Origin of the sequence: Arthrobacter sp. D5-1 (genome assembly GCF_017357425.1) — a bacterium.
Taxonomy (GTDB): Bacteria; Actinomycetota; Actinomycetes; order Actinomycetales; family Micrococcaceae; genus Arthrobacter.
Genome location: NZ_CP014571.1, coordinates 1,421,210 through 1,651,895 on the forward strand (window position 1 = coordinate 1,421,210; position 230,686 = coordinate 1,651,895).

General features: G+C 63.7%; 203 protein-coding genes, 2 tRNA genes and 1 pseudogene (2 of these 206 cut by a window edge). 102 read left to right on the forward strand and 104 right to left on the reverse strand.

The annotated features are described in order from the left end of the window. Positions 1–1,796: the 3' portion of an NADP-dependent isocitrate dehydrogenase gene (locus AYX22_RS06600; protein WP_207596728.1), read on the forward strand. Its footprint begins 427 nt before the window's first position; only the last 1,796 of its 2,223 coding nucleotides appear in the window; its start codon lies beyond the left edge, outside the window; its stop codon occupies positions 1,794–1,796. A gap of 64 nt (positions 1,797–1,860) precedes the next feature. On the opposite strand, the gene AYX22_RS06605 is transcribed toward AYX22_RS06600, so the two are convergent. The 5 genes from AYX22_RS06605 to AYX22_RS06625 all read right to left on the reverse strand — a co-directional run bounded on the left by AYX22_RS06605 (position 1,861) and on the right by AYX22_RS06625 (position 6,996). Further along, positions 1,861–2,970 (reverse strand): FAD-dependent oxidoreductase, encoded by a 1,110-nt coding sequence (locus tag AYX22_RS06605; RefSeq protein WP_207596729.1) that lies wholly within the window; start codon positions 2,968–2,970, stop codon positions 1,861–1,863. A gap of 157 nt (positions 2,971–3,127) precedes the next feature. Then, positions 3,128–3,982 (reverse strand): phosphonate ABC transporter, permease protein PhnE, encoded by an 855-nt coding sequence (gene phnE, locus AYX22_RS06610; protein ID WP_207596730.1) that lies wholly within the window; start codon positions 3,980–3,982, stop codon positions 3,128–3,130. Then, complete coding sequence (locus AYX22_RS06615) at positions 3,979–4,773, reverse strand: phosphonate ABC transporter ATP-binding protein (protein WP_207596731.1); 795 nt, start codon at positions 4,771–4,773, stop codon at positions 3,979–3,981. Before AYX22_RS06615 ends, phnE begins: the two co-directional genes overlap by 4 nt. Then, on the reverse strand, positions 4,773–5,687 hold the full coding sequence (locus tag AYX22_RS06620; RefSeq protein WP_207596732.1) for a phosphate/phosphite/phosphonate ABC transporter substrate-binding protein: 915 nt from the start codon (positions 5,685–5,687) through the stop codon (positions 4,773–4,775). Before AYX22_RS06620 ends, AYX22_RS06615 begins: the two co-directional genes overlap by 1 nt. A 55-nt stretch (positions 5,688–5,742) precedes the next feature. Then, the gene (locus tag AYX22_RS06625) at positions 5,743–6,996 is read right to left on the reverse strand and encodes a TIGR03364 family FAD-dependent oxidoreductase (protein ID WP_242703552.1); all 1,254 of its coding nucleotides are present in this window, start codon (positions 6,994–6,996) and stop codon (positions 5,743–5,745) included. Between the two features lie 127 nt (positions 6,997–7,123). Between AYX22_RS06625 and AYX22_RS06630 the strand changes: the two genes are divergently transcribed. The 3 genes from AYX22_RS06630 (at position 7,124) to AYX22_RS06640 (ending at position 9,068) form a co-directional block, all read left to right on the forward strand. Further along, positions 7,124–7,891 (forward strand): GntR family transcriptional regulator, encoded by a 768-nt coding sequence (locus tag AYX22_RS06630; RefSeq protein WP_207596733.1) that lies wholly within the window; start codon positions 7,124–7,126, stop codon positions 7,889–7,891. Continuing rightward, positions 7,888–8,559, forward strand: a complete 672-nt coding sequence (locus tag AYX22_RS06635) for a phosphonatase-like hydrolase (protein WP_207596734.1) — start codon at positions 7,888–7,890, stop codon at positions 8,557–8,559. Before AYX22_RS06630 ends, AYX22_RS06635 begins: the two co-directional genes overlap by 4 nt. Positions 8,560–8,627: 68 nt before the next feature. Then, on the forward strand, positions 8,628–9,068 hold the full coding sequence (locus AYX22_RS06640) for a DoxX family protein (RefSeq protein ID WP_207596735.1): 441 nt from the start codon (positions 8,628–8,630) through the stop codon (positions 9,066–9,068). A gap of 14 nt (positions 9,069–9,082) precedes the next feature. Here the strand turns inward: AYX22_RS06640 and AYX22_RS06645 are convergent, their stop codons facing one another. Then, complete coding sequence (locus tag AYX22_RS06645) at positions 9,083–10,153, reverse strand: Gfo/Idh/MocA family oxidoreductase (RefSeq protein ID WP_207596736.1); 1,071 nt, start codon at positions 10,151–10,153, stop codon at positions 9,083–9,085. Positions 10,154–10,181: 28 nt separating this feature from the next. After that, positions 10,182–10,328 carry a hypothetical protein gene (locus tag AYX22_RS06650; protein WP_207596737.1) on the reverse strand — a complete coding sequence of 49 codons (147 nt, stop codon included), beginning with the start codon at positions 10,326–10,328 and terminating at the stop codon, positions 10,182–10,184. 140 nt (positions 10,329–10,468) lie between these two features. On the opposite strand from AYX22_RS06650, the gene AYX22_RS06655 reads away from it, so the two are divergent. Then, positions 10,469–11,320, forward strand: a complete 852-nt coding sequence (locus AYX22_RS06655) for an FtsX-like permease family protein (protein WP_242703553.1) — start codon at positions 10,469–10,471, stop codon at positions 11,318–11,320. Here the strand turns inward: AYX22_RS06655 and AYX22_RS06660 are convergent. The 6 genes from AYX22_RS06660 to AYX22_RS06685 form a co-directional block, all read right to left on the reverse strand. Then, positions 11,298–11,990 carry an ABC transporter ATP-binding protein gene (locus AYX22_RS06660; RefSeq protein WP_207596738.1) on the reverse strand — a complete coding sequence of 231 codons (693 nt, stop codon included), beginning with the start codon at positions 11,988–11,990 and terminating at the stop codon, positions 11,298–11,300. The genes AYX22_RS06655 and AYX22_RS06660 overlap by 23 nt on opposite strands. 2 nt (positions 11,991–11,992) lie before the next feature. Next, positions 11,993–13,465 (reverse strand): FtsX-like permease family protein, encoded by a 1,473-nt coding sequence (locus tag AYX22_RS06665; RefSeq protein ID WP_207596739.1) that lies wholly within the window; start codon positions 13,463–13,465, stop codon positions 11,993–11,995. A gap of 201 nt (positions 13,466–13,666) precedes the next feature. Beyond that, positions 13,667–14,764 (reverse strand): sugar-binding protein, encoded by a 1,098-nt coding sequence (locus tag AYX22_RS06670; RefSeq protein WP_207596740.1) that lies wholly within the window; start codon positions 14,762–14,764, stop codon positions 13,667–13,669. Between the two features lie 54 nt (positions 14,765–14,818). Then, complete coding sequence (gene mmsB, locus AYX22_RS06675) at positions 14,819–16,087, reverse strand: multiple monosaccharide ABC transporter permease (RefSeq protein ID WP_207596741.1); 1,269 nt, start codon at positions 16,085–16,087, stop codon at positions 14,819–14,821. 45 nt (positions 16,088–16,132) lie between these two features. Beyond that, positions 16,133–17,689 (reverse strand): multiple monosaccharide ABC transporter ATP-binding protein, encoded by a 1,557-nt coding sequence (mmsA, locus tag AYX22_RS06680; RefSeq protein WP_207596742.1) that lies wholly within the window; start codon positions 17,687–17,689, stop codon positions 16,133–16,135. Positions 17,690–17,818: 129 nt separating this feature from the next. Next, positions 17,819–19,009, reverse strand: coding sequence for an ROK family transcriptional regulator (locus AYX22_RS06685; RefSeq protein ID WP_089594117.1), 1,191 nt, complete (start codon positions 19,007–19,009; stop codon positions 17,819–17,821). A 312-nt stretch (positions 19,010–19,321) separates the two neighbouring features. Here AYX22_RS06685 and AYX22_RS06690 point away from each other — a divergent pair, with 312 nt between their 5' ends. After that, the gene (locus AYX22_RS06690) at positions 19,322–20,128 is read left to right on the forward strand and encodes a carbon-nitrogen hydrolase family protein (protein WP_207596743.1); all 807 of its coding nucleotides are present in this window, start codon (positions 19,322–19,324) and stop codon (positions 20,126–20,128) included. On the opposite strand, the gene AYX22_RS06695 is transcribed toward AYX22_RS06690, so the two are convergent. Both AYX22_RS06695 and alr read right to left on the reverse strand, forming a co-directional pair. Beyond that, on the reverse strand, positions 20,125–21,738 hold the full coding sequence (locus AYX22_RS06695; protein ID WP_207596744.1) for a PucR family transcriptional regulator: 1,614 nt from the start codon (positions 21,736–21,738) through the stop codon (positions 20,125–20,127). The two genes, AYX22_RS06690 and AYX22_RS06695, sit on opposite strands and share 4 nt — an antisense overlap. After that, positions 21,728–22,960 (reverse strand): alanine racemase, encoded by a 1,233-nt coding sequence (gene alr, locus AYX22_RS06700; RefSeq protein ID WP_207596745.1) that lies wholly within the window; start codon positions 22,958–22,960, stop codon positions 21,728–21,730. Before alr ends, AYX22_RS06695 begins: the two co-directional genes overlap by 11 nt. Before the next feature lie 194 nt (positions 22,961–23,154). Here alr and AYX22_RS06705 point away from each other — a divergent pair, with 194 nt between their 5' ends. Together AYX22_RS06705 and AYX22_RS06710 are read left to right on the forward strand one after the other, a co-directional pair. After that, complete coding sequence (locus AYX22_RS06705) at positions 23,155–24,585, forward strand: amino acid permease (RefSeq protein WP_242703617.1); 1,431 nt, start codon at positions 23,155–23,157, stop codon at positions 24,583–24,585. Next, entirely contained in the window at positions 24,582–26,279 is a 1,698-nt protein-coding gene (locus AYX22_RS06710) for an NAD(P)/FAD-dependent oxidoreductase (RefSeq protein ID WP_207596747.1), read from the forward strand. The genes AYX22_RS06705 and AYX22_RS06710 overlap by 4 nt, the downstream gene beginning before the upstream one ends. 55 nt (positions 26,280–26,334) lie before the next feature. Here AYX22_RS06710 and AYX22_RS06715 read toward each other — a convergent pair whose 3' ends face one another. The 5 genes from AYX22_RS06715 to purU form a co-directional block, all read right to left on the reverse strand. Beyond that, on the reverse strand, positions 26,335–27,048 hold the full coding sequence (locus AYX22_RS06715; protein WP_207596748.1) for a hypothetical protein: 714 nt from the start codon (positions 27,046–27,048) through the stop codon (positions 26,335–26,337). Further along, positions 27,045–27,431 (reverse strand): PadR family transcriptional regulator, encoded by a 387-nt coding sequence (locus AYX22_RS06720; RefSeq protein WP_207596749.1) that lies wholly within the window; start codon positions 27,429–27,431, stop codon positions 27,045–27,047. The genes AYX22_RS06715 and AYX22_RS06720 overlap by 4 nt, the downstream gene beginning before the upstream one ends. A 112-nt stretch (positions 27,432–27,543) precedes the next feature. Continuing rightward, a complete protein-coding gene (locus AYX22_RS06725; protein WP_089594121.1) occupies positions 27,544–28,062 on the reverse strand; it encodes a gamma carbonic anhydrase family protein in 519 nt (172 codons plus the stop codon). A 73-nt stretch (positions 28,063–28,135) separates the two neighbouring features. Beyond that, positions 28,136–28,801 carry a class I SAM-dependent methyltransferase gene (locus AYX22_RS06730; protein ID WP_207596750.1) on the reverse strand — a complete coding sequence of 222 codons (666 nt, stop codon included), beginning with the start codon at positions 28,799–28,801 and terminating at the stop codon, positions 28,136–28,138. 21 nt (positions 28,802–28,822) lie between these two features. Next, positions 28,823–29,674 (reverse strand): formyltetrahydrofolate deformylase, encoded by an 852-nt coding sequence (gene purU / locus AYX22_RS06735; RefSeq protein ID WP_207596751.1) that lies wholly within the window; start codon positions 29,672–29,674, stop codon positions 28,823–28,825. Positions 29,675–29,910: 236 nt separating this feature from the next. Here purU and glyA point away from each other — a divergent pair, with 236 nt between their 5' ends. The 11 genes from glyA to AYX22_RS06790 all read left to right on the forward strand — a co-directional run bounded on the left by glyA (position 29,911) and on the right by AYX22_RS06790 (position 39,487). After that, entirely contained in the window at positions 29,911–31,206 is a 1,296-nt protein-coding gene (gene glyA, locus AYX22_RS06740) for a serine hydroxymethyltransferase (protein ID WP_207596752.1), read from the forward strand. 133 nt (positions 31,207–31,339) lie between these two features. Then, positions 31,340–32,233 carry a bifunctional methylenetetrahydrofolate dehydrogenase/methenyltetrahydrofolate cyclohydrolase gene (locus AYX22_RS06745; protein ID WP_207596753.1) on the forward strand — a complete coding sequence of 298 codons (894 nt, stop codon included), beginning with the start codon at positions 31,340–31,342 and terminating at the stop codon, positions 32,231–32,233. Between the two features lie 147 nt (positions 32,234–32,380). After that, a complete protein-coding gene (locus AYX22_RS06750; RefSeq protein ID WP_207597502.1) occupies positions 32,381–33,310 on the forward strand; it encodes an ABC transporter ATP-binding protein in 930 nt (309 codons plus the stop codon). Further along, positions 33,303–34,166 (forward strand): ABC transporter permease, encoded by an 864-nt coding sequence (locus tag AYX22_RS06755; protein WP_242703554.1) that lies wholly within the window; start codon positions 33,303–33,305, stop codon positions 34,164–34,166. Before AYX22_RS06750 ends, AYX22_RS06755 begins: the two co-directional genes overlap by 8 nt. Next, positions 34,163–34,996, forward strand: a complete 834-nt coding sequence (locus AYX22_RS06760; RefSeq protein WP_207596754.1) for an ABC transporter permease — start codon at positions 34,163–34,165, stop codon at positions 34,994–34,996. Before AYX22_RS06755 ends, AYX22_RS06760 begins: the two co-directional genes overlap by 4 nt. 67 nt (positions 34,997–35,063) lie before the next feature. Next, complete coding sequence (locus AYX22_RS06765; protein WP_207596755.1) at positions 35,064–35,630, forward strand: hypothetical protein; 567 nt, start codon at positions 35,064–35,066, stop codon at positions 35,628–35,630. A 10-nt stretch (positions 35,631–35,640) separates the two neighbouring features. Further along, complete coding sequence (locus tag AYX22_RS06770; protein ID WP_207596756.1) at positions 35,641–36,474, forward strand: exodeoxyribonuclease III; 834 nt, start codon at positions 35,641–35,643, stop codon at positions 36,472–36,474. A gap of 20 nt (positions 36,475–36,494) precedes the next feature. Next, entirely contained in the window at positions 36,495–37,616 is a 1,122-nt protein-coding gene (gene trpS, locus AYX22_RS06775) for a tryptophan--tRNA ligase (RefSeq protein ID WP_207596757.1), read from the forward strand. Between the two features lie 4 nt (positions 37,617–37,620). Continuing rightward, positions 37,621–38,298: a 2'-5' RNA ligase family protein gene (locus AYX22_RS06780; RefSeq protein ID WP_207596758.1), complete on the forward strand. Its 678-nt coding sequence runs from the start codon at positions 37,621–37,623 to the stop codon at positions 38,296–38,298. After that, positions 38,225–39,310 (forward strand): YihY/virulence factor BrkB family protein, encoded by a 1,086-nt coding sequence (locus AYX22_RS06785; protein ID WP_207596759.1) that lies wholly within the window; start codon positions 38,225–38,227, stop codon positions 39,308–39,310. The genes AYX22_RS06780 and AYX22_RS06785 overlap by 74 nt, the downstream gene beginning before the upstream one ends. A 24-nt stretch (positions 39,311–39,334) precedes the next feature. Next, positions 39,335–39,487 (forward strand): glycine zipper domain-containing protein, encoded by a 153-nt coding sequence (locus AYX22_RS06790; protein WP_207596760.1) that lies wholly within the window; start codon positions 39,335–39,337, stop codon positions 39,485–39,487. 23 nt (positions 39,488–39,510) lie between these two features. Here the strand turns inward: AYX22_RS06790 and AYX22_RS06795 are convergent, their stop codons facing one another. The 3 genes and pseudogenes from AYX22_RS06795 to AYX22_RS24010 all read right to left on the reverse strand — a co-directional run. Further along, positions 39,511–41,724, reverse strand: coding sequence for a hypothetical protein (locus AYX22_RS06795; RefSeq protein WP_207596761.1), 2,214 nt, complete (start codon positions 41,722–41,724; stop codon positions 39,511–39,513). Beyond that, positions 41,721–42,203: a hypothetical protein gene (locus tag AYX22_RS24005; RefSeq protein WP_242703658.1), complete on the reverse strand. Its 483-nt coding sequence runs from the start codon at positions 42,201–42,203 to the stop codon at positions 41,721–41,723. Before AYX22_RS24005 ends, AYX22_RS06795 begins: the two co-directional genes overlap by 4 nt. Before the next feature lie 11 nt (positions 42,204–42,214). Beyond that, positions 42,215–42,640, reverse strand: a pseudogene (locus tag AYX22_RS24010) (family 43 glycosylhydrolase); the annotation flags it as partial. A gap of 111 nt (positions 42,641–42,751) precedes the next feature. Between AYX22_RS24010 and AYX22_RS06805 the strand changes: the two are divergent. Continuing rightward, entirely contained in the window at positions 42,752–44,053 is a 1,302-nt protein-coding gene (locus tag AYX22_RS06805) for a sugar ABC transporter substrate-binding protein (RefSeq protein WP_207596762.1), read from the forward strand. A gap of 97 nt (positions 44,054–44,150) precedes the next feature. Here the strand turns inward: AYX22_RS06805 and AYX22_RS06810 are convergent, their stop codons facing one another. The 5 genes from AYX22_RS06810 to sdhC form a co-directional block, all read right to left on the reverse strand. Next, entirely contained in the window at positions 44,151–44,918 is a 768-nt protein-coding gene (locus AYX22_RS06810) for an alpha/beta fold hydrolase (RefSeq protein WP_089594135.1), read from the reverse strand. Positions 44,919–45,061: 143 nt separating this feature from the next. After that, the gene (locus tag AYX22_RS06815) at positions 45,062–45,844 is read right to left on the reverse strand and encodes a succinate dehydrogenase iron-sulfur subunit (protein WP_026542862.1); all 783 of its coding nucleotides are present in this window, start codon (positions 45,842–45,844) and stop codon (positions 45,062–45,064) included. Further along, positions 45,844–47,643, reverse strand: a complete 1,800-nt coding sequence (gene sdhA / locus AYX22_RS06820) for a succinate dehydrogenase flavoprotein subunit (protein WP_207596763.1) — start codon at positions 47,641–47,643, stop codon at positions 45,844–45,846. Before sdhA ends, AYX22_RS06815 begins: the two co-directional genes overlap by 1 nt. Before the next feature lie 97 nt (positions 47,644–47,740). After that, the gene (locus tag AYX22_RS06825; protein WP_017197835.1) at positions 47,741–48,202 is read right to left on the reverse strand and encodes a succinate dehydrogenase hydrophobic membrane anchor subunit; all 462 of its coding nucleotides are present in this window, start codon (positions 48,200–48,202) and stop codon (positions 47,741–47,743) included. A gap of 3 nt (positions 48,203–48,205) precedes the next feature. Next, positions 48,206–48,541 carry a succinate dehydrogenase, cytochrome b556 subunit gene (gene sdhC / locus AYX22_RS06830; protein WP_231343329.1) on the reverse strand — a complete coding sequence of 112 codons (336 nt, stop codon included), beginning with the start codon at positions 48,539–48,541 and terminating at the stop codon, positions 48,206–48,208. A gap of 298 nt (positions 48,542–48,839) precedes the next feature. On the opposite strand from sdhC, the gene AYX22_RS06835 reads away from it, so the two are divergent. From AYX22_RS06835 to AYX22_RS06950, 24 genes are all read left to right on the forward strand, one after another. After that, entirely contained in the window at positions 48,840–49,973 is a 1,134-nt protein-coding gene (locus AYX22_RS06835) for a sugar phosphate nucleotidyltransferase (RefSeq protein WP_207596764.1), read from the forward strand. Positions 49,974–50,083: 110 nt separating this feature from the next. Further along, positions 50,084–51,289 carry an amidohydrolase gene (locus AYX22_RS06840; RefSeq protein WP_024820064.1) on the forward strand — a complete coding sequence of 402 codons (1,206 nt, stop codon included), beginning with the start codon at positions 50,084–50,086 and terminating at the stop codon, positions 51,287–51,289. Between the two features lie 122 nt (positions 51,290–51,411). Further along, entirely contained in the window at positions 51,412–51,846 is a 435-nt protein-coding gene (locus AYX22_RS06845) for a MarR family transcriptional regulator (RefSeq protein ID WP_207596765.1), read from the forward strand. A gap of 53 nt (positions 51,847–51,899) precedes the next feature. Continuing rightward, positions 51,900–52,331, forward strand: coding sequence for an organic hydroperoxide resistance protein (locus AYX22_RS06850; RefSeq protein ID WP_207596766.1), 432 nt, complete (start codon positions 51,900–51,902; stop codon positions 52,329–52,331). Then, positions 52,328–53,341, forward strand: coding sequence for an NADP-dependent oxidoreductase (locus AYX22_RS06855; RefSeq protein ID WP_207596767.1), 1,014 nt, complete (start codon positions 52,328–52,330; stop codon positions 53,339–53,341). Before AYX22_RS06850 ends, AYX22_RS06855 begins: the two co-directional genes overlap by 4 nt. A gap of 113 nt (positions 53,342–53,454) precedes the next feature. Then, complete coding sequence (locus AYX22_RS06860; protein WP_207596768.1) at positions 53,455–54,693, forward strand: BMP family ABC transporter substrate-binding protein; 1,239 nt, start codon at positions 53,455–53,457, stop codon at positions 54,691–54,693. Positions 54,694–54,827: 134 nt separating this feature from the next. Continuing rightward, the gene (locus AYX22_RS06865) at positions 54,828–56,345 is read left to right on the forward strand and encodes an ABC transporter ATP-binding protein (RefSeq protein WP_207596769.1); all 1,518 of its coding nucleotides are present in this window, start codon (positions 54,828–54,830) and stop codon (positions 56,343–56,345) included. Further along, the gene (locus AYX22_RS06870; protein ID WP_207596770.1) at positions 56,338–57,693 is read left to right on the forward strand and encodes an ABC transporter permease; all 1,356 of its coding nucleotides are present in this window, start codon (positions 56,338–56,340) and stop codon (positions 57,691–57,693) included. The genes AYX22_RS06865 and AYX22_RS06870 overlap by 8 nt, the downstream gene beginning before the upstream one ends. Then, entirely contained in the window at positions 57,690–58,979 is a 1,290-nt protein-coding gene (locus tag AYX22_RS06875) for an ABC transporter permease (protein WP_089594145.1), read from the forward strand. The genes AYX22_RS06870 and AYX22_RS06875 overlap by 4 nt, the downstream gene beginning before the upstream one ends. 2 nt (positions 58,980–58,981) lie before the next feature. Beyond that, positions 58,982–59,386, forward strand: a complete 405-nt coding sequence (locus AYX22_RS06880; protein WP_207596771.1) for a cytidine deaminase — start codon at positions 58,982–58,984, stop codon at positions 59,384–59,386. Continuing rightward, positions 59,383–60,693: a thymidine phosphorylase gene (locus AYX22_RS06885; protein ID WP_207596772.1), complete on the forward strand. Its 1,311-nt coding sequence runs from the start codon at positions 59,383–59,385 to the stop codon at positions 60,691–60,693. Before AYX22_RS06880 ends, AYX22_RS06885 begins: the two co-directional genes overlap by 4 nt. An 88-nt stretch (positions 60,694–60,781) precedes the next feature. After that, positions 60,782–61,432, forward strand: a complete 651-nt coding sequence (locus tag AYX22_RS06890) for a DedA family protein (protein WP_207596773.1) — start codon at positions 60,782–60,784, stop codon at positions 61,430–61,432. Between the two features lie 192 nt (positions 61,433–61,624). Continuing rightward, a complete protein-coding gene (locus AYX22_RS06895; protein ID WP_207597504.1) occupies positions 61,625–62,308 on the forward strand; it encodes a DedA family protein in 684 nt (227 codons plus the stop codon). Positions 62,309–62,357: 49 nt separating this feature from the next. After that, positions 62,358–63,500 (forward strand): adenosine deaminase, encoded by a 1,143-nt coding sequence (locus AYX22_RS06900; RefSeq protein ID WP_207596774.1) that lies wholly within the window; start codon positions 62,358–62,360, stop codon positions 63,498–63,500. After that, positions 63,478–64,173, forward strand: a complete 696-nt coding sequence (locus AYX22_RS06905; RefSeq protein WP_207596775.1) for a MazG nucleotide pyrophosphohydrolase domain-containing protein — start codon at positions 63,478–63,480, stop codon at positions 64,171–64,173. The genes AYX22_RS06900 and AYX22_RS06905 overlap by 23 nt, the downstream gene beginning before the upstream one ends. A 116-nt stretch (positions 64,174–64,289) precedes the next feature. Continuing rightward, positions 64,290–65,570: a phosphopyruvate hydratase gene (eno, locus tag AYX22_RS06910; RefSeq protein WP_207596776.1), complete on the forward strand. Its 1,281-nt coding sequence runs from the start codon at positions 64,290–64,292 to the stop codon at positions 65,568–65,570. Between the two features lie 132 nt (positions 65,571–65,702). Next, positions 65,703–66,443, forward strand: coding sequence for a septum formation initiator family protein (locus tag AYX22_RS06915; RefSeq protein WP_207596777.1), 741 nt, complete (start codon positions 65,703–65,705; stop codon positions 66,441–66,443). A 68-nt stretch (positions 66,444–66,511) separates the two neighbouring features. Next, positions 66,512–67,195: a DUF501 domain-containing protein gene (locus AYX22_RS06920; RefSeq protein ID WP_207597505.1), complete on the forward strand. Its 684-nt coding sequence runs from the start codon at positions 66,512–66,514 to the stop codon at positions 67,193–67,195. Then, positions 67,192–68,148 (forward strand): Ppx/GppA phosphatase family protein, encoded by a 957-nt coding sequence (locus tag AYX22_RS06925; protein ID WP_207596778.1) that lies wholly within the window; start codon positions 67,192–67,194, stop codon positions 68,146–68,148. Before AYX22_RS06920 ends, AYX22_RS06925 begins: the two co-directional genes overlap by 4 nt. Then, positions 68,145–69,536, forward strand: coding sequence for a S8 family serine peptidase (locus tag AYX22_RS06930; protein ID WP_207596779.1), 1,392 nt, complete (start codon positions 68,145–68,147; stop codon positions 69,534–69,536). Before AYX22_RS06925 ends, AYX22_RS06930 begins: the two co-directional genes overlap by 4 nt. 38 nt (positions 69,537–69,574) lie before the next feature. Beyond that, positions 69,575–71,029 (forward strand): FAD-dependent oxidoreductase, encoded by a 1,455-nt coding sequence (locus AYX22_RS06935; protein ID WP_207596780.1) that lies wholly within the window; start codon positions 69,575–69,577, stop codon positions 71,027–71,029. Between the two features lie 121 nt (positions 71,030–71,150). Further along, complete coding sequence (locus tag AYX22_RS06940) at positions 71,151–72,071, forward strand: N-acetyltransferase (RefSeq protein ID WP_207596781.1); 921 nt, start codon at positions 71,151–71,153, stop codon at positions 72,069–72,071. 21 nt (positions 72,072–72,092) lie between these two features. After that, a tRNA-Leu gene (locus tag AYX22_RS06945) sits at positions 72,093–72,166 on the forward strand. A 322-nt stretch (positions 72,167–72,488) separates the two neighbouring features. Next, positions 72,489–73,844: an ABC transporter substrate-binding protein gene (locus tag AYX22_RS06950; RefSeq protein ID WP_207596782.1), complete on the forward strand. Its 1,356-nt coding sequence runs from the start codon at positions 72,489–72,491 to the stop codon at positions 73,842–73,844. A gap of 92 nt (positions 73,845–73,936) precedes the next feature. Here AYX22_RS06950 and AYX22_RS06955 read toward each other — a convergent pair whose 3' ends face one another. From AYX22_RS06955 to AYX22_RS06975, 5 genes are all read right to left on the reverse strand, one after another. Then, complete coding sequence (locus tag AYX22_RS06955; RefSeq protein ID WP_207596783.1) at positions 73,937–74,794, reverse strand: aminoglycoside phosphotransferase family protein; 858 nt, start codon at positions 74,792–74,794, stop codon at positions 73,937–73,939. A gap of 142 nt (positions 74,795–74,936) precedes the next feature. Further along, a complete protein-coding gene (locus tag AYX22_RS06960) occupies positions 74,937–75,707 on the reverse strand; it encodes an ABC transporter ATP-binding protein (RefSeq protein ID WP_207596784.1) in 771 nt (256 codons plus the stop codon). Further along, entirely contained in the window at positions 75,704–76,696 is a 993-nt protein-coding gene (locus AYX22_RS06965; protein WP_207596785.1) for an ABC transporter ATP-binding protein, read from the reverse strand. Before AYX22_RS06965 ends, AYX22_RS06960 begins: the two co-directional genes overlap by 4 nt. After that, positions 76,693–77,661: a branched-chain amino acid ABC transporter permease gene (locus AYX22_RS06970; RefSeq protein ID WP_207596786.1), complete on the reverse strand. Its 969-nt coding sequence runs from the start codon at positions 77,659–77,661 to the stop codon at positions 76,693–76,695. Before AYX22_RS06970 ends, AYX22_RS06965 begins: the two co-directional genes overlap by 4 nt. Before the next feature lie 9 nt (positions 77,662–77,670). Beyond that, positions 77,671–79,005 carry a branched-chain amino acid ABC transporter permease gene (locus tag AYX22_RS06975; RefSeq protein ID WP_242703555.1) on the reverse strand — a complete coding sequence of 445 codons (1,335 nt, stop codon included), beginning with the start codon at positions 79,003–79,005 and terminating at the stop codon, positions 77,671–77,673. Positions 79,006–79,422: 417 nt separating this feature from the next. Between AYX22_RS06975 and AYX22_RS06980 the strand changes: the two genes are divergently transcribed. Next, on the forward strand, positions 79,423–80,334 hold the full coding sequence (locus tag AYX22_RS06980) for a Bax inhibitor-1/YccA family protein (RefSeq protein WP_207596787.1): 912 nt from the start codon (positions 79,423–79,425) through the stop codon (positions 80,332–80,334). A 167-nt stretch (positions 80,335–80,501) separates the two neighbouring features. On the opposite strand, the gene AYX22_RS06985 is transcribed toward AYX22_RS06980, so the two are convergent. The 3 genes from AYX22_RS06985 to galT form a co-directional block, all read right to left on the reverse strand. Next, positions 80,502–81,740 carry an acetyl-CoA C-acetyltransferase gene (locus AYX22_RS06985; protein WP_207596788.1) on the reverse strand — a complete coding sequence of 413 codons (1,239 nt, stop codon included), beginning with the start codon at positions 81,738–81,740 and terminating at the stop codon, positions 80,502–80,504. A 62-nt stretch (positions 81,741–81,802) separates the two neighbouring features. Continuing rightward, positions 81,803–82,963: a galactokinase gene (gene galK / locus AYX22_RS06990; RefSeq protein ID WP_207596789.1), complete on the reverse strand. Its 1,161-nt coding sequence runs from the start codon at positions 82,961–82,963 to the stop codon at positions 81,803–81,805. Further along, complete coding sequence (gene galT, locus AYX22_RS06995; RefSeq protein WP_207596790.1) at positions 82,960–84,111, reverse strand: galactose-1-phosphate uridylyltransferase; 1,152 nt, start codon at positions 84,109–84,111, stop codon at positions 82,960–82,962. The genes galK and galT overlap by 4 nt, the downstream gene beginning before the upstream one ends. 99 nt (positions 84,112–84,210) lie before the next feature. Here galT and AYX22_RS07000 point away from each other — a divergent pair, with 99 nt between their 5' ends. The 4 genes from AYX22_RS07000 (at position 84,211) to AYX22_RS07015 (ending at position 88,397) form a co-directional block, all read left to right on the forward strand. Beyond that, entirely contained in the window at positions 84,211–85,161 is a 951-nt protein-coding gene (locus tag AYX22_RS07000; RefSeq protein WP_242703556.1) for an aldose 1-epimerase family protein, read from the forward strand. Positions 85,162–85,246: 85 nt separating this feature from the next. Continuing rightward, entirely contained in the window at positions 85,247–86,527 is a 1,281-nt protein-coding gene (locus AYX22_RS07005) for an AI-2E family transporter (RefSeq protein ID WP_207596792.1), read from the forward strand. Positions 86,528–86,530: 3 nt separating this feature from the next. Next, positions 86,531–87,769: a threonine ammonia-lyase gene (gene ilvA, locus AYX22_RS07010; RefSeq protein WP_089594164.1), complete on the forward strand. Its 1,239-nt coding sequence runs from the start codon at positions 86,531–86,533 to the stop codon at positions 87,767–87,769. Between the two features lie 13 nt (positions 87,770–87,782). Continuing rightward, positions 87,783–88,397 carry a rhomboid family intramembrane serine protease gene (locus AYX22_RS07015; protein ID WP_207596793.1) on the forward strand — a complete coding sequence of 205 codons (615 nt, stop codon included), beginning with the start codon at positions 87,783–87,785 and terminating at the stop codon, positions 88,395–88,397. A gap of 86 nt (positions 88,398–88,483) precedes the next feature. On the opposite strand, the gene greA is transcribed toward AYX22_RS07015, so the two are convergent. Then, entirely contained in the window at positions 88,484–88,978 is a 495-nt protein-coding gene (gene greA, locus AYX22_RS07020) for a transcription elongation factor GreA (protein WP_011774015.1), read from the reverse strand. A gap of 152 nt (positions 88,979–89,130) precedes the next feature. Further along, entirely contained in the window at positions 89,131–89,589 is a 459-nt protein-coding gene (locus AYX22_RS07025; RefSeq protein WP_207596794.1) for a DUF4307 domain-containing protein, read from the reverse strand. 74 nt (positions 89,590–89,663) lie between these two features. On the opposite strand from AYX22_RS07025, the gene mca reads away from it, so the two are divergent. From mca to AYX22_RS07040, 3 genes are all read left to right on the forward strand, one after another. Further along, a complete protein-coding gene (gene mca / locus AYX22_RS07030) occupies positions 89,664–90,569 on the forward strand; it encodes a mycothiol conjugate amidase Mca (protein ID WP_207596795.1) in 906 nt (301 codons plus the stop codon). Positions 90,570–90,672: 103 nt separating this feature from the next. Then, positions 90,673–91,017: a hypothetical protein gene (locus AYX22_RS07035; protein ID WP_207596796.1), complete on the forward strand. Its 345-nt coding sequence runs from the start codon at positions 90,673–90,675 to the stop codon at positions 91,015–91,017. Then, on the forward strand, positions 90,995–93,151 hold the full coding sequence (locus tag AYX22_RS07040) for a thioredoxin domain-containing protein (RefSeq protein ID WP_207596797.1): 2,157 nt from the start codon (positions 90,995–90,997) through the stop codon (positions 93,149–93,151). Before AYX22_RS07035 ends, AYX22_RS07040 begins: the two co-directional genes overlap by 23 nt. A 16-nt stretch (positions 93,152–93,167) precedes the next feature. Here AYX22_RS07040 and AYX22_RS07045 read toward each other — a convergent pair whose 3' ends face one another. Next, a complete protein-coding gene (locus tag AYX22_RS07045; protein WP_207596798.1) occupies positions 93,168–93,809 on the reverse strand; it encodes a hemolysin III family protein in 642 nt (213 codons plus the stop codon). A 108-nt stretch (positions 93,810–93,917) separates the two neighbouring features. Here AYX22_RS07045 and AYX22_RS07050 point away from each other — a divergent pair, with 108 nt between their 5' ends. Then, positions 93,918–94,724 carry an isoprenyl transferase gene (locus AYX22_RS07050; RefSeq protein WP_207596799.1) on the forward strand — a complete coding sequence of 269 codons (807 nt, stop codon included), beginning with the start codon at positions 93,918–93,920 and terminating at the stop codon, positions 94,722–94,724. 237 nt (positions 94,725–94,961) lie between these two features. Continuing rightward, positions 94,962–96,356 (forward strand): PhoH family protein, encoded by a 1,395-nt coding sequence (locus tag AYX22_RS07055; protein WP_207596800.1) that lies wholly within the window; start codon positions 94,962–94,964, stop codon positions 96,354–96,356. 40 nt (positions 96,357–96,396) lie between these two features. Here the strand turns inward: AYX22_RS07055 and AYX22_RS07060 are convergent, their stop codons facing one another. Together AYX22_RS07060 and AYX22_RS07065 are read right to left on the reverse strand one after the other, a co-directional pair. Beyond that, on the reverse strand, positions 96,397–97,062 hold the full coding sequence (locus tag AYX22_RS07060) for a GNAT family protein (RefSeq protein ID WP_207596801.1): 666 nt from the start codon (positions 97,060–97,062) through the stop codon (positions 96,397–96,399). Between the two features lie 170 nt (positions 97,063–97,232). Then, the gene (locus AYX22_RS07065; RefSeq protein WP_207596802.1) at positions 97,233–97,994 is read right to left on the reverse strand and encodes a hypothetical protein; all 762 of its coding nucleotides are present in this window, start codon (positions 97,992–97,994) and stop codon (positions 97,233–97,235) included. Between the two features lie 59 nt (positions 97,995–98,053). Between AYX22_RS07065 and AYX22_RS07070 the strand changes: the two genes are divergently transcribed. From AYX22_RS07070 to AYX22_RS07080, 3 genes are all read left to right on the forward strand, one after another. Beyond that, positions 98,054–98,605 (forward strand): A24 family peptidase, encoded by a 552-nt coding sequence (locus AYX22_RS07070; RefSeq protein ID WP_207596803.1) that lies wholly within the window; start codon positions 98,054–98,056, stop codon positions 98,603–98,605. A gap of 128 nt (positions 98,606–98,733) precedes the next feature. Then, positions 98,734–99,234: an META domain-containing protein gene (locus AYX22_RS07075; RefSeq protein WP_207596804.1), complete on the forward strand. Its 501-nt coding sequence runs from the start codon at positions 98,734–98,736 to the stop codon at positions 99,232–99,234. 4 nt (positions 99,235–99,238) lie between these two features. Continuing rightward, positions 99,239–99,715, forward strand: coding sequence for an NUDIX domain-containing protein (locus AYX22_RS07080; RefSeq protein WP_207596805.1), 477 nt, complete (start codon positions 99,239–99,241; stop codon positions 99,713–99,715). A gap of 2 nt (positions 99,716–99,717) precedes the next feature. Here the strand turns inward: AYX22_RS07080 and AYX22_RS07085 are convergent, their stop codons facing one another. From AYX22_RS07085 to AYX22_RS07105, 5 genes are all read right to left on the reverse strand, one after another. Beyond that, on the reverse strand, positions 99,718–101,391 hold the full coding sequence (locus AYX22_RS07085; RefSeq protein ID WP_207596806.1) for an MDR family MFS transporter: 1,674 nt from the start codon (positions 101,389–101,391) through the stop codon (positions 99,718–99,720). After that, positions 101,388–102,074: a TetR/AcrR family transcriptional regulator gene (locus AYX22_RS07090; protein WP_207596807.1), complete on the reverse strand. Its 687-nt coding sequence runs from the start codon at positions 102,072–102,074 to the stop codon at positions 101,388–101,390. Before AYX22_RS07090 ends, AYX22_RS07085 begins: the two co-directional genes overlap by 4 nt. A 182-nt stretch (positions 102,075–102,256) precedes the next feature. Then, the gene (locus tag AYX22_RS07095; RefSeq protein ID WP_089594175.1) at positions 102,257–103,684 is read right to left on the reverse strand and encodes a class II fumarate hydratase; all 1,428 of its coding nucleotides are present in this window, start codon (positions 103,682–103,684) and stop codon (positions 102,257–102,259) included. An 87-nt stretch (positions 103,685–103,771) separates the two neighbouring features. Next, positions 103,772–104,386 (reverse strand): carbonic anhydrase, encoded by a 615-nt coding sequence (locus AYX22_RS07100; protein ID WP_011774029.1) that lies wholly within the window; start codon positions 104,384–104,386, stop codon positions 103,772–103,774. Between the two features lie 51 nt (positions 104,387–104,437). Continuing rightward, entirely contained in the window at positions 104,438–105,214 is a 777-nt protein-coding gene (locus AYX22_RS07105; protein ID WP_242703557.1) for a DUF4245 domain-containing protein, read from the reverse strand. A 125-nt stretch (positions 105,215–105,339) separates the two neighbouring features. Between AYX22_RS07105 and glpX the strand changes: the two genes are divergently transcribed. Continuing rightward, entirely contained in the window at positions 105,340–106,362 is a 1,023-nt protein-coding gene (glpX, locus tag AYX22_RS07110; RefSeq protein ID WP_017198677.1) for a class II fructose-bisphosphatase, read from the forward strand. Positions 106,363–106,500: 138 nt separating this feature from the next. Here the strand turns inward: glpX and AYX22_RS07115 are convergent, their stop codons facing one another. From AYX22_RS07115 to AYX22_RS07135, 5 genes are read right to left on the reverse strand one after another with little or no spacing between them, the layout of a single operon-like run. Continuing rightward, on the reverse strand, positions 106,501–107,436 hold the full coding sequence (locus AYX22_RS07115) for a peptidoglycan bridge formation glycyltransferase FemA/FemB family protein (RefSeq protein WP_207596809.1): 936 nt from the start codon (positions 107,434–107,436) through the stop codon (positions 106,501–106,503). 3 nt (positions 107,437–107,439) lie between these two features. Continuing rightward, the gene (gene manA / locus AYX22_RS07120; RefSeq protein WP_207596810.1) at positions 107,440–108,690 is read right to left on the reverse strand and encodes a mannose-6-phosphate isomerase, class I; all 1,251 of its coding nucleotides are present in this window, start codon (positions 108,688–108,690) and stop codon (positions 107,440–107,442) included. Between the two features lie 53 nt (positions 108,691–108,743). After that, on the reverse strand, positions 108,744–110,360 hold the full coding sequence (locus AYX22_RS07125; protein WP_207597507.1) for an LCP family protein: 1,617 nt from the start codon (positions 110,358–110,360) through the stop codon (positions 108,744–108,746). Between the two features lie 20 nt (positions 110,361–110,380). Next, a complete protein-coding gene (gene purE, locus AYX22_RS07130) occupies positions 110,381–110,944 on the reverse strand; it encodes a 5-(carboxyamino)imidazole ribonucleotide mutase (protein WP_089594181.1) in 564 nt (187 codons plus the stop codon). Further along, complete coding sequence (locus AYX22_RS07135; RefSeq protein ID WP_242703618.1) at positions 110,941–112,080, reverse strand: 5-(carboxyamino)imidazole ribonucleotide synthase; 1,140 nt, start codon at positions 112,078–112,080, stop codon at positions 110,941–110,943. Before AYX22_RS07135 ends, purE begins: the two co-directional genes overlap by 4 nt. Before the next feature lie 239 nt (positions 112,081–112,319). Between AYX22_RS07135 and AYX22_RS07140 the strand changes: the two genes are divergently transcribed. Next, positions 112,320–112,883, forward strand: a complete 564-nt coding sequence (locus AYX22_RS07140; protein WP_207596812.1) for a GtrA family protein — start codon at positions 112,320–112,322, stop codon at positions 112,881–112,883. Here AYX22_RS07140 and AYX22_RS07145 read toward each other — a convergent pair. Continuing rightward, positions 112,870–113,565, reverse strand: a complete 696-nt coding sequence (locus tag AYX22_RS07145; RefSeq protein ID WP_207596813.1) for a TIGR03089 family protein — start codon at positions 113,563–113,565, stop codon at positions 112,870–112,872. The two genes, AYX22_RS07140 and AYX22_RS07145, sit on opposite strands and share 14 nt — an antisense overlap. Positions 113,566–113,943: 378 nt before the next feature. Between AYX22_RS07145 and AYX22_RS07150 the strand changes: the two genes are divergently transcribed. From AYX22_RS07150 to AYX22_RS07160, 3 genes are read left to right on the forward strand one after another with little or no spacing between them, the layout of a single operon-like run. Beyond that, complete coding sequence (locus AYX22_RS07150; RefSeq protein ID WP_081733423.1) at positions 113,944–114,489, forward strand: WhiB family transcriptional regulator; 546 nt, start codon at positions 113,944–113,946, stop codon at positions 114,487–114,489. Between the two features lie 29 nt (positions 114,490–114,518). Next, a complete protein-coding gene (locus tag AYX22_RS07155; protein WP_207596814.1) occupies positions 114,519–117,872 on the forward strand; it encodes a glycosyltransferase in 3,354 nt (1,117 codons plus the stop codon). Next, positions 117,865–119,502, forward strand: coding sequence for a DUF5719 family protein (locus AYX22_RS07160; RefSeq protein ID WP_207596815.1), 1,638 nt, complete (start codon positions 117,865–117,867; stop codon positions 119,500–119,502). Before AYX22_RS07155 ends, AYX22_RS07160 begins: the two co-directional genes overlap by 8 nt. Before the next feature lie 7 nt (positions 119,503–119,509). Here the strand turns inward: AYX22_RS07160 and AYX22_RS07165 are convergent, their stop codons facing one another. Next, positions 119,510–120,028: a metallopeptidase family protein gene (locus AYX22_RS07165; protein ID WP_207596816.1), complete on the reverse strand. Its 519-nt coding sequence runs from the start codon at positions 120,026–120,028 to the stop codon at positions 119,510–119,512. Between the two features lie 142 nt (positions 120,029–120,170). Here AYX22_RS07165 and AYX22_RS07170 point away from each other — a divergent pair, with 142 nt between their 5' ends. From AYX22_RS07170 to AYX22_RS07190, 5 genes are all read left to right on the forward strand, one after another. Beyond that, positions 120,171–120,548 (forward strand): DUF3499 domain-containing protein, encoded by a 378-nt coding sequence (locus tag AYX22_RS07170; protein ID WP_207596817.1) that lies wholly within the window; start codon positions 120,171–120,173, stop codon positions 120,546–120,548. Between the two features lie 144 nt (positions 120,549–120,692). Further along, positions 120,693–120,911 (forward strand): Trm112 family protein, encoded by a 219-nt coding sequence (locus AYX22_RS07175; RefSeq protein WP_207596818.1) that lies wholly within the window; start codon positions 120,693–120,695, stop codon positions 120,909–120,911. A gap of 45 nt (positions 120,912–120,956) precedes the next feature. Continuing rightward, a complete protein-coding gene (gene ahcY, locus AYX22_RS07180) occupies positions 120,957–122,435 on the forward strand; it encodes an adenosylhomocysteinase (protein WP_207596819.1) in 1,479 nt (492 codons plus the stop codon). Between the two features lie 119 nt (positions 122,436–122,554). Beyond that, entirely contained in the window at positions 122,555–123,775 is a 1,221-nt protein-coding gene (locus AYX22_RS07185; RefSeq protein ID WP_207596820.1) for an Ig-like domain-containing protein, read from the forward strand. A gap of 187 nt (positions 123,776–123,962) precedes the next feature. Continuing rightward, positions 123,963–124,802 (forward strand): pentapeptide repeat-containing protein, encoded by an 840-nt coding sequence (locus AYX22_RS07190; RefSeq protein WP_207596821.1) that lies wholly within the window; start codon positions 123,963–123,965, stop codon positions 124,800–124,802. A gap of 113 nt (positions 124,803–124,915) precedes the next feature. On the opposite strand, the gene AYX22_RS07195 is transcribed toward AYX22_RS07190, so the two are convergent. Beyond that, positions 124,916–125,719, reverse strand: coding sequence for an RDD family protein (locus AYX22_RS07195; protein ID WP_207596822.1), 804 nt, complete (start codon positions 125,717–125,719; stop codon positions 124,916–124,918). Between the two features lie 108 nt (positions 125,720–125,827). Here AYX22_RS07195 and AYX22_RS07200 point away from each other — a divergent pair, with 108 nt between their 5' ends. Beyond that, complete coding sequence (locus tag AYX22_RS07200) at positions 125,828–126,820, forward strand: stage II sporulation protein M (RefSeq protein WP_207596823.1); 993 nt, start codon at positions 125,828–125,830, stop codon at positions 126,818–126,820. Between the two features lie 139 nt (positions 126,821–126,959). Then, the gene (locus AYX22_RS07205) at positions 126,960–128,069 is read left to right on the forward strand and encodes a TIGR01906 family membrane protein (protein ID WP_242703558.1); all 1,110 of its coding nucleotides are present in this window, start codon (positions 126,960–126,962) and stop codon (positions 128,067–128,069) included. Here the strand turns inward: AYX22_RS07205 and AYX22_RS07210 are convergent. From AYX22_RS07210 to AYX22_RS07220, 3 genes are all read right to left on the reverse strand, one after another. Continuing rightward, the gene (locus AYX22_RS07210; protein ID WP_207596824.1) at positions 128,038–128,556 is read right to left on the reverse strand and encodes a hypothetical protein; all 519 of its coding nucleotides are present in this window, start codon (positions 128,554–128,556) and stop codon (positions 128,038–128,040) included. The genes AYX22_RS07205 and AYX22_RS07210 overlap by 32 nt on opposite strands. A 156-nt stretch (positions 128,557–128,712) precedes the next feature. Then, positions 128,713–130,545: an AMP-dependent synthetase/ligase gene (locus tag AYX22_RS07215; protein ID WP_207596825.1), complete on the reverse strand. Its 1,833-nt coding sequence runs from the start codon at positions 130,543–130,545 to the stop codon at positions 128,713–128,715. Positions 130,546–130,555: 10 nt separating this feature from the next. Further along, positions 130,556–132,373, reverse strand: coding sequence for a phospholipid carrier-dependent glycosyltransferase (locus tag AYX22_RS07220; RefSeq protein ID WP_242703559.1), 1,818 nt, complete (start codon positions 132,371–132,373; stop codon positions 130,556–130,558). A gap of 125 nt (positions 132,374–132,498) precedes the next feature. Here AYX22_RS07220 and rsmI point away from each other — a divergent pair, with 125 nt between their 5' ends. Further along, a complete protein-coding gene (gene rsmI / locus AYX22_RS07225; protein WP_242703619.1) occupies positions 132,499–133,374 on the forward strand; it encodes a 16S rRNA (cytidine(1402)-2'-O)-methyltransferase in 876 nt (291 codons plus the stop codon). A 160-nt stretch (positions 133,375–133,534) separates the two neighbouring features. Next, complete coding sequence (locus tag AYX22_RS07230; protein ID WP_026542786.1) at positions 133,535–135,016, forward strand: NAD-dependent succinate-semialdehyde dehydrogenase; 1,482 nt, start codon at positions 133,535–133,537, stop codon at positions 135,014–135,016. Positions 135,017–135,133: 117 nt separating this feature from the next. Here the strand turns inward: AYX22_RS07230 and AYX22_RS07235 are convergent, their stop codons facing one another. The 3 genes from AYX22_RS07235 to AYX22_RS07245 are packed head-to-tail and all read right to left on the reverse strand — an operon-like array spanning position 135,134 to position 140,157. Beyond that, on the reverse strand, positions 135,134–137,635 hold the full coding sequence (locus AYX22_RS07235) for a DUF3488 and transglutaminase-like domain-containing protein (protein ID WP_207596826.1): 2,502 nt from the start codon (positions 137,633–137,635) through the stop codon (positions 135,134–135,136). Beyond that, complete coding sequence (locus AYX22_RS07240; protein WP_207596827.1) at positions 137,632–139,059, reverse strand: DUF58 domain-containing protein; 1,428 nt, start codon at positions 139,057–139,059, stop codon at positions 137,632–137,634. The genes AYX22_RS07235 and AYX22_RS07240 overlap by 4 nt, the downstream gene beginning before the upstream one ends. Before the next feature lie 9 nt (positions 139,060–139,068). After that, positions 139,069–140,157: a MoxR family ATPase gene (locus AYX22_RS07245; RefSeq protein WP_207596828.1), complete on the reverse strand. Its 1,089-nt coding sequence runs from the start codon at positions 140,155–140,157 to the stop codon at positions 139,069–139,071. A 197-nt stretch (positions 140,158–140,354) separates the two neighbouring features. Here AYX22_RS07245 and AYX22_RS07250 point away from each other — a divergent pair, with 197 nt between their 5' ends. The 5 genes from AYX22_RS07250 to AYX22_RS07270 all read left to right on the forward strand — a co-directional run bounded on the left by AYX22_RS07250 (position 140,355) and on the right by AYX22_RS07270 (position 146,450). Next, entirely contained in the window at positions 140,355–141,242 is an 888-nt protein-coding gene (locus AYX22_RS07250) for a TatD family hydrolase (RefSeq protein WP_207596829.1), read from the forward strand. 291 nt (positions 141,243–141,533) lie between these two features. Then, positions 141,534–142,685, forward strand: a complete 1,152-nt coding sequence (locus tag AYX22_RS07255) for a resuscitation-promoting factor (protein ID WP_207596830.1) — start codon at positions 141,534–141,536, stop codon at positions 142,683–142,685. A 26-nt stretch (positions 142,686–142,711) separates the two neighbouring features. Next, complete coding sequence (gene rsmA, locus AYX22_RS07260; protein ID WP_207596831.1) at positions 142,712–143,593, forward strand: 16S rRNA (adenine(1518)-N(6)/adenine(1519)-N(6))-dimethyltransferase RsmA; 882 nt, start codon at positions 142,712–142,714, stop codon at positions 143,591–143,593. Beyond that, on the forward strand, positions 143,590–144,582 hold the full coding sequence (locus tag AYX22_RS07265; protein WP_207596832.1) for a 4-(cytidine 5'-diphospho)-2-C-methyl-D-erythritol kinase: 993 nt from the start codon (positions 143,590–143,592) through the stop codon (positions 144,580–144,582). Before rsmA ends, AYX22_RS07265 begins: the two co-directional genes overlap by 4 nt. A 35-nt stretch (positions 144,583–144,617) precedes the next feature. Continuing rightward, a complete protein-coding gene (locus AYX22_RS07270) occupies positions 144,618–146,450 on the forward strand; it encodes an ABC-F family ATP-binding cassette domain-containing protein (protein WP_207596833.1) in 1,833 nt (610 codons plus the stop codon). Between the two features lie 85 nt (positions 146,451–146,535). Here AYX22_RS07270 and AYX22_RS07275 read toward each other — a convergent pair whose 3' ends face one another. Together AYX22_RS07275 and AYX22_RS07280 are read right to left on the reverse strand one after the other, a co-directional pair. Next, complete coding sequence (locus AYX22_RS07275) at positions 146,536–146,937, reverse strand: VOC family protein (protein WP_207596834.1); 402 nt, start codon at positions 146,935–146,937, stop codon at positions 146,536–146,538. A gap of 205 nt (positions 146,938–147,142) precedes the next feature. Continuing rightward, positions 147,143–147,742, reverse strand: coding sequence for a TetR/AcrR family transcriptional regulator (locus tag AYX22_RS07280; protein ID WP_026542776.1), 600 nt, complete (start codon positions 147,740–147,742; stop codon positions 147,143–147,145). 299 nt (positions 147,743–148,041) lie between these two features. Here AYX22_RS07280 and AYX22_RS07285 point away from each other — a divergent pair. The 10 genes from AYX22_RS07285 (at position 148,042) to sufU (ending at position 162,795) form a co-directional block, all read left to right on the forward strand. Further along, positions 148,042–148,113 (forward strand) — tRNA-Gln (locus tag AYX22_RS07285). 120 nt (positions 148,114–148,233) lie between these two features. Continuing rightward, entirely contained in the window at positions 148,234–149,727 is a 1,494-nt protein-coding gene (gene glmU / locus AYX22_RS07290) for a bifunctional UDP-N-acetylglucosamine diphosphorylase/glucosamine-1-phosphate N-acetyltransferase GlmU (protein ID WP_207596835.1), read from the forward strand. A gap of 2 nt (positions 149,728–149,729) precedes the next feature. Continuing rightward, on the forward strand, positions 149,730–150,710 hold the full coding sequence (locus tag AYX22_RS07295; protein WP_011774071.1) for a ribose-phosphate diphosphokinase: 981 nt from the start codon (positions 149,730–149,732) through the stop codon (positions 150,708–150,710). A 316-nt stretch (positions 150,711–151,026) separates the two neighbouring features. Next, positions 151,027–151,596 (forward strand): 50S ribosomal protein L25/general stress protein Ctc, encoded by a 570-nt coding sequence (locus tag AYX22_RS07300; RefSeq protein ID WP_207596836.1) that lies wholly within the window; start codon positions 151,027–151,029, stop codon positions 151,594–151,596. Between the two features lie 147 nt (positions 151,597–151,743). After that, positions 151,744–152,328, forward strand: coding sequence for an aminoacyl-tRNA hydrolase (gene pth / locus AYX22_RS07305; RefSeq protein WP_207596837.1), 585 nt, complete (start codon positions 151,744–151,746; stop codon positions 152,326–152,328). 141 nt (positions 152,329–152,469) lie between these two features. Beyond that, positions 152,470–155,202, forward strand: coding sequence for a LuxR C-terminal-related transcriptional regulator (locus AYX22_RS07310; RefSeq protein WP_207596838.1), 2,733 nt, complete (start codon positions 152,470–152,472; stop codon positions 155,200–155,202). Positions 155,203–155,234: 32 nt separating this feature from the next. Further along, positions 155,235–157,916 carry an AAA family ATPase gene (locus tag AYX22_RS07315; RefSeq protein WP_207596839.1) on the forward strand — a complete coding sequence of 894 codons (2,682 nt, stop codon included), beginning with the start codon at positions 155,235–155,237 and terminating at the stop codon, positions 157,914–157,916. 472 nt (positions 157,917–158,388) lie between these two features. Next, on the forward strand, positions 158,389–160,860 hold the full coding sequence (locus tag AYX22_RS07320; RefSeq protein ID WP_207596840.1) for an ATP-binding protein: 2,472 nt from the start codon (positions 158,389–158,391) through the stop codon (positions 160,858–160,860). An 89-nt stretch (positions 160,861–160,949) separates the two neighbouring features. Next, positions 160,950–162,275 carry a cysteine desulfurase gene (locus AYX22_RS07325; protein ID WP_207596841.1) on the forward strand — a complete coding sequence of 442 codons (1,326 nt, stop codon included), beginning with the start codon at positions 160,950–160,952 and terminating at the stop codon, positions 162,273–162,275. A gap of 67 nt (positions 162,276–162,342) precedes the next feature. Beyond that, entirely contained in the window at positions 162,343–162,795 is a 453-nt protein-coding gene (gene sufU / locus AYX22_RS07330) for a Fe-S cluster assembly sulfur transfer protein SufU (RefSeq protein ID WP_207596842.1), read from the forward strand. Between the two features lie 28 nt (positions 162,796–162,823). On the opposite strand, the gene nhaA is transcribed toward sufU, so the two are convergent. The 4 genes from nhaA to AYX22_RS07350 all read right to left on the reverse strand — a co-directional run bounded on the left by nhaA (position 162,824) and on the right by AYX22_RS07350 (position 166,616). Then, complete coding sequence (nhaA, locus tag AYX22_RS07335; RefSeq protein ID WP_207596843.1) at positions 162,824–164,143, reverse strand: Na+/H+ antiporter NhaA; 1,320 nt, start codon at positions 164,141–164,143, stop codon at positions 162,824–162,826. A gap of 163 nt (positions 164,144–164,306) precedes the next feature. After that, the gene (locus tag AYX22_RS07340; RefSeq protein ID WP_207596844.1) at positions 164,307–164,528 is read right to left on the reverse strand and encodes a hypothetical protein; all 222 of its coding nucleotides are present in this window, start codon (positions 164,526–164,528) and stop codon (positions 164,307–164,309) included. 1 nt (position 164,529) lies between these two features. Continuing rightward, positions 164,530–165,027: a DUF2505 domain-containing protein gene (locus tag AYX22_RS07345; RefSeq protein ID WP_089594214.1), complete on the reverse strand. Its 498-nt coding sequence runs from the start codon at positions 165,025–165,027 to the stop codon at positions 164,530–164,532. Between the two features lie 47 nt (positions 165,028–165,074). Next, the gene (locus AYX22_RS07350) at positions 165,075–166,616 is read right to left on the reverse strand and encodes an SDR family oxidoreductase (protein ID WP_207596845.1); all 1,542 of its coding nucleotides are present in this window, start codon (positions 166,614–166,616) and stop codon (positions 165,075–165,077) included. A gap of 109 nt (positions 166,617–166,725) precedes the next feature. On the opposite strand from AYX22_RS07350, the gene mfd reads away from it, so the two are divergent. Continuing rightward, positions 166,726–170,364 (forward strand): transcription-repair coupling factor, encoded by a 3,639-nt coding sequence (gene mfd, locus AYX22_RS07355; protein ID WP_207596846.1) that lies wholly within the window; start codon positions 166,726–166,728, stop codon positions 170,362–170,364. Between the two features lie 4 nt (positions 170,365–170,368). Next, positions 170,369–171,178 carry a metal-dependent hydrolase gene (locus AYX22_RS07360; RefSeq protein ID WP_207596847.1) on the forward strand — a complete coding sequence of 270 codons (810 nt, stop codon included), beginning with the start codon at positions 170,369–170,371 and terminating at the stop codon, positions 171,176–171,178. Positions 171,179–171,282: 104 nt separating this feature from the next. Here AYX22_RS07360 and AYX22_RS07365 read toward each other — a convergent pair whose 3' ends face one another. From AYX22_RS07365 to AYX22_RS07415, 11 genes are all read right to left on the reverse strand, one after another. Then, complete coding sequence (locus AYX22_RS07365) at positions 171,283–171,510, reverse strand: hypothetical protein (RefSeq protein ID WP_089594218.1); 228 nt, start codon at positions 171,508–171,510, stop codon at positions 171,283–171,285. A 54-nt stretch (positions 171,511–171,564) separates the two neighbouring features. Beyond that, entirely contained in the window at positions 171,565–172,257 is a 693-nt protein-coding gene (gene deoC, locus AYX22_RS07370) for a deoxyribose-phosphate aldolase (RefSeq protein WP_207596848.1), read from the reverse strand. A gap of 135 nt (positions 172,258–172,392) precedes the next feature. Continuing rightward, positions 172,393–173,313, reverse strand: a complete 921-nt coding sequence (locus AYX22_RS07375) for an FAD-dependent oxidoreductase (RefSeq protein WP_207596849.1) — start codon at positions 173,311–173,313, stop codon at positions 172,393–172,395. 156 nt (positions 173,314–173,469) lie between these two features. Further along, a complete protein-coding gene (locus AYX22_RS07380; RefSeq protein ID WP_207596850.1) occupies positions 173,470–174,825 on the reverse strand; it encodes a patatin-like phospholipase family protein in 1,356 nt (451 codons plus the stop codon). Further along, positions 174,822–175,298 (reverse strand): hypothetical protein, encoded by a 477-nt coding sequence (locus AYX22_RS07385; RefSeq protein WP_242703560.1) that lies wholly within the window; start codon positions 175,296–175,298, stop codon positions 174,822–174,824. The genes AYX22_RS07380 and AYX22_RS07385 overlap by 4 nt, the downstream gene beginning before the upstream one ends. Continuing rightward, entirely contained in the window at positions 175,295–175,777 is a 483-nt protein-coding gene (locus tag AYX22_RS07390) for a DUF1772 domain-containing protein (protein WP_207596851.1), read from the reverse strand. Before AYX22_RS07390 ends, AYX22_RS07385 begins: the two co-directional genes overlap by 4 nt. Beyond that, positions 175,774–176,757, reverse strand: a complete 984-nt coding sequence (locus AYX22_RS07395; protein WP_207596852.1) for an acetoacetate decarboxylase family protein — start codon at positions 176,755–176,757, stop codon at positions 175,774–175,776. Before AYX22_RS07395 ends, AYX22_RS07390 begins: the two co-directional genes overlap by 4 nt. Beyond that, entirely contained in the window at positions 176,754–177,809 is a 1,056-nt protein-coding gene (locus AYX22_RS07400) for an alpha/beta fold hydrolase (RefSeq protein WP_207596853.1), read from the reverse strand. The genes AYX22_RS07395 and AYX22_RS07400 overlap by 4 nt, the downstream gene beginning before the upstream one ends. After that, positions 177,806–179,839 carry a hypothetical protein gene (locus tag AYX22_RS07405; protein ID WP_207596854.1) on the reverse strand — a complete coding sequence of 678 codons (2,034 nt, stop codon included), beginning with the start codon at positions 179,837–179,839 and terminating at the stop codon, positions 177,806–177,808. Before AYX22_RS07405 ends, AYX22_RS07400 begins: the two co-directional genes overlap by 4 nt. Next, a complete protein-coding gene (locus AYX22_RS07410; RefSeq protein WP_207596855.1) occupies positions 179,836–182,577 on the reverse strand; it encodes a GMC oxidoreductase in 2,742 nt (913 codons plus the stop codon). The genes AYX22_RS07405 and AYX22_RS07410 overlap by 4 nt, the downstream gene beginning before the upstream one ends. A 148-nt stretch (positions 182,578–182,725) precedes the next feature. After that, complete coding sequence (locus AYX22_RS07415) at positions 182,726–183,157, reverse strand: hypothetical protein (RefSeq protein ID WP_207596856.1); 432 nt, start codon at positions 183,155–183,157, stop codon at positions 182,726–182,728. Between AYX22_RS07415 and AYX22_RS24300 the strand changes: the two genes are divergently transcribed. Together AYX22_RS24300 and AYX22_RS07420 are read left to right on the forward strand one after the other, a co-directional pair. Further along, positions 183,156–183,284, forward strand: coding sequence for a hypothetical protein (locus AYX22_RS24300; RefSeq protein ID WP_278251950.1), 129 nt, complete (start codon positions 183,156–183,158; stop codon positions 183,282–183,284). The genes AYX22_RS07415 and AYX22_RS24300 overlap by 2 nt on opposite strands. A 51-nt stretch (positions 183,285–183,335) precedes the next feature. Further along, the gene (locus AYX22_RS07420) at positions 183,336–183,932 is read left to right on the forward strand and encodes a dihydrofolate reductase family protein (RefSeq protein WP_207596857.1); all 597 of its coding nucleotides are present in this window, start codon (positions 183,336–183,338) and stop codon (positions 183,930–183,932) included. 24 nt (positions 183,933–183,956) lie between these two features. On the opposite strand, the gene AYX22_RS07425 is transcribed toward AYX22_RS07420, so the two are convergent. Further along, entirely contained in the window at positions 183,957–184,388 is a 432-nt protein-coding gene (locus AYX22_RS07425; RefSeq protein ID WP_207596858.1) for a hypothetical protein, read from the reverse strand. A gap of 253 nt (positions 184,389–184,641) precedes the next feature. On the opposite strand from AYX22_RS07425, the gene umuD reads away from it, so the two are divergent. Further along, complete coding sequence (gene umuD, locus AYX22_RS07430; protein WP_207596859.1) at positions 184,642–185,073, forward strand: translesion error-prone DNA polymerase V autoproteolytic subunit; 432 nt, start codon at positions 184,642–184,644, stop codon at positions 185,071–185,073. A 47-nt stretch (positions 185,074–185,120) separates the two neighbouring features. Beyond that, complete coding sequence (locus tag AYX22_RS07435) at positions 185,121–185,486, forward strand: hypothetical protein (RefSeq protein ID WP_207596860.1); 366 nt, start codon at positions 185,121–185,123, stop codon at positions 185,484–185,486. Between the two features lie 46 nt (positions 185,487–185,532). Here the strand turns inward: AYX22_RS07435 and AYX22_RS07440 are convergent, their stop codons facing one another. From AYX22_RS07440 to AYX22_RS07465, 6 genes are all read right to left on the reverse strand, one after another. Continuing rightward, a complete protein-coding gene (locus AYX22_RS07440) occupies positions 185,533–185,949 on the reverse strand; it encodes a low molecular weight phosphatase family protein (RefSeq protein WP_207596861.1) in 417 nt (138 codons plus the stop codon). Continuing rightward, the gene (locus AYX22_RS07445) at positions 185,949–186,605 is read right to left on the reverse strand and encodes an arsenate reductase ArsC (RefSeq protein WP_207596862.1); all 657 of its coding nucleotides are present in this window, start codon (positions 186,603–186,605) and stop codon (positions 185,949–185,951) included. The genes AYX22_RS07440 and AYX22_RS07445 overlap by 1 nt, the downstream gene beginning before the upstream one ends. A 35-nt stretch (positions 186,606–186,640) precedes the next feature. Next, entirely contained in the window at positions 186,641–188,026 is a 1,386-nt protein-coding gene (locus tag AYX22_RS07450; RefSeq protein WP_207596863.1) for an FAD-dependent oxidoreductase, read from the reverse strand. A 42-nt stretch (positions 188,027–188,068) separates the two neighbouring features. Continuing rightward, on the reverse strand, positions 188,069–189,058 hold the full coding sequence (gene trxB, locus AYX22_RS07455) for a thioredoxin-disulfide reductase (protein WP_207596864.1): 990 nt from the start codon (positions 189,056–189,058) through the stop codon (positions 188,069–188,071). 31 nt (positions 189,059–189,089) lie between these two features. Further along, complete coding sequence (locus tag AYX22_RS07460; protein ID WP_207596865.1) at positions 189,090–189,512, reverse strand: arsenate reductase ArsC; 423 nt, start codon at positions 189,510–189,512, stop codon at positions 189,090–189,092. A 155-nt stretch (positions 189,513–189,667) separates the two neighbouring features. Then, positions 189,668–190,342, reverse strand: coding sequence for a helix-turn-helix domain-containing protein (locus tag AYX22_RS07465; protein WP_207596866.1), 675 nt, complete (start codon positions 190,340–190,342; stop codon positions 189,668–189,670). 45 nt (positions 190,343–190,387) lie between these two features. Here AYX22_RS07465 and AYX22_RS07470 point away from each other — a divergent pair, with 45 nt between their 5' ends. The 4 genes from AYX22_RS07470 (at position 190,388) to AYX22_RS07485 (ending at position 193,511) form a co-directional block, all read left to right on the forward strand. After that, positions 190,388–191,128: an MIP/aquaporin family protein gene (locus tag AYX22_RS07470; RefSeq protein WP_207596867.1), complete on the forward strand. Its 741-nt coding sequence runs from the start codon at positions 190,388–190,390 to the stop codon at positions 191,126–191,128. A gap of 51 nt (positions 191,129–191,179) precedes the next feature. Beyond that, complete coding sequence (locus AYX22_RS07475; protein WP_207596868.1) at positions 191,180–191,527, forward strand: metalloregulator ArsR/SmtB family transcription factor; 348 nt, start codon at positions 191,180–191,182, stop codon at positions 191,525–191,527. Next, positions 191,524–192,036, forward strand: a complete 513-nt coding sequence (locus AYX22_RS07480) for a GNAT family N-acetyltransferase (RefSeq protein ID WP_242703561.1) — start codon at positions 191,524–191,526, stop codon at positions 192,034–192,036. The genes AYX22_RS07475 and AYX22_RS07480 overlap by 4 nt, the downstream gene beginning before the upstream one ends. 176 nt (positions 192,037–192,212) lie before the next feature. Beyond that, positions 192,213–193,511: a Y-family DNA polymerase gene (locus AYX22_RS07485; RefSeq protein ID WP_207596869.1), complete on the forward strand. Its 1,299-nt coding sequence runs from the start codon at positions 192,213–192,215 to the stop codon at positions 193,509–193,511. 33 nt (positions 193,512–193,544) lie between these two features. On the opposite strand, the gene AYX22_RS07490 is transcribed toward AYX22_RS07485, so the two are convergent. The 3 genes from AYX22_RS07490 to nirB are packed head-to-tail and all read right to left on the reverse strand — an operon-like array spanning position 193,545 to position 198,389. Continuing rightward, positions 193,545–194,702 (reverse strand): uroporphyrinogen-III synthase, encoded by a 1,158-nt coding sequence (locus AYX22_RS07490; RefSeq protein WP_207596870.1) that lies wholly within the window; start codon positions 194,700–194,702, stop codon positions 193,545–193,547. A gap of 12 nt (positions 194,703–194,714) precedes the next feature. After that, a complete protein-coding gene (gene cobA, locus AYX22_RS07495) occupies positions 194,715–195,749 on the reverse strand; it encodes a uroporphyrinogen-III C-methyltransferase (protein ID WP_207596871.1) in 1,035 nt (344 codons plus the stop codon). Positions 195,750–195,758: 9 nt separating this feature from the next. After that, the gene (nirB, locus tag AYX22_RS07500) at positions 195,759–198,389 is read right to left on the reverse strand and encodes a nitrite reductase large subunit NirB (RefSeq protein ID WP_207596872.1); all 2,631 of its coding nucleotides are present in this window, start codon (positions 198,387–198,389) and stop codon (positions 195,759–195,761) included. Between the two features lie 283 nt (positions 198,390–198,672). Here nirB and nirD point away from each other — a divergent pair, with 283 nt between their 5' ends. Next, entirely contained in the window at positions 198,673–199,035 is a 363-nt protein-coding gene (gene nirD, locus AYX22_RS07505; RefSeq protein ID WP_207596873.1) for a nitrite reductase small subunit NirD, read from the forward strand. A gap of 27 nt (positions 199,036–199,062) precedes the next feature. Here nirD and AYX22_RS07510 read toward each other — a convergent pair whose 3' ends face one another. The 4 genes from AYX22_RS07510 to AYX22_RS07525 all read right to left on the reverse strand — a co-directional run bounded on the left by AYX22_RS07510 (position 199,063) and on the right by AYX22_RS07525 (position 205,488). Next, entirely contained in the window at positions 199,063–200,808 is a 1,746-nt protein-coding gene (locus tag AYX22_RS07510; protein ID WP_207596874.1) for a phospho-sugar mutase, read from the reverse strand. A 102-nt stretch (positions 200,809–200,910) separates the two neighbouring features. Continuing rightward, complete coding sequence (locus AYX22_RS07515) at positions 200,911–202,536, reverse strand: glycoside hydrolase family 32 protein (RefSeq protein ID WP_207596875.1); 1,626 nt, start codon at positions 202,534–202,536, stop codon at positions 200,911–200,913. A 91-nt stretch (positions 202,537–202,627) separates the two neighbouring features. Next, entirely contained in the window at positions 202,628–204,226 is a 1,599-nt protein-coding gene (locus tag AYX22_RS07520) for a glycoside hydrolase family 68 protein (protein WP_207596876.1), read from the reverse strand. Between the two features lie 461 nt (positions 204,227–204,687). Then, positions 204,688–205,488 (reverse strand): purine-nucleoside phosphorylase, encoded by an 801-nt coding sequence (locus AYX22_RS07525; protein WP_207596877.1) that lies wholly within the window; start codon positions 205,486–205,488, stop codon positions 204,688–204,690. 122 nt (positions 205,489–205,610) lie between these two features. Here AYX22_RS07525 and AYX22_RS07530 point away from each other — a divergent pair, with 122 nt between their 5' ends. Continuing rightward, entirely contained in the window at positions 205,611–207,020 is a 1,410-nt protein-coding gene (locus AYX22_RS07530; RefSeq protein WP_207596878.1) for an NAD(P)H-quinone dehydrogenase, read from the forward strand. 103 nt (positions 207,021–207,123) lie between these two features. Here AYX22_RS07530 and AYX22_RS07535 read toward each other — a convergent pair whose 3' ends face one another. From AYX22_RS07535 to AYX22_RS07550, 4 genes are all read right to left on the reverse strand, one after another. After that, complete coding sequence (locus AYX22_RS07535) at positions 207,124–207,855, reverse strand: MBL fold metallo-hydrolase (protein ID WP_207596879.1); 732 nt, start codon at positions 207,853–207,855, stop codon at positions 207,124–207,126. 136 nt (positions 207,856–207,991) lie between these two features. After that, positions 207,992–209,554 carry an FAD-dependent oxidoreductase gene (locus AYX22_RS07540; RefSeq protein WP_207596880.1) on the reverse strand — a complete coding sequence of 521 codons (1,563 nt, stop codon included), beginning with the start codon at positions 209,552–209,554 and terminating at the stop codon, positions 207,992–207,994. Further along, positions 209,551–211,758 (reverse strand): molybdopterin oxidoreductase family protein, encoded by a 2,208-nt coding sequence (locus AYX22_RS07545; RefSeq protein WP_207596881.1) that lies wholly within the window; start codon positions 211,756–211,758, stop codon positions 209,551–209,553. The genes AYX22_RS07540 and AYX22_RS07545 overlap by 4 nt, the downstream gene beginning before the upstream one ends. Then, positions 211,759–213,171 (reverse strand): MFS transporter, encoded by a 1,413-nt coding sequence (locus AYX22_RS07550; protein ID WP_207596882.1) that lies wholly within the window; start codon positions 213,169–213,171, stop codon positions 211,759–211,761. Between the two features lie 292 nt (positions 213,172–213,463). Here AYX22_RS07550 and AYX22_RS07555 point away from each other — a divergent pair, with 292 nt between their 5' ends. Both AYX22_RS07555 and AYX22_RS07560 read left to right on the forward strand, forming a co-directional pair. Then, positions 213,464–214,873, forward strand: coding sequence for an MFS transporter (locus AYX22_RS07555; RefSeq protein WP_207596883.1), 1,410 nt, complete (start codon positions 213,464–213,466; stop codon positions 214,871–214,873). A 72-nt stretch (positions 214,874–214,945) separates the two neighbouring features. Then, on the forward strand, positions 214,946–216,280 hold the full coding sequence (locus tag AYX22_RS07560) for an ISL3 family transposase (protein WP_231941989.1): 1,335 nt from the start codon (positions 214,946–214,948) through the stop codon (positions 216,278–216,280). A gap of 116 nt (positions 216,281–216,396) precedes the next feature. On the opposite strand, the gene AYX22_RS07565 is transcribed toward AYX22_RS07560, so the two are convergent. The 6 genes from AYX22_RS07565 to AYX22_RS07590 form a co-directional block, all read right to left on the reverse strand. After that, on the reverse strand, positions 216,397–218,268 hold the full coding sequence (locus tag AYX22_RS07565; RefSeq protein ID WP_242703562.1) for a biotin carboxylase N-terminal domain-containing protein: 1,872 nt from the start codon (positions 218,266–218,268) through the stop codon (positions 216,397–216,399). Positions 218,269–218,328: 60 nt separating this feature from the next. Further along, on the reverse strand, positions 218,329–218,988 hold the full coding sequence (locus AYX22_RS07570; RefSeq protein ID WP_207596885.1) for a Maf family protein: 660 nt from the start codon (positions 218,986–218,988) through the stop codon (positions 218,329–218,331). A gap of 152 nt (positions 218,989–219,140) precedes the next feature. Next, positions 219,141–221,666 (reverse strand): MMPL family transporter, encoded by a 2,526-nt coding sequence (locus AYX22_RS07575; RefSeq protein ID WP_207596886.1) that lies wholly within the window; start codon positions 221,664–221,666, stop codon positions 219,141–219,143. A 1-nt stretch (position 221,667) separates the two neighbouring features. Continuing rightward, on the reverse strand, positions 221,668–222,390 hold the full coding sequence (locus AYX22_RS07580) for a TetR family transcriptional regulator (protein ID WP_207596887.1): 723 nt from the start codon (positions 222,388–222,390) through the stop codon (positions 221,668–221,670). A 142-nt stretch (positions 222,391–222,532) separates the two neighbouring features. Further along, entirely contained in the window at positions 222,533–223,033 is a 501-nt protein-coding gene (locus AYX22_RS07585; protein WP_207596888.1) for a YbjQ family protein, read from the reverse strand. Between the two features lie 92 nt (positions 223,034–223,125). Then, positions 223,126–224,559, reverse strand: coding sequence for a dicarboxylate/amino acid:cation symporter (locus AYX22_RS07590; RefSeq protein ID WP_207596889.1), 1,434 nt, complete (start codon positions 224,557–224,559; stop codon positions 223,126–223,128). A 340-nt stretch (positions 224,560–224,899) separates the two neighbouring features. On the opposite strand from AYX22_RS07590, the gene AYX22_RS07595 reads away from it, so the two are divergent. Both AYX22_RS07595 and AYX22_RS07600 read left to right on the forward strand, forming a co-directional pair. After that, positions 224,900–225,181 (forward strand): hypothetical protein, encoded by a 282-nt coding sequence (locus AYX22_RS07595; RefSeq protein WP_026547649.1) that lies wholly within the window; start codon positions 224,900–224,902, stop codon positions 225,179–225,181. 163 nt (positions 225,182–225,344) lie between these two features. Further along, the gene (locus AYX22_RS07600; protein ID WP_207596890.1) at positions 225,345–225,842 is read left to right on the forward strand and encodes a hypothetical protein; all 498 of its coding nucleotides are present in this window, start codon (positions 225,345–225,347) and stop codon (positions 225,840–225,842) included. A 1,482-nt stretch (positions 225,843–227,324) separates the two neighbouring features. Here AYX22_RS07600 and AYX22_RS07605 read toward each other — a convergent pair. From AYX22_RS07605 to AYX22_RS07615, 3 genes are all read right to left on the reverse strand, one after another. Beyond that, positions 227,325–229,007: a DUF885 domain-containing protein gene (locus AYX22_RS07605; RefSeq protein WP_207596891.1), complete on the reverse strand. Its 1,683-nt coding sequence runs from the start codon at positions 229,005–229,007 to the stop codon at positions 227,325–227,327. Between the two features lie 66 nt (positions 229,008–229,073). After that, on the reverse strand, positions 229,074–229,331 hold the full coding sequence (locus AYX22_RS07610) for an acyl-CoA carboxylase subunit epsilon (protein WP_207596892.1): 258 nt from the start codon (positions 229,329–229,331) through the stop codon (positions 229,074–229,076). Further along, a protein-coding gene (locus AYX22_RS07615; protein ID WP_207596893.1) for an acyl-CoA carboxylase subunit beta crosses the window boundary here: on the reverse strand, positions 229,328–230,686 show its 3' portion. It continues 225 nt past the right edge of the window; the window shows 1,359 of its 1,584 coding nt (coding positions 226–1,584); its start codon lies off the right edge, out of view — the gene reads right to left on this strand; it ends in the stop codon at positions 229,328–229,330. The genes AYX22_RS07610 and AYX22_RS07615 overlap by 4 nt, the downstream gene beginning before the upstream one ends.

Here is a 230,686-nt window from a genome sequence, read left to right on the forward strand (position 1 = left end):
GCCGCGCACCCCTGTCGGTGAAGAACTACGCCCGCCAGAACCCGCACTCCATGGGCGCCTGGACCCCGGAGTCCAAGACCAACGTTGCCACCATGGGCGAGAACGACTTCCGCTCCAACGAGAAGTCCGTTGTTCTCAAGGCCGACGACTCCCTGACCATCCAGCTGGTCCGCGAAGACGGCACCACCAAGGTCCTCAAGAAGGACTTTCCCGTCCTGGCCGGCGAAGTTGTTGACGCAACTGTCCTGCGCGCCGACGCCCTGGACGAGTTCCTCAAGGCACAGGTTGCCCGCGCCAAAGAAGAGGGCGTCCTCTTCTCGGCACACCTGAAGGCCACCATGATGAAGGTCTCGGACCCCATCATCTTCGGCCACGTGGTCAAGGCTTACTTCTCCGAGCTGTTCGACACCTACGGCAAGCAGCTCGCAGCCGCAGGCATCAGCCCGAACAATGGCCTCGCAGCCATCCTCAGCGGCCTGGAAGACCTGCCCGAGGACGTCCGTGAAGGCGTCAAGGCAGCCATCACCAAGGGCCTCGAAGACGGTCCCGCACTGGCCATGGTCGATTCCGACAAGGGCATCACCAGCCTGCACGTCCCTTCGGACATCATCGTTGACGCTTCCATGCCTGCCATGATCCGTTCCTCCGGCCACATGTGGGGCCCGGACGGCAAGGAAGCCGACACCCTGGCGGTTATCCCGGACAGCTCCTACGCCGGCATCTACCAGGTTGTCCTGGACGACTGCCGCGCCAACGGTGCTTTCGATCCCACCACCATGGGCACCGTTCCCAACGTAGGCCTCATGGCGCAGGCAGCCGAAGAATACGGCAGCCACGACAAGACCTTCGAGATCCAGGCAGCCGGCACCGTCCAGCTCGTGGACAGCAAGGGCACGGTCCTCACCGAGCACCAGGTCTTCCCGGGCGACATCTGGCGTGCATGCCAGACCAAGGACATCCCGGTCCGCGACTGGGTCAAACTGGCCGTCACCCGCGCCCGCGCCTCCCAGACCCCGGCCGTGTTCTGGCTGGACGAGACCCGTGCGCACGACGCCAACCTGATCGCCAAGGTCAACGAGTACCTCAAGGAACACGACACCGAGGGCCTCGAGATCAAGATCCTCTCCCCGGTTGAGGCCACGGCCTTCACCCTGGAGCGAATCCGCAAGGGCGAGGACACCATCTCCGTGACGGGTAACGTCCTCCGCGACTACCTCACGGACCTGTTCCCGATCCTCGAGCTCGGCACCAGTGCCAAGATGCTCTCCATCGTTCCGCTGATCAACGGTGGCGGCCTGTTCGAGACCGGCGCCGGTGGCTCCGCTCCCAAGCACGTCCAGCAGCTGGTCAAGGAAAACCACCTCCGCTGGGACAGCCTGGGCGAATTCCTTGCCCTGGCAGTCAGCTTCGAGCACCTTGCCACCACCACGGGCAACGCCCGCGCCCAGGTCCTGGCTGACACGCTGGACCGCGCAACGGGTACGTTCCTGCTGGAAAACAAGTCCCCGCGCCGCAGCGTCGGCGAGCTGGACAACCGCGGAAGCCACTTCTACCTGGCCACCTACTGGGCCCAGGAGCTGGCCAAGCAGACCGAAGACGCCGAGTTGGCCCAGGACTTCGCAGCAATCGCTGACGCCCTGACCTCCAACGAAGAGGCCATCGTCGGCGAGCTGGCCGCAGTCCAGGGTCCCGCCGTCGATCTGGGCGGTTACTACCGTCCGGACGCCGCCAAGGCCGCTGAGATCATGCGCCCGTCCGCTACGTTCAACAAGGTCCTTGCTGACTTGAAGAAGTAGTCTCCGCAAAGCGAAACTGGCCCGCAGGCGTTGCCTGCGGGCCAGTTTGCTTTTAAGACCCTGTTCAGCGCTCGGCCAGGAACCGCTCCGGTGCCACGCCGCCGTCGACGATGTCCTTCAGCACCCGGCCAATAGCCGGCGTGAACTTGAACCCATGTCCGGAGAAGCCGGCACCCACCACCAGCGGACCGAAACGGTCCAGCACAAAGTCCTCGTTGGGCGTGGTGGTGTAGGTGCAGCTGATGGGTACCGCGGTGGAAGGGTCGACGCCGGGAAGCCACTCTTCTGCGTACCGCACCAACGCCTCGAGCTGCTGGGGGATGGGCTCGAAGGTGCGCTCGTCGGGGTCCATGACGGGACCGACTCCGTGCCAGCCTGCTTTCACGCCTTCGCCGGGAGTGAGCATGCCGTAGACGGGGCTGAACCAGTATTCGTAGAGTTCGTTGTTCGGATCGGGGTCCGGGTTGTGGTTGAAGCTGGGCCACACCAGGGTGTTGTCCGTCGGGGTGAAGTGAGCGGGTTGCTCCTGGGTCACCACCAACGCGGGGAGCTTGACGAGTCCGTTCAGCACCTTCGTCGTCCAGGCGCCCGCTGTCACCACCACGCGGGTTGCCGTGTATTCGGTCTCCTCCGTCACAACCACTACCGTTTCGGCCCCATCGATGCGGATGTCGCGGACCGGCGTCGAGTACTTGAAGACGGCGCCATGGGCTTCAGCGGATTCCCGCAGCGCCACCAGGGCATCTGCCGAACGGATCCGACCGGAACCCGGCACGAACAGGACATCGGTGGCGAAGTTCATTCCCCGCCAGCGGTTGGCGGCCTCGTCGGCCGAGATGAAGTAGCTCTCGATGCCGCGCTCCTGGTGGGCCGCGTGGATCAGTTCCAGCTTGGGCACGTTGCCGTGGTTCGCCAATCCCACCATGTCCAGCAGGGGAGCGCCGTGCTGGGCTGCGAGTTCGTCCCAGAGCGTTTTGGATTCGGCCAGGAGATCCAGGTAATCAGCCTCGGCGTACGCGGTATTGAAGTTGCGGGTGGCGCCGTGGGAAGCACCAATGTGGTGTCCGGCTTCGAACTGCTCCAGCAGGACCACGGAACGGCCCGCCCGGGCGAGTTGCCATGCGGCCGCCGATCCCATGGCTCCTCCGCCAACAACTACAACGTCAACCTGCATGCCTGCTCCATCCACCGTTGGCCCTCTTGAGAATCGCACCCCCCGAAGAGGGCCACCTCCCATTCTGCCCCCACTCACCCAACTGAGTCGCAGCAAACGTCGTAATGGGGGCGCATTGGAGCGTTTGCTGTGACTCAGTTGGGCCAGGGCGGGGGTGTTACGCGGCCAGGCGCCTGCGGATCCACGCGGAGAACTGGTCCACCACGATGATCAGCACCAACACGATCAGGATGTGGGTGAGCATGGAGTCGAACTGGAACGACTTGATGGACTGGTTGATCAGCAGCCCGATGCCGCCGGCTCCCACCAGCCCGAGGACCAGCGAGGACCGCACGTTGACGTCGAAGCGGTACAGCAGCAGGCCCACGAACTGGGGGACCACCATGGGCAGCGTGGCATTGGCGACCTGCTGGATCCTGTTGGCACCGGCTGTGCGGAGTGCTTCCTGCGGCCCGGCATCGATTTCCTCCATGGACTCGGCCCACAGCTTCCCCATGACACCCGTGTTGTGGCAGATCAAGGCGAGCACGCCGGCAAAGGGACCGAGCCCCACTGCTGTGACGAAGATCAGCGCAAACACGATGTCCGGTACAGCCCGGAAGAACGACAAGACAGCCCGCGCTGCCTGGTACACGAGCCGATGCGGACTGGTGTTCCCAGCAGCCAGGGCCGCGAGCAGCAGGGCGAATGGCACGGACAACGTGGTTCCCAGCAGGCCAATCCACAGCGTCACCAGCGTCGCTTCGAGGCCGGGCTTGAGTGTCTTCTCCCAGCTCAGGTCCGGCGGGAAGGCGTCGCCAATGAAGGCTGCCATGCCTTTCCAGCCGTCAACCAGGAGTTCCGGTTTGAAGTCCGTCCCCTCGATGGCCACGGCGTGAAGTCCGACGACGGCGGCTGCCACTGCCGCCGTCGTGATCCACCGCAGCGGCTTCTTGGGGCGGACCAGTGCCACGCGGGGTGTGCCGGTGGAGTCACGGCGGGCGACGGCCGGGGTCAAAGTGTGGGGAGTCATGCGGCCTGGGTCCTGTCTGAAACGACACTGTCTGAAACGTCCCGGTCCGGGGCATACAACGTGTCGAGATGATCGGCTGTGACCTCTGTGGAGGGGAGGTCGAAGGTCATGGAGCCCTGGAGCAGCCCGATGGACCGGTCTGCGTATCGCAGCGCGAGATCGGGCTGATGGAGAACCGCGGCCACTGCCAACCCTTCGGAGTGGGCGAGTTCACGCAGCAGAGCCATCACTTGCTCTGCGGCGTGCGGGTCCAGTGCGGAGACAGGTTCGTCGGCGAGTACGACGTCGGCCCGCTGGCAGAGTGCCCGGGCTACGGCGACGCGCTGCTGCTGTCCGCCGGAAAGGCGGCCCACCCGGTCGAAGGCGCGATCGGCCAAGCCCACGCGGTCCAGACAGTCGAGGGCTTCCTGCTGGACGTCGGCCGGAAACAGCAGAGGACTGAGGGAGCGAACCGTGGGGATGCGGGCCAAGGCGCCGGCGCAGACGTTGTCCAACGCCGTGCGCCGGGGGACCAGATGGATCTTCTGGAAAATCATGGCCATGCGTTGGCGGGCTTGCTGCAGGTCACGCCCTTGGAGGGTTTCCAGCGCAGTTCCGTCGATGCTGATGCTGCCGGAATCCGGAGCGGTGATACCCATGACGCAGCGCAGTGTGGTGGACTTTCCGGAGCCATTGGCGCCCAGGAACGCTACGAGCTCGCCGGCTGCAACGGAGAAGTCCACGCCTTGAAGGACATTCCTGCCGCTGAAGGACTTCCGCAAGCCTCGGACGGCGAGAAGGGGGTCGGACATTACAGATCCTTCTCGGTGAGGCCCATGGTCTCGGCGAGTTCGAACAGCGGCGTGTAGTTGTCCTTGGTGACTTCCAGCAGCGGGCCCGGAGGGGTGACGTCCAGGAACTCGCCCACCTTGGCCACGTCGGCGGGTTCCAGGCTGAGGAAAGCGTCCTTGACGGCTGCCTTGAACGCGGGGTCCGCGTCGCCGCGCACGGTGATGGGGTCGTTGGGGATGGGGTTGGACGTCCACACCTGGCGGAAGTCGTCCTTCTTGAAGGTGCCTGCGGCAATGGCGGTGGCCAACGTCTGGGAGTTGATCTCGGCTGCATCAACCTTGCCGTTGGTCAGCGCGAGCAGGGCTTCAGGATGACCGCCCGTGTAGTCCATCGTGATGTCGGCGTCGGCGATTCCGGCTTCACGGAGGCCGAAGCGGGGCAGGACGTCGCCCGAGGTGGATCCGACGCTGCCCAGGGCGAGGGACTTACCCTTCAAATCCCCGATGGCCTGGATCGGGCTGTCCTTGGCAACCCAAATCCCGGCCGTGTACGTGCTGAGTTCCTTCTCGGCAGTGCCAAAGGAAACCAGCGGCTCGGCGCCGGCCTTGGCATCAGCGAACACGTAGCCCAGCGGGCCGAACTGTCCCAGGTCCAGTTTGCCGTTGCGCATGGCCAGGACCTCGGCAGCGTAGTCCTCAACCACCTGGACGCTGACGGGGCATTCGAGCTTCTTGGACAGCGCGGCCGCAAGGACGTCGTACGCGGGCTTGAGCTTGGCCGGGTCTTCGTACGGCTCGATGCCGAACTTGATCTCCCCGTTGGGGCAGGTGGCGGACGTCGCCTCAGGTGAGGACTGGGCTGAACCGCCACAGGCGGTAAGTGCCAGAACGGTAGCGAGGGCAAGCGCGGAACCGGTGAAGAGCGGGGTTTTCATGGGAATCCTTATGCGAAGGGGATGGGGAGAACGGGAAAATTCAGGACAAGATGAGTCAGTACAGGCGCGATACGTTGCGGTGTGCCAAACCGAAGGACAGGGTCATGCCCACCCCGGAGGTCACAGACACCACCGTGACGCCGGGCTGAACCTCGCGGACCAGGATGGGTGCTACGTCGGAGGAAGCGTAGATGCCTTGCCACCGCTGGATGATCTCCAGTGGTTCGCCGATCCGGCCGGTGATTTCGGCGTTAAGCGTGGAGGTGACACCCTCATCCATGAAGGGATCGGCGGTGTGGTGGTAGTGGTGGGAATCGCCCAGAATGAGCGTCCCGTCCGGGCGTTGGGTGAACATGACGTTGGCGCCGATCTCCAGCAATTCGGGCTGGTTCTCCAACACCTCGGAGCGGAGGGCTGCAGCGGCGGGCATGTCCGTGAACGCCGGGTACCGGAGCATGGACGTTGCGGTGAGGACTGCGGGAGCGAATTCGACGCCGGAAGGCTTGGCCGCCAGCGACATCTGCAGAGCACACCGCTGGATCCGGTGTTCTTCGGCGAGGTCCGGGAAGAGGTAGTCGACGTCGTGGCCAACACATACAAAGACCTGCTTCGCTCGAAGCCCGCCGCGCGACGTCTGGACGGTGACGCCCTCCGAGGATCCGCTGAAGCCCAGTGCGGCGGTGTTCCAGTGAAGGTCGACGCCGGGCTGCCGGCTCAGCCATTCGGCCAACGTTGCGACCGTGGTGCGGGGGTCGACGCGGAGGTCGTCCCGGAGGAAGGCGCCGCCAACGAGGCCCGGCCACTGAGCGCCCGAAGTGCCGCCGTCGTCGTGTGCTTCTCCCACAGCGAAAGCCGAGGTGCCCAGCCGTTCCCGGGTCCCGGCGGGGGAGAGCAGCTCGACTTGTCCAGGCTCGCGCACCTCGGAGAGTTCGCGGAGGACGTCCATCTCCGCCTCGGTGCGGGCCAGGACGACGGCACCGGATTCGGCGGCCCAGAATCCGGCGTGCTCGGCGAACTCCAGCCAGTACTTCCGCGAGGTCTGTGCGAGTTCGTAGAGCTCACCGGACTGCGCGGTGATGCAGCAATGGCCGAAGTTGCGGACGGAGGCTCCGGCGGCGTGGTGGTCGCGCTCGATGATGGTGACGGTCAGGCCGTTGGCAACAGCGTGGGCGGCATGCGCCAGGCCCACGATTCCGGCACCGACAATGATGACATCGGTGGCCTGGTTCGCGGTCCTGTTGGCGGTGGTGGGGGAAGTGCTTGGGTTGTTCACACCACTGACAATGTCGGCTTCGGGAGACTGAATCAAGCCAAAATGGCACTTGTATATACAAGTTAACCTAATTTTAACTTCTGTTCATGTGAGTTCATGCCAAGTTCATCTATAGGCCCTGAAAACAGCTGTTTTCCCATGAGCAGACTTGTATTATCAACTGGTGACCACACAGACGAACGCGCCCCTCCACGTCAAGCTGAGCGAAGAATTCATGCGCCGGATCAACGACGGCGACTGGCCGCCGGGCTTCCAACTGCCCAGTGAAGCGGAGCTGTGCCGCGAGTTCGGGACGTCGCGTGGCCCGATCCGTCAGGCGCTCGCGTTCCTCCGTTCCGAAGGTGCTGTCACAGGCGGACGGGGGCGCCCTCCCATGGTTCGCTCGTCTGTGCCGTCGCAGTCGTTCTCCACGTTCAACTCGTTCACTGAGTGGGCCAGCGGGATCGGAAAAAAGCCCGGCCAGCGGACACTCGAAGTGGCACGGCGCGAAGCCAGTCCGGAAGCCGCTGAGGCACTCGGCCTGATGCCTGGCACCACTGTGGTGGAGGTCCTTCGCGTCCGTTACCTGGACGAGGCGCCGGCCATGATCGAGCGCACCACTTTCATTTTGGACGTGGGACGCAAGCTGTTCGACTTCGACACCGACTCCGGGTCCATCTTCGCGTTCCTCAAAGAGCAGGGTGTAGACCTGCACAGTGCGCGCCACACCATCGACGCCGTTGCTGCCAGTGACGAGGACGCCGAACTGTTGGAGCAACCCGAAGGTATTCCGCTTCTGCGTGAACGCCGCATCACCCGCTCCGCCGACGGGCAGCCCCTGGAATACTCCGAGGACCGCTACCTGCCGGCACTGACCAACTTCACCATCGACAACACCGTGGAGCGCAGGGCCGCCCTGGTCCGCATCCACACTGAAGGAGCCACCCCATGATCAAGCTTGTTGCCTGCGATATGGCCGGAACCACCATCGACGAACACGGCGATGTGTACGTAGCCCTTGCCCGCTGCGTTGAGGAAACCGGGGTGACCACCACACCTGAGGCTGTGCAGGAATGGATGGGCGCGGACAAGGTTGAGGCCATCACAGCCCTCATCGAAGCCGGTGGGGGAGCGGCCACCCCGGAAGTGGTGGCGGCCGCATTCAAGCGCTTCAAGGAATTACTCGTGGAGTTCTACGACGCCAACCCGCCAGTCGCGCTGGAGGGCGTGGAAGACGCCTTCCGCGCACTCCGCAGCCAAGGCATCAAAGTGGCCCTGACAACCGGATTTTCCCGCGACGTTGCCGAACCCCTCCTGGAGCGGCTGGGCTGGAGCGTCGATGACGATACGCTGCTGGACGCCGTCGTCTGCTCCGACGAAGTAGCCGCCGGACGACCGGCACCACACATGATTCACCGGGCCATGGAACTGACCGGAGTCCAGGACGTCCGCGCTGTGATGGCCGCGGGCGACACCGTGAATGACCTCGCCGCTGCCAACAACGCCGGCGTCACGGCCGTGGGCGTCCTGACCGGCAAACTGGGCCGCGAAGACCTGTCCGTGCACCCACACCACCACATCCTGGACGGCGTGAAGGACATTCCTGCACTGCTCTCCTGATCCTCAGCGTCGGGCCCGTACTGCCCGGCGTTTTGGCGCCCAGCCCCAGGCATGGAAGATTGGAACGCGTGAAATTCCTTCACCCGTCACCCAAGTCCTCCGCCCGCGGCGTCACCATCCTGCGCGTGGTTTTCGGCGCGCTCATCATGGTCCACGGCATCCAGAAGCTCATGGCCGGGCACGCTGCCTTTGCTGCGTCGGTTGCCGCCATGGGCGTGCAGAAGCCGGAGATCGTGGCGTGGTTGGTGATCGCCGGCGAGTTGGGCCTGGGCCTGCTTCTGGTCCTCGGCGCCCTTACCCGCGTGGCAGGGTTCCTTGCCGCCATCATGTTTGCTGGAATCTGGTTCGTTACCGAGGCCGGCAAACCCTTGCTCACGGACAAGGCAGGGGTGACTGCCGAGCTCCTGATCATCTACGCAGCAATCTCGGTGGCGTTCGTCTTCCTGGGACCCGGAGCTTTGTCCTTGGACCGCAAGCTGGTCCGGCAATCAGCCGGCTCGCGGCGTTAGCCCTTCGGGACGCCTCACCGCGCGTCGTTCGGATACCGGATGCCCAGCTGGGAGCGCACGCCGTCGAAGAGGCGCATGACGTTGACGGAGTCCTCCAGCGGCATCACCGGGCTCTCAGTGAGGCCTTGCTGGATGCAGCGCGTCACTTCCCGGAGCTCGTACGTGTAGCCGGTACCCACCACATCGAAGTGCTCGTGTCGCGGTTCGTCCCAGCCGATCCGGATCATCAGCTCGCGGGGATTGTTCACTGAGCCAACGGTCTGCAGGAATCCGAGCCCGCCCGCAACGGTGGCTGTCCGGGGTCCGTGTGCCATCAGGGACGACGTCAGCTGAACCTGGGCACCACTGGAGTAGCCCAACGTCAGGGCGTTCTGGGTGTCCACGCCGTCGTCGTTGAGGGTGCCGATCGCGGTGACGGACTGCGGGAAACCCAGCGTGCCCAAGGCCCAGAGCAGCGGGTAGACGGTGATGTCCAGAAGTGCGCCACCACCATCATTGAGGGCCCAGATACGGGCCGAAGGGTCGTAGGGCGCCGGGAAGCCAAGATCCGCGCTGACCCATTGGATCTGTCCAAGCTCGCCGGAAGCAGCGATTTCGAACGCCCGCTGCATGCTCGGCAGGAAGCGGCTCCACACGGCCTCCATGAAGAACACGTTGTTCTCCCGGGCCATTTTCACCAGCTCGGAGGCCTCACGGGCGTTGATGGTGAGGGCCTTCTCGCAGAGCACGTGCTTGCCGGCGCGCAGGGCGGCCGAGGCGATCAGGAAGTGCTGGGCATGGGGTGTGGCCACGTAGACCACATCCACTGCGGGGTCCTCCACCAGGCGCTGGTAGCCGGGAACACCGCCGTCGTCCCCGTAGCCCTTGGCGAAACCCAGCGTGTGCGCGAACGCATCAGCGGCAGCCTGCGTCCGGGAACTCACGGCGTAAAGCTCCGCATCTTCCAGCAGGGCCAGGTCCTTGGAAACACTGTTGGCAATGTTGCCTGTAGACACGACGCCCCACTTCAAGCGCCGGCCGGTAGCTGCCCGGGGATCCTGGTTGGTCTGGGTGGACAGCCATGGCACGGCGATAGGGAGAGTCATGTCTGACATCCTCTCATTTCGGCCGCCGCTAACCGGGAAGTTGCAGCCGCTCCAAATCAGCCAAGGTTCCCGTTGATTCGAACGTCAGCCTGACATTGACGTTGTACGCGCCAGGCCTTCCAAGGTCCGGTATCCAAACTTCAGCGACTCCGGCGTCATGGTTCGTGGTGGCCACGATCCTGTAGGCGAGGTTCTCAGCCTTCCAACTTTCGGAAATATCAACGCCATCCAGGGACCAGGATCCAGCAGCGCTACGGCATCACCACTTCCACCCACGTCGGTCAGACGCAGGCCGGCTTTCAATTTCCCCGCGGCGTGACCGCCGTGAGCATGACCATCGTGGACATCGGCTACGGCACCATCCACCGGGTTCCGCTTCAACAGGGAAGCTGGTTCGCAGCCGATGACGGTCAGAGGCTCGCACCCGCCGTCGTGGTTTCCGAGTCCTTCTACAACCAGGCGGGCAGGCCCAACCTCACCACCCATCCCACGGTGAGCATCCCCGGTGACCGGCCAGCTACGGCGGTGATTATCGGCGTCGTCCCTGATACGTACCCCGATACGCCGCCGTCCGCGTTCATCCTCAGCGAGGGTGCGGCCATGACTGGGATGGAACCGCAGACGTCCCAGTTCAAGATGTGGGTGGGCGAGGAGCAGTCCGACGCACTCAAAGCGGCGATCTCCGCTGACCTCCAAGGCCAGTTTCCCGGCTATTACGCCCAAGCCGACCGCATGGACTACGCGGCCTGGGGCGACCCCTTGGCTCCCGTGCAGTTGGTGGTAGGCGGTGTGGCCGGCTTGGTACTGCTGCTCGGCGCCGTGGGGATGCTGAACATCTCCATGGTCACTGTGCGCTACAGGGTCCGCGAGATCGGCATCCGCCGCAGCTTCGGAGCAACGTCGGGCCGGATCTTTGTTGGCGTGATGATGGAATCCGTGGTGGCCACCGCAGTCGCCGGCGTGGCCGGTGTCATGCTGGCGGTCGCGGTGGTCAAGCACCCGTGGATTGAATCGAAGGTTGCGCCCGGCCTCACCGAGTACCCGGCATTCCCCATCGACGCCGCGCTCCTTGGATTCGGTGCGGCCGTCCTGGTGGGCGCACTCGCCGGAGCCATTCCTGCACTCGTGGCGGTGCGCGTCAAGGTCATCGACGCGATCCGGTTCTGACCTCCTCCGTGAGCCTGCCCTGCTGAAGCCGGAAGCAACGCTCGGTTTTCTGCGCCAGGCTGCGGTCATGCGTAACCACCAGGATGGTGGTGTTGTGATCGCGGCTTAGTGAGCTGAGCAGCTCGATGATGTGCTCACCGGTTTGTTCGTCCAGGTTGCCTGTGGGCTCATCAGCGAGGATCAGCTTTGGCTCATTGGCCAGGGCACGGGCAATTGCCACGCGCTGCTGCTCGCCGCCGGACAGACGGTTGGTCCGGCGTGCGTGCTTCTCCGGATCCAACTGCACCTGCTCCAGCAACTCCTTGGCCCGCTGCAGCCTGGCTGCCTTGCGGACGCCCGCGAACTCCATGGGCAGCATGACGTTGTCCACGGCGCTGAGGTTGGGAATCAGGTTGAACTGCTGGAACACGAAGCCGATGTCCCGGCGACGGTACTCAGTCAGCTTGCCGTCCGGCAGTCCCGCCAGGCTGACGCCATCCACGACGACGTCACCTGAGGTGGGCTTATCCAGCGCACCCAAGAGGGACAACAGCGTGCTTTTGCCGCTGCCGCTTTTGCCCACGATGGATGCCAGCGAGCCCTTTTCGAGCTCGAAGCTCACGCCGTTGACGGGCTTGATGGTCCGGTCACCGGACTTGAACTGACGGACCAGGTCCTTGACGACGATCACGGCTATTCTCCTCGGAGTACTTCGATGGGACGGATACGGGCAGTCAGCAAGGCCGGGACCAGCGCGCCGATGATGGCCACCGCGAACACTGCTGCGATGCCGGCTGCGAGGACGCCGGGGGAGACACTCGCGGTCACGGAGGTCAGCAACTGTGAGGCACCGCCGAAGGGGCCGCCTTGTCCGCCGCCCGGGAAGCCACCGGGCATTCCGCCACCCGGGACCGCGCCGTTGGGCAGGGCCCCCGCGAGGCCACCTCCGCGCTGGGTGGTGGTTGCCGCCGTCGTGCTTGAATTCGAACTGATGAGCGCCGATGCGATGCCGCCGCTGGCCAGTGACGCAATCACCGCACCCACCACGCTGCCGAGGGCCACCAGAACCAGCGACTCGAGGACGAACTGCAGGCCGATGGTGCGGTTACGGGCACCGATCGCCTTCAGGACGCCGATTTCGCGGCGGCGCTCGCGGACCAGCATCACCATGATGAGCAGGATGATGATGCCGGCGGTAGCCAGGGCTGCGATGAAGGCGATCAGGGAGATGTTCTTGACGCTGTCCAGTGAGCTGACAGCTGTCTCAAGGTTGCGCTGGCCCTGGGTGACGTCGGCCTTGTCCGTGCCGAGTGCGTCCTGGACAGCGGTTTTGGTGCTGTCCACGTTTTCCATGCTGTTAACCGTGACGATCATGCTTGAGAGTTCGTCAGGGGTTTCGGCCAACGTCTGGGCTTCCGGGAGCGTCACGTAGACGGCGTTGTTGCCAAAGGTGGTGCCGGCGTCGAAGATGCCCGCCACGGTGAAGGTCTTGTCCTGGATGGTGAACGTGGAACCGACTGTCAGGCTGTTCTTCTCCGCAAGCGAGGTGCCCACCAGTGCCTTGGCTTCGGCTGCGGTGTAGTCGCCCAGGCCTGCGCCGCTGGTGATGTCCAAAGCTTTGCCGGTGCTGTCAACCTCGGCACCGATGCCCGTTGCGGTGATCGGGAGCGTGCGTGCTGGCTGGGTGGTGCTGCCTGTTGTTCCCGCGGAGCCGTTGCGGTTGCCGAGCGTACCGGCGTCGACGGCGGCCGTCAGGTTGGTGCTGACCGTCGCCTGCTGCCCGCCGGGACCGAATCCGCCGCCGGGTCCAACCTGCTGGGTTGCGCCGGCGGCCGCGTCGCCGGTGGCTGTGGCAGTGGCCGCCGTCTGGAGGCGCAGTGCTTTGGTGCCCACCACCGATGTTACGTTGGCGACGGAAGCCGCAGTCTCGGCCTCCGCCGTCGTGAGTGGCTCGCCGCCGCCTTCAAAGCCTTGGCCGCCCGCGGGGTTCACCGTCAGGGTAGTTCCCACGGACGCGTTGAGCTCCTGGACCTTGGCGCCGACGGCCTGGTTGGCCACCAGCATGGCCAGCGCCAAGCCGATGGCTACGGCCAGCACGGCGACTACCGCTGCCGTTCTGATCTTGTTGCGGAAGGCATTGCCTACGCTTCGGGCAAGGACGCTCACGTTTCTCCTCTTGACCTGCAGGTGTGTTCGGCCCGCTGAACGCGGGCTGCAACTCCTACCTTGCTGAGCGCTGCTGTGCGGCAAGCCAGCCGAAGCTATGCGTGGGCTGTGAAAGCACCTGCGTCCGCGGTGCGGGAGGCAAGCGAAAGCCCCGGCCCGCCTGCTGGCGGACCGGGGCTGACTGTCGTGCTTTAAGGGGTGTTACTTGGTGATCGGGCCGAGTACCGGATCGTCAATGTAAGCCGTCTTGACGTTCTCTGCCGTAACAATCTGCGGCGGGAGGAGGTAAGCCGGGACGGTCTTAACGCCGTTCTTGTAGGAGTCCTTGTCGTTGATTTCCAGTTCCTTGCCGGCCTGGAGGTCCTTCACCATGGTGATGGCGTGCTCAACGAGCTTGCGGGTGTCCTTGTTGATGGTGGAGTACTGCTCGCCGGCGATGATCGACTTCACAGACTCAACTTCGGAGTCCTGGCCGGTGACAACCGGGAGCGGCTTGCCGGCGGCCTTGACGGACGTCAGCACTGCGCGGGCCAGGGTGTCGTTCGGGGACAGGACACCGTCCAGGGAAGCGGTGCCGTAGCTGCCGGTGAGCAGCGTGTCAGCGCGACGCTGGGCGTTTTCTGCCTTCCAACCTTGGGTCACAGCCTGCTCGAACGAGGTCTGGCCGGAGACTACCTTGAGGGTGCCGTCGTCGATCTTCGGCTTCAGGACGCTCATGGCGCCGTCAAAGAAGACCTTCGCGTTGGCATCATCCGGGGAGCCTGCGAACAGCTCGATGTTGTACGGACCGTTTGCCTTCTTGGCCTTCATGCCGTCCAACAGGGCCTGGCCCTGCAGTTCGCCCACCTTGAAGTTGTCGTAGGCCACGTAGTAGTCCACGTTCTCGGTGTTCAGGAGCAGGCGGTCATAAGCGATGACCGTTGCGCCGGAGTCCTTGGCCTGCTGGAGCTGAGTGCCCAGCTGCGCACCGTCGATGGCACCGACGATGATGACCTTGGCACCCTTGGTGACCATGGCACTGATCTGGTTCTGCTGCTCGGATACGCCGCCGTTGGCGAACTGGACGTCCGGCTTGAAGCCGGCGCTGGTGAGGCCGTCGTTGAACAGCTTCTCCGCGAGGACCCAGTTTTCACTGGTCTTCTGCGGAAGTGCGACGCCGATCAGCGAGTCCTTGGGGAACGCTTCCCCGCCTGCTGTGCTGCTGCTTGAGCCGCTGTCAGAGCGGCCGCAGGCTGTCAGCGCCAGTGCCGCGATGGCAGCGACTGCTGCTGCCTTTCCTGCTTTACCAAACATTCGCATATCTTGGTTCACTTTCTGTGTGGGTGGGGTGGAGCGAGTCTGTGAGGAAGCGGATCACGCTTCCTTGGAGATGACCTCTTTGGTGGATGTGGTTTCGTCGGGCTTGATCTCGTTGTTGCGCTGGAAGTTCTTCATCAGCAGTCCGGTAATGGACCGCTTGCCCTGTGACTTGTTGTAGACATCGAAGGCGACTGCTGCCAGGAGCACCAGGCCCTTGATGATCTGGGTCAGGTCGGCGCCTACGCCCAGCAGCTGGAGGCCGTTGTTGAGCACAGCCATGACCAGGCCACCGACGATCGAGCCGATCACGGTGCCAACACCACCGGTGACTGCTGCGCCACCGATGAAGACTGCAGCAATGGCATCCAGTTCCCAACCGACGCCGTCGAACGGGCCGGAAGCGGTGGAACGTCCAACGAAGATCATGCCTGCCAAGCCCGCAAGGACGGACATGTTCATCATGACCAGGAAGTTGACCTTCTTGGACTGAACGCCGGACAGCTCAGCTGCGTGGCGGTTACCACCCACGGCGTAGACGTGGCGTCCCAGGACGGTCTTGTCGGCGATGAATCCGTAGATGAGGACCAGGACGGCCAGGATCAAGCCGGGGATGGGGAAGGAAGTGCCGGGGCGGCCAGTGGCGAACAGGTACGTGGCGTAGAGGATCGCGCCGCAGATCAGGACCAGTTTGGTGACCTCGACCCAGAGCTCGGGTACGTCGGCGCCAAGTGCCTTGGCGGTAGCGCGGGCACGCAGGGACATGATGACCACGAAAGCTACGGCGATCAGGCCGAGCAACACCGTGAGGTTGTTGAAGCCCGTTTCCGGTCCAACCTCAGGCAGGTAGCCGGAACCGAGGAACTGGAACTCTTTAGGGACGGGGATGGTGTTGGACTTACCGACGAACTGGTTGAAGCCTCGGAACAGGAGCATGCCCGCCAGGGTCACGATGAAGGCAGGGATGCCCACATACGCCACCCAGAACCCTTGCCAGGCGCCGATCACAGCTCCCAGGACCAGTCCGAAGAGCACGCCTGCCCACCAGGGGAAGCCCCAGTCACGCATTGCCAGGGCTACGAAAACCCCCACGAAGGCAGCCACGGACCCAACGGAAAGGTCAATGTGTCCGGCGATAATGACCAGGACCATGCCGATGGCCAGGATCAGGATGTAGGAGTTGCCGTTGAACAGGTTGATCACGTTGCCGGGGGTCAGCGTGCGGCCCTCGGTGAAGATCTGGAAGAAGACGATAAGTGCCACCAGGGCGAAGATCATGCCAAACTGGCGGGTATTGCCACCAAATAGCTTCTTGAGCGCGTTCATTGTTTTGGTCCTTGTGTCAGGAAGGGGCGAGGCTGGGCCAACGGGTCAGGCGGTTTTGCGGGCGGAAGTCATGAGCTTCATGAGGCTTTCCTGGCTTGCTTCGTTCTTGTCCAGGACGCCGGTGATGGCGCCTTCAAAGATGGTGTAAATGCGGTCGGACAGGCCCAGGAGCTCCGGGAGCTCCGAGGAAATGACAATCACTCCCTTGCCCTGGTTGGCGAGCTTCTGAATGATGCCGTAAATCTCGTACTTGGCACCCACATCGATTCCGCGGGTGGGTTCGTCCAGGATCAGGAGGTCCGGATCGGTGAACATCCACTTGGCCAGGACCACTTTTTGCTGGTTGCCGCCGGAGAGCTTGGCTACGCCTTCTTCCACCGACGGGGTCTTTGTCCGCAAAGACTTCCGGTACTCCTCGGCAACGGAGAATTCCTTGCGGGTATCCACTACCGAGTAGTTGCTGATCTTGTTCAGCGCCGCCGAAACTGTGGTGGTCTTGATGTCATCCAGCAGGTTCAGGCCCAGGGACTTGCGGTCCTCAGTGACGTAACCCAGTCCGGCGTCGATCGCTTGCTTGACGCTGCGGAGGTTGACCTGCTTGCCGTCCTTGTAGACCTGGCCTTTGATGAAGCGGCCGTAAGAGTGTCCAAAGAGGGACCGGGCAAGTTCCGTGCGGCCGGCGCCCATGAGGCCTGCGAAACCGACAATCTCGCCACGGCGGACAAAGAAGTTCGAACCCTTGCAGATCAGGCGGTCCTGGATCTGTGGGTGGCCGACCGTCCAGTCCTTGACCTCGAAGAAGACCTCGCCGATCTTGGGTTCGTGATCCGGGAAGCGGGACTCCAAGGTCCTGCCCACCATGCCCTTGATGATCCGGTCCTCGTCCACGCCATCACGCTTGACGTTCAGGGTCTCGATGGACTTGCCGTCACGGATGATGGTGATCTCGTCCGCAATTTGTTCGATCTCGTTGAGCTTGTGGGAAATGATGATCGAGGTGATGCCCTTGCCCTTGAGGCCCAGAATCAGGTCCAGGAGGTGCTGGGAGTCGGATTCATTCAGTGCAGCCGTGGGCTCATCCAGGATCAGGAGTTTCACGGACTTGTTCAATGCCTTGGCGATTTCCACCAGCTGCTGCTTGCCGACGCCGATTTCCTTGATGGGGGTATCGGGATCCTCGCGGAGCCCAACGCGGGCCAGGAGTTCGAGGGAGCGTTTGCGGGCCTCGGCCCAGTCGATCACACCCCACTTGGTGGGTTCGTTGCCGAGGAAGATGTTCTCCATGATGGACAGTTCCGGGATCAGGGCCAGTTCCTGGTGGATGATCACGATGCCGGCCGCTTCACTGGCGCGGATGTCCTTGAACTGCTGGGTTTCGGCTTGGTACACGATGTCTCCCGTGTAGCTTCCGTACCCGTAAACGCCGGAAAGAACCTTCATGAGCGTGGACTTGCCGGCACCGTTTTCCCCGCAGATTGCGTGGATTTCACCGGCCATCACGCGCAGGCTCACGTTCGACAAGGCCTTCACGCCGGGAAATTCCTTCGTGATCGAGCGCATCTCCAAAAGGATGGGATCACCTTGCGTGTCGAGGGATGTCATCAGCCCTTACGCCTCCAATGCATGACTTCGTTGTCGGCCCCGCAATGGCGAGGCTGTCTGATGAAAAAGTAAACTGGATCACCCGTCTTGTCGTCAAGACTTGAACGCATGATCCAGCTAACGATTTCGTTACCTACCGGTAATACCTGCATGTTGGAACACCAAAGCGGCAGCTCCCAAGGCCTCTGCACGTGCACCCAGCGACGACATCGCGAGGTGGGTTGTCTCGCCCACCACTGGCACGGCGTGCCGCACCAGGCCCCTGCGGATCGGGTCCAGCAAGAGGTCGCCGAGGCCCGCCAGGGGGCCGCCCACCACAATCACTTCAGGGTTGATGAGGTTGGAAACGTTGCCCAAAGCGCGTCCTACCGCCAGTCCGGCGTCGTCCACCACCCGCTGTGTTGCAGAGTCGCCGGAGAGGCAGTTGCGGACGATGTCCTGTGGCGTCAGCAAGGTCTCCTGGCCGCGGCCCAACAGTTCGATCATGGTGGTGGTGGACGCTATGGTTTCGAGGCAACCCCTGTTCCCACAGCGGCACACGAGGCCGTGTTCATGGATGGTCGCATGGCCTATTTCACCCGTGATGCCCACATTGCCGTAATAGGGGAAACCGTTGAGAATCAGGCCCGCGCCGATGCCCGAACCGATCTTGAGGAACATCAGGTTGGACACCCCGCTGTGGGGTCCCCACGTCACTTCGGACAACGCACCGAGGTTGGCGTCGTTGTCAACAAAGACGGGGCAATTCAGCGCTTCCTCCAGCCGGTGGAGAATATCGATGCCCACCCATTCCGGGAGGATTGCGCCTTGCGCCACCGTGCCGGAACGGCGGTCGATCGGGCCAGGAATGCCCGCGCCCGCGCCCACTACGGCAGTGCGGTCGATGCCGTTTTCGCGGAGCAGTTTTTCCAGCAGCAGGACAGCCGCCGCGATGCCTTCTTCCGCCTGGTGGCCCAGCGGTAATTCGATGTAATCCTCGGCAATGACGTGGTAGCCCAGTGAAGCAAGGACTACGCGCAGGTGGCGGCGTCCGAAGTCGATGCCGACGGCCACGGCGCCGTTGCTGTTCAGCCTGACGTTGGTTGCGCGGCGACCGGAGCTGGTGGTGGGTTCGGTGGAAACGAGGCCCGCGTCCTGCATGATTTTCACGATGTTGGAAATCGTTGCGGTGGACAGCCCGGTCTGCCGTGAAAGCTCGGCCTGCGTTGATGGTCCGCTCAGCAGGCACTCGATGATGCGCTGCTGGTTCAGGTGGCGCAGTGCGGACTGCGAGCCGGGTTTTCTTGGGTGGCTCTTCGTTGAGCGCTGCGTAGCGGGCATGACAAGAAGATTGCCCCACAAGCGACGTTGTAGTCAAGAAGTGAACACAAGGAGTCAACCCACCGCGACATACTCCAACGCAAGAACATGGGATAAGTACCCCCTTGAGGGCCCGCTAATCGTTCGAAATCCATGTCGTGGGGGGCAGGGCGGGCCCCGCAACGGGAGGAATGGCGGGCAATGCGTCCCGCTTCGGCGGCCCCCGGGTCCAATTGCCCCGCCCAGCGTCCGCGGGCCGCGCCTACGCTGGAAGCAAGAAACCTCCCGGGCACGTGTACGAGGCATCGGGAACAGGCGAAAACCTAGGTGGTAATGATGCTGCTCTCAGTCCTGCAGGCGAACGCTTCCGTCATGGACGTCGACGCCAATCTCCGAACGATCGACGACGCCGCGCAGCGCGCCGCCCAGGCAGGAGCAGGCCTGCTGCTCACTCCGGAGCTGTTCCCCGTGGGATACGCTCCGCTGCGCCTCCATGCCGAACTGGATCCGGCCACGCTTCCCATCATCCGGGAACGCCTGGCCGGCATCGCCCGCCGGCACAGCATAGGCCTGGTTTACAGCCTTCCGGCAGTCGCCAACGACCAGAACGCCTGGCACATCACCGCCACTCTGCTGGACGCATCAGGCGCCGAGATCCTGAACTACGCCAAGGTCCACCTCTTTGGCCCGGAAGAGCACAAAGCGTTCATTGGCGCCCAAGAACCTCCCGCCGTCGTGGATTTCAACGGGATCCGCACATCGATGCTGATCTGCTACGACGTCGAATTCCCGGAGGCGGTGCGGGCTGCTGCCATCCGCGGCGCTGAACTCCTCCTGGTGCCAACGGCCCTGTCCGCGGGGTTCGACAACGTGCCGCAGGTCCTGATCCGTGCCCGTGCGTTGGAAAGCCAGCTCAACGTGGCCTATGCCAACCACTCCGGCCACGAGGACGTCTACACCTTCCTGGGCGGCAGCGTCGTGGCCGGTCCTGACGGATCGTTGCTCGCCGCAGCCGGGGACTCCCCGGCTCTGCTGTTCGCGGAGGTCGGCACGGATTCAGTGAACGCAGCCCGCGAGGAAGTCCCCTACCTGCGCGAACGCCGGACGGAACTCTACGAGGAGTGGGACAAGCGCGCCTAGTCGCCGTTCCCGTCCGCGGGAAGGCCCGCCACCAACTCGTCCACGTACTGCAGCGCAAACCACAGCTCGGCTCGAACCTGGGCCTGGTTGAGGTCCATGTCCAGAAGGTCGGCCAGCACGCCGATCTGCCGCCGCACGCTGTTACGGTGCAGGCCCAGCAGTTTGGCCGAGCCGTCCCAGCTGCCGTTTTCGCTGAGCCAACCCCTCAACACGGCAAGAAGCGGGTCTCGCCTCTCCGGTTCGAGCGCCAGCACGGGTGCAAGGAGGCGTTCGGCCAGCATGGTCCCGGCTTCGCGGCCCAGGAGGCCTGCGACGGACCACGTGACCTCGTCCACGCGTGCGCTCTTGCCGCTCTGCTGGACACGGCTGCGCAGCGAGCCCACCCGCTGATAGGCCGCTTGGAGTCCAAGAAGCTCCGTCGGTTCTCCGATGACCAGCCGCCAGCCGAGTTTCTCGATGTCCGCCAGGAGCGAATCGTCCACCTTCAGCCGCGTAATCGCCGCGAAACCATACTCCGTGATCTCCACAAGCTTGGTGTCGAAGAGCCTCCGCCATTGCAGCAGTTCACGGACGGGCCCGTCGTCAGCAGCGCCATCCACCCGGACCCCTTGCACCACGCGCATCTGCCCGGATCTGGTGGAGGACAGACTCTGGGCGAGCAGGTCCTTGAGGCCGTTGACATGCTTGGTGGAGCCGGATGTCAGCGAGTCCGGGTGAAGCAGCACCGCCGTGGCCAGTTGGCTGGGAGCCAGCGACCCACTGGTCCTTTGCCGCACCAGCAGTTCCAACAACCCCACAGCCGACTGCACCACGTTGTTCTGCGCAGACGTCAGCGGTGCATCGGAGCCCAAGATCAAGGCCCCGAGGTTGGCGTCCTTGGTGCTCCGCAATGGATGCCCAAACACCAGCGCTGAACCGGGTTGTTCGAAGCCGTCCATTTCAACGCGCGGCCCGCTGCCGGACAGCAGCCGCTCCAGCATGGGCGACAGCAATGAATGCTCGACGCCGGTGCTCCCGCCGGCGTTGTGCCCCCGCGCCCGGACCCGTCCGTCCGCCCCCACCAGCACGGCCCACACCGGCACCCGCTGAACCAGCGCTGCCAGCAGTTCGTGTTCCGGTCTGGGGGAGAGGACTGCCCGCATGAGTTGGCGGTTGGTCTCGGCAAGTTGGCGGAAGACCCGCGCATTGTCCGTCTCCAGAAGCTGGGAGAACTCCAGCCCGATCGCAGCGAACGGCACGGATTCCGGGACCTCGAACAACGTGAGGTTGTGCTTGCGGCAAGCGTCCAGCAGCACCTCCGGTACGGCGTCGAAGTACGGCCTGATGCCGAAGCCCAGCGCCGCCACTTTCGCGTCCACCAGCCGCTGGACGTAGGCATCCACCTTGGCCGCCGAGCCGCCCTTCCCCAGGAAAGGCAGCCCGGCGGTGAGGAGGAACTCGCCCTCGGGAAGGTACGGCGTGGGGTCTTCGAGCTCACTCGGTTCCACCCACCTCAGCAGCGAGCCGCCGCTGCCGCCGTCGTGAAGCATTGTCAACTCCGGCGGCAGCTGCTCCACAAACTGTGCGAGCGTGACGAAACTCAGGCGGGCGGTGGCGGGCTCAGGCGACATGGTCCTGCCCGGCGGCGGCCGGCTCCTGGTAGTCGGGGCACTTGTAAGCAGTAGTTGCATACGCACGGGGGAGGCGCGGGGCGATCCTGTTGATGATCTCGTCGCCATGGCTGCCGATCGCGGCTCCCCAGTCGTCGGCGCTCGCCGCCCCGGAGGCAGGATCGCCGAACAGCACCGCGGTGTCTCCGACCTCGATTCCTGAAGCATCCGGGCCGAGGTCAACCATGAACTGGTCCATGCAGACCTTGCCGATCACCGGCACGCTGCGGCCCGCGATGTTCACTACGGACCGGCCACTGATGCCCTTGGGGATGCCATCTGCGTATCCGAGTGGAATGAGCCCGAGGTAGCGCGGCTCGTACGTGATGGCCTGGTGTTCGTAGCTGACCCCGGTCCCCGCCGGAACCTTCTTGACCATGACCAAAGGTGCCGTCACGCTGAGTGCCGGACGCAGACCGAAATCCGCCGGGTTGAGGTGGTCAGCCGGTGCAAGGCCGTAGATGGCCAGCCCTGCCCGGACCATGTCGAAATGGAATTCGGGCCGGTCCAGGATGTTCGCCGAACTGGAAACATGCCGGAGCTGCGGGTTCAGGCCGGCTTCACGGGCTTCCCGCACAGCGTCCTCGAACTCCGCGACGGCGGTGGCGTTGCCCGGGTGGGCAGGCACATCGGCCCAGGCCAGGTGGGTCCAGAGGCCGCGCACGCGGAGGGTCCCGTCCACTTCAGCCTTGCGGGCGGCGGCGACAAGTTCCGCCCAATCTTCCTTGCGTGCACCGCCGCGGCTCAGTCCGCTGTCCAGTTCGAGATGTACGACGGCGGGGCGGCCAACGCGGTCTGCGATGCCAGCCAGGACCTCGAGTTGCGTGACGCTTCCGAGCGAAACATCGATGTCGTTTTCCAGCGCCTCGAGAATGGTGGAGCTTGTCTGGGATGCCAGATAGAGCCACGAAAGTATGGGGACTGTGATCCCTGCATGGCGAAGGGCTATGGCTTCGGTGAGCTGGGCTGTTCCCAGCCAGTCCGCCCCGGCCTGGACGGCAGTGCGGGCTACCTCCACCAGTCCGTGGCCATAGGCATTTCCCTTGACTACGGCCATGAAGGAGGGCGCTTCAGTGCGCTTTTTCAGGGCTTTGACATTGTCTGAAATCGCGGACAGGTCAACGGTGACCTGCCCCGACAGAGCCGCCGGAGCGGCTCCTTGATAGTGTGCATTACGTCTCATGGTTGAACACTATAGGTCATTTTGCACCGCAGTGAGAGGTGGCTCACATGCCAGTCTTGTGGAGGGGAAATCGAAACTACTTTGAAGGGACGTCAAGGGTGACTGTGCCTGTGAACACCAAAAACACTGCGGCGGAGAGTGCCACCAGGCCGAGCCTCGGAGCTCAGCTTCTGCGCCGCAAGCCGATCGGCCAGATGGTCAGCGAAGCCGGAAGCAGCGAGGGCGGTACGCCTTTGGTCCGCAGCTTCGGCGTTCTTCAGCTGACCATGATCAGCGTCGGTGCCACGCTTGGCACCGGCATCCTGGTGATCCTTGGAGAATCCGTACCGCTGGCCGGCCCGGCGATCTGGATCTCGTTTGTCATCGCTGGCCTCGCTGCGCTGCTCTCCGCTGTGTCGTATGCGGAAATGGCGGGCCTTGTCCCGGTGGCCGGCTCCAGCTACTCCTACTCCTACGCCACCATGGGCGAGGGCATGGCCTGGGTCTGCGGCTGGTGCCTCGTGCTGGAGTACGCGGTCTCCGTTGCGGCTGTCGCTGTAGGCGCGGGGCAGTACGTCAACGAGACCCTCGCCGCATTTGGCCAGTTCCTGCCGGACGCGATCAGCCAGCCGCCGGGAGACGGCGGCCTGGTGAACGTGCCTGCCATGGTGATCGTGATCCTGGCCATGCTTCTGCTGGTCCGAGGCGCCCGCGAGAGTGCATGGATTAACACGGCGATTGTCGTCGTCAAGGTAGGCATCCTGCTCTTCTTCTGCGCAGTAGCCTTCACCGCTTTCAACGCAGGCAACTTCGAGCCTTTGCTGCCCATGGGCGCCGCTGGTGTTTCTGCTGCCGCGTCCAGCGTTTTCTTCTCCTACATCGGCTTCGACGCCGCCTCCACGGCGGGTGAGGAAGCCAAGAACCCCAAGCGGGATCTTCCCCGGGCCATCATGCTGTCCATGGTGATCGTCACCAGTATCTACGTCCTGGTTGCCGTCGCGGCCATTGGTGCCCGTCCGTGGGGTTGGTTCGACGGTACAGAAGCTGCATTGGTGCAGATCCTGCACGAGATCACCGGGCAGCCGTGGATCGCCCTGGTCTTCTCCATCGGTGCAGTCCTTGCGATTGCCAGCATTGTGCTGACCGTGTTGTACGGCCAGACCCGGATCATGCTCTCCATGTCCCGCGACGGCATGGTGCCCAAGGTCTTTGGGCGCATCTCCCGCCGAACCGGCACCCCTGTCGCTGGAACATTGATCGTCGGTATCGCCGTCGCCCTTGCCGCTGGCCTGGTCCCACTTGGTGCCCTTGCGGACGCCACCAGCATCGGAACCCTCTTCGCGTTCGCGCTGGTCAACGTTGCCGTCATCTACCTGCGACGCAACCGTCCAGATCTCGAGCGGAGCTTCCGGGTCCCGCTGTACCCGATCACTCCCATCCTGGGCACGCTGATGTGCGCTTACCTGATGCTCAACCTCGGCGCCGACACCTGGATCACCTTCGGCGTATGGATGCTGGTGGGTATCGCCATCTACTTCGGCTATGGACGCCGGAATTCCAAGGTAGCCGCGCTCAGCGAGCAGGACTACCGTGAACTAACCACCAGGGCCGTGAGCCCGGAACCTGTGAAAGCAGCAAACTCATGACCATCGCCACCGAACTACCCGTCGTCGATGAACCGGGAGCGCCTGCCGGCGCACCGATCACCATGCTGAACCCGGACTTCCCGTTCAGCTATGACCACTACCTGGCCCACCCCGGCGGACTGGGCTCCGTTCCCGAGGAGCTCCTCGGCACGGAAGTTGCCATCATCGGCGCCGGCCTGTCCGGACTCGTCACCGCCTACGAGTTGATGAAGCTTGGCCTCAAGCCAGTGATCTATGAGGCCGACCAGATCGGTGGGCGTCTCCGGACCGCGAGCTTCCCGTCAGCGCCCGGCGTCGTGGCAGACCTTGGCGGCATGCGATTCCCGGTCTCCGGCAAGGCCTTCTACCACTACGTTGACCTGCTCGGCCTGGACACCAACGAATTTCCCAACCCCATGGCGCCGGCAACCTCCTCCACGGTGATTGAGCTCGCGGGTAAGAAGCACTACGCAACCACGGCCGATGAGCTGCCGGAGTTTTTCCGCGAAGTAGCCGACGCCTGGAAAGCCGCAGTCAATGACGGTGCAGCCTTCGCGGAGATGCAGGAAGCCATCAAGGCCCGCGACACCAAGCGGATCAAGGAAATCTGGAACGCGCTCCTCCCGGAACTCGACGAGCAGACCTTCTACGGCTTCATCGCCGCCAGCAAGTCCTTCAAGGAAGCCGGCTTCGCACACCGCGAGGCGTTCGGCCAAGTGGGCTTCGGTACCGGCGGTTGGGACACCGACTTCCCCAACTCCATCCTCGAAATCCTCCGCGTGGTCTACACCGACGCGGACGATCAGCACCGCTCCATTGCGGGAGGAGCGCAAAGGCTCCCCGAGGCACTCTGGAACCATGCGCCGTCGAACCTCGCTCACTGGCCCCAAGGCACCTCGTTGGCTTCCCTGCACAGCGGTTCCCCGCGCGGAGCCGTGGACAACATCCGCCGCGCTGGGAACGGCGACCTGCTGGTCCGCGAAAACTGGGGACGCGAAGCCACCTACCAAGCAGTGGTGACCACCTGCCAGTCCTGGCTGCTGTCCACGCGCATCCACACCGAGGAAGCTTTGTTCCCGGCCGAGCTGTGGACTGCGATCGAGCGTTCGCACTACATGCAGTCCTCAAAGACCTTTGTGATGGTGGACCGGCCGTTCTGGAAGGATATCGATCCCGAAACCGGCCGCGAGGTCCTGTCCATGACGCTCACCGACCGCCTCAACCGGGCAACGTACTTGCTCGACGACGGACCGGACAAGCCCGCTGTCATGCTCCTGTCCTACACCTGGAATGACGACGCCCTGAAATGGCTGGCCCTTAGCGCCGACGAACGCGTGAAGCTGATGCTCCACTCGCTGCAGCAGATCTACCCGGGCGTGGATATTGCCAGCCACATCGTCGGGCAGCCGATCACCGTGTCGTGGGAAGCGGATCCCAACTTCATGGGTGCGTTCAAGGCCAACCTGCCCGGGCACTACCGTTACCAGCAGCGCCTTTTCACGCACTTCAAGCAGGACGAGTTGCCGGAGCACCAACGCGGCATCTTCCTCGCCGGAGATGACGTGTCCTTCACCGCAGGCTGGGCCGAGGGCGCCGTGACTACGGGCCTCAATGCTGTGTGGGGCGTGGTGAACCACCTGGGCGGCACATCCGCTGCCGGTAACCCCGGACCGGGCGACCTCTTGGGCGAGCTCGGCCCGATCAGCCTGGACTAGTCATTTACGTTGCGGGCCCTGCATTCGGCTCTCAGCGACTCTTTGCTGCCGTCACCTACCTCAGTGCAGCGGCGAGGCCGAGCATAGCCAGCGCGAAGATCGGGAAGAGCCAGGTGCCCACCAGTGCCGTGATCCTGTTGCCCCTGCCACTGCCGTGAGCGGCAGGTGTGCTGGGGTCGGTGATCTCGTCCGGATCGGTGCCCCTGGAGCGGATGGTGCCAACTATCGACAAAGCAATCATGGTGGCGGCACTGCCGACGAGCCAAGGGAGAGGATCCAGTTCCAGCCACGCATCCGCCCGCTGCGTCGGGGCTGCAATGCCGGAGAGGAGCCCGGAGATCACGCAGATGGCGACCAGGGCTACGAGCACCCAGATGCGTCGGACTGCTGCCGTGAGGTACAGGGGCAGGAAAGCAATGACCACAAGTGGTGTTGCGAGGAAAGCTGCCTGTGCCGGCGACATAAGCATCATCTCGGACCGGACCCACGGCACCACCGCCTGGTTGAAGAGCAAAAAGGCCAAGAGGCCCAGCAAGGCTGGCCCTAGCGCCTTCTTGACCCATTCATGTTTCGGTGCGGTCGGTAGTTCCAGCCCGGCGGCGTAGCTGCGCGCCGGTCCGAACGCCTCCTCAGCCTGCTGCCCGGTGTCGGCGAGGAGTTCGCGGGCGCTTGCCACGGCGTCGCCAATCGCGTTCCCGTGCACCTGGCGGAGGCGAAGTTCCAGAACGAGTTCGTCAAACCACTTCTTGTCCGTCGTTACCTGCGTCATGTGCTGGACTCCTTCGTGTGCTGACCGTCGTCGAGGTAGGTGTTGCTGAGGTGTGTGAACCGAACCCAGTCCGCGCTGAGCCGGAGCATTTCGGCGCGCCCGTGGTCAGTCAAAGCGAAATACTTGCGGCCCGGACCGCCCTCGCCCGCACGCCACTCGGTAGTGACCAAGCCGGCCGCTTCGTAGCGGGTGAGGAGCGGGTACAGCGTGCCGCCTTTGATGGTGCCAAACCCATTGCGTTCAAGTTCAGTGATGATCGCGTAGCCGTACGAGGGTCCGGCGGCAAGGGCACGAAGCGCCAGGAAGCCCAGTGTCGCCCTCAGCCAATCACTCGGCCAATCGGTGCCTATGGGCCTCGAAGGATCAGGAAGGGAATCGATCATGACTATATTGTCACTCTAAGTAGTTGGTCTGTAAAGCTACTTAAATGGTGCGAGGCCCGCTCTGCATCCCAAAACTTCAGGTTAGGGCGCAGAGCGGGCCTCGCATTCGGCGTTAAGCGTGCATGTCCCGGTGCGCCGCCGCGAGTTCCTTGTAGTGCGCGGCGTTGTGCTTCACACCCTCGAACTCTTCATCGGTGAGCTCGCGGCGGACCTTCGCGGGCACGCCAGCCACCAGGGAGCGTGGGGGAATGACAGTGCCCTCCAACACCACGGCGCCGGCGGCAATGAGCGAGCCCGTGCCGATCACAGCGCCGTTGAGGATGGTTGCGCTCATGCCGATCAGGCAGTCGTCCTCCACAGTGCAGCCGTGGACCACAGCGCTGTGCCCTACGGATACGCGCTCGCCGACCGTGCAGGGGAAACCGGGGTCGGCGTGGAGGACTACGTTGTCCTGGAGGTTCGAACCTGCGCCGACGCTGATTGCAGCCGTATCTGCGCGGACGGAGACACCGTAGAAGGCGCTGGAGTCCTGGGCCAACGTGGCCTTGCCGATAATGGATGCGGTGGGTGCCACGAAGGCGGATTCATGGATGGCCGGGGTGTCCCCGGCGAACGTGTAAGAGGGAGCCATGGTGCCCAGCTTATTTCCCAACTGGGTAACAGCACATGTCGCACTGGGCTCTCAGTGGGACGTTTGCTGTTACCTACATGGGCAAAGGGGTGCGGAGGACCAGGAATTGGTAGTGCTGGACCCAGTTGCCCGCGCCGGGACCGGACTCCACGCCCACACCCTCGGGCCACGTCCGGAAATGCTCGATCGCGCCGTGCTCACCAAAGATCCGGCGCGCAGTATCGTCGCTGCGGCGGCTGAAGAACCGCCGCGGTTCATCGAGGTCCTCCGGGTTCAGGACTTCCTCATCGTCGCCTGACCAGAGTCCGACGGCGATCGGCGCACCAGGTGCGGTGACCCGCACCAGTTCGCTGACGACGTCGTGAATTCCGCTGTTGGGGACATGCAGAAGTGTGCTCATGGTCCACGCCGCATCGAAGACCGCATCCGGAAACGGCAGGTTCCGGCCGCTGGCCACAGTTGCCTCAAGTCCGGCCGCGCACGCCAGGTGAACACTTTCCGAGGACAAATCCACGCCGGTGTAGTGCAATCCGGCGCGGACGAACTCCAAGCCCTCAACGCCTGTGCCGCACCCCAGCTCGAACAAGGAATGACGGTGTTCGGACTTCAGGAGCCGGATGAACCATTCTCTGCTCTCGACACGGTGTGGCGTGAGCGCGCGGGTGTTCCGAACAGGCGCCTGACGGTCGTAGTAGACCGCCAAATCAGCCTCGTGCTCGGCGTGAGGAATGCCCCGCATACACCCAGCATAGGAGCGGCGTTAGTTGAACACCACGGTCCGGGTGCCATCCAGGAGCACACGGTGTTCGGCGTGCCACTGAACCGCTTGGGCCAGCGTTCGGCCTTCGACGTCGCGACCCATCTGGACAAACTGTGCAGCCGTGCGCGCGTGGTCGACGCGGATGACTTCCTGCTCGATGATCGGACCCTCGTCGAGGTCGGCCGTCACATAGTGGGCCGTGGCACCGATGATCTTCACGCCGCGCGCATGGGCCTGGTGGTAAGGCTTGGCGCCCTTGAAGGAGGGCAGGAAGGAGTGGTGGATGTTGATGGCCTTGCCATTCAACTTCGTGCACAGATCGTTGGAAAGGACCTGCATGTAGCGGGCCAGGACGGTCAACTCCACGTCGTGATCGGCGATGAGCTTCAACAGCTGCGCCTCGGCCTGGGGCTTGGTTTCCGGCGTCACCGGGATGTGGTGGAACGGGATGCCGTAGAACTCCGCCAGCGGCTCAAGGTCACGGTGGTTGGACACGATGGCAGGGACCTCAATGGGCAGGGTGCCGGTGCGCTGCTGGAACAGGAGGTCGTTCAGGCAGTGCGCGTCCTTGGAGCACAGGATGATGGTGCGGACCTTTTCGCCAACAGGATTGATCTGCCAGGTCATTCCGAACGATTCGGCTACCGGACGCAGCGCGGCCGCCAATTCGTCCTGGGAGGACGACGTCGATGCCTCCACGCGCATGAAGAAGTTGCCTGTGCTGGGGCTTCCGTACTGCTGGGAGTCGGCGATATTGCAGCCGGCCGTAAGCAGGGCTCCGGCTACCGCGTGGACGATGCCGGGGCGGTCGGGGCAGGAAAGTGTTACTACGAAAGCGGTGGATTCAGTCACACGATCAAGCCTACCCGTGCCGCGTTGTTGTACTGTTAATGGGTCGCAACTGGCGTTGGGTGGACTACCACCAGGGAGCGGCAATCATGAAGACCACGGATCGTACGCCTGGGCCGAGGGTCATGTCTTACCGCCGCATGCACGTGACCGATCCCTCTGTAACCAAGGGGACGCGGGAATGCTGCTGCCGGTAGCCTGACCTGTAGCACCACCCGTTGCCTAGCCAGGAGATCTCCGTGACTACCACAACCACTTCCGCGTCTGTCAGCAACCAGTCGCTCGCCGATCTCGATCCCGAGATTGCAGCAGTCCTCAACCAGGAACTTGGCCGCCAGCGCGGCACCCTGGAAATGATTGCGTCCGAAAACTTTGCGCCCCGCGCGGTGATGGAAGCCCAAGGCTCCGTCCTGACCAACAAGTACGCCGAGGGCTACCCGGGCCGCCGTTACTACGGCGGTTGTGAATACGTCGACGTCGCTGAGCAGCTCGCCATCGACCGCGTCAAGGAACTGTTCGGCGCCGAGTACGCCAACGTCCAGCCGCACTCCGGTGCCCAGGCAAACGCTGCAGCGCTGTCGGCCATGATCACCCCGGGCGACAAGATCCTTGGTCTTTCCCTGGCACACGGTGGCCACCTGACCCACGGCATGAAGCTCAACTTCTCCGGCAAGCTCTACAACGTAGCTGCTTACCAGGTTGAAGAAGACAACTTCCGCATTGACATGGACAAGCTCCGCGAGCAGGCCATCGCCGAGAAGCCGCAGGTCATCATCGCTGGTTGGTCGGCCTACCCCCGCCACCTCGACTTCGCTGCCTTCCGCTCCATCGCCGACGAGGTTGGCGCCCTCCTCTGGACGGACATGGCACACTTCGCCGGTCTGGTTGCTGCAGGCCTGCACCCGAGCCCGGTCCCGCACTCCGACGTCGTCACCTCCACGGTGCACAAGACCCTCGCAGGTCCGCGTTCCGGTGTGATCCTTGGCAAGCAGGAGTGGGCCAAGAAGCTCAACTCCAACGTCTTCCCGGGCCAGCAGGGCGGTCCGCTCATGCACGTCATCGCGGCCAAGGCTGTTGCCTTCAAGATCGCCGGCAGCGAAGAGTTCAAGGAGCGCCAGGAGCGTGTCCTCGAGGGTGCCAAGATCATCGCTGACCGTTTGAACCAGTCCGACGTCGCCGGAGCCGGTGTCTCGGTCCTCACCGGCGGCACCGACGTTCACCTGGTCCTGGTTGACCTGCGCAACTCGCAGCTGGACGGCCAGCAGGCTGAAGACCTCCTGCACTCCGTAGGCATCACCGTGAACCGCAACGCTGTTCCGTTCGACCCCCGCCCGCCGATGGTCACCTCCGGCCTCCGCATCGGTACGCCTGCCTTGGCCACCCGCGGATTCGGTGCCACCGAGTTCACCGAGGTTGCCGAGATCATTGCCACCGCGCTGAAGGCGGGCTCGGCAGCTGATGTCGAGTCCCTCCAGGCCCGTGTCGACAAGCTGGCCGCTGACTTCCCGCTGTACCCGCAGCACGAGCAGTGGTAAATCCGCGATTCCGCGGCTAAGTAACGCATTACCCGGGCACTGAACCGGAGCCCACGGGATCCGCCGCCACATCTTCGGCGGCGGGTCCCGTTGGCATGAGCCATTAGGTCACCCACCAGAAAGAGCAGATGGAATGACACAGTCCACCGCACAGATCCTTGACGGCAAGGCCACCGCCGCAGCCATCAAGGCAGAACTGACCACTCGCGTTTCCGTCCTCGCCGCCCAGGGAATCGTCCCCGGCTTGGGCACCATCCTGGTGGGTTCCGACCCCGGCAGCACCTGGTACGTCGGCGGCAAGCACAAGGACTGCGCCGAGGTTGGCATCCAGTCCATCCGCCGCGACCTCCCCGAGGACATCAGCCAGGAGGACCTCTTGGAGGTTGTGCGCGAGCTCAACGACAACCCGGAATGCACCGGCTACATCGTCCAGCTTCCGCTGCCCAAGCACATTGACCAGGACGTCATCCTCGAAGCCATGGACCCTGACAAGGACGCCGATGGCCTGCACCCGATGAACCTTGGCCGCTTGGTGGCCAACGTCAACGGCGAGATGAAGTCCCCGCTGCCCTGCACCCCCAAAGGCTGTGTGGAGTTGCTCCGCCGCCACAACATTGAACTCAAGGGCAAGCGCGTCCTGGTGGTTGGCCGCGGCGTCACCATCGGTCGCCCCATCGGCCTCCTGCTGACCCGCAAGGAAGTCAACGCGACGGTCATCCTCGCCCACACCGGAACGGTGGACCTGCCGGCGGAACTGAAGCAGGCCGACGTCGTGATTGCCGCTGCCGGCGTGCCGCACATGATCAAGGCTGAAGACCTCAAGCCGGGTGCAATAGTGCTCGACGTCGGCGTCAGCCGCGTGGACGACGGCAACGGCAAGGCTGTGGTCACCGGAGATGTGGACCCGGCAGCTGCCGACGTCGCCGCCTGGCTCTCCCCGAACCCGGGTGGCGTAGGCCCGATGACCCGTGCCATGCTGCTCGCGAACGTCGTGGAGAGTGCTGAGCGCCAGGCGGGCATCGCCTAGTTTCACACGCGCTAAACGAGAGGGCTCTTGCAAGATTATGTGCAAGAGCCCTTTCACATGTCGGTGGGCGCTACTAGTCTGCTGAGGGTGCACAATGAAGCAACCCGCTCCGCAACTCCCACTGAATCGTCGCAAACCCGCTTCGACATGAACCGACCCACCGTCATCAGCGCGCAAAACCTCACCAAGACCTATGGTGACCTCACTGCCGTGGACAACATCTCCTTCGACGTACCGGCGGGGGAGTCCTTCGGGCTGCTGGGCCCCAACGGCGCCGGCAAGTCCACCACCATGAAAATGATCGGTGGCGTCTCCCAACGCACCTCGGGAACGCTCAACATCATGGGCTTGGATCCTGAGTCGCACGGCCCTGAAGTCCGGGCGCATTTGGGTGTGGTCCCGCAGCAGGACAACCTGGACGAAGAGCTGAAGGTCCGCGAGAACCTGATTGTCTACGGGCGCTACTTCGGCCTGCCGCTGAGCTACTTGCGGCCGAAAGCCGATGAACTGCTGGAATTCGCGCAGCTGACGGACAAGGCAAACTCGAAGGTCGATGCCCTGTCCGGCGGTATGAAGCGGCGGCTCACCATTGCCCGCTCGCTCATCAACGAGCCACGGATCCTCCTCTTGGACGAGCCCACCACCGGCCTGGACCCCCAAGCGCGCCACATCCTCTGGGACCGGCTCTTCCGGCTCAAGGAAAATGGCGTCACCCTCATCCTCACCACGCACTATATGGACGAGGCAGAGCAACTCTGCGATCGCCTGATCGTGGTGGACAAGGGCCGCATCATGGCCGAGGGGTCTCCGGCGAACCTCATCCGCGAGCACTCATCGCGCGAAGTGCTCGAGCTCCGGTTCGGGTCCGAGCGGAACGCGACCATCGGCGTCGAACTTCAAGGCGTCGGCGAGCGGCTCGAAACGCTGCCCGACCGCGTGCTCATTTATGCACACGACGGCGAGGCCGCGCTGGAGCAGGTCACTGCCCGCGGGCTCCGCCCCATGACCTCGCTGGTGCGCCGCTCGTCGCTGGAGGACGTGTTCCTGCGGCTCACGGGCAGGAGTCTCGTTGACTAGCGGCACTGACAAACCACTTACGACGGCGGCGCCGCCGTTGCGGGCCCACTCGCCTGAGGTTTCGGCTGCCCGGGCGCGGCGATGGGGCGCCTTTTTCTACGCAGAGCAAGTACTTCGCGTCATGCGCAACTACGGCTGGTCCGTGATCCTGTACAGCGTGGGGCAACCCGTGGCGTACCTCTTTGCCATGGGCGTTGGCTTGGCCAGCCTGGTGGACGCCAACAGCGAAGCCACGTTCGGCGGTGTCAGCTACTTGGAGTTCGTGGCTCCGGCGTTGTTGGTCTCGGCTGCGGTGATGACTGCCTCCGGGGAGTTCTCCTATCCCATCATGGACGGCTTCAAGTGGCGCCGTGTTTTTTATGGCCCACACGCCTCACCGTTGATTCCCGAGCAAATCGCCAGCGGACACATCATGGCCAGCACCCTGAGGTTCCTCCTGCAGTCGGTGGTCTACTTCGTGGTGGTGGCATTGTTCGGTGCTTCGCCGGGTCCGTGGGGCTGGGTGTCGGCCCTCGTCGCTACCGTTGCGGCGCTGTCCTTTGGCCTGCCGCTGATGGCTTATGCGGCCAGCATCATACAAGACAAGGGGCAGTTTGCGCTGGTGCAACGCTTCATCGTGATGCCGCTGTTCCTGTTCTCGGGGACGTTCTTCCCCCTGGATTCCCTCCCGATCGCTGTCCGTTGGATCGGATGGATTTCACCGGTGTGGCACGGGACTGAGCTGAGCCGCGTATTCACCTACGGGATGGATCAAAGCCCTGTGCTGACCATCATCCACGTGGTTTTCCTGCTGGCCACGGCCGCAGTTGGCTGGATGGTCGTCCGCCGCCAGTTCGTGAAAAGGATGGGCTCATGAGTGTCCTGACAGGTGGCCACAGTGCCACGGATCGTGCGCGGGAGCGGAAGTTCGGCTCTCTTTATTCACGCAATGCCAAAGCCGTGGTGGGCCGCGGATTGATGGCGGCCAAGTCCAGCACATGGCTGGTCATGGTCTCCGGGTTCTTTGAGCCCGTGCTGTTCCTGCTGGCCATGGGCGTGGGCATGGGCTCCATCGTGGGCACTGTCCAAGGCCCTGGCGGCGAGGAGATCAGCTACGCGGCCTACATTGCACCGGCGCTGCTGGCCGTTTCGGCGATGAACGGGGCGATCTACGACTCCACGTGGAACGTGTTCTTCAAGATGAACTTCGCCAAGCTGTACCAGGGGATGCTCTACACCTCCCTGGGACCGCTGGATGTCGCGATCGGTGAGATCTTCCTGGCGCTCCTGCGGGGCCTGCTCTACGCCACTGGATTCACCGCCGTTATGGGCGTCATAAGTTTGCTCACCAGTTGGTGGGCCATCCTGGTCATTCCTGCCTCGGTGCTGATCGCCTTCGGATTCGCGAGCTTCGGAATGGGCATCACCAGCTTCATGAAGACTTTCCAGCAGATGGACTGGATCAACTTCTTCCTGCTGCCCATGTTCCTGTTCAGCGCCACGTTCTATCCGCTCAGCGTCTACCCGCAGGTCATCCAATGGTTCATCCAGGCCATGCCCCTGTGGCACGGCGTGGAGTTGCTGCGGCAGATCAGTGTGGGCTCGTTCAGCCCGGCCACCGCAATCCACGTGGGTTACTACCTGGTGATGATCGCTCTCGGGATCATGCTCACCACAGGAAGGCTGCGCCAGCTGTTCCTCAAGTGAAAGGTCCGGTGTTCGCCGTCCGTGGAAGCTGGCACAGGCACCTTCGTGGATTTGAGAGAATAGGTCCATGCAATCTCTCGGTGACCCGCACCCGTCCACGTCCCCCGCCGGCAAAGGCATGTTCAAGGGCTTCCGCATTGGCGGCCTGGGGATGACCGTCGTCATCATCGCGTTCCTGGTGGCCGTCATTTTCGCGGCAAACCAGAACGATGTTGTGGGTTGGGTTGTCGCAGTAGTGGCCTTCGGTTGGTTGGCTCTGGCCGCTTTCGTGGTGTTGAGCATCCGCAAGGCCGCGCAGCGGGCAGGTGCAAAACTGACCGAAGCGCAAAATGCCTTTAACGCCGCAGCCGGCCGCGCGCCGTCGTCGTCCGCTGCTGACAGTGGCGGCACGCGCGTCGTGGCCGAACGCAGCAAGTCAGATGAGGTTCGCGACCTCAAACTGGACCACTCCTTCAAGATCGTCCAGGTGCAGGTCCGTGTTGTCGATGAGGAGCGGGCCAAGGGCGGTGCCGCCGATCAGGACACCATCAACCGCGCACTGGAAACCATCGCCATTACGGCCACCAATGCGCGCGACATGATCAAGTCCTCCGGCGGCTCGGACGAGCCCGTAGCCGGCACCATCATCGACTAGAGTGGACCGGGTGAGTACGGCATTGAAGAAGGACTTCCTTCGCATCGCGTCAGTTAACGTCAACGGCCTGAGGGCTGCCTACAAGAACGGCATGGCGGAATGGCTGGAGCCCCGCGAGGTTGACATTCTCTGCCTCCAGGAAGTCCGGGCACCTGATGACATCGTCAGGAAGCTGATCGGCGAAGGCTGGCACATCCTCCACACCGAAGCTGAGGCCAAGGGCCGCGCAGGTGTTGCCATCGCGTCCCGCGAGGAACCTACTGCCACCCGCGTCGGTATTGGCGATGACTACTTTGACACGTCCGGACGCTGGGTTGAAGCCGATTACACCGTCAAGAACGGTGCCGGCGAATCCACCACGCTCACGGTCGTCAGCGCCTACGTGCACTCCGGAGAAGTGGGAACCCCCAAGCAGGATGACAAGTTCCGTTTCCTCGACGCCATGACGGTGCGCCTGCCTGAGCTCGCCAAGCACAGCGACCACGCTTTGGTAGTGGGCGACCTCAACGTCGGTCACACAGAGTTGGACATCAAGAACTGGAAGGGCAACGTCAAGCGTGCCGGCTTCCTCCCGGAGGAGCGCGCGTACTTTGACCGCTTCCTCGGCGAAGAAATCGGATGGAGGGATGTCCACAGGGGCCTGGCAGGAAATGTCGCCGGCCCCTACACCTGGTGGTCCCAGCGCGGTAAAGCCTTTGACACTGACACTGGCTGGCGCATCGACTACCACCTGGCCACGCCGGGCCTCGCGGCAGCTGCTTTCTCGGCTGTCGTGGACCGGGCGCCTTCGTGGGACACCCGCTTCTCCGACCACGCACCGCTGGTAGTCGACTACCGGCTCTAAGCTCCCTAAGGTATTCCTCCATGACTAGTTCCACCACGACTGAAACCGGCGCACCCGCTGATGCATCCGCCGACCCCAGGGCTGTGACATCCACCAAGCCAGCCGTAGGCGCCAAGCATCGTGTCTTGTCCGGCATGCAGCCCTCCGCTGACTCCTTGCACCTGGGCAACTACCTCGGCGCACTGGTCAACTGGGTCCGGATGCAGGACGAGTACGACGCCGTGTACTTCATCCCGGACCTGCACGCCATCACCGTGCCCCAGGACCCGGCCGAGCTCGCCCACCGCACTCGAGTCACCGCCGCCCAGTACATCGCCGGCGGCGTGGACGTGGAGAAGTGCACCCTCTTCGTCCAGTCCCAGGTCCCTGAGCACGCCCAACTCGCGTGGGTCTTGAACTGCATCACTGGCATGGGCGAAGCTGCCCGCATGACGCAGTTCAAGGACAAGGCGCAGAAGCAGGGGTCGGACCACGCCAGCGTTGGCCTTTTCACGTACCCGATCCTGCAAGCTGCCGATATCCTCCTCTACCAGCCGCACGGTGTGCCGGTGGGCGAAGACCAGCGGCAGCACGTGGAGCTCAGCCGTGACCTCGCCAACCGCTTCAACAGCCGGTTCGGGGAGACGTTCCAGGTTCCCGAAGCCTTCATCCAGAAGGAATCGGCAAAGATCTACGATCTTCAGAACCCGAACGCCAAGATGTCCAAGTCTGCGGAATCACCCGCCGGACTGATCAACCTCCTGGATGATCCCAAGACCGTGGCCAAGCGCATCAAATCGGCCGTCACGGACACTGAAACCGAGATCCGCTACGACCGCGAGAACAAGCCGGGTGTCTCAAACCTGCTGACCATCTACTCGGCCATCAGCGGAACACCGGTAGAGAAGATCGTGGCTGACTACCAAGGCAAGATGTACGGGCACCTCAAGGTTGACCTCGCTGAACTCGTCTCCGGTCACCTGGCACCCATCCGGGAGCGGGCCAATGAGCTCCTGGCCGATCCCGCTGAACTCGACCGGCTCCTGGCCCTCGGAGCAGACAAGGCACGCGACATCGCGTCAGCTACTCTCGCGGACGTCTATTCCAAGGTCGGTTTCCTGCCCTACCGCGGAGATGCCCACCGCGACCTGGGAGTCCGCTAACTCCATGTGCTCCGCTGGCCAGCTCAACGTCAAGACCGACACCCGCAAGGGTGTCGGTCCGGACGACTCTCGCCAGACGGGTGTTGCCGGCACCGACTGCGGCGACGGTGACACCATGTGTGTTGGTGTCATCCTCGGCTTTCCACCGGAGATCGCCCGCGAACTCCAGGAATGGCGCGCCTCCTTCGGTGACCCGATGGCCGAGGTCATTCCTGCCCACATCACACTGATCACCACCACACCTACTCAGGACTGGGCCGCTACCCGCGAGCATGTACGGGAAGTGGCCCGGACCCAGGAACCCTTCCACATCACCATTTCCGGCACGGGTTCGTTCCGGCCCGTGTCACCGGTGGTCTTCGTGAACGTTGAAGAGGGCTTTGAAGAGTGCGTGCAGTTGCACGAGAAACTTCAAACCGGGCCGCTGGAACGGTTGCTCCCGTTCCCATACCACCCGCACGTCACGGTGGCCCACGACGTCGCCCAGGAAAATCTGGATGAGGCCGAAACGGTCCTCAGAGATTACCGGGCGACCTTCCCTGTGGTTAGCATGGGACTTTACGAGCACGACACCAATGGAATATGGCAGCTACGGGAAGAGCTCGACTTTGGCGGCGATACTGACGAAGAACAGCAAACGGATTCACGCCACGCAGGCGGACGCTCCTCCGCTGCCAACTGAGCTGGCCAAGCTCAAACTTGAGCTGCTTCGCAAGAGGCAGGAATGGGGCCAGTCCAAGCGCGCCGGCGATGGCCTGCCGAAGAAGGCCGGAGCGTTCTTTGCGCTCTTCATGGCCAGGCTGAACACCAACCGTGCCTTGCGTTCTTTCCAGCACTACACACGCCAGCATGGGCCTCTGTTGAGTGCGGGTATTGGCTTCAACATGTTCTTCTCCGTGACGGGTCTGCTGACCACTGGCTTTGCAGTGGCGGGAATCGTTTTGGGGGGAAGCCCGGCGCTTCAGGACGCCGTCATCGACAGCGTGGCCGCGGCGGCCCCCGGGCTCCTTCAAGTGGATGGCGGCGAAGGACTGGTGGATCCCCAGTCGTTGCTCAACCCGTCCGGACTTGGCTGGACAGCCCTGATCGCGGCGGTAGTGACTGTCTTCATCTCCCTGGGCTGGATAGCAAGCATCCGGGAGGGCATCCGGGGGATCATGAACGCCGCTCCGTTGGTGCGTAATGCTGTCCTCCAGAAGCTCATCGACGCCGGTACCCTGTTGCTCCTCGGAGTCCTTCTGGTCATCAGCGCAGGCGCCTCCCTGATTTTTGGGACAGCCGCCGATTGGTTCATCGGTTTGCTGAAGTTGGACGAGGCAGTGGCCGCACCTATCGCCGCCACCGTCAAGATTGTGGTTCCCCTCCTGTTGAACTGCGCGACGGCGGCAGTACTCTTCCGTATCGCCGCCGGCCTTAAGCTGGGGAGGCGCGCGTTCCTTGAAGCGGTGGTGCTCGCCGGCACAGGGACCACTGTCCTTCAACTTTTCAGCACCGAACTCCTGGCCCGGTCAGGAAACAACCCCGTTCTGGCGTCCTTCGCCATCATCATTGGCCTGCTGATCTGGTTCAACCTGGTGAGCCAGGTGTACCTCGTCTCGGCGTCGTGGTCGGCCATTCGTGAGGCCGATACTGAGTCGGGGGAGACCCCGCGCAAGAAAGTCCTTGGGTCGCGTCGCGTGGCGCCCCGCACCTGACAGTTCTTTCTCCCGGGAGGCGCCATGAACAATCCACTGTGGATCGGCTGCCTCCTCGGGGCTGCCGTTGGTCTCATTGTGGGTCAACTGATCTTTAAGTCCCCTTTCCTGGGCATCCTCATCGGGGTGGGGCTGGGGGCACTTGTCGGGGCTGCAGTGGGACCGCGCCGGGGATAGTGGGCATGTCCCCTGAGCTGAGGCTAGGGTGCTTGCACCAGCCCTTCCCATGCCACGGTCCAGTCGGCCGGAAACCCGGGGGCGTGGCGCTCCGGACCGTTGTCCCATCCAGCTGCCATGAGAGCGACAGCGGCCAGCAGCCCACCATTTCCTGGCAGGTAGAGCGGCAACGAGTCCGTCTGGCGGTTGTGCCCGTTGGGCAGGACCGTGTTCTTGCCCGCGCTGAGGAGGAGCGCATCCACTGCGGCCTCCGGGTCCTCAAGCCGTGCTGCGGTCATGGCCATCACTGGGTAATCCCAGCCCCAGGTGCTGCACCAGTCCCAGTCGGCCAGCACGTCCGAGAGTGTTGCCCGCATGATCTCCGGATCAACGATGTCGGTCAGCGGGAGGACTCCAAGGGCGCACAGCATGGACGGATGGTCGGTGCGGATGGTGAAGGGTTCACTATCGATCGCTGCGTACACGCCGCCGATCACCCGCGGAGGAACCATGCCCTCTGCCACGTCGGACCATCCAGGCACCGGTTCCAGGCCCAGCCGCTCCCGCCACGCAGAAGCCGTGCGCAGGCCCCACTGCCAGTAGGCCAGCTCGAAGGTGGGGTTGGTGACCTTGGACCGGATGGACCCGTAGCTTTCCTGCGCCGGGATCAGGGGTGGCCCCAGCTCGAATCCCCGCGAGGTGGGGTGGGCAAAGCCGGCCATGAAAGCAGCTGTCTCAAAGACGATCTCCGCGAACTCTTCCAGGACGTCGCGGCTGGGGTTGGCCCGGTACACCAGTTCGGCCAGGTGGATGGGGTGCGGCTGCTGCCAAATGAGGAATGTGCCGATCGGACTGGGGCTCTCCCGACCGTCCGGCCCCACCTGCTTGGGCCAGCGAACGCCGTCGAATCCTTGCGCTTTGGCCGTCTGCCGTGAAGTCTCCAACACCGTGGAGTACCACCGCAACGACGGCAGGAGCAGCTCCACACGGTTCCAGTACGCAAAGTGGGCCGCATGCCACCAGTGCATCTCCAGATGGAAGCGGCCACGCCACGAGTTGCACACGAGCCCCGTCTCCTGCGGCGGCAAGGAACCCGCGCAATTGATCGCCGTGAGGTACTGGGACAACACAATCCGGCGTTCCAATTCCTTGGCGCGCGGATCATCGGTGGCATCGAGCTCGATCGCCCCGCCCGAGGACCAGAACTCCGGCCAGTAGGCGGCGGCTGCTTCGAATATTGAACGTGCCGGCGAAAGTTCGACGCCGGTCCGCGCGTCCGCAGGGCCGTCCGGCTGGTGGGCGTGGTTGGCTGGCCTGTTGTTGCACCTCGGGATACAGTCGCCATCCCCGGCCGACACGAACGCCACGGAGAAGTCCAGCACCGTATCGCTGCCCGGTGTTCCAGGCGACGCCGGGGCGATGCGGAGATCATGCTGACCGGCCTGTACCACGGCCAGGCTCTGACCAGTGATCACCACCTCGTAGCGGGAATCGTCCAGTTCGCGCTGGGCGGTCCATGCTGTGGATCCGTTGTTTCCCACTGGTGACGGTCCACTGAGCGTGGTGGTGTGGGCATCCGGTCGATCCCAGTCCGCGGCGTCATGCCAGGCCTCGGACCCGTAGGGGAAGCCGACGCCGACAAACAATCCGGCACCAAGCGCAGTGGACTCCACACGGAAGCCGAGCTCATCCCGGTCCGGGTGGCACGCCGTCGTCACTTTCACCCGGTGACCTGCCACGGTGAACAGGCTGGTGATGGCTCCTGTCCAGAGGTCCAGAGTTTGTTCCGTGTCAGTGATGTCCGCTGCATTCAACGGACGCTCTGTGCCATCCTGCAGCCAGCGAAAGCCGATGCGCCCCAGGTCCAGCCGGTGCGCGTTCGACCTGAGCCACGTTTCCGCCACGGAGGTGTCGGTTTCACGATCGTTCACGATGTCACCCACCATGTCCACGTAAGGGACTGGGCCGCGGGGTGAATCGTAAAGGACGGTGGATCCGGCGAGGTGGTAGGGGTGGGGTGGTGGAACGGAGTGCCAGCCCCACTGCGCTTGCGTTCCCAGGAGTGTCCCGGGTGGCAGGTCATCACGTGCGCCCACGGGGTAGTCGGTGGGTAATGACTGCAGCCCGGTGAGGTCCACTGTGAAGGCGAACTCGCCGTTGCCGACGGAGACGGGGCTGCGAGGATCCAGTTGCTGCTGCCGGACGTTGTGCCGCCGGACCAGTGCCTTGCGATCAATAGCGGGGTGTGGCGGGTTCATGTCAGCCTTTCTGAAGGGATGACGCCGGCGAGCGTCACGGTGTCCTCAAGTTCAAGGAGCGGGAAAAACGCTGCCCGTTCGTAGGGAGTTTTGTTTGGCTGGTGCAACGTCAGGAACAGGCTTCCGTCCAGGTGGCGGCCAATCATTCCATGGCCGCCATCTGCGCTCCAGAGAGGATCGGGCTCTTGCTTCCAGGGGCCCAGCACTGTCCCGGATTCGCTGCGGGCAATCCCCATGGCGTAACCGTTGTCACCGAAGCTGGACCACAGCATGATGAGCTTTCCGCTTGAAAGCCGGAAGAGGAACGGACCATCGGTGACATACACAGGAAACCCGCGGTCCCGGACGGATGGGACATCAAGGGCGCGGGACCAAGGAGCCTCCGATGCGCTGAAAAGGAACACCGGCACGCCCTTGGCGCTGCGCAGGTCCGGTCGAGGCGCTGGGCCATCATGGCGCCGTCGTGCACCTGCTTCCATTCATGGCAGAAGACCAACCACGGCGTTCCGTCGTCGTCCACATGGAGCGTGCCGTCCAAGCATTGCCAATTTCCGGGCGTGACCGGACCGTCGCTCCATGGTTCGTAGGGACCCTCGGGCTTGTCTGCTGCCAGTATCTGCGTTCCGCGGAGGCGCCCGGGCGCAATGAAGGTGGCGAACATGAAGAAGCGCCCTTGGTACTCATGGACTTCGGGGGCCCAGTACTGCTCCTGGCTCCAAAATCCGCGCGGCGGCCTGAACGCCACAAGGGGGCCCTGCCAGGTGAGCAGGTCGCTGCTTCGATAACAGTCGAATCCAGTGGCCTGTCCTGACCAGATGTTTTTGTCCGTGCTGCCGAACAGTAGGTAATCGCCGGACGTGGGCTGGGTCAGCACGAAGGGGTCCCGGATCTGGATCTGGTTCAATCGTAGGTCCACTGCGTCCTCCTTGACGGATTCAAATAGTTCATATCCAAAACTATTGACGAATATACACCGCCTTGATACGTTTCAGGAACCGTTTTCTTGAGCCTGAAAGAAGCTTACCCAATGACGCGTAAATCTCTCCGACATCTCCGTAAGTCCATCGCTTTCGTAGCAGCCGTCAGCATGCTGGGCCTCACTGCGGCCTGCTCCAGCCCCTCCTCCAACCAGCCGGAAGATGGGCCGGTGGAGATCAGGTTCTCGTGGTGGGGCAACGCCACCCGGGCCGACCTCACCAACAAGGCCATCAAGGAATTCGAGGCGGCCAACCCCAATATCAAGGTCAAGCCGGAATACGGCGACATCGGCGGCTACTTCGACAAGCTGGCAACCCAAGTTGCAGCCAACGATGCCCCTGACGTCATCACCATGGGTGGCGCCTACCCGGCCGAGTACGCCAACCGTGGCGCCCTCCTGGATCTGTCCAAGGTGGAGGGTTCGCTGGATCTGTCCAAGATGGACCAGGGAGCACTGGAAAATGGGCAGGTCCAGGGCAAGCAGTACGGCGTCTCCACCGGTGCCAACGCCCTGGCCATCGTCGTCAACCCTGCCGTGTTCCAGGCTGCGGGTGTTGCCTTGCCGGATGACAGCAAATGGTCCTGGGACGATTTCGCCAAGACGGCAGAGGACATCACAGCCAAGAGTCCCAAGGGGACCTACGGCACCGCTACCGTCCTGACGCATGACTCGCTGGATGCCTTCGCCCGACAGCGCGGGAAGTCCCTCTATACCCAGGACGGCCAGTTGGGTCTGGACAAGGACACCGTGCGGGATTATTTCGATTTCTCGGTGAAACTCAGTGAATCAGGCGCCGCTCCCAGCGCCTCGGAGACGGTGGAGAAGCTCAACGTCAGCACCGAGCAGACACTCATGGGCATGGGCCAGGCCGGCATGATGTTGACCTGGACCAACTCACTGACTGCCCTCAGCAAGGCCTCCGGTGCAGACTTGAAACTGCTCAAGCTGCCTGGCGAGACGCCCACACCCGGGATCTGGCTCCAGTCTTCGCAGTTCTACACCATTTCAGCCCGGAGCAAGCACGCGGATGCTGCCGCCAAGCTGGTCAGTTTCCTGGTGAACAATGAGGCCGCAGCAAAAATCATTCAGAGCGACCGCGGGGTGCCCAGCAACTCCGGCATGCGCACGGCCATCCAGGACCTCCTGACGCCCCAGGGAAAAGTGGAAGCCGCCTACATCGACCAGATCGGCAAGATGGACTTCGCGCCAACGTTCATTGGTCCCACCGGTTCCACTGCGGTCTCCGAGATCACGGCCCGCATCAACACCGAAGTCCTCTTCAAGCGGTTGAGCCCGGAGAAGGCAGCAGAGCAGTGGCTGAGCGAGAGTAAAGCGGCCATCGGCAAGTAGTACCCAACTAGGTGACAGCAAATGCTCCACTGAGGCGTCAGTGGAGCGTTTGCTGTTACCTACATGGGCGGCTGGGCCCTCAGCCGGCGTCGCGGACCTAGCTGACTTCCAGGTAGGGGTCCGCCCACGCTCCGATGATGCGCGCAACCCGTGCGGCCTGGCCCTTTCCGGTAAGGAGATGCTCGCTGCCCTCTAGGGAGATGAAACTCCGGGGGTGCCGGGCCGTACGGAAGATCTCGCTGGCGTTGTCGATCCCCACGGTGTTGTCGGTGGGGGAGTGCATCACCATCAGCGGCTTGTGAAGGGTGCGGATGCAGTCGCGCAAGTCGGCGCGTTCCACGTCCTCCACAAAGTGGCGGCGTACCTCCATGGGACGTCCGCCGAGGTCAACCACGGCGCTGCCGTCGCGCAGGATGTCCTCAATCTCCGTGTCGAACATGTGCTCGACGTGCTTGGGCTCGTACGGTGCGGCAACGGTCACCACGGCGTTCAGGCCAGGGACGTCGCGGGCTGCGGCCAACACGGCTGCACCGCCGAAGGAGTGGCCCACCAGCAAGGAGATTCCCCGGCCCTGCTCCCTCATGAACTCCGCGGCCAGGATGGTGTCGGCCACCTTCACGCTGAACGATCCCGCTGACCATTCACCGGCAGAACCGCCCAAACCCAGGTTGTCGAAACGCAGCATGCCGACGCCCTGCTCAGCCAATCCCTTGCAGATGCGGGAAGCGGCGGGGCTGTCCTTGCCGAGGGTCAGTCCGTGTGAGTACAAGCCCCAGCCGCGGACGGGCCCTTCCGGGACGTCCACGATGCCGGCCAGGGTGTCGCCGGTACTTCCCGTGAAGCTGATCTTTTCAGAGCGTGACACGCTGATCTCCTTGCATTGCGGTGGCGTTTTCCGTGACGGATCCGGCGGCGGCTGGCTTCGACACTTGGTTAACGACGACGGCGCCCCCCACCAGCAGTGGTGAGTGGCGCCGTCGTCGTGGTTGTTCTTGTACGAAACGCGAACTAGATCTTGCGGGACAGGATGGCCTGCTTGACCTCTGCGATTGCCTGGGTCACCTGGATGCCACGGGGGCAGGCTTCCGAGCAGTTGAAGGTGGTGCGGCAGCGCCACACGCCTTCTTTGTCGTTGAGGATCTCAAGGCGCATGTCGCCGGCATCATCACGGGAATCGAAGATGAAGCGGTGCGCGTTGACGATCGCTGCCGGACCAAAGTACTGGCCGTCGGTCCAGAAGACCGGGCAGGATGAGGTGCAAGCGGCGCACAGGATGCACTTGGTGGTGTCATCAAAGCGCTCACGGTCCTCAACGGACTGCAGGCGTTCCTTGGTGGGCTCGTGGCCCTTGTTGATAAGGAACGGCATGACTTCGCGGAAGGACTGGAAGAAGGGTTCCATATCCACGATCAGGTCCTTCTCCACGGGGAGGCCCTTGATCGGCTCGACGGTGATGGGCTTGGTGGTGTCCAGGTCCTTCAGCAGCGTCTTGCAGGCGAGGCGGTTGCGGCCGTTGATGCGCATGGCGTCTGAACCACAGACACCGTGGGCGCAGGAGCGGCGGAAGGAAACGCTGCCGTCGATCTCCCACTTGACCTTGTGGAGGGCATCCAACACGCGGTCCGTGCCATACATGGTCAGCTTGTAGTCATCCCAGCGTGCCTCGTCCGAAATTTCGGGATCGTAGCGGCGCACGCGGAGCGTGATGTGGAACGTGGGGATTTCACCGTCGCCGGCAACACTTGCCGGGAGCTCGATCTTGGAAGCGGGCTCTGCCATTTCGGTCGTCATTAGTACTTACGCTCCATCGGCTCGTAACGGGTGAAGATAACGGGCTTCGTCTCAAGACGGATGCCCGCGACGGATTCCGCCGAGGAGTCGACGGTGACGGAGGTGTCCAGGTAGGCCATGGAGTGCTTCATGAACTTCTCGTCATTGCGGTCCGGGAAGTCTTCGCGGTAGTGGCCGCCGCGGGACTCTTCACGGTGCAGTGCACCAACAGTCATGACCTTGGCCATGTCCAGGAGGAAGCCCAGTTCCACGGCTTCCAGGAGGTCAAGGTTGAAGCGCTTGCCCTTGTCCTGAACGGTGACGTGCTTGTACCGCTCCTCGAAGGAAGCGATGTCGCGAAGGACCTGTTCCAGGGATTCCTTGGTACGGAACACCTGCATGTTGGCGTCCATGGTGTCCTGCAGTTCCTTGCGGATCTGCGCAACACGCTCGGTGCCGTTGCCGGTGAGCAGGCCGTCCAGGATGCCGCGGGTCATTGCCTCGGGGTCCTCGGGCAGCTCGACGTAGTCGGCCGTCTTGGCGTACTCCGCAGCAGCGATGCCCGCGCGCTTGCCGAACACGTTGATGTCCAGGAGCGAGTTGGTGCCGAGGCGGTTGGAGCCGTGCACGGACACACAAGCAACTTCACCGGCTGCGTAAAGGCCCGGGACGATCGTGTCGTTGTCCTGGAGCACTTCCGTGGTGATGTTGGTGGGGATGCCACCCATGGCGTAGTGCGCCGTGGGGAACACGGGAACCGGATCGGTGAACGGTTCCACACCAAGGTAGGTGCGGGCGAACTCTGTGATGTCCGGAAGCTTGGCTTCGATGTGAGCCGGCTCAAGGTGGGTCAGGTCCAGGAGGACATAGTCCTTGTTAGGTCCACAACCGCGGCCTTCGCGCACTTCGTTCGCCATGGCACGGGCCACGATGTCACGGGGTGCGAGGTCCTTGATGGTGGGGGCGTAGCGCTCCATGAAGCGCTCACCCTCTGAGTTGCGCAGGATGGCACCTTCACCACGTGCACCCTCGGTGAGGAGGATGCCCAGGCCGGCGAGGCCGGTCGGGTGGAACTGGAAGAACTCCATGTCTTCCAGGGGGATGCCGCGGCGGAAGGCAATGCCCATGCCGTCACCCGTGAGGGTGTGGGCGTTGGAGGTGGTCTTGAAGACCTTGCCGGCGCCGCCCGAGGCGAACACCACGGACTTGGCCTGGAAGACGTGAAGTTCGCCGGAAGCGAGGTCGTAGGAGACCACGCCGGCAACGCGCTTCTGCTTGTACGGGGTACCGTCTTCGCGCACTGCGTCTTCTTCGACGATCAGCAGGTCCAGAACGTAGTACTCGTTGTAGAACTCAACGTTGTGCTTGACGCAGTTTTGGTACAGCGTCTGCAGGATCATGTGGCCCGTACGGTCGGCTGCATAACAAGCACGGCGGACGGGAGCCTTGCCGTGGTCACGGGTGTGGCCACCGAAACGGCGCTGGTCAATGCGGCCTTCGGGCGTGCGGTTGAACGGCAGGCCCATCTTTTCCAGGTCCAGCACGGCGTCGATGGCTTCCTTCGCCATGACCTCGGCTGCGTCCTGGTCAACCAGGTAGTCGCCACCCTTGATGGTGTCAAAGGTGTGCCATTCCCAGTTGTCTTCTTCGACGTTGGCCAGTGCTGCACACATTCCACCCTGGGCTGCACCGGTGTGCGAACGGGTGGGGTAGAGCTTGGTCAGTACCGCTGTGCGTGCGCGCTGACCGGACTCGATCGCGGCGCGCATGCCGGCGCCACCTGCACCGACAATAACGACGTCGTACTTATGGACCTGCATACCAGATGCTCTCTCTTTCAAAATTCAGATGGTCTGCGGAGGCTGCTCCGCTACGTCAGGCGAACCGGTTCACTCCGCAGAGCCACCGGAAACGCTGCTACGGGGCCGGGCAGAATCCGCCAGGAAGCTGAACGCCGTCAACAACAGGGCACGGGTTGAAGGTGAAGATCACCAGCGTGCCCAGGATGATGATGACCAGGGTGGCCGCGTAGAGGACCATCTTGAGCCAGAAGCGCGTGGAATCCTTCTCGGCGTAGTCGTTGATGATGGTGCGGACGCCGTTGGTTCCGTGCAGCATGGCAAGCCACAGCATGGCGAGGTCCCAGAACTGCCAGAACGGATCTGCCCACTTGCCGGCAACAAAGCCGAAGTCGATCGCGTGGATGCCTTCGCCTACCAGCAGGTTCACGAAGAGGTGGCCGAAGATCAGCACCACCAGGACGATGCCGGAAAGGCGCATGAAGAGCCAGGCGATCATCTCGAAGTTGCCGCGGCTGGAGCCGGTGCGGTTGTACTTCGGGGCGATTTTTCCGCTGCGCGGGGATTCGATGGTTGTCATGGCTTAGTGGCCTCCCAGCGCGAGGGAAAGGTGGCGGATGGCGAAGCCGGCGAACGTGACCAGCCACAGCGCAAGCACGATCCACAGCATCTGGCGCTGGTACTTGGCGCCCTTCTTCCAGAAGTCGATGGCAATCACGCGCAGGCCGTTGAAGGCGTGGAAAATGATCGCAGCGACCAGGCCCGTTTCCCCCAGGGCCATGAGGGGGTTCTTGTAAGCACCAATGACGGCCGTGTAGGCCTCAGGGGACACGCGCACCAATGAGGTGTCCAACACATGGACCAACAAGAAGAAAAAGATCACTACACCGGTAATACGATGTCCAACCCAGGACCACATGCCTTCACGGCCGCGGTACAAGGTGCCAGCTGGTTTTGTCGGCACTGATTAAACCTTCCTGCAACACAGCGGCGCTGGCATGGGATCCACGCGGGGGGAACGCCTGCTGCGAGAGCACTCGTAGCTCACGCCTAAATCTAGGCTTCGCTCACAGCATATTCAATTTAGGACGGGCTTCTCTCCTTGTTAATTCCATGTTTCCTGCCAGTATTCAGGCGATTTTGCCCAGTCCCTGAGACGAACGCCACATGCGTGGCGTACTGCGGGGCTTCGCGCTTGCGTCGGATAAAGTGTTGCGGTGAGTACAGAAGACGCGAAATACCCGGAATCGCCCATGAACCGCTTCCATGCGGTTATTCCGGCCGGCGGTGTGGGGACCCGGTTGTGGCCGCTCTCGCGGGCCGCTGCGCCCAAGTTCCTCCACGACCTGACCGGTTCCGGCAGTACGTTGTTGAGGGCCACCTATGACCGCCTGGAGCCGCTGGCCGGTGAACGAGTGCTCGTAGTGACAGGCGAGGCCCACCGTGCCGCTGTTTGCCGCCAGCTCCCTGAAATCGGGGACGACGAACTGGTGCTCGAGAGCGAGCCCAAGGACTCCGGTGCTGCGATTGGACTGGCCGCTGCCATCCTGTACCGCCGCGACCCGGACACCATCATGGGCTCCTTCGCAGCGGACCAGGTCATCAGCCCGGACCATCTTTTCCAGGAAACGGTGCGCGAGGCCATCTACACGGCCGCCATGGGCAAGATCGTCACCATCGGCATTAAGCCCACGCACCCCTCCACCGGTTTTGGCTACATCCGTTCCGGCGCTGCCCTCAACGTGGAAGGCGCACCGAACGCGCTGGCGGTGGCTGAGTTCGTGGAGAAGCCAAGCCAGGAAGTCGCCAATAAATATGTAGAAGCAGGGGACTACGTCTGGAACGCGGGCATGTTCGTTGCTCCCGTGGCGCTCATGCTGAAGCACCTTGAAGCCAACCAACCCGAACTGTTCAAGGGCCTCCAGGAAATCGCAGAGGCCTGGGACACTCCCCAGCGCGCCGAAGTCACCGCGCGGGTGTGGCCCACGTTGCCCAAGATCGCGATCGACTATGCCGTGGCCGAGCCCGCAGCGGCAGCCGGCGATGTCGCCGTCGTGCCTGGCACTTTCCGTTGGGACGACGTTGGCGACTTCGCTGCGATCGGCCGCCTCAACAATGCCGGCGATGTGGACGAGGTGACCGTGCTCGGTGAAGGCGCCCGTGTGTTCGCGGAGAATGCCAGCGGCGTGGTGGTCTCCGACACCAAGCGCGTCATCGCCCTGATCGGCATCAAGGACGTGGTCATCGTGGACACCCCGGACGCGCTCCTGGTCACCACCAAGGAACACGCGCAACTGGTCAAGGGGACCGTTGACGCCCTCAAAGCCAGCGGCGATACGGACGTGCTGTAACGCAGCTCCTTATACCGTGAGCCACCTCTTTGGTTGTCCTGCGCCTGAACGCAGCGTAACCAAGAGGTGGCTTTCGTTCTTTGCGTGCCGCGGATGGCTAGAGTTGTGACGTGCGCAATTACACGACTGAAACCGAGCCCGCTCCCGTTGTGAGTCCTTGGGTTGATGAACTGCTGCCCGGACTCATCGAATTCCGGCGTGACCTCCATGCGCACCCCGAACTCTCCTTCAAGGAATTCCGCACTACGGACAAACTCGTGGAGCGGCTTGAAGCGGCAGGACTGAAGCCGCGGCGGCTGGAGGAGACCGGGCTGACGGTTGACGTGGGCGAGGGCCCCATTGCCACCGCCCTCCGTGGCGACATCGACGCACTGCCGATCATCGAGGAGACCGGCCTGCCCTTCGCTTCGAAGAACCATGGCGTTACCCATGCTTGCGGGCACGACGTCCACACCACTGCCATGCTCGGCATTGCCTTGACGCTGCAGCGGATGCACAAGAACAATCCTCTGGGCGGCACAGTCCGGATCATCTTCCAGCCGGCCGAGGAAACCATGCCGGGTGGGGCGCTGTCCTGCATTGAGCAGGGAGTCCTTGAGGGTGTGCCGCGCATCCTTGCGCTGCACTGCGATCCCCGGATCAACGTGGGCCAGATCGGCACCCGCATCGGGGCGATTACCTCTGCCTCGGACACCATCAAGATTGAGCTTTCCGGCCGGGGCGGCCACACGTCCAGGCCACACCTGACCGAGGACCTTGTGTTCGCGCTGGCCCAAATAGCGGTCAATGTTCCGGCCGTCCTTTCCCGCCGGGTGGACGTCCGCAGTGGCGTGTCCGTTGTCTGGGGCCAGATCTCCGCAGGCTCTGCCCCCAATGCCATCCCCGGCTCCGGTTACATGGCCGGCACCATGCGTTGCCTCGACCGCGATGCCTGGCACAGCGCGGGAGAGCTGCTGGACGACGTCGTCCGGCAAGTTGCTGCGCCGTACGGCGTGGACGTCCACCTCGAACACACCCGTGGCGTGCCGCCTGTGGTCAACTCCGAGCACGAGACCGCCCTCATCGAAGCTTCCGCCCGCGCTGAGCTGGGTGAAAACGCTGTGGTGCTCACGCCTCAGTCCATGGGAGGCGAGGACTTTGCCTGGTTCCTGGCAGACCTCCCAGGTGCCATGATGCGCTTGGGCACGCACACGCCCGGCGGCGAAGAATACGATCTCCACCGTGGTGACTTCATCGTGGATGAGCGTGCCCTGGGCTACGCCATCCGCGTCCTGACCGCCGCCGCCCTGCGCACCATCCGCGACCTCGAGCAGTAGACCCAACCAAGCCGCAGCTAAGCGCGTTTTGACCGCTCAAAACGCGCCCAACTGCGGCTCAGTTGGGTGCGGTCGGCGCAGATAAGTTGTGCACAATTGAATTGTGCACTATCGTTTTATTCATGAGTGATGCACCCCGCCTCCGCCACCAGGTCTGCTTTGCGCTGTATTCGGCGTCCAAAGCCGCGACGGCGGTCTACCGCCCCGTGCTGGAGGACCTTGGCCTGACGTACCCGCAGTACCTGGTGATGCTGGTGCTGTGGGAGCAGGAGCCGCGGAGTGTTCGCGACCTCGGCGCCGAACTGGGACTTGATTCAGGCACATTGTCGCCGCTCCTGAAGCGCCTTGAGGGCCTGGGGTTGGTGGAACGCCGCCGCTCCGCCGAGGACGAGCGCCGCGTGGACGTGATCTTGACCGACGCCGGGACCGCCTTGAGCGATCGTGCCCAGGCTGTGCCCCAGCGCCTCGCGGACGCCGCCGGACTTTCTGCCGGTGAGATCGAACAACTCCACGCCACCCTCGGCAAGCTCACGAAAGCCCTCAACGGCTCACTCTGACAAACTCCCGGAAAATCCCGAGACGTCCATTCCCGAAGAGAAACGGAAACACCATGAAGACTCTCTACACTGCCGAGGCACTGGCCTCCGGCGAAGGCCGCGACGGCAACGCCCGCACCAATGACGGCAAACTGGATGTAGCACTCGCCAGCCCCGTGGAACTCGGTGGCAACGGTGAAGGCACCAACCCCGAGCAGCTTTTCGCCGCCGGCTACGCAGCCTGCTTCCACTCCGCGCTGCGCCTGGTGGGCCGCAAGGAACGTGTTGACCTCAGTGATTCCGCCGTTGCCGCCAAGATCCACTTCGGTGCACTGACTGACAGCGAAGGCTACGGCCTGGCTGCAGAACTCGAGATCGCGCTGCCCGCCCTGGACCGCACCACCGCTGAAGAGTTGATGGTCAAGGCGCACCAGATCTGCCCGTACTCCAACGCCACCCGCGGCAACATGGCCGTAGACCTCAAGCTCGTGGAGTTCGCAGCATGAGCGCCGCCGCTACCGAAACCCGCGAAATCCAGCTTGCTTCCCGCCCGGTGGGACGTCCGGTTCCGGAGAATTTCCGGCTGGCAACAGCGCAGCTCCCCGAGCTCGCCGAGGGACAGCTCCTGGTGAAGAACCAGTTCATGTCAGTGGACCCCTACATGCGTGGCCGCATGAACGATGTCAAGTCCTACTCGGCGCCGTTCCGCCTCGATGCAGCGCTCGACGGCGGTGCGGTAGGTGAGGTCATCGCGTCCCGGTCCGACGCGCACAAGGTGGGTGACGTCGTCGTGCATCAACTCGGCTGGCGTGAGCACGCCGTAGTGGACGCCGCGGCAACCACTCCGGTTCCGTCGGGACTGGCCCCAACCTCCGCGTTCCTTGGCGCCCTGGGCATGACCGGCCTGACTGCCTATGCCGGACTGCTCAAGGTGGCAGAGTTCGAGGAAGGTGACGTGGTGTTCGTCTCCGGCGCGGCAGGTGCAGTCGGCTCAATGGTGGGCCAGATCGCCAAGGCCATGGGCGCCTCCAAGGTCATCGGCAGTGCAGGATCGCCGGAGAAGGTAGCCCGGCTGCTGGAGCTTGGATTTGATGCTGCCTTCAACTACAACGATGCGCCCGTGCTGGAGCAGCTGAAGGCAGCTGCGGGGGAGCGCGGCATCGATGTGTACTTCGACAACGTCGGCGGCGAGCACTTGGAAGCCGCCTTGGCTACCCTTACCGTTGGTGGCCGGGTTGCCATGTGTGGAGCCATTGCACAATACAACTCCACCGAGCCCCCGGTGGCGCCAAGGAACCTGGCCGTGGCGATCGGCAAGCAGCTGACACTGCGCGGATTCCTGGTGGGCGGACAACGGCAGCACGCCGCTGAATTCGCGCAGAAGATGGCCGGCTGGCTCGCCGACGGCAGCGTCAGCTATGACGAAACGATCGTCGACGGCTTGGAGAATGCACCACAGGCCTTCATCGACCTCCTGGATGGCGCCAACACCGGAAAGATGCTTGTCCGCCTCTGATCCACAGGTGAATCGCGTGTGACTTGCGCACCCAGCTACTGCTTGGTAACAAAAGGTCAACAATCTGACCTGGAGTGATCAATTGTGGTAGCTGGGTGTGTTCCAGGCCACTAGTGTGGGTTTCATCAATGCGCTTCGGCGCAGCTGCGAGCATCAGTGAAAACAGAATTTCTGCCTCAGGTATAGGAAACGGACACTCATTGACCATCCGTCGTAGCGCCAAACACTTTCTTCCTGGAGGAAAATTGAAGAAACCACTGCGTGCCACCCTGAAGCGCGGTTCAATGGCCGGTGTTGCCACAGTCGGCGCAGCAGCGCTCCTGCTGACCGGCTGCGGACAGGCCCCCGACGCCGGATCCGGCACCGCTACCAAGAGCGACTTTGTTGGATGCATCGTGTCCGACTCCGGCGGATTCGATGACCAGTCCTTCAACCAGTCCTCGTTCGAAGGCCTCAAGAAGGCCGAGACGGATTTGGGCATCACGGTGAAGTCGGCCGAATCGAAGGCCAACAGCGACTTCGAAACCAACCTCAACGGCATGATCTCCGCCGGCTGCAACCTCACGGTGACCGTTGGCTTCCTCCTGGGCGATGCCACCAAGGCCGCCGCCGAGAAGAACACCGACAAGCACTTCGCGATCGTCGACTACACGTACGAGACTCCGATCGCCAACGTCAAGCCGATCGTCTACGACACGGCGCAGGCGGCTTACCTGGCCGGATACGCGGCTGCGGCCACCTCCAAGACCGGCAAGGTAGGTACCTTCGGCGGCATCAAGATCCCCACGGTCACCATCTTCATGGACGGCTTCTACGACGGCGTCCAGGCCTACAACAAGGCCAAGAACAAGACCGTCCAGGTTGTTGGCTGGGACAAGACCACCCAGGACGGTTCGTTCACGGGTGACTTCGAGAAGCAGGACACGGGCAAGCAGGTCACCATCAACCTGCTGGACCAGGGCGCGGACATCATCATGCCTGTCGCCGGACCTGTTGGTAAGGGCGCAGGCGCTGCGCTGAAGGAAGCCAAGGCAGCCGGCAAGGACGTCAAGCTCATCTGGGTTGACTCCGATGGCTACCTCACCGCTCCTGAGTACAAGGACCTCATGCTGACCTCCGTGGTCAAGCAGATGGGCGAAGCTGTTGAAGCCGTGGTGAAGGATGACACGGAAGGCAAGTTCAACAACGCAGCCTACGTCGGCACCTTGGAGAACGATGGCGTTGCCATCGCTCCGTTCCACGATCTTGACTCCGCTGTCACCGCTGAAACCAAGTCCGAGCTCGATGCCCTGAAGGCTGACATCGTCTCCGGCAAGCTGGTTGTCGAATCGGCAGCGAGCCCCAAGAAGTAAATCAATTCCTGGACGCGCCGCCAGTACCGAGCCCCGGTACTGGCGGCGCGTTTTTGCCCTGACTACGCTGGGCTCAAAGCCAGTGGCTTTGGAGCAGTACAGCCGTCCCTCGGACTCACAGAACGGTGGGAGTTGTGAAACTCGAATTGAAGGGGATCTCGAAAGCCTTCGGGACCTTCTACGCCAACCAAGACATCGACCTCGTGGTCGAATCCGGCCAGATCCATTGCCTTCTCGGCGAAAACGGTGCCGGAAAATCAACCCTTATGAACGTGCTGTACGGGCTGTACGAGCCTACAGCCGGCCAGATCCTGGTCAATGACCAGCCGGTCAGTTTCCGCGGCCCCGGTGATGCCATGGCGGCCGGCATCGGCATGGTGCACCAGCACTTCATGCTGGTCCCCGTCTTCACGGTGGCGGAAAACGTGGCCCTCGGTGCGGAGCCGACCTCGTTCGGCGGTGTGCTCAGCATGGACGAAACCCGGAAGAAGATCCGGGAAATCTCCGATAAATACGGCTTTGACGTGGATCCCGACGCCTTGGTGGAGGACCTGCCCGTGGGCGTCCAGCAACGTGTCGAGATCATCAAGGCACTGGTCCGCGAAGCCAAGGTCCTCATCCTGGACGAGCCCACCGCAGTGCTGACGCCGCAGGAAACCGATGAACTTCTGGACATCATGCGGCAGCTCAAAGCCGGTGGCACGTCCATCGTCTTCATCTCGCACAAGCTGCGTGAGGTGAAGGCTGTCTCCGACGTCATCACCGTCATTCGCCGCGGCAAAGTAGTGGGGGATGCGCCTCCCACGGCCTCCGCCACCGAACTGGCATCCATGATGGTGGGCCGCCCTGTCAGCCTGAGCCTGGACAAGGCACCCGCGCAGCCGAAGGAAACCACGTTCGTGGTGGAAAACCTGACGGTCCGCGCTGCCAACGGCACCAACGTGGTGGACGGGATCAGCTTCGACATCGCCCAAGGTGAGATCCTCGCCGTCGCGGGTGTCCAAGGCAATGGCCAAACGGAACTGACCGAAGCCATCCTGGGCGTGCAGGAGCACGTCACAGGTTCGGTGACCCTGGACGGCAAGCAACTGCTGGGCCTTCCGGTCAAGGAAGTGCTGCGTTCGGGCGTCGGCTTTGTTCCAGAGGACCGCACTGTGGATGGACTGGTTGGACCTTTCTCGGTCGCCGAAAACCTGGTGCTTGACCTGTATGACCAAGCACCTTTTGCCAGCGGCATCAGCATGAAGCCGGCCAAGGTTGCCGAACATGCCAAGGCCAAGATCGAAGAATTCGATATCCGGACTCCCTCTGCGGGGTCGGCCGCTGGAACACTGTCCGGCGGCAACCAGCAGAAAGTGGTCATGGCGCGGGAGCTGTCCAGGCCCTTGCGGTTGTTCATCGCGAGCCAGCCGACCCGTGGCGTGGATGTCGGCTCCATCGAGTTCCTGCACAAGCGCATCGTTGCCGAACGCGACGTCGGTACGCCGGTCATGATCGTTTCCACTGAACTTGATGAGGTCATCGAACTCGCGGACCGGATTGCCGTGCTCTACAAGGGCAAGCTCGTGGGCATCGTCCCCGCCGGAACGCCCCGCGACACCCTTGGCTTGATGATGGCCGGCGTCGGCCCGGAAGGAGGCTCTGATGACTGAGAAGGATCAGTCCAAGAGCGAACCAACACCCGCCCTGCCCGCTGAGGACCAGTCCACAGCGGACCTCCGTGCGGCAGATGTCTCACTTGATACCGCGGGAGGCATGCTGGAACCATCCATCGTTCCGGTGTCTTCCCAAAGCGGCGATTCCGGAGCTCAGCAGGGCAGCCTTATGCGCCGCATCGTGATGGGCAACGGCTTCGTGTCCGTCCTGGCCGTCATCGTGGCACTGTTCCTGGGTGGCCTGCTGATTGCCAGCACGGACGCCCAGGTTGCCAAAACCGCAGGCTACTTGTTCGCCCGGCCCACGGACTTCCTCAGCGCGTTGTGGTCTGCCATGACCGAGAGCTATGTTGCCCTTTTCCAGGGGTCGATCTTCAACCCCCGGCAGGGACTGCAGCCGCTGCTTGAAACCATGACGGTGGCAACCCCGCTGATCTGCGCAGGCCTTGGTGTTGCCTTGGCCTTCCGCGCCGGCCTGTTCAACATCGGCGCACAGGGACAGATCATCATCAGCGCCACGCTGGCTGCCTACGCAGGGTTCGCCTGGCACTTGCCGTTCGGCCTGCACCTGCTGGTGGTCATCATCATGGGGGTCCTGGGTGGTGCACTTTGGGGTGCCATCGTTGGCATCCTCAAAGCACGGACCGGTGCACACGAGGTGATCGTCACCATCATGCTGAACTACGTGGCCTTGTTCCTGCTGGACTTCCTGCTGAACACTGCTGCGTTCCGGCGTCCGGGGGACAACAGCCCCATCTCGCCACGCCTGGACGAGTCGGCAACGTATCCCGTCCTCATCCCCGGCTCCCGTCTCCACGTGGGATTCCTGGTGGCCATAGCGCTGACCTTCGGCGTGTGGTGGCTGTTGAACCGGTCCACCATCGGCTTCGAATTCCGTGCTGTCGGCGCCAACCCCATCGCTGCACGGACCGCCGGCGTCAAAGTATCCCGTGCCACCATCCTGGTGATGGCCATGGCCGGTGCCCTCGCCGCTTTCGGCGGTATTGCCCAGGTTGCCGGTACGGAAAAGGTGCTGACCGGCGGCGTCGCTGCCCAGATCGGCTTCGACGCCATCACGGTTGCCCTGCTGGGACGCAGCACGCCGTGGGGGACGTTCTTCGCCGGCCTGCTGTTCGGAGCCTTCCGCGCAGGGGCAGTGCAGATGCAGATCCAGACGGGAACGCCCATCGACATCGTGCTGGTGGTGCAGTCCTTGATCGTGCTCTTCATCGCGGCACCTCCACTCATCCGGTCCATTTTCCGGCTTGAACCCAAGAAGAAGAACAAGACACCTAAGGCGGCTCCCAAGGCTGCCCTCGTCAACGCCTCCGGAGGTGCCAAATGAGCGCGACAACCACCGCTCCGAAGTCGGGTTCAACGGCCCTGCCGGCGTTCCGGCCTTCCATGAAAGTCCCGCTCTCGCTCGGCATCCTTGCCCTCATAGCCTTGGTCTTCTTCGGCTTCCTGGGTCCGGACCAGACAGCCGAGATGAAGATCAGCGACGCCGGTGACGCCGTCGCCGTCCCGGCGCTCATGATTCCGGGGCAGGTGGGCGGGGTGGTCTTCGGCATCCTGCTGCTGGCTATGGCCGCCTACTCCATCTACCTCTGGACGCAGGGGGAGCGTTCACCCAAGTGGCTGCCCATTGCCTTTGCCGTGGTATTCGTGTTCGCGTTGCTCGTCTGGATCGTGGCCGGCGCACGGCAGCCGTCCATTTCGCTGGCAGGCCTCGTAGCGGGGTCGGTAACACTGGCCGTACCTCTGGTCTTCGGTTCATTGTCAGGCGTGTTGTGTGAGCGCGTGGGCGTGGTGAACATCGCCATTGAGGGACAACTCCTGGGCGGAGCCTTCACCGCCGCGCTGGTAGCCACCATGACGGGCAGCCCCTATATCGGCCTGATCGCGGCGGCTGCTGCCGGGGCCGCGGTCTCCATGGTCCTGGCGGTCTTCAGCATCAAATACCTGGTCAACCAGATCATTGTGGGCGTTGTCCTCAACGTGCTGGTCTCCGGCCTCACCGGCTTCCTTTACGGCACGCTGATGGTCCCCAACAAGGAGCAGTTCAACACCCCGGGGCGCCTGGACATCCTGCCGATCCCGCTGCTCTCGGACATCCCCATCATCGGGCCCATCCTGTTTGAGCAGTCCATTGCCGGCTACCTCATGTACATTGCTGTGGCCGTGGTGTGGTTCGGCCTGTTCAAGACCCGGTGGGGCCTGCGGGTCCGCGCCGTCGGCGAGCACCCGCAGGCTGCCGACACCCTGGGTATCAATGTGAACGCCACCCGGTTCTGGAACGTCACCCTGGGTGGTGCCATCGCAGGTATCGGTGGCGCAGTCTTCACCCTGGTGACCATCGATTCCTTCACCAAGGACATCTCCGGCGGCCGAGGCTTCATCGCCTTGGCAGCCTTGATCTTTGGCCGGTGGAACCCGATCGGCGCGTTCCTGGCATCGCTGCTGTTCGGCTTCGCGTACAACCTGCAATCCATCCTGGGCATCATCGGTACACCGGTGCCCAGCCAGTTCATGGCCATGCTGCCGTACTTGGTGACCATCTTCGCCGTCGCCGGTTTGGTGGGTAAGTCGCGGCCACCGGCCGCAAGCGGCATACCGTACGTGAAGGGTTGACGATGCCTGCGGATGACATCGATTGGCAGGCGCTGGAAGCGGCAGCACAGCAGGCCATGCGCCACGCCTATGCGCCCTACTCCAAGTTCCCGGTGGGCGCTGCGGCCCTCACCGAGGACGGCCGGATCGTTACTGGCTGCAATGTGGAGAACGCCAGCTACGGGCTGACCCTCTGCGCCGAATGCGCACTTGTTGGGCAGCTCCACATGACAGGCGGTGGCCGGCTCGCCGCGTTCTATTGCGTGGACGGGCAGGGCAACGTCCTCATGCCGTGCGGCCGGTGCCGCCAGTTGCTCTACGAGTTCCGGGCGCCCGGCATGCAGCTCATGACCACGCAGGGAATCAAAACCATGGACCAGGTGCTCCCTGATGCCTTCGGTCCCGAAAACCTGGAGGAAACCACGTGACCAACACTGAAGCGTTCGACGCCGTCCAGATCATCTCCATCAAGCGCGACAAAGGCACCCTCACTCCCGAGCAGATCGACTGGACCATTGATGCCTACACCCGGGGTGTCATCGCCGAGGAACAAATGGCCGCGCTGAACATGGCCATCCTGCTCAACGGAATGGACCGCGCCGAGATTTCGCGGTGGACGTCCGCCATGATCGCCTCTGGCGAGCGGATGGACTTTTCGTCCCTGACAAAGCCCGACGGCGGACGCAAGGCTACCAGCGACAAACACTCCACCGGTGGGGTCGGGGACAAGATCACGCTCCCCCTGGCGCCGCTCGTTGCCGTGTTCGGCGTCGCAGTTCCACAGCTCTCAGGCCGCGGGCTGGGCCACACGGGTGGAACGTTGGACAAGCTCGAAGCCATCCCCGGGTGGCGCGCCAACCTGAGCAACGACGAGATCATGGCCCAGCTCCAGGACGTGGGTGCAGTCATCTGCGCGGCAGGTTCCGGGCTGGCTCCTGCCGACAAGAAGCTCTACGCGCTGCGTGATGTCACGGGCACCGTGGAGGCGATCCCGTTGATTGCTTCCTCGATCATGAGCAAGAAGATCGCCGAAGGCACGGGCTCCCTGGTGCTGGACGTCAAGGTGGGTTCCGGTGCCTTCATGAAGGATGAGGCCTCGGCCCGCGAGCTTGCCGAGACCATGGTGGCCCTGGGCAAGGATGCCGGTGTGCACACCGTCGCCCTGATGACAGATATGTCCACGCCGTTGGGTTTGACCGCCGGAAACGCGATCGAAGTTGAGGAATCCGTGGAGGTCCTTGCCGGCGGCGGCCCGGAAGACGTCGTCGAACTGACTGTCCGCCTGGCTGAGGAGATGCTGGCCGGCGCCGGCATCCACGACGCCGACCCCGCGGCTGCCTTGAAGGACGGCCGTGCCATGGATGTCTGGAACCGGATGATCGAAGCACAGGGTGGCGACCCGCGTGCTGCGCTGCCGGTGGCCAAGGAATCCGAGGTTGTCTATGCTCCCGCGGACGGTGTCCTGGTGGAACTGGATGCGCTTTCTGTCGGTGTTGCGGCCTGGCGCCTGGGCGCCGGGCGGGCCCGCAAGGAGGACCAGGTCCAAGCCGGTGCCGGTGTCCGCATGCACGCCAAACCGGGCGCATTGGTCCGTGCGGGGGAGCCTCTGATGACACTCCGGACGGACACTCCCGGGAAGTTTGAACGGGCCAAGGAAGCGCTCCAGGATGCCGTGGTGATCGCGCCCGAGGGGTCACGCCCGGCACATCAGCTCATCATCGACCGCATCGCCTAGGCTTAAGTGTTCCGGGCCGTTCGGCAAGAACGGCCCGGAACACCAGTCATCCGGCGCCTGTGGGGGAGCCGGCTACCGTAAGGAAACCGTGCAGGGCATCAACGATTTCATCCTCGCCGCGGCGGAGCAGCCATGGGTGTTGTTCCTGGTGTTGGCCTGCTGCGTGATAGATGGCTTCTTCCCACCCATTCCGAGCGAATCCGTGGTGGTGGGCCTGAGTGCCGTGTCCGGGAGCAGCGGCGCGCCCAATGTATGGCTGCTCGGCGTGATGGCAGCCTTGGGAGCGTTCTCGGGGGACAACATCGCGTACATCATCGGCCGCCGCATAGGGATCCAGCGGTGGCGGTGGATGCGCACGCAGCGGATGCAGGGCGCCTTCCGTTGGGCAGGCAAGGAACTCCGACGCCGGTCGGCCTCGCTCATCATGGTGGCCCGCTTCATCCCCATTGGCAGGGTGGCTGTCAACCTGACGGCCGGTGCCACACACTTCCACCACCGACGCTTCGTGGCCCTTACTGCCATGTCCGCCGTCCTGTGGGCCACGTATTCGGTGATCCTGGGCTACTTCTTTGGAGTCTGGTTCGAAGACAACCATCTGCTGGGCGCCGTCATAGCGATCGTGGTTGCCGTGATCCTGGGCATCATCATCGATCGGATCATCAGCAAAGTCCGTGGATCAGTGCCGTTGGACGGCAAGAACATCCCCGAGGAAGACGCTCCGACTCCACCCACGGTATGACGCCTCCGGCCCCGGAAGATCAGCCCGGCGGTTGACGACGGCACCTTATCAGCCCCTATAGCGTTAAGCGTGTGATCCCAAGGCTGGGACGTAGCGAACGACGTCCCGGCCGTGGGACACTAGAGCGACTTCCGTCACACCGTCAAGTCATATTCGTCTAGGAGCTACCGCCGCGTGGAGTTTTTGAACCAAATGCTCGAGCATGCAGCCGGGCAGCCCTGGATATACCCGGTCCTGCTGGTCTTCTTCTTCATTGACGGATTTGCCACCATCCTTCCCAGCGAAACAGCCATCGTTGGCCTCTCGGCGCTGTCCCTTCACAGCGGAGAGCCCAACCTGTGGATCCTGGGAGCCACCGCACTGGTAGGTGCCATGGCAGGCGACAACATGGCCTACTTGCTGGGCCGGAAGATCGGCCTCACCCGCTGGAAGTGGATGCGCCGGCCCAAGGTCCAGAAGATGTTCGCCTGGGCGCAGTATGAGCTGGATAAGCGCGGCGCGGTCCTCATCTTCACGGCCCGCTACATTCCCTGGGGCCGCGTAGCGGTGAACTACGTGGCCGGACAAACCGGCTTCCGCCACCGGACTTTCTTCTGGTTGGACGCCTTCGCGTGCATCACCTGGGTAGGTTACTCCATAGGTATCGGCCTCCTCGCGGGCCAGTGGGTGCACCACAACCCGCTCCTGGGAGTCGGCATCGCGGTTGCCTTCGCCGTGGTCCTGGGCATTGTGGTGGATCACGCCCTCCGTTGGTGGCACAAATACCTGGAGAAGAAGGACCTCGCCAGGGAGGCTGCTGCCAGCACCGAAGTGACAGCTGTCGATCCCGCGGAAAAGGCGATCGCCGGCGTCGACCTCTCCAAGCCCGCCAGCTAAGGCGACCGGCAGTACCAGCCAGAGCGGCTGTGGGGATTAGTCTTAGTACGTGACTGAGCCCATACTTGACGCCGCCCCTGCCCTTGACTTCGATCTGAAGAGCCTCCCCAAGGTTTCCCTCCACGACCACCTGGACGGAGGCCTCCGCCCCGCCACCATCATCGAGCTCGCTGAGGCGGTCGGCCACACGCTGCCGTCCACCGACCCCGTTGCGCTGGGTGAATGGTTCCGCGAATCAGCCGACTCCGGCTCACTGGTCCGCTACCTCGAAACTTTCGACCACACCATTGCTGTCATGCAGACCAAGGAAGGCCTCTTCAGGGTGGCCAAGGAGTTCGTGGAAGACCTCGCCGAGGACGGCGTGGTCTACGGCGAAGTCCGCTGGGCACCGGAACAGCACCTGCAGAAGGGCCTCACCCTGGACGAGGTTGTTGAAGCCGTCCAGACCGGCCTTGAAGCCGGTGTTGATGCTGCTGACGAGCGCGGCCAGCAGATCCAGGTGGGCCAGCTCATCACCGCAATGCGCCACGCCGATCGTGGCCAGGAGATCGCAGAGCTCGCTGTCCGCCACCGTGCCAATGGCGCTGTGGGCTTTGACATTGCCGGCGCCGAAGACGGTTTCCTCCCGTCCCGTTTCAAGGACGCCTTCACGTACCTTGCCGAAAACAACTTCCCGGCCACCGTCCACGCCGGTGAAGCAGCGGGCCTGGAGAGCATCCAGTCAGCCCTGGTCGATGGCCGTGCCCTGCGCCTGGGCCACGGCGTCCGGATCGCCGAGGACATTTCGGTGGAGTTTGAGGACAACTCCGACGACGACGGCGAGGACACCGTCGGCATGGTGACCATCGGCAGCGTGGCGGCCTGGGTCCGCGACCGCGGCATCGCCCTGGAAATCTGCCCTTCCTCCAACCTTCAGACCGGTGCGGTTTCCGGCTTTGGCGATGGCATCGAGAGCCACCCCGTGGACATGCTGTTCCAGCTCGGCTTCAACGTCACCATCAACACGGACAACCGACTCATGAGTGGCGTCACCCTGACGGACGAGTTCGAACTGCTGGTGGAAACCTTTGACTACGACCTCGATGACCTCCTTGAACTGACGCTCAACGCCGCCGAGGCAGCCTTCCTGCCGCTGGACGAACGCGAAGCCTTGGTTGAGTACATCAACGATGCCTACGCCAACCTCGGCTAACAACGCCGACGGACTCACGGAGCTCATTGGGACGATCGCCGCGCTGCGTGAGCACTGTCCTTGGATGGGTGCGCTGACGCACGAATCGCTGGTGGAATACCTGATCGAGGAAGCCTACGAAGTGGTGGATTCGATCGAAGCCGGCGACTCCCCGGAAAGGGACAGCGAGCTCCTGGGCGAGCTGGGCGATGTACTGCTTCAGGTAGTACTCCACGCCCGGCTCGCCGAGGAGCGCGGCAGCTTCGATTTCGCGGACGTGGTGCGCAGCATCAACGCCAAGATGGTCCGGCGGAACCAGCACGTCTTCAAGGCCGATGGTTCCCTGCGGGAGAGTTTCCCGGCCAGCGTCGAAGAAATCATCGTCAAGTGGGACGCCGCCAAACGTGCCGAGAAGCCGGAACGGAAGGATCCCTTTGAGGGCATCCCGCCGCACCTTCCTGCGTTGGCAGCAGCACAGAAGTCCCTGGATAGGGCAGCCCGCGCAGGGGTGAAGGTCGACGCGCAAGGCCCCGTGGCCGCCGTCGGGCTTCCCGTCATCCCGGCCTCGGAAGAGGAGCTCGGTGAGCTGCTGCTGACTGTCGTGGCCGGTGCCCGGGAGCAAGGACTCGACGCCGAACGGGCCCTCCGTTCCGCTGTTCGATCGTTTCAGAACAGCCAGTCCCAGCCTTCATGACGTGGGTCTTTGGAAGTTGTTCCGTAACCTAAGCCACTCTGGACTACGCTAGTAGCGACGAGGACGTTGAGAATTTCCCTCCTCATTCCTGTAATTTGCCCATAAGGAGCACATCCATGGCGCTTATCGATGCCATCCACGCACGCGAGATCCTTGATTCCCGCGGAAACCCGACCGTAGAAGTTGAGGTCCTGCTCTCCGACGGCCAGATCGGCCGTGCAGCAGTTCCCTCCGGTGCTTCCACCGGCGAGCACGAGGCCGTTGAGCTTCGCGACGGTGACAAAGGCCGTTACCTCGGCAAGGGTGTCCAGAAGGCCGTTGACGCCGTCATCGACGAGATCTCCCCGGCCCTGATTGGTTTCGACGCCACTGACCAGCGCAGCATCGACCAGGCCATGATCGACCTGGACGGCACGCCCAACAAGGGCAAGCTCGGCGCCAACGCCATCCTGGGTGTTTCCCTGGCCGTCGCCAACGCTGCAGCAGCTTCGGCTGACCTGCCGCTGTACAAGTACCTGGGCGGCCCGAACGCCCACGTCCTGCCGGTTCCGCTGATGAACATCCTCAACGGTGGCTCGCACGCGGACTCCGACGTGGACATCCAGGAATTCATGATCGCCCCGATCGGTGCCGAGACCTTCTCCGAGGGCCTGCGCTGGGGTGTTGAGGTCTACCACAACCTCAAGGCTGTCCTCCAGGAAAAGGGCCTCTCCACGGGCCTCGGCGACGAGGGTGGCTTCGCCCCCAACCTGCCGTCCAACCGCGCTGCACTCGATCTGATCCAGGAAGCCATCAAGAACGCCGGCTACACCCCAGGCACGGACATCGCCCTGGCACTGGACGTTGCATCCTCCGAGTTCTTCAAGGACGGTGCCTACCAGTTCGAAGGCAAGGCACTTTCCGCTACCGAGATGAGCGCGTACTACGCTGAGCTCGTTGCCGACTACCCGCTGGTTTCCATCGAGGACCCGCTGGACGAGAACGACTGGGAAGGCTGGAAGACCCTCACCGATACCATCGGTGACAAGGTCCAGCTGGTGGGCGACGACCTCTTCGTCACCAACCCGGTCCGCCTGCAGCAGGGCATCGATTCTGCAACGGCCAACTCCCTCCTGGTCAAGGTCAACCAGATCGGTTCCCTGACCGAGACCCTGGACGCCGTTTCCCTGGCCCAGCGCTCCGGCTACACCACCATCACCTCGCACCGCTCCGGCGAAACCGAGGACACCACCATTGCTGACATCGCCGTTGCCACCAACGCGGGCCAGATCAAGACCGGTGCCCCGGCCCGCTCCGAGCGCGTCGCAAAGTACAACCAGCTGCTGCGCATCGAAGAAGAACTCGACGACGCCGCACGTTACGCCGGCCGCAGCGCGTTCCCGCGTTTCAAGGGCTAGCCTTCAGCGAAAACACGTAACCGGTGGCTATGGTGGAAAGACCATGGCCGCCGGTTCTGTTTAACGCGGGCCAGGTCAACAACAGCAAGCGCAGCAACCCGCCAGGCAAGCACCGGGCATTACAGGAGTGTCATGGCCACCCGTCGTCCAAAGGTACCCAGGGCCGACGCACTGGGCCCCTCCAGTGCAGGCCGTTCCTCCGGCGCGGGCCGTCCCGCCAGCGAAACCCGGGCCACCGGCGCCAGTCCGCGAACTGCCGCCAAGAGCACTGAGGGTGCAGGGACAAAAGGTTCCGGTTCCAGTAGCGGCGATGTCATCAAAGCAGAGTTTGGCGGACCCCGGATAACTGCCAAAACCCCGACGCCGGCAGGCGGCACCAAAGCACCCGCCGGCAAGAAGCCATCCGTGGGCCAACAAAAGCCTACGGACAAGGCATCCGGCAAGCCGGGCACCAAGGCCACATCTGACCATGATCTGGATCCAGTGCCGGCCAAGGCGTTTTCCGGCAGGATGCTGGCGCTGGCAGTGGTCATGATTGCGATCACCATTATGCTGGCCCCCACGGTGAAGATTTTCCTGGAAAAGCGCGCCGAAATTTCGGCGCTGGAAGCCGAAATTGCAGGACGGAAAGCAGAGCAGGCCGAGCTCAACAAACAGCTTTCCCGGTGGCAGGACCCCAACTACGTGAAACAACAGGCCCGCGACCGCATTAACATGGTTATGCCGGGTGAAACAGGTTACTGGGTGTTTGGGGGAGAAGAAGCCGCCGGCACGCCGGGTGGCCGCACCGGCTCCGGATCGTCTGCAAACCCGGAAAATCTGCCCTGGGTGGATGCCCTCTGGGAGTCAATCAGACGATCGGCAACTGACTAGACGCGGTGCCCACCGCCGTCGTGTCCGCAGTGGACACGGCAACAAGGGCAGGAAGGGTGGCAGCGCAAGTGGAAGAGAACACGGCAGCCGTGCCGCAGGAATCCCGCCAGCCATCAGCACATGATCTTGAGGTCCTCAGCCGCCAGCTCGGCAGGCCGGTACGGGATGTCGTTGAGATCCCTGCGCGGTGCGTCTGCGGCAATCCACTGGTGGCCGCTACCGCACCGCGGCTCAGCAACGGAACACCGTTCCCCACCACGTTCTACCTGACCCACCCCGTCATTACCTCCGCGGTGTCGCGGTTGGAAGCGGGCGGCCTCATGAACGAGATGAATCATCGCCTCACGGCCGACCAGGACCTGGCGGGCGCCTACCGCAGCGCCCACGAGGCCTACCTCCAGGCCCGCGATGACATCGCCGGCCGCTCCGGAACCGGCGCTGTCCCCGAAATCGACGGCATCTCCGCCGGTGGCATGCCCACCAGGGTGAAGTGCCTCCACGTCCTGGTTGGGCATTCCCTGGCTGCTGGGCCGGGAGTCAACCCGCTGGGAGACGAAGCACTGGGCGCCATCACGGAGTGGTGGACCAAGGACCGTTGTTACTGCGATGGTGCGTGGGACACTGCCGGTGAGGCACCGTCCCGGGACCTGAGCCGGCACGGACCGCAGGGGCTGCCGGACATCGTGGGGCGTCCAGCGCCGGTTCGTACACCGAAGACGGACACTCCGGGCCACCAGGAAGGCACTGCATGAGCCGCGTTGCAGCGATCGACTGTGGAACCAACTCCATCCGCCTCCTCATCGCGGATGCTTCAGCAGACGGCGCGCCGGGCCCGCTGGCCGACGTCGTGCGTGAGATGCGCGTGGTTCGGCTCGGCCAGGGTGTCGATGCCACCGGCGAGCTTGCACCCGAGGCGCTGGAACGCACGTTTGCAGCAACACGTGACTACGCCGAACTGATCAAGGCGCACGGCGCCGGGCACGTCCGTTTCGCCGCTACGTCCGCCACCCGTGACGCCCGCAACCGGCAGGTTTTCGTGGACGGCATCCGGGATCTCCTGGGTGTGGAGCCCGAGGTCATTTCCGGGGACGAGGAAGCGGCGCTTTCCTTCGCCGGCGCCAGCAGTGTCCTGCCGGCCACGGGGGAGGACCCCATCCTGGTGGTGGACCTCGGTGGCGGCAGCACTGAGTTCGTCCTGGGCGACTCCACTGGCGTCATCGCGGCACGCTCCGTGGACATCGGGTGCGTGCGGCTCACCGAACGTCACCTTCGCAGCGATCCGCCCACCGCGGCGCAAATCGCGGCAGCAGAGGCCGACGTCGATGCCGCACTTGATCTTGCTGCGCAGACGGTACCGCTTGACCGCGCCACGGCCGTAGTGGGCGTTGCCGGTTCAATCACCACCATCACCGCCCACGCGTTGGGCCTGGACGAATACCAGCCGGACCGGATCCATGGTGCGTCACTGGATCTCGAAACCATCACCGACGCGTGCACCAACCTGCTGGAAATGACGCGGGACGAGCGCGCAGCGCTTCCGTACATGCATCCGGGCCGCGTGGACGTCATCGGCGCCGGCGCCTTGGTGTGGCGCCGGATCCTTGCCCGCCTGGCCAGTGTCAGCAGTGGCAGGATTGCTGCGGCCGTCTCCAGCGAGCACGACATCCTGGACGGCATCGCCCTCAGCATCCGGGACGCCGCATGACGTTGCGTTTTCACCGGACCCTCTCCGCTGCCCTTGCCACGGTCTTGGCAGGCGGGGCGTTGGCGGGTGCGCTGTTGACGGCCCCTGCCGCCACCGCAGACGCGTGGCGCGACAAAGAGTTCTGGCTCAAGGATTCGGGTGTCACCAACGCCTGGCAGGTTTCCAAGGGTGCCGGAGTGAAGGTTGCGATCATCGACAGCGGCATTGATGGCAACCACCCGGACCTCAAAGGCGTAGTGGTGGGCGGGACGGACGTATCGGGCGCGGGAGCACCCAACGGGCAAAAGAGTATTGGTGCCAAGACCGAGCACGGAACCTTGGTTGCCACGATGCTCGCCGGGCGCGGCCACACCACACCCACGGCCTCGCCTTCACCAACGGGGTCCGCGCCGCCTCCAGTGCCACCCACGGTCCCTCCTGCCGGGGGACCGGATGGGATCATCGGTGTCGCTCCTGAAGCGCAAATCCTGGCCGTCTCCACCTGGCTCGGATCACCCAACCCGGGTGGCAAAACGGACCAGGAGCAGATTCCGGACGCCGTGCGCTGGGCCGTGGACAACGGCGCCAAGGTCATCAACATCTCCTTGGGCAGTACCTCGCCGGACTGGCCCCAGAGTTGGGACGCGGCCTTCCTTTATGCAGAGCAGAAGGATGTGGTGATCGTCGCGGCCGCCGGGAACCGCGTGGGCGGCAACGTCCAGGTCGGAGCCCCGGCAACCATTCCCGGTGTCCTGACTGTCGCCGGACTCGACGGTGAGGGGCGCGCGAGCGTCGACTCCTCATCCCAGGGCATCAGCATCGGCGTCGCCGCACCGGCCGAGAAGCTGGTAGGCGGCATCCCCGGCGGTGGATACGCCGAATGGGCGGGAACGTCCGGTGCTGCCCCGATCGTTTCCGGTGTGGCCGCCCTGATCCGTTCCAAATGGCCGGAGATGAGTGCCAATCAGGTCATCAACAGAATTGTGAGCACGGCCAAGGACGCGGGAGCTCCGGGCAAGGACCCCCTCTACGGTTACGGCATCCTTAACGCCGAGGCGGCACTGAAGGATGAGGTGGCTGCCACCAGCAGCAACCCGTTGGGTTCCATCGCTGACTGGATCCGGGTCCACCGCCGGGGAGATTTCAGCGAGCCGTCGCAGGCTCCCGTGGCGAGCCCCACCAGCGCAGCACCCACGCTCGCCGATCCGACCGTTCCGGCCGCGAAGACGCCGGCGACCGTCGACGACGCCCTGCCGGCCGCCGTCGTGCTTGGATTTGGAGCCTTGTTCCTTGCCCTGGTGACGGGGGCCGCGATCCAATTGAGGAGGGTCGCCAAAAACGCTCCAGCGGTGGCCGAGGAGGCCGAAACGGGCGCGCTTCTGAAAGTGGATCCACCCGCCCGGACGTAGTTAGTGAAGATTTTCACAAAGTACTGTACTCTGGACTCATGGCAACCACCCCAGAGCTCATTGACCGTCCCCGGGTTCTCGTCGTCGGCGGCGGCTACGTCGGCCTGTACGTAGCCCTCAAACTGCAGAAGAAGATCGCGAACGCGGGCGGCATCGTCACCGTCGTTGATCCACTGCCGTACATGACCTACCAGCCCTTCCTCCCGGAAGTAGCAGGTGGCAACATCGAGGCACGCCACGCCGTCGTCTCCCACCGTCAGCACCTGAAGCAGACTGAGCTCATCCAGGGCCGCGTCACCAGCATCGACCACGCCAACCGGACCGCGGTCATCGCCCCGTCCGATGGCGGCGACAACTTCGAAATCCCGTACTTCGATGTCGTCATCGCAGCAGGCGCCATTACCCGGACCTTCCCCATCAAGGGCCTCGCGGACAAGGGCATTGGCCTGAAGACCATCGAGGAAGCCGTTGCACTGCGCAACAAGGTCCTGGAGCGCATTGAAGCCGCTTCCACCATGACCGACCCCGCAGAGCGCGCCAAGGCACTGACCTTCGTCGTGGTGGGTGGCGGCTTCGCCGGCATCGAGTGCCTCACCGAAATGGAAGACCTCGCCCGCGCCGCAGTGCGCAACAACCCGCGCATCCGCCAGGAAGAAATCCGTTTCATCCTGGTCGAAGCCATGGGCCGCATCATGCCCGAGGTCACTGCCTCGCAGGCCGAGTGGGTTGTGGAGCACCTCCGCAGCCGTGGCATCGAAGTACTCCTCAACACTTCCCTTGACAGCGCCGAGGGCAACCTCAAGCTGATCAACCTCCCGGACAAGACCCCGGCCCAGGAAGTTGAAGCAGACACCCTGGTATGGGCTGCCGGCGTGCAGGCCAACCCGATGATCCGCTCCACCGACTTCCCGCTGGAACCCCGTGGCCGTGTCCGCGTCCTCCCGGACCTGCGCATCGCAGGCGACGAGGGCATCGTGGAGAACGCCTGGGCCGCCGGCGACATCGCCGCTGTTCCGGACCTCACGGGCAAGGGCCTGCCGGACGGCACTTGCGTCCCCAACGCCCAGCACGCTCTTCGCCAGGCCAAGAAGCTCGCCAAGAACCTGTGGGCTTCCCGCTGGGACAAGCCGCTGCACGACTACAAGCACAAGAACCTTGGCGCTGTGGCCGGCTTCGGCGAGTGGAAGGGTGTTGCCAATATCAACCTGCTCGGTCGCATCGGTCTCAAGGGCGGCCTCGCCTGGCTGGCACACCGTGGTTACCACGGCATGGCCATGCCCACGGTTGAGCGCAAGTTCCGTGTGATCTTCGGCTGGATCCTGGCCTTCTTCGCCGGCCGCGATACCACGCAGCTGATGGACCTCGACAACCCGCGCGGTGCCTTCGTGGCCGCTGCAACGCCCGCTCCCAAGCCCGCTGCCGCTCCGGCACCTGTAGAGGCCAAGCCTGCGGCTGAGGAAGCCAAGACTCCGGTCACTGCCGCCGCCAAGTAGTCAACGCACGGCGCAGTCAACGCACGACGGCGGCCGCTCCCTTTCGGGGAGTGGCCGCCGTCGGCGTTTAAGCAGGTGTGCCCACGGCGGTGGCGGGTTGCTGCGCCCCTAGACTGTTGCCATGTCCGGTGAAACCGATCTGAAGACACTCCTGCAATCCCTCCACCCCGTAGCCCGCGATGGCGACTACGTCTACGCCCTGTGGCCACATGGCAGGCCGCTGAAGGGCGGGATCGAGGCGGCTGTGCGCGAGGCCGAGGGCCTTACGGTTGTCCTCCGCCGGGACGAGGCTGATGCGCTGGGTCTGAGCTACGACTTCGTGGCCTCGTGGATCACGCTCCAGGTCCACTCGGCACTCGAAGCGGTGGGCCTCACGGCCGCCGTGAGCGCCGCCCTGACCCACGCGGGAATCAGCTGCAACGTCCTGGCGGGTTTCCACCACGACCACCTCCTGGTGCCTTCGGCCGACGCGGGCCGGGCCATGGATGTGCTCCGGCTTTTGGGAAAAGGTCTCGTGCTCCGAAGTGAGCGTCCCGAGGACCGCGCCGAGATTCTGGAACTGACTGCCCAGGCCTTCTCCGTCTCGCCGGTAACCGGTGAACCCGTGGACGGCGTGCCGATTGAAGCAGGGCTGCTGCGCAAGCTATTTGAGTGCCCTGAGTACCTTCCGGAGTTCAGTATCGTCGCCGAGATGGGTGGGGAGATTGTGGGGCATGCCATCAGCACGAGGGGCTGGATCGGGGACTTGGAACTGCTGGGGCTGGGTCCGATCGGCGTGCTTCCCGCCTTTCAGAAGCGCGGGGTAGGTTCAGCCTTGATGCGGGAGACGACGGCCCGTGCCACAGCCGCAGGGGAGCCCGGCATTGCCTTGCTCGGCAGCCCCCTGTACTACATGCGCTTCGGTTACGTGCCGGCAGCCTCTGTGGGTGTGCAACCGCCGGAGGCGATGTGGGGCGATCACTTCCAGTTGTTGACGCTTCCCGCATGGCCCGACGACGTCCGTGGCACCTTCCGCTACGCCGGGCCATTCAGCAGGCTGTAGCTGGGATACCATGGTGCGGGCGCCCCAGTAGCCCAATTGGCAGAGGCAGCGGACTTAAAATCCGCGTGTTGTGGGTTCGAGTCCCACCTGGGGCACAAGCAGAAAGACTCCCGAAACCCTTGCGAACAAAGGGATTCGGGGGTCTTTTTCCTTGGCCCGGGCTAGGCCGTCCACGAGGGGCTTGCTGGTCTGTCTGAACCTGGCTTATCCGCCCACATCGCTTCCACCCTGCTCCCAAGGGTCCTCCGCGGAAATTCCCAGCCCGCTCGTAGATTCCCCACAGGCAACGAGTGTTATAGGGATGTGACCTGAATCACTTATGTTCGCCGCCCAATTGCATTAGTTTGAGTCTTAATCAGGAACACCTGAGTAATCGCATCAAAGGCAGTTCGCACCTTTCGATCGAGGAGACAACGCATGTTTGATCTTTCCCCAGCGGCGCCCCGAGCCGCCAAGCTAACAGCGCTTGGCATTGGGGTCGCTCTCTTGGCCACGGCCTGTGGTGGGTCTTCGACTCCTACCCAGACCGGGTCTTCTTCCGCCGCGGCGGCAGGCATTTCCTGCCCGGCTCCCAGCGGCGGGGCGGGAGCCGGCAACAGCCAGGCTGCCACCAACACGGGACCAGTACCTCCCTCGACCACCACCACAGACGCACCACTGAAACTTGGATCGCTCCTGCCGACGACGGGGTCGCTGGCGTTCCTCGGCCCGCCCGAAATTGCCGGTGTCAACCTCGGCATCAAGGAAGTCAACGACGCCGGTGGCGTACTCGGCGCACCTGTCTCCGTGGTCCACCGCGACTCCGGTGATACCAAGACGGACATCGCCACCCAGTCCACCACCGCCCTCCTGGGCCAGGGCGTGAGCGCCGTCATCGGTGCTGCATCTTCGGGCGTTTCCAAGACGGTCATCAACCAGATCACGGGCGCCGGTGTCATCCACTTCTCGCCCGCCAACACCTCGCCTGACTTCACCACATGGGACGACAAGGGCCTCTACTGGCGAACTGCACCGTCCGACGTCCTGCAGGGCAAGGTCCTGGGCAACTACATGGCTACCTGTGGAGCGCAAACCGTTGGCATGATCGTTCTGAACGACGCTTACGGAACCGGTCTCCAGAAGAACGTCAAGGAAGCCTTCGAGGCCGCCGGTGGCAAGGTTGTTGCTGAGGAACTCTTCAACGAGGGTGACTCCCAGTTCAGCAGCCAGGTGGACAAGGTCCTCGCCGCCAAGCCGGATGCGATCGCCCTGATCACCTTCGACCAAGCCAAGAGCATCGTCCCCCTGATCACGGGCAAGGGCATCAAGCCCACGCAGCTGTTCATGGTTGATGGCAACACCTCCGATTACAGCAAGGACTTCCAGGCCGGCACCATGAAGGGCGCACAGGGAACCATTCCCGGTACGTTCGCCAAGGACGACTTCAAGAAGAAGCTCCTCGCCATCGATCCCGCCCTGAAGGATTACAGCTACGCAGGCGAGTCCTACGACGCCGTGAACCTGATCTCTTTGGCCTCCGAGGCCGCCAAGAGCACCAAGGGCACGGACATCGCAGCCAAGCTGAAGGAAGTCTCTGAAGGCGGCGAGAAGTGCACCACCTTCGCAGCATGTGTCACGTTGCTCCGCGACGGCAAGGACATCGACTACGACGGCCAGTCCGGTCCGGTCACGTTCTCCGACGCTGGTGACCCCACCGAGGCGTACATCGGTATCTACGAATACCAGGATGACAACACCTACAAGCCGGTCCGCGAAGAGTTCGGCAAGCTCTAAGCCGCAGCCGGTCCAAACCGCAGTCACTCACAGGCCCCCTTCCTCATCTGGAAGGGGGCCTGTTCTGTGCTGGGCTGCGTTCTGTGGTGTCGCTACCCGCTGCGGGGGAGAAACCCATCAAGGACCCGGGTCACCATTTCCACGCCCTGACGCTCAAAGACGGCGTCTCCCACGTGGTGTGCCCAGACCACCGTGCCCACCGACTGGTTCAGGTTTTCCAGGGTCCACAGGTGGTGGTCCTCCTCGCTGGTGACAACCCTGCCCAAGCCCTCGTGGAAGGCCGCGGCGAGCGTTGGCTGAGCGAGCAGCTGCTGGTGGCTGAGCCGGACCAGGTCATGAACCCACGGGCGAAGCTCGGCACGGCCAAAATCGATCACCTTGATCACTCCGTCGTCGTCCAGCCAATTCCTGGGCTGGTAATCGCCATGGGTTGTCACAAGCGTGGCAGGACCCGGCTCCAACGACTCAAGGACCTCTTGTAGTCTTCTTTGCGTCTCCTCGGGCAGGAGAGAGTGCGCGCGTTCAATGAGGGAGCCCGTCCTGGCCGCCAGCGCCTTTGCGTAACCGCGGGAGGTTCCCGCCGGCAGGTGCATCCTTGAGAGCAGCATGCCGGCCTCACGGTACGTCCTGGGATCGGATTCGGAAGAGGTTCCAGCTACCAGGGTCCCGGGCAAGTACCCGGTGACCAGGATGCCTGCCTCAGGCGACGCGTGCTTCAGGGTGGGTACCCTGCCGTGCAGCCCCGGCAGGCCCCGTGAGTAGGCCGCAATCTCGCGCCGGATGTGGTGGCTCGTGGTGCTGGCTTTGACGATGTACTCCTGGCCATCCGGGGCAGCGACCTGAAGGACGGTGGTGTCCTGGAGGGGCCATGAGTGGTCCTGAACCACGGTGAAGCCACCAAGCCATGTCAACAGGAGGCTTTGCTGCAGTTCCGTGATGGTTCCCGTCATCAGTCCAGCATGCCATTGGGTGGCATTTTGCGTTGACCGAAGGGGTCCAGGCGGCTTCCGCTCCCTTGGCAGGAGTGTGTCTCAAACAGCGGAAGGCCCCGGGTGGTGTCCCGGGGCCTTCCGTCGTGTGGGGCTGAGGTGGTTAGACCTCGTCCGCCAGAGTGCCCAGATAGAGCTGGATGACCTTGGGGTCCTTCATAAGCTCACGGCCGGTACCCGTGTACGCGTCCTTGCCTTGGTCCAGTACGTAGCCGCGATCGCAGATCTGCAGGCATCGGCGGGCGTTCTGTTCAACCATGATGACCGAGACGCCGGCACGGTTGATCTCGTGGACCCTGAGGAAGGTTTCGTCCTGTTTGACGGGGGAGAGGCCGGCTGACGGCTCGTCCAGGAGCAGTACGGCCGGATCCATCATGAGCGCCCTGCCCATGGCTACCATCTGGCGCTCACCACCGGAGAGCGACCCCGCACGCTGGGCGCGACGCTTAGCCAGTTCCGGGAACAGGCTGGTCACAAAGTCGAAGCGCTCAGCGAAGGCCTTGGGACGCTGGAACATGCCCATCTGGAGGTTCTCTTCGATGGTCAGTGCTGCGAACACGTTGTTGGTCTGCGGCACGAAGCCCACACCCTGGGTCACCAGCTTGTTGGCTTTCAAACCCGTGAGGTCCTGGCCCCGGACCACCACGGTGCCGGAGTGGACTTTCACCAGCCCGAACATGGCCTTCAGCAGGGTGGACTTGCCGGCACCGTTGGGGCCGATGATGCCGATCAACTCACCCTTGCGTGCCTCGATGCTGCATCCGTTGAGGATGTTGACGCCGGGAATGTACCCGGCTACGAGGTTGGTGACTTTGACGACGGAATCGCCTGCCGGAGCAGCTGCTGAGGCGGGCATTGCGGCGGGGCTGCTCATTTCCCGTCCTCCTTCTTGGTTTCAACGATGTCGGACAGGATGCCGGCGTCTTCAGTACCCACCACCGACTCTTCATCGGCCTCAAGCTCGGCTTCGAGCACCTTGATGCCTTCAGCATCGCCGAGGTCCACGTCGTGGTGGGCGCCAAGGTAGGCGTCGATGACGGCAGGGTTCTTCATGACTTCGCCCGGAGGGCCTTCAGCCACCACCTTGCCTTCCGCCATGACCACTACCCAGTCCGCGATATGCCGGACCATGTTCATGTCGTGCTCCACGAACAGCACGGTCATGCCTTCAGCCTTCAGGTTCTTGATGTGGTCCAGCAGCGACTGGGTCAGAGCGGGGTTCACACCGGCCATGGGCTCATCGAGCATCACCAGCTTGGGCCGCACCATCAGGGAACGTGCCATTTCCAGCAGCTTCCGCTGTCCACCCGAGAGGGACGCAGCGTAGTCGTCCTTCTTGGCATCCAGCTTGAACTTCTCCAACAGCACGTTGGCCTGGGCTGTGATTTCCTTCTCGCGGCCTCCCCACATGCCCTTGAAAAGGGCCTTGGAGAGCCGTTCGCCGGGCTGGTCCGCTGCGCCGAGCCGCATGTTCTCCATGACGGTCAGTTTGCCCATCACCTTGGTCAGCTGGAACGTGCGCACCATGCCCATGCGTGCCACCTTGTAGGAGGAAACGCCTGCCAGGCTGTTGCCCTCAAACTGCCACTTGCCTGTATTGGGAGTGTCAAAGCCGGTGAGCAGGTTGAACAGGGTGGTTTTGCCGGCGCCGTTGGGGCCGATCAAAGCAGTGATTTTGTGGCGCGGGATCTCAAGGTATTCGACGTCCACTGCGTTGATGCCGCCAAAGGACCGGGTGACATCCTCTGCCACCACGATGGGATCGCGCTTCTTGCAGCCGGGGGTGTTCTCCCCGACCGCGATGGGCCGCGAATCCGTCATGTAGTCGATATTCTCGGTATTGCGTTCGTTGGTCTCACTCATGCGAAAGCAAGCTCCTTCTTATTGCCGAAGACGCCTTGCGGGCGGAAGATCATCAGGAGCATCAGCGCGACACCCACCAGGATGTAGCGCAACTGGCCGGCCTGGACGGTGGTCAGCCACGTGACTGCCCCTGATTCGATAAGGCCGTAGAGCAGGCTCTGGGTCAGCGACAGGACAACCCAGAAGATCATGGCTCCGATGACCGGCCCCAGGACAGTGGCCATGCCGCCGAGGAGGAGGCAGGTCCACAGGAAGAACGTCAGTTCCGTGCCGTAGTTGGATGGCTGGACGGCGCCGCGGGGGAGTGTGAAGATCATGCCCGCCAAGGCTCCCAGGACACCACCGATGATCAGTGCCTGCATCTTGTAGGCGTAGACGTTCTTACCGAGCGAGCGGACAGCGTTCTCGTCCTCGCGGATGCCCTTCAGGACACGGCCCCACGGGCTGCGCATGAGGAGCCAGACCAGCACACAGCACACGATTACGAGTCCCCAACCGACCACCCGGATGAAGAAGTCACGATTGTTCATGCCCATGTAGGACCCCTCGGGGAAGGGGTTCATGGCGTAGAACGTGTTCTCAAACGCGGCCAGGCCGTTGGCGGAGCCCGTAACGCTGGTGAGCTGGTTGGTGGTGACTACGTAACGGACAATTTCTGCCGCTGCGATGGTGACGATTGCCAGATAGTCGGCGCGTAGCCGGAGGGTGGGAATACCGAGGACGAAGGCGAAGATCACCGAGCAGAGAATGGAGATGATCAGTGCAAGGAAGAACGGAGCGTCGAAGCTCAGGGTTGAGATGGCGAAACCGTAGGCACCAACTGCCATAAAGCCTGCCTGGCCGAAGTTCAGCAGGCCTGAGTAGCCGAAGTGAACCGCAAGACCCAAAGCGGCCAGTGCGTACGCCGCCGTCGTCGGGCTGAATAATTCGCCAAGGGCGCTGGAGAAAATGAATCCGAAGTCCATGGCCCGCTCCTAACCCACACGCTCACGCCGGCCGAGGATACCCTGCGGTCGGAACAGAAGAACAACGATCATGATGAACAGTGCACCGACGTACTTGAGGTCGGCGGGAAGGCCGAACACTGTAGTCAGTTCCACGAAGATGCCGACGACGATCGAGCCGATCAAAGCGCCGAAGACGGTTCCCAGACCACCCAGCGTCACGCCGGCGAAGATGAGAAGCAGGATCTGCGAGCCCATGTCGAAGGTGACACCGGGACGGTAGTACGCCCACAGGATGCCACCGAGGGAGGCGAGGACGCCGCCGACGATCCAGACGATGCGGATGACGGAGTCGACGTCGATGCCGGATGCGGCTGCCAAAGCGGGATTGTCCGCTACGGCGCGGGTTGCCTTGCCGAGACGGGTCTTCAGCAGGACGATGCCAATCAACGCGATGACCACAGCGCTGATAATCAGTGACCAGAGGTTGTTCGGAGAGATGGACACAGGCCCTATCTGGATTTCGGCGCTTTGTGCACCGGGCAGCTGTTGGGTTGCTCCACCGAAGAAGAACTGGATGACGTAGCGGATGGCCAATGCCAGGCCGATGCTGACGATCATCATGGGAACGAGGCCGGAGCCGCGTTTCCGCAATGGACGCCAGAGTCCGGCGTCCTGGACGTAGCCAAAGAGCCCGCCCCCTATCAGTGCCAGCAGGATCGCCAGCCAGAAGGGGAGTCCGAATCCGTTGAACATGAACACGAGGACGGCGCCCAGGGTCACCATCTCGCCGTGGGCGAAGTTGGTCAGGCCCGTGGTTCCGAAGATCAGGGAGAGGCCCACTGAGGCGAGGGCGAGGAGGAGGCCAAAGCTCAGGCCCGCCACCAGGCGGTTGAGGAGGTTCTGGCCAAAGTCCTGCTGTTGGACCACGATGCCCTCACCGAAGGCGAAGATCACTGACAGGTTGGATGTTTGGCTGAACGTGACATCGCGGGGATTGTCCTGGCCCTCGGCCAGTGCGATGCCCTCCGGCAAGGTGGAGGTATCCAGCTCGATGGTGTAGGTACCTTGGACGGGAACACCGATGGTCCACGCACCATTGGCTCCGGAGGTTGCTTCACCTTCGAACCCGTTGCCTGAGGCCTTGATTTTGACGCCGGGTATGGGGGCCCGGGCATCATCGCGGAGGAACCCGCTGATGTTGTTTTGGAATGTCGTCGGTGACGGCGAAGGCGATGGGGTGGTTGCCTGTGCCGAGGGGGCGGCGATCAACAGAGCGGCGATGAGGGCTGCGAACAGCGCCCCCACAACTCTCTGCAGTCCCTTGGACCGTCTGATGGACGGGTCTCGCAGTGTGCTTCTCAAAATGGAAACCTCCACAGTGGGGGTGGTCCCGGCTGCGCCATTGCAGCCGGTGCGAACGGTAAATGGGGCTTGTGAACAGTTCTTGCCTAGCTGCCTCGATTGTGATCTAAGTCACCCATGTGTGGCCTATGTTACCGCCCGGTGGGCCGAATAAATGCCCAGTTCGGGGGTGCAAACATCGCGATCGGATAACAACTGTGAAGCTATAGGCAACTAATGATGTAGCTGTAGTTAAGTAAACCTTTGTTGAGTACGGGTGTTTCTAAACGTTCGGGCGGGTCCCTGCCGCTGCCACTCTGCCGGTTTCGTGTCACGGTTGCGTTTCGTCTGGGTGAACAAGGGAACTTTCCCTGCCGCGCGCGCGTGGTAATTGGTACCGTGAATTATCACTAGCCCTTTTTCAGGAGGACACCCGCAATGGCACTTGGCGGAAACCCAGTCTTCAACGGAAAGAATTTCCGTGGAGCAAAGCAGGCCCCGCCTGTACCGCAGAACCCGTACGGCCAGCAGTTCAACCAGGCCCCCGGTCGGGCGCCTGGCCAGGTGTTGGATGGCCAGGCCGCGTGGTCTGCCCAGCAGCAGAACATGACCAATGAGCAGCTGCAGCAGATGTACAACCAGCCGGCTGCCCGCCCCGCCGATACCGGCCGTATGACCTATGACGACGTCATCATGAAGACTGTCGCCTGCCTGGTGGTTTTGGTGATCGGCGCCGGCGTGACGCTCTTCGTAGCTCCCGCCCTCTCGACCATGCTCATGATCGTTGGCGCACTGGGCGGCTTCGTCCTGGCCCTGGTCAACACCTTCAAGAAGCAGCCCTCACCGGCACTGATCCTTGCCTACGCCGGCCTGGAAGGCCTGTTCCTGGGCGGCCTTACCCGCATCCTCGACGGCATGTACCCCGGCGTCGGCCTCCAGGCTGTCATCGGCACGCTGGCAGTCTTCGGCGTCACGCTGGTGCTGTTCAAGAGCGGCAAGGTCCGCGCCACCCCCAAGATGGTGCGCTTCTTCATGATCGCCACCATTGGCTACGCAGTCTTCGCGCTCATCAACATGGTGATGATGTGGACCGGTGCCGTGCAGGAGCCCTTCGGCCTGCGCACCAGCATGACGATTGCAGGCATCCCCTTGGGTGTCTTCATCGGCATCCTGGCCATCGGCCTGGCAGCGTTCTCGCTGATCATGGACTTCACCAGCATTGAAGAAGGCGTCCGCGCCGGTGCCCCGGAGCGTTACTCCTGGGTGGCGGCCTTCGGCCTGACGGTCACGCTGGTTTGGCTCTACGTAGAAATCATTCGCCTTCTGGCTATTTTGCGAGGCGACGACTAACTGCTGCAGGCCCAACCTGCAAAGTAAGCCGACCCGAAATGCCCCCGAAGACTCTTCGGGGGCATTTTTGTGTGTCGAGGGGTGAGCTCTGGCCTCTAAGCGGGGGATCATAGGGGCGAGATCCAACCCCTCGGGGGCTCATAGGGGCGAGATCCAACCCCTCGCGGTTAGCTCAAGCGTTCGAAAACCACGGCCATTCCCTGCCCGCCGCCAACACACAGAGTGGCAAGCCCCAGGGTTCCGTCCCGTTCCTTGAGCCCGTTCAGGAGCGTGCTGGTCATCCGTGCGCCGGTCATGCCAAAGGGGTGTCCCAAGGCGATGGCACCACCGTGGACGTTGAGCTTGGCAGGGTCGATGCCCAGTTCCCGTGCACTTGCCACCACCTGCACGGCGAAGGCTTCATTAAGTTCCACGAGATCAATGTCGTCCATGGTCAGGCCGGCCAGTGCCAAGGCCCGCTGGGTGGACTCAACGGGACCCATGCCCATGAGCTCGGGGGAGAGTGCGCTCACTCCTGTGGACACCACCCTGGCCAGCGGTTCGAGGCCCAACTCGCGGGCCCGGGCATCGCTCATGACCACTACGGCTGCGGCGCCGTCGTTGAGGGGGCACGCGTTGCCGGCGGTGACTGTCCCGTCGGAACGGAACACGGGTTGGAGGGCGGACACGGCTTCAAGTGTCACCCCCGCTCGCGGAGAGTCGTCGCGCTCCACCACGGTGCCGTCCCGGCGGGTGTAGGGGGTAATGTCGCGGGCGTAGAATCCTGAAGCGATGGCTGCCTCGGCCCGGTTCTGGCTCAGGACGCCCCACTCATCCTGCTCGGCCCTGCTGACGCCATAGGTGGTGGCAACGTTCTCTGCCGTTTGGCCCATGGAGATGTAGATGTCCGGCAAACGGCCACCCAAGCGGGGATCGGTCCACGGAATGTTGGACGCTGCCCTGGCTGCCGTGCGTTGGGCCGCTGGGCCGAACAGGGGGTTGTGGTTGGCGGTGTCCGTTTCTCCTGCGCCTGCCCAGTTCTGGTAGCGGGACACGCTCTCCACCCCGGCGGAGACGATCGTGTTGGCTTCCCCGGCTTTGATGGCGTGGAAGGCCATCCGCAGCGTTTGCAGGCTCGATGCACAGAAACGGTTGATGGTGGCCGCCGGTACCTGGTCCATTCCTGCCAGGACAGCTACCACGCGTGCCATGTTGGAGCCGGCTTCGCCGCTGGGTTCTGCGCAACCAAGAAGGAGATCGTCCAGACCGCGCCCATCCTCGGCGGCCGGATCAAATGCCGGAATCCTGGCGAGGGCGGCCTGCACCATTGCGGTGGCGAGGTCATCGGGGCGCTCGTCCCTCAGGGACCCTTTGAAGGCGCGGCCAATGGGGCTTCTGGCAGTGGAAACAATGACAGCCTCAGTCATGGCCACAGCTTACGCCCGGCGCCTGCACCAGCGCCGGGCGGTTACTGGAAATCACGGAAGTGTCAGGCCAATCGGCGGGCGCCTGCCGCCGGAGTCACCGTGAAGATGTCCGGCGCGGCGTAACCGGCGTCGGCGAAGGAACGCACGACGGCGTCACGCACCTGCTGCTCCTGGCCCACCGGGGTCAGGGCAATGGCCGAACCGCCGAACCCGCCGCCGGTCATGCGGGCACCGATGGCGCCGTTGGCGCGGGAAGTGTCCACGGCGAGGTCCAACTCGGGGCAGGAGATCTCAAAGTCGTCGCGCATGGAAACGTGGCTCGCATCCAACAGGGGACCAATGCTGGCGGGTCCTTGGCTGCCCAGTATGTCCACGGTTTGCAGCACGCGGTCGTTCTCGGTGACCACGTGGCGCACGCGCTTCAACGTTGTTTCATCCAGCAGTCCGGACGCTTCCTCCAAGCGTTCCACACCGACATCGCGCAGTGCTTTGACGCCCAGGATCCCGGCACCCAGCTCGCAGGACGCACGGCGGGAGGCGTAACCGCCGTCGGCATGTGAGTGCGAGACCTTGGTGTCGATGACCAGCAGGACCAAACCGGAGGCTTCGGCGTCGAACGGTACCAGGTCCACGTGCTGGTCGCGGCAGTCCAGGAAGACAGCCTGTCCCTTGGCGCCACGCAGGGATGCCGATTGGTCCATGATTCCGGTGGGTGCGCCAACGTAGGCGTTTTCGGCCCGCTGGGTGGCCAGCACAAGGTCCTCGGCGGCGAGTCCGGCTCCGGTCAGCTCATTCAGGGCGCTGATGACGGCGCACTCAATGGCGTGGGAGGAGGAGAGGCCGGCGCCCGACGGGACGTCCGAGTCGAGCAGGAGGTCGAAGCCGGGCACCGTGATGCCACGCTCCTTCAGCGCCCAGGCGACCCCCAGCGGGTAGCGGGACCAACCTTCGCCCGAGCCCGGTTCCAGCTCTGAAAGATCGGCCTCCACCAGTCCGTGCCCACCGAACGTGGACAGCATGCGGACCCTTGAGTCATCGCGGACGCGCAACGCCACCTTTGCTGTCTTATCGATGGCGAAGGGCAGCACGAAACCTTCGTTGTAGTCGGTGTGCTCGCCGATCAGGTTGACGCGTCCCGGTGCCTGCCACACGCCGTCGGGGGCTTCACCGAACGTTTCCTGGAAGCGGGCGGCGAGGACGCTGGTATCGGTAGTGGTGCTCATGCTCGGGTGCCTTCCAGGGTCTTGGGGGATGCCGGTGCCGCGGCGACGCTGCGGAGCCTCTCCGCCACGGCTTCGGGGGTGGTGTCGTTGATGAACGCTCCCATGGCGGCCTCTGAGCCGGCCAAGTACTTGAGCTTATCGGCTGCGCGACGGGGTGAAGTCAACTGCAGGTGGAGCTGGCCTGCAGGGCGCAGGGACGGATCCAGCGGAGCCTGGTGCCATGCGGAGATATACGGCATGGGAGTGGGGTAGAGGGAGTCGAGGCGCTTGAGCAGGTCAAGGTAGACGTGCGAAAGTTCATCGCGTTCTGCGCCCGTGAGCGCTGCGAGGTCGGGGACGCTGCGGTGGGGGACCACGTGGATTTCCAAGGGCCAACGCGCGGCGAAGGGGACGTAGGCGCTGAAGTGTTCGGCCTCCAGCACCATGCGGCTGCCGTCTTCGCGTTCAGCCTTGAGGAGCGACGCCGCCAGCGTCTCCTTCCCGTCGACGTCGTCGTAGTATTTCCGTGCGACAGCACCGAGTTGGGCGGCGCGCGGCGTGACGTACGGGTACGCGTAGATCTGTCCATGCGGGTGGTGCAGGGTAACGCCGATGTCCGCGCCGCGGTTTTCGAACGGGAAGACCTGTTTGATGCCCGGCAAGGCGCTGAGCGCTTCGGTCCGCTGTGCCCATGCCTCAATGACGGTGCGAGCGCGGGTCTCCCCGAGTTCGGCGAAGGAGCCGGTGTGCTGCGGGGTGAAGGCGACTACTTCGCATCGGCCGAATGCGGGTCCAACCGTCCCATGGCCGCTGGCGCCCGGTGCGGGCAGAGGGGGAATATCACCCAGGGCAGGGCCCAGGGAGGGGAAGCGGTTTTCGAACACCACAACGTCATAGTCCGCTGCCGGGATTTCCGAGGGGTTCGCCGCGGTAGTGGGGCAAATAGGGCACTGGTCGGCAGGCGGCAGATGCGTGCGGGCCTGGCGGTGCGCAGCGACGGCAACCCAGTCGCCCGACAGGGCGTCATACCGGACTTCGCCGGGCTCGCCGCGGGCTGGGAGCTCGCGGTGGTCCACCAGGGATTCCGGTGTTCGCTCCGGAGTGCCGGGGTCGTCGAAGTAGATCAGCTCGCGGCTGTCCGCAAGGCGGGTGCTGGTGATGCGACTCATGGATCCATTGTTCCACAACCGATCAAAAGCGCATAGTTTCTAACAAAAGCTAACATTGAAGGTGGAGTTCCGGGCTTCGAAATGAAGTACGGTATTGCCATGCCTGCCTTGCCTTCACCCGCCGATAACGCGCTCCCCTCCGAATCCCGCCGCTTCGCCACGGGCCGGCAATTCGAGCTTCGCAGGGGCGATGCGCTCGCCGTCATCACCGAACTCGCCGCCGGGCTGCGCCTCTACTCCCGCCGCGGTGTGCAACTGACGGAAAGCTACGATGACGACCAGATTCCTCCGGGCGCCACGGGCATCACGCTGGCGCCATGGGCAAACCGCGTGGAGGACGGGGTCTGGTACCTCGACGGTAAGAAGCAGCAACTTGATATCACCGAAGTCTCCCGCAACAACGCCAGCCACGGGTTGCTGAGGAATGCCGCCTACGCCTTGGTGGACGAATCCGAGTTCAGCGTGACGCTCGAAGCCACCGTGTTCCCGCAGCACGGCTACCCGTTCCTGGTCCGGCACGTGGTCCGCTATGAGCTGGACGAGGCCATGGATCTCCGCGTCCGGCAGACCTTGGTCAACGATTCCCAGGGCAGGGCGCCCTTTGTGCTCGGGGCCCACCCCTACCTGCGCCTCGGTGACGTCGCTACCGAGGACCTGGTCCTGACCGTAAAAGCCCGTACCCGGCTGGTGGCCGACGAGCGGCTGATTCCCCGCAGCACGGCTGAAGCAGATGGACAGTTCGATCTTTCCGCCGGCACAGCGGTGAATGACCTGCTGGTTGATGTCGCCTTGACGGACCTGGCGTACGACGGCGGCGTGGCCCGCCACACTCTGACCGCGCCTGATGGCCGCAGCGTGAGCCTTGAGCAGGACGAGGTGTCCCCGTACGTCCATGTTTTTGTCACTGATACCTTCCCTGGCCGCTCCAAAGCTGTGGCCCTCGAGCCGATGACGGGCCCCGCCAACGCCTTCAACAGCGGCGACGGCCTGCGATGGCTGGCCCCCGCTGAGGCATTCACCATGAGCTGGGGCATCACCGCATCACTCTGAGGTTTTTGTACGTGCTGCCTCAGCGTTTGGTAACAGCTGCGCGGGCCGGTTTCCCATACGGCGTGGCCTACGGAATTATGGGTTCATGACGCCAACACCGGACGCCAAATCCCGCTCTGACCGCCAAATTGCCGAAGACATCCCTTACGGGGTGCGAATTGCTGCTGCCTGGTCGTGGCGGGCGGGACTGATCCTGCTCATGATTGGTGCCCTGGTCTGGCTGCTTGGCAAGGTCAGCTTCCTCATCATCCCGGTCATGGTGGCCGCCCTTTTGGCCGGACTGCTGTATCCAGTGGTGGCGTGGCTCCGCAACCGCAATGTGCCCAACGGGGCCGCGGTGGCCATCACGGTGGTGGCCTTCATCGGCGTTATCGCCGGCGCCCTGGCCCTGGTGGGAAGGCAGCTTGTCTCCGGCTTCGGCGAACTTTGGCAGGAGGCCCTGGCCGGAATCCAACAGATCCAGACGTGGCTGGCCGATGGTCCCCTCCACCTCACCGCAGACCAGATAGACCAGTACATTGCCGATGGCGCCAACGCGCTGCAAAACAACAGCAGCAGTATCCTGAGTGGCGCCTTGTCCTTTGGCAGCACTGCCGGACACTTTGCCGCGGGACTCGTCCTGGCACTGTTCATCCTCATCTTCTTCCTGCTGGAGGGCAGCCGGATTTGGGCCTTCCTGGTGCGTCTGCTGCCCAAGACCGCGCGAAAGGCCACTGACGGCGCAGGGCGTCGCGGGTGGACGTCCATGGTCAGCTATGTGCGTATCCAGATGTTCGTGGCATTCGTGGATGCTGTGGGCATCGGCGTGGGCGCTGCCATCATCCAGGTTCCCCTCGCACTTCCCTTGGCGGTCCTGGTCTTCATCGGCTCCTTCATCCCGGTAGTGGGTGCCCTTGTTACCGGAGCCATCGCGGTGCTTCTTGCGCTCGTAGCCAACGGGCCCATCAACGCGCTCATCATGCTGGCAATCGTCCTGCTGGTCCAGCAGCTCGAAAGCCACATCCTGCAGCCGCTGGTGATGGGCAAGGCTGTCTCGCTGCACCCCGTGGCCGTGATCCTCTCGGTGGCAGCAGGCTCCTACCTCGCAGGCATCCCGGGAGCACTGTTCGCGGTCCCGTTGCTCGCCGTAGTAAACACGGCGGTTCGGTACATTGCCGGGCGGACGTGGGAACATGATGAAGGATTGGGCGGTATGGAGCCTCAGCCGGCAACCGCTTCTGCGGGGCCGAGCGGAGACGCCAACTTCAAGGAGGTTCACCTCCCCAAGCCCGAATCCCGCCTCGGTAAAGGCATCGCAGGCAAGAACAAGGCTGCAGGACGCCCCTCTGCTGAGGGCCCTGCCGCCGACACCACTAAAGGAGAATAGTCAGTGAATACCCTCGAAACCCTGCCCGTCACGCTGGACGATGTCCTCAAGGCGCAGGAGTTGCTCGAGGGCATTATTACCAAGACTCCAGTGGAGTCGTCCCGTGCTCTTGGCAGCCTCGTGGGCGGCAACGTCTTTTTCAAGTGTGAGAATCTCCAGCGCGCGGGCTCCTTCAAGGTCCGCGGCGCCTATGTCCGCATGGCCCGGCTGACCGAGGACGAAAAGAAGCGCGGCGTGGTGGCGGCCTCCGCAGGCAACCATGCCCAAGGTGTTGCGGTGGCCGCAAAGAGCCTGGGCATCAACGCCCGCATCTACATGCCCCTTGGTGTGGCTTTGCCCAAGCTGGCGGCCACCCGCAGCCACGGCGCAGAAGTCATCCTGCATGGCCACAACGTGGACGAAGCCTTGGCCGAAGCGCAGCGATACGCCAACGAGACCGGTGCTGTGTTTGTCCACCCCTTTGACAATGTGGACGTTGTTGCAGGCCAGGGAACCATCGGACTGGAGATCCTGGACCAGATCCCCAACGTGGACACCATCCTGATGGGCGTCGGCGGCGGTGGACTCCTGGCCGGAGTGGCTGTGGCCATCAAAGCCAGGGCCAAGGAGCTCGGCCGTGAGATCCGGGTGATCGGCGTCCAAGCGGAAAACGCAGCCGCCTACCCGCCGTCGCTGGCCGCTGACGCACTGGTGCCGCTCAAGAAGGTCACCACCATGGCTGACGGCATTGCCGTGGGCCGTCCGGGGCAGCTGCCCTTCAGCATCATCCGCGAGCTGGTGGACGATGTTGTCACTGTCAGTGAAGACTCCCTGGCGCGGGCGCTGATCTTCCTCCTGGAGCGGGCCAAGATGGTGGTTGAGCCTGCAGGTGCCGTCGGAGTAGCCGCGCTGATGGATGGCAAGATCGAAAACCCGGGAAACACCGCCGTAGTGCTTTCCGGAGGCAACATCGATCCCATGCTCATGCTCAAAGTCATCCAGCGCGGTCTGTCGGCCGCAGGCCGGTTCATGACTGTCCGCATGATGCTCGATGACCGTCCGGGTTCCTTGGCCACCATCGCGCGGATCATTGCCGAAAACGATGCCAACGTCACCGGGCTGGATCACACCCGCTTGGGTGGCTCCATCAGCATGGGGGACGTCTCCATCACCATCAACCTGGAAACCAAAGGCCACGAACACGGGGAGCAGGTTCTCGGCGCACTGCGGGCCGAGGGCTTCCAGCCGATCGTGGTGCACTGACGGGAGGAGCACCATGGTGCTGGGAACGCCTGAAGGATCCAGAGAAGCGGACCGGGAGTCGCTGGCCGGGCGGGCGAAGGGCGGCCTGCTCTTCATGGGCGGCTTCGTCATCCTGCTTTATGTCATCGAGATCCTCAACACGCTGATGCGCCACGGCTTGAACTTCACCTTTGGCCTGCGCCCCCGTTCCATGGACGGGGTGCTGGACATCCTGACGTTCCCGCTGTTGCACGCGAACTTCAACCACCTGCTTTCCAACACGCTGCCCCTGATCATTTTCGGTTTCCTGGTGTTCCTGTCAGGCCTCCGCGTCTTTATCACAGCACTGGCCTTCAGCTGGCTGGGCTCGGGGCTCGCTGTGTGGCTCATCGGCGGGGGAGGGGTCACGGTGGGAGCGTCCGGGCTGGTCTTCGGATTCTTCGCGTTCCTGCTGGTCCGCGGATTCTTCAACCGGAACTGGTGGCAGATCCTGCTCTCGGTGGTGCTGTTCATGGCCTACGGCAGCATTCTCTTCGGCGTGCTGCCCACGGTGATGGGCTACGTTTCCTGGCAGGCGCACCTCGGCGGAGCCGTTGGCGGCGTCATTGCAGCCGTCCTGTTACGTCCCAAGTCCACGCCGGCGGCCTGACTCCCACCAGCCGCGCACCAAAAACGCCGGCCCGCCCCGCGAAGGGGTGGGCCGGCGTCGTGTATTTCGGGCCGGTGAGCCGCTGGTTATGCGACGTAAGGCTTGGCGGAGACAATCTCCACCTGAATTTCCTTGCCGTTGGGGGCGACGTAGCTCAGGCTGTCGCCTTCCTTGTGGCCGATGATGGCAGCACCCAGGGGTGACTTCTCGCTGAAGACGTCCAAATCGGAGTCTCCGGCGATTTCGCGGGAGCCCAGCAGGAACGTCTCTTCGTCACCGGCGATGCGGGCAACAACCAGCATTCCAGGCTCAACGATTCCGTCATCGGCAGGGGCCTCGCCAACCTGGGCATCGCGAAGCAGTGCGGTGAGCTGGCGGATGCGGGCCTCGATCTTGCCCTGCTCTTCCTTGGCTGCGTGGTAGCCGCCGTTTTCCTTCAGGTCGCCTTCCTGGCGGGCAGCTTCGATCTTCTGGACGATTTCCGCCCGGCCAGCGCCGGAAAGGTGGTCCAGCTCAGCCTGCAAGCGGTCGAAAGCTTCCTGGGTGAGCCAAGCCGCAGTGGCGCTATTGGTGGTAGACACGGATTTCTCCTCTAGATCTGACAATGCAAAAGACCCCGCCGAGGTGGCCACTCGTGGAACTCAGTAACCAACTTAACGGGGTGAAGGTTTCATCCATTGTAGTAAATCCTTTGGACGAACCCAAACCGGTTGAGTTATGGGTCACATGATTGTTATTTGCCGCTGTCCGTGATCCAGCAATTGTCCACCACTCCGGAAACAGCCGGTGACTCGGTACGCAGGACCGTGCGCTGGACAGTGGTGCTGCCGCCGTCGGGGTCGTCCTGCGGATCGTTGGGGCCTACTTCCACTACCTTCCAGCCCACTACCGCGAATTTGGAGTCCAGCGCCTTGATGGCGCATTTGGCTGTGGCTCCGGGATATTTGGTGACTTGGTAGTCCACCTCTGCCTGGGTGCCGTCCACGGTGCTGTAACCGATGTCCTTGAAGGTGACAGGGGCTTGTGCGGATCCGGTTGCCACATAGGCGGCGAACCCAATCCCGATGACCAGGGCACCGATGACGATGTTCCGCTTGGTTTTGCGGTTCATGGCGCGCTTTTGACCGCCGTAGCGATTGGCTAGGCTGGTGCTTGCCGGTACTTGGGTGGCCGATAGGTCCTCTGAAGTCACCCGTCCAGTTTAGTGCCGATCCCGGCGCCCCATCACCGCCCACACAGCTTGATCCACGAAAGAGGAGCCGTCACGTGACAGCGTCCAGCAGTTCCGACCAGCAGCTGCGGCTGCTCGCCGTCCATGCCCACCCTGATGATGAGTCCAGCAAGGGCGCGGCCACCATGGCAATGTACGCCGCCGCGGGAGTAGACGTGATGGTCGCTACGTGCACTGATGGCTCACGCGGTGACATCCAGAACCCGGCCATGGAAGACGCGCCCCACCCCAAACGGGACATGGCCGGTGCCCGGCGACTGGAGATGGCGAATGCGGCTGCCGTCCTGGGAATCCAGCAGCGGTGGCTTGGGTTTGTGGATTCGGGCCTTCCGGAAGGTGATCCACTGCCGCCGCTGCCGCCGGGGTGCTTTGCGCTCCAGCCCTTGGAACGCGCCACGGCGCCCCTGGTCCGGCTGGTCCGCAGTTTCAAGCCGCACGTGATTCTGAGCTACGACGAAAATGGGGGCTACCCGCACCCGGACCACATCATGGCCCACAAGGTGGCGGTGGAAGCCTTTGATGCCGCCGGCGACCCGGACCGTTACCCGGGCATGGGGGAGCCGTGGGCCCCGAGCAAGCTCTACTATGACCGTGCTTTCAGTCCGGAACGGTTCCGCGCGCTGCACTTTGCGTTGGAAGAGGCAGGATTGCAGTCTCCTTACGCTGAGCGACTTGCCGCGTGGCTGGAGGCCGATGCCGAGGGCCATACTCCCGTTCCCCCGGGACACCAGACCACCACCCAGGTGGATTGCGGCGATTTCTTCGAGGCGCGCGACGACGCACTCCGGGCGCATCGCACCCAGATCGATCCCCTGGGGTTCTTCTTCGCGGTATCGCCGGATCTGCAGCGCACTGCGTGGCCGTGGGAGGACTACACGCTCATCAAGTCCATTGTCCCGTCCGAGCTGCCGGAGAAGGACCTGTTCGCGGGGATAAGATAGGAACTCCGACAGTTTCTATCGCCCGTAGAAATTGTCGCCAGGCCAATCAGCTTCCGGCTACGCTGCCTGTCGGCATGCATCAGCTCCCATAGAAGGTTTGAACGTGCACCACTTGATTCTCGCCCTGACCGTCACTCCGTCGCCCAACCCCTCGGGCACGCTGCGGCCCGGCCTGTCCGAGGACCAGGTGACGCCCGGTACGTGGGGCTTCGTCCTCACGGCCTTCATCGTCATCCTGACCACGTTCCTCATTGTGGACATGGTTCGACGCATCCGGCGCGTCCGGTACCGCGCGCAGGTGGAGGAAGCACGCCTGGCGGCTGAGCAAGGCCAAGCTGCGGAGGCCGGCCAAGCTGCCGACGGCGGCACTCCCGGAGCCCCTGGCGCGCAGTCTGCAGGTGACGGCGCCTCGGATGAGAACGACGATGCCGGTCCCCGGACCCGCTGAATCCACCGGTAACGGTTCGCCCTGGGCCAGCAACGCCTTGGGCTCGGAACCTTCTGCCTATTTGCGGCAGCACGCGGACAATCCCGTGCACTGGCGTCCGTTCGGCGACGAAGCTTTTGCTTTCGCCGCCGAACGTGATGTCCCGGTTTTTCTTTCCATCGGCTATGCCGCATGCCATTGGTGCCACGTCATGGCCCACGAGTCTTTCGAAGACCAGAAAACGGCTGACTACCTCAATGCCCACTTCGTCCCGGTGAAGGTGGACCGGGAGGAACGTCCGGATGTCGACTCCGTGTACATGGCCGCGACCCAGGCCATCAGTGGTGAAGGTGGCTGGCCAATGTCCGTCTTCCTCACCCCGGACGGGCTCGCTTTTCACGCCGGAACCTATTTCCCGCCCGTTCCGCTGCCCGGCAGGCCGTCGTTCCGCAATGTTCTTGAAGCCGTCCATGAAGCCTGGATGGAGCGTCGTGACGGGGTGGAGCAGAACGCCCGGGGTCTTGCAGCCAGCATGGCTGATGGGCAACTGTCCGCGGCGGTGCGGCTCGACGAACCGCCCGGGTTGCTGGATGCTTCCGTCCTTCCGGACGCCGTGGCGCTGTTGGCGCGCTCTGAAGACCCCGACGCCGGCGGGTACGGCAGCGCCCCCAAGTTCCCGCCGTCGGCCGTTCTCGAGTTCCTCATCCGGCACGCGGCGGTGCCCTCCGATACGGCGGATGCCGCCAAGGACATGGCCGGACGAGCGTTGGCGGGCATGGCGCGCTCGGCCTTGTGCGACCAGCTCGACGGCGGATTCGCCCGCTACTCGGTGACGGCGGACTGGTCCGTGCCCCACTTCGAGAAGATGCTTTACGACAACGCCCAACTGCTCCGTGTCTATGCACACTGGGTGCGGTTGGGTGGCAACGAGGTCTATTCAGCCGACGAAGCGGCGGCTGTGGCGTCACGGTGCGCAGACTGGATGCTGGAGTCACTGGGGCTGCCAGGCGGCGCTGCGGCTTCCTCCTTGGACGCCGACACGGTCATTGACGGAGTGCATCACGAGGGCGCCACGTACCTGTGGACCCTGGAATCCTTGGCGGATGTCCTGGGCGCCGATGACGCCCTGCAGGTGGCGCGCATGATGAACATTGGCGCTGAAGGGACAGTGTCGGCCCTCGGCTCGCCACTGCATCCGGCGCGGAAGCTGTCCGACGCTGATCTGCGGCTGTGGGGGCGTGTGGCGCCGGTATTGCTTACTGCACGCAACCTCAGGAACCAGCCAGCCAGGGACGAGAAGGTGGTGGCCGGCTGGAACGGGCTCGCTGTAGCCGGACTCGCCGAGGCGGGTGCCATTCTGGGCCGCCCGGACCTGGTGTCGGCGGCGGAGAACGTGGCCGGGTACCTCGCCACCGTCCACTGGAACGATGTAACGAAGACGCTGGTCCGCGTCTCACATGACTCACAAGCACGTGGAATCGGCGGTCTGCTGGAAGACTACGCGTTCTGTGCGGATGGCTTCCTGGCCCTCTATGCCGTGACGGGAACCAAACGCTGGTACCTGTTCGCGGAGGAGTTGGTGCTGGCTGCGTGCGCCCGCTTCGTGGAAAACGGACAGCTTGCCGACTCGACGGGGGAGTCTGCGCAGGTCTTCAACGCCCAGGGTCAGCATGCAGCGCTGGACCCCTTCGACAACGCCACACCCAGCGGAGCGGCAGGCTTCGCCGGCGTTCTCCTGTCCTACGCTGCCTACTCCGGATCCCACGGGCACCGGCTCATGGCGGGCAACATCCTTGGCCTGCTCCCGCCTCTCGCCACCCAGGCGCCGCGCGTCGCCGGTTGGCTCCTGGCCACCGCGCAAGCCGCGCTCGCAGGGCCGGTGGAGGCCGCCGTCGCAGGCCCGGATTCGTTGCTGAAGCGCGAACTGCACCACACGCTGTTGACGTCTGCCAGCCCAGGGCTGGTGGTCGCTGTGCAGGAGGACGACGCCGGGGCGCCGGTTGGGGATCCCGGCGTGCCACTGCTTCTCAACAGGTCAGGCACACCGGACGGTTTACCGCAGGTCTACCTGTGCCGGGACATGGTGTGCGAAAGGCCGCTGGGGGAGTCAGCTGCTGTCCGGGCCCGCTTGGCGGCCATGGGATCAGGCGACTGAGCAGGTCCCTTTCGGCTTAGCTCAGCACTGCCAGCATGATGGCGATGAAGTGGGCCGCGAAGGCCAGCACGGTGAAGGCGTGGAAGAGTTCGTGAAAGCCGAAGTGCTTGACGCTGAAGTTGGGCTTCTTGGTGGCGTAAAACACCGCGCCGGCGATGTACAGGGCACCGCCCACGCAGATCAGGATCGCGGCAGGGGCGTTGGCCGCGAAGAACTGAGGCAAGTAGAACAACGCTCCGCAGCCCAGGGCGATGTAGACGGGAACGTACAGCCACCGCGGTGCGTGCGTCCAGAGAATCCGGAAGAGCACCCCGCCGATCGCTCCGGACCAGACAAGCCACAGCAGAGTGACGGCCTCGGAGCGTTCCAGCAGGGACCAGGCCAGCGGGGTGTAGCTTCCGGCAATGACCAACATGATGTTCGTATGGTCCAGCCGTTTGAGGACCATGCGGACTTTGGGGGACCAGTTTCCCCGGTGGTAGACAGCACTGACGCCGAACAGGAGGAAGCCGGTCAGCGCATAGATGGCGGACGTGATTTTGCGGTCCGGGGTCGGGGCAATGGTCACCAGCAGGATCCCTGCAGCGAGGGCAAAGGGAGCCGCTGCAGCATGGATCCACCCGCGCCAGGCGGGCTTGGTTTCGAGGAGCTCAGCCATGGTTAAACCATAACTTACGTTTCGGTAAGTTACCGCAGGGTAACAACAGCCGGAGGGATTTTTCATCACCGACTGCACCGGCTCGCCAGCTGGGGAAGGTAGCCTAGGATGTGCGTCGTCGTCGTACAAGCAAGGAAGTCAGGTGAGAGTCCGGTGGAGCTGCCCGGTTTCCTCTATGGCTTCTATGAGCGCAAACTTCTGCGCTCCCTCAAACAAGACCAAATCCCACGGCATATCGGTGTCATGGTGGACGGCAACCGTCGGTGGGCACGCCAGTTCAATGCACCCACCAGCCAGGGACATCAGGCCGGTGCAGACAAAATCCACGAGTTCCTCGGCTGGTGCCAGGAACTGGGCGTCAAAGTTGTGACGCTCTACATGCTTTCCACGGACAACATGAACCGCTCCGGTGAAGAGCTGGACCTCCTCATGGGCATCATCGCGAACACCATGGACCGCCTTGACGAAGACGAGGACGTCTCCGTCCACGCCATGGGCGCTCCCGAGCTCCTGCCGGACTATCTGGCCGAGCGCCTCAACAAGCTGACAGCCCGCACGCCGGTCCACGAAAAGATCCACGTCAACGTCGCCGTGGGCTACGGCGGCCGCCGCGAAATTGTCGACGCCGTCCGGGAACTCCTGCACGATGCCGCCGCCAAGGGACGGACTATGACCGACGTCGCAGATGAACTCTCGGTGGACGACATCTCCCGGTTCCTTTACACCCGCGGCCAGCCTGATCCTGACCTGGTCATCCGCACGTCCGGCGAGCAACGGCTCTCCGGTTTCCTGATGTGGCAAAGCGCTTACAGCGAGTTCTACTTCTGCGAGGCACTGTGGCCGGCGTTCCGTAAGGTTGATTTCCTGCGGGCCCTCAGGGATTATGCCGGGCGCCAGCGCCGCTACGGAGCATAGGGCGGCCCGGTTCATCAAAAATTAACGAACCGGACATGCGACTTGCCGCCCGCGGGTTGCGGAAATGAATGTGTGCGGGATTACGTTAATCACATCAGCAGGCAAAACCGCCCGCTGATCGGGGAGGCCAGTACATGGAGCGGATCATCGCACCAGTTACATGGGAGGCCACGCCCGGCCTTCCGGCCGAGCCGCTTCACCATTAGGCCGGGCGAACTGCCCGGGGCTGGAGTCGATGTGGCTATTTCTGAGCAACTGCCCGCAGTGGTTTCCGACGGGGAAAGTGCAGCTACCTCTCGCGCCAAGCGGGTCCCACAAACAGCGCGGACCAAAAAGTCCGTCACAGGCCGCAGCTACGTGATCGACACGTCCGTCCTGCTGTCCGACCCCCATGCATTGCTGCGATTCGCTGAACACGAAGTCATCGTCCCCATCGTGGTCATCAGCGAACTGGAAGGAAAACGCCACGATCCCGAACTCGGATACTTCGCCCGCAAGGCACTGCGGCTCCTGGACGATCTGAGGATCGAACACGGCGGCCTCGACCAGTCCATTCCCATCGGGAAGGACGGCGGAATGCTGCGGGTGGAAATGAACCATATTTCCCCCGAGGTGCTGCCGGCAGGATTCCGCGGAGGCGACAATGACAGCCGCATCCTGGCTGTGGCGAAGAACCTGGCCAACGAAGGCCACAACGTCACCGTGGTCTCCAAGGACCTCCCCATGCGCGTCAAGGCATCCGCCATGGGACTTCAAGCCGACGAGTACCGCAACGAACTCGTCAAGGACTCCGGCTGGACCGGTATGGCCGAGGTCGAAGCCAACGACGACGAAATCACCACCCTTTACGGCCACGAACCGGTTTTCATCCCAGCTGCCGCTGAACTCCCCGTCAACACCGGACTGGTCCTTCTTTCCAACCGAGGGTCCGCGCTGGGCAGGGTAGGGGCCGACAAACAAGTCCGCCTCGTCAAGGGCGACCGCGACGTCTTTGGCCTCCACGGACGCTCGGCCGAGCAGCGGCTCGCCATTGACATGCTCATGGACCCCGCCGTCGGCATCGTTTCCATCGGTGGGCGTGCGGGCACCGGCAAGTCCGCGCTGGCACTGTGTGCGGGCCTGGAAGCAGTCCTGGAACGCCGTGAGCACCGCAAAGTGGTGGTCTTCCGCCCCCTGTACGCCGTAGGCGGCCAGGAGCTCGGCTACCTCCCCGGATCCGAATCCGAAAAGATGAACCCCTGGGCCCAGGCCGTGTTCGACACCCTTGGCGCCCTGGTGAGCCAGGAAGTCGTTGAGGAAGTCATGGATCGGGGCATGCTCGAAGTCCTGCCGCTGACCCACATCCGCGGACGTTCGCTGCACGACGCCTTCGTGATCGTGGACGAAGCACAGTCACTCGAGAAAAACGTCCTCCTCACCGTCATGAGCCGCATCGGGCAGAACTCCAAGATCGTCCTCACCCACGACGTCGCCCAGCGGGACAACCTCCGGGTAGGGCGGCACGACGGTGTTGCGGCTGTCGTCGAGACACTCAAGGGCCACCCGCTGTTCGGGCACATCACGCTGACCCGGTCGGAGCGGTCACCGATTGCAGCGCTGGTGACGGAGTTGCTCGAAGGGGCTGAGATCTAACCCCATCGACGCACGCTGCCGGATGCCTGGCCTTCGCCTTTCAGTCACCCGCCGGAAGTTGTCCGATTCCGAGATAAGAGGAAAGGGCTTCCTGGCCTTGGACTTTGAGGGTCCAGTCCGGGCGTTTGAAGGTGGCTGGGGTGAGGCGGACTTTTTGGACTTCCTGGACGGTGTCTCCCCACCCATCGCGGAAGATGCCGTTGGGCTCGTAACCGAGGCTGGCGGAGACGCCCAGGGACTGTTGATTCCAGGAGGCAGCCTCGGACTCGGCTACCTCGGCGCCCAAGTAGTCAAAGGCATAGCTGACGACGGCGGCGCGCATCTCCTTGCCGAAGCCCTGGCCTTGTGCAGACTGCTTGAGCCAGGATCCCGTGCTCACTGTCTTGAGGGTTTTGAAGTTCTTGGCGCCGATGTCCTGGACTCCCAGGAATTCGTCGTCGTGCCACACGGCAAGGAGGAGGGTCCAGGATTCCTTGGTGAAGTTGGCGCGGCAGCGCCAGTACCACTGGGCCATGTTGGGGGCGAGCTCGTCGGCCGGCAGATCGGTCCACGGGGTGCTGAACGGGCTCTTGCCTGGCTCGTGGACTCCGGAACGCGCGGCCGCCACGGCGGCGGGGATGTCGTCGTCGAAAACTGGACGGATGGTCAACCTCGCGGTGGTGAGGGTGAGTCCGAACGGGGGCCAGATGTCTGCCAGGGATGTCATCGCCGTAGCTTAGCCCGGCGGGGGGAGCCATGCGAGTCACATCGCAGGGAGGCTCCTAAGCTTCCGCCACCCGCCCACCATGCTCGCCGAGGGGTTGGATCCCAGGACATTGGCGCACCCTCGATACTGCCGGGAGCTCACCCCTCGACGCCTGCCGAGGGTACCGCTGTTCAGGCGGCCGGGCCGATGTCCCACGGGATGTGGCGGCGTACGTCCGTGAGGTTCATGGACTCAGCCAGGAAAAGGTCGTCCAGCATGTACTCGTCCACGGCGAGGATCTTCAGCCAATGTCCCTTTCCGGACGAGTCCCCATCCAGGCTTTGGCTGGCAACACAAACTCCCGTACCGGCGTCGATCCTGATCAATGTTCGTCCAATGTGGGCCAAAGGCTCGGCAGGATCCGAGGGAACATAGGTCCTGCTGCGGGTCACGATGGTTTCCAACGCGAGGCGGCCCTCATGGTCCACTTCCCGGGGTTGTTCCAGGAAGACGGGGTTTGTGTCCGGAAATTCGAGGGGAACCGGCGCGTTGCCGGCCAGTTCCACGGGATCGAGGGCGGCGGCAAGGCGCCCGTTGCCGAAGGAGGGCTCACCGTAGGCTGCCTCCGGGCGTCGCCTGACCAGTCCGGCGTCGTCGTAAACAGGCGTCACCAGATGGGCCGGAAGCAACCATGAGCGGCGTGTTGAGGACACGTACAGATCATCCCGGGAGTCGTTGATGCCCGTGGTGCTGTGCAGCAATTGGCCGTCCGGTGTTTCCAGGCGAAGAGCGCCCGGCCGCCTCAGCCATGCGCGGACCATGGAGGCGCCCGTCCCGGGCCGCTCCAGGTATTCGAAGCGGAGGCTCGTCCATTTCCACGGCGAAGAGCGGCAGAGATTCCGGAATGTGGAGGACAAGTCGACCCCCGGTCCTTCTGCGCTGTAGCTCCCCATATCCACAGTTTACCCAGCCATTCAAGCGTGCCCGCGGCCAAGCGGGATAGCATCCGAGAGTGATCCGACGACTCTCCGACCTCTGGGATGCCAGCCCGCTGGGCTTCTGGCTGGTGATGGCCGCGTGCCTGTACTTCGTGGTGATGGCTGTTCGGCTCACGGTGATAGACGTGCGGAGCCACCTGTTGCCCAACCGCATTGTGTTTCCGTCGTACGCAGTGGCAGGGGTGTTGTTGCTGGCGGCATCGTTCCTGGCTTTCTTCGCCGATGCCGGTCCGGACCGCCACCTTTCTGCGGACCTTTTCGCTGTGCCCGGACTCCGGGTCCTCGCGGGCGGCGCTGTGCTGTGGCTCTTCTATTTCGTGTTGAGGCTCATCCACCCGCCCGGCATGGGCTTCGGTGACGTCAAGTTGGCGGGTGTGCTGGGCCTCTACTTGGGATACCTGGGGTGGAGCCATGTGTTCGCAGGGACGTTCGCCGCTTTCATTCTGGGCGGTCTGTGGAGCCTGGCTATCCTGGTGTCACACCGCGGTACGCTGCGATCGGCCATTCCTTTTGGGCCGTTCATGCTGGCAGGTGCTGCGGCCGCCATGATCGTCCTGCCCGCGTAGCGTTTCACGGGAAGGACCAACTGCGGCCAAATTGCAACGCTCTCCGTATTCTCGGTGTTCACCGGCGTGCGGCATGCTTAGCCCAGTGGGTGTTCAGACGCGTGCGGGGCGCCAGGAGAGGGTGCACAATGCAGCGGAACAGGTTGAGGCTCGCGGTGGCTGTGTCCATTGCCTGCACCGTCCTGCTCAGCGGATGTGCCCAACCAGGCAGCACCTCCTCCGCTCCGACGCCGTCGGCCATCACGTCGCAGGCCTTGCAGCGGCCGGTGCGGTCCTGCGAAACTCCGCTGGGGTGTTCCGAATTCGCGTCCGTGCGCGGAAGCGACGCCACAGGAGAGCTAGCGTGGCTCGGCACGCATCCGCTGCGTGTAACGTCGGCGCGTTTCGATGGAGTGTGGACCTTGCATGTCGCCACGCCCTGCAACCATCTGCAGGTGCAGGTTTCGGTCCAGGATGATGTCCTGACACCGGGGTTGGTGTCCGTTACGGACAGGGGCTGCGAGGATCCAACGGGCAGCTACCAGGCCTGGACAGAGAAGCTCTTTGAGCAGCCTGTTCAGTGGAAGCTCGACGGCGATACGCTCACCTTGCGCAATGCACACGCCACCATTGACCTGAAGGAAAGCTGACACCATGGGTGCACCGGAATTTGTGCTCAAACTGCGGGAGAAGATCGGCAACGACCCCCTCTGGCTACCGGCCGTCCGCGGGGTGGTCTTCGATAACGATGGCCGTGTGCTGCTGTGCCAGCGGGCAGACAACGGTCACTGGACACTGATCACGGGAATGTTGGAGCCGGGGGAGCACCCTGCTCCGGGCCTTGTACGGGAAATCTTCGAAGAAACAGCGGTGGTGGCTGAGACTGAACGGATCCTCGGCGTTGGGGTTGTAGGTCCGGTGACCTTCCCCAACGGGGACGTCTGCGACTTCCTGGATATTACATTCCGGTGCAAGTACATTTCCGGGGAAGCCCGGGTAAACGACGACGAATCCATCGACGTCGGCTGGTTTGAACTGGACGACCTCCCGGATATGAGCTCCGGCAACCTCGAGGCCATCAGGCTCGCCACGGAGCCCGAGGGCCCCGTGGCGTACCAAACGGAGGACTGACGCTACTTGCGTCCTGCTTCGGCCGTGGGTCGGTCCTTGTCGAGGTCATCCGACGCAGCAACGTCGGCTTCGAGCTGACCAACCAAGCGCTCAGCCGCCAGCTTCTCAGCCTCCTCGCCGCCCACAGCCTCACCGCGTGCCACCATTCCGGCCGTGTCGGAGAGAGGGATCTGCTTGAGCGTGATGGCCAGGATCAGTGCGATGGCAATGAAGGGTACCAAGTACCAGAACACGGGTGCGAGCGAGTTGGCGTAAGCGTTGACGATCGCGTCCCGCAATTGGTCAGGGAGCTGTGCCAGTGCCTGGGGATCCAACGTGCTGGTGGACTGCGAAGCTTGTTCGGCAGAAGCGCCGGCGCCGGTGAATGCCTCGGTCAACGATTCGGACAAGCGGTTGGTGAAGATCGCACCGAAGACGGCGACACCCAGCGATGCACCTACTTCACGGAAGTAGTTGTTGGTGCTGGTGGCCGTGCCGATCTGGTCAGCCGGAACAGAGTTCTGCACCACCAGGACGATGACCTGCATGATCAGGCCCAGGCCTGCGCCGAAGATCAGGAGCTGGACACAGATCACCCAGATTGGCGTGGATGCTGCCAGAGTGGTCAGCCACAACATCGCCGCGATGGTCAGGGCCGCACCGAGGATGGGGTACATCTTGTACTTGCCGGTTTTGGAAATCCGGATACCGGAGTAGATGGACGTACCCATCAGGCCAACCATCATGGGGAGCATCAGCAGGCCCGACTCTGCCGCCGAGGTGCCCGAGGACATTTGCAGGAACGTCGGGACAAAGGCGATGGCAGCGAACATGCCAAGGCCCAAGGTGAAGCCGATGGCCGTTGCGTTGATGAAGATGGGGTTCTTGAACAGGCTCAGGGGAATGATGGGATCGTCGGCCCGGCGTTCAACCATCACAAAGGCGAAGGCAGCCAGGACCATGCCCGCGCCAAACGCCCAGGTAAGCGGCGAGTCCCAGCCCTCGTCCTTCTTGCCACCGAAGTCGGTGAAGAAGATGAGGCACGTGGTGGCTGCGGAGAGGAAGACGACACCCAGGATGTCGATCTTCTTTTCGGCCTTCTTGTTGGGCAGGGTCAAGGTGAACCAGGCGGTGATGAACGCCGCGATACCAATGGGTATGTTGATGTAGAAAGCCCATTCCCACGTGAGGTGGTCCACGAAGAATCCGCCCAGCAGCGGTCCGGCCACAGCGGAGAGACCGAAGATGGCGCCCAAAGGGCCCATGTACTTGCCGCGTTCCTTGGCAGGAACGATGTCAGCGATGATGGCCTGCGACAGGATCATGAGGCCGCCACCGCCCAGGCCCTGGAGGGCGCGGAAGATGACGAAGCCCCAGAAATCGGTGGCGAAGGCGCAGCCCACGGACGCCAGTGTGAACAGGGCAATGGCAATGAGGAACAGGTTGCGGCGCCCCAGGATGTCACCAAACTTGCCGTAGATGGGCATCACGATGGTGGTGGCCAGAAGGTAGGCCGTGGTGATCCAGGCTTGGTGCTCCACCCCGCCGAGCTTGCCCACAATGGTGGGCATGGCGGTGGAGACGATGGTCTGGTCGAGGCTGGACAGGAGCATGCCTGCGATCAGAGCCGAGAAGATGATCCAGATGCGTTTCTGGGTCAGCAACAGCGGTTCTGCTGCCTTCGGGAGTGTACTCATGCGGGGTCCTTCGAGGTATCAAGGGGGTTGGGGCCCAGTTGCTGGTTCGTGGCCAGCGGCTGGGCAAAGAGTTTCCGCGCGGCGTTGAGGTTCTGTTCGAGGATGCCGCGGTACGGGCGGGTGTTCTCCTCCGAGAAGAACTGCTGGGCTGTCTTCTTGGAGACCGCCCCGAACAACGCCGTCGCTGTCATGACTTCGGGATGCTCAGGATCCAGCCCTTCGCGGGCGGCCACCAGGGCAGCGAATTGCCGTTCACGGGCCTCCCCTTCCAGGGTCAGGCGCGCCAGAAGTTGTGGTTCGGCCGTGATGGCAGCGATGAACTGTTGGACCTCGCTACGGCTGATGGACGAACGCTCCATCAGAGTCACGGTGAGCACATGCAGAGCTGCCAGAAGAGTTCCGGAGATGCTGTCCGGCGTGCGCGAAGGGTTCTGGTTGAACGCTTCCAAGGCGTCTGCGGGCAACTCATCCGAGAAAGAGCCGATCACGGCATCTTCTTTGGAATGGAAGTAGTTGAAGAAGGTTCGGCGCGAAATTCCCGCCCCTTCGCAGACTTCCTCAACAGTGAAACCGCTGAGGCCATGCTCCGCGGTCAGGGAACGCGCGACGGCGGTGATCGCCGTCCGCGTGGCAGCCCGCTTACGCTCGCGGAGGCCGCCGTCGATATTTGCACTATTGCTCACAAAGTAAAGTTTTGCACTCCAAGCCAGAAAGTGCAAAAAAGCAGGCGTTCTTGGACAGCAGTTGACCCTGAAGGTGGGTGCTCAGGGCGCGCCGTACAAAAACTCCGGAGTACGACGACGGCCGGCACCTTTCGTGCGAAAGGTACCGGCCGCCGTCGTGCTGTTGGGTTTTAGACCAGGAGTCAGGCCTTGTGGGCCGGCGCCGTCATGGTGGTGACGTCCAGGGCCTTGTCGAGCTCGGCCTCAGTGACCTTGCCTTCGCCCTCGCCAACGAAGCCGAGCTTTTCGGTCGCCTGGCGGATGGTCAGGCCCTCCTTGACGGCAATTTTGGCGATCTTGGCAGCGTTTTCGTACCCGATGAACTTATTCAGCGGGGTGACGATGGACGGGGAAGCCTCGGCCAGGAAGCGTGCACGCTCCACGTTGGCGGTGATGCCGTCGATCATCTTGTCAGCCATGACGCGGCTGGTGTTGGCCAGCAGGCGGATGGACTCCAGGAGGTTGGCGGCCATGACAGGGATGCCGACGTTGAGCTCGAAGGCGCCGTTGGTGCCGGACCAGGCGATGGCGGTGTCGTTGCCGATGACCTGGGCGCAGACCATGATGGACGCTTCGCAGATCACCGGGTTGACCTTGCCGGGCATGATGGAGGAGCCCGGCTGAAGGTCCGGAATGGCGATTTCGCCGAGACCCGTGTTGGGGCCCGAGCCCATCCAGCGAAGGTCGTTGTTGATCTTCATGAAGGAGATCGCGATGTTGCGGAGCTGGCTGGAGCCCTCGATGAGGCCGTCGCGGTTTGCCTGTGCTTCGAAGTGGTCGCGGGCCTCGGTCAGCGGCAGGCCGGTGTCGGCTGCGAGCAGTTCAATCACGCGCTCCGGGAAGCCGGCAGGGGTGTTGATGCCGGTGCCCACTGCGGTGCCGCCCAGGGGAACTTCGGCAACACGGGGGAGTGCAGCGTTGATGCGCTCGATGCCGTAGCGGACCTGAGCGGCGTAGCCACCGAACTCCTGGCCGAGCATGACGGGCGTTGCATCCATGAGGTGGGTACGGCCCGACTTGACGACGTCCTTGAACTCCACGGCCTTGCGGTCGAGGGAAGCGGCCAAGTACTCGAGGGCCGGGATCAGGTCGTTGATCAAGGCAGACGTGGCGGCGACGTGGACCGACGTCGGGAAGACATCATTGGAGGACTGCGAAGCGTTCACGTGATCGTTCGGGTGGACAACTTTGTCACTCCCGGCGGCTGCGAGGGCGCGCGATGCGAGCTCGGCGATGACCTCGTTGGTGTTCATGTTGGAGGAGGTGCCTGAACCGGTCTGGAAGACGTCGATGGGGAAATCGCCGTCGTACTTGCCGGTGGCAACCTCATCGGCGGCGGCGGCGATGGCCTCGGCGAGCTCACCATCGAGCACCCCCAGTTCGGCGTTCGCCAATGCAGCTGCCTTCTTGACGCGGGCCAGGGCTTCGATGTGTGTGCGCTCAAGCGTCTTGCCGGAGATCGGGAAGTTCTCCACAGCACGCTGCGTCTGGGCGCGGTACAGGGCGTTCACGGGGACGCGAACTTCGCCCATCGTGTCATGTTCAATACGGAACTCAGTGGTGGAAGTCATGGGGCTAGCTTAGGGCGATTGGACGCCGCACAGAAAACCCGGAGGGGAGTGCTACGTGCTCCGGCGCCAGGGCCGGAGCACGTGCTCCTAGAGCTTGCCGATCCCGGAAACGAGGGCCGCGCGGCCTTCATCGAGCTTGTAGGACAGGCCAATGACAGCCACCCGACCGTCGTCGATGGCGTCGGAAATCACACGCGAGCTGTCGGCCAGGCGGGCGGCGGTCTGCTTGACGTGCTCCACCACCATGTCGTTGACGTCTTCCTGGCTGTTGCGCTTGGCCGTCAGGACCGACGGCGTGATGCGTTCCACGAGGTCACGGATGAAGCCTGGAGGCATCTCACCGGTTTCCACGGCGGCCTTGGTGGCCTTCACTGCGCCACAGCTGTCATGGCCAAGAATCACAATCAACGGAACCCGGAGTTCGCTGATGCTGTACTCGAGGGAGCCAAGCACGGCGTCGTCAATGACCTGGCCGGCGGTGCGGACCACGAAGGCGTCACCGAGGCCCAGGTCAAAGATGATCTCGGCGGCGAGCCGTGAATCCGAGCAGCCGAAAATGACAGCAAAAGGATTCTGGTTCTCAATGAGTGAGGATCTACGCGAAGCATCCTGGTTGGGGTGCAGGGATTCGCCGGAAACAAAACGTTCGTTGCCCTCGCGGAGACGGCGCCACGCCAGGGCTGGAGTCAGGTAAGTAGGCACGAGCCTTACTTTACGACGCTGACAGGGCAGTCCGTGAAACTGTTGCGCGGGTTAAGCGGACGGTTGCGTCGATGCAGGGGCTGACGGGGGCGCGCTTGCCGACGGCGCCTGCTCTGCGGACTTCACGACGGCGGCAGCGAGCGTTGCGAACTCATCCAGGCTCGCGGTGCCGCTCAAGATGATGGTGGTACCCCGGTACTCCAGGACCATGCTGCGCTTCTCCTTGCCGGAGTCCCGCAGTTCCCAATCCTGGCCACCGGCGTTGCGCGTGCCGGTGACGGGCAGGTTTTCCGTCTGCTGCAAGATCCAGGTGGGGTTGGCCTGGGTGGTCTGGGTGAGGCCGATGAAGGCCTCCTTGGGGGTCAGGAAACCAATCTCCCACGTCGGGACGCCGCTTCCCGTGCCTGATTCCCACCGGGCGTAGTTGGGTTTGAATGTGTCGCCCGTATCCGGGGTCACCGGTGTGAATCCCGCCACACCTGCGGCGTTGCGGGCAATGGCTGCCACGTCAACATCGGGCCGGAAGCCCTCGCCCTTCGGAGCCGGGTTCATCAAAACGATGGGGAGGAAAGCCAGCACGCAGACAAGCAGGGCAATGACCATCCCAATGACCGACGCGTTGGCCCGCTTGGCAGCTTTCGCCGCAATGACGGGTTTGTAGGGGGCATCCGGGATGGCTTGGGCATCGTTATGGCTGGCCGCTGCAGCGTCCGATTGGTTCTCGGCTGCGGGCTTGTCCTGCGTTTCACTCACCTGTCCATGATCCCTTATCCCGGCAGGGAACACACATCCGGGAACCTCACCACCGGCATCGGGGGCTGTGGTCATCCAACGACTCCTGGACCACGTGGCGACTATGATCGTTGATAGAGGAACCCCGGGTTGCCCCGCGCAACCATGTCCGGTCCCGTGAATCGTCACTCGAAGAAGAGGTTCAAGTGTCTCCTGCACCAATGACCCAGCAGTATTCCACGATTTCGCCGTCGCTCGCCGTCGGCCTCGACGAACCCGACCGCAACCTTGCGCTTGAACTCGTCCGAGTCACCGAGGCCGCGGCAATTGCCGGTGGCCACTGGGTGGGATTCGGTGACAAGAATAAGGCAGACGGCGCCGCCGTCGATGCCATGCGTTCGTTCCTTCACACTGTCCACTTCAACGGCGTTGTGGTCATCGGTGAAGGCGAAAAAGATGAAGCGCCCATGCTGTTCAACGGCGAGCAGGTTGGTGACGGCACCGGCCCCGAGTGCGACGTCGCCGTCGACCCCATCGACGGAACCCGTCTGACCGCCCTCGGCATCAATAACGCCCTCGCAGTACTGGCAGTTGCTGAGCGCGGATCCATGTTCGACCCCTCCGCCGTGTTCTACATGGAGAAGCTCGTTACCGGCCCAGAAGCCGCCGACATGGTGGACCTTCGCCTGCCCGTCAAGCAGAACCTGCACCTCATCGCCAAGGCCAAGGGCGTCAAGGTCAACCAGCTCAACGTCATGATCCTGGACCGCGACCGCCACCGCCCCCTTGTGGAAGAAATCCGCGAAGCCGGTGCACGCACCAAGTTCATCATGGACGGCGACGTCGCCGGCGCCATCGCCGCAGCCCGCTCCGGCACCGGTGTTGACGCCCTCATGGGTATCGGCGGAACCCCGGAAGGCATCGTCGCAGCCTGTGCCATCAAGTCGCTTGGTGGCGTCATCCAGGGCCGCTTGTGGCCGACGTCGGATGAAGAGAAGCAGAAAGCCATCGACGCCGGACACGACCTCGACCGCGTCCTGTCCACCAACGACCTCGTTACTTCGGACAACTGCTACTTCGCAGCCACCGGCATCACCGACGGCGACCTCCTCCACGGTGTGCGCTACCAGAAGGACCGCGTGATGACGCAGTCCATCGTGATGCGCTCCAAGTCCGGGACGGTCCGCTTTGTTGAGGCCGAGCACCACGCATCCAAGTGGGAGACGTACGCGCGCAAGCCGTAACCTCCGCTTCTAACAGAAGGACGGCGAGCATCGCTCGGCGGCTATCTCCTCGTACCTCGTCGATTTGATGCCGCTTTCGCGATACTCGCCGTCCTTCTCTGTGTCCGGTGGCGGTACGGGTGGGTCGCGGGAAAAGGCCTAGCGGAGTTTGTCGCGGAGCTTTCTGGCCAGTTGGTAGGCACCGTAGCGGACTTTGTTGACCGGGAGGTCCCAGGTGCCGGGGTAGGAGACTTCGCGGCCGCCGAAGGATTTCTTGAACGCAGTGAACCCGGCCCACTTGTGGTCCGGCTGGTCCTCGGGCGCCACGCCCCAGAGATCCACGTGCTTCAAGCCCTTTTCCTTGGCGTCAGCCATGAGCGTCACCAGGAGGGGGATGCCCGCGCTGAGCTTGCGGTGGGTGTCGTCCAAGGCCGCGTGGGCGTAGACGCGGGTGTCAGCGGAGTCGTAAGCGAAGGCAGCAGCGATGGGTTCGCCCTCCAGCTCCGCAATGAACAGTGTTCCAGCGCCGTGGGGCAGCAGGGAAGCGGCTACTTGGGTGAGGTACTCGTCGCTTTGTGGCTTGAAGCCGTTCCGGGCAGCTGTCAGGTGGAGGAAGTGCAGGAGAATCCTGATGTCTGCAGGATCCTGGGAAGCGCGGAAGGTCACGCCCTTTTTGTGGATGTTCCGGTACAGGTTCCGGTTGGTCGGCTTCATGCCGGCCAGCACGTCCTTGAAGTCGCCGTCGAGGTCCACGATCCAGCTCAGCTCGGGCTGCTGGTTGACCGGAGCGGGACGCAAGCCGCGCGCGCGGAGGAGGGGGCCGGCGTCGGACGCTGTAAAACCGGCTGCTGCAGGTTCCATCCGGACGAAGACCGCATGCTCCTTTTTGGCCAGGGTTACCAAGGCCTCCGTGGCGGCGTCGAACGCTTCAACGGACTCTGCCACAGGACCGTAGGGGGCATAGATGACTTTGCCGGCGGGATTCTTCTCCTCAATGGCGAGGAAGCTCCAGCCCGGGCCGGACTGTTCGTGGACTCGGCGGCCCAGTGAACGCTGCACAGCAGCCCACGCGGGAGTTTGCAGGAAAAACTCCATGGATCAGTTCCCCAACCCTGTGGTGACGGCAAAGGCGATGCTGGTTTCCGTGGCTCCCTGGACAGGGTGGACGTTCACGGGTGCCTCAAGGTCCGGAATAAACGCGGCCGCGCCGCGCTCGAGGCGGAGGTCGCTCTTGGGCGAGTCAAGCAGCACCGAACCGGAAACCACCACGACGACGGCAGGTCCGGTTTGCGCCAAGGGAACCGGCTCGGCACCCGGGCCAAGTTCAATGCGCTGCAACTGGAATTCCTTGAAGGGCGGCCGGTACAGCTCCTGCCCGAATTCGGTGCCACTGACCTGGACGCGCGGCACTCCGAGGGCTTCAAACCGGACCGTCTTCAGCAATTCCGGAACGTCCACATGCTTGGGGGTGAGCCCGCCCCGAAGCACGTTGTCGGAGGAAGCCATGACTTCAACGCCCAGCCCATGAAGATACGCGTGAATGTTTCCCGCAGGCAGGTAAACCACCTCGCCGGGCTCCAGGGTGAGGTGGTTGAGGAGAAGTGAGATGAGGACGCCGGGATCGCCGGGGAAGGCCTCGTTGATATCCAGCATTGCCGTCAGGGCTTCCCGGTGCGGCTCCAGCGGAGCTCCGGCGGACAGGACCGCCACTACCTCGTTGATGGCGTCGGAGATATCTCCGCCACCCTCGATAAGGCGGCTGAAAGCTGCCTTGAGCGCAGTGGCTTCGTCGGCCTGGGCGAGATCGGAGATGACGTCCTGGATGACTGCCGGTACGTCCACCGCCGCTGCATCGAGGACCTGCGCCAGGTGCTCAAAGATGCTCCGCGAATCAGCGGGGGAACGGAAACCACACAAGGCCCTGAACGGAGTGAGGGGAAAAACCATCTCAGGCTTGTGGTTGTTGTCGCGGTAGTTGCGATCCGCTGCGTCCGCGGGGATCCCGGCGGCGTTCTCCCGGGCAAAGCCTTCCCGGGCCTGTTCCAGGCTGGGGTGCACCTGCAGGGACAACGGCTGTTCCGCTGCCAGCAACTTGGTGAGGAACGGCAGCCGCGGTCCGAATTCGGCCAGGCTCTCCGCACCCAGGAAACGCTGGGGATCGGACTCGATCAAGGCGTTCAGGGGTTGGGTCACGCCGTTGGGGTGAAGGGCAGTGGAGGGGGAGTCCGGGTGGGCGCCGATCCACAGTTCGGCTTCGGGGCCACCTGATGCCGGCCGCCCCAGCAAGTCTGCGATCGCCGTCGTCGAACCCCACGCGTAGGGTCGCAAAACATTCTCAATCTGGTACACGAAAGAAGGTCCTTATCGTTGCGCTGGACGTGGGGTGGAGGGGATCTGCACGCCTACAGCGGTGCGCACTGTCCGTTGGTGGCTACGAGATCCCGGATGCCTTGCTCATCGCCCTGGGCCTTAAGGCCGTTGAGCAGTTCGATGGTGATGGGGGTGCCATCCGGAGTGGTGGTCACCGGGGTGAAATCGGCCGACGGCGAGGGAAGCTGGCTTGTGGGGAGGCGCCCTGCAACCGGCCCGGCAGCCACGATGGTGCCGGCAGCAGCGCCGTTGGGCGATACGACGGCATCATCGGCTTTGGGGGCGTTGGACGACGCCAGGACTTCCTGGACCTTGGAGTGGATGAGGTCGAAGTCGGGCACGGTGGAGAAGGACGCGTCGAAGTCCGGTGGGCCGATGGTGAGCCGCTTGACGGGCTGGTTCTTGGACTTCAGGGCGAGGTCCACGAAGCTGCCCAGCTGGTTGGAAGAAATATTGGAGTCAACAACCTTGGTGCCGGCGTTGGCGATGTCCTCGAACTTGGTGAGGAGGGTGGCCGGATCCAACTGCTTGAGCATGGCCTGCTGTACGCATTGCTGGCGGGCAATGCGGGCGTAGTCATCCACGAATTCGCGGGAGCGGCCGTACCAGAGGGCATGGAAACCATCCAGGTGCTGGTCACCGGCCGGGATCCAGCCGTCCGGCATGCCATGGATCCCATTGGCCTCATCAGTGACGGGACCACTGATGGGAACCCAGCCGCCGGCCTTGATGCGGATGCCGCCCATGGCGTCGATGAGTTTGGCAAAGCCATCCATGTCCACCAGGACGTAGGCCTGGACAGTGATTCCGAGCGTGCCGGAGACCGCCTCCAAGGTGGCCTGGGCGCCGGGATCGGCAACTCCGGGGTAGAGGTTCTGGTAGTTGTTGGTGACCTCGGTATTGACGGCATTGATGAGGCATTCGTCACCGCAGTTGTAGCCCTCAGGGTAGATCTCACGCATGGGTGAGCCCTCGCTGAACTGGGCGTTTTGAAGGTTGCGGGGGACGGAGATGATGGCGCTCTCGCCGGTCTTGGCGTCGACACTGATGACGGAGAGGCTGTCCGGGCGGCGGCCCGTCCTGTCATCCCCGGCGTCGCCACCCATCATGAGGAAGTTGTAACGCCCGTCCACGGGATCGATGGCCGGGCCGGCGTTGAAAATACTGCCGATGGCGTTCCGGCTGACGTTCAGGACGTAGGCGATGTAACCCAGCGAGCCGCTGGCAAGCACTGTAGAGACTGCCAGGACCACGGCAATGATGGGTCGCATCCCCGGAGCCAGCAGGGCAGGCCTGATGATCCGCAGGGTGTTGAGGAACAGATAGGCCCATCCCAGAGCCAAAGCAACAAGGACCACGATGATGAAGAGTGAACCGATCGGATGGGTAAAAATACTGAGCAACACGGTGCGGTTCACCAACGCGATGAACAGGGTAACCAGCGCCAGTGCCCACACGGTGAGCGTGACGCGCAACGCCATCCGGCCAAGTTTTCGGTCTCCGGCAACAATCTGGGCGCTGCCGGGGATAAAGAGCGTGAGGAGCACCAGCACGAAGGCGCGTTTGGTCCGCACCGGGGCGCTGGCCCCGGACGGATAGCGGACGGGATCAGTCAGGGCGGAACCGGGCTGATTCGAAGTCTTGTGCATGGTAGTCAACCGCTGCCTTCCTAGCGGGAGCCCCGGTCTGAAGCGTTGGCAGGGGAGAAGACTTCCTCTACTTTGCGGCGCAGGTTTTCGCCCTTCTTGCTGGCGACGTCATTGAGCTCCTGGGCAAAATCGAGCAGATCTGCGCGGAGCTTCGCTGCGAGTTCGTCCGTTCCCGAGGCCAGCATCCGGACAGCCAGGAGACCGGCATTGCGGGCCCCGGCAATGGACACCGTGGCCACCGGGACACCGGCAGGCATCTGGACGATGGACAGCAGGGAGTCCATGCCATCCAGGGTCTTCAGGGGCACGGGGACGCCGATCACAGGAAGCGGTGTCACCGAGGCCAGCATGCCGGGAAGATGGGCGGCCCCGCCCGCACCGGCGATGATGACCCGCAGTCCACGCTCGTGGGCAGTCTGGCCGTAACGGATCATTTCGGTGGGCATGCGGTGCGCAGAAACGACGTCCGCCTCAAAGGGGATACCGAATTCTGCCAGGGCGTCCGCTGCAGCTTCCATGACGGGCCAGTCCGAATCCGAACCCATCACGAGCCCTACCAGCGGGGCTGTTGCTTCTGACGTCATGCGGTCTCCTCAAGGGTGGTCTGCTCGGGCTTGCGGCCGTCGCGGATGATGTTGGCCACGACCGTGGCGCGCTGGCGGACAGAGTCGACGTCGGAGACCGAACTGCCTACGAGGTTCACGTGGCCGATCTTGCGGCCGGGACGAACGGACTTGCCATAGGAGTGGACCTTGGCTGCGGGCTCGTAGGCCAAGGCAAGGGGGAAGGCCTTGAACAGGTCCTGGTTCTCGCCGCCGAGGAAATTCTTCATGACCACCACGGGCGCCAGCGCGTCGGTTGCGCCGAGCGGTAGGTCCAGCACAGCCCGAAGGTGCTGTTCGAACTGGCTGGTAATGGAGCCGTCCTGGGTCCAGTGCCCCGTATTGTGCGGACGCATGGCAAGTTCGTTGATGAGGAAGCCTGCACCGACACCCGGGGTCTCAAAGAGTTCTGCAGCCATGACGCCGGTGACGCCAAGCTCGTTGGCGATCCGCAACGCAGCTTCCTCGGCGGCAGCGGCCACCTCAACGGGGATGTTCTGGGCCGGTGCGATGACTTCGTCGCAGACACCGTCCACCTGAATGGTGTGGACCACGGGCCAGGCCCGCGATTCGCCGCCGGGGGTGCGGGCGACCAGTGCCGAGAGTTCGCGGCTGAAGTCCACCTTTGCCTCTGCAAGCAAGGGGCTCATGGCCTGGAACCAATCGGCGGTCTCCGCGGCGTCCTCTGCTGAGTGGACAATCCTGACGCCTTTGCCGTCGTAACCGCCGCGTGGTGTCTTCAGGACAACGGGCCAGCCGATGCGGTCGCCAAAAGCCACCAGCTCTTCAACGCTGTTGACCGCGGACCACTCTGGATTGGGAAGACCGAGGCGGTCGATCGCAGCCCGCATCACCAGCTTGTCCTGGGCATTGACCAGTGCGTCGGGGCCGGGCTGGACGTTGACGCCGGCATCCAGAAGGGCCCGCAAGTGTTCAGTGGGGACATGTTCGTGGTCGAACGTCAGCACGTCCAGGCCCTTGGAGAACTCAAGGAGAGCGTTCAGGTCCTTGTAGTCGCCGATCGGGGCTGTGGCCACCGCGGCAACAGCCGAAACGTCCTCACCCTCAGCCAAAACACGGAGTTCGAAGCCCAAGGCGGTAGCGGGCGGAGCCATCATTCGTGCGAGCTGGCCGCCGCCAACAACGCCAATTACTGGAAAAGTCACAAGGTTCAGCCTACCGAACCGGTGGCGTGATCACTGATTCTGCCGCCCTCGCGGCTGCTTTTTCCACAGCTCCGGCGGCATGAGGGCGCCAGTATCGGCGTTCTCACAGTCACCTCAAAGGCAGTGCGGGGAAATCGGGGCTAAAATGGACTTGGCCCATCGGCCCACCTTTTCAACGGCCATGGAGGGTCATGATCACCACACTTGCAGATCGCATCCGCGGACTCGCCTCGCTTTTTTGGCGCGAAGTAGCGAAGTTCGGCGCCGTCGGCGGTGTTGCTTTTGTCATTGACTCGGCCGTTTTCATCTGGCTGTTCTCCGGACCGATGCACGGCAGCGAAGTGTGGGCCAAGGCCATAGCAACCATCGTTGCAAGTGTTTTCTCGTGGGTCGCAAACCGTTTTTGGACATTCCGCCACCGCAAGCAGGCGAATGTGGTCCGTGAGGCCGTGTTGTTCGCCATCATGAACCTGGTGGGGCTCCTGATCGCATCCGGTTGCGTTTGGTTCGCCAAGTACATCCTGGACCTGAACGACAAGCCCTCACTGTTCATCGCCGGCAGTGTGGTAGGCCTTGTCCTGGGCACCATCTTCCGCTTCTTTGCCTACCGTTTTTGGGTGTTCAACGAAGAACTGGATGCCGAGCCGGAGTTCTCGCATGACCACGAGATCATCGAACTCCACCACAAAGCCAAGAGCGAGGCCGGAGCTGCCAACCCCGGCACCGGCGAGTTGCCGTCCGTTAAGAACGGCTGACCCGCTCGTTCTCCAGCAGGTGCTCGGTCACCTCGAGGTCAGGGTGTACCAGCACTACCGAGCCGTCGCCGCGCCAGGCGCCCAGTGATGATGCCAGGCATTTCTCCAGGCCGTCTGTTGCGCGTACCAGCAGGCGGACGCCGGGTTCGTGGCCAGCGGCAAATTCCTTCATGAGGGCTTCGTGGGTGAGTTCCGAGGCACCCCGCACTGCGGGCAAATCCGGGGCGGGCTCGTTGTGGGCCATAAAGACGTCGCCATGGGAGCGGACTTCCGCCGCGTAATCCACGACGCCGGATGGCAGCTCACCGGGCCAACGCATCGCAAGTGCTGCGAGCGGTACGGCCACCACTGCGTCGAAACCGGACCCGTCGCCGTCGTCGGGACTGTCGGTGACCAGGAGATCCGCGGAGGTGCGGTCAAAGACCACCTCCATGCCAAGCTGCCAAGCCGCCAACGCCCAGACGAAGGACTTCCAGTGCGCGGGAAGGTCCAGTCGGATGGTCATGCCGGGTTCCGCGTCCAGCTCGTCCTGCAGGAGGTTGCTGGTCTTGGCCACCCAGTTGTCCAGGACGCGGCCCGAAAGCTCCACCCGCTCGGAGCCAGGCCCGTACCACGTAAGCCGTGGTGAGGTTGAATGGCCGGATCGCAGGGCGGTCATCAGGTTCGCTGCCGGGATGCTCATGCGTCAATCTTGCCACGGTGGCCCCGCGCCGTCCCGGGGATTATCACCGGGATTGTGAATTGCGACACAGGACATTTTCTCCAGTCGGTGGGCGCCTCGCGTCGCTAGGCTTAATTTTCCGCGGAAATTCAATGAAAGTTCACGTAAATCGATCCGGGCCTCCCGTTTTCCGCAGAGACACGCAGTGGCACGGGCAAAATCTTGGGCGTGGCGCATCCCACGTTTCTGCGGATTCTTGATTATTATCCCGGCGCAGCTTGACTGACGGGTAGTTACACGCGTGTAATTAGTAATCAAACGCCGCTGCACAGATATCCGGAACGTCGCCGGGAATCGGAAATACATCCAAGCAGCAGCTGCAAAATCAGGAGGGACGCCATGGGGCAAGCGTTGCGTATCCAGGAAGATGCAGTCGTCGCAGAACATGCGTCGGTGAAATACCGTTCGCGGGAAGTACCGGGTGATTGGTACGTCGACCCAGCGGATCCGGAAGCGGCAGACCGCTACAACCAGAATGTGCAGGACTCTTTGGAGGATCAGGCAACTGCCCTCCTGGCTGCACATGAGGCGCTGATCGGCGATTTGCCTGCAGGGCCGGAAGAAGACTTGGACGACCCTCCCATGGAGGTGCGTCGTCCGCTGGAAACTCCGGGGCAGCCCGTATGGATCGGCCTGCCGGGCCAAGGAGACTTCGATGACGAAGGTGAACTTGGCTGGCAGACTGATGCACTGTGTGCTCAAACCGATCCGGAAGCTTTCTTCCCGGAAAAGGGTGGTTCCACCAGGGACGCCAAGAAAGTCTGCGGGGCGTGCAACGTCCGTTCGCAGTGCTTGGAATATGCCCTCGCCAATGATGAGCGGTTCGGTATTTGGGGCGGACTCTCCGAACGGGAGCGTCGTCGGCTAAGGAAGCGAGCGGTCTAATTCTCAAGGAAGTTTACGTTACCGCCGTTGTGGTCTCCCACAACGGCGGCAACTATCTCCCCAGGACACTGGCGGCATTGTCGGACCAAACGCGTCCGGCAGATGCCGCCATTGGCGTTGATACAGGTTCCACGGACAATTCGCTGGACATGCTTCGCGAAGCTTTCGGCCAAGGCAATGTCACAACCTTCCAGCAGGCGAAATCCGGTTTTGGCGCAGCAGTTCAGGCAGGCCTCCACGAGCTGGCGCATGACCAGGATGCCACCGGCGATGACCGTGGAAACCGCGCCGGCTCTGTTGACTGGATCTGGCTCCTTCACGACGACGCCGCTCCGGCACCCGACGCCTTGGCGGAACTTCTGCACGCCGTGGAACGGGCCCCATCGGTGACAGTGGCCGGTTGCAAGCAGCTCGGTTGGGACAATGAGCGGCACCTGGTGGACGTAGGACTCTCCACGAGCCGCTGGGCCGAACGCCTGACCCTGATCGATGCGGACGAAGTAGACCAGGGGCAATACGATGCCCGCACGGACACCTTCGCCGTGAATTCTGCCGGGATGCTGATCCGCCGCGACGTCTGGGAGTTGCTGCAGGGCTTTGATCCTGCGCTGCCTGGCAGCGGCGACGACGTGGACTTCTGCTGGCGGAACTGGCTGGCCGGCAATCGCGTGGTGGTGGTTGCCAGCGCCAGGATGTTCCACGTGGAGCACCGTCCCCATGGGTTGGGCACCTCCTCAGCCGCGCGCAAAGCCCAAATTCATCTGCGGCTCAAGCACGCTCCCTGGTGGAAGGTTCCGTTCCAGGCCGCGGGAGCCCTGTTCGGTGCCATCGTTCGACTTATGCTGAGCATTCTGGTCAAGGAACCGGGATACGGCTTCTCGCAGTTCACGGCAACCGTTGCCGCCTTGGTTCGGCCGGTCGCCATTGCGCGGGGCCGCCGGGTTGCCGCAAGCACACGCCGGGTGCACCGTTCGGTGGTCCGCGGCCTGCAAACATCAACCCGTGAAGTCCGATCCAACAGGCGGTCTTTGCTGGAGGCGATCCGCCCCAGTGACGACCCGTCCGCAGTTTCGGACCTTCTGGCTCCCGAACCCAGCGGAGATGCCGCTGACGACTTCGCATCCTTGGCAACGAACGAACGCGGTTGGGTGGGAACAGGCGCCGTCGCGGCGGCCCTGCTGGCCCTTGCCGCAGCGCTTGTTGGACTGCTTGGGCTGCTCCGCTCCGGCGTCGTGGCCGGTGGCGGCCTCATCCCGCTCTCTGCAACGCCTGGAGACATCTGGGCCAATGCCTCCACATGGTGGATCTCCCTCGGCGCAGGATTGCCGGGGCATGGGGATCCCTTTGGCTACGTGCTGTGGCTGCTGTCCCTCGTTGGCGGGGGAGACGGCAACTCGGCCATGGCTTGGCTGCTCATCCTGGCCATGCCGCTGTCCGCTGTCGGCGCATGGTTCGCAGCGGGCGCTTTGACCACCAAGCGTCGTTTCAGGACTGTTGCCGCCCTGGCATGGTCTGCCGCCCCCGCCCTGCTGGTCGCGATCAATGAAGGCCGCGCAGGCGCCTTGGTTGCCCATGTGATGATGCCGCTGTTGCTGCTCGGGCTGCTTCGCGCCTCCGGATCTGCGATCGGCCACGTGAATTCACACCCCGTCTCTTCACTGAGCAGACGGCCTGCTCCGATCCTCGGAAAGCCGGGCATCAACGGAACACCGTCCTGGACCGCTGCCGCGGCCGGCGGGCTGGTCATGGCCGTTGTGACTGCCTCGGCACCGTCGCTTTTGGGGCCGATCGTGGTTGCGGTGATCCTTGCGGCCGTCATCCTCGGGCAGCGCGGAAAGACGCTGTGGTGGTCACTCCTGCCCACAGTTGCTTTGTTCGTGCCTTACGGAATTTCCGTGTTGGACAGACCCCGTGCCCTGCTGGCTGATCCCGGAGTGCCGTTGACCTTCGAAGCCGCGCCGTTTTGGCAGCAATTGCTCGGACAGCCGTTGGCATTCGACCTCGACGGCGGCCTGACCGGGCTGTCGTTCTTCGGTCCGGGCGCCGTGCCCTGGGCTTTGCTGCTGGCGCTGTTGGTCAGTGCGCCTGTCCTGGTTCTGGCAGTGACGGCGCTGTTCCTGCCCGGCAAGCGGACGGCCGTGGCGAGGGTGTTCTGGGTGGCCGCCCTGGCCACCTTGGCGAGTGGCTGGCTGGTGGGGCATGTAGCCACCGGCGTCAACAACAACGTCATCGTTGGACCTTTCACCGGCCCGGCGGTGTCAGCGGCCGGCATGTTGCTGCTCGGTGCTGCGGTCATTGGCGCAGACAAGCTCTTCTCCGCGCCCCGCCGGACGACCGATTCCAGTGGCCCCAGGCTGCCCATGCGGCGCGTGGCTTCCGGGCTGGTCCTGACGCTCCTCGTGGCCGGGCCCCTCGCGGGGATGGCCGCATGGGCAGGTCAAAACGTCCTTCAGCGTTCGCCCGCGCCCGGGTTGTCGACATCAGCGAACGCGGCCGAACCGGCGTCGTCCCTGGGGGCTGAACGCCAGGTATGGCCGGTGGACTCCAGCACTTTGCCGGCCACCGCCGTCGATCGCGGACAGGGGCCGGAACGTACCCGCACGCTGGTCATTACCAGCGGTGAGCAGGGCGCGTTTACGTCCTCGTTGATGCGCGGCGCCGGCACCACCCTGGACAGCCTGTCCACCATCGCGTCGGCCCGCACCATCATCGGTGCACCGGGCCGCGAAGATATTGTGGACGACGACGCCGCCACTGCCTCGCTTCGGCGGGCAGTGGCCACCATTGTGGCCAGTAGTGGAGTGGACCCGCGCGCGGACCTGGAACAGTTGGGGGCCGGATTTGTGGTCCTGAAGGCTGCGGATAACGCAGCCCAGTTGACGGCGAGCAGGATCGACGCCGTCCCGGGCCTGGTTGCCGTTGGGCAGACCGACGCCGGATGGCTGTGGCGCGTCTCGCCCCGGAACCAGCCTGCCGCTACAGCTGCTGAAACCGCGCACCGCGTCAGGATCATTGATGCCGATGGCAAGACCATGGCCAATCTGCCCGCAGAGGAAGTGTCCGTGGACGCTGCCGTCCCTGCCGGTGGCGAGGGCCGCAAGCTTGTTCTTGCCGAACGATCCGATCCCGGCTGGACGGCCTCGATGGATGGAAAGCAGCTCAAGACTGCCACGTCCGGATGGTCACAGGCCTTTGAGCTCCCGGCCAACGGCGGGGAGTTGGAAGTCCGTTATACCAACCCCTGGGCTTTGTGGTTCGGCATAATGCAGGCCGTGGTGATCGGGCTGACGCTCCTGTTGGCAATACCGATGCCCGCACGGCGCACCCGAACCGGCATGTCGAGGGATGAAGTCTCCCTCCGTAAGGAGTACAGCAGTGTCTGAGGACCAGAAGCAGCCTGTCGACGAAAAACCGTCGCGCAGTTCCAGCAAGGGCTCGCGAAGTTCCAACCGGGGCGTCGTCACGGGTGTCCTCTCCGCAGTGGCCATCCTGGCCGCCGGTGGTGGAGCTGTTGCGGCGACGTCGATGATGCCCGAACCATCGGGCGGGACCACCATGGACATCCGGCAAGCCGATGTTCCCGCAGGCCGCGCGTTGGGTGTGTGCCCGGAACCCGCGAGGCTGGTCAATGGAACGGTGGTGGGAACTGATGCAGACTTCAGCCCTGTCTCCACTACCGCCGTCAGCGCCCTCAACGCAGTGGTGCTGAGTAATCCGGCCGGTACGGTCCCTGGAAGCAAGGTGACGTCGCTGGAAGGTGACGCAGTTGCTGAGATCGCCAAAGCGCCGGCCAGTACTCCCACGCCAACGGCCGGACCTCCAGTGTTGTCTGCCGGTGTGGCCTCGATTTCCCCGGTGACGGCTCCGGCCGTAGTGGGAGCGGATCCCTTGGGGAATGAGCAGGCCTCCCTTGCTGCCAATCTCAGCTACGCCGCCACTGATGGAGATCTTCGCGGCCTGGCGTCAGCCCAATGCCAATCGCCGGGAAACGACGCCTGGCTGCTGGGGGCCAACACGGCAGTGGGCCGTACGGCAGTCCTTAACCTGAGCAACGCTTCGGAGACTCCGGCCACGGTGAACCTGGACCTGTTTGGGGAGAAGGGCCAGATCCAGGCGCCGGGGGCACGCGGACTCCTGGTAGCTCCCGGAACCACCCGCTCGGTGAACCTCGCAGGCTTGGCCCCCAGCGAAAGCGAACTCGCCGTCCACGTTCGCAGCACGGGCGGCCCGGTAGCTGCGACCGTTCAGCAAAGTGTTTTGCGCGGCCTCGCTCCCGGCGGCGTCGAGTACCTTTCGCCGGGCTCAGGGGCATCGAGCCTGCAGGTCATGTCCGGCGTCGATATCCAGGATCCGGCGGCCACAAAGGCGCTCGCCACCAAGCCCGGCTTCGCCGACGCAGCACCCGCCCTGCAGATCGCCGTTCCCGGCTCCACCGATGCCGTAGTGCAGGTCAGCCTGTACGGGGCCAACGGCGAACGCAAGATTCCAAGCGGCGGAGTGGTGACGGTCAAAGGCGGAACCGTAGCCACCATGAACCTGGAAGGCATCCCTGCCGGCACCTACACCGTCAGGGCAAGCTCAGACGTTGCCTTCGTGGCCTCGGCCCGGGTTACGCGGGGAGCCAAGGCGGAGGAAGCCACTGACTTCGCGTGGTCTCCCTCGTCGGCCCGTCTCGGCAGCCAGCACCTCGTAGCTATTCCACGCAACGGGCAGCGGTACCTTAGTTTCGGTGTCCCCGAGGGGCGGGGCACGGTAACCTATGCCCCGGTCACCGCAGACGGCGCGGTGGGAAAATCCATAGACGTTGACCTGTCCGGCGGCACCACCTCGTTGATCGAACTTCCCTCAAAGTCGGGCGATTCGGTGGTGGCGGGGTATGTAGTTTCTGCCTCCGGTGACCCCATCTATGGCGCACTGGTCCTTGGCACGCAGGGCCGGCCGGACATCTCGGTAGCAGCCATCCAGGACGCAGCCGCGGGACTCGAAAAGGTCCCAGTGTCCGTAGGTTACTAGCGGGGCGTTACTGATACCGGCGGCGGTATACGGGATCCAGCGTCTCCGGGGGCACGCCCAGCATTTCAGCGGTGTACTCCACCACGACGTCGTGCACCAGGTCCTGCAGTTCCTCGCGGGTGGTGCAGCCTTGTTCAACTACCCTGCGGTACACCGTGATCATGGGGGCTTCGCCGCGACCACCGGGCGTATATGAGCCCAGGGGAGCGGGGCTACCCATGGCAACAAGCTGTTCGAGGTTGGGCGGGATCTCGTCCACGGCAAAAAGGACGCCGTCAAGCTGCTTGCCCCACATGTCCTGAAGCCGCTCTGCGGAGTCCAGCACCATGTCATCGAAGCGCTCTGCGCGGGTACGGAAGCCGGGAAGGCTGGGGAGCATCAGCTCCCCGCGCAGTCCCCGCCCATGCCGGTTGCGTCGACGCCGCCGGAAACCGCGCACACCCGAACCGGCGTGTTGCTTTGCCTGATCGCCATCGGCGTCAGTCCACCGGATGGTGAATCCGGGAACATGTGGCTGTGACTGCATATATCGACTTTAGTCCCGAGGAACCGCCAGCGCGACATCATTGCCTGCAGCGCGCCGGAGTTGCTGATGAGCCACCGGTTCCAGGGAGCCACGGGCAGACAATGCGCAACTCTGTTGCAAGTTGGCGCTAATCTGGGATGTTGTGGGTGCTATTCGTCAATGTTCAAGATCAGCCTGCCGCCAGTCGGCGGTGGCCACTTTGACGTACGTGTACGCCGAGTCGACCGCCGTCCTTGGTCCTTTGGCCACGTATGCCGAACCGCACGCCTATGATCTTTGCTCACAGCACGCAGAGAGCCTGACGGTGCCGCGTGGCTGGGAAGTCCTGCGCCTGGCGATGCCTGCCACGCCGCCTGAGCCTGGGCCCGACGACCTCCTGGCCCTGGCCAACGCCGTCCGCGAGGCGGCGTCAGCGGCTCCTGAAACTCCTGCCCGGCACAGCCACGGGCAGATGGAGCCGCCGGCAGCGGCCGAAGGAACCCGACGAGGCCACCTGCGCATCCTCCGCGAGCCGTCCTGACCCGGTTCGCTCTGGGGTCCTGTGTCTGCTTCGGACGCAATTCGTCGCCCTGCTCCAAACAGGCTGATCCTGCGCGGTAGTCTGGAATCTGCAGATAACATCCGCCACCTGCGCCATGACGGCGCCACCCAGGGAGCATCATTCATGCCAAAGGTCAGTCCTGAACTGTTGTCCATCCTGCGCTGCCCCGTGTCGGGTTCACCGCTGGTCCAGGAGGGTGAGGAACTGGTCTCCACCGCTGGAGACTCCACCGGGAAAAAGCTCCGCTACGCCATCGAGGACGGCATCCCGCTGCTCTTGCCGCCGGAGCTCCTCGCCGCGGCCCATGCAGCCACCTCCGGCCAGCACGATTCCAAGGCTTAACCCACACTTCTTCACCCATTCCGCACGGTACCCCTAAGGACTTCCATGACTTTCGACTTCAAAGTGGCTGACATCACCCTTGCGGAGGCTGGCCGCCACCAGATCCGCCTTGCCGAGCACGAGATGCCGGGCCTGATGTCCCTCCGCGCCGAATTCGGTGCTTCCCAGCCGCTCAAGGGGGCCCGGATTGCCGGCTCCCTGCACATGACCGTCCAGACGGCGGTCCTCATCGAGACCCTCACGGCCCTGGGCGCTGAGGTCCGTTGGGCTTCCTGCAACATCTTCTCCACCCAGGACGAAGCCGCTGCCGCCGTCGTGGTCGGTAAGGGAACCCCGGAAGATCCGCAGGGTGTTCCGGTCTTTGCCTGGAAGGGCGAGACGCTGGAGGAATACTGGTGGACTGCCGAGCAGATCCTCACTTGGCCCGGCGCCGACACCAACCCGGAGTTGGGCCCCAACATGATTCTCGACGACGGCGGCGACGCCACGCTGCTGCTGCACAAGGGCGTGGATTTCGAGGCCGCCGGAGCCGTTCCCACCGCCACCGAGGAGGACCCGGAAGAATACGTCCTCATCCTGGACCTCCTCCGCAGGACCCTGGCAGCTGATCCGCAGAAGTGGACCCGTCTTGCTGCACGCATCGAGGGTGTCACGGAAGAAACCACCACAGGCGTCCACCGCCTGTACCAGCTCGCCGAGCAGGGCAAGCTGCTGTTCCCGGCCATCAATGTCAACGACTCCGTCACCAAGAGCAAGTTCGACAACAAATACGGCATCCGCCACTCCCTTCCTGACGGCATCAACCGTGCTACCGACGTCCTCATGGGCGGCAAAGTAGCTGTCGTCTGCGGCTATGGCGACGTCGGCAAGGGCGCTGCAGAGGCACTGCGTGGCCAGGGTTCGCGCGTCATCGTGACCGAAATCGATCCCATTTGCGCCTTGCAGGCTGCCATGGATGGGTACCAGGTTGCGAAGCTGGAGACGGTCCTGGCCCAGGGTGACATCTTCATCACCACTACCGGCAACAAAGACGTCATCATGGCAGAGCACATGCTGGGCATGAAGAACAAGGCCATCGTTGGCAACATCGGCCACTTTGACAATGAGATCGACATCGCCGGGCTGGCGAAGATCCCGGGTGTCAGGAAAGTGGAGATCAAGCCCCAGGTCCACGAATGGGTGTTCGAAGAAGGTACGGATTCCGAGCGGTCCATCATCGTGCTGTCCGAGGGCCGCCTCCTCAACCTGGGCAACGCCACGGGACACCCGTCGTTCGTGATGAGCAACTCCTTCGCCAACCAGACCATCGCGCAGATTGAGCTCTGGACCAAGAAGGACCAGCCCGCCGGAGAACGCGAGTATGGGAAGCAGGTTTACGTGCTTCCGAAGATCCTGGACGAGAAGGTAGCGCGGCTCCACCTGGACGCCTTGGGTGTCGAGCTGACCGAACTCAGCAAGGACCAGGCCGAATACCTGGACCTGGACGTTGCTGGTCCTTACAAGCCGGAGCACTACCGCTACTAAAGCGGGCCAGCACTACCCAAATCGATGGCGAAAGGCCGGACACGCGAGCAGCGTGGCCGGCCTTTCGGCTAGGATTGGGTGTTCAGTATTGCTTGCCGGGGGACAGGAAGACGGAAAACATGACGGAAGTCGCCAAACGGAAGACGGGCAAGATCCTTGCCATCGCAGGGATCTGCGCCGCTATTGCCGTGGGCGGAATTGGTGTTGCTACCGTGCCCGGACTGCTGGCCGGCCCTTCGCAGGACGGCGGCCCTGCGGCGTCTCCCACGGCAACTGTGGAAGCAAAGCCCGTGGAGTTGGGAATCACCCCGCTGGACGGTGCCATCGAGTGGAACCCCGTGGTGGGCCCGCAGATCAAAGCAGTCAACGGCAAGGTCAAAGACGTCGTCCTGGCTCCGGTAGCCGGCGGCGCGCCTGTCCAGGGCAAGACCAGCCCGGATGGAAGCACGTGGACTACCTCGGAAGTACTGAAGTTTAAAACCCAGTACAACTATTCCTTCACCGTGGTGGATACCGCCGGGAAGGAAACCAAGAAGACCCAAACCTTCACCACCGTTTCCGCAGCCTATGAGGCCGATGCTTCCATCTACCCCCGGAACGGAACCACGGCCGGGTCAGGCCAGCCCATCGAGATCAACTTCAGCGAGCCCGTGGTGGACAAGGCTGCCATGGAGAAGCGTGTGGCCATCACGGTGTCCTCCGGCCAGCCCGTGGCGTGGCATTGGTATTCGGACACGAAGGTGCGGATCCGTCCCGAAGCTTTCTGGGCTTCAGGGACCACCGTCACAGTGGATATGAAACTCCTGGGCGTCGACTTTGGCAACAAGATGATCGGCAACGCGGACGTGGTGTCCACGTTCACTACCGGTCCCCAGCGTGTGGCCGTAGTGGATGACAACACCAAGACCATGAACGTGTATTCGGACGGGCAGCTGGTGCACACTGCGCCTGTGTCGCTCGGCGGGGAAGACTGGCTGTCTCCTACCGGCTATGCCGTGATCATGGAGCAGGAACGCCACTCCAACTTCAACGCGGGGACCATTGGCTTGAAGCCGGGTGACAAGGGCTACTATCCACCGCTGGTAGTGGAGTACGCCAACCGGTTGACCTGGTCCGGCGTTTATGTCCATCAGGCCCTTGAAGCGGCCTGGAGCTCCATCGGGGTTGCCAACGTTTCGCATGGTTGCGTGGGACTGCTGCCCGCAGATGCTGCCTGGTTCTTCAACAACATGAAGACCGGCGACGTCGTGCAGATCCTCAACACCGGAGCCCCCGCAGTAGAGCCCCTGGAGGGCTTCGGCGACTGGAATATCCCTTGGGCGAGCTACGCCCAGCGCTAGCCCAGCGGTTACGATAGTGGCAGTGATTATTTCCTGCGCTCTTTGACCCACCTTTCCTGTGCTGACCACATGTTGGCCCTTCACTTTGTGCTGCCCTCCTCGGTGATTCCGGGTGTCCCTGAGGGGAACCCGCCAACGGGTTCCCCGGCCTTTCCCACCGGACCCTCTTTCATCACCTGGAGCACACATGACTCTTCAACCAACCCTTCGCCCGGACTGCGGCAACTGCTTTGCCCTCTGCTGTACCGCCCTGGGATTCGTCCGTTCGGCCGACTTTGCCATCGACAAACCCGCGGCGACACCCTGCCCGAACATGTCCGCCGATTTTTCCTGCACCATCCATGAACGCCTCCGGCCGCGCGGATTCCGTGGTTGCACCGTTTTCGATTGCTTCGGCGCGGGCCAAGTGGTCTCCCAGCACACCTTTGGCGGTACCAGCTGGAGGGACCAACCCTCGTCCACGTCCTCGATGTTCGCCGTGTTCAAGGTGGTGAGGCAGCTCCACGAAATGCTCTGGTACCTGGCCGAAGCCCAGCAACGGACCTTCGACCCCGACCTCGCTTCAGCGGCCGGCCACCTGTCCGGACGCATAACAACCACCGCCCAAGGCGACGCAACAGCGATCCTTGCCACCGACGTCGAAACGCTGCATGGTGAAGTGCGGGCCCTCCTGATGGAGGTCAGCGAGGAACTACGGGCCTCCTACGGAGCCGAGGACGCGCAAACGCCCGACGACGGCCCTCGCCGGGACGGTGATCACAGCGGCGCCGACCTGATGGGCGCGAACCTGGCGAACCGACGCCTCTGCGGATCCAACTTCCGCAGTGCCTACTTGATAGGAGCAAACCTCAGGAACAGCGACCTCACGGCGGCAGACCTGTTGGGAGCCGATCTCCGGGGAGCCCACCTCCACGGCGCCGATCTCTCCAGTGCGCTCTACCTGACGCAACCGCAGATCACCGCCGCCGAAGGCGACCCCACCACCCTCCTGCCACAAAGACTCACAAAACCGGATCACTGGCGCTGAAGACTGCAACCGGGACAAGCCGGGGGGCCGGCGTCCGGCAGCCTGCGTTCAAGCGAGGAACGAGCGAGCAGGCAGAGGACGGCGGCCCCCCCGCCGCCAGCCGGTGGCAGGCACTAAACGTCAGTGAACGGCAGCTTTTGTAGTCGCTCACCGACGGTCGCGTTCCGCTGCTCCGCTTGGCGCAGCCGCACAAGTTCGCGGTTGCGTCGTTCCCCGAGGACGGCCCCGATGTAGTCCTCGGCGATGGTCCCGGAGGGCGGGAGAGGGGCCACGTATTTGGCCAGTTCGGAGGCGATGGCCGTGGCCATGGCGACCCGGGATTCCGGGGACATGAGGTAGGCCTGCTGCACGAAGGTACCGGCCCTTCGTGCAGTGGCGTCCGGGACCCTGCCGATGTCCGCCATGGCGGCCCAGGCCTGGAGGTAGTGCGGTGCCACCGGCATGATGCGCGGTTTTGAGGGAACCCGCTGGCGGAGTGAGTAAGTGCCGGCCACGATGTCGCCAAGGCGCTTGGATTTGTCGTTGAACAGTGCCACGCCGATCGCGAGGCCGCCGAAGGTCAGATAGATCTCAAGGACGCCAAGAAGCCCTCGGATGAAGGCGTGCCGGAAGCGGATGGAACCGCCGTCGTCGCGCACTATGCGAAGTCCTGTTGCGAGCTTTCCCAGGGATCGTCCACGGGTGAGGGTTTCCACGGCGACGGGAACAATGACGATGGAGAACACAACACTGCTGAGGATCAGTGCGCGGATCGCGGCGTCGTCGAGGTCCTCTGACGCCATGCCGATGAGGATGATCAGGAGTATCGCGAGGGCTACCTGCGAGATGATGTCGAGGATGAGTCCCAGCGCGCGGGCAGCAAAGGATGCCGGTCGCAGTTCGAGGACTACTGCCTCGCCTGTGATGATTGAACTCATGCCCAGCCCCCATGCCTCGCAAACGCTGCGGACGCTTGGCGTGCCCGCATCACCGAGTCTAGCGGCGGGACCCACCCCGTGCGTGGACTGAGGCGCTAGGGTGGTGCCGTGGACATCGACGCCTTCTCGGCCGTACATGGGGACAAATGGTCCAGGCTTCATTTTCTTGCGCATAAGCGCCGTCTCACGGGAGCCGAAGCCGATGAGTTGTTGCGGCTCTACCAGACGGTATCGGGGCATTTGTCCCTGATCCGCTCGGTGGCTCCGGAGACAGCGTTGTCCGCCACGCTGTCCGCAGGGCTGGCACAGGCCCGGACCCGGTTCACGGGGGCGCGCTCGAATTTCATGGAGGACCTGGCCCGGTTCTTCGTCATCGCCTTACCCGCGGCGTTCTACCGGATCCGCTGGTTGACCCTGTGGTGCGGACTGGCTTTCGTGGTGGTGGCAGGGGCGTACGCCCTGTGGATTGGAACGTCGGCGGAGGCGCTGAGGGCGGTGGGCAGTGATGCCAGGATCCAGCAGTATGTGGACGAAGACTTCATCGACTACTACTCCGAGAACCCGGCTGCCTCGTTTGCCGGCGCCGTGTGGACCAACAACGCTTGGATTTCTGCCCAGGCCGTGGCATTCGGAGTCACCGGATTTTGGGTGCCGTACATCCTGTTCATGAATGCCCAAGGCCTGGGCATTGCCGCGGGACTCTTCCTGGCGACGGGGAAGATGGATGTCTTCTTCAGCTACATCCTTCCGCATGGACTGATGGAACTGACGGCAGTGTTCATCGCCTGCGCAGCGGGCCTTAAAATCTTCTGGGCCATGGTGCGGCCGGGGCCCCGCACACGGCTGCAGGCTGTGGCTGACGAGGGGCGTTCCCTGATCACGATTGCGCTGGGGTTGGTGTTGGTCCTGCTCGTTTCCGGAATGGTGGAGGGATTCGTGACGCCCAGTCCGCTGCCCGTGTGGGTAAAGATCACCATCGGAGCCTTGGTTCTGGCCGGATATTGGGTCTACACGTTGGTGCTCGGTGGCAGGGCCGCCCGGACCGGTGTTACCGGGGACCTGGACGCGAACGACGCCGGATATCGCAGCATCGCTGCGTAGACCTTACAGTTACGTTTCGATCTGGGCGCACCCGGGGTGGCACAGCGTGTCGGCGTAAGGCCGGACGGTAGGCTCGAATGCAGACAAGAGAGCCGGCAGTACGCATTCGCCGGTGGATGCCTACGGAAGTGAAACCGCTGTGAGCGACAAGAGCCCAAAACCACAAGAACCGGACACGGACGTCCACGAGGACCCCAACGAACCGGCCTTCGACTGGATGAAGCCGAAGACCTCCGGTGGTGCCACTGCGGCGGCTCCCGCGACGCCCGCCGGCGGGCAGCCTGAAAGCCGCGCCCACCGGAAAGCTGCAGAAGCGGCCGACGTCGAGCCGGAACCCCCGCTGTTCGCTGACACTCTTGCGGGCAACTCCGCTGAGAAGCAGGAGTCGCACTATTCGGAACCTTTGCCGACGTCGGCCCTTCAGGTCCGACCACCGGAAGACGAAGTGGCCCGACGCAACGCGGAACGTGAGCAAGCCGCAAAGGTGAAGCCAATCGGACCGCGGGTTTTCCAAGTCCTGTTGGCCGTCTTCTACCCGGTGATCCTCCTGGTGCTCGCCGTTCGGGCGGTCACCAGCCCCTTGTTCCTGTGGGTGGAGTACAACCGGCCGGGTTTCCCGGGCGACGGCTATGGTTTCAGCACTGATGACCGTATGACCTACGGCTCGTACGCCGTGGACTACCTCAGCAACTGGGCAGGTCCCCGCTACCTGGGTGGCTTGGTCCACCAGGACGGTGCCAAGCTCTTCAAGGACAGCGAAGTGGCGCACATGGCTGACGTCAAGCTGGTCATCCTGTCGTCCTTCGGTGCAGGCTTGCTCCTCATCATCCTCAGCATCATCGCCGTCCTGTACCTGCGGAAGCGCAGCAACGGCGGAATCCGTCGAGGACTCTTTGCCGGATCCATCGTCACACTGGTCATCATCATTGGCCTCGCTGTCCTGGCGGCATTGAGCTGGCAGCAGTTCTTCACCGAGTTCCACCGGATCTTCTTCGCCAATGGAACCTGGACGTTCTCGCTGGAAGACACCCTCATCCGGCTCTTCCCGGGACAGTTCTGGATAGACGCGGGCATCGTCATCGGCGCGCTGGTCTTCCTCGTGGCGACGGTGACGTTCATCTTCACGTGGCCCACCAAGCGGCGTCGGGGTGCTGACACAACGGTTGACCAAGCCGAGGTCTCGGGCGATGACGCTGTTACAGATGAAGCGGACAACCTCAGCAGAGAATCAGCTGACGCCAAGCGCTAGCGGAGCCGGCTTCACGGCGTGCCCTGTGGGGGCGCCAGAACACGAACAAGCTGCTCAGGGCATCTGTGCTGGCGATGACGGTCTTACCGCTTTTCATCTCGATATTGATCTCGGGACCGCCGACGAGGTACCCGACCATGCCGGGCCCCATGTATCGGAATCCGTACCCACTGGGTCCGGCCGCGTTGTCCGTGGTCAACGTCGCGATTTCATCCTTGGGCAATGTCCGTTTGAAGATGTCGCAGAAGGCGATCACGACGTTCTGCGAGTCGACCTTGACGGTGACAGTCATGAAGGCGATGAATGAACCAGCTGCGGTGGTGACCAGCGGTGCGAAGAGCACTTCCGGTGTGTTGTTCAGGACGATCAGCACGAACAGCACCGGGCCCAGCGCAACCATCGTGAAACCCGCAATTCGCGGTATCAAGGTAGCCCGGACACGCGAGTAGTAGAGCGCGGGCATTGGTATGCGTGATGGATCTGCCATGGGTTCCCCTTTGAACGTTTGGTTCGTGAGGAAAACGCTATGGGGGGCAACATCGGCACCTAGGGAGGTGGTGCCGAAATAGGTGGCGATGTGGGCCGAATTAGGTGCTCATTCGGTTGTACTAGGTGGTGATTCGATGCGGTCTAAGTGGTGGCGCTATTTTTCGTAGAGCTTCTCCACTGCCGCTGAGAAGTCGTTGAGCACAGCGGCCCGCTTCAGTTTTAGGGAGGGCGTCAGGTGCCCCGACTCGACACTGAGTTCAGCTGTGATGAATGCGAACTTCCGGATGGACTCGGCCGCGGAGACCAGTTTGTTGGCCTCATCCACGGCGGATTGAACAGCCGCCTTCACCCGGTCGTCGCTGGCCGCTTCCGCAGGTGACAAAGCACCTACCTTGTTCTCGGCGCACCAGTCGGCAAGTCCCTCGGGGTCCAGGCTCACCAGTGCGGCGACGAAGGGACGGCCGTCGCCCACCACCACTGCCTGGCCCACCAGAGGGTGCTCGCGGAGCTTCTCCTCCAAAGGTGCGGGGGCCACGTTCTTGCCACCGGCAGTGACCAGGAGGTCCTTCTTCCTGCCGGTGATGGTCAGGAAGCCATCGGCGTCGAGTTCGCCGAGGTCGCCGGTACGGAAGAAGCCATCAACAAACGCAGCTTCGGTGGCCGCTTCATTGGCGTGGTAGCCCTTGAAGACGCCAATGCCCTTGACCAGCACCTCCCCGTCCTGGGCCACCCGGATGGTGGTGCCGGGAAGGGGAATCCCGACAGTACCGATACGGGACATGCTGGGCGTATTGACGGTGCACGGTGCGGTGGTCTCCGTCAGGCCGTAGCCCTCCAGTACGGGAACGCCGGCACCATGGAAGAAATGGTTGTCACGCAGGCTGAGGGGACTGGCACCGGAAACCGTGTAGCGCACATTACCGCCGAAAACCTCACGGACCTTGGGATAGAGAAGCTTGTTGAACGCGGTGTGCTTCATGCCCAAAAGCCACCCCGGACCGGGTCCCTGCCCACGCGCGGCGAGGTCCACCGCCGTCGAATACTCCACAGCGGTTGCTGACGCTGCGGAGAAGAGCGCCGACTTTCCACTCATGGCGGCTTTGTGCCCGGCGCCGGCGTAGACCTTTTCAAAGATGCGCGGCACAGCGAGCAGGAAAGTGGGCTTAAAAGTACTGAGGTCTGCCATCAGCCCATTGGCACCCGCGCTGTGGCCGAGCGTGATGCCCGCGGTGAGGCACACCACCTGGACTGCCCTGGCGAGTACGTGCGCCAACGGCAGGAACATCAGCGTCCGCGCTCCCTGCTGCATCAGCAGCTCGGGAAGGAACGGGATGACGTTCCGTGCCACCAGGACAAAGTTGCCGTGGGTGATTTCGCAGCCTTTGGGCTTGCCAGTGGTTCCGGAGGTGTAGACGATCGAGGCGATGTCGGCGAGAGTCGCTGCGCTGCGCTGGCGCTCCAGCTCGGCGTCCATGACGCCAACCCCGACGGCGGAGACGCTGGTCAGGTTGGGGGCGTCGCCGTCGTGCTCCATCCGCATGATCGCCACGGGATCGTCCCCGAGTGCAGTGGACCGGTTCACCAGGGCGTGGACGAGATCTGCTTTGGCCGTGTCCTCCACGAAGATGCGCCGGGCGCCTGAATCGGCCAGGATCCACTCGATCTGGCTCGGGGACGACGTCTCGTAAATGGGCACCGTCACGCCGCCGGCCATCCAGATGGCGAAGTCCACCAACGTCCACTCGAAGCTGGACCGGGAGAGGACCGCTACGGGGTCGCCGGGATTGAGGCCTCCGGCGATCAGTCCTTTGGCGAGTGCACTGACATCGGCGAGGAACCTGGCTGCGGATACATTCAGCCAACCGTTCGCCGTCTTGTGGGCGTACAGGATGCCGAACGGATCCTTGGCACAGCGTTCCAGGAGGAGGTCAGTCACATTGCTGTCAGGATGGGCCTCGACCAGAAGCTCCGTGCTGGCTTCCCTCACTGCTTGCCTCCTAAATCCACGATGGCATCCACATTCTCATCCGCCACTCCTGATAGCTGATGACCTCTGCGGTCAGGACCGGATAGAAGAACGCCGTTGCCAGGACCGCCAGTACCAGGACCAGGCCCACCACATAGAGCCCGGACCGTCGCCGCCAAGGGGGATCACTGCTTCGGCCGAGCACCAAGCCCAGGACGTAGGTCAGGCCAAGCACCAGGAACGGTTCGAAGGACACAGCGTAGAAGATGAACATGGTGCGTTCCGGATACATGAACCACGGAAGGTATCCGGCGGCAACTCCGGCGAGGATGGCACCTGCGCGCCAATCCCGCCTGCCGGCCCACCAGAACAGCAAGATGACCAAGGCGATGGTTCCGCCCCACCACACCACTGGATTACCCACCGGCAGGATGGCCGAGGAACAGGTCTCCACCACGCAGCCAGGAGTGCCCTGCTTGGGTGTTTGGTAATAGAACGAGGTAGGCCGGCCCATGAGGAGCCAGGTCCACGGGCTGGACTCATACGGGTGGTCCGAGCTGAGGCCCTGATGGAACTTGTACGCCTCAAGGTGGTAGTGCGCCAGGGACCGCACGGAATTGGGCAGCCAATCCCAACCCGCTGAGGGGTTCGTGGCGGCCCATTGACGGTAGTAGGCGTCCTTGGAGAGGAACCACCCCGTCCACGTTGCCACATAGGTCAAGGCAGCCACTGGAATGATGGTGACGAAGGCAAACAGGCCGTCCTTGAGGATTCCTGCGCTGAACCAACTGCGGATGCCGGCAATGCGCCGGGCGCTCACGTCCCACAGGACCGTCATCAAACCGAAGGCGGCCACGAAGAACAACGCTGACCATTTGGTTCCCACAGCCAAACCAAGGCAGATCCCGGCAACCAGGCGCCACCAACGCATTCCGAGCCAAGGGCCGGCCACCAATTGAGTGGGGGATGGGCGGCCCAGCGGCGAAGCAGCCGCCTGTGCGGCGAGGCGGGAAGCCAGACGACGGCGGCCGTCGTCGCGGTCCATCAGCAGGGCGCCGAAGGCGGCGAGGATCCAGAACGCCAGGAAGACGTCCAGCAAAGCCGTCCGGGAGAGCACCAGGTGGTGGCCGTCAATGGCGAGCAGGAGCCCGGCAACGGCGCCAAGTGTGTGCGAACGGAAGAGCTTCAGGGCGATGAGGGAGACGAGGAAAACGGTCAGGGTCCCCGTCAGCGCTGCACCGAAACGCCAACCGAAAGGATTGTCACCGCCGAACAGCCACATGCCAAAGGTGATCATCCACTTGCCCACCGGCGGATGGACAACATACTCCGGGGTGTTGAGCAGGACGTTCGGGTTGCCGGCGTTGAAGGAGTCATTGGCGTTCGCGGGCCAGCTGCGCTCATAGCCGCTCAGCAAATAGGAATAGGCGTCCTTGACGTAGTACGTCTCATCGAACACCAGGCTGTGCGGGGCATCCAGCCGGAAGAACCGGAGAATGCCGCCCAGCACGGCAGTGATGGTGGGGATCAGCCAGAACCATAGACGCAACGACGCCGGGTAGTCACGCCAACTCTGGATCCCGCCGATCAGGCGCTCCCTGAGGGCCTGCGCTGTGTAAGCCTCGGTTGGCCGGGCGATCCACCGGTGGTGTTCAAGCCCGCGGCCTGGAAGGGGCGCTGCCAAGGTGTCGTCCAATGCCGCGGTGCGCCGCGAACGCGTCACGTCCCCGGTGGGCCTGGCCGATGCCTGCCTGTTGCTGTCTGCGGCAGCGGGGGCATCGGATCCACCGGTTGCAGGGGACGCCACAGGAGTTCCGGAAGTGGTGGCAGGAACGGGCGACTGGTTCACCCGCCCATGCTACCTTTCCATCCTTGTCACAGCGTTGAGGTGCGGTGTTGGAGGCACCGCGGCATTAGGCTTGGCAGGTGGACGAACAGCGCAGCACCCCGGACGAGGCTCCCTTCAGCGACGACCTGGACGAGGCAGTTCCTGCTGCCGGCGCCGGCGCAACTGCGGGGATTGGCAGGATTGTGCTTGCGGCTACCCCGATCGGAAACGTGGGCGACGCATCGTCCCGGCTGATTGAACTCCTTGCAACTGCGGACATTGTTGCCGCAGAAGACACCCGGCGTCTGCACCGGCTGGTGACGGCCTTGGGCGTGGAGGTCTCCGGACGGGTTATCAGCTACCACGAGCACAACGAGGTTGCCAAGACCGGCGAATTGCTTGACCACGTTCGCGCCGGAAAGACCATCCTCATGGTCAGCGACGCTGGAATGCCCGCCGTCTCGGACCCCGGGTTCCGTTTGGTGGAGGGCGCTGTTGCTGCGGGCCTGACCGTCACTGCCGTCCCGGGCCCGTCTGCCGTGCTGACAGCCTTGGCACTCTCCGGGCTCCCCACTGACCGTTTTTGCTTCGAAGGATTCCTGCCACGTAAGGCGGGGGAGCGGAACTCACGCCTCGCCGACCTGGCAGACGAGCGCCGCACCATGGTCTTCTTCGAGGCCCCGCACCGGCTCGAAGTGATGCTCCGGGCACTGCACGAACGGTTTGGAGCCGACCGCCGCGCAGCTGTATGCCGTGAGCTGACCAAGACCTACGAGGAAGTCATCCGCGGAACGCTGCGCGAACTGCTGGAGTGGGCAGAGAACAACGAAGTCCGCGGCGAAATCGCGGTGGTGGTTGGTGGTGCGCCTGAACAAGAGCCCGGCAAACCCGAGGACCACGTGGCAGCCGTGAACCAACTCATGTCCCAAGGCATCCGGCTGAAGGAAGCCGTGGCAGCAGTGGCTGACGATGCCCGCGTCAGCAAGCGGGAGCTGTACTCGGCGGTACTCGCGGCCCGCTGATCCGTGCTGTGCACCTGCACAAATTGGCGCCTGCATGGCAGTGCGTGAAGGCGTAGACACTCCTTCTCGCGGGGCAGTACCGTGGCAGTAATTCACGCCACTTCCGGCAACGAACCCCCGTGGTGCAATTCTCCAAAGCACCCAAGACGAAGGAGTCGCCATGACTGTCACGGTTGAACGCGAAAGCGAACTGCTGGCTTCCGTCCCTACCGGCCTGCTGATCAACGGTCAGTGGCGCCCGGCCGGTTCCGGAAAGACCTTTGATGTTGAGGACCCTGCCACGGGCAAGGTCCTGCTCAGCATCTCCGACGCCGGTGCTGAAGACGGCGCCGCGGCGCTCGACGCCGCTGCTGCCGCCCAGGCTGATTGGGCCCGCACCGCACCGCGCGAACGCGGCGAAATCCTGCGCCGGGCCTTTGAACTGGTCACCGAGCGTGCCGAAGACTTTGCACTGCTGATGACACTGGAAATGGGCAAGCCCCTGGCCGAAGCCCGTGGTGAAGTCACCTACGGTGCCGAATTCCTGCGCTGGTTCTCCGAAGAAGCGGTCCGCGTCTCAGGCCGGTACTCCGCAGCACCTGACGGCAAGAACCGCCTCCTCGTGCAGAAGAAGCCGGTAGGTCCCTGCCTGCTGATCACCCCGTGGAACTTCCCGCTGGCCATGGCCACCCGCAAGGTAGCCCCCGCCGTCGCCGCTGGCTGCACCATGGTGCTCAAGCCCGCAAACCTGACCCCGCTGACCAGCCTGCTGTTCGCCCAGGTCATGCAGGAAGCCGGCCTCCCCGCCGGTGTCCTGAACGTCATCCAGACCTCCACCGCAGGTGCTGTCACCGGCCCCCTGATCAAGGACGACCGCCTCCGCAAGATCTCCTTCACCGGCTCCACGCCGGTGGGCCAGGCCCTGATCCGCGAAGCCGCGGACAAGGTCCTGCGCACCTCCATGGAGCTCGGTGGCAACGCCCCGTTCGTCGTCTTCGAGGACGCCGACCTGGACAAGGCCGTTGAAGGTGCCATTGCCGCCAAGATGCGCAACATGGGCGAAGCCTGCACCGCAGCCAACCGCTTCATCGTCCACGAGTCCATCGCCGACTCCTTCGCCGAGAAGTTCGCCGCCAAGATCGGCTCCCTCACCACAGCACGCGGCACCGAACCTGAGTCCAAGGTTGGCCCGCTGATCGACGGCAAGGCCCGCGACGGCGTTCACGCCCTCGTCAGCGAAGCCGTAGCAGGAGGTGCCACCGCCGTCACCGGTGGTGCCGCCGTCGACGGTCCCGGCTACTTCTACCAGCCCACCGTGCTGAAGAACGTCGCCGCCGACGCCCGCATCCTCCAGGAAGAGATCTTCGGCCCGGTAGCGCCGATCATCACCTTCTCCACCGAAGACGACGCAGTCCGCCTGGCCAACAACACCGAATACGGCCTGGTTGCCTACGTCTTCACCAAGGACCTCAACCGTGGCCTGCGCATCAGCGAACGCATCGAGACCGGCATGCTCGGCCTCAACGCCGGTGTCATCTCCAACGCCGCCGCACCGTTCGGTGGCGTCAAGCAGTCCGGCCTGGGCCGCGAAGGCGGCTCCGAAGGCATCGAAGAGTACCTCTACACCCAGTACGTAGGTATCGCGGACCCGTACGCCGACTAGGCTGCTCTTTCCACCAAAGAGCCCCGTCCGCCGCTCTCGCAACAAGAACGGCTGTGACACGCAAGGGCCCGGCTCCTGGAACCACAAGTTCCAGGAGCCGGGCCCTTTGCTTTCAAGCTAGCGCCGTTGTGGAAGCACGCCGCGGAGCGTCCGCCACCACCGGGCGAACCCGCGCCCAACCACCGTAGCGAGCGACCCCACGGACCGGAACGGCGCCCCGAGCGCGTGGACCCACCGGCGCATCATCGACGGCGGCAGCCAGTCCGCGCGGAAGCGCACCAACCAGCGGGCATTGTTCCGCAACGTTTCACGCACGACGGCGATCCGCGTCGCCGCAGCTGGTGTCGCCGCTGGTCCCGTCTGGCGGCCATAACGCTGCCGTTCGAAGTCCGAGGTGAGCGAGGCAACCGCCACGTGCGCGGCGTCGTCCATTCCACTCGCGTCTCCGAGGGCGGCACTGGAGCGAAGCCTGGTGGAGAAGTGCCTCGGCGTTTCGCTGGGCGTGGAGGGTAAACCGTAGTCCGTCGCCAGGTCCTGCAGTTCCGCCCACGCCAGCTCCGGGGCCGGATCCTTGTAGCCGGGCTGCAAGGCGTCGGCCTCATCCGGGGGTTTTTGGTTCAGGCGCCGCCGCCGCAGGATGGTCCTGCTCAGCCGCGGAGACCACAGGAAGGCAAGCAACAACGCCACGGCTGCTGCGGCCCCGCCGATGACCGGCAGCGGGTTCGCACTGGGGGAACCGGTCGCCGGGGTTTCCACGCCAGGAAGCGGAACCGGGGCGGGCGTGGCCGGGGCCGGTGTGGTCAGGACTTCTTTCTCGTCCGCATTGGTGCTGAGGTTGCTGGGAACAGAGGTTTCCGTCGCGTAATCGGGAGGGACGCCACGGGACGGCGTCGGCTCAAACGGGACCCAACCGAGTCCTTCGAAGTACAACTCTGGCCACGCGTGCGCATCCCGGGCGTCTACCTCGTACTCAGGGAAGGATCCTTGGCCGACCAACGCCACGGACTCGCCCGTGAGCCGGCCTGGTGCGTAGCCCACGGCGATGCGGCTCGGAATACCTTCAGCCCGGGCCATGACGGCCATCGCCGAGGAGAAATGGACGCAGTAGCCGCTCTTGACGGCCAGGAAATCGGCCAGGACAGAAAGCCCGTTGCCGTCATATCCGTTCTGCACCGGCGCCTGCAGGGAGTACGTAAATTCACCGGAGCGCAGGTACTTCTGGATAGCCAAGGCCTTGCCGTAGTTGCTCCCGGCGGACGCCGTAACGGAATCCGCCGTTTGCCTCACGATGTCAGGAAGGTTGCCCGGAATCCGGAGGAAATCCTCTGAGATGCCTTGGGGAGCCGCTGTGGCCTGGGACAGGGATTCTGCCGTGACCTTGGGTGCTCCGGAAAATACCACGTACCGTTGCGCACGCGTGGTGGTCTCGGTGCTCATGATGCTTAGTGTGGCCGGGTCCCAGGTCCAGCGCCCGTTGAGGCCGTTCACTGAGGCAGGGGCAAACGGGGCAGGAAGGTAGGGGCTGGTGAAGAGGCCGGCATTCACGGACGTCACGGTGTTGACCACTTCTGCCTGGACGGAGTAGCCCGTTTCCAGTCTGTCGGCGCCCGCGCGCCGCTGGGCCGCACGGTCGTCCGGGGCCCAGGTTTCGCCGTCGAAGTGGTCAATGGTGACGGACCTCAGGTAGAGCGGCCCGCTGGCACTCGTGGCGTAGGTAATGCGGCCCGACCCCGTGGGGCTCCGGAGGCTGTTGCCCAGGGTGATCATGGGATTGAGCCCGTTGGAAGTTCCCCACGGACTCAGCCGGGATCCCTGGGGGAAGGTCCCTGTCTCGAACCCCGGGATGGCCAGCGGAACCACCATGGCCAGGGCCAGCGCCAGGCCGCCCGTCACCAGTGAACGCTTGAACTGGCCGGCGCCCCGCCCCGAACCGGACTGGAGCCTGGCGTCAGGGGCGAACCAGTGGCTGCACCCGAGAATCAGCAGATATCCCACAGCAGCGCCGAGGAAGCCTGCAACTCCCACGCTCTGGGGTTTGATGGTGGCTGGAACCACCATGACCGAGAGGAGCCCAATGCCGCTGGCCGCCGGCATCGCCAAGGGGACTGCCAACGCGTCGATCAAAATCACCAAGAGCCCCAGGCAGGCGCACATGACGAAGACGATCCCGGCGTTGGGCGCCACAGGAGCGCTTTCGGAGACCACCGTCTCGGCAGCACGTTTGATGAGGCGTCCGACGGCGGTGAACGTCCCGGCCGTGGGGATGAAACCCGCCAGGCTTTCCTGCCGGAAGAACGTAAAGCTGAGAATCCCCGCGAGCGAGGCAAAGGAACCAAGGGTGGCCAACAGCGGCTTGGCCCGGAGTGCCCGAAGAAGAGCCAAGGTCAGCGCGACAACCAGCACCGTGGTGATCAAGGGCATGAACCAGGCCCAGCCCCTGAGGACGCCGTTCAAGGACAAGGCAGCGCCCAGAACGGCAACAACGATCGACACCGCCATGACCCAGGGGTAAGGCCCTGGCCCCGGGGTTTGCGGCCGCGGGGACCCGGACGGCTTCGGACCGGACGTTCCGCCGGGTTGGACCGGTGCGGGAGTGCCGAGGTGGGACGTCGCTGTCATCGGGGAACCGCCGCTCCACGACGGACGTCCATGGCCGATCCTGCCGCGGCCACGATTCCCCCTTCGTCAAAGGAGGACCAAGCGGCCGCCAGTTGGGTCCTGGAGGTCACCACAGCCACGCGCCAACCGGCCAGGCGCAGGATCTCCAATACGTCATCATTGTTCCGGGCGGAGTCAGTGACCATCAGCGCGAAAGCATTGGCTCCGTAGGCTGCCGCGGGTGCCAGGGACCTGGCCTCAGCGGGAGTCAGCGTGCCGAGGAGCGCTAGAAGAGGGCCGCGAAGACGGTGGGCGGCGAGCTTATCCATGAGCCGGTCATCGAAGGCAGCATCGGCGGAATCAGCGGTGGCTGGGCCCGTTGGAGCGTCTGCCCTGTGGTGCTCCGCCCGGACATGCCTGGGACCGCTGAGTTCGATGGCGGCCAATCCTTCAGCGATGGCCTGCAAGCCTCCGATGCCCGAGAACTCTTCGGTATCCGGTTCCGGTGCCGAGCGCGAACGGATGAATGCCGGGCTCCCGAAAACATCCAGCACCCGCAACGAGTAATTCCACTCCGCCAGATGGGCCGCAACGGACATCGCTGCCGTCACCACCCATTCAAAACCGGGGCTGGTTACCAGGTCCGAGTCCTCGTCATGGGCTCCAAACATGGAACCTGTTCCTGCGGCAAAAGCCGTGAAGCGCTGGTCCAGGATGAGGGTGGCTTCCGGGGTAGTGACCGATTCCTCCTGGCGGACCATCAGTTGCCCGTGGCGTGCCGTAGCCGCCCAATGCACGCGGCGCATGGGATCGCCGTGCCGGTACTCACGGGTCATGATGTCGTCGTCGCTGGGGTTGGCCCTGATGCGCGTGGCGGTCACGCCATCGTTGCCGCGCGCGCCGGCAAGTCCGGTGACGGGAAGTTCGACGGCGGCCGGCGTCACGGTGAGGATGTCGCCGTCGTCGATCGCATGCCGCCGCAGCGACAAACCGAAGGGGTCACTGAACTCTGCCGTCACCGGGCCGATGCGGAACTGTCCGCGTTTGCCGGAGCGGAGATGGTATTCGTAACGGCTGGTGCCTCCGGATGCTGAGCGGGCCGGAAAACGGAACGCCGGCGGCTCGCCGAAGCGGGGAGGCAGCTGCTCCTCCATGATCACGTGCCCTGTGGAATACGAGGACCGTGCTACCGCCAAACGAACGGTGGTGGTGCTGGCAGTTTCCACAGTGGAGGGGTTGAACTCCCGGTACACCTGGAATTTGGGCTTCAGAACCCGCACCCCGGCGAGGGCCACCATTGGCAGGAGAAGCAACAAGACCGCGAGCGTCAGGAGATCCCGCCTGCCCATGACCCAGGCACACCCCAGTGAGACGGCACCGGCCGCCAGCAATCCCCAGCCGCGGTTGGTAAATAAATGCTTGGGGAGCCGATCTACGAGCGCCATTCCTGCCTCCTAGGCGGTGTGCCTGTCCCTGCGCCACGCATTGGGCGGTTCCTGGGCAACCGGCAGGGCCGCCAGGATGCCCCGAAGGATGCTTTGTGGCGTATCACCTGAGCTTGCCGCTTTGCGGTCCAGGATGATCCGGTGGGCGAGCACCGATTCGGTAACGTCCACTACGTCGTCCGGGAGAACAAAGTCCCGGCCGTCCAACGCGGCGGTTGCCTTGGCTGCACGCAACAGCTGCAACAAGGAGCGCGGGCTGGCACCAAGGCGCAGACGGGCACTGTCGCGGGTAGCCCGCCCGATAGCCACGGTGTACTCCTTGATGGCCGTGGACACATACACCTGCTGGACGGCAGCGATCATGGCCGCGACGTCGGCGGCAGTGACCACGGGGGTCACTTTGGCCAGGGGAGAGGAAGCCTGGTGCGTCTCCAGCATTTCGATCTCGGCTTCCTTGTCGGGATAGCCCATGGAAATCCTGGCCATGAAACGGTCCCGCTGGGCTTCGGGCAGCGGGTACGTGCCCTCCATCTCAATGGGGTTCTGAGTGGCGACCACCATGAAGGGCAGGCCCAGCTGATAGGAATGCCCGTCAACGGTGACTTGATGCTCTTCCATGCACTCAAGAAGCGCGGACTGGGTCTTGGCCGAAGCCCGGTTGATTTCGTCGCCGATCACAATGTTCGCGAACACTGCACCGGGCCGGAACTCAAATTGCCGGGACGACTGGTTGTAAATGGAGACACCGGTGACATCTGACGGAAGGAGGTCCGGCGTGAACTGGATGCGGGAGACGGTACAGTCCACGGTCCGCGCCAGTGTCTTGGCCAGCAGGGTCTTGCCGACGCCGGGAACATCTTCCAGCAGGAGGTGGCCTTGGGCCAGCAGAACCGTCAACGCGAGTTTCGCGGCGTCGGCCTTGCCATCAATGACCTTGTTGATGGATCCCAGGATGCGTTCGCTGGCATCGTGGAAGCGTTCCGCATCCATGACCTGCGGCCTGTGTCCATTGAGTGCTGCACCTTCCCGCGGCAGGGTACTGTAAGCCTCGCCCTGGAACGGGGTAGGTTCAACGGATACTTGTCGCTTGGACTCCATGGATTGCCCTTCAGCCGTGGCCACTGCACCAGCAATCTTGATGACGTGTTGCTGTTCTTGACCGTCTGTCCGTTCCAGACTACCCAGACATTGGCCGCCGCTGACATAGTGCTCAGGAATTTATGTGCCGAGTGGAATTTACCTCTGCCCACCCGGCCGCTGCCTCAGGGGGACCATGGTCCGATTAAGGTGGGAGCATGTGTAATTCGCTCGCCCCTGTTGCGTACCGTGCGTCATCCGAGGATACAGATTCCCGCAAGGAATACCCGCCGGCACCTGAACCCCTCCCCGTTCCGGTCATGGACAACCACACGCACCTGGATTTCCGGCACGGACTGATCGAGGTCCCGGTCCGCGACGCGATGGACTCGGCTGAGGCCGTAGGTGTGCAAGGCGCTGTGCAGGTGGGTTGCGATTTGGAGTCGTCCCGCTTCACAGTGCAGGCAGTGGACGCGGATCCGCGCCTGCTCGGTGCCGTAGCAATCCACCCCAACGACGCCCCGGTGTACGCCGGGCGCGGTGAACTGGAGTCGGCGCTCGCAGAGATCGAAGAGCTGGCAGCCCACCCGCGGATCCGCGCCATCGGTGAAACGGGATTGGATTTCTTCCGGACCCACGGGGAAGGGCTGGTGGCCCAGCGGTACTCGTTCCGGCGCCACATCGACATCGCCAAACGGTTGGGGCTGACTTTGCAGATCCACGACCGCGACGCCCACGACGACGTGGTGAAGGTGTTGATGGAGGAAGGTGCCCCGGAGCGGGTGGTGTTCCACTGTTTCTCCGGAGACGAAGAACTGGCCCGGATCTGCAACCAGAATGGGTGGTACATGTCGTTTGCGGGCACCATGACGTTCAAGAATGCCGGGAACCTGCGCGCAGCGCTGGCCATCGCCGAACCACAGCGGATCCTGGTGGAAACCGATTCGCCGTTCTTGACGCCCCACCCGTACCGTGGCCGGCCTAACGCGAGCTACATGGTTCCTTACACCGTCCGGTCCATGGCGGAAGTGACCGGTGATGACCTCTCCGAGCTCTGTTCGCGTTTGGCGGAAAACACGCTCCAGGCCTACGGCTCATGGGCCTGAGGCGCTCCTTCGAGGCGCCTTCCCCGTGCCCGAAATGAATACCCGGTATGCAGAAGTCTTGGTTGGTTTATAACAGATCGGTTACTGTGTTAAACAAGTAGCCGGGGTCGGGGAAGGCCTTCGGACAGCTGGGCCGGTTGAATCCGGCCTTCATCAGTTGAATGTAATTGGCGGCGCAGATGCCGGCAGCAAGTGTGGGACCAGGCTTTGTGCCTGGCCCCTCCGTTTTGCCGCTGGCATTATTTCTGTGCTTTTCCCCGTGCCCGGATGGTCTGAGAGTTATGGGCAATCGTGATCAAGTTCTTCACAACGGATGGCAAGTTCAGCTTCCTCAAAGTCGGTGCCCAGTTGCTGGTTGTTGCAGCGCTGGTGGTCGGAGTTGTCGCGTTTGTGGGCAACAACAAGACTGTCACCCTCAACGTGGACGGCAAGGTAAGTTCCATCCAGACCTTCGGCGGCACAGTTGACCAGGTGGTCAAGGCGGCCAAGGTTGAGCTGAAGGACGCTGACAGGGTCTCTCCCGCCCTCGACGCCCGTGTGGATAACGGCTCCGTGGTCAACATCAACCTCGCGAAGGCGGTGTCCATTGAATTGGACGGCGCGCGCAAGACCGTGAACACGAACGCCCCCGATGTCGCCGCACTGGTCAGCGAACTTGGAGTGGCAAGCTCCTCCGAAATCTCCCAGCCGAAGGAAGCATCGCTGGAAGTCACCGGTTCCTTCGTCTCCATCTCAACTCCCAAGACCATCAGTGTTGTTGCCGACGGCAAGGACACCACCACCACCACGACGGCGGCCGACGTCGCCACCGTGCTGAAGGACACCGGCGTCACCGTCGGCGCCAACGACCGCATCTCACAGCCTGGCAACGCGCCCATCGTTCAGGACATGGTGATCAAGGTCTCCCGCGTGGACACCAGCAAGACCGCAGAAGCCACGGAGGAAGTGCCCTTCGAAAGCGTGAAGACCGAAACTGCTGAGCTGTTCAAGGGCGAAGAGAAGGTTACCCAGGAAGGTGTGGCCGGTTCGCTGGTCAAGACGTTCAAGCTGGTCCTGGTTGACGGGCGTGAAGCGTCACGAGCCCTCGTCTCAAGCAATGTCACCACCAAGCCGGTGACCGAAAAGGTCAGCGTGGGCACCAAAGCCCGCCCGGTAGCTGCTCCGGCCAAGGCAGCCGCAACCTCCAGCGGCCCCACGGGTGCACCGAACGAAGCTATGTGGGACAGGATTGCCCAGTGTGAGTCCGGTGGAAACTGGTCCATCAACACCGGCAACGGCTACTACGGCGGCCTCCAGTTCTCCAGCCCGACGTGGCTGGCCAATGGTGGCGGAGCCTACGCTCCCAACGCCAGCCTGGCCACCAAGGCACAGCAAATTGATATCGCCAACCGCCTCTACGCCAAGAACGGCCTCCGCGACTGGGGCTGCGCGCACGCAGCCTGACCCTCCACAGGCGATACGATACCTAGGTGACTGAACCGAATTCCGAACCCGCCGCCGTCGCGCCTTTGCTGGGCGCCACAGACATCCGACGGCTTGCCGAGGAAATCGGTGTACGCCCTACGAAGACCCTTGGGCAGAACTTTGTGATTGACGGCAACACCATCCGCAGGATTGTGGCGGCCGCCAACATCGACTCCGATGAAACCGTGCTGGAAGTCGGCCCTGGACTTGGCTCGCTGACCCTCGGCTTGCTGGACGCAGCCAAGACTGTTGTGGCGGTGGAGATCGACCCGGTGTTGGCGGAGAAACTGCCGGCGACTGTGCGTGCCTGGCGGCCCGGAGCGGAAGACAACTTCCACCTGGTGCTCTCCGACGCCATGAAGGTCACCGAACTGCCCGTGCCTCCCACGGCACTGGTGGCAAACCTGCCGTACAACGTTGCGGTCCCCGTGGTGCTTCACCTCCTGCAGCACTTCCCGAGCCTGCAGCACGGCCTGGTCATGGTGCAGGACGAGGTAGCTGACAGGCTTGCTGCGACTCCCGGGTCCAAGATCTACGGTGTTCCCTCCGTGAAGGCCGCGTGGTACGGGCACATGCGCAAAGCCGGTGTCATAGGCATGAACGTGTTCTGGCCTGCGCCCAAGATCCATTCGGGACTCGTGGCTTTCACACGCCACGATCCGCCCCGGACCCATGCCACCCGCGAGCAGGTCTTCGCCGTTATCGATGCTGCATTTGCCCAACGCCGGAAAACCCTTCGGGCGGCGCTGGCCGGCTGGGCCGGGAGCGCCGCTGAGGCAGAACGGTGCCTGGTTGCGGCCGGCGTGGACCCCACCGCGCGCGGCGAAGTCCTGGATATCTCCGCCTATGTCAAGATCGCCGAAGCCCGCCACCCCGTGGACGCATGAACCCGGGCACCCGCAAACCCAGCAGCCTCCCGTTCGCGGGGGACCGCTTCCATGCCCGGACAGTCCGCGTCAAAGCGCCCGGGAAGGTCAACGTCTCCCTGAGCGTCGGACCGCTGCGGCCTGATGGCTACCATTCGGTGGCCAGTGTCTACCTTGCCGTTTCCCTCTATGAGGAAGTGGCGGCTACCAGCACCGAGGCACAGGGAATCACTGTCAGCATCAGCCCCGACAGCACGCTTGACCTCGACGGTGTGGACATTCCGCTGGATGAGCGGAACCTCGCCTACAAGGCCGCGGCCATCATGGCCGAAATGTCCGAGAAGCCCACCGGTGTGCACCTTGAAATCACCAAGCGCGTGCCGGTGGCCGGTGGCATGGGCGGCGGTTCAGCGGATGCTGCGGCGACCCTGCTGGCCTGCGATGCCCTGTGGAACAGCGGACTGTCCCGCGAGGAACTCGCGCATCTGGCGGCAGAGTTGGGGGCAGACGTGCCGTTCTCGCTCCTGGGGGGCACCGCCGTCGGGCTGGGCGTGGGCGACAAACTCTCCCCGGCCCTGGCCAAAGCCCAGATGGACTGGGTGCTGGTCTTTGCAGATTACGGGCTCTCGACACCTGACGTCTTCCGGACCCTTGACGGACTGCGGGATTCCGAGGGCGTGGACATTCCGGCACCAGTGGCCGTGGACCCCACCATCCTCCAAGCGCTCCGTCATGGAGACCCTGAGACCCTCAGCCGGGTGTTGATCAACGACCTTCAGAGGGCTTCCATCACGTTGGCGCCACAACTTCGCGACACCATCGGACTGGGCGAAGCACGCGGTGCCCTGGCAGGAATGGTCTCTGGCTCCGGCCCCACTATCGCTCTGCTTGCCCGCGACTCCGTTTCAGCCAGTGTCCTCGCCGAAGAGTTGACCCACCGCGGCCACACTGCCTTGGCGGTCCACGGCCCGGTGCCCGGCGCCCGGATCATCTCCGATACCCTCCTTTAGTACCTCCGCATTCCAGCAGTAGAAAGTAGTACCCATTGGCCCATCTGCTTGGCGGCGAAAACCTCACCGTTTCGTTCGCGACCCGCACTGTCCTCGACGGCGTCACCCTCGGTTTGGAGGATGGCGACCGCATCGGCATGGTGGGCCGTAACGGCGACGGCAAATCGACCCTCATGCGCCTGCTCGCCCTGCGCTCGACGCCGGACTCCGGACGGGTCACCAAACGGGGCGATGTCAACGTGGGCTACCTGGACCAAGGCGACGTGCTCGACGGCGACCTGACAGTGGGCGCTGCGATCGTCGGCGACCGCGCGGACCATGAATGGGCCGCCAACGCCAAGATCCGGGAAGTCATGGGCGGACTGGTGGGCGACGTCGACTGGCACGCCAACGTCCACGCCCTTTCCGGTGGCCAAAAGCGCCGCGTTGCGCTGGCCAAGCTCCTCATCGAAGACCACGACGTCATCATGCTGGACGAACCCACCAACCACCTCGACGTCGAAGGCGTCGCCTGGCTGGCCCGGCACCTGAAGACTCGCTGGCGCGCCAACCAAGGCGCGTTCCTGGTGGTCACCCACGATCGCTGGTTCCTCGACGAGGTCTGCAATTACACCTGGGAAGTCCACGACGCCATGGTGGACATGTTCGACGGCGGATACGCCGCGTACGTTTTGGCCCGCGCCGAGCGTGACCGCATGGCGTCCGTCGTCGAAGGTAAACGCCAGCAGCTCGTCAAAAAGGAACTCGCGTGGTTGAGGCGCGGCGCCCCCGCCCGGACCGCCAAGCCGAAGTTCCGCATCGAAGCCGCCAACGACCTCATTGCCGACGTGCCCGATCCCCGCGACTCGGTGGCGCTCAGCAAGATGGCCACCGCACGTCTCGGCAAAGACGTGCTGGACCTCGAGAACATCACCCTGGACTTCTTGGGCGGCGAGAGCGGGCAGAAGCTCTTTGACAACATCACGCTGCGGCTCGCACCGGGCGAACGCCTTGGCCTGGTGGGTGTCAACGGTGCCGGAAAGTCCACCCTGCTGAAACTGCTCAACGGCGAAATCCAGCCGACCTCCGGCAAAGTCAAGCGCGGCAAGACCGTGGTCACCGCCGTGCTCACCCAGGACGTCAAAGAACTCGACGACGTCTCCGACCTGCGCGTCATTGAAGTCATCGAACGCGAAAAGCGGTCCTTCAGCGTGGGTGGCAAGGAATTCACCGCAGGCCAGCTCGTGGAACAACTCGGGTTCACCAAGGAAAAGCAGTGGACACCCGTCAGCGATCTCTCAGGTGGTGAGCGCCGCAGGCTCCAACTCCTGCGCCTCCTGGTAGGGGAGCCCAACGTCCTCATGCTCGACGAACCAACCAACGACCTCGACACCGACACCCTGGCCGCCGTCGAAGACGTCCTGGACGGCTGGCCCGGGACCCTGGTGGTTGTCAGCCACGACCGTTACCTGCTGGAACGCGTCACCGACAACCAGATGGCGTTGCTCGGCGACGGAAAACTCCGTGGCCTGCCGGGTGGCGTCGACCAGTACCTCGAGCTGCGTGAAGCCGCCCTTGCATCCGGCGCTGTTGGTGGGGGCTCCGGCGCGCCGACCTCTGCCAGCGGGTCCTCTGCTTCCGCTGCTGCTCCGTCCGGTGCCAGCGAAGCCGAAAAGCGGGAGGCCCGCAAGGACCTCAACAGGATCGACCGCCAACTCGGCAAGATCTCGCAGCAGGAAGAGAAGCTCCACACCCAAATGGCAGCGAAGTCCGAATCCGGCGACTTCGATGCCTTGGGGGAACTCAACGCCAAGCTGCAGGAGTTGCTCGAGGAAAAGGAAGGGCTGGAGCTGGAGTGGTTGGAGGCCGCTGAAACCCTCGGCGAGTAGAGGGTGGGGCCGCCTTCCGACGCTCTCTCACATCCCTCGGGCTTGCGGCCGACCCTCCTGCACATCCCTCGGGTTCGGGTGGATGCTATTGCGTCCCTTCGTAGCCTATGAGCCAGTGGAGGCCGTGGCGGTCCACTACTTGACCGTCTGATGCACCCCACGGCTTCGGTGCGAGTGGGTCCAAAATTCGGCCGCCGTCCGACAATTTGTCGAACCATTCATGAAGAACTTCGGGATCGGCAGCTCCCAACAGCGCGAGCATCGCGCCTTGGATTTTGACTGTCGTTTCACCGCCGGCAGCGTCGGATCCGAACAAAGAGACCGCACCGCTCAGGACCCCATGGGCGATGGCATCCGACGGACCGTCCGTGCGGTTGAAGTCCTCAAAGCTGTGCAAGGAAAGCTCACCGCCGAAGATCTTCGCGTAAAAGCCAAGCGCCTCGCGGGCTGTTCCGGGAAAAGTGATATAGAGCTGGGGTGCCGTCATGAGCTCATCCTACGAACCAGTACCATGGCACACACCCTTGACACCTCGCCAACCCGCCATCCCCTTCCAGCCCAACGACGACAATGCCTCGACGGTCGAACCCGAGCCCACATGGGAGGTGAGAGAGGGTTGGGTTTAAGGGCGTGGGATGTGAGAGAGCGTGCCTTGAGGGCGACGGCGCTGTGGGGGTGACCAAGGGAGGGACCTAAGCCTCGGAACGCAGCCCGGGCTCCTTTTGCAATCCGGTGAGGCCGTTCCATGCCAGGTTCACCAGGTGGGCGGCGACGGCGCGCTTGTCCGGCGTGCGGCTGTCGAGCCACCACTGGCCGGTCATTGCCACCATCCCTACCAGCATCTGCGCATACATGGCACCGTCTGCGGCGCTGAACCCGCGGCGGGCGAATTCGTCGGACAGCAGGTGCTCCACCCGGGCAGTGACGTGGGAGAGCAGTGTGGAAAAGGCGCCTTCGGGCTGCGATGGCGGGGCGTCACGCATGAGGATCCGGAATCCGTCGGTGCGGTCTTCGATGTAGCCAAGGAGGGCCAGGGCTGCGCGTTCCACCAGTACCCGGGGTTTGGCTTCGGTACTGAGGGCTTCGGTAATGGAGTCCAGCAGGATCCGGAATTCGGTCTCCACAACCTGCCGGTACAGGCCTTCCTTGGAGCCGAAGTGCTCGTAGATGACGGGCTTGGAAACTCCCGCGCTGGCAGCGATTTCCTCAATGGTGGTGCCGTCCAGGCCGCGGGCAGCGAAGAGTGCGCGGCCAATGCCGATGAGCTGGGATTTGCGCTGCTGGCCGGTCATCCTGATGCGGACTGCAGGGCCGGTGGAAACCTGGTCCAAGGGTGCAACGGTGTCCTCGGGCCGGGGGAGTTCAGTGCGCTTGCTCACGTGACCATCATGCCTTACCGGCCGGTTACAGGCCCGGCATGGCGGGTCGGAAAGGGGCGCGGGAGGCATCGCGGAGTGCGCCGGGGCCGGGGTGCCGGGCGGTCAAGTCGCGAAGCATGCAATGGTCATGGCAAACTAGATTCTTGTGTGTGCATCCCGGTAGCCCGGGAAACCGTCAAGCCCTGCTGCTTGATGGTGTGAATCATGCACGGTCCGCTCTGGTGTAATGGCAGCACCCCGGCCTTTGGAGCCGTGGAGTATAGGTTCGAATCCTATGGGCGGAACGGTCGGAAAATGCGCTCCTCTCTGTACCTGGAACGGCTCGAACGGTGCCTGGGTCCATTGGGATGGCAGCATTCCGAAGCCGGGTTACCCGGGACATACCGAGCAAGGAGAGCCAGTACGTGAGCCCCGAATCCACCGGTCCCGCAGCGGTCATAGTTTTGGCCGCAGGCGCTGGAACGCGCATGAAGTCCCGGACCCCCAAGATTCTCCACGAAATTGGCGGACGCTCCATGGTGGGCCACGCTCTCCTGGCAGCCCGTTCCATCACTCCGCTGAAGCTGGCGCTTGTTGTCCGGCACGAGCGCGACCGCGTGGCCGAGCACGTCACCGGGCTGGATCCCGAAGCATTGATTGTTGACCAGGACGATGTCCCCGGTACCGGTCGCGCAGTGGAGGTGGCCCTCAAGGCCCTCGACGCCGAAGCCGAACTTACCGGCACCGTCGTAGTGACGTACGGCGATGTTCCGCTCCTGACGGGCGAACTGCTCGGCGAACTCGTTACCACCCACGAGGCCGAGGGCAACGCTGTCACGGTACTCACCGCGGTCCTGGACGACGCCACGGGCTATGGCCGGATCCTCCGCGCCGAAGACGGAACTGTCACCGGCATCCGTGAACACAAAGATGCGAGCGAGTCCGAGCGCAGCATCCGCGAGGTCAACTCCGGTATCTACGCCTTCGATGCCGCCGTGCTGCGCACCGCGCTGGCGAAGGTGACCACGGACAACGCGCAAGGCGAGATGTACCTCACTGACGTCCTGGGATTGGCGCGCGACGCCGGTGGCCGGGTTGCCGCCGTCGTGACCGAAGACCGCTGGCAGGTTGAAGGCGCCAACGACCGCATCCAGCTTTCGGCGCTGGGCGCCGAGCACAACCGCCGCATCATCGAATCCTGGATGCGTGCCGGCGTGACCGTGGTTGACCCGGCCACCACCTGGATCGATTCGACGGTGACCCTCGACGAAGACGTCCGTCTGCTGCCCAACACCCAACTGCACGGTTCCACCACAGTGGCCCGCGACGCCGTCGTGGGTCCTGACACCACCTTGACCGATGTCAACGTGGGCGAGGGCGCGAAGGTGATCCGCACGCATGGTTCCGGTTCAACCATTGGCGCCAAGGCGAGCGTAGGACCGTTCACGTACCTCCGCCCGGGCACGGTGCTGGGGGAGACCGGCAAGATCGGCGCGTTCTACGAAACCAAGAACGTGACCATCGGCCGCGGTTCGAAGCTGTCCCACCTGGGCTACGCCGGCGACGCGGAAATCGGTGAGGACACCAATATCGGCTGCGGCAACATCACGGCCAACTACGACGGCGAGAAGAAGCACCGTACGGTCATCGGCTCGGGCGTCCGCACCGGTTCCAACACGGTCTTCGTTGCTCCCGTGACGGTAGGCGACGGTGCCTACAGTGGCGCCGGGGCCGTCATCCGCAAGGATGTTCCCGCAGGCGCCCTCGCCCTCAGCCTGGCCGCGCAGCGGAACGCCGAAGGTTGGGTCATTGCCAACCGTCCGGGGACCTCTTCCGCTGCTTTGGCTGAAGCCGCCCAGGAACCGGCGTCCGCCTCCACATCCTCACAATCCCCGGCAACCATAGAAGAAGGCAAATAGGCATGAGCGAAATTACCGCACACGGAGAGAAGAAATTAATTCTCGCCGCCGGAAGGGCACATCCGGAGCTGGCGCAGGAAATCGCGAAGGAGCTGGAGACTGAGCTCCTGCCCATCGACGCCTACGACTTCGCCAATGGGGAAATCTACGTCCGTTCGGCCGAGAGCGTGCGAGGCACCGATGCCTTCGTCATCCAGGCCCACCCGGCACCGCTGAACAACTGGCTGATGGAGCAGTTGATCATGATCGACTCCCTGAAGCGCGCCTCTGCCAAGAGGATCACGGTTGTTTCGCCGTTCTACCCCTACTCCCGCCAGGACAAGAAGGGCCGCGGCCGCGAGCCCATCTCGGCCCGCCTGGTTGCCGACCTGTACAAGACTGCCGGCGCGGACCGCATCATGTCCGTGGACCTGCACACCTCGCAGATCCAGGGCTTCTTCGACGGCCCCGTTGACCACCTCATGGCCATCCCGCTGTTGGCTGACTACATCCGCACCAAGGTTGAGGCTGACAACATCACCGTTGTTTCCCCCGACACTGGCCGCGTCCGCGTTGCCGAGCAGTGGGCCGAACGACTGGGCGGCGCCCCGCTGGCGTTCGTGCACAAGAGCCGCGACCTCACGGTTCCCAACCAGGCTGTTTCCAAGACCGTTGTTGGCCAGGTGGAAGGCCGCACCTGCGTCCTGATCGATGACATGATCGACACCGGTGGAACCATCTCCGGTGCTGTCCAGGTCCTGAAGAACGCCGGTGCCAAGGACGTCATCATCGCCTGCACCCACGCGGTCTTCTCCGACCCCGCGGCGCAGCGCCTGGCCGATTCCGGCGCCCGCGAAGTCGTGGTCACCAACACGCTGCCCATCCCTGCCGAGAAGCGCTTCCCGTCATTGACGGTGTTGTCGATCGCACCGCTGATTGCACGCGCCATCCGTGAAGTGTTCGACGACGGTTCGGTCACCAGCCTGTTTGACGGCAAGGCATAAGACTGCCTGAATCAGAACGGGCCATCCGCTGCCTCCGGGCATGCGGGTGGCCCGTTCTGCTGCCCGTTTTCATGTTGGACGTGTTCCGCTGCTAAACTCTTGGGGATACCTTGGCGAGGGAGAGCACATCCGGTCCACGTTGCGTGGGCCTGGGTTGCGGGTCTCCGTTATCGACTGGGTCTGCATCTCCTTCGACACAGGCGGAACGGCTGCGCAGCGGCCGCCCTCAGCCGGGCGTAGAAGGTCTCCAGACCTCCGCCCTTGCTGATAGACCAGCCCGGATTTTACCGGGCGCCACAGTAATCAAGGAGTACACATGTCTGAGCAGAAGCTCACCGCAGAACTGCGCACCGAATTCGGCAAGGGTTTCGCCCGCCGTGCACGCATGGCCGGCCAGATCCCGGCTGTCATCTACGGCCACGGCGCAGAGCCGATCCACATCAACCTGCCGGGCCGCGCCACCACGCTGGCAGTGCGCGTTTCCAACGCCCTTCTGGCGATCGACGTCGAGGGCGAGCAGCACCTGACGCTCGTCAAGGACATCCAGCGCGATCCCGTAAAGCAGATCATCGAGCACGTTGACCTGCAGACCGTGAAGGCTGGCGAGAAGGTTACCGTCGACATCGCGATCCACGTTTCAGGTGAAGTTGCTCCGGGTGCTGTTGCCAGCCTCGAAGCCACCACGGTTTCCCTCGAGGCTGAGGCAACCCACGTTCCCACCGCCGTCGAGGTCAGCATCGAAGGCCTCAAGGCCGGCGAGAGCATCCACGCTTCCGACCTCGTCCTGCCGAAGGGTTCCACCCTCCTCACCGAAGGCGACACCCTGGTGGTCCGCATCGCTGAGACCGCTTCCGAGGCTGAAGAAGAAGCACCGGCCGCTGAGTAGTCTTGTGACTGCTTGAGGCGCAAGCCGTTGAGTGGCCGGGTACCTTCGGGTCCCGGCCACTTTCCTTTGTCCTTGCCCTGTTCAAGACCAGTCCCGCCGGCACATCAGTTCCCGCTGATACATCGAAACGTTCCCTAGGATGAGACCATGAGTGACACTTGGCTGATTGTCGGCCTCGGCAACCCCGGCAGTGAGTACAGCAACAACCGGCACAACGTGGGCCAGATGGTGCTGGATGAACTTGCTGCCCGCATGGGCGGAAAGTTCAAGGTCCATAAGGCCCGGGCCCAGGTAGTGGACGGCCGGCTGGGTATCGGTGGCCCCCGCGTGGTGTTGGCCAAGCCCATGACGTACATGAACACGTCAGGGGGGCCGGTTGCGGGCTTGTGCAACTTTTTCGACATCGCCGCGGACCATGTCATAGCGGTCCACGACGAAATCGATATTCCTTTTAACACAGTCAAGCTAAAACTGGGCGGAGGCGAGGGCGGGCATAACGGCCTGCGGGACATCTCCAAAGCTCTCGCCACCAAGGACTATTTGCGCGTCCGCGTAGGAGTGGGGCGGCCTCCGGGCCGGATGGAGACCGCCGATTACGTCCTCCGGGATTTCGCCACCGCCGAAAAGAAGGAACTGCCGTTCCTGTTGGACGAGGCCGCCGACGCCGTGCAGTTGCTGATGGACCAGGGCTTGTTGTCTGCGCAGCAGAAACACCACCCCGCCAAAGCTTGAGCAAATCTTGAGGTAAGCCTGAGGAAAGCCTGACGGTCCCAAAGACCCTAAGGCCTACAAACTGTCGGCGCCCGGCGGTAGTGTGCATGGTACGCAGGTAAGCGGTGGGGGACTGTCGCGGATGTGTAGCGAAGGATGCGAATGTCGGCGGAGTTGCTAAACAAGGGCGGGGGAGGCGCAGCAAGGGCTGCGGCTCCCGATCTTGTGGGCGGACCAACGGACAGGCAAACGTGGTCGCTGCTGGCCCGCAGCCGCGATCTGTCCAAGGCGGGAAAATTCCTCGACTCACCCGATTCGTATGGGGTGGTCCTCACTGGTCAACGGGGAATCGGCAAATCCGGCCTCGCCCGCGCCGTAGTCTCCTCGCTGGGCCCCAAGGTCCACAGCCTTCAACTGCGGAACACTGTTGCCAATGGCCAAACTCCGTATGGATGCCTGGGTTTCCTGCTGGCCCGCCTGCCATCCGAAGCCGTCAGTTCTCCCACCGGCATCCTGCATGCAGTGACAAGCCTGATCAGGCAGGAAGCGGCGGGCCGGGACACCGTTCTCATTGTGGACAACGCCGGCGGCATGGACCCCATGAGTACAGGCGTGCTGCTGAACCTCATGGCCACCGGAACCGCCAAGGTAGTTGCCACAGTGCAGCGAGCCAGCGACCTGCCAGCCGACTTCCACCGTCTGGTCCTCGAAGGCGAGCTGGGGGAGGTCCATCTCAATACCCTGAGCGAAGAACAGACCAAGCAGGTGTTGGGATCGGTCCTGGGACACTACGTATCATCAACGCTGGTTGGTTCGCTGCACGCGGCAGTGGGCGGAAACCCGATGCTGTTGCATGCCCTCCTGGAAGAGCAGCGGCAAACCGGCAACTTGGTACTCAACGATTCCGTTTGGACGCTGCGTGACCGGATCAAACTGGAGGGCGCCACGGTGGTGGAGGACTTCGTCCGCTCCAAACTGGCGCGCGAAACACAGGCCAGCAGGACCGTCGTCGAAATCCTCGCCTGTGCGCAGCGCGCAACCCTGGTGGACCTGGCAGGCATCTTTGGCACCGAAGTTCTGGTAGAGATGGAAGACTCCGGGCTGCTCGCCGTTGAACGGGGCGAAAACCACTGGGTATCCCTGAGGGATCCCTATGTGGGCGAGGTGGTCCACAGCTGGCTGAGCACCCGCCGCAGACGCGAACTGCGGCTGATGCTTCATGGCCCCAAAGAGCCTGAACTGCAGGGCCTCGCCGCGCAGGATCTCCTGAGCTATGCCGCATGGATGCACTCCTGCGAAGACGAACCAATGCCCTCGCCTGCCCACGCCTTGGCAGCCGGACGCGCAGCCCTGGACAACTACGATCCCAACTTTGCCATCCAGTGCACGCTGTCCTTGGATCCCAAAGACGAAGAGTGGGTCCCGGGGCAGCGGCTGAAAGCTGCGGCGTACCTCATGCTGGACCTGCCGTTGCACGCCGCCCAGGCTCTGGATGAGGTGTCCGAGTCCCACCTTGCCGCGCTGGACCCGGTGGAGTTCGCGGAAGTAACCGCCGCGAAATGCCAGGCAATGACGTGGATTGATGGTCGGGCGGGCATGGTGCCGGGGGTCATCTCCGACGGACTTGAGACTCTCGGGGCCATGGCCGGCAACTACCCGCCTGAGACAGTGGCCAAGGCCTATAACCGCCTTCACCTGTGCAGTTATGAGTACAACACCTACATGGGTGAGTACGCCTCCATCATCGATCAATTGGAGGAAGAACTGGCCAAGGATCCTCAAGTGGACCGGGAGCACTGGTTAAGGTCGGCGTTCTTCCTGGTTGAGGCCCGCTGCATTCTGGGCCGGGAGCTTGAGGCGCAGGAACTTGCGCGGACCGTTTCACGGCATCTGGGCGATACTGACCGGCCTGCCCAGCTTGAAGAAGCCTTTGCCAAGCACGCTTTCCTGGTCCTCTTGCTGTCCGGGCAGTGGAGGCAATGCATCGAACTCATGCGTCGCACACCGTCCCGGTCGTCGCGGCTTCAGTACAGGGGTGCCCTGACTGAACTGGGCATCGGCCTCGCCTACGCCTACGCCGGTAAACCTGCCAGTGCCATTGAGCCCCTCAGATCCGCGGTTGCCCAGCTGGAACTCCGCCCGGCAATGAACATGAACAAGGTAGCCTACGCTGCCACCGCTTTTGCCTATGCGCAGGTGGGCAATTCCGTGGAAGCGGGCCGTTATCTGGACCTGTACAGGACATGCCGTGGTGAGGGAACCTATTTCTCCGAATCCGTGGCTGATTTCTGTGCTGAGATGGCTGGGCGATGGATGGGGGATCCGGACGTCAAGCAGCGGCTCCTGGCCCGGGTCCGCGACGACGTCGAGAAACAGCGGGTGACCACTGCCGGCATCTGCCTCTTCGGCGCCACGGTTGAAGGCACCGACGAAGAGTACCGGCTGCTCGAGGATATTGCCGGGCGCCGCCAGGGGCCACTGGCCCGGATTTCCGGGAACCTCGCCCGCGGTGCACTGGACAGGAGTTCACGGTCCCTGCTGGAGGCAGCCGACGCCGCTGCCGCGCTGGACCTGTTGGTGGTCGAAGCCAGGTGCGTGGCCATGGCACTGGACTTTGCCCGGGACGCGGGTGAGACAACCGTTGCCCGCACGGCGCAGCTGAGGCTGGAACGGCTGGAGCATTCCGTGTCCGCGTTGCCGATACAACCGCGCAGCGACGCGCCGGTATTGACGGAGCGGGAACGCCAAATTGCTAAACTCGCCGGGAAGGGTGTCAGCAACCGTGAAATCGCGATGGATATTGGGGTGTCTGTGCGAACTGTCGAAGGCCATTTGTACCAGGTGTTCACAAAGTTGGGTGTTTCGTCTCGAGGCGAGCTCAATGGGCTCCTATGAGGCAGGCAACACTGTAGAAGTGCGGAGCGCCCATGCGGGCTGAGCACCTTGTAGGCCGGGACGCCGAGCTGGAACTGGCCATGAAGATCCTGCGCCAGGAAGGTGCGGGGGCTGTGCTTCTGGTAGCGGACCCCGGCATCGGAAAGACGGCCCTTGCCGCCGAAATTGCGAGCCGCCTGGCAGGGGAAATGGTGGTAATGCGGGTCCACGGAAGCCCCGCATTGTCTGCTGTGCCCTACGGTGTCCTGGCGCCCTATTTGCTGGACTTGCCTGTGGAACAAGCTACCTCGCCGGTGGCGATCCTGCGGGAGTTCTGGGCACAGTTCGAGAAACGCCGTGGCGGCCAAGGTGCACGGCTCTTGCTTATTGTGGACGATGCCCACGACCTTGACGAAGGCAGCACCCAGATCCTGGCCGAATTGGTGACGGCAGGGTGGGCCAGGCTCGTGGCCACGGGCAGGCCTCGCCCGGGTCTGCCCCCCGCGCTGCTTCAGCTGTGGTACGACGGCCTCGCCGAGCGGCTGGAGCTTCATCCCCTGGACCATGAGGGCGTCACCGAGCTCGCGGAGAAGACACTGGACGGAACCGTCATGGCCAGTGCCGCGGACGTGCTGCACTCCGTGTCCGAGGGCAATCCATTACTCCTTCGCTGCCTCCTGGACGACTCAAGGGCGGACGGAAACCTGGTCCGGCGGAACGGTGTCTGGTTCCTGACACGAGCCCTCTCGGGCAGCGGCGAAGGCTTGGCCGAGGTAGTGCGGAACCGTGTACTGCGGAGCAGCGAGGCTGAGAGGGAAGCGATGTACGTCATCGCTCTCTCCGAACCCGTCCCTGCCGCCGTGCTGGACACACAAGTTGGCAGGGAAACCGTGCGGGCGCTGATGGACAGCCGGCTGGTGCTGTCCACCAACGGGCCCGGAAGCCCCCTCAAGATGTGGCACCCCATGTACAGCGAGGCGCTGCGCCAGCTTGTTTCGCCTGCCCGCAGCCTCCAGATCCGCCAGCGCATGGTCCAACACCTGATCGCGGAGCCGCCCACGGCCGAGGGGCTGCTCCGGTTGGTGAGCTGGGCGCTGGACTGTGGTGCCGACGTCGATGATGAACAACTGCTGGAGGCAGCTTTCCTGGCTGCAAAACTGCTCCAGAACCCCCTGGCGCTGGCAGCAGCCGGCAAGGTCCGCTCCGAGGCGTTGCGCCCGCGCGCCCGCGCAGTCATGGCCATGGTCAGCTACAACGACGGCGACTTTGGCACTGCGGTGCGGCTGTTGGAAGAGGGCCTGGGGTACTTGGACGCCGATCCGTCGGGTCCCCTGGGGGCAGGGCTTTTGTGGGCCGCCGCGCGGGCGGCCATGGGTGACTCATCGCCGGACATCGTGGCCGATGCCCGGACCGCGGCGGCAGCCCTCGTCAACGGACTTCCGGAATCAGACCCCGTGGTGGGGCTTGTGGGGCGGCATGCCAAGGCACTGGAGTTGGCGGCGCTTGCCCACGAGGGCCACTACGCAGAAGTCCGTGAAGGCCTGGAGAGATTTGGGGCAGCGCTCAGCCCGGAACAACCGGATTTTGTCATGAACCGGGTATTCCTCCTGGCCATCCAGTGCGAACTCCTGACGGTCGAGGGCCAGGCCGTGGAGGCCCTCGACGCCGGCCGTGAAGCGTTGGCGCTGCTGGACGAGCAGGCTGATGACCTCCTGTACTTCAGCGACTTTGTGCTGGCGCGCTACACCCTTGCCGCACTGGGAGCGGGGGACTGGAGTGCCGCAGGGACTGCCCTGGAACGTTACTCAGCGAGATCGGCCATGGGCCTCATCGTCTTTGGTGGGGACATCCAAACCCTCAAAGGGTTGTCACTGCTGCGTCAAGGCAGGCTGGAGCAGGCCGCGGAGCTGGTGACTCCGGCCGTCGAGGCACTCAGGGTCAGGGACCCCCAACAGCTGAAGAATCTGGGCAATGCACTCGCGTTCTACGCCGCGGCGAGGTCCGGCGACACCGCGCTTGCTGAGCGCCTGGCCGGGGAACAGGCTGGCCAGGCAGGCCAGCAGGCCGGTGCAGCGGCCGGAGGAGCCTACGTGGAGGCCCTTGCGGAACTTTTTACCCTGGCCGGCCAGGAGTTGGTGGCCAAAGGCTCAGGACTGGACAAGCTCAGGAAGCTCCCGGAATCCATACGGCTGCATCAGGAGCCCGGTGTCCTGCTGCAAAACCTGGTGCTCCGTGCCGAGCTCGGCGACGTACAGGCCATGGAGTCCATCAAGGGGATCACACCATCCATGTCAGGTGCCTGGGCCGCCGGATGGCTTTCCCTGGCGGAAGCACATCTGGGCGCTGACGGCCAAGGATTCGTCAACGCCGGCAACCTTCTGGCCGCGGCCGGCATGCCCGGACCAGCCGCCGTGGCGTTCGATAAAGCGGCGTTGTCCTTCGACGCCGAAGGAAAGCGACCGGAGGCCCGGCAGGCAGCGGTGCTGCGCGATGTCAGCGAAGCCAGCCTTGGTGATGCCCTGGTCCATGACCCCAGCACCGAAGCGGACCGCTCGGTGCCGTTGACCCGCCGTGAGCAGGACATCGTGGCGTTGGCAGTCTCAGGGCTCACCGACCGCCAGATCGCGGAGAAACTCATGGTGTCCGTACGCACGGTAGAGGGCCACCTCTACCGCAGTTACGCCAAGTTGGGCATCCGCCGTCGCGAAGATCTCGGGGCTGCTGTCCGTCATTGACGGCAGTGTTCCTCGAGTACTCACTAACCACCCACCACGCCACTTGGCCCCGCCACCGCACGGGTTTTGGCCAATCACTGGAGTAACCCGTGGGAGTGTTGCGCCCAAACCAAGTAGTGCGCCTCTGAGGGACTGAGTACAACAAGGTAGAGGCCCGGAAAAAGCTCCGGACTAATCGAGTACCAACTACTGGTGTACCCCGTTCGCCACCCCGGCAGTATTGATCTTGGAAGAACGGTTCAGCCCCAAGCATCACCGGGATTCCGAAAGTCGCATCATCCGCATCGGTGGTCTCTTTGAGCCGATGCACCGGACACCGAAAGGTGTTCCGGCCCTGGACGAAGCCGGCGGCGACAGAGTCTTCTGAGACCGAGACTCTCCCCCCAGCCGCCGCCGGCTTCTAGGCCAGGTAGCCCGCACTTCGCGGAAATCACCCCTCCCGGACCATGGGACTGCTGCTATTGGAGTGCGCATGCTGCCGGATCCCTGGCTGGACGAAGACACCGTCACAGTCGGGCTGAGGCCATCACCCTTCCCGGACCGGACGAGGCTCCTGGACATCATCCTTTCCGCAGTACCGTCGCCCTCCACCAGTGGCATCGTGGTGGTAGGGGACCGAGGATCCGGAAAGACCCACCTGTTGCTCTCGGTCAAAGAGGGCCTCGCCGAAACCATGGATGTCAGAAGTTTCGCCGGGAAACCAGAGCTGAAGACCACCAGTTACGGCGCCTTGGGCGCGGCAGCTGAACCCGGCGGTGAAGACACACTGCCGCCGGGGCTTCACGTCCTCCGGGCCCTGACCAGCACCCTGGGTGCCGCTGAATATTTGTACACACCACAGATGGGCCGACGCCGGAACAAACGCCGGGCTCACACGGCAAGGCCGCCGCTGGTGCTGTTGGTGGACGACATCCACTACGTAGACCCAGCCTCCTTGGCCGTCCTGCTGCAACTGATACCCGGCTTCGGGGCAACCTTGGTTGCAACTGCCGACAGCCGCCGGCCCCTTCCTCCGGACCTCTACCAACTCTGGGAAGACGGCTTCCTGGAACAGTACGTTCTTCCGCCCTTTACCTTCAGCGAGGCTCATGCGCTGTCCGAATCCATCCTGAATGGAAAGGTCCAACGCCGTGCCAGCAGCCTTTTAGCCGCCATGAGCGGCTTCAATGTGGGGCTGCTGGGGATCGCCATCAACGATGCACGGAATGCTGGTCTGCTGGTGCAGAAGGACGGCTTCTGGACCATTGATGTCCGGGCCCACTGCGACTGGCCAGGTGTGGTGGCACAAGTGCAGGCAGAAAACGCCGCCCGGCCTGCCGAGGAACGGCACGCACTCGAACTCATTGCGCTCGCTGAACCAGTGGCGCTGGACGTTGTGGAACACCATTTTGGCCGGAGCGCCGTTGAACACCTTCTGGCCAACCGGCACATCCGGCTGCTGGCGGGGCGGCCGCCGCTGGTCAGGACCAGTTCCTGGCTGCGTGGCGAGGGTACCCGGCTGGCCGTGCCACAACCCAGGAGCCTGGCCCTCCGCCTTGGCGTTGAGGAACCCGCACTCACGCGCGAATCCGCCCCCACCCTGCTGCGGTGGATGACATGGACCCTTGACTGTGGCCTGACCCTTTCCGATGAAGTACTTCTGGCTACCGCCCCGGCCGCTGACAGGCCGTCAACTGCAGAACTCGTCATGCGGGCCGCCGCAGCAGTGGCCGGGCCGGGCCGGAAAAACGAGGCCAGGCTCCTCAGGGCGCGGGCCTTGGTTGCAGAAGGCCTGGTGGGCGAAGCCGCCCCGGAACTGCGGGAGTTGGCAGCAGGTGGGGGATCGCCGGAGGTAAAGGCCGATGCCGGCAGCCGCCTGTTGGCATTGGAACTCCTGGGGGCTGTCCCGGGTGGAGCAACGTCCGGTCTTTCGGAGGACGCCGGTTCAGGGGAGTCTGCTTCCGGCGCCGGCCAGCCGCAGACCCTGCAGGAAATTTCCGGCCACGTGGTGTGGAACGTCCGGGAAGCCGAACGGCTCTTACTCGCTGGATCCGCCCCGGAAGCGTTGGAGCGGTCAACTGCGGCAATGGCGGCCGTTGACGCGGACCCTGCCCTGGAGATGTTCCGGCCTGGGGTGCTGCTCCGGCACGTAGTATGCCTTCGCAACAATCTGGCCTGGAGCCAAATGGATTCACTCCTGGAGTGTCCTGCGGCCTTTGTCCTCCCCACATACCTGGCCGTGTGCTTGGACGTTGCCCGGGGGTACGCCGAACTCAGCCAGGGGCTTCCCCGCGCCGCGCGGGGAACTTTGGAGCCGGTCCTCGCGGAACTGTCCGACGCCGGCCTTCCGCCGGTACTGGCATTCGCTGCAGCACTGCTGGCCTACTCCGAGGCGCTGTGCGGAAACCCTGCGCAGGCGATGGAGCGTAGTGGGCAGAGCCTCGCTGCTTTGCGGGAAGTCGGGGATCCCGCTGGCCTCCTTCCCCAGCTCGGCTCCGTCTATTTGGCGGCGGCGCAGGACCAGATGGCCGGTAAGCCGGGCCATCTGTTGGCGCTGGCAGAACAACTCCACCACCAGGGCAGCACGTTGTTGGAAGCCGAGGCAGTGTCCCTCCTGACGCTGAACGCAAGCAGTGCCGCCGTCGACGACCTTGTGGTCCAGCGGCGGCTGTCAGGACTTGCTGCGGAAATTCACGGAGCCGGAGGAGCCGCCCTGGGAACGTTTGCAGAGGCACTGCTGGACAACGATCCCAAGACGTTGGAAGCTGCGGGAAGAAGTTTGTCTGCCGACAGGCTGTTTGCCCATGCTTCCGTGTGCTTCTCCCGTGCGGCCAGCGGGTATGAAGCCCGAACCCGGAGTGCAGCAAGCCGGCGCACATTGGTCCTGGTTGAACGGTTGCGTAACGCGTTCGACAGCGGGGCTGTTCCGCCGCTGGGGTGGGTACCCGGGAGGGCCGGCGGCTGAACGTGCTGTACGGCACACCTTCGGCACCGCACGGCAGGGGCCACCGTGGGATAATAGGGAGTCCCTGAAGGATTTCCAAGGAGCGCCCCTTGACTGCCGTATCAACCCCCGCCTCACTGCTGCGGTCCGTGCATGCCATGGACAACGCGGAGGTGCTGCGGATCCGGAATGACTTCCCGGTGCTGGACCAGATGGTCAACGGTAAACCCTTGATCTATCTGGACTCCGGCGCCACGTCGCAGAACCCGCTCAGCGTCATCGAGGCCGAGCAGGAGTACTACGAACAACGTAATGCGGCCGTCCACCGTGGAGCCCACCACCTTGCCGTGGAAGCCACGGAGGTCTTCGAGGACGCACGCCAGACCGTGGCGGACTTCATCGGCGCGCAGTACGAGGAAACCGTGTGGACCTCCAACGCCACCGAGGGACTTAACCTCATCAGCTACGCACTATCCAACGCCGGGTTGTGGGCGGCGCAGGGCCGTGGCGATTCGCGCTTGAAGGACCTGGCCGTGGGACCGGGCGACGAGATCGTGGTCACCGAAATGGAGCACCACGCCAACCTCATCCCCTGGCAGGAGCTGGCCTTCCGGACGGGGGCCACCCTGAAGTACATCCCCGTCACCGACGACGGAACGCTGATGCTCGACGCCGCAGCCGGGATCGTGGGGGAACGGACCAGGCTCCTGGCCTTCACCCACGCTTCCAACGTCCTGGGGACCATCAACCCGGTGGTGGAGCTCGTGGCACTCGCCCGCAAGGTCGGGGCCCTGGTGGTCCTGGATGCATGCCAGTCCGTGCCGCATCTGGCCGTGGACGTCAAGGAGTTGGACGTCGACTTCGCGGTGTTCTCCGGGCACAAAATGCTGGCGCCTACAGGTGTCGGCGTGCTTTACGGCAAGCAGGAACTCCTTGATGTCATGCCGCCCTTCCTCACCGGTGGTTCGATGATCACCACGGTCACCATGGAGCGGGCCGAGTACTTGCCGGCGCCCCAGCGGTTCGAGGCCGGTACCCAGCGGATCTCCCAGGCTGTGGCGCTTGCTGCCGCCGTGAACTACCTCACCGAGACTGGCATTGACCGCATCCATGCGTGGGAAACGACGCTTGGTCAGCGCCTCGTCAAAGGGCTCGAGAGCATCGACGGCATCCGCGTCGTAGGTCCCGCCTCCGGGTCCGAGCGAATCGGCCTGGCAGCGTTCGACGTCGCCGGTGTCCACGCGCACGACGTCGGGCAGTTCCTTGATGATCGCGGCATCGCCGTTCGTGTCGGTCACCACTGCGCCCAGCCGCTGCACCGCCGCCTGGGCCTGACGGCCACGACCCGGGCGAGCACTTACCTTTACAACACCACGGACGACGTCGATGCTTTCCTCGATGCTGTTTCCGGGGTCCGGGCATACTTCCAGGCCTGACCTTCGGCAGCCCTGGAAGCCAGGCAGCCTCAACCAACGATTTTTCGCAGAACAGGCAACAACCACCATGAGTCTTGACCAGCTGTACCAGCAGATCATCCTGGACCACTCCAAGCAGCGGCACGGCAGCGGCTTGGCTGAAACGCCAGCCCCCGAAGGTGCGTCCACCGGCCAATCACACCAGCTGAACCCGGTGTGCGGCGACGAAGTAACGCTGCGGTTGGCCGTTGCTGACGGAACGGTCCGGCAGATCAGCTGGGACGGCGCGGGTTGCTCGATTTCCATGGCCTCGGCCTCGGTGCTCAGTGAACTGGCCGAGGGCATGTCCGTGGAGGAATTGCACTCTGTGATCGAGAACTTCCGTGAGGTCCTGCGGTCCCGTGGCAAAGTCCAGGCGGACCCGGAGATCCTGGGCGACGCTGCCGCTTTCGAGGGCGTTGCCCGTTACGTGGCGCGCGTGAAGTGCGCCATGATCTCCTGGGTTGCTGCCGAGGACGCGCTCAACCAGGCCACCGCCTGACCTTCAGCAGCAGCCCAGCACCCGCGCGTCAGTGGCGGGCAAAGACATCCGGTACGCCGTCGCCGTCGTCGTCCCGTTCTTCATCCGCCTGCACCTGACGGTACCGCCGGTTACGGGCCCTGAGTACGACGGCGGCCAGCAGCGCCGAAATCAGGGACCCTGCCAGGATGGCCACCTTGGCGTGGTCATTGTGGGCTGAACCGGTGCCAAAGCTCAGTTCGCCAATGAGAAGCGAAACCGTGAAGCCGATGCCCGCCAGAAGAGCCAGCCCAAAAAGGTCGATCCAGGCAATGCTGGAATCGAGGCTTGCGCGGGTGGTTTTGGTGACCAGGTACGTGGTGCCGAAAACGCCCACTGCCTTGCCCACCACCAGTGCTGCCACAATGCCGACGGCCACGGGATCCGTGAGCGCTGCCCCCATGCCATCGAATCCGCCCAAGGCCACGCCTGCGGAGAAGAACGCGAAGACGGGCACGGCGAAGCCTGCCGAGAACGGGCGCAGCCGGTGCTCGAAGTGCTCAGCCAGGCCTTCGGCCGGTTCTCCCTTCTTGCCGCTGGCCAGGACCGGAACGGCGAAGCCCAACAGCACCCCCGCCACCGTGGCGTGGATCCCGGAAGCGTGGACGAAGCCCCACGTGGCCAAAGCAAGGGGTACGAGCAAGTACCAGCTGCGAATCCGCTTCTGGACCAGGAACGTGAAGAGGGCCAACGGCACCAAGGCGGCCAACAGCATGAGCGGCTGCAGTCCCGTGGAATAGAAGAAGGCGATGATGCCGATGGCGATGAGGTCGTCCACCACGGCGAGGGTCAGCAGGAACGTCCGGAGAGCGGCCGGCAGGTGGGTGTTGATGACGGCCAGTACGGCCAGGGCGAAAGCGATGTCCGTGGCGGTAGGAGTGGCCCAGCCCTTGAGCGTCTCAGGGGACCCGAGGTTGAAGAGGACAAAGATGGCGGCCGGAACCACTACGCCGCCGATCGCCGCGGCGACGGGAACAACTGCTTTCGCGGGTTTGCGGAGTTCGCCGGCCACGAACTCGCGTTTGAGCTCAAGGCCTGCCAAGAAGAAGAACACCGCCAGGAGGCCGTCCGAGGCCCAATGGCCGAGGCTCAGCTCAAGATGCCAGGGCTCGAAGCCGATCTTGACGTCGCGGAATGCGAAGTAGCCGTCGGCCACGGGAGAGTTGGCCCAGATCAGGGCGACTACGGTGGCTGCCAGGAGGAGCGCGCCGCCCACTGTTTCCGTGCGAAGGATCGAGAGGATCCTGCGGTACTCGGGGTAACTGGAGCGCGAGAAAACTGCGCTTGAGCTGCTGGGTTGCTGAGGGGCTGCAGGGGGCTTCTGGGCCACGGGGGCTCCTTACTTGCGCAAAATCAATCGGTCTCAGGGGAGCACAAAGGCTCCGCCGACCAGACTTCCCGGCACACCAATAACCATCTTACCCAACTGAGTAACAGCAGAGCGCGTTATCAGCTCCCATAACGCGCTCTGCTGCTACTTAGTTGGGTGAAACCTAGGCGACGAGGCCCGCAATCCCAATGGCTGCCGTCGCGAGTCCCAGCACCATGGAGATGGTGACCAGCACAACGTGGACCGTGAGGAACTTGGTGGCCTTGCCTGCGGCATCGCGGGCGCGGGGATCCTTCATGACGCGCTTGAGGAACTGCGGCCACACCACCAGGGACCAGGCCCCGGCAACGATCAGGACAACCGCAAGGACAGCGGGGATCTCCACCTTAGTGGCTTTCGAGCCAGGCCTGGGCCTGCTGCGACTGGATGTTCAGGGCTTTGCCCACCATCGGCTCAGCGGCGTCTGCGATCTTGCCACCGAGGAACGGCACCGAAGAAGACACGTTGCCTTCGAGCTCGATCCGGGTGTTGCTGCCATCAGCCACGAGGCGCTGGACGGCCGTGACGTCCAGGGGAGCACCCGAGATCTTGAGAGCGATGTTGCTGGCGCGCGAACCGTCGGCGGCGGGAGCTTCCCACTGCTCGGTCTGGGTGACCTTCAGGGTTTCGCCAACAAACTTGCGGGCAATATCCGGCAGGCGGGTGGTGGGCAGGGTGCGGACGGTGGTGGTGCTGAAGGCGCCGGCGGGGTCGCCGTCGATGGTGAACGATTCCAGGGAGCCGCCCACCAGTTCGCTCGTGTGACGCAGGAAATCTTCGTTGACGAATACGGCAGCAACGCGGTCAACGCTGTGCGGCAGGGTGGTGGATGCGCTCAGGGCCATGGGTCCTCCGTGAATGGTGGTGGTGAAGCTTTTTAGCTCCCAACATCCTACGGGGTCTCGCTGGCCACTCCTGAACCGGCGGTCTTGGGCGGGCTTTCCTGGAGGGCGATGGCCGCTGCCGAGATGTTGCGGGCCATGGACGGGAAGATCAAGCCGTGGAACGGGTAGACACCCAGCCAGTAGAGCCGCCCGGCCAAGCCTCGCGGGAAGAAAATGGCGCGCTGTTTGTAAAGGCTGCCATTACCGTCGGGTTCCACCGCCAGCTCCAACCATGCCCCTCCCGGTGCCCGCATCTCGGCCCGCAGGCGCAGCAGGTGCCCCCGGTCAATGGCCTCCACCCGCCACCAATCCACTACCTCGCCGGTGTTCAGCGTCTTGGGATGCCGGCGTCCCCGCAACAATCCGGCGCCGCCTTGGAGCTTGTCAAGCCACCCGCGGATCCGCCAGGCCAAGGGCAGGGAGTACCATCCGTTCTTGCCGCCGATGCCCTCGATGATGGTCCAGACATGTTCCGGCGTCGCCTCGCTGTGGAAGGCCCGTTCGTCCAGGAACACTTTGTAACCGGCCCAGTCGGGGTCGCTGGGAAGCGGATCGGCGTCGATGCCGGCGTTGGCCCAGGTGGTCTCCACCTGCCCGTCCCGTTCCTTGCCGAGCGCCAAGGCGACGGCGCGGCGGTAGGGCGTCAGGCCGCCGTCGGGCTGCGGGAAGTAACGGTCGACGTCGTGCTCCCGCGACACCGCGTCATGCTGCAGCGACTGCACCAACGGCAGGGACATGGACAACGGAATGGGGGTCACCAAGGCGACCCACAAACCGGCAAGCTTCGGTGCAGGCACAGGGAGCGCAATGACCAGCCGCCGGGGGAGCCCACGCTCCACGGCGTACTCGTTCATCATCTCCTTGTACTTCAGGACGTCCCGGGACCCAATGTCGAAGGAACGGTTCACCTTCTCCGGGAGCGCCGCGGCAGCTACGAGGTAATGCAGGACGTCACGGACCGCGATGGCCTCAACCCGGTTGCCAACCCAACTTGGCGCGGGCATCACGGGAAGGGTTTCGGCGAGGTGCCGGATCATCTCGAACGACGCCGACCCGGAACCAATCACCACACCGGCCTGGAACACGATCGCGTCCACCGGCGAATCGAGGAACACCTTTCCCACGGTCTCGCGGGACCGCATGTGGACGGAAAGTTCCTCGTTCTCCGGGTGCAGTCCGCCGAGGTAGACAACCCTGTCCACGCCGGCCTCGGCTGCGGCTTCTGCCACGAGCCGGGCCATTGCTTCTTCCTTGGCCTCGAATCCGCTGCCGGACGCCATGGAGTGGACCAGGTAATACAGGACGTCCACGCCAGCCAGGGCCTCGGTGAGGCCTTCGGCGTCGGACAAGCTGTTCTCGATGATCTCCACGCGGTCATGCCAGGGAACGTCGGCGATCTTCTGTGGCGTGCGGACCAGGACTTTGACCCTGTGGCCGGCCTCGAGGAGCCGGGGGACAAGGCGGCCGCCGATGTAGCCGGTGGCGCCGGTCACCAGAACGGTCTTGGTGTCCTGCGGGGTGTTGGAATGGGTGGCTTCCGAAGGCTGCAAAGGAACTCCTGGGGCTGGGGGTAGAGGTAGGCTGGAATGACCCGGCGTTCATCTGAATTTCCGGGCATTTGTGTTGCCTGCCCTTGGACCCACCCTAGGAGTTTCTGTCATGAGCCTCAACGGTCTGCGCCGCGCATTGGCGGAGGACAAGACTTTCGCGCGCGTCCGAACGGAAGCTCAGCGGCCCTTCAGCGACCGCAACACTGACTACCAGATCAGCGCGCCCACGGGCATGCGGGCTGTGCTGCTCGCCGAAATGGCCGACGCGCTGTCGGATGCCGGTGCTGGCGTTGATGGCGCTGGCACTCCCGTGGTCCTCGCCATCACAGCTACTGGCCGCGAAGCCGAAGACCTCACCGCTGCTCTGGCCTCCTATCTTCCGGCCGGGTCCGTGGCCGCCTTCCCCAGCTGGGAAACCCTCCCGCACGAGCGGCTGTCGCCCCGCTCGGACACCGTGGGCCGGCGCCTATCCGTCTTGCGCCGCCTGACCCACCCGGAGACGTCGACGGCGGCCCCCCTGCGCGTAGTGGTGGCTCCTGTCCGCGCCGTGGTCCAGCCTCTTGTGGCCGGCCTGGGTGACCTGGTTCCGGTGACGCTGCAGGTGGGACAGGAACGCTCGTTCACGGAGGTGGTCCGCGCGCTGTCCGATGCCGCGTATGCCCGTGTGGACATGGTGACCCACCGTGGCGAATTCGCCGTCCGTGGTGGCATCCTTGACGTTTTCCCGCCCACCGAGGACCATCCCATCCGCGTGGAATTCTTCGGTGATGAAGTGGACCAGATGCGCTGGTTCGCCGTAGCCGACCAGCGCTCGCTGTCCGCCCCCGGCATCCACCACCCCACGGCGCTCCATGCTCCGCCGTGCCGCGAAATCCTGATCACGCCCTCCGTGATGTCCCGCGCCTCCAAGCTGAAGGCGGACATGCCGGCAGCTGCGGACATGCTGGAAAAGATCGCCGGCGGCATCGCCGTTGAAGGCATGGAATCGCTGGCGCCCGTGCTGGTGGACGCCATGGTCCCGTTCGTGGACCAGCTCCCGGCCGGGTCCTTGTCCGTTGTCATCGAACCAGAGAAGGTACGCACCCGCGCGCACGATCTCGCGGCCACCAACGAGGAATTCCTGGAAGCCGCCTGGTCAACAGCGTCCGACGGCGGTGCGGCGCCCCTTGACCTGTCGTCCCAGGCCTCCACGGACCTGCATGCTGCCAGTTTCCGGTCCCTGACCGACACCCGCTCGGCTGCCCTTGCCCACAACGTCTCCTGGTGGTCCATCACCTCACTGGCCACTGATGAGGACCTGGTCCTGGACATCGACGTCCTGAACATGCGTGCCCGTGAACCTCGGGGCTACCAAGGTGAAGTGGCGGAGATGCTGGAATTCATCGGCTCCCGCGTCCGCGAGCAATGGCGGGTGGTGGTGGTGACCGATGGTCCCGGGCCTGCCCAACGCCTGGCAGAGCTGTTCCACGACGCCGATATTCCGTGTTCCCGCGTTGAGTCGCTGGAGAAGGATCCGCAGCCAGGCATCATCGAGGTGACCACCGCCGCCGTCGGACGTGGTTTTGTCCTGGACGGCCTCAAACTGGGCCTGTTGACCGAAGCCGACCTGCTGGGTCGCGCGACGGCCAGTTCCACCAAGGACATGCGCCGCATGCCGTCCAAGCGCCGCAACGCCGTGGATCCGTTGCAGCTGCACGCCGGCGATTTTGTGGTGCACGAGCAGCACGGCATCGGCAGGTTCGTGGAGCTCATCCAGCGCAAAGTGGCTGGCACGTCGTCGTCCGATGCCGGGCTGCGCGAGTACCTCGTGCTGGAGTATGCGCCGTCCAAACGCGGCGCCCCCGGGGACAGGCTCTTTGTGCCCACCGACCAGTTGGACCAGGTGACCCGCTACGTCGGCGGAGACACCCCCGCGTTGAGCAAAATGGGTGGTGCCGATTGGGCCAGCACCAAGTCCAAGGCCCGCAAGGCGGTCAAGGAAATCGCCGGAGAGTTGATCCGGCTGTACTCCGCCCGCATGGCATCCCGCGGACATGCCTTCGCCCCCGATACCCCGTGGCAGCGCGAACTGGAGGAAGCTTTCCCGTATGTGGAGACGCCCGACCAGTTGACCACCATCAACGAGGTCAAGGCGGACATGGAACGGGAGATTCCCATGGACCGGCTGGTGTCCGGTGACGTGGGCTACGGCAAGACGGAAATCGCCGTCCGTGCAGCGTTCAAGGCCGTTCAGGATGGCAAGCAAGTAGCTGTGCTGGTGCCCACCACACTGTTGGCGCAGCAACACTATGAAACCTTCACGGAGCGCTTCTCCGGGTTCCCGTTGCGGGTGAAGCCGCTGTCCCGTTTCCAGAGCACCAAAGAAGCCAAGGAAACGGCCGAGGGCGTCAAGAGCGGGGCCGTGGACGTAGTGATCGGCACGCACCGGCTGCTGTCCAAGGACTTCGAGTTCAAGGACCTGGGCCTGGTGATCGTGGACGAAGAACAACGCTTCGGGGTGGAGCACAAGGAAGCGCTCAAGAAAATGCGCACCAACGTTGATGTACTGGCGATGAGTGCAACGCCGATTCCCCGAACCCTCGAAATGTCCCTCACTGGCATCCGGGAAACATCCACCCTGGCCACGCCGCCTGAGGAACGCCACCCCGTACTGACCTACGTGGGCCCGTACACGAACAAGCAGACCTCTGCAGCGATCCGTCGCGAACTTATGCGCGAGGGACAGGTGTTCTTTGTCCACAACCGGGTTTCCTCGATCGAGCGCATCGCCGCACAAATCCGCGAACTTGTTCCGGAAGCCCGCGTGGAAGTTGCCCACGGACAGATGTCCGAAAGTCGCCTCGAGAAGATCATCGTGGACTTCTGGGAGAAGCGGTTCGACGTCCTGGTCTGCACCACCATCATTGAGACGGGCCTGGACATCTCCAACGCCAACACCCTGATTGTGGATGGCGCGGACAAGTACGGCCTCTCGCAACTCCACCAGCTCCGTGGACGGGTTGGCCGTGGCCGTGAACGCGCCTACGCCTACTTCCTGTACCCCTCCGAGAAGCCATTGGGCGAGGTAGCGCTGGAACGCCTCAAAGCCGTGGCAGCGCACAACGAACTCGGGGCCGGGATGCAGCTGGCCATGAAGGACCTTGAAATCCGTGGCGCGGGAAACCTCCTGGGCGGTGAGCAGTCAGGTCACATCCAAGGCGTCGGCTTTGACCTTTACATCCGCCTGGTGGGCGAGGCTGTGGCCGAGTACCGCGGTGAGGCCGAGGAAAAGGCGGCGGAAATGAAGATCGAACTGCCCGTCAACGCCCACCTTCCGCACGACTACGTGCCGGGGGAAAGGTTGCGCCTGGAGGCCTACCGCAAACTGGCCGCTGCCATCACGTACGAAGCGATCGACGAAGTCCTGGCCGAACTGGTGGACCGTTACGGCGAGCCACCGCTGCCTGCGCAGAACCTCATTGCCGTGGCGCGCTTCAGGGTGGGGGCCCGCGAAGCCGGCCTGTCCGACGTCGCGCTCCAAGGCAACTTCATCCGATTCTCGCCGGCGCAACTGCCCGAATCCAAAACCATGCGCCTGAACCGCATGTACCCGGGCTCCCAAGTGAAGCCCGCACTGGATGCCGTCCTGATTCCCAAGCCCAAAACCGCCAGGATCGGCGGGCGCGACCTCCAGGATGCCGAAATCCTGCAGTGGGCCAACACCGTCATTGAAGCGATTTTCACCGACGTACCTGTGAAGGCTGGCTAACTGAATGATGGGAGGACATCACGCCGCGTCGGGAGCCGCGGCGTGGATAGCTATTGCCTCAACCGGCCCGTACGCCCTGGGTTGGTACCCCTTGGATTCCACCGGGATCCTGATCGGTGCCATGGCGACGGCGGGAACTGCTTTGGTGGTGGACTGGGACCACCGCCACAGCACGATCGCCAACTCCCTGCCGCCGTTGTCCAACATGATTGCGGTGGGAATTGAGAAGGCCAGCGGCGGGCACCGCCAAGGGACGCATTCCCTGTTGGGGGCCTCGGCCTTTGTTGTGCTGGCAGCAATGGCCGCGCAGTTCCAGATGGTGACGCCCATGGGAAAGTTGTCTGTGGGCGCGGGGTTGCTGTGCATGTTCATGATCAACCTGGCGGCCAAGGCGTTGAACCTGTTCCCGAAGTCAGGCTGGATTACCAACTGGCTGTTCGCATTGGTCATGGCCGGCCTGGTGACGTGGTTCGCGCCGGATCAGTGGGGTTGGTTGCCGCTGTCCATGCTCACCGGCGTAGTGGTGCACATTGTGGGGGACATGATCACGGTTGGGGGAGTTCCGCTGTTATGGCCGATTGTCATCAAGCCACCTAAATTCCTGCGCAAATCGGTGATCAGCGGAATTTGGCGGTCCAACGGGGCCTTCTCCATTCCACTCCTGGGGCGGGCTGGTTCCCGACGCGAGTGGCTGGTCCTGATTCCCGTCAGCGGTTATGCCATGGTGGGCATGGGAGCCGCGGCATGGACACTGGCGCAACAGCACTGGCCCGGTGTCCTGGCGGCCTTGGGCGGCGTGGTGCAGTTACCGTGACGGCCTGGCGGGATCGCCCCTGACTGCATCGCGGGCGGGCGTCCAATTGGTTAAAAGAAAGCGGCCCAGGCATCAACCTGGGCCGCTTCGCTGTATCTAAAGGTTTAGCTTTCGCCGGCGGAATCAGAACGGCCAAGAATGGTCTGCGGGATCCAGAAAGCCAGCGCGAACAGGCCCAGGCAAACGGCCATCGGCCACGGGTTGTCCAAGCTCAGGAAGGACAGCGAGTAGATGGAGCCCAGGAAGAGCACGATCATGACCACGAACAGCACAATGCTTGTGCCCAGGTTGTTCTCGCGTTCAATGGGGGCGCTTGTTGCGTTCTTGGACATTCGTTCCTCCTCGGCCCCGCGGGGCTCAAAAATTCTTTGGCAGTTGCGGAAGCCTCAGTAGGCGGATGAACCTTGTTCACCCTTGACGATGGCAATTCCGGAACTTGCTCCGATACGTGTTGCACCAGCAGCAATCATAGCCTGTGCATCGGCGAGGGAGCGCACGCCACCGGAGGCTTTGACCCCGAGGTCCGGTCCAACGGTCTTGCGCATCAAGGCGACGTCCTCAACCGTTGCACCCCCGCCATTGAAGCCGGTGGAGGTCTTCACGAAGTCCGCACCTGCTTCCACGGCCGCTTCGCAGGCGATGACCTTCTGCTCGTCGGTCAACATGGACGTCTCGATGATGACCTTCAGGATGGCCTCACCGGCGTGGACCGTCTCGGCTACAGCCCTGATGTCGTCCACCAGCGCACCCTTGTCATTGGCCCGGGCAGAGGCCATGTTGATCACCATGTCGATCTCGTCCGCACCATCGAGCACTGCTCCGCGGGCCTCAAAAGACTTGACGTCACTGGGCGTAGCGCCCAGTGGGAATCCGATGACCGAACACGTCAGCACACCGGAGCCTTTGAGGGCCTTGGTGACGGTCTTGACCCAGACCGGGTTCACGCAGACGGACTTGAACCGGTATTCGATGGCCTCGGCGCAGACCTTGAGGACGTCTGCTTCACTGGCCTCCGGCTTCAGCAAGGTGTGGTCGATGTAGGAGGCGATGTTCGCCGGGGCGACGGCTTGGTTGCTCATGGGATCCTTCCGTGCAGGGCGTGGCCGGCCCGGTGGCCGCAGGGTTGTCACTGCCCGTCAAAGGACCATCTTGCCACATGGGTTGCCTGCCGCAGGGAGGGCCTGGGTGCCGTGGAAGGCGGGCCCCAGGACGGGCTAAGCCGCCATGGGGACCTGCTGGTCAGAGCTGCCCCGTGTCCCCAACAACATGCCGGATGCGCACAACATCGCAGAAGACTCAGCGGAGAGAAGCAGGCCAAGGCGGAGGCCGTCGCACGAAGCGGCGTCGCCGATCGCCCAGATGCCCGGGACGGAGGTGGCGAGGTCGCGCCCCACGGAAATGCCGCCGTCGGACGCCACCGCCAAGCCGGCGCTCGCGGCCAGGTCGTTACGGGCCGTGCGTTCCTCGGCAATCACCACGAGGTCCCCCTTCATGCTGCTGCCGTCCTCGAACAGGATGCCAGTGGCCGGCAGGTTGGACTCCGGTGCGCCTGCGGCAGGGGACGCAACAGGAGTTGTGGAAGCAACGGGAATGGGATCGGCAATCACCGCGGCGGGGCGAAGGGTGGTGCGGACTGGCCGGACTCCACGGGCACGGAGCACGGCCTCTGCCTGGCCGGCGGCAGGCCCACTGCCCACCAGGATTCCGAGGGGACGGCGGCCCACCATCCTCGTGACCTCCTTGACGGCCTCACCGATGGTCGCGGCGTCGTCGATGGTGGAGTAGCTCAGGCCAGCTTCGGCTCCGGCTACGGGCGGGAGGGAAGGGGCAGAGCCGGTGGCGATGACCAACTGGTCGTAGGAAAATTCCAGGCCGTCCACGGTGGTGACCATTTTGGCGTCGGAGTCGATGAAGCTGGCCGGCTGCCCGAAACGGACCGAAACCTGGGGGAGCTCGGCGAGTTCCAATAAAGCGTCAGGGCACTCATCGCGGTTGCTGAGGACGGTGATGGTTCCGTCGAAAGCGCGTTGCCGGGAGTCTGACCTTCCTGCAAGCCGCCGCACCAATGCCTGGGCCGCTGGGCCTGCGCCTGCGATGACGATGTGGAGGGAGGGTGCGGACGGGATGGCGGACATGTTTGGCCCTTTCGCTCAGATGACCTGCTGTTGATCATCAGCGTAGGCGGCCGGTTTTTCGCGGGTGTTTCCCCGCTGTTGCCATCTTTGGCGGATCTGAAGCATGGTGTTTACCGGCCGGTAATAACGTGCGTCACATTGGGCCTGCCGCCGGCGTCAGTATCGGCGCAGGAGCTCACGGAAACCGTTCCCGGCGAAGCCTGCCACCGCGCCCGCACGGTCCACGAAACCGTGGGCGCCGACGGGTTCAACGGAAGCCAGAAAGCTGGCAGCGTCGGCCAGGCTCATGGTCAGATCGGCCACCAGTCCACCCACTTCCAGCCTGGCTCGCCGCGAATCCGCCCAGGCGTCCGGCCCCGGGTCATCGTGCAATGTGCGGGTCACCGCAAGACTCTGCCACCCGCCGTCGACCCTTATGCGGGCACGGTAGGTGACGTCGTCGCCGTGGGTCTCTACGCGCCCGCCCGCCAGGAAGACCCGCCCGAACCGGGAGTGTTCCAGATAGCCGCTGAGCTGCGGCGCTTCGTCCCCGGGATCGGTGGGAAGGACCACCGTGGCTTTGAACGTCACGGGCGATCCGTCCAAGTCGCCCCGGAGGGTGTCGTTGACGCGGACACCCGGCGCAGGCTCTGTCATCGCCGTGCAGTTGGCATCCTTGGCCAATCCGGTGTCAGTCCTCGAATCGAGGTAGGCGCGGGCGTCCCTGTAGCCCATGCCGATCAGCGTATCGGCATCGATCCTGCCCAGATAGAACTCTGGATCCAGAGGAAGGGGGTGCCGGGGACGGACTACGTGCAGCACAAATTCGCGTCCGGCAGCCTCGGCAGCCTCGAAATCAGCCAGGAGGGCGCCCATGGCACTCATCTCGATCATGTGCACGTACTGTTCCAGCGGTCCGTCGCCCCAGTAAGGCGTATTTCCGATGCACCAGACCAACCACACTTCGTCGGCCCCACGCCGCAGTGCCTCGGCCACATTGGCGTCCCTGATCCAGACGGCATCGGTCCAGACTTTTCCGTCCCGCCGCAGAGGCGGGAGAAAGATCGGAAGTGACATGCCGGCAGCCATGAGCCCGGCATCAATGTCCGTGGCGTCGATGGCGTGGCAGCGCTTTCCGGTGAACTCCACCACGTTGAAGGAACCCTCGACGGCGTCCGGTTCCGCTGCGTGGGCCCGGATGGTGGCGTCGTTGATGCCCAAGGCGGGGAAGACCTTGCTGAGGATACCGTCGGCGTCGCCAACGGCGGGCAACGACCACGGACCCTTGAGGTAGTCGCCCACGGGCAGTGCTGAGCCGAAGTCCTTGACGTCGACGCCCGACCACCGGGCACACATCTCATCCGGCGAGACGCCGGAGAGAATCATGCCGGCCGTGAGGATCCCGCCGGAGGTGCCGTCGACGTGCTGGAATTCCAAGCCTTCCTCGGTGAGCGCCTTTACCACTCCGGCTTGCCAAGCCACCCGCATGCCGCCGCCGGCGAGGACCAGTGAGCGTTTTGCCGGGTGCTTCATCCTGCCAACCCGGAGTTGGCAGGTGCGGCGCTGAGACGGCGCCAATACACGTAGAGGAGAATCCCGGTTGCGAGGTCAAAGAAGGCCACCATCAGGGCAATGGGCGCGAACACACCGTTGAGGACGCCGATGCCCACGGCCCCGAACGCGCCGGTTTTCTGGAGCCCGGACCACAACACCACCTCGGGGGAGGGAACAGCGTTGAGGAGGGTGTGGAGGAGCAGTCCGCCCACCACCACCATGAACATTCCCACGGTGCCGAAGAGTTGGCGGGTTTCGGGGGTGGAGTCTGCGCCGATCAGTTGCAGGACTGGCCCACCGAACGGGACCTGCACGGCGCCGGTCAGGACGGTGATGACGGCGATGACCGCGAGGACGGCGCGGAGGGGATCGGCCACGGCCCAGGCTACGGTGCCCGGCGGGTGTGTTTTCCGGGGGTGGCTCCCGGAGTGTGCCGGCTGGTGCGCGGTCATGCGTAGGACTCCAGCAGCCGGCCGCGGTCCACCAACAGCCACACCATGGCCGCCCAGGTCAGGGTTGAGACGTAGAAACGGATGTCGTTGAGCATCATCCAGCGTTTGAGCAGCGACCTGAGCTCGGCGTCGTCCGCGAAGTCGCCGCCACGGATCCGGACGTTGATGGGGATGATGATCCCTTGGCCCACCCAGGTCAGGACAATGATTCCCAGCAGGCAAATGATGGCGGGGATGACTCGGACGGTTCCCCATTCGGACCAGACGAGAATGCCGCCGGAGATGAACATGATGGGCACCACGATGGTGAAAAACTTGGTGGCCGCCCGGGTGGGGATGCCGAAGTGCATGTCCACGTTGTCCCGGGCCAACGATTCCCAGGTGGGGTAGAGGAAGAACTTGAGGACCCACATGGTGCCCACATACATGGTGGCCCCGAAGAGGAAGTAGAGGGCGTTGAGCAGGAGGAGCCAGTTCACTGGACACCACCACGGGAGTCGGCACTTGGTGCGGCAGCGCCCGGGACCCGGCTCCGGTCCGGTGGCGCCAGCCATTCCTGCCCTTGGCCCAGGTCCACCACGCTGTCCATCATGTCCCCGCCGCGAAGGGCCACGGCCTCCAGTTGGGTGGGAGCCGTGAGGAACCACGCTTCGTAGTGGTCATCCAGGACCCCGTGGGCTTGGGGCAGCCAGGCGGTGAACACCGGTTTGCTCTCTACCTGCAGGTCCCTTAAAGGCTCGACGCCGGGCGCGTCACCGAGGATGAGCCGCGCCTTGGCCTGGGCGCCGAGGGCGATGTCCCCGGTGGCTTCGAAGTAGATGTCCGATTTCCAGAGCATGTTCCGGAACACACAGTAGTTGGACGCGGCAAGTTTGAGGGGAAGCTGGGTTGCCCCTGGTCCGGCCGGCCGTTCAATTTCGAAGTAGCAACCCAACTGGCCGTCCTTGTCGTATTGGGCTGACACGGTGGTGTCCGTAACCACGAAGTCCAGATTGGCCTGGTGCTTGGGCATGCCCCAGATTCCTTTGCCCCCTTTCACGGAAACTTCGGTACTGACGGGCAGGTCCACTACGAACTGGCCGAGCTTGAACGTCTTTTGGAAAAGCAGGGGAAGGATGGGCGGGGCAGGCCTGCTGCCGTGGGTGATGGCGATGGCCAGGGAGTACTCGATGTACTTGCCGATGTCCGTGGATTTGTAGTTGACCACTGTCACCACCAGGAGCCCTTTGCCGCCGAGGGTGAACGGCCGCATTTCCGAACCGGGGAGCGCAGCGGCGGCTGCCCGCTTGTTGATGGGAAAGGCCGCCATCAACACCGGTGAGTCGTCGGAATTGACCGGCATGACGTATTTGATCCCGTCCGCGAACGCATGCTGTCCGCGAAGCCGTTCTTGCCTCCGCGGAACCGGGGACGGGAGGAGCTTGAGCAAGGGTGCGGCCAGTTCGGTGAGGTTTTTCATGGCTTCGACTCCGGGTTTCGGTTCAGCTCGTCGACGATGATGGGGAAGGTGTCCTGCCAGGCGTGGTCGCCGAAAAAGACGTCCAGGTGGCCGTACCCGGGGATGAGGTGGAGTGAATCCTTCCCGGGGCGGTGCTTTTGGAAGAATTCGTAGGTGCGTTGCTGGCTTTCGGGCAGGAAACACAGGTTGTCCAGACCTGCGATGAATGCGAACCTCGCATCGGTCTGGGGGGCTTCGGCCACCAGGTTGTCCGGCAATTCCGGATGGTCGCCGGCGGCCACCATGTGCCCGGCCTTGATGCTGCGGCCCATTTCCTCGAAGAACGTCACGGGCACCTCGGCGAACTCGCCGGTGAGCCATTGGTGGGTGGCGTCGTCGAGGTTCTCATGGGACCAGAGGGCGGGGCGGCCGCTGCCGTAGGTGAAGCTGACCATCTTGCAGACAGTGTTGTCGCACTCATGGTGGGTGGCTTTGACCAGGCCCCGGATGGCCCGGGTGAAGTAGCCCTGGGACTTGTACCCCCACGCCGGCGACAGGTACGGCGTGAAGGCTTTGACTACGGGCGTGAGGTAGTTGATTTTCAGCCGCGAGAACGCCGGCACTACGGGGTGCAGGGACACCGCGTTGGACACGATGGTGTCCACCTGCGGCAGCAGCCCCGCCACGGCCGACATCGTGAACGACGTAGAGCCCTGGCAATGGATGACGGCTTTCATGGTCTCCGCGCCGGTAGCGTTCAGGACGTGCTCGACGGCAGCAGGATGGTCGTACACGGCGGCATCGGCAAGCGTCCAGGACAGGGGATCAAGGTCGATCGATGCCCGCCAGTTCAGCATCCAAACATCCCACCCGTCTTCGAGGAGGACATCGACGATGGTGGTGCGGACCGGCGGCCTGAACAGCTCGGCCCGCACTCCGGAACCGTGAACCAGGATCACCGGCCCCTTGACCGCTTCAAGGGGTGAGGTGACGTGGACCAGGCTCAAGGGCGTGTTGTCCCGGGCACGGAGAGGAATGACCTCGGTCCTGTGCTCGGCACGGGTGATGATCATGGGGTGTTTCCCTTCCGTGCGATGGTGATGGGTTCTTCAAGCAGCCGCACGGCAGGCAGGCCGGTCACCGGAACCAGCCGCGCGCCGTCGTCGTTCGTTGCCAGTTGCCAGTCGCGGCAGACGGTGTCCACCATCAACGGGTAGACAGTGAGGTTGCCGTCGGGTGAGAGGTGGATGCGGAGGAAGCCTTTGTGGTCCTCGATCGCCTGGCCTGACATCTTCCACGAGGCCACCTCGCCACTGGGTGTCGCCAGGATGTACAGGGCGAAGGCCTCGCTGCCAAGCGCCCACCCGCCCAGATGTACCAGGCCCAGCACCAGGAGCAGGATCACGACGTCCGGCCAGATCTCCGTCCAAGAAACAAGGATCACGACGGCGGTACTCACCGCGAGCGCGGACAGCTGGTACAGGGCGCCGCGGGCGAAAACGACGATGCCCGCCTGGGCCACGCCCAGCGAACGCGCGGACAACGAGGCAATCGCCAGGAGGAGCGGCCCTGCAAGGATCAGGACACTGACAAGTACCGGGGTGTCTCCGCGGCTCAGGCTGCGCAGGCTGTCCACGAATCCTTCCCCGCGAAAGGCGCTGAAGACCGTCCACAGCGTCAGGGCGGCCACCACGTGCATGATGCCCAGCGATAGTCCGAAGCCGGGGTTGCGGATGGGGAGCCAGAACTGCGAGAAGGGGTTGGCCAGTTGCGGGCCGAGCAGGCGGGAGTTCCCTTGGCCGGGGAAGGTGGTGGTCGTGCGGGTGAAGGCGCGGCCTGGGCCCGACTGTTGTGGGCCCGACCGTTGTGTGTCCCGCACACTGGACGATTCACCGGGAGTAGCCGGCGCGGCAGGCAGGGTGAGATGTTCCGGCAGTCCGTGGGTATCCGAGAGGTAAGCGCCGCCCAGCCCGCAGGTGATCATCTGGGTCCTGCCCGGATCCGTGGTCTGGTGCTGGTTGGGGGAGTGATGGTGGGAAGGGGAGTCCTCGTAGCGGGAGTAGTGGTGGAGGTCTCCGGTGAGCCAGAGCCTGACGCTGGCACCTGTGGCGTCGAAGAGGCCCGTTTCAGGGTTGAAGCGGCGGCGCAGATAGTCCTGCTCGAAGAAATTCACCTGCCGGAATTCACCCCACCCGGGTTGAGTGGCGTCAACCCAGAACGGAGCAGCGACGCAGAGGATGATCGCATCGCCGGGCTGCAGTTGCAGAGTGACGTTCCGGTAGAAATAGTCCAGTTGTGGCTCGTCGATGTACTGCCCCAGTTGGCTGTCCAAGCCCAGCAACCACCAGCCGGGGGTGCCGTTCCGGCCCGGTCCGGGAGGGATTCCGGTCAGCCGGAGGGCAAAGTAGCTCCGGGTTTGGATGGTCCGCCAGTTTCCGATGCTCCGCTGCCTGGTGAACACCCGGATGAACGAGGTGAGGCCGTCGTACCAGTCGTGGTTGCCAGGAAGCGCCAGCATGACCGGAGGAGCGTTGTGGGGCCCGTTGTGCGCGGCGCCGGCGCTTCCTGGGCCGCTCACCGGGCCACTCGACACAGGTGGGAACGCCGTCCGGTACGGGCCCGCCATCCGGTTCTCGTACGCCGCAGGCGAAGCCACCGGGTAGACCTCGTCCCCGCCAAGGACCAGCACCCTTCCACGGGGAAGTTCATGCCCGTCCACCGTCAGGGTGTCCTGGGCCAGCAAGGATGCCACCGTGTAGGTGGCATCGAAGCCATCGCCGAGGTCGGCCGTGAAATCGAGCCACATCTCCGTCGTTGCCGGAGCCGCGGCGGGCTCATCCTCGAGATCGGCCGGTGAGGGAAGCCCGCGGCTGCTGACAACGGGCTGCGCCGGTTGGCCCGGGACGGGAAGTTTGTCCAAACGCAAGGGGTCCGCTGGAAAGCTTCCCTCAAGCTCGCGCTTATCGCCAAAATCGGCAAAGACTGTGGCCGCCGCGACCTTCAACGCGGTTCTGGCCAAGGACAGGGGCGAGAGCCAACGAACCGCCGTCTGGGGTGTGAAGCCCAGTGCGGCGTGGTGTTTCGCGAGCTCCCGGCTTTTCATTGTTTTGACGTGAACGGGAACGGTACGCGTCTGAGACCCTGGCCGTAGACCTGCCAGAGTTCGCCGGCGAACAGTTTGCCGAAGGTCATCAAGCCTGCGGCCGGGGCCGGTCCTTCGGCCCGGAACGTGGTCAGTTGCCTGGCGAAGTCGAGAGGCCGGATGAAGAGGATCCCGGCGCCAACTACGCCTGCCTGGGCAGCGCCGCTTGCAACGGGCCGACCGGCGTCCGGCGGTGCAACGTCCGGCGTCCCTGGATCGGGTGGCACAGCATCCGGCGGCACATGGCCGCGGAGGATGGTGGCGTACAGGGTGGTGGTGTCCGCCCAGAGGTCGAAACCTGCCTCGTTATGGATCAGTTTGTGCCCGGTGAACGTGAACGGCGTGCCACCTGGGTCCCGAAGCCACAAGCGGTAGAGCATGCGCCTGGCTGGTGCGCCGTCGTCGGACGCATCCGGAATGAAGAGATTGAACCAGCCCCGCTCTACCGGCATCCGGCCACCAAAGTAGTCCGCCAGCACGTAGCCCTCGGCCTTGGCAGGGTGGTTCGGATCGGTCGCGAACGCCTCCATGTCCTCGGCGGTAATGGTCAGTTCGAACATGATCTTCCGGCTGCGGTCCCGGCCCAGGCTCCGCCCCTTTTCCGGATCGGTGGTGCCGGGACTGAACCAACCGTGCATCTGCTCGGTGAACCGCACGGAGGTGGTCTCTGGGGCGTCGGGAGCGCCAGGCCCGCCGAGTCCGCGGCTGCGCGCCTGAGGTACCTCAGGCGCTGCGCTCGCGGGCAGTTCCGCTGGTGCCGCCTTGCCTTTGGTAGCGTCCGGCGCCAACGCGCGCGGAGCGGATGCACCGACGTCGACGACGGCGCCTGCTGCCTCCCGTTCAACGGCCACCTTTTCGCGGGCCCCGCCGGAGCCTTCAGTGTCTTCCGGACGGATGCCCCGGTGTTGCGCCTTGTCTGCGTTCTCGATGATGTGGGCGCAGGTACGCTCTGCGAATGCGGCGATGGTCAGGGACGGGTTGGCGCCCACCGGACCGGGCATTGCGGCCCCGTCAACGACGAATAGTCCCGGGTATCCGAACACCTCCCCATACGAATCGCAGACGGCTTCCCCCGGATGCCGGCCGGACGGGGCGCCTCCAATGGGGTGAACCGTAATGACACGCTTGGCCCACCACAGGGGGTTGTCAATGAAGTCCCCGTCCAAGTCCTTGGAAATCGCCTCCATGGTCTCGCGGACGCGGCCGAAATACTCCTTGGACGTTGCCATGGTCCAGGCGATGGCCAGCCTCCCGTCGCGAAGGGTCATGACGCCGTCGGGAATGTCCCTTCCCATTCCCAGCAGAGGCACCGAACTGGACGACAATCGGCCGTCGCCCAGTGCTGCGGCGAGGTCGGCGGAGACGTTGGAGCGGCCGGCGTCGAACAACCTGTCCTTGAGCAGTTGCCCCGCCAGTTTCACCGTCCGTTTCATGGTGGTGCGCAGTTGTGCTGTTTCCATGAGCCAGTTCATGAAGGCCGGATACCCGGCATCCTCCACGTAGTAGCCGCGACCATCGCCGTCGTCGTCGTTCGAATCCGGGACCCTGATGGCTGTGGTGATCACCGGCCCGCGGCTTCCGGTCAATGTCCGGACACCCGGGCGTGAGCCATTGGCCGGGGGAGTCTTGGCGCCCATGATGAACGTCAAAAGGTCGCCGTTGCCGCTGAAGCGGGTGCCCAGGGCGTCGCTGAGCGCCGGAAGGGAGCCACGGTTGCGGAGCAGGAGGAAGTTGGTGCCGAACGTGCCGGCCCCCAGGATGAGCCGGCGGCAATGGATGATGCGTTCTGTGAGGAGTTCGCCGTGTCGATCCGGATGGTGCACCACATAGCGGACTTCATAGCCCCCGCCCTGCGTTCCAGCGTCCAACGGCCGAATACCGCGGACATCGTGGAACGTCCTGACATCGGCACCCCTGAAGGACGCCGCTGAAATGTAGTTGTGGTCCAGCGTATTCTTGGCGCCGGCGTTGCACCCGATGTCGCATTCACCGCTCAGCGTGCAGGTGGTCCGCACCGTGGTGGGACCATGGATGCTCCCGTAGCCGGGAAGGGGCAAGGCGTGATTTGTCCGGGGCTCCGTGCCAGGCGCCGTTGAGAACGTGACGGCAATGGGAGGCCGGGTGATGGACAGCCCCAGGTTCGCGGCGGACTTCTCCATGGCAAGGGTCTTCGCGGTGTCCTTGTAGGGATACGGCACAGGCTGCAGCATGGCTTCGGCGGCATCGTAATAGGGATCAAGGTCAGCCCGGGTGAAGGGCCAGTTCTCGTAACCACCGCCGGGGATCGGGGACTCGTTGACGAACCACTTTTCGTCCTTTCGCAGGAGGACGTTGGCATAGATGAGTGAGCCGCCGCCCAACCCGCTGGACACCAGTCCCTCCGTGCCGCGGAACGTCCAGGCATCAAAGAGTCCATACAAGCCGCGGTCCGGATCCCAGAAGTTCCGGCCCATCTCCGACGGCGAGCGCGCGAAGCTGCCCGGCGGGTATGGTTTGCCGCGTTCCATGAGCACAACGGACTGTCCGGCTTCGGCCAGTCGAAGCGCCGCAACGGAACCTCCAAAGCCGGAGCCCACCACCACTGCGTCGACTTTTTCGATGCCGATGCCGATGCCGATGCCGCTGCCGCGGTGGCGTGGCGGATCAGACGCGGGCTCAAACCCCGCATCCCCACTGTTCCCGGTCCCCAGACGACCCATGGCCGTTCCTCTCAGAGGAGAGCTGACTACATAGCTGCAGCTGACGCCGCCGGGTGTGGCCGGGCGTTGCCTCCGCGGACTATGGGGCTTATGTTCCCACCGGGCAGGGGATCTGTAAATGAGGTGGCGTACTTGGGTTCAGGGTGCACTAGACGATCCGGGTGTAGATCATGTCGAAGTCGTGCTCCAGCGGCCCGCCCGGGTAGGTGCCGCGCTCCAGGCGGGCGGTGATGGTGTTGCCGTCCTCGGTGAGGCGGCCAACGAAGCGCTGGGGCCAGTCCGGGCCATCCCGGAAGAGAATCCAGACGTAATCCTTGAGCGTCATGTCATAGATCCGGGCGACCCCTCGGGAATCGAAATAGTGCTGCTGGAAGGCTCCGTCCGAGCCGGTGGCACCAATGACGCTGACCGCATTGGGGTACTCCGGCCGCTGGACCGTGGATCGTTGGATGAGGAAACCGCCACCCTCCAGCCATTCGAAAGTCGTCCGGCCGGAGACCTCCTGGCCAGGTACTGACGTTTCCCACTCGCCGACGAGGATCGTCAGTTGCTCCAACGTGGGTTTTGGATCCCGTGCCATGGCTGCCTCTTTTCGCGTCGTCGCGCTGGTGGACAGGTTCAGCGTAGGGCTCGTCCGTTCTGCCGTACAGATGCGCCGCCGGATGCTCCGCATGGAACGGCAGAACGCCATGCAGGTGGTGCTGTGATGGCCGGGCTGGCCCCTGGCCGCACCGGGCGTGCGGTGGCAGGATGGGCGCATGAGCCGTGTCACTTGTGATCTGACTGTTTCCCTTGACGGATTTGTTGCCGGGCCCAACCAGTCCCCGGACAAGCCGCTGGGGGAGGGCGGCGAGAGCCTGCACCGTTGGCAGTTCGAGGAGCGGGAGGCCAGCGCAGCAGAGATCGCGGGCATCCTCGAAGCTGGTGCTTACATCATGGGCCGGAACATGTTCGCCGGTCCCGGATCGGGCCGGTGGGATCAGGAATGGCGCGGCTGGTGGGGTGAGGAACCCCCGTATCATGCACCTGTTTTCGTCCTGACCCATCACCAGCGCGAGCCGCTGGCGATGGAAGGTGGCACCACTTTTCACTTCGTCACTGACGGCATCGAATCGGCCTTGGCCCAGGCCCGGGAAGCCGCCGGGGATAGGGATGTGGCGATTGCGGGGGGAGCGCAAACCGCTCGTCAGTATCTCTCCGCAGGCCTCATGGACGAACTGCGGCTTCACATCTCGCCGGTGATCCTGGGTGGTGGCGAACGGCTGCTCGACGGCGTGGGGGACGTGACGCTTGAACCGATCGAAGCGCGCGGGACCGGACTCGTCACCCACGTGCGGTATCGGGTGCAGCGCTGATCCGGACCTGGCGCCATCGCGGTATCAGTGCTGGCGGGTGACCCTGCGTGTCTCACGGAACTCCGCGGGTACCGTGATAGCGCCCTTTGGGACGGCGACGGTAATGCCCTTCTTCGTCACGCTGGTGACGTTCTGACCCCACTGCTTCGCGTACTCGACGATGGGTCGCGCTGCAGCCCTGTTGCGGACGATGGCGACGAGCACGATCGTGAGGAACCCGAGGGTCAGCAGCCCCGGCACCATGATGGCGACCACCGGGCTGATGAGGCCGTTCAGGAACAGAGCCGGACCGAGGAACCACAGCGCAACCGAGGAGAACATGAACGCGAGAACCAATTTCTCGGAGCGTGCGTGGACGGCCTGCGCGCGTGCCAGCTCATCCGGGTAGCGTTCCTTGACTATGCGTGTGACATCGGCGCTGAGCGCATCAGCGACGTCCTTGCTCCGGGCGGTCATGGCTCTCCAATGCGCGATATCCGGCCACCACGGTATTGAACCCTGTAGCCGAAGACGGTGGTTTGTTCAGTTCCTGCCAAGTAGCAGTTCGCTTGACCTTCCCTAAAATACCTGTCTTTCGCCAAGACGCATGAACGGCGGCCCTCCATACCGCCGGCTTCCTGGCGCCGCAGCAAACTTCGCGGAGTGACAACAATGTCCGTCATCCGCTGTACACTCGAGTATCGAACATATATTCGAATAAAGGTGTGTTGTGGGCGTGATAGTCGGCCCCCGCGTGATAGATGCGGGCTTTTCCCTGATGTCGGTTTTGCTGGCACCTCTCCCGGTGGCGGCCGGGTATCCGTCGCCGGCGCAGGACTATTTTGATGGCCGGATCGATCTCAACGAGCACCTTATCAAGGACGTCACCAGCACTTTTGTGGTCAGGGTGACGGGGCAGTCCATGGAAGGTGCCGGGATCAGTGATGGAGACGAGCTGATCGTCAACCGTGCGCTGGAGCCGAAGGATGGGTCCGTCGTCGTGGCTGTCCTCGATGGTGAACTGACCATCAAAAGGCTCCGCGTCAGGCCTTCGGGAGTGATCCTTCAAGCGGACAATCCCAAGTATCCGGACATCCGTGTGCCGGCACTGTCCGAACTCACCATCTGGGGAGTTGCCACCACGTGCCTGCACCACATCTGAGTTCGACCCGTTGGCAAGGCCCAATTCCCAGCGGGCTTTGGGAGCGGATGGGCGCCGAGTTCGGCCTGCCAAGCCTGGAAAGGGTCCGGAGCCGGCTTGCGCAGATACATGAGGATCCGGAACCGGTGATGCAACAAGTGGTGCGGGTGTTTTCCGCAGAGGGCACCTACTGCCCGGGCTTCCAGTTCCGGGAAGACCTGTCCTTGCACCCCGTGGTGATGGGGCTGTTTGCGCGGGCCATGGCCCTGAGGATTCCACATAACTACTTTGCTGCGTGGATGGTCACCGGATGCCCGGCGCTGCGCGAGGGCAGGCCGGTGGACCTCGTGGACCGGCTGGCGCCAGCTGTTCTCATCGCTGCCTTGGAACGATCTTTCGAGCACGGCCCTGGAGTTGGTCGTGGTTCAGTGTGATGGGTGTCAGGGCCCTGCGTCCAGCTCGACGGCGAGCCTTGTCGGGTTAGGTTGTCGCGAGATCGCTGTAGAGGGTTTGGACGCGGGTTTTGATGTCGTCGCGGACCAGGCGCATGCGTTCCATGCCTCCGATGCCACGTTCTGAGGGTTCGTCGGTTTCCCAGATTTCGAAGCGTTTCCCGGTCGGTGGGTCGAGTTTGGCTTCGGTTCCCAGAACGATGACGGCGTCCACGGTGTCGAGGACTTCGTCGGTGACCGGTTTGGGATACTCGCCGGTGACGTCGATGCCCAGTTCGGCCAGGGATTCCACGGACTGGGCGTTCAACGCCGCGCCGGGTTTTGTTCCGGCTGAGTAGACGGTGACGTTGTCCCCAGCCAGTTCCCGCATGAGAGCTGCGGCGAGCTGGGATTTGCCGCCGTTCTTGCTGCAGACGAACAGGACGGCGGGATGTTCCGAGGTCATTAGAGTGCAGTCTCTTTCGTCAGGGAGGCGACCAGGTTCTTCACACGGCCGTGGATTTCATCACGGATGGTCCGGACGGTGTCGAGGGGCTGGTCAGCGGGGTCGGTGAGTTCCCAGTCTTCGTAGCGTTTGCCGGGGTAGATCGGGCAGGAGTCGCCGCAGCCCATGGTGATGACCACGTCGGAGGCGCGGACGACGTCGTCGGTGAGCGGTTTGGGGTATTCCTTGCCCAGATCCAAGCCCATCTCGTTCATGACTGTCACGACGTTGGCGTCGAGTTCTGATGCGGGCAGGGACCCGGCGGAGCGGACGCGGATCTTGCCTTTGGCTTCGGCTGTGAGCAGGGCCGCGGCCATTTGGGAGCGGCCGGCGTTCTGTACGCAAACGAACAACACCTCCGGGATCTCCGAGGCGAGGGAGCTTTTTGACTTGGCCAGGGCGTGGAGCCTGTCGTTGGCGAAGTGCTCGGTGGTCGCGGGCAGGTAGGCGCTGACCTTCGCGGTGCGGGCCAGTGCTGTGTAGGACTCGAAGACGTAGCGTTCGACGGTTTCTGCGGCGAAGATCCCTGCGTAACGTCCGGCGAGCCGGTCACTGATGCGGTGGAGTACTTCGGTGTTGTCCTGCAGGCCGAGCGTGGTTTCCTGGTGGTCGGTCATGACAGTGCTCCAATGGTTGTTTTGGTGACTGGCTTTCAGCTGGTGGTGCCGGATCGGCCGTGTGCGAGCCCGGTCGGGAAGCCGACAAATGCCGGTTCCGGTGTGGAGCAGCAGCCTGACTCGGGCTCCTGCGACCCGGTGGTGGCAGGGGCGGGAACATCGCAGCTGGTACCGGCGTCCGCGGAGCATACCCCCGTTTCGGGCAGTTCAAGGAGGACGGTGTCCGCCGATTCCTGGTCACCGGCGAGGGCTGCGGCGACGGAACGGACTTGCTCGTAGCCGGTAGCGAGGAGGAAGGTCGGTGCCCGGCCGTAGGACTTCATCCCGACGATGTAGAAGTCTTTTTCAGGGTGGGTCAGGACCTTCGCGCCGTGCGCCGGGACCGTGCCGCAGGAGTGGAATTCAGGGTCGATCAGCGGGCCGAGCCCGGTGGGAGCTTCAACGGCGGGGTCCAGGTCCAGGCGCAGTTCCCGCAGGATCTCCAAGTCCGGGCGGAAGCCGGTGCAAGGGACGATGACGTCGGCGTCGATGGTGCGTCCATCGACGGCTTCGACGCTCACATGCGAGTCGAGGTTTTTCAGGGCAGCGATGCCGAACCCGGTGTGCAGTTCGATGGTGCCGGCCTCGACCAGACGGCGGAGGCGGGAGCCGAGCTGGCCGCGTGCAGGGAGCCCGTCGGCGTCACCGCCGCCGTAGACCTTCTCGGCGGAGTTGCCGCGGACGGCCCACAGGATGCGGGTATCGGGTTCGTCCTTGGCGAGGTCTGCGAGGTTGATCAGGGTGTTCGCTGCCGAGTGGCCCGCCCCGACAACGAGGGCGCGGCGGCCGGCGAAAGCGGCGCGGTCGCGGCCAACAACGTCGGGCAGCGGCGAGGAGATCCGGTCAGCTGCCAGGCCTTCGCCGATGGCGGGCAGGCCGGAGGTGCCAAGCGGGTTGCGGGTGGACCAGGTGCCGGAGGCGTCGATGACGGCAGCGACGGTGTGGTCCCGTGTTTCTCCGCCGCCGTGCTCAACCCGGACAACGAAGGGGGTGGTGTCGCGGTCCCGGACGTGGGTTTTGTCCATGCCCTGCCGGGTCACGGCGATGACGCGGGAGCCGGTCTGGAGCCGGGAAGCGATCTGGGGTGTATCCGCCAGTGGGGTGAGGTAGTTGTCGATGAGTTCGCCGCCGTAGGGCAGTGCGGTGGGACGGGGTGATTCCCAGCCGGTGGGTTCGAGCAGGCGGACGGCGGCGTCGTCGAGGTTGAAGCGCCAGGGTGAGAACAAACGGATTTGCCGCCACTGTTCGATGGCGGCGCCGGCGGAGGGGCCTGCTTCGAAGATGACCGGTTCGAGTCCGCGTTCGAGCAGGTGGGCCGCGGTGGCGAGTCCTACCGGGCCTGCGCCGATCACTGCGATGGGAAAGTTCGTCACTGAGTCCATGCTGTCCTCTTGTTTCATCCGTTGGCGTGGCGTTTCGAGTGGTTAGGCGTGGGTTGGTTCTTCGACCAGGGCGGTGGCGATGCTGTGGGCGTCATCCAGGGCGGCAAGGAACCGTTCGGCATCCAGCGCGGCCGCGCAGCCGGTTCCGGCTGCGGTGATGGCTTGACGGTAGCGGTGGTCCACGGCGTCCCCGCAGGCGAAAACGCCGGAGAGGTTGGTAACCGTGGTGGGTGAGTCGACCTTGATGTAGCCCTCGTCGTCCAAGTCGACTTGTCCGGCAACCAGCTCGGTGCGGGGCAGGTGGCCGATGGCCACGAAGATCCCGGTGGCGTCCTGTTCACGGGTTTCTCCGGTGCGGGTGTCCGTGAGGGTCACGCCGGTGACTTTGCTGTCGCCGTGGATGGTGGTGATGGCCGAGTTCCAGGCGAACTTGATCTTGGGGTTGTCCTTGGCGCGCTGGGCCATGATCCGGGAGGCGCGGAGTTCGTCCTTGCGCACTACGACCGTGACGGTCCTGGCGAAGCGGGTCAGGAAGGTCGCTTCCTCCATGGCGGAGTCGCCGCCACCAACCACGATGATGTCCTGTTCGCGGAAGAAGAACCCGTCGCAGGTGGCGCACCAGGACACTCCGTGGCCGCTGAGTTTCTTCTCCTCCGGAAGGCCCAGTTCCTTATACGCGGAACCGGTGGCAAGGATGACGGCCGGGGCCTCGTGGGTCTCGCCGCCTCCAGTGACCACACGCTTGAGGTGACCCTTCAGATCAACTTCAGTGACGTCGTCGAACACTATCCGGGCGCCGAACTTTTCCGCCTGTTCCTGGAGCCCATCCATGAGCTCAGGGCCTTGGATGCCGCCGGGGAAGCCGGGGAAATTCTCCACTTCGGTGGTGTTCATCAGCGCACCGCCGGCGGTGACCGACCCGGCCAGGACCAGCGGGTTCAGGCCTGCGCGGGCGGCGTAGATCGCCGCGGTGTAGCCGGCTGGGCCGGAGCCGATGATGATCAGTTGCTCGGTCTGGACGTCGGTGCTCACGGGAGACTCTCCTGGTGCTCGAAAAAGTGGGCTATTTGGCAGCCGGGACGAGGGAGGCGATCAGGCCCTCGATGCGGGTCTTGATTTCATCGCGGATCGGGCGGACGGCGTCCACGCCTTGGCCGGCGGGGTCTTCCAGGACCCAGTCTTCGTAGCGCTTGCCGGGGAAGTATGGGCATTCGTCGCCGCAGCCCATGGTGATGACGACGTCGGATTCCTTGACGGCCTCGGTGGTGAGGACCTTGGGGATTTCGGCTGACATGTCGATACCCAGTTCGGCCATGGCTTCGACGGCGGCCGGGTTGACCTTGTCGGCGGGCTGGGAGCCTGCGGAGCGGACTTCGATCCCACCCTTGCCAAGAGTTGTCAGGAACGCTGCGGCCATTTGGGAACGTCCGGCGTTGTGGACGCAGACGAAGAGGACAGAGGGCTTCTTGATGGTTTCGTAGCTCACGGGTTTCTCTCCTGGAATCGTTGTGTGAACGGGTGGCTGGTTTGAAGCGGTGCGCCCGAGCGCGAAGCTCTCCGTAGCGAACATTGATGATGGTCGATATAGCGAGTATCGGACGATAGATTGATGAATGTCAATATTTCAATGCTGCCAGATGGTCAGGCGGCGGTGATGCGTGGCGCGAGGTCGTTGATCCGGCGGGTGATGTCATCGAAGGCATGGTCAAAGGCAGCCGCCGTGTCCAGGCGGAGGGGATCCGGCACGGACCAATGGATTCCGCCCAGCCCGGTCAGTTCTTCGTGGGCGTTGTCGCAGACGGTCACTACCAGGTCGGCCTCCTCCGCAACCTCTTCCAGGGTGCGCGGTGCGATGTCGGGCAGGTCCAGCCCATGACGCCGGGCGGTCTCGATGGCTCCGCGGGCGATGCGGTTTGCGGGGCGCGTTCCGGCCGAGGCTGCTGGGATGTCGCTGACCTGCCGCCACAGGGCGGTGGCCAGCTGGGAGCGGGCACTGTTGCGCGTACAGACGAACAGGACACGGCTCGCTGTATGTGCCGCCCCGGGCACGAGCCCACTGAGGGCGCCGGTGGCGAGGCGGAGGTAGCTGCGGCGCTTGTCGGCTTCGGAGCGGTGGCGGGTTGCCAGGCCGGCTTCCTCCAGGGTGCGGAGGTGGTGGGAGAGCAGGTTGGCGGGCATGCCCAGTTCGGCCTGCAGTTCCGATGGCGAGAAGTCGCCCAGGGTCAGCAGGTCCATGATTCGCAGGCGTGCCGGATCGGCAAGGGCTGCGTGCCTGGCTACGCGGGCCTGGAATGTGTCGACTGCTTCAATATTCATTGATTCAATTTTGACTGAGTTAATTCCATGCGTCAAGCTGTTGGCATGACTTCACTCCAGCCGCCCCTGTGGCGCCGTGCCATCGCTGAATTCCTCGGCACCGGCCTGCTCGTTGCCATCGTCGTTGGTTCCGGAATCGCCGCAGCCCAGCTCTCGCCCAATGACACAGGCCTGCAGTTGCTGCAAAACAGCACGGCCACGGTGCTTGGCCTGACGGTGTTGATCCTGATGTTCGGGCCGGTCAGTGGCGCCCACTTCAACCCGGTTGTCTCCATGGTGGACTGGTTCCTCGGACGGCGCGGCGGATCCGGCTTGTCCTTGCCGGACCTCGGCCTCTACGTCCTGGCCCAGATTGCCGGTGCCATCGGTGGCAGTGTCTTGGCGAACGCGATGTTTGAGGTGGGTACGTCCATCTCGACCAAGGGGCGGGCAACGGCGGGTCATCTGCTGGCCGAGGTGGTCGCGACTGCCGGTCTGGTCCTGCTGATCTTCTCCCTTGCGGCCACCAAACGCGGCGCTTTGGCCGCCCCGGCTGTAGGTGCCTACATCGGCGCTGCGTACTGGTTTACGTCCTCCACGTCGTTCGCGAACCCGGCCGTGACCATCGGCCGTATCTTCAGCGACACTTTCGCTGGCATTGCGCCGGGTTCCGTCCCACCATTCCTCGCCGTCCAGGTCCTCGGTGCGGCTGTTGGCGTTGGAATCCTGCTCCTGCTTTTCCCGCATGCCGGCCGGGCCGCCGCCGACGTTGTCATCCCTCACTCCGTAGAAGCGGCCAAGCAGTAGTCCCCCCGGCCTAAACATTGATGAATGTCAATGTTGCGGCATAATAGGTAGATGACCTCGCTGCCCTTGCTCGAACCGGACACGCAGACCATCTGCTGCCCGCCAGCTACCCCAGCCCTTGGTGCTGAAGAAGCGCAGCGCCGGGCCATCGTGTTCAAAGCGCTGGCGGATCCCAACCGGCTGCGCCTGCTCTCCATCGTCAAGGCCGCCGACGGCGGTGAGTCCTGCGTCTGCGACCTCACCGAACCGCTGGATCTGGGTCAACCCACCGTCTCCCACCATCTGAAGATCCTGGTCGAGGCCGGTCTGTTGCATCGCGAAAAGCGCGGCACCTGGGCGTACTACTCGCTGGTCCCCGGAGCCCTGGATGACGTCGCCGGAGTCCTCACTGCCCTATGAGGCGTGATTTTGATGTCCGGCCCATGCGGGAAGGCGACTGGCCCGCTGTCCGGCGCATCTTCCAGCAAGGCATCGAGACGGGGCACGCCACCTTTGAGGAAAAGGCTCCCGATTGGGAATCCTTCGACACCTCCAGGTTGAAGGCGCACCGGATCGTCGCCGAAGCGCCCGGACGGGGTGTTCTGGGTTGGGCCGCCGTCTCCGCCGTCTCGTCCCGGCCTGCCTACGCGGGCGTGGTCGAACACTCCATTTATGTGGCGGCCGAAGCCCGCGGCCTCGGTCTGGGCAAAGCCATTTTGCAGGCACTCATCGACTCCACCGAGCGCGACGGGGTGTGGACTATCCAATCCAGCGTCTTCCCGGAGAACCAGTCCAGCCTCCGGATCCACGAATCCGCCGGTTTCCGGGTCATTGGACACAGGAGCCGCATCGCCCGCATGACCTACGGTCCCGCCGCCGGCCAGTGGCGCGACACACTCCTGCTCGAACGCCGCTCACCCGCAGTGTAACTATCTGATTGATGCCGCTCACTAAACCGGCGGCATTCTTGTCGGCGGTCAGGCCGAAGCCGTCTTGTCGGTGCGTGGCAGTACAGTAAAGGTATTCGAATATATGTTCGAATGCGCGGCGTGTCCTGCAGGGGAACAGCAGCGTGCGTGCTAAGGCCGAACGGAGGAGGAGGACGATGTCCAAGCCAGCACTCATGCATCAGATGCAGGAGATCGCCCACGTGGATATCAACTGCTTCTATGCGTCGGCCGAGCGTGCGTTCAATCCCTCGCTGGAGGGCAAGCCGCTGATCGTGCTGTCCAACAACGACGGTTGTGCAGTCACCAGGTCTCCGGAAGCCAAGAAGCTGGGGATCGGGCTGGGGGAGCCATGGTTCAAACTTGCTCCACGGGCCAAGGAATGGGGGCTCATTGCCCTCTCCAGCAACTACGAACTGTATGGGGACATCAGCTCCCGTGTCATGGAGCTCCTGGCCCGCTACTCGGCGTGGCAGGAGGTCTACTCCATTGATGAGGCGTTTCTCGGAGTGAAAGGGCAGCCCGAAGAGCTGCTGGAGTTGGGACGCACCATTAAAGCGGCGTGCCAACGGCACGTGGGGGTTCCGGTCTGCGTAGGTATCGCCAGAACCAAGACCCTCGCCAAGCTGGCCAACAAATGGGCCAAACACAATCCGGGCTTCAACGGAGTGTGCCGGTGGGACTCGATTCCAGAAGCCCACCGTGAAGCACTCATGGCACGGCTCTCCGTGATGGAGATCTGGGGTGTTGCCACCAGGCTGACCAAACGTCTGAATGCCATGGGGATCTTCTCCATCCTGGACCTGGTCCGGGCTGACCCAGTGGCTTTGCGGGACAAGTTCTCCATCGTCATGATGCGCACGGTGCTGGAATTGCAGGGTACCCCGTGCATCCCGATGGAGGAGGAAAGGATCGGGAGGGACCAGTTGATCTTCTCCCGCTCCTTTTCCACGCCGATCACGACGGCGGCGCAGCTGCGGCAGGTGCTCAGTATCTACGGACAGATGGCCAGTGCCAGGCTGGCCAAACATGACCTCCAAGCAAAGCTGTTGACGGCCTTTGCTGCCACATCGGTCTACAACCCCAACGACAAGTCGTTTCCCACCGTTAACGTCAAACTGCCCATGCCCACTTCGGATCCCGTGCTGCTGACCAAGGCAGCGCATGCGTTGGTTCCAAGGATCCAGGAAGGCGTGAGGTATGCCAAGGCCGGGATCATGGTCACTGACCTCCGTCCCAGCGGCAACCAGAAGCCCCTGGAGATCTTCGAGAACCGGCACGAAGAGCGTGGCATCGGCCCCCTGCTGGAGCAAGTCAGCAAGCGGTACGGCCGCGGCTCCATAGGTCTGGGGCACGCTGGAATCAAGGGAGGACCGGACTGGTCCATGAAACGCGACATGCTCAGCCCCCGGTACACCACCAACTGGGATGAACTTCCCTTGGTAAAGGCGGCCTGACGTGGGAGCCGCCACCTCGTAGAGACAGGGAGGCTACGCGCGCAGCCGGTACCCGCGCTTCACGACGGTCTCCACGAGCTTGCCGTCCGGCAGCGAGGAACGCAGGCGGCTGACCGTCATGTCCAGGGCATGCACAGAACCGCGCAGGTCCAGCAGGTCCGAGAGCGCTTCCCGGGACAGTACCGCTCCGCCCGCGCCGAGCAGTGCCCGCAGGAGCAGCAGGGGAGCCGGTGCCAGGTCCACCACCTCACCGTTGATCCGCAGGCAGCGCCCGCGCAGTTCGATCGTGGCGCTCTTGGTCTCCAACCGGCGTACATGGTTAAGGGACAAGTGTTCGGTCACCAAACGGATCAGTGCGCCCATGCGGTAACGGTCCGGGATCAGTGGCGTCAGCCCGGCGTCGACCAGTGGTAGTGCGGTGACCGGCCCAACAGCGGCAACAGTGACGGGCCCTTTAAGGGCTTCGATGAGCTGGCGGTACAGGCCCATTTCGTGAGCTGTGCTCCACATGGCGTCTACGGCCGGAGCGCTGGTGAACGTCAGTACGTCCAGGTTGCCGCCCACCACTGCCTCGATCAGGCGCGGCAGCTTGTCTTCGCCGTCGGGCTTCACCCAACGGTACGGGGTCACGGTCAGGACCGTGGCGCCGGACATGCGCAGCCGTTCCAGCTGGCGGACATCGGTGTATCCATGCAGTTGCACGGCGACCGTTTTGCCGCGCACGCCCTCGACCAGCAGCATATCCACCAGCGTGGCGGTGGTTTCGTCACTGCTGATCCCGACGTCGGCAAGTCCTGCAGCGCGCACGGCACCGCGGGCCTTGGGGCCGCGGACGAACATGCGGCAGGCGGACAGGGTTTCCAGGAGTTGCTCGCCGATACCGAAGGAATCGGCGGCTTCGCACCAGCGGCGCATGCCGTAGGCGGTGGTGGCGATGCAGATGTCCGGCTTGGCCGCGATGATGGTGCGGGTGTCCTCGATGAGGACCATGTCTTCCTGCACAGGGGCGATCTTCAAAGCGGGGGCGTGCAACACGCTGGCTCCGCGACGCTCCAGTGCCTCAATGAGGTCACGGGAGCGGCGGTGCGAGGTGACGCCGATTCGGAATCCGTCCAGCGGGGCGTCGACGGCTTCGGAAACCTCCGGAGCGGCAGTAGCGTCGTGGACTTCGATGGCGCGTGCAACAGTCATGTGTTTTTACCTTCAGGCTTCAAGGAGCGAAGCCGCCAGGCGGCTCAGTTCAGCGGATGCTTCTGCATGGTTGCGGTTGGCTTCAGCCACCCGGACCACCTCGCCGATGACCAGCACGGCCGGGTTGCTGCAGCCTGTGGCAGCTGTTTCGATCGTACCCAGATCAGCGATGGTGGTGCGCTGCCCCGGGCGGTAGCCACGTTCCACCACAGCCATGGGCATGTCCGCGTCCATGCCTGCCCGGCGCAGCCCTGCTGCAAGCTGGGGAAGGGTACCAATGCCCATGAGGACCACAATCGTGCCGCCAAGTCCGGCAAGGTGGGTGTGTTCCTTCTCGGTCAAGGGGGCATGGCCGGACACTACGGTGAACATGTGGCTGACTTCGCGGTGCGTGACCGGGATCCCGGCTGCGGCGGGAACGGAGATGGCGCTGGTGACACCGGATATCACCCGCACCGGGACGCCTGCCGCAACACAGGCGGCCACTTCCTCGCCGCCTCGGCCAAATACATACGGATCGCCGCCCTTGAGCCGGACCACGTTCTTGCCCAGCAGCGCAGCTTCCACCATGAGCTTCTCGATGTCACGCTGGGTCACCTTGTGCAGGCCCGGCTGCTTGCCAACATCCACGAGTTCGGCCGAGGTCAGGTCGGCCAGCTCCTGGTACGGGGCCAGACGGTCGTAGAACACCACATCGGCATCACGCAGGGCGTCCACGGCGCCAACCGTGAGCAGGTCCAAGGCTCCTGGACCTCCGCCCACCAAGGTCACGTGGCCGTCGGCGCCCGGTGCCGGCTCAAACGCGACAGGTATCCCCGCATCGCGGCAGCGTTCCACCAGCGGCAGCCACCCTGCGTCGCCGTCGTCCACTATCGCCACTAGGAACGGGCGCTCCGGAAGTTGACCGTCGCCCGGTACACCTTCCGGGGTGCTCAGCCGGTACACGTTGGCACCGGCGCTCTGATAGCGGCGGATGGCCTGGCGGGCGGACTTTTCCGATCCCGTGACAAGGACGTCACGGCCGGTGAGATCAATGGTGAGCTGCATGGTGAACCCCTAGTTTCCTGCGCCGACGGTTTCGCTGCGGACCGGGATGGTGGAAGCGATGAGCACGCCGCCCTTTTCCTCGTTGGTGGCCGGGCGGATCTGGCCGCGCTCCGGAACGAAGGAGATGGACTCGTCCTTCTGGTCGGGGGCGTTGACGAACGAACGGAAACGGCGGAGGCGCTCCGGGTCCTTCAAGGTCTCGGCCCACTCGTCCTCGTAGGTGTCGATGTGCTTGGCCATGGCCGCTTCAAGCTCTTCGGCGATGCCCAGGGAGTCGTTGACCACTACCTCCTCGACGTGCTTGATGCCGCCGTCGAGTTCTTCCTGCCAGCGCGCGGTGCGCTGGAGGCGGTCAGCGGTGCGGATGTAGTACATGAGGTAGCGGTCGATGTACTTGAGCAGCGTTTCGTCGTCCAGGTCCTTGGCCAGCAGCTGGGCGTGGGCCGGAGTTGCACCACCGTTGCCACCGACGTACAGGTTCCAGCCATCGGCCGTGGCGATGACGCCCACGTCCTTGCCGCGGGCTTCGGCACATTCGCGGGCGCAACCGGACACGCCCATCTTCAGCTTGTGCGGGCTGCGGAGGCCACGGTAGCGAAGCTCCAAAGCGATGGCCATGGCTACCGAATCCTGGACACCGAAACGGCACCATGTGGATCCAACACAGGACTTCACTGTACGGAGGCTCTTGCCGTAGGCCTGGCCGGACTCGAAACCGGCGTCCACCAGTTCCTTCCAGATGTCCGGGAGCTGCTCCAGGCGGGCACCGAACATATCAATGCGCTGGCCGCCGGTGATCTTGGTGTAGAGGTTGTACTTCTCGGCAACTGCGGCGATGACGCCGAGGCCCTTGGGCGTGATCTCACCACCGGCGATGCGGGGGACCACGGAGTACGTGCCGTCCTTCTGCATGTTCGCCAAGGCGCGGTCGTTGGTGTCCTGAAGGGAGCCGCGGCCGGCATCCAGGACGTAGGCCGAGTGCTGGCTGGCCAGGATGGAGGCGATGGTCGGCTTGCAGATGTCGCAGCCGGCACCGGTGCCGTACTTGGCCATGATCTCTTCGAAGGAGGTGAGTTCCAGGACGCGGATGGCGTCGAACAGTTCCTGCCGGGAGAGACTGATGTGCTCGCACAGCGCCTTGGAGACCTCGATGCCGGACTTCGTCAGTTCGCCCTCGAGGAGCTTCTTCAGCATGGGGACACAAGAACCGCACTGCGTGCCGGCGCGGGTGCAGCCCTTGAGTTCGCCGAGTTCCTGGACGGGAGCATTGCCTTCGCATGCTCCGCATCCGTTGATGGTGTCCCGGATGGTCCCGGCCGCAACGTTGTTGCAGGAGCACAGGATGGCGTCGTCCGGCAGTTCGGTCTCGGGAGCTTCGCCGCCACCGGCGGCGCTCAAGTATGCACCGGGCTCTGCCGCGAGCTCGCGTCCCAGCAGCGGGCGGAGGCTCATGTAGGGGGAAGCGTCGCCCACGAAGATACCGCCCAGGAGGGTCTTGGCATCGTCTGTGGTGACAATCTTCTGGTAGACGCCACGTGCGGGGTCGGCGTAGACGATTTCCAGGGAGTGCTCGGTCCGGGCAAAGGCGTCGCCGAAGCTGGCAACGTCCACGCCGGACAACTTGAGCTTGGTGGCAGTGTCAAAGCCGGGGAACGTCGCTTCGCCACCATGCAGGCGGTCCGCAACGATCTCGGCCATGGTGTTGGCGGGTGCTACCAAGCCAAGGCACATGCCTTCAAAGTTGGCCACTTCGCCGATGGCCCAGATGCCGTCCACTTCGGTGGCGCAGAAGTCGTTGATGACCACGCCGCCGCGTTGACCCAGGCTGAAGAGCTGTTCCTCGCCGTCTGCGGCGCGGAAGAGATCATCACGGGGCTTGACGCCAATGGCAACAATCACGAGGTCGGCATCAATAGTGCGGCCGTCAGCCATGAGGACACCGGTGACGTTTCCGTCGTCGTCCGTCACCACCTCCGAAGGGAAGACGCCACCGTGGACTTCGAAGCCCTTTGCCTCGATCAGGCGACCCAGAGACTGGCCGGCTCCCTCGTCCAACTGGGTATTCATGAGCCACGGAGCGCCGTTGATGACGATCGGAGTGGCGCCCAACTGCTCGGTACCGGCAGCGGACTCAAGTCCCAGCAGTCCACCACCAATGGTGACGGCGTTGACCTTGCGGCCCAGCTTTTCGCGAAGACCGGCAATGGCCCTGTTGATCGCCCACACGTCCTCGAGCGTGCGGTAAACGTGGGTGTGTTCAGCCCCGGGAATAGGGAGACGGGCAGCGTCCGAGCCCGAGGCCACTACCAGGTGGTCGTATTCGTACTTGTTCCCCGCGGCGGTGAGGACGCTCTTGGCCACCGGGTCAATCTTGACGGCGCGCTCGCCGGTCTTGAGGGTCAATGCCTCGTGGTCCCACATGGACGCTTCCCCCAAGGTGAGGTCAACATCGGTTTCCGTGAGGGCTTTGCTCAACGCTACGCGGTCGTAGGGGAGGTGTGCCTCTTCGGTCAGCACCGTAACCTGCCAACCTTCAAGACCGCGATTGACCATGGCATCAGCGAAACGGTGGGCAGCGGGCCCGCCGCCGACGACGACGACGCGGCGCGGGTTCTCTGTACTTGAAGTGTGTCCGGTCACTGGTGGGCCTTTCGCAGATGTTGCAGACGGATCTGTCGCAACTTGTGGTTCCAGCCTAGGGACGGGCAGTTTCGCTTCAGTTTCCCTTTTGTTTCGTGATCTTAACTTCTGCATCACAACCGCATTTCGCGGGGTGTGAGGTCTCTTTTACGCGTTGGACACAAACCCGGACACCTGACGAAACACCCGGGTCCTAGCGTGGAAGAGCGGCCGCAAGCGTGGCCCGGTCCGGGGGAGTGACGGTGGGAACAGCCACCACCCGGACACAGTGAGAGGGGCTGAAATGACCGTAATTCTGGACCGTGCCGAGGATCTGACCACCACCGGCGAGTGGCACGTCGTGTGCCCGGTGGATGAGCTCGAAATCGCCTGGGGCGAAGCGGCACTGATCGCCGGCCGCCAGGTTGCCCTGTTCCGCACTACGCCCACCGAAGTATTCGCTGTGGCACAGCAGGACCCGGCAACACTGGCCAACGTCATGGCGCGCGGCATCATTGGATCCCGCGGAAGCCGGCCGACCATCGCATCGCCGCTCCACAAAGAGGTCTACGACCTCGAAACCGGCGAGTGCTTCACCAACCCCGAACTGAGGCTCGATGTCTTCGCCACCCGTTTGGTGGACGGCTTTATCGAGGTTGAACTCTAAGCCAAGCCGGCTAAAGGCCCATGCTTCCTAAAGGCCCAGTGCTTCGCGGACATCCCTGAGGACGTCGTCCAGCGATGTCCGCGCTGCCTGGCGGGCAGCGGGGAGTTCCGCTGCGGAGTCCACGGCCTGAATGACTTCCAGGTAGCACTTGAGTTTGGGCTCCGTGCCGCTAGGCCGGATGATGACCCGGCTTTGGTCCCGGGTGAGGTACAACAGACCGTCTGTGGGCGGCAAGGCTTCGCTTCCCTCGGCGAGGTCAGTGAAGACCTCGACGGCGGAGCCACCGAACGCTTCCGGCGGGTTGACCCGCAGGCGGTTCATCATGGCATCCAGGAGTCCCAAGTCCGCTACCCGGATGCTCAACTGATCGCTGGCGTGCAGGCCGTGCACCAGGTAGAGGTCATCGAGCGTGTCGAAGATCGTCTTGCCCTCGGCTTTGGCAGCGGCGGCCAATTCCGCGATCAGGACTGCAGCTGAAATGCCGTCCTTATCGCGCACCAGATCCGGTGCCACACAGTAGCCCAGTGCCTCCTCATATCCGTAGCTGAGGCCGGGAACCCGTGAAATCCATTTGAAGCCCGTCAGCGTTTCCTCATGCTTGTACCCTGCGGCCGCGGCGATCCGCGACAGCAGCCGCGAGGAAACGATCGAGTTCGCGAAGACGCCGTCACGGGGTTCTTCGCCATCACTGACTGCCATGCGGGCCACAATGTGGGCACCCAGCAGCGCACCCACTTCATCGCCCCGGAGCATGCGCCAGGACCCCGTCGAGGGATCCAACGCGGCGACCGCAGCCCGGTCGGCGTCGGGGTCGTTGGCCAAAACGATGTCCGCACCCGCGTCTGCGGCGGCCGCGAGGGCCAGGTCCAGTGCGCCGGGCTCCTCCGGGTTGGGGAACGCGACTGTGGGGAAGTCCGGGTCCGGCTCGGCCTGTTCGGCCACGAGGGTTACATCCGTGAAACCCGCTGTCTTCAGGACGGAGACAGCCGTTTCACCGCCCACACCGTGCATGGGCGTCAGGACGATCTTGAGGTCCCTGGCGGGGAAGTGTTCACGATCCACCAGGCCGGCCATGGCGGATTCATAGTCGGCGGCAATGGCCGTCGGCAGCACTGTCCACCCACTGTCTGCCAGTTCGATGGAGTCCAAGGCACCCACGGCTTCAATCCGGGCGGCTATCTCTGCGTCGTACGGCGCGACGATCTGCGATCCGCGCCCGCTTTCCGACACTGCATGTCGTCCCAGGTAGACCTTATAGCCGTTGTCCTGCGGCGGGTTGTGGCTGGCTGTCACCATCACGCCGCCGTCGCAATCCAGGTTCCTGACCGCGTAGGCGAGCAACGGCGTCGGAAGAGCTGCCGGCATCAGGAACGTCTCGATGCCTGCCGCCGTGAAGATCGCCGCAGTTTCCTCCGCGAAAATATCCGAGTTGTAGCGGGCATCGAAGCCGACGACGGCGCGAGGCCGGGTTCCCGGCGCAGCGGCAGCTACCGTTTCGGTGAGGAAGGCCGCCAAGCCCGCCGCGGCCCGGCGGACGACCACGCGGTTCATGCGGTTTGGCCCCGGGCCGAGCGCTGCGCGGAGGCCGGCTGTGCCGAATTGCAGGGTGCCGTTAAAGCTGTCGCCCAGTTCCTGGGCTGCTCCCGCATCACCGCCGCTTGCGAGGTCGGCCAGCTCCTCCAGGGCAGCGGCCGTCGCCGGGTCTGGATCCTGGGAGGCCCACTCGCGGGCGTCGGTGAGCAGCTGTTCAAATGCGGCATCGCTGGATGTCATAGGGTCAAAACTATCCTCAATGAGCCGAGAACGAGCAACGAGGAGTGAGATCCCAACCTTAAATGCGGTTGTAAAGGGTGGGATCTCACTCCTCGGCGGGCCTTAGAGCGAGTGGGAAGTGATGGTGAAGTCCGTGTCGCCGCCCAGGCTGAACGCTGACGATCCGGTGTTGTCCCAGTCCGGGAAGAACGTGTCTGAAATAACCGCCGCTCCAGAGCCTGCGAAGACCTCCACCGAGGACGCATCCAGGAGAATCGTGAGCCGGACGGTGCGATCGTTCCCGGAGGGCTGCAGCCTCACCTCATGGAACGGGCTGAACTTCTCCGAGAAGTTACTGGTCCCGGCCTCTGACCGGTCCACCTTGAGGGTGCGCGATTCCTTGGCGTAGGAGATGCGGAGGCCGGCTTTGCCGTCCGAGGATTGGCGGAGGATCAGGCCGGACTCGCTCGCCGAGGCGAGGTTCATTTGCAGTTCAATCAGCTGGGTCCGGGCTGCGAAGTCCGCACCCAGGTCCTGGGGTGAGGACCCGACGGTGAGGTTTTTGCTCTTCACTTCACCGGAGCCTTCCAGCGTTTCCTTTGCGGCACCGGCGATGGCCGATCGCAACTCAAACCCCTTCGCGCCCCGAACCAGGGTGAGTTCGCGGGGAATGGCCATGGAACCGCGCCATGGCGTGGTGGGCACATCCTGGGCGTAGTCCCAGTTGCCCATCCAGCCCAGGAGCACGGGCTTGTTCCCGGGCGCGCCGGAAATGGAGTTTGCTGCGTAGTAGTCCGCGCCGTGGTCCAGCCACTGCGATTCCTCGAGCGGCGCATCCCCGGCAGCCGCGTTTTCAGCGGTGAAGCGTGTCCCGTCGAACCCACCCACAAAGTACTGCATCCCTGAGCCGCCGGCGATGCCCCCGGGATTGATGCTGAGGAGCATGACCCACTTCCTGGCCGTGGAGTCCTCCACATCCATCTGCACAAGTTCAGGTACTTCCCAGAGCCCACCTTGGGCGCCGACTCCGGAGAAGTCACTGAGGAACTCCCAGCGGAGGAGGTCTGTGGACTTGAACATCTTCACTACTTGGGCGTCGGCCACTACGGTGGTCATCACCCAGTAGCGGCCGGGCTCGTACCAAGTGATTTTGGGATCGCGGAAATTGTTGTTGGTGGGGTCGAGGTTCAGCACGGGATTGCCGTGATACTTCTGCCAGGTGGAGCCGCTGTCCAGGCTGAACGCGATCGATTGCGCCTGCGCGCCCTCGGGGAGGGCGCCGTTCTTGCCATAAGCGCTGGTGTACAGGGCCACCATGGGCGGGTTCTCTGCCGAGCCAAGGCCGGACGCATTGTTCGAATCCACCACGATGCAGCCCGAGAAGATCTCTTCGTCGGGGCTCGCCTCCATGGCTACGGGCTGCTCTTCCCAATGCACCAGGTCCTTGCTGGTGGAGTGGCCCCAGGACATGTTGCCCCACGAGTTGCCGTGCGGGTTGTACTGGTAGAAGGCATGGTAGGTACCGTCGTGGTAGACGAGGCCGTTGGGGTCGTTGAGCCAGTTCTTCCCAGCCGTCAGGTGTGCGACGGGCCGCCATGGATCCGAAGGGGACGGACGGTGCCCGCCCGGGGTGGGGGCCGCCGTCGGGCCTTCCGTTTGCGTGCAGGAAGCGGCAGAGAAGGCGACCACGACGGCGGCACTTGCGGCCAGCAATTGGCGGCGGGACAGGTGGGGGCTGGGGTAAGTCATGGGGAGAAATCCTGAGGGTTGGGGTGGCAGGGGTGCCGGCTCTTCTGGAGCCGACACCCCTGCCGTGGCCTAAGGGCCGGGGTGTTGCGGCCTACTTGTAGTGGCCTTCGCCGCCAACGCGGACGTTTGTGGGCAGGTAGCCGAATGGGCCAAGGCCGTTCTTGCCGAAGCTGCGGTCAACCTGCGTCACGCCGGCCTTGAAGTTCATCTTCACGGTGGGTGAGAGGGAACCGCCGCGGACGCCGTCCACGTTGTCGATGAAGGACTGGACGAGTCCGCCGGGCTGCACGTAGTGCGAGTACGCCTGGAACTGACGGCCGTTCTGGCGCGGGTCCGGACCTTCCGGAGCGTTGGCCTGCATGTTCAGGTCCGTGGGGGAGCCAAGGGCCAATCCGCTGTTGTTGACCGGCTGGTAGTCGGAGCGGACGCCGTTGCCGACGAATCCGTAGACGCCATCGGGGCCGCGCATGCCGTCTGCGTACGTGAACTGGTGGCTGATGGTGAACAGGTAGTACTTGTTCTTGCCGTTCTCGTTCTGGATGAAGATCTGCGGACGCTCAGTCTGGTCGTTGACACAGTTGGCGGACAGGATCGGCGGGAGGAAGCTCCACTTGGTCAGGTCCTTGTTGTCCGCGACAGCCAGGCCTACGTTCGCGGTCTGGTACCAAGCGCCGGTGCTGTTGACCTGGGCCAAAGTCTCGGCGTTGGGGTCGCCGGGGGCGTAGCCAAGGTCTTCCTGCTTGCACTTGTAGGAGCCGCGGGTGCCGCCGGTGTTTCCTTCGAAGACCATGAAGGTCTTGCCGGGGTGTGCCGGGTCGGCGAACGTGTACGGGTCACGGAACGCGAAACCGGGGTTCTGCGTCTTGTTCTGGTAGAGCTTTCCGTCCGGTTCCAGGAGCTTGGTGTGCTGGAAACCGTCGAAGGTCACGCCGTTCTGGTTGGCGTGGATGTTACCCAAGGCCTTGGCGATCGCGGCATCGGGAGCGATCCCGCCACCGCCTGCGTTCCGCTCGGCCACATCGTAGAACGTGGTGGCCGTGTAGAAGACGTTGATCTTGTTGCCTTGCATGAGGCGGGTGGAACCGGACCACTCGGTGTTGCCGATGGAGGTGTTGTCCAGGAACAGGTGTCCGCCGTAGTTCCACTTGTCCTTGGCCGGATCGGCGTTGGTCTTACGGAAGAAGTAGCCGATTCTGGCATTCCAGTGGCGCTGGTCGAAGCCGTAGCCCTCATGCCGGTCAGCCACCAAGGAGAAGATGACGTCCCAGCCCTTGTAGCTGATCTGGTTGGCATTCTCGTCGGTGAGGGACCAGGTGTCCCAGACCCAGACGTCGTCGTTCATGGCCGGGAAGTCCTTCGGGATTTCCGGCATCGTGACGTTCGGGCTCATCGAGTTCTGGCCGGGCGCAACATTGGGATTGCTCTGGGCCATGATCTGCTTGGCGTCCGCCCGTGTCCACTTGGACGTGAAGTCCGCCGCGGGATCGTACGCCTGTTGCGTGTGGTTGGTTGGCAACGGGAAGCCGGGTGTGGGTGCCGGCATGGTGCTCGACGGCGGATCGGCCGGCAGGTTCGCCTGCGCCGCCGGCGTCACCAGCAGGATGCTGCCGGCCACGCTGGCTGCGGCTGCGAGGGCTGTTGCCTGTCGCAGCCGGCGGCGCGGCCGTTGAGGGGTTGAGTGCGTGTTCATGCTTGCTCTTCTCGCGGAGTGTTGGACTTCGTGGAGTGGGGCGCATGCCCTGACCCCCGGTTGGGGGTTCTCTACAACTGGGGCGTCCATCGATCCGCTGGAGGCGTCACCGAGGGACGCCATCGTTTCGAGGTGCGGGGGAGCCTCGTAGGCCTCCACCGCGGTAGTCCCGGCACGTCGACTTACCGGGACACGTTCCACGCTAGACACGTGTTAGGTCGGACATCAAACGGTGTTTAGCGGGCGGTTTGAGCTACCGGCGGGTATATGCGCAAGCGTTTACATTGCCAACGGGCGCGCGTGCCACATCTGGGGGTGCAGGATCAAATGTTGCGCGATAAAACAGATTTATCCTGAGAATTTGCTGTGCGTTTACTTCCTCCCTGGAATTGTTAGCGCGCACCTCTTAAACAGCAAAGCGGGGCCACCGTGGATGGTGGCCCCGCTTCTCCGCAAAGTGGTTAAAGCTTGGCGATGATATCCGCCAGGAGCTTGGAGATCCGCTTGCCGGCTGCCTGCCCGGCTTCCAGGACTTCAGCGTGGCTCAAGGGAACAGGGCTGATGCCGGCTGCGAGGTTGGTGACCAGGGAAATGCCGAAAACTTCCATTCCTGCATGGCGGCCGGCGATTGCTTCCAGCGCCGTGGACATGCCCACCAGGTCTGCGCCGATCCGCTTGGCGTACTGGACCTCTGCCGGTGTTTCGTAGTGCGGTCCGGTGAATTGTGCGTACACGCCCTCCTGCAAGGAGGAATCCACTTCACGGGCGAGGTCACGGATGCGCGAGGAGTAGAGATCGGTAAGGTCAACAAATGTGGCGCCCTCAAGCGGTGAGGTTGCGGTGAGGTTGATGTGGTCGCTGATGAGGACGGGGGTGCCCGGGGTCCAGTCTTCGTTAAGCCCGCCGCAACCGTTGGTCAGCACCAAGGTCTTGCAACCGGCGGCGGCTGCGGTGCGTACGCCGTGGACTACGGACCGCACGCCGCGGCCTTCGTAGTAATGGGTCCGCGCCCCCAGGACGAGCGCACGCTTGCCCTCCTTGGTGAGAACGGAGCGGATGGTACCTACATGGCCCACCACCGCTGGTTTGTGGAAACCGGGGACCTCCGAAGCGTTCAGGGTGGCGGTAGTTTCGCCGATGAGGTCGGCGGCCTCCGCCCAGCCGGATCCGAGCACCAGGGCTACATCATGGGACTCGACGCCGGTCTCGGCGGCGATGAAGTCTGCGGCGGCCTTCGCGGCCTCAAAGGGGTCTGTGTTCATCAGCTCAGTGTTACTCACTGGTACAAGCTACCTTGCGGCCGCAGGACTTTGGTAGGGACCCGCGCGCTGGTGAGGGTGGGCTGAGTGGCAGCCCACGCGGCAATGAGCGAGAATTGAGGATTGTGACCACCCAAGTTGACTTCAGTGCCCCCCGTATCGCGATCCTGGGAGGTGGTCCCGGCGGATATGAAGCTGCCATGGTGGCCGCCTCACTCGGCGCCCACGTCACCATTGTTGAGCGGGCAGGCCTTGGCGGCTCTGCCGTGCTGACCGACGTCGTGCCTTCCAAGACCCTCATTGCCACCGCCGATCTCATGACCCGCGTCGGTGAGGCGGACGAGCTGGGAGTGAAGTTCGACGGCGACGGCACGGCCTCGAAGCCCCGCGCCGACCTCAAGCACATCAACGACCGCGTGCTCAACCTGGCCCGCGGACAGTCCGAGGACATCCGCGCCGGCCTGGAGCGCCTGGGCGTGGAGATCGTCATTGGGTCCGGCAAGCTCCTGGACAACAACACCATCGAGGTCCTGACCCTCGAAGGCACCCGCACCATTGATGCGGACGCCATCCTTCTGGCCGTCGGCGCCCACCCACGCGAACTCCCCACTGCCAAGCCCGACGGCGAACGCATCCTCAACTGGGCCCAGATCTACAACCTGGATGAGCTCCCGGAAGAACTGATCGTCGTGGGATCAGGTGTCACCGGCGCCGAATTCGCGTCCGCCTACAACGGCCTGGGCTCCAAGGTCACCCTGATTTCCAGCCGAGACCAAGTCCTCCCCGGCGAGGACACCGATGCCGCCAAGCTGCTGGAAGGCGTCTTCGAACGTCGCGGCGTCAACGTTTTGTCCAAGTCACGCGCAAATGCGGTGGAGCGAACGGACGACGGCGTCAAGGTCACCTTGGGTGACGGATCGATCGTCACGGGTACCCACTGCCTGGTGTGTGTTGGTTCCATCCCGAACACAGCCGGCGTCGGCCTTGAAGAAGCCGGTGTGACCCTCACAGAGTCCGGCCACATCAAGGTGGACGGTGTTTCCCGCACCACCGCCCCCAACATCTATGCTGCCGGTGACTGCACGGGCGTGTTCGCGCTCGCCTCCGTGGCAGCCATGCAGGGCCGCATCGCGATTGCCCACTTCATGGGCGACGGCGTGAAGCCGCTCAAGCTCAACCAGGTGGCGTCCAACATCTTCACCTCCCCGGAAATTGCTTCGGTGGGTGTGTCCGAGGCCGACCTTGCGTCCGGGAAGTACCAGGGCGATGTTGTGATGCTGTCCTTGCTCAGCAATGCCCGCGCCAAGATGCGCAACACCAAGGACGGCTTCGTCAAGATCATCGCTCGCAAGGGATCCGGCACCGTGATCGGTGGCGTGGTGGTGGGCCCGAACGCCTCCGAGCTCATTTTCCCGATCTCCGTGGCCGTCACGCAGAAGCTCCACGTGGACGACGTCGCAAGCGCGTTCACGGTGTACCCGTCCCTCACGGGATCCATATCCGAAGCTGCTCGGCGCCTGCACGTGCACATGTAGCTCCGTAGTCAGAGCCCGAGCGCCCGTTTCGAGGCTTCGCTGCGCACCATGCCGTTCGCACGGCACCCTGCGCAGCGAGCCATCGAAACGGGCGTTTCTGCTCCTAGTGGCGGAGTGCCTGCACAGCCTGTGCCAGCGGCATGCGCAGCGCGGGGCCGTGTCCCGGCAGGATCACGTTGGCTTGTACGCTCTCCAGCTGCCGGGCAGAGGCCAACGCCCCAGACGGGTCGGAGTGGTACATCCTGTGCAGCATCTGGGGTCCGGATGCCGGGCTGATCGGGTGGCCCGTGACAAAGGTGTCACCCACGGCAATCGCCTGGGCACCCGGCAGCAGCAATGCGACGTTGCCAGGGGTGTGCCCGGGGAGCGGGATGGCCTGGGGGTGGCCCGGCAGGCTGTGGAGTCGGTCCGTGGTCCAAGCCTCCGCGCGCATGGCCGGCTCCGCTTGAAGGGCCTTGGCTTCGATGACGTGGAGCATCCACCGGAAAACGCGGGGACGCCATGCGCGGAGCAAAACCTGCCCGAACGTGACCTGATGCTTCTCCCTGCCCTGAACGTGGGGGAGCTCCTCGGGGGAGCAGAGGATGGGCGTGCCGAAGGTCCGTGAGAAGTACGCCGCAGATCCGGTGTGGTCCACGTGCCCGTGCGTGATGAGCATGGCTTTGGCGTCGGCGGGCTCCAGGCCCAGCTCCCGGATCGATTCCAGGACGAGGTCGCGGTCGGCAGGGTAGCCGCCGTCGATCATCATGAAGCCTGAGGAGTCACGGACGAGGAGCCAGTTGGACGCAGGTCCCTCAACAAAATGGACGCCGGGCGCGGGTTCGGATACCTTCACACCGGAATTCTAGGTTGTTCCTTGCTCTGGTGACGCGAGAACGCTGGAATGCTGCGGGATCGCCGATCCGGACCAGGCGATTTCGCAGCGTTCCAGCGGGATCGCAACCGGCTCCAGCTGCGGTGCTTCCGCGGTCTCAGGCGGCAGCCGCTTGGAAGTGTTTTTCGATGATCCCCTTGATGTCCCCATGGCAGCCCCCGCAGCCCGTTCCGGCGCGGGTGGCCTTGGAGACCTCGCCAACTGTGCTGCAGCCCTCCAGGACGGAGCCTGAGATGGTGGAGGCGCTCACTCCTGCGCAACGGCACACGGTCCGCTGGGGATCGTTGCTGGTGGCGCCGGTGTCCAGTTGGTCGGGACCATCGAGCCGGAGCAGGAGGGAGCGGTCGGCGGGCAGCTCCGAGGAGCGCTCGAAGAGCACCACCAGCTCAGCAGCCGTCCGGGGCATGCCCACCGCAACGAGGCCTTCCAGCACCCCGCCGCGGGTGGTCATCTTCACGTAGCGGCCGTGTTCGGGATCGGCCCACTGGGAGATCTGCCGGCGGGCACGCCCTGAAGCAGCACCGGCTTCCAGCAATTCTTCATCCCAGGGATCAGCCACGTTGTCTCCCGCCACGGCAAGGTTGATGCTCCGTGACTTCAAGACCACCACTCCGGGCTTTTCCTTGGGGAGCGGCTCGAGGGCATCCGCGGCGGCCTGGCCGTCCCGGGCAAGGACCACGAGGTATTCGGCCAACCACTCGGCCTGCCGCCACCCCGGGCCCACCAGGCCGGACGGGCCGGTGGCTGTGCGGCATTCAACGCAGGAACCGTCCGGGCAGCGCACTTCTGCACAGTCGCCGATCGCGAACATGTGGGGCTCGTGATAGGTCCGGAGGTGGTGGTCCACCAGGATGCCTGCGCCGGTAGGAAGTCCACAGCCCTCGGCAAGTTCGATCCGGGGGCGGACACCACACGACAAGACCAGCAGATCGCCGTCGATCGCTGAGCCGTCATCCAGCAGCAGCGCTGAGAAGCTGCCGTCAGGGCCGGACGTTTCGATGCCGGTGGAACGGGCATTGCCGGCCATCCGGACGCCACCCGCCCGCAGGCTGTTGGTAAGGACGGAGCCACTGCCGCGGTCAATACTACGGCCCAGGGGGAAGGGTCCGTTGTGGACCACCGTGGTTTGGGCGCCCTCTTCAGAGGCCGCCAGCGCGGTTTCCAAACCCAGAACCCCGCCGCCCAGGACCACCACGCGTTTGCCATCGGCAACCGCGGCGCGAAGCACGGCAGCATCCTGCAGATCGCGCAAAGCTGTGACTCCGGCCGGAAGGACGGGCTTGGCCGGATCGGGGTTGAGCCCGGTGAGGTTGGGAATGACCGGACGCGAGCCAGTGGCAAATACCAGGCGGTCGTAGTGTTCAGAGGTGCCATCGGAGAGGACTACCTGCTGGCGGGCGCGGTCGATCCTTTTGACCTTGGTGCCCAGGCGGACGTCAACGCCGTCGGACTCCAACTCGGACGCATCGGCCATCGCCAACGCCCCGGCCGTGGTGCGCCCCACGCCGAGCTCAGCAAGCATGACCCTGTTGTACGCAGCCTCTGTCTCTTGACCCACCACCAGCAGTTGTACCAGCCCCGTGCGGACGGCGGGGAGCAGTTCGTCAATAAGCCGTGCTGCCACTGGTCCGAATCCAACTACAACAATGCGCTCGCTCATGATGCCTCCTTGACGTGCAGTGGCAGCCGCGTCCCGGCAGGAACTGCGTACGAGTCCAATTCCTGGGTGGAGACTGCCCGCCGGACCCATACCCGGCTGGTCTTGAATTCCGGCATGCCGGAGATGGGATCTGTGGCCGCTTCGGTGAGGCGGTTGGCGTTTTCCTGGCCGGGGAAGTGGAACGGCAGGAAGACAGTGTCGGGTCGGACGGTGGCGCTGAGTTCAGCGCGGCACAGCACTTCGCCGCGCTCATTCGTGACGGTGGCGTAGTCGCCATCGGCGATGCCGCGGGCAGCTGCTGTGCCTGGGTGGATGAGGAGCCGGGCCTGTGGCTGTGATGCCATCAGCTCGCTCACGCGACGGGTCTGGGCGCCGGACTGGTAATGCTCCAGGAGCCGGCCGGTAGCCAGGGCCAGCGAATCATCCGCAAACGAACGGACGGCCCGCTTGGAGGGGGTCACCGGAACCATGACGGCCCGGCCATCGGCGTGGGCAAATCCGTCGGCGAAAAGCCGCGGAGTCCCGGTGCTTCCCACAGGATAGGGCCAGTAGGCAGCTTCGCCCCGGTCCAGCATGGCGTAGTCGATGCCCGAGTAATCGGCCAAACCACCTGCGGATGCCAGTCGCAGCTCTTCAAAGACGGTCTCGGGATCGTCGCTGAACGTTGAAGGGGCCTCAAGAAGTTCAGCCAGCCGCGCCATGAGCCACAACTCGCTGCGAACACCCGGGGGAGGAGTCAGTGCCCGGCGACGTCGGATCACGCGGCCTTCGAGGTTGGTCAGCGTGCCCTCTTCCTCGGCCCACTGCGTCACAGGCAAAACTAAATCCGCTTCAGCAGCTGTCTCTGACATGAAGAAGTCGCAGACCACCAGGAAGTCCATGCTTCGAAGTCCTCGGATCACTGCGTTCGTGTCCGGCGCCGAGACCACTATGTTGGCACCATGCACGAAAAGGCACCTGACGCCGTCGGGCTGTCCAAGAGACTTAAGAAGTTCGACGGCGGGCAAGCCGGGACCGGGGATGAGCGACTCGTCGACGCCCCACACGCCGGCCACGTGGGCGCGCGCAGCGGGATCGGTGATCTTGCGGTAGCCCGGGAGCTGGTCGGCCTTCTGTCCGTGTTCGCGGCCACCCTGGCCGTTGCCCTGACCGGTGAGCGTGCCGTATCCGCTTCGCGCAGAGCCGGGCAGGCCAAGGAGCAGGCTGAGGTTAATGGCCGCCGTGGCGGTATCCGTGCCGTCCACGTGCTGTTCCACACCGCGTCCGCTGAGAATGTAGCTGCCGCCGTCACGGGCTCCTTGCGCCAAACGGCGGGCGGTTTCACGGATCAGGGTGGCTGGGACGCCGGTGATGGACTGGACGCGTTCCGGCCAGAACGCCGAAAGGCTCCGCACCACGGCCGCGTAGCCGCTGGTGTTGGCCTCGATGTACGCCGCGTCGGCCAGGCCTTCGTGAACCACCACGTGGCTGATGCCCAAGATGAGAGCCAAATCGGTACCTGGCGTCGGCTGCAAGTGGAGACCGCCGCCGTCGGACGTGAACGCAGCAGTAGCCGAGCGGCGGGGATCCACCACGATCAGGCCACCGGCGTCCCGTGCGCCCTGCAGGTGCTGGACGAACGGAGGCATGGTCTCGGCAACGTTGGAACCGAGCATGAGGATCACGGACGCGGTGTCGAGGTCCGTGACAGGGAAGGGCAGTCCGCGGTCCACACCGAAGGCGCGGTTGCCTGCCGCAGCAGCGGAGGACATGCAGAACCGGCCGTTGTAATCGATCCGTGAGGTACGCAGTGCCAGCCGGGCGAACTTGCCCAGCAGGTAGGCCTTCTCGTTGGTGAGGCCGCCGCCGCCGAAGACTCCTACGGCGTCATTCCCATACCGCTGCTGGGTGTCCTTCACAGCTGCGGTGATGAGCATGAGGGCCTGGTCCCAGGAGATCGGCTGGTGGATGCCGTCCGATCCTTTGAGCATGGGTTCGGTGACGCGCCCGTTGTGACGCAACAACGACGCCGATGTCCAGCCTTTGCGGCACAGCCCGCCCCGGTTGGTGGGGAAGTCGCGCCCGGATACTTCCAGGGGAGCGGCCGGGGCTGCCTCCGGTGTGTCCGCTGCCGCTGCTCCCGGCACTGCCGAAGCAGCCGGGGTCAGCGTCATGGCGCACTGGAGCGCGCAGTAGGGGCAGTGGGTATCGGCGCCGTTGGGCATCTAGATGTGTCCGATCGTGTTGCGCTTCTGGGCAGGGTGGATATAGAAGACCCAGCAGACGATGAGCATCAGGACATAGGCTCCAACGAATCCGTAGAACGCCGGGGTGTAGGAGCCGCTGGCCGAGTTGGAGGCATTCAGCACCTGGGGGATCACGAAGCCACCGTAGGCGCCGATCGCGGAGATCAGGCCCAGCGAGGACGAGGCGAGCCGCGCCGTGGTGGTGCTCGGGGCTCCTGCGCGGGCGGCCCGGCTGGACGTTGCGAAGATGACAGGGATCATGCGGTACGTGGCACCGTTTCCGAACCCGCTGGCCAGGAAGAGCAGCAGGAACAAGGTGAGGAAGAGCCAGAAGTTCTTCAGCGGCAGCGTCCAGATCATGGTCAAGGTGATCACAGCCATGGAGGCGAACGAGGCAATGGTCATCCGGGCGCCACCCATGCGGTCAGCCATGCGGCCACCGTAGGGACGGGCCAGGGAGCCAACCAGCGGGCCCAGGAAGGCAAGTGAGAGTGCCACAGCACCGACATGGATGGAGGAGAAGTCCGGGAAGTAGTCTTTGATCAGCTTGGGGAAGACGCCCGCGAAGCCGATGAAGGAACCGAACGTTCCGATATACAGGAACGCCATGATCCACAGGTGCGGCTCCTTGAGGGCGGCAAGCGAACCGGCTACGTCACCCTTGGCGCTGGTGAGGTTGTTCATGTACTTGTAAGCGCCGAAGGCGGCGATGATGATCAGCGGAATCCAAATGATGCCTGCCATCGGCAGGTTGACGGTTCCGGCGGCCAGGAGAGTGATGGCGATCGGGACAACAAGCTGGGCGACGGCGGCACCCAGGTTTCCGCCGGCGGCGTTCAGTCCCAGGGCCCAACCCTTTTCGCGGGCGGGGTAGAAGAAGGTGATGTTGGCCATCGAGCTGGCGAAGTTGCCGCCGCCAAAGCCGGCGAGGCCAGCCATGAGGAGCATGACGCCGAAGGGCGTTTCCGGGTTTGAGACGCAGATAGCCAGGCCTGTGGTGGGGATCAGCAGGAGCAGCGCCGAGACGATGGTCCAGTTCCGGCCACCGAACTTGGGAACCATGAAGGTGTAGGGAATGCGGAGCGTGGCGCCTACCAGGCTGGGGATGGAGATGAGCCAGAAAATCTGGTTGGTATCAAAGGCAAAACCGGCCGCGGGGAGCTGGACCACCACGATGGACCAGAGCTGCCAGACGACGAAACCGAGGAATTCGGCGAAGATGGACCAGTAGAGATTGCGCTTGGCGATGGACCGGCCTTCGGCTTCCCACTGGCCCTTGTCCTCGGCATCCCAGTTGGCAATCCAGCGGCCGGGGCGGTGTTCAAGAGCGGGGGCTGCGGTGGCAGTGGACTGGGCGGGAGCCAGTGCATCTACGGTGCGGTCAACAGTCACGGAGTGCCTCCTTGGTGGGGGACGTTGTTATTCCAAGGTAGGTTTTGCGCATTTCGTGGACGGGCGCCGTTTGTAAACGTGCTGTGACATTTCCCTATCGGCGGGGTCACCGGCGCGTGAGGCGCTGGTGAGGTAATGTGGCGCGGACCACAGAGTGGGATTTTCCTGTATGTCCGCATGTTGGACTTAGTTGTCCAGTCAATGGACGGCGGGAACTATTATTGAACTCTCGAATATTCCTTGCCGGGAGCCTCTCGGGGCTTCGGCCGGCGTGAAAGAAAGCTGCAAATACATGTCTTCCACCGCACCATCCAAGGAAGGCGAGTCCACTAAGCCAGTGAACTCGCGGGGCAAGGTGATCTTCGCGAGCCTGATCGGCACGACGATCGAGTTCTACGACTTCTACGCCTATGCCACCGCGTCGGTACTCGTCTTCCCGAAACTCTTCTTCCCGGACGCCACAGACATCAACGCGTTGCTCAGTGCGTTCGCCATTTTTGGCGTTGCCTTCTTCGCGCGGCCTGTCGGTGCCGTGGTCTTCGGCCACTTTGGTGACAAGATCGGCCGCAAGGGCACCCTGGTGGCGTCGTTGCTGACCATGGGTATTGCCACGTTCCTCATTGGTCTTCTGCCCACGGCCTCCATGCCGGGTTGGGCCATCCTTGCCCCGATCATGCTGGTCATCCTGCGGTTCTTCCAAGGCCTGGCTTTGGGCGGCGAATGGTCCGGCGCGGCTTTGCTGGCCACGGAGAACGCTCCCGAGGGAAAGCGTGCCATCTACGGAACGTTCCCGCAGCTTGGTGCTCCCATCGGATTCATCATCGCCAACGTCATCTTCATCTGGATGAACGTATCCTTGAGCGCCGAAGAATTCCTGGCCTGGGGCTGGAGGGTTCCGTTCCTCCTCAGCGCCGTCCTGGTGATCGTGGGCCTCTATGTTCGTTTGAAGCTGGTGGAAAGCGCGTCCTTCACCAAGGTCATCGAACAGGACAAGGTGCAGAAGCTGCCCCTCGCAGCCACCCTCAAGAGCCACTGGCGTCCGGTGGTGGCCGGTACGTTCATCATGTTTGCCACCTACGTGCTCTTCTACATCATGACCACGTTCACGCTGTCCTACGGCACCAAGCCCACCCTGGCCGGTGCACAGGCAGCGGCTGAAAAAGCCGGCAAGCCCATGACGGCCGACCAGATTGCCGCTTTCGTTCCCGGCCTGGGAATCACCCGGTCCGACTTCCTCTGGATGCTGATCATCGGCGTCGTCTTCTTCGGCATCTTCACCGTGGTCTCCGGGCCGCTCGCTGAGAAGTGGGGCCGGCGAAAGTTCCTGCTGGGCGTCACCGCCGGTATCTTCGTGTTCGGTGCCCTCTGGTTCACCATGTTCGGTCCCGGCCAGGCAGCGGCCATGGTTGGCCTCATTGTGGGCTTCACACTCATGGGCCTGACCTTCGGGCCCATGGCGGCCATCCTTCCTGAGTTGTTCCCGGCCAACGTCCGGTACACCGGATCAGCCGTGGCCTACAACCTGTCCTCCATGATTGGTGCCGCTCCGGCCTCGTTCGTAGCCATTGCGCTCTGGTCTGCAGCGAACGGCAGCACCTGGCTGGTGGGCGTCTACATGGCCGCCGCCGCAGTGGTGACCTTCATCGCGCTCTGGCTGACGCGCGAGACCAAGGACATGGACTACGAGAACAACGTGTCCTAAGCAGGCTCTTCGCGGTTGATGGTGAAACAGGTTCCGTGTCTTGAAATCTGAAGGGCTCGTAGCCCTGCTGTGATGGATGTTCTCTACGCATTCATCAAGAGTCAGGAGCTACGAGCCTTGAACGAGCCTACTTCGCCGCGCCCCGATGCTGCCACCGCCATTTTCAACCTGCCCGACTACCGGGTCACCGGCACCGAGGTCCTCGCCTTCGGGCAGCGACGGATCCGCGTCGTGGCCACCGCCGAGGCCGGCTGCCCGTCCTGCGGCGTGATCAGCACCCGCGTGCATTCACGCCGGTCACAACGCCTGCGTGACATCCCTGTCGCCGGCCCGGTCGAAGTGGTCTGGGCCAAGCGGAGGTTCTTCTGCGATGAGTACCTGTGCCCCCGCCGGACATTCACCGAGGAGACAGCCGAGGTACCGCGCCGGGCACGGTCCACCCGCCGGCTCCGTGAGGCCCTGGTGGCCGCCGTGATCGGTTCCGGGAGGGCCGCCGCCGAGGCTGCCTCTTCATTCGGTGTCTCGTGGTGGCTTGTCCAGCGGGCACTGGATTCCGCGGCGCTGACGCTGCCCGATGTCGATGCCCTGGCACCGCGGATGCTCGGCATCGATGAACACCGCTACCGGTCCGTGCGGTTCTTCCGCGACCCTGCCACGAAGGCCTGGAAACGCTACGAACCCTGGATGACCACCATCGTCGATCTCGACACCGGACAAGTCCTCGGGATCGTTGACGGCCGCGACAGCGAGGGGGTAGGAGACTGGCTGTTCGCCCGCCCGCTTCAGTGGCGGCTGGGCGTGCAGGTCGTTGCCATCGACCCCTCGGCGGCGTTCCGCAAGGCCCTGCGGATGTGGCTTCCACGCACCGCTGTCTCAGTCGACGCGTTCCACCTGGTCAAGCTCGGCAACGACATGCTCACCGAAGTCCGGCAACGACTCACCCAGCAGACCCATGGTCGGCGGGGGCGCTCCATCGATCCGGTCTGGGCCAACCGGCGACTGCTCCTGCGCGCCGGGGACACGCTCTCGGATCGGGCCCGGGACAGGCTCAGCAACGTGTTCGCGACCGACGATGTCACCGGGAAGCTGCAGGCCGCGTGGCTGGTCAAGGAACAGCTCCGGGCCCTGCTGACTACCGGCTCTCTTGCCGACGCTGCCGCCGCGAAGGACCGGCTGCAGGTCCTGGTCGAGCGAGCCGCGCAGCCGGAGACGAACCGGCTGTGGCGCACAATCTGCCGGTGGTGGAAAGAGATCGAAGTCCTCATTGTCACCGGTGCGACAACCGCGAAAGTGGAAGCCAACAACACCGCGATAAAACACATAAAGAGGACGGGTCGGGGATTCACCAACGCACGCAACTACAAAACCCGTATCCTGTTGCGCAGTGCCGCCAGAACAGCGGCATGAACATCCCTCACGGCAGAACGTTCACCACGAACCGTGAAGAGCCCCTAAGCAGCCCAATAACGACGGCGGCTCCGCACCATTGGTGCGGAGCCGCCGTCGTTAAGGGGTACTTGGCGTTAGTCCTCGATGGTGGCGATAACTGCGCCGGCGGCAACAGTCTCGCCGGCCGTGGCAGCGAGGCCACGTACGGTACCGGCCTTGTGGGCGGTGAGGGGCTGTTCCATCTTCATGGCTTCGAGAACCACGATCAGGTCGCCTTCAGCCACCACGTCGCCTTCAGCAGCTGCCACCTTGACGATGGTGCCCTGCATCGGTGAGGTCAGGGCGTTGCCACCGGCTGCAGCAGCCGCAGCGCCAGCTGAACGGGAGCGCTTCTTGGACTTGCCGGACTTGGTGCCCGGGCCGCTGGAAACTGCTGCGACACCGCCACCCAGGCCGGAGGGAAGGACCACCTCAAGGCGCTTGCCGCCCACCTCGACGACGACGCGCTGGCGCTCACCGGCGTCGGCAGTGTCTGTGCCGGCAGTGCTGGCAGACCACGCCGGGATGCTGTTGACGAACTCGGTTTCGATCCAGCGTGTGTGGACCTTGAACGGGCCCTCCGCCGGGGCGAAAGCGGGATCGGTGACCACTGCGAGGTCGAAGGGGATGACGGTGGGGATGCCCTCAACCACCATTTCCTCCAACGCCCGGCGTGAACGCTGGAGCGCTTGTTCGCGGGTGGCGCCGGTGATGATCAGCTTGGAGAGCATGGAGTCGAAGTTGCCGCTGATCACGTCGCCCTGCTCAACGCCGGAATCGATCCGGACGCCGGGGCCGGTGGGGTTCTTCAGGGTGGTGATGGTGCCGGGGGCAGGCATGAAGTTGCGGCCCGGGTCCTCGCCGGTGATGCGGAACTCGAAGGAGTGGCCGCGGACCTCAGGGTCCTCATAGCCGAGGGCTTCGCCGCGGGCAATGCGGAACTGCTCGCGGACCAGGTCGATTCCCGTGACTTCCTCGGACACGCAGTGCTCCACCTGGAGGCGGGTGTTGACTTCGAGGAAGGAAATGGTGCCGTCCTGGCCCACCAGGAATTCACACGTTCCGGCGCCAAGGTAGTTGGCTTCCTTGAGGATGGCCTTGGAGGATTCGTAGAGTCGCTTGTTCTGCTCTTCGGTCAAGTACGGAGCGGGGGCTTCCTCGACGAGCTTCTGGTTACGGCGCTGCAGTGAGCAGTCGCGGGTGGAGACCACCACGACGTTGCCAAATGCGTCGGCCAGGCATTGGGTCTCGACGTGCCGCGGAGCATCGAGGAAGCGCTCGATGAAGCACTCGCCGCGGCCGAAAGCTGCAATGGCCTCCCGGACGGCCGATTCGTAGAGCTCGGGAATCTCGTCCATGGTGCGGGCGACCTTGATGCCGCGTCCGCCGCCGCCGAAGGCAGCTTTGATGGCGACCGGGAGGCCGAACTCTTCGGCAAACTTCAGGATTTCGTCGGCCGATTCCACCGGGTCAGCCGTGCCCGGGACCAGCGGAGCGCCCACCTTTTCGGCGATGTGGCGGGCCTGGACTTTGTCGCCGAGGGCCGAAATGGCCTCGGGGGAGGGTCCGATCCAGGTGATGCCGGCGTCGATGACTTTGGCAGCGAAATCGGCGTTCTCCGCCAGGAACCCGTATCCGGGATGGATCGCGTCCGCGCCGGACTGCTTGGCGACGTCGATGATCTTGTCCATCACCAAGTACGACTCAGCAGCCGTGTTGCCGCCCAAAGCATAGGCTTCGTCGGCCAGTCGGACATGGAGTGCGTCACGGTCAGGGTCGGCGTAGACCGCTACGGAGGCAATGCCTTCGTCCCGGGCGGCTCGAATGATGCGGACCGCGATTTCGCCGCGGTTGGCAATCAAGACCTTGGTAAGAGGGCTGGAAATGGGCTGCGCCGGGTTAGCTGACAAGTTGTTGACTCCTTCTGTCCTTGAGGAGCCTAGCGCGATTGTGAGGGTTCCGCCCATATTGATGGGGGATTCCGTGTGTGAGGCGATGTTCCTTTGTAGGGTTACTACAAATGTGTTCTACTGCTCATCGTTGTCCCACAGCTCGGTGATTCCCACGTTCGCGTGGACCAGCAAGTCCCGCAGCGTGGAGATGGAAAGCCCGACGACGGCGTGCGGGTCGCCGTTGACCTTGCGGATGAAGGCCCCACCCAGGCCGTCTATGGTGAAGGACCCGGCGCAGTGAAGGGGCTCTCCGGTGGCGATGTAGGCGTCGATTTCCCGTGGGCTCATCTGGGCAAAGTGGACCTCGGCGCTGGATACTCCGCCGACGGTAGCGCCGGTGCCTTCCGGGGCCTCATCGTCCTCGGCGTCAGCGGCAGTGTCCCGGCAGTCCACCAGCCAGTGACCGGTGTGCAGCACACCTTGCGAGCCACTCATACGCAACATCCGTTCCCGCGCGACCTCCGCGGTGTACGGCTTGCCGTGGGACTCGCCGTCGAATTCGAATACTGAATCGCAACCGATGACCAGCGCGCCTTCGGCTTCGGGGAGGGCGGCAACTGCCTCGGCCTTGGCCCGTGCCAGCAGGAGCGCGGTGTCGTGCGCGTCAGTCACTCCGTACTTAGCCTGAACAGCGTCCTCGTCAACGTCCGACACCAGGACGTCGTGCTGGATCCCGGCTTCCGTGAGCAGCTTGGTGCGGGCGGGGGACTGGGAGGCGAGAATCAATCGGGTCACGCCACCCAGCCTAATACGAACCCTCTCTCACTTCCCGCGTGCTTCCCGCCGACCCTCTCGCACATCCCACGTGCTTAAACCGAACGCTCACTCACTTGCCTCCAGCAAGTGAGTGAGCGTTCGTGAATATCGACTGCTATGTGAGAGACCGTTTAGTGGACGAGTTCTCCGGCGTCGGCCTTCCTGCGGTCGCTGCGCTCCAGCTTGGCGCCTTCAACATCGACGTCCGGAAGAACACGTTCCAGCCACTTGGGCAGCCACCAGGCCTTCTCGCCCAGAAGATACATCACAGCGGGAACGATGGTCATGCGGACGACGAAGGCATCAATCAGCACACCGAAGGCCATGGCGAAGCCCAGCGGCCGGACCATCGTGAGGTGGCTGAAGATGAAGCCGGAGAACACACTGACCATGATGATCGCGGCGGCAGTGACCACGGCGGAGGCATGGCTGAAACCGGAGCGGACCGCGTGTTTGGCGGACTCGCCGTGCATAAACGACTCCCGCATACCCGACGTGATAAACACTTGGTAGTCCATGGCGAGTCCGAACAGCACCCCGATCAGGATGATGGGCAGGAAGCTCAGGACGGCGCCCGGGTTGGCGACGTCGAAGATCCCTCCGAGCCAGCCCCACTGGTAGACGGCAACTACGGCACCGAAGGCAGCGGCCAGCGAGAGCAGGAATCCGCCCGTGGCCAGCAACGGCACAACGATCGAGCGGAACACCAGCAGCAGCAAGAGCAAGGACAGCCCGACGACGATCGCCAAGTACGGCGGCAACGCGGCTCCGAGCTTGTTGGAAACGTCAATGTTGCCCGCGGTTTGTCCGGTCAGGCCGATTTTCACGTCAAGGTCGTCGCTGATCACTGCACCCTTGGCGCGGAGATCAGACACCACCTGCACGGTGCCCGCACTGGCCGGGCCTTCCTTGGGAATGACTTGGAAGACTGCGGTACGGCGGTCTTCGCTCAGCGCGATCGGTACAGCCGCGATGACGTTTCCTACACTGCGAAGTTCGTCCGCGACATCGAACTGCTTGTTCTTGGCGTCGTTTTCGCTGAGGCCTTCAGGGAATTCGCCGACGACGACGATCGGGCCGGTGACGCCTTCGCCGAAGCTGCTGCGGGTGAGGTCATAGGCCTTGAAGGCCTGCGAATCGACCGGCTCGGAGCCGCCGTCGGGAAGTGCCAACCGAAGCTGGGAAGCCGGCAACGCAACGGCTCCGAGAAGGACGACGCTGAGGACTAATGCAACCCACGGGTGACGCGTCACCATGCCGCCCCAGCCCCCGCTGCTTCGCTTCTCTTCGAGTTCGCGATCGGCAGCTTCGTGGCCGGGCTCGGCGTTGTGCTTGGCAGCCTTCGCCCAAGCGCGCTTGGAGATCAGCCTGCGGCCGATCAACCCCAGGACGGCAGGCGTCAGGGTCAAAGCGACGACGACGGCGACCGCGACTGTTGCTGCGGCGGCAACACCCATCACTGCGAGGAAAGGCAGGCCCGGAACCACGAGGGCTGCCAAGGCGATGATGACGGTGAGACCGGCGAACAACACAGCGTTACCTGAAGTACCCGTAGCCAAGGCAGCGGATTCCTCCGCGTCCATGCCGGCCAGAAGCTGGGTGCGGTGTCGGTTGACGATGAACAGGGAGTAGTCAATACCAACCGCGAGGCCGAGCATCAGGGCAAGCATCGGGGAGATGGAGCTCATGTCGATGACGCTGGTCAGTGCGAACGTTCCGCCGACACCTACAGCTACGCCGATCAGGGCCATCAGGAGAGGAAGCCCGGCCGCGATGAGTGTGCCGAGCATGAGGATCAGCACCAAGGCCGCGACTGCGACGCCCACGATTTCAGCAATACCGAAGATCTCCGAGACATCTTCGGTGATTTCCTTGCTGGCGTAGGCCGTGACGCCAGCGGAAGAAACTCCGTGGACGATCTCCTGAACCTCTTCGCGGACGGCGGGGTCAACGGCGTTGATGGAGGTCTTGAACTGGACCTGGGCTACCGCTGCTTTGTTGTCGCTGGACACAAAACGGAGGCCTTCGGAGGCTTCGAGCTGTCGCTTGCCCAGAGCCAATGTGGCGGCGCCGTCGGCAGCTTCCTTGGCTCCGGCGTCGAGCTTTTCCTTGTTGGCAGCAAGTTCTGCGCGCTGCGGCGCCAACTGGGCTTCAATCTGGGCGGGTGTGAGGCCAGAGGCAGCGAGTTGCTGCTCCACCCCGGCGAGTTGCGCCTCGCCGGCCTCCAGCTGCGCGCGGGAAGTATCAAGCTGTGCCTTGCCCTCGGCGGCCTTGGCTTCACCGGCCGCGAGCTCAGCCGCGGAGTTATCCAACTGCTCCTGCGTGGTGAACGGGTTCACCGTCCCCTGCACGTCAGGCATGGCTTCGAGCTTGGTGAGCGCAGCCGCGACCGCGTCCTTTTTGGCTTGGTCGAAGCCGGCATCTCCGGCGTCGAACACCACGCTGGCGGAGCCGCCCGAAGAATCAGGGAGCGCTTCCTTGAGTTTGTCGGCCATCTGCTGGGTTTCGGTGCCCGGGATGGTGAAGTTGTTGGACATGGTGCCGTGGAAGGCTGCGGCCGAGCCGCCCACCGCCACCATGACGGCCAGCCAGATGGAGATGACCAGCCAGCGGCGCCGATACGAAAACTTGCCGAGACGGTAGAGGAACGAGGCCATGTCAGAACCGATCTGTGGTGGTTGGAACGGAGGGGGAGGCTGCTGAGACTTGGACGGACGCGTCCGACGGCGGCGCGAAGCCGGCGCCCAGGAGGCCCATCGCATCGATGAGGTGCTGGCGAAGTACCGCGAGGGATTCCGCCGAGAGATCAGGGCCGCGATCGGCGAACCAGACGGTCATTGCGGCCTTGCCGCAGGAGATCACTGAGCCCGCCAAGGCATGGAGGTAGAGCTCACTGATGCCGGCGCCGAGTCTGCTGCGGGCGGCTTCAATGATCTGCTCGGTGCAGTGCTCCCAGGCTTCAAGCTCGGAGCGGGCCAGTTGCCGGTTGTCGTGGGTCAGGCTGAAGAGTTCGGCCATGGGTGCCACGGACATGGGATCGGCCAGCGCCATGAGGGCTGCCTGGGCGGATTCGAGAATTGACTCGTCCGCCGGGCGTAGCCGGAACTGCTCCAAGGCGTGGTCCATGAAGCCGTCGGCAACGGATGCCAAGGCGGCTTCGAGGCTGGGGAAGTAGTTGAAGAAGGTTCGTCGTGAGACGCCGGCGCTGGCTGCGATGTCTTCCACGGTGAAATTGCCGGACCCTTTGCTACGCAAAAGGCCCAAGGCTGCGGAAGCGATGGAACTGCGGGTGGCCGCCTTGTTGAGTTCGCGCCTGGAGGGGGCGCTGGGCTCGGAAGGAGACGATTCCGCAGCGGCTTCCTGGCTACTGGTTTGAGTCACATACTTACACTAAGTGCAAGTTTGCACTCTGCGCAATGTGAGCGTGCCCGTGTCCCTGATACTCAAAGTCCCGCCCTCGTTCGCTCAGCCCACCGTTGAGCGGCGAGGGAACGAAGGAGGGCGGGACCTATGGCTGATCCGACTAGAACTGGTGAGACTGGGCCGGGGGAGTTGGTGGGGTAAATTGCTGCGGCTGGGCGGGCTGCTGGGGCTGGGTGAACTGCTGCTGTGCTGACTGCTGCGGCTGTGCCGGCTGAGCGGGCTGTTGGGCGGCCGACTTGGTCAGGTAGATCGACTGTCCTGTAGCTCCCGGTTCGCCTTCACCCAGCGGGAGTACGTAGACAGCCGTCCCGTACGCACAGACTTCGGTCCAGTTGGTACCCATTTCAGAGGTGTCGAACCGCATGGCGACGATGGCATTGGCGCCACGTTGCTGCGCTTCGTTGACCATGCGTGCCATAACTTCCTGGCGGCTTTCATAGAGTGCCTTGGTCATTTCGGGCAGTTCGCCGCCGCCGAGGGAGCGGAAGCCCGCCAGCATTTGCGAGCCGATGTCCCGTGAGCGGACGGTGAGGCCCATGACTTCGCCGAAGACGGCGTCGATCCGGTGGCCCGGGATTTCATTGGAAGTGACGATCAACATGGTCCGAGCCTATCCAGAGTTGGCCCCTTTAACGGGGAAATCCCCCGGAGAGAACTCCCCGGGGGATTTGCGCTCTTCCAAAGAGGCTGAGACTACGCCTTGGTGTCGGCCAGTTCGCGCTCGTTGCTTTCGGCTGCTGCCCTGTCGGCGGCGTACTCGTCGGCGAAAGCTGCACCGTTGCGGGGTGCGTTGTACAGCGACTCATCCAAGATGCCCTGACGCTTGGCCACGATGGCCGGGACCAGTGCCTGGCCAGCCACGTTGACGGCGGTGCGGCCCATGTCCAGGATGGGATCGATAGCCAGCAGGAGGCCGACGCCGGCCAGCGGCAGTCCCAGTGTGGACAGGGTCAGCGTGAGCATGACGACGGCGCCGGTGGTACCTGCCGTAGCGGCGGAACCGAGGACGGAGACCAGAACGATCAGCAGGTACTGGCTGAAGTCAAGGTTGATGCCGAAGAACTGTGCCACGAAGATGGCTGCGATCGCCGGGTAGATTGCTGCGCAGCCGTCCATCTTGGTGGTGGCGCCGAGGGGCACGGCGAAGGATGCGTAGCCGGAGGGGACGCCCAGGTTCCGCTCAGTGACGCGCTGCGTCAGCGGCAGCGTGCCAATGGACGAGCGGGAAACGAACGCCAGCTGCACGGCCGGCCACACTCCGGAGAAGTACTGCTTGATGGAGAGCCCGTGAATGCGCACCAGGATGGGGTAGACAACGAAGAGCACCAGGGCCAGGCCGATGTAGATGGCCGCAGTGAACTTGCCCAAAGAACCGATAGTGTCCCAGCCGTAGATGGCCACAGCGTTACCGATCAGTCCTACTGTGCCCAGCGGAGCGAGGCGGATGATCCACCACAGGACCTTTTGGATGACAGCCAGCGCTGAAGCGTTGAACGTCAGGAAGGCCTCGGCCTGCTTGCCAACCTTGAGGGCAGCAACACCGATCGCGATCGCAATGACCAGGATCTGCAGCACGTTGAAGTTGACGGCAGTGCTGACGGTGGTGGCAGCGTTGGCGCTCTCGGTCACAGTGGAGCTGGCGCCGAGTCCCAGGAAGTTCTTCGGGAAGAGGCCGATCAGGAAGGCCCACCAGTCACCGGTCTTGCCAGCGTACTTGGCTTCTTCTGTAATGCCGGTAGCTGCGCCCGGCTGCAGGAGTACGCCCAGGCCGATGCCGATCAGAACCGATACCAGCGAGGTGATCGCGAACCAGAGCAGTGTGTTCCATGCCAATCGGGCTGCGTTGGACACCTGGCGCAGGTTGGCGATGGAGCTCACCACAGCGGTGAAAATCAAAGGTACGACGGCGGTCTGCAGCAAGGAGACGTAGCTGGAGCCGATCGTCTGGAGAGTAGCCCCCATGGCATTGGGGGCGGTCTTGGTGCTGCCCGTGTACTTGGCGATGAGGCCAAGGATGAGGCCCACAATGAGGGCTGCGATGATCTGGACGCCGAAGGAACCGGCCCACTTGGGGAGCCGGAAGCCGCTCTTGCCAGCTGCTGGGGAAGTGTTGGTTGAGGTGCTCACCGGAACACGTTAGGTGCAGTGCCAATAACATAGCGAACGGACGTTGAGAAATGTTACGTGCACAAAAGTTATTCCCGCGGTTTTGTGACGTTGATCGCAGTCGAGGGCGTTCGGGCCGGATTGCAAGGCCGTGGATCCCGTCTTTGCGGTCATGGTCGCTAAAAGGGGACTCGCATGGTGGCGACTGTTGCAGCGGAGCGCGGAACGTCCGTTGGCGTTACCCCCGTGCGGTTTGTCTGTTTGTTGGATTTATTCGGTGGTGTTGGTAGTTTGTGGGTGTTTGGTTGCCTGGGTTTTTTGGCTTGGGTGTTGCGATTGTTCTTATTGGGAGGAAAGTTCTATGTCGCGTGTGTTGTCTACTGAGCAAGCCAAGGCTGCTATTGGTCAGGTGCAGTCGATTATTACTGGTGGGTTTACGGATCAGATTTCGGCGTTGGATGCGCAGGGTCGTGTGTTGTCGGATCCGAATGTGTGGGATGGGCCGTTGGCTGCTGAGTTCCGTGGTTCGACGTGGCCGGAGACGAAGGCTGCGTTGGATAAGGCCAAGGAAGAGCTGGAGCAGTTGCGCGGTCAGTTGCAGAAGATTTCGCAGGATATTTTCTCTGCTGGTGGCGGGGCCTGATTTTGTAGTGGGTTTGGTGTGAGGGCCGGGTGATCGTGCCGCGCTGATGCGTGGTGTGGTTGCCCGGCCGTTGCGCTGTGGTGGTTGTGCGCTCTGTTGTGGTGCGGGTTTTGAGGGTTTGTTGGTTTTGTTCGCGTTCTTGTTCTGTGGGGGGGCTGTGGTTGTGACCGAGTTCGTTGAGATGCCGTTGTTGCCGGATTCCGATGCTGGCCATGGTGGCCGGTTTGTGTATGGGGTTGCTGAGTCGGTGAAGGGTGCTTTTGAGTCCGCAGCGTCGCGGGTTTTGGAGCATTCGGGTTCGCGTGGGCCGTTGGTGACGGGGGCTGGGGAGGATTTCCGGGGGCATTTTTCGGAGGTGTTCGCGGCGAATGCGGCTACGGCGTCCCGGGACGCGGAGTCCCTGGCCGCGGCGTTGCGGACGGTGGCCGGGTATGTGGGGACCATGATTTCGGAGGCGCGGGAAGAAGATGACCGGCGGCGGCAGAACAATGAGTGGGTGCGGTGGCATAACAACCGGAACTGGCTTGGGCAGCAGGTGGTGTCACGGGAACCGCCGATTACGTCCGTGAACGCGTTCAGAAGGGAGGCCCCTGGACAGCCCAAGGACTGCTGGGTAGCGCAACTGGAGGTGCCTCCACGGGTCTCATCAGCGGGGCACTGAGTCCAGCAGCCGGCCACGTTACGGGCAAAGGCGCCCAGTTTCTCCTGAGTGCGAGCGTCAACACAGGCGCCGGGTTCGCGGGGGACATGCTCAAGAGTGTTGTGAATGGCGAAGCATTTGATCCGATCAAGTCTCTGGTTTCTTCTACTACGTCCGGAGTGTTCTCTACGGGTGTTTCTACTTCGCGGGGAAACTCATCGCAGGGTTACGCTGATCTCATTGGAACAAGCACCTCTTCGCCTATTCAGTATTTTACGAAGTCCAATATGACTACAGACTTAACTAATTCACTCATTGGACTCGGAACGAATGGAATGATCGATGAAGCATGGAAATAATGATGACTAAAGAGACTGCCGGGGACCGCGCCCTTCGTGAAAGAGCGATGCCCCACTGGTACCAATGGCTGAGCGTGACAATTCCCGGTCTTATAGCGATTTTAACCTGCGTAAATAGATTTGACGAGTTTGGCTTATCTGCTTGGCTAACAAACTTTATTGTCTTGTTTATATGTATTGCCGGCATGGGGTTTGTGACATATGTCAGTTCAAATTTTGCCTCCATAAATACTTTGGTTGGCACAATTGTCCTAGGCAGTCTAGCCATAGCGGCTCTGTCCAACATAATTCCGGTCATTGCGACATCGTACGGATCGCTATGGGCGGGCTGTGGTCTCGGCTTCATGATTGGGCTGACTCTAACTGCTGGTGAACAACGATAAGTCTGGGCCTCGGTGTGATTGGCAATGAAATCCAAGCAGCACAGCAAGCAGCGAAGCCGTCATGACTAAAGAGCGGCGGAATTCTTGGGAGGGCTCCCTGATCTTCAGTGGGGTGGTTTTAATGGCCACGCTCTCTGTGATGGTGTTTGTGCCGAATGACACAGTGTTTGCTGGAGGTCGGTTCGTTACTTGCCGGTCTGGCTGTTGGTTCTCTGTTTCTTCGGTTTGGCTTACCTCGGCAGTGGATGGGTTCCGTTGTTCTGGTTTTGTTCGTTGTGGTGTGGTTGGTCTTGGGTATGCCTGGTTTGGCGGGTTCCTTGCGGGAACGTTTGCAGGTTTGGCATGGGGGCGTGCTGCTGGGAGCCGCACAAGGGGCCCGGTGGCTCCTTGTGCGGTGGATAAGCGTGGTTTTGGTTCAGCGGCGGAGGCCCGGCGACTGGCGGATGAGGCCCTGCATTCCCTGGATGGGGCAAAGCGGGGGCGTTTGACGGTCGAGCACGGCTCAGCGCGCTTTGAAGTGGCTGGTGGTGTTAAAGCAGGAATGGTCTGTCACCACGCAGCGATACGGGACTTTATCGAGTTTGATTGAACCGCCCACTGCAGCATAAACCCGCCTGCCCTTGCCGCGGGGGACTCGCCTTAATCCCGGCCGTCTCCGAGAACCCATTGCCAAGACCGGGCATCCGGCAGTGTGCATCAAAGTGACGAAGGAGCAGCACACCGAGGATGTCCGGCCTCCGGCCGGAGCCACTCCAAAATAATCAGCCCAGCAGGGCCCTGCGCAGTACGTCCAAGCCCACTGACCCGATGTTCAACGCCTTGCTGTGGAACGACTTCAGGTCGAAGTCTTCGCGGGATTCAAGCTCGGCACGGATCTGCTCCCAGAGACGCTGGCCGACCTTGTACGACGGGGCTTGGCCCGGCCAGCCGAGGTAGCGGGTGAATTCGAACTGGAGCTGGCCTTCGCTGATGTCGAGGTTGGCCTTGAGGAAGTCGAAGCCCTTCCCGGGGGTCCAGGTTCCGGTGCCCCAACGCTCGGGGACGGGCAGTTCCAAGTGGACGCCGATGTCGAAGACCACGCGGGCCGCGCGCATGCGCTGGCCATCGAGCATTCCCATGTGGTCGCCCGGGTCCTTGAGGTAGCCCAGTTCCAGCATGAGCTGCTCGGCGTAAAGCGCCCAGCCCTCGCCGTGGCCGGACACCCAGCAGACGTTGCGCCGCCAGTTGTTCAAGAGTTCCCGGCGGTACGTTGCCGTGGCGACTTGGAGGTGGTGGCCGGGCACGCCTTCGTGGAAAACGGTGGTGGTTTCGGACCACGTTGTGAAGGTGTCTTCGCCTGCCGGCACTGACCACCACATACGTCCGGGCCGGGAAAAGTCGTCGGAAGGGCCGGTGTAGTAGATGCCGCCTTCGTCGGTGGGGGCGATCATGCACTCAAGAGTTCTCATGACGTCCGGGATGTCGAAGTGGACGTCAGCAAGTTCGGACACTGCCCGGTCTGAGAGTTCCTGCATCCAGGCCTTGAGGGCGTCCGTGCCCTTGATCTGGCGTGCAGGATCGTTGTTGAGGATGCTCTTGGCTTCTTCGATCGATGCACCAGGTTTGATCTGGTTGGCGATCTTCTCCTGCTCGCCGATGAGCCTCTCAAGCTCCTGGACGCCCCAAGCGTAGGTCTCTTCCAGATCTACTTCGGCGCCAACGAATGAACGCGAGGCCAGCGCGTAACGTTCGCGCCCGACTGCGTCCTTCTCCGGTGCCAGGGGCAGGAGTTCGTCCCGAAGGTATCCACCCAAGGCGCTATACGCAGAACGCGCGGCCGCAGTCCCGGCGTCGAGCTTTGACTGAACCTCGGCGGGCAGTGGCGAGCCATCAAGCGCAGCGTTGGCGGCCATTTTGGCGAAAAAACCATCCTCAGCGGCGTAGCGGCCGGTCTGCTCGATGACGATCCGGACTTGGCGGGCGGCGGCTACTTTTCCGGCGTCAGCAGCGGAGCGAAGCGACTCGATATAGCCCTCAACAGCCCCGGGAACATTGGCCGCGCGGCCGGCAATGTGCTCCCAGTGTTCCACGGTGTCGGTGGGCATGAGGTCGAAGATGGCCCGGATGTCCTGGGCAGGAGAGGCAATGTTGTTGAGGTCGGCGAGGTCCCAGCCCGACTCGTGGATCTCCAGTTCCAGGCCGAGCCGCTCGCGCATGGCGTCCAGGGTGACGGCATCCACATCATCGGACGGCTCAAGGCCCGCCAAGGCATCCAAGGCCAACTTTGTGGCCTCCGCATGAGCCTCGGCACCGGCAGGGGAGTAGTCCTGGTATTCGGTTTCGTGTCCGGGCAAGCCCAGTGTGGTGGCGAAGCTGGGATTGAGTTCGATCAACTTTTCTGTGTACGCGTCAGCGACGGCATCGATGGCGGACTTCGGGCGTACAGGAGTGTTTGCAGTAGTCACCCACAGAGCCTAGCCGCGACACCGCTTACGTGAAAGGGTTGTTGAACTTTTCTACGTGAGCGAAAACTAGCCGCGGCTGCGCTTCCACGCGCCAGGACCGGGGGTGGGGTCCAGCCGCAACTGCTGACGACGCACCCAATGCCGGACGTTCGGCTTCGATTCAGCAGCTTCCTGCGTTGTCCCGAGTGAAACCACGACGGCGGCAATCGCCGCGAGCTCTTCGGCCGTCGGTTCGCCCTTGACCACCGAAAACAGCGGCGCAGCGGCTGCTTCAGCGGGTACCTGATCAGGCGCGGAATCAGCCCGGTGCTTCGGCGTGCTCACAGCGGGATGTTTCCGTGCTTCTTGGTGGGCAGGCTCGCGCGCTTGTCGCGGAGGGCCCGGAGGCCGCGGATGATCTGGAGGCGCGTGTCGGACGGAGCGATGACTGCGTCCACGTAGCCCAGTTGGGCCGCCTGGTAGGGGTTGAGGAGTTCTTCCTCGTAGCCCTGGATGATCTCGGCCCGCTTGGCCTCGACATCACCGCCGGCTTCGGCAACAGCAGCAAGATCGCGACGGTACAGGATATTCACGGCACCCTGGGCGCCCATGACGCCGATCTGGGCGGTGGGCCAGGCGAGGTTCAGGTCTGCGCCGAGCTTCTTGGAGCCCATCACGATGTACGCGCCACCGTAGGCCTTGCGGGTAATCACGGTGAGCTTGGGGACCGTTGCTTCGGCGTAGGCGTACAGGAGCTTCGCGCCACGGCGGATGATGCCTTGGAACTCCTGGTCCTTGCCAGGCAGGAAGCCGGGGACGTCCACCAGAGTGATGATGGGGATGTTGAACGCATCGCAGTGGCGGACAAAGCGGGCAGCCTTTTCCGAGGCGGAGATGTCCAGGGTTCCGGCAAACTGCATGGGCTGGTTGGCCACGATGCCCACGGTGTGTCCCTCAACGCGGCCGTAGCCGATCATCACGTTGGGGGCGTACAAGGACTGCATTTCAAGGAAGTGCGCGTCGTCCACGATCTGCTCAATGACCTTGCGCATGTCGTACGGCTGGTTGGCGGAATCGGGAATCAGCGCGTCCAGTGCGAGGTCGTCGTCGTTGAGTTCCAGTTCCTGGTCGTGCTCCACGACGGGGGCTTCGGACAGGTTGTTGGAGGGGAGGAAGTCCAGGAGTTCGCGGACGAATTCGATCGCGTCTGCTTCGTCCGAGGCAAGGTAGGTGGAGGTTCCGGTGGTGGCATTGTGCTGGCGGGCGCCACCCAGGGTTTCCATGTCCACGTCTTCGCCGGTGACAGTTTTGATGACGTCCGGGCCGGTGATGAACATGTGCGAGGTCTTGTCCACCATGACCACATAGTCGGTCAGGGCGGGGGAGTAGGCTGCGCCGCCGGCGCACGGGCCCATGATGAGGGAGATCTGCGGGACCACGCCGGAAGCGTGGACGTTGTTGCGGAAGATGTCAGCGAACATGGCCAGGGAAGCTACGCCTTCCTGGATACGCGCGCCGCCGCCGTCGTTGATTCCGACAACCGGGCAACCATTGCGGAGGGCGAATTCCTGGACTTTGACGATCTTCTCGCCGTTGACCTGGCTCAGGGAGCCGCCGTAGACGCTGAAGTCCTGGCTGTAGATCGCGATGAGGCGGCCATCAACGGTGCCGTATCCGGAGACCACGCCGTCGCCGAGGGG

What these genes read in the sequence shown, in the direction of transcription:
- AYX22_RS06605 (WP_207596729.1), bottom strand. Translation starts at nt 2,970, where the DNA reads ATGCAGGTTGACGTTGTAGTTGTTGGCGGAGGAGCCATGGGATCGGCG.
- phnE (WP_207596730.1), bottom strand. Translation starts at nt 3,982, where the DNA reads ATGACTCCCCACACTTTGACCCCGGCCGTCGCCCGCCGTGACTCCACC.
- AYX22_RS06615 (WP_207596731.1), bottom strand. Translation starts at nt 4,773, where the DNA reads ATGTCCGACCCCCTTCTCGCCGTCCGAGGCTTGCGGAAGTCCTTCAGC.
- AYX22_RS06620 (WP_207596732.1), bottom strand. Translation starts at nt 5,687, where the DNA reads ATGAAAACCCCGCTCTTCACCGGTTCCGCGCTTGCCCTCGCTACCGTT.
- AYX22_RS06635 (WP_207596734.1), top strand. Translation starts at nt 7,888, where the DNA reads ATGATCAAGCTTGTTGCCTGCGATATGGCCGGAACCACCATCGACGAA.
- AYX22_RS06645 (WP_207596736.1), bottom strand. Translation starts at nt 10,153, where the DNA reads ATGACTCTCCCTATCGCCGTGCCATGGCTGTCCACCCAGACCAACCAG.
- AYX22_RS06670 (WP_207596740.1), bottom strand. Translation starts at nt 14,764, where the DNA reads ATGCGAATGTTTGGTAAAGCAGGAAAGGCAGCAGCAGTCGCTGCCATC.
- mmsB (WP_207596741.1), bottom strand. Translation starts at nt 16,087, where the DNA reads ATGAACGCGCTCAAGAAGCTATTTGGTGGCAATACCCGCCAGTTTGGC.
- mmsA (WP_207596742.1), bottom strand. Translation starts at nt 17,689, where the DNA reads ATGACATCCCTCGACACGCAAGGTGATCCCATCCTTTTGGAGATGCGC.
- AYX22_RS06685 (WP_089594117.1), bottom strand. Translation starts at nt 19,009, where the DNA reads ATGCCCGCTACGCAGCGCTCAACGAAGAGCCACCCAAGAAAACCCGGC.
- AYX22_RS06690 (WP_207596743.1), top strand. Translation starts at nt 19,322, where the DNA reads ATGATGCTGCTCTCAGTCCTGCAGGCGAACGCTTCCGTCATGGACGTC.
- AYX22_RS06695 (WP_207596744.1), bottom strand. Translation starts at nt 21,738, where the DNA reads ATGTCGCCTGAGCCCGCCACCGCCCGCCTGAGTTTCGTCACGCTCGCA.
- alr (WP_207596745.1), bottom strand. Translation starts at nt 22,960, where the DNA reads ATGAGACGTAATGCACACTATCAAGGAGCCGCTCCGGCGGCTCTGTCG.
- AYX22_RS06705 (WP_242703617.1), top strand. Translation starts at nt 23,155, where the DNA reads ATGGTCAGCGAAGCCGGAAGCAGCGAGGGCGGTACGCCTTTGGTCCGC.
- AYX22_RS06710 (WP_207596747.1), top strand. Translation starts at nt 24,582, where the DNA reads ATGACCATCGCCACCGAACTACCCGTCGTCGATGAACCGGGAGCGCCT.
- AYX22_RS06715 (WP_207596748.1), bottom strand. Translation starts at nt 27,048, where the DNA reads ATGACGCAGGTAACGACGGACAAGAAGTGGTTTGACGAACTCGTTCTG.
- AYX22_RS06720 (WP_207596749.1), bottom strand. Translation starts at nt 27,431, where the DNA reads ATGATCGATTCCCTTCCTGATCCTTCGAGGCCCATAGGCACCGATTGG.
- AYX22_RS06725 (WP_089594121.1), bottom strand. Translation starts at nt 28,062, where the DNA reads ATGGCTCCCTCTTACACGTTCGCCGGGGACACCCCGGCCATCCATGAA.
- AYX22_RS06730 (WP_207596750.1), bottom strand. Translation starts at nt 28,801, where the DNA reads ATGCGGGGCATTCCTCACGCCGAGCACGAGGCTGATTTGGCGGTCTAC.
- AYX22_RS06745 (WP_207596753.1), top strand. Translation starts at nt 31,340, where the DNA reads ATGACACAGTCCACCGCACAGATCCTTGACGGCAAGGCCACCGCCGCA.
- AYX22_RS06750 (WP_207597502.1), top strand. Translation starts at nt 32,381, where the DNA reads ATGAACCGACCCACCGTCATCAGCGCGCAAAACCTCACCAAGACCTAT.
- AYX22_RS06760 (WP_207596754.1), top strand. Translation starts at nt 34,163, where the DNA reads ATGAGTGTCCTGACAGGTGGCCACAGTGCCACGGATCGTGCGCGGGAG.
- AYX22_RS06765 (WP_207596755.1), top strand. Translation starts at nt 35,064, where the DNA reads ATGCAATCTCTCGGTGACCCGCACCCGTCCACGTCCCCCGCCGGCAAA.
- trpS (WP_207596757.1), top strand. Translation starts at nt 36,495, where the DNA reads ATGACTAGTTCCACCACGACTGAAACCGGCGCACCCGCTGATGCATCC.
- AYX22_RS06780 (WP_207596758.1), top strand. Translation starts at nt 37,621, where the DNA reads ATGTGCTCCGCTGGCCAGCTCAACGTCAAGACCGACACCCGCAAGGGT.
- AYX22_RS06790 (WP_207596760.1), top strand. Translation starts at nt 39,335, where the DNA reads ATGAACAATCCACTGTGGATCGGCTGCCTCCTCGGGGCTGCCGTTGGT.
- AYX22_RS06795 (WP_207596761.1), bottom strand. Translation starts at nt 41,724, where the DNA reads ATGAACCCGCCACACCCCGCTATTGATCGCAAGGCACTGGTCCGGCGG.
- AYX22_RS24005 (WP_242703658.1), bottom strand. Translation starts at nt 42,203, where the DNA reads ATGGAAGCAGGTGCACGACGGCGCCATGATGGCCCAGCGCCTCGACCG.
- AYX22_RS06805 (WP_207596762.1), top strand. Translation starts at nt 42,752, where the DNA reads ATGACGCGTAAATCTCTCCGACATCTCCGTAAGTCCATCGCTTTCGTA.
- AYX22_RS06815 (WP_026542862.1), bottom strand. Translation starts at nt 45,844, where the DNA reads ATGACGACCGAAATGGCAGAGCCCGCTTCCAAGATCGAGCTCCCGGCA.
- sdhA (WP_207596763.1), bottom strand. Translation starts at nt 47,643, where the DNA reads ATGCAGGTCCATAAGTACGACGTCGTTATTGTCGGTGCAGGTGGCGCC.
- AYX22_RS06825 (WP_017197835.1), bottom strand. Translation starts at nt 48,202, where the DNA reads ATGACAACCATCGAATCCCCGCGCAGCGGAAAAATCGCCCCGAAGTAC.
- sdhC (WP_231343329.1), bottom strand. Translation starts at nt 48,541, where the DNA reads ATGTGGTCCTGGGTTGGACATCGTATTACCGGTGTAGTGATCTTTTTC.
- AYX22_RS06845 (WP_207596765.1), top strand. Translation starts at nt 51,412, where the DNA reads ATGAGTGATGCACCCCGCCTCCGCCACCAGGTCTGCTTTGCGCTGTAT.
- AYX22_RS06850 (WP_207596766.1), top strand. Translation starts at nt 51,900, where the DNA reads ATGAAGACTCTCTACACTGCCGAGGCACTGGCCTCCGGCGAAGGCCGC.
- AYX22_RS06855 (WP_207596767.1), top strand. Translation starts at nt 52,328, where the DNA reads ATGAGCGCCGCCGCTACCGAAACCCGCGAAATCCAGCTTGCTTCCCGC.
- AYX22_RS06870 (WP_207596770.1), top strand. Translation starts at nt 56,338, where the DNA reads ATGACTGAGAAGGATCAGTCCAAGAGCGAACCAACACCCGCCCTGCCC.
- AYX22_RS06875 (WP_089594145.1), top strand. Translation starts at nt 57,690, where the DNA reads ATGAGCGCGACAACCACCGCTCCGAAGTCGGGTTCAACGGCCCTGCCG.
- AYX22_RS06880 (WP_207596771.1), top strand. Translation starts at nt 58,982, where the DNA reads ATGCCTGCGGATGACATCGATTGGCAGGCGCTGGAAGCGGCAGCACAG.
- AYX22_RS06895 (WP_207597504.1), top strand. Translation starts at nt 61,625, where the DNA reads ATGCTCGAGCATGCAGCCGGGCAGCCCTGGATATACCCGGTCCTGCTG.
- AYX22_RS06905 (WP_207596775.1), top strand. Translation starts at nt 63,478, where the DNA reads ATGCCTACGCCAACCTCGGCTAACAACGCCGACGGACTCACGGAGCTC.
- eno (WP_207596776.1), top strand. Translation starts at nt 64,290, where the DNA reads ATGGCGCTTATCGATGCCATCCACGCACGCGAGATCCTTGATTCCCGC.
- AYX22_RS06915 (WP_207596777.1), top strand. Translation starts at nt 65,703, where the DNA reads ATGGCCACCCGTCGTCCAAAGGTACCCAGGGCCGACGCACTGGGCCCC.
- AYX22_RS06925 (WP_207596778.1), top strand. Translation starts at nt 67,192, where the DNA reads ATGAGCCGCGTTGCAGCGATCGACTGTGGAACCAACTCCATCCGCCTC.
- AYX22_RS06930 (WP_207596779.1), top strand. Translation starts at nt 68,145, where the DNA reads ATGACGTTGCGTTTTCACCGGACCCTCTCCGCTGCCCTTGCCACGGTC.
- AYX22_RS06935 (WP_207596780.1), top strand. Translation starts at nt 69,575, where the DNA reads ATGGCAACCACCCCAGAGCTCATTGACCGTCCCCGGGTTCTCGTCGTC.
- AYX22_RS06940 (WP_207596781.1), top strand. Translation starts at nt 71,151, where the DNA reads ATGTCCGGTGAAACCGATCTGAAGACACTCCTGCAATCCCTCCACCCC.
- AYX22_RS06950 (WP_207596782.1), top strand. Translation starts at nt 72,489, where the DNA reads ATGTTTGATCTTTCCCCAGCGGCGCCCCGAGCCGCCAAGCTAACAGCG.
- AYX22_RS06955 (WP_207596783.1), bottom strand. Translation starts at nt 74,794, where the DNA reads ATGACGGGAACCATCACGGAACTGCAGCAAAGCCTCCTGTTGACATGG.
- AYX22_RS06960 (WP_207596784.1), bottom strand. Translation starts at nt 75,707, where the DNA reads ATGAGCAGCCCCGCCGCAATGCCCGCCTCAGCAGCTGCTCCGGCAGGC.
- AYX22_RS06965 (WP_207596785.1), bottom strand. Translation starts at nt 76,696, where the DNA reads ATGAGTGAGACCAACGAACGCAATACCGAGAATATCGACTACATGACG.
- AYX22_RS06970 (WP_207596786.1), bottom strand. Translation starts at nt 77,661, where the DNA reads ATGGACTTCGGATTCATTTTCTCCAGCGCCCTTGGCGAATTATTCAGC.
- AYX22_RS06980 (WP_207596787.1), top strand. Translation starts at nt 79,423, where the DNA reads ATGGCACTTGGCGGAAACCCAGTCTTCAACGGAAAGAATTTCCGTGGA.
- AYX22_RS06985 (WP_207596788.1), bottom strand. Translation starts at nt 81,740, where the DNA reads ATGACTGAGGCTGTCATTGTTTCCACTGCCAGAAGCCCCATTGGCCGC.
- galK (WP_207596789.1), bottom strand. Translation starts at nt 82,963, where the DNA reads ATGAGCACCACTACCGATACCAGCGTCCTCGCCGCCCGCTTCCAGGAA.
- galT (WP_207596790.1), bottom strand. Translation starts at nt 84,111, where the DNA reads ATGAGTCGCATCACCAGCACCCGCCTTGCGGACAGCCGCGAGCTGATC.
- AYX22_RS07000 (WP_242703556.1), top strand. Translation starts at nt 84,211, where the DNA reads ATGCCTGCCTTGCCTTCACCCGCCGATAACGCGCTCCCCTCCGAATCC.
- AYX22_RS07005 (WP_207596792.1), top strand. Translation starts at nt 85,247, where the DNA reads ATGACGCCAACACCGGACGCCAAATCCCGCTCTGACCGCCAAATTGCC.
- AYX22_RS07015 (WP_207596793.1), top strand. Translation starts at nt 87,783, where the DNA reads ATGGTGCTGGGAACGCCTGAAGGATCCAGAGAAGCGGACCGGGAGTCG.
- AYX22_RS07040 (WP_207596797.1), top strand. Translation starts at nt 90,995, where the DNA reads ATGCCGGTCCCCGGACCCGCTGAATCCACCGGTAACGGTTCGCCCTGG.
- AYX22_RS07045 (WP_207596798.1), bottom strand. Translation starts at nt 93,809, where the DNA reads ATGGCTGAGCTCCTCGAAACCAAGCCCGCCTGGCGCGGGTGGATCCAT.
- AYX22_RS07050 (WP_207596799.1), top strand. Translation starts at nt 93,918, where the DNA reads ATGTGCGTCGTCGTCGTACAAGCAAGGAAGTCAGGTGAGAGTCCGGTG.
- AYX22_RS07060 (WP_207596801.1), bottom strand. Translation starts at nt 97,062, where the DNA reads ATGACATCCCTGGCAGACATCTGGCCCCCGTTCGGACTCACCCTCACC.
- AYX22_RS07065 (WP_207596802.1), bottom strand. Translation starts at nt 97,994, where the DNA reads ATGGGGAGCTACAGCGCAGAAGGACCGGGGGTCGACTTGTCCTCCACA.
- AYX22_RS07075 (WP_207596804.1), top strand. Translation starts at nt 98,734, where the DNA reads ATGCAGCGGAACAGGTTGAGGCTCGCGGTGGCTGTGTCCATTGCCTGC.
- AYX22_RS07080 (WP_207596805.1), top strand. Translation starts at nt 99,239, where the DNA reads ATGGGTGCACCGGAATTTGTGCTCAAACTGCGGGAGAAGATCGGCAAC.
- AYX22_RS07085 (WP_207596806.1), bottom strand. Translation starts at nt 101,391, where the DNA reads ATGAGTACACTCCCGAAGGCAGCAGAACCGCTGTTGCTGACCCAGAAA.
- AYX22_RS07095 (WP_089594175.1), bottom strand. Translation starts at nt 103,684, where the DNA reads ATGACTTCCACCACTGAGTTCCGTATTGAACATGACACGATGGGCGAA.
- AYX22_RS07105 (WP_242703557.1), bottom strand. Translation starts at nt 105,214, where the DNA reads ATGACCACAGCCCCCGATGCCGGTGGTGAGGTTCCCGGATGTGTGTTC.
- glpX (WP_017198677.1), top strand. Translation starts at nt 105,340, where the DNA reads ATGACCCAGCAGTATTCCACGATTTCGCCGTCGCTCGCCGTCGGCCTC.
- AYX22_RS07115 (WP_207596809.1), bottom strand. Translation starts at nt 107,436, where the DNA reads ATGGAGTTTTTCCTGCAAACTCCCGCGTGGGCTGCTGTGCAGCGTTCA.
- AYX22_RS07125 (WP_207597507.1), bottom strand. Translation starts at nt 110,360, where the DNA reads ATGCACAAGACTTCGAATCAGCCCGGTTCCGCCCTGACTGATCCCGTC.
- purE (WP_089594181.1), bottom strand. Translation starts at nt 110,944, where the DNA reads ATGACGTCAGAAGCAACAGCCCCGCTGGTAGGGCTCGTGATGGGTTCG.
- AYX22_RS07135 (WP_242703618.1), bottom strand. Translation starts at nt 112,080, where the DNA reads ATGATGGCTCCGCCCGCTACCGCCTTGGGCTTCGAACTCCGTGTTTTG.
- AYX22_RS07140 (WP_207596812.1), top strand. Translation starts at nt 112,320, where the DNA reads ATGATCACCACACTTGCAGATCGCATCCGCGGACTCGCCTCGCTTTTT.
- AYX22_RS07145 (WP_207596813.1), bottom strand. Translation starts at nt 113,565, where the DNA reads ATGAGCATCCCGGCAGCGAACCTGATGACCGCCCTGCGATCCGGCCAT.
- AYX22_RS07150 (WP_081733423.1), top strand. Translation starts at nt 113,944, where the DNA reads ATGGGGCAAGCGTTGCGTATCCAGGAAGATGCAGTCGTCGCAGAACAT.
- AYX22_RS07165 (WP_207596816.1), bottom strand. Translation starts at nt 120,028, where the DNA reads ATGCAGTCACAGCCACATGTTCCCGGATTCACCATCCGGTGGACTGAC.
- AYX22_RS07175 (WP_207596818.1), top strand. Translation starts at nt 120,693, where the DNA reads ATGCCAAAGGTCAGTCCTGAACTGTTGTCCATCCTGCGCTGCCCCGTG.
- ahcY (WP_207596819.1), top strand. Translation starts at nt 120,957, where the DNA reads ATGACTTTCGACTTCAAAGTGGCTGACATCACCCTTGCGGAGGCTGGC.
- AYX22_RS07185 (WP_207596820.1), top strand. Translation starts at nt 122,555, where the DNA reads ATGACGGAAGTCGCCAAACGGAAGACGGGCAAGATCCTTGCCATCGCA.
- AYX22_RS07190 (WP_207596821.1), top strand. Translation starts at nt 123,963, where the DNA reads ATGACTCTTCAACCAACCCTTCGCCCGGACTGCGGCAACTGCTTTGCC.
- AYX22_RS07195 (WP_207596822.1), bottom strand. Translation starts at nt 125,719, where the DNA reads ATGAGTTCAATCATCACAGGCGAGGCAGTAGTCCTCGAACTGCGACCG.
- AYX22_RS07210 (WP_207596824.1), bottom strand. Translation starts at nt 128,556, where the DNA reads ATGGCAGATCCATCACGCATACCAATGCCCGCGCTCTACTACTCGCGT.
- AYX22_RS07230 (WP_026542786.1), top strand. Translation starts at nt 133,535, where the DNA reads ATGACTGTCACGGTTGAACGCGAAAGCGAACTGCTGGCTTCCGTCCCT.
- AYX22_RS07235 (WP_207596826.1), bottom strand. Translation starts at nt 137,635, where the DNA reads ATGACAGCGACGTCCCACCTCGGCACTCCCGCACCGGTCCAACCCGGC.
- AYX22_RS07240 (WP_207596827.1), bottom strand. Translation starts at nt 139,059, where the DNA reads ATGGCGCTCGTAGATCGGCTCCCCAAGCATTTATTTACCAACCGCGGC.
- AYX22_RS07245 (WP_207596828.1), bottom strand. Translation starts at nt 140,157, where the DNA reads ATGGAGTCCAAGCGACAAGTATCCGTTGAACCTACCCCGTTCCAGGGC.
- AYX22_RS07250 (WP_207596829.1), top strand. Translation starts at nt 140,355, where the DNA reads ATGTGTAATTCGCTCGCCCCTGTTGCGTACCGTGCGTCATCCGAGGAT.
- AYX22_RS07265 (WP_207596832.1), top strand. Translation starts at nt 143,590, where the DNA reads ATGAACCCGGGCACCCGCAAACCCAGCAGCCTCCCGTTCGCGGGGGAC.
- AYX22_RS07275 (WP_207596834.1), bottom strand. Translation starts at nt 146,937, where the DNA reads ATGACGGCACCCCAGCTCTATATCACTTTTCCCGGAACAGCCCGCGAG.
- AYX22_RS07280 (WP_026542776.1), bottom strand. Translation starts at nt 147,742, where the DNA reads ATGACCGGCCAGCAGCGCAAATCCCAGCTCATCGGCATTGGCCGCGCA.
- AYX22_RS07295 (WP_011774071.1), top strand. Translation starts at nt 149,730, where the DNA reads ATGAGCGAAATTACCGCACACGGAGAGAAGAAATTAATTCTCGCCGCC.
- AYX22_RS07300 (WP_207596836.1), top strand. Translation starts at nt 151,027, where the DNA reads ATGTCTGAGCAGAAGCTCACCGCAGAACTGCGCACCGAATTCGGCAAG.
- pth (WP_207596837.1), top strand. Translation starts at nt 151,744, where the DNA reads ATGAGTGACACTTGGCTGATTGTCGGCCTCGGCAACCCCGGCAGTGAG.
- AYX22_RS07310 (WP_207596838.1), top strand. Translation starts at nt 152,470, where the DNA reads ATGTCGGCGGAGTTGCTAAACAAGGGCGGGGGAGGCGCAGCAAGGGCT.
- AYX22_RS07315 (WP_207596839.1), top strand. Translation starts at nt 155,235, where the DNA reads ATGCGGGCTGAGCACCTTGTAGGCCGGGACGCCGAGCTGGAACTGGCC.
- AYX22_RS07320 (WP_207596840.1), top strand. Translation starts at nt 158,389, where the DNA reads ATGCTGCCGGATCCCTGGCTGGACGAAGACACCGTCACAGTCGGGCTG.
- sufU (WP_207596842.1), top strand. Translation starts at nt 162,343, where the DNA reads ATGAGTCTTGACCAGCTGTACCAGCAGATCATCCTGGACCACTCCAAG.
- AYX22_RS07345 (WP_089594214.1), bottom strand. Translation starts at nt 165,027, where the DNA reads ATGGCCCTGAGCGCATCCACCACCCTGCCGCACAGCGTTGACCGCGTT.
- mfd (WP_207596846.1), top strand. Translation starts at nt 166,726, where the DNA reads ATGAGCCTCAACGGTCTGCGCCGCGCATTGGCGGAGGACAAGACTTTC.
- AYX22_RS07360 (WP_207596847.1), top strand. Translation starts at nt 170,369, where the DNA reads ATGATGGGAGGACATCACGCCGCGTCGGGAGCCGCGGCGTGGATAGCT.
- AYX22_RS07365 (WP_089594218.1), bottom strand. Translation starts at nt 171,510, where the DNA reads ATGTCCAAGAACGCAACAAGCGCCCCCATTGAACGCGAGAACAACCTG.
- deoC (WP_207596848.1), bottom strand. Translation starts at nt 172,257, where the DNA reads ATGAGCAACCAAGCCGTCGCCCCGGCGAACATCGCCTCCTACATCGAC.
- AYX22_RS07375 (WP_207596849.1), bottom strand. Translation starts at nt 173,313, where the DNA reads ATGTCCGCCATCCCGTCCGCACCCTCCCTCCACATCGTCATCGCAGGC.
- AYX22_RS07380 (WP_207596850.1), bottom strand. Translation starts at nt 174,825, where the DNA reads ATGAAGCACCCGGCAAAACGCTCACTGGTCCTCGCCGGCGGCGGCATG.
- AYX22_RS07385 (WP_242703560.1), bottom strand. Translation starts at nt 175,298, where the DNA reads ATGACCGCGCACCAGCCGGCACACTCCGGGAGCCACCCCCGGAAAACA.
- AYX22_RS07395 (WP_207596852.1), bottom strand. Translation starts at nt 176,757, where the DNA reads ATGAAAAACCTCACCGAACTGGCCGCACCCTTGCTCAAGCTCCTCCCG.
- AYX22_RS07400 (WP_207596853.1), bottom strand. Translation starts at nt 177,809, where the DNA reads ATGATCATCACCCGTGCCGAGCACAGGACCGAGGTCATTCCTCTCCGT.
- AYX22_RS07405 (WP_207596854.1), bottom strand. Translation starts at nt 179,839, where the DNA reads ATGAAAAGCCGGGAGCTCGCGAAACACCACGCCGCACTGGGCTTCACA.
- AYX22_RS07410 (WP_207596855.1), bottom strand. Translation starts at nt 182,577, where the DNA reads ATGGGTCGTCTGGGGACCGGGAACAGTGGGGATGCGGGGTTTGAGCCC.
- AYX22_RS24300 (WP_278251950.1), top strand. Translation starts at nt 183,156, where the DNA reads ATGGCTGCCTCTTTTCGCGTCGTCGCGCTGGTGGACAGGTTCAGCGTA.
- AYX22_RS07415 (WP_207596856.1), bottom strand. Translation starts at nt 183,157, where the DNA reads ATGGCACGGGATCCAAAACCCACGTTGGAGCAACTGACGATCCTCGTC.
- AYX22_RS07420 (WP_207596857.1), top strand. Translation starts at nt 183,336, where the DNA reads ATGAGCCGTGTCACTTGTGATCTGACTGTTTCCCTTGACGGATTTGTT.
- AYX22_RS07425 (WP_207596858.1), bottom strand. Translation starts at nt 184,388, where the DNA reads ATGACCGCCCGGAGCAAGGACGTCGCTGATGCGCTCAGCGCCGATGTC.
- AYX22_RS07435 (WP_207596860.1), top strand. Translation starts at nt 185,121, where the DNA reads ATGGGCGCCGAGTTCGGCCTGCCAAGCCTGGAAAGGGTCCGGAGCCGG.
- AYX22_RS07440 (WP_207596861.1), bottom strand. Translation starts at nt 185,949, where the DNA reads ATGACCTCGGAACATCCCGCCGTCCTGTTCGTCTGCAGCAAGAACGGC.
- AYX22_RS07445 (WP_207596862.1), bottom strand. Translation starts at nt 186,605, where the DNA reads ATGACCGACCACCAGGAAACCACGCTCGGCCTGCAGGACAACACCGAA.
- AYX22_RS07450 (WP_207596863.1), bottom strand. Translation starts at nt 188,026, where the DNA reads ATGGACTCAGTGACGAACTTTCCCATCGCAGTGATCGGCGCAGGCCCG.
- AYX22_RS07465 (WP_207596866.1), bottom strand. Translation starts at nt 190,342, where the DNA reads ATGAATATTGAAGCAGTCGACACATTCCAGGCCCGCGTAGCCAGGCAC.
- AYX22_RS07470 (WP_207596867.1), top strand. Translation starts at nt 190,388, where the DNA reads ATGACTTCACTCCAGCCGCCCCTGTGGCGCCGTGCCATCGCTGAATTC.
- AYX22_RS07475 (WP_207596868.1), top strand. Translation starts at nt 191,180, where the DNA reads ATGACCTCGCTGCCCTTGCTCGAACCGGACACGCAGACCATCTGCTGC.
- AYX22_RS07480 (WP_242703561.1), top strand. Translation starts at nt 191,524, where the DNA reads ATGAGGCGTGATTTTGATGTCCGGCCCATGCGGGAAGGCGACTGGCCC.
- AYX22_RS07485 (WP_207596869.1), top strand. Translation starts at nt 192,213, where the DNA reads ATGTCCAAGCCAGCACTCATGCATCAGATGCAGGAGATCGCCCACGTG.
- AYX22_RS07490 (WP_207596870.1), bottom strand. Translation starts at nt 194,702, where the DNA reads ATGACTGTTGCACGCGCCATCGAAGTCCACGACGCTACTGCCGCTCCG.
- cobA (WP_207596871.1), bottom strand. Translation starts at nt 195,749, where the DNA reads ATGCAGCTCACCATTGATCTCACCGGCCGTGACGTCCTTGTCACGGGA.
- nirD (WP_207596873.1), top strand. Translation starts at nt 198,673, where the DNA reads ATGACCGTAATTCTGGACCGTGCCGAGGATCTGACCACCACCGGCGAG.
- AYX22_RS07510 (WP_207596874.1), bottom strand. Translation starts at nt 200,808, where the DNA reads ATGACATCCAGCGATGCCGCATTTGAACAGCTGCTCACCGACGCCCGC.
- AYX22_RS07515 (WP_207596875.1), bottom strand. Translation starts at nt 202,536, where the DNA reads ATGACTTACCCCAGCCCCCACCTGTCCCGCCGCCAATTGCTGGCCGCA.
- AYX22_RS07520 (WP_207596876.1), bottom strand. Translation starts at nt 204,226, where the DNA reads ATGAACACGCACTCAACCCCTCAACGGCCGCGCCGCCGGCTGCGACAG.
- AYX22_RS07525 (WP_207596877.1), bottom strand. Translation starts at nt 205,488, where the DNA reads ATGAACACAGACCCCTTTGAGGCCGCGAAGGCCGCCGCAGACTTCATC.
- AYX22_RS07540 (WP_207596880.1), bottom strand. Translation starts at nt 209,554, where the DNA reads ATGAGCGAGCGCATTGTTGTAGTTGGATTCGGACCAGTGGCAGCACGG.
- AYX22_RS07545 (WP_207596881.1), bottom strand. Translation starts at nt 211,758, where the DNA reads ATGCCCAACGGCGCCGATACCCACTGCCCCTACTGCGCGCTCCAGTGC.
- AYX22_RS07555 (WP_207596883.1), top strand. Translation starts at nt 213,464, where the DNA reads ATGTCTTCCACCGCACCATCCAAGGAAGGCGAGTCCACTAAGCCAGTG.
- AYX22_RS07560 (WP_231941989.1), top strand. Translation starts at nt 214,946, where the DNA reads ATGGATGTTCTCTACGCATTCATCAAGAGTCAGGAGCTACGAGCCTTG.
- AYX22_RS07565 (WP_242703562.1), bottom strand. Translation starts at nt 218,268, where the DNA reads ATGGGCGGAACCCTCACAATCGCGCTAGGCTCCTCAAGGACAGAAGGA.
- AYX22_RS07575 (WP_207596886.1), bottom strand. Translation starts at nt 221,666, where the DNA reads ATGGCCTCGTTCCTCTACCGTCTCGGCAAGTTTTCGTATCGGCGCCGC.
- AYX22_RS07585 (WP_207596888.1), bottom strand. Translation starts at nt 223,033, where the DNA reads ATGTTGATCGTCACTTCCAATGAAATCCCGGGCCACCGGATCGACGCC.
- AYX22_RS07595 (WP_026547649.1), top strand. Translation starts at nt 224,900, where the DNA reads ATGTCGCGTGTGTTGTCTACTGAGCAAGCCAAGGCTGCTATTGGTCAG.